Annotated in this window: 209 protein-coding genes, 3 tRNA genes and 2 pseudogenes (2 of these 214 running past the window's edge); 63 read left to right on the forward strand and 151 right to left on the reverse strand. The window is 72.9% G+C overall.

What is annotated here, in order from left to right:
* From tsf to L6241_RS03705, 7 genes are all read right to left on the reverse strand, one after another.
* A protein-coding gene (gene tsf, locus L6241_RS03675; RefSeq protein ID WP_368244897.1) for a translation elongation factor Ts crosses the window boundary here: on the reverse strand, window positions 1–44 show its 5' end (the start). Its footprint begins 784 nt before the window's first position; only the first 44 of its 828 coding nucleotides appear in the window; the start codon lies at window positions 42–44; its stop codon lies beyond the left edge, outside the window.
* A 40-nt stretch (window positions 45–84) separates the two neighbouring features.
* The gene (rpsB, locus tag L6241_RS03680; RefSeq protein ID WP_368244898.1) at window positions 85–996 is read right to left on the reverse strand and encodes a 30S ribosomal protein S2; all 912 of its coding nucleotides are present in this window, start codon (window positions 994–996) and stop codon (window positions 85–87) included.
* Window positions 997–1291: 295 nt separating this feature from the next.
* On the reverse strand, window positions 1292–2638 hold the full coding sequence (locus tag L6241_RS03685; RefSeq protein WP_229299194.1) for an ABC transporter substrate-binding protein: 1347 nt from the start codon (window positions 2636–2638) through the stop codon (window positions 1292–1294).
* Window positions 2635–3708: a branched-chain amino acid ABC transporter permease gene (locus tag L6241_RS03690; protein ID WP_123093256.1), complete on the reverse strand. Its 1074-nt coding sequence runs from the start codon at window positions 3706–3708 to the stop codon at window positions 2635–2637. The genes L6241_RS03685 and L6241_RS03690 overlap by 4 nt, the downstream gene beginning before the upstream one ends.
* Window positions 3708–4583 (reverse strand): branched-chain amino acid ABC transporter permease, encoded by an 876-nt coding sequence (locus tag L6241_RS03695; RefSeq protein ID WP_229299195.1) that lies wholly within the window; start codon window positions 4581–4583, stop codon window positions 3708–3710. The genes L6241_RS03690 and L6241_RS03695 overlap by 1 nt, the downstream gene beginning before the upstream one ends.
* 12 nt (window positions 4584–4595) lie before the next feature.
* The gene (locus tag L6241_RS03700; RefSeq protein WP_123093258.1) at window positions 4596–5300 is read right to left on the reverse strand and encodes an ABC transporter ATP-binding protein; all 705 of its coding nucleotides are present in this window, start codon (window positions 5298–5300) and stop codon (window positions 4596–4598) included.
* Entirely contained in the window at window positions 5293–6111 is an 819-nt protein-coding gene (locus L6241_RS03705; protein WP_368244900.1) for an ABC transporter ATP-binding protein, read from the reverse strand. The genes L6241_RS03700 and L6241_RS03705 overlap by 8 nt, the downstream gene beginning before the upstream one ends.
* A 155-nt stretch (window positions 6112–6266) precedes the next feature.
* Between L6241_RS03705 and L6241_RS03710 the strand changes: the two genes are divergently transcribed.
* From L6241_RS03710 to L6241_RS03720, 3 genes are all read left to right on the forward strand, one after another.
* Window positions 6267–7559: a PucR family transcriptional regulator gene (locus L6241_RS03710; RefSeq protein ID WP_368244901.1), complete on the forward strand. Its 1293-nt coding sequence runs from the start codon at window positions 6267–6269 to the stop codon at window positions 7557–7559.
* Complete coding sequence (locus L6241_RS03715) at window positions 7556–8707, forward strand: aminotransferase class I/II-fold pyridoxal phosphate-dependent enzyme (RefSeq protein ID WP_368244902.1); 1152 nt, start codon at window positions 7556–7558, stop codon at window positions 8705–8707. The genes L6241_RS03710 and L6241_RS03715 overlap by 4 nt, the downstream gene beginning before the upstream one ends.
* An 86-nt stretch (window positions 8708–8793) precedes the next feature.
* Window positions 8794–9354, forward strand: a complete 561-nt coding sequence (locus tag L6241_RS03720) for a M23 family metallopeptidase (RefSeq protein ID WP_354586907.1) — start codon at window positions 8794–8796, stop codon at window positions 9352–9354.
* Window positions 9355–9386: 32 nt separating this feature from the next.
* On the opposite strand, the gene L6241_RS03725 is transcribed toward L6241_RS03720, so the two are convergent.
* The 12 genes from L6241_RS03725 to rimM all read right to left on the reverse strand — a co-directional run bounded on the left by L6241_RS03725 (window position 9387) and on the right by rimM (window position 20132).
* On the reverse strand, window positions 9387–10313 hold the full coding sequence (locus tag L6241_RS03725; RefSeq protein WP_368244903.1) for a tyrosine recombinase XerC: 927 nt from the start codon (window positions 10311–10313) through the stop codon (window positions 9387–9389).
* A gap of 35 nt (window positions 10314–10348) precedes the next feature.
* On the reverse strand, window positions 10349–11503 hold the full coding sequence (locus tag L6241_RS03730) for a phosphotransferase (protein WP_368244905.1): 1155 nt from the start codon (window positions 11501–11503) through the stop codon (window positions 10349–10351).
* Window positions 11504–11607: 104 nt separating this feature from the next.
* Window positions 11608–12810 carry a DNA-processing protein DprA gene (gene dprA / locus L6241_RS03735; RefSeq protein ID WP_368244906.1) on the reverse strand — a complete coding sequence of 401 codons (1203 nt, stop codon included), beginning with the start codon at window positions 12808–12810 and terminating at the stop codon, window positions 11608–11610.
* Entirely contained in the window at window positions 12807–14345 is a 1539-nt protein-coding gene (locus L6241_RS03740; RefSeq protein WP_368244908.1) for a YifB family Mg chelatase-like AAA ATPase, read from the reverse strand. Before L6241_RS03740 ends, dprA begins: the two co-directional genes overlap by 4 nt.
* Entirely contained in the window at window positions 14342–14713 is a 372-nt protein-coding gene (locus L6241_RS03745) for a YraN family protein (protein WP_368244909.1), read from the reverse strand. Before L6241_RS03745 ends, L6241_RS03740 begins: the two co-directional genes overlap by 4 nt.
* Window positions 14714–15001: 288 nt before the next feature.
* A complete protein-coding gene (locus tag L6241_RS03750) occupies window positions 15002–15316 on the reverse strand; it encodes a DUF2469 domain-containing protein (RefSeq protein ID WP_251719116.1) in 315 nt (104 codons plus the stop codon).
* Window positions 15313–16053 carry a ribonuclease HII gene (locus tag L6241_RS03755; protein WP_068276369.1) on the reverse strand — a complete coding sequence of 247 codons (741 nt, stop codon included), beginning with the start codon at window positions 16051–16053 and terminating at the stop codon, window positions 15313–15315. The genes L6241_RS03750 and L6241_RS03755 overlap by 4 nt, the downstream gene beginning before the upstream one ends.
* 22 nt (window positions 16054–16075) lie before the next feature.
* The gene (lepB, locus tag L6241_RS03760; protein WP_368244910.1) at window positions 16076–16873 is read right to left on the reverse strand and encodes a signal peptidase I; all 798 of its coding nucleotides are present in this window, start codon (window positions 16871–16873) and stop codon (window positions 16076–16078) included.
* Between the two features lie 126 nt (window positions 16874–16999).
* Window positions 17000–17662, reverse strand: a complete 663-nt coding sequence (gene lepB, locus L6241_RS03765; RefSeq protein WP_368244912.1) for a signal peptidase I — start codon at window positions 17660–17662, stop codon at window positions 17000–17002.
* 43 nt (window positions 17663–17705) lie between these two features.
* Complete coding sequence (gene rplS, locus L6241_RS03770; RefSeq protein WP_123093266.1) at window positions 17706–18062, reverse strand: 50S ribosomal protein L19; 357 nt, start codon at window positions 18060–18062, stop codon at window positions 17706–17708.
* Window positions 18063–18372: 310 nt separating this feature from the next.
* On the reverse strand, window positions 18373–19584 hold the full coding sequence (trmD, locus tag L6241_RS03775; protein WP_368244914.1) for a tRNA (guanosine(37)-N1)-methyltransferase TrmD: 1212 nt from the start codon (window positions 19582–19584) through the stop codon (window positions 18373–18375).
* Window positions 19584–20132 (reverse strand): ribosome maturation factor RimM, encoded by a 549-nt coding sequence (gene rimM / locus L6241_RS03780; RefSeq protein WP_191564515.1) that lies wholly within the window; start codon window positions 20130–20132, stop codon window positions 19584–19586. Before rimM ends, trmD begins: the two co-directional genes overlap by 1 nt.
* Before the next feature lie 147 nt (window positions 20133–20279).
* Here rimM and L6241_RS03785 point away from each other — a divergent pair, with 147 nt between their 5' ends.
* Window positions 20280–21797: an FG-GAP-like repeat-containing protein gene (locus L6241_RS03785; RefSeq protein ID WP_368244916.1), complete on the forward strand. Its 1518-nt coding sequence runs from the start codon at window positions 20280–20282 to the stop codon at window positions 21795–21797.
* A 70-nt stretch (window positions 21798–21867) separates the two neighbouring features.
* On the opposite strand, the gene L6241_RS03790 is transcribed toward L6241_RS03785, so the two are convergent.
* The 4 genes from L6241_RS03790 to L6241_RS03805 all read right to left on the reverse strand — a co-directional run bounded on the left by L6241_RS03790 (window position 21868) and on the right by L6241_RS03805 (window position 23857).
* The gene (locus L6241_RS03790; RefSeq protein ID WP_068274642.1) at window positions 21868–22110 is read right to left on the reverse strand and encodes an RNA-binding protein; all 243 of its coding nucleotides are present in this window, start codon (window positions 22108–22110) and stop codon (window positions 21868–21870) included.
* A 2-nt stretch (window positions 22111–22112) separates the two neighbouring features.
* The gene (gene rpsP / locus L6241_RS03795) at window positions 22113–22580 is read right to left on the reverse strand and encodes a 30S ribosomal protein S16 (protein ID WP_368244917.1); all 468 of its coding nucleotides are present in this window, start codon (window positions 22578–22580) and stop codon (window positions 22113–22115) included.
* A 144-nt stretch (window positions 22581–22724) separates the two neighbouring features.
* Window positions 22725–23390 carry an FMN-binding negative transcriptional regulator gene (locus tag L6241_RS03800; protein ID WP_368244918.1) on the reverse strand — a complete coding sequence of 222 codons (666 nt, stop codon included), beginning with the start codon at window positions 23388–23390 and terminating at the stop codon, window positions 22725–22727.
* An 8-nt stretch (window positions 23391–23398) separates the two neighbouring features.
* Entirely contained in the window at window positions 23399–23857 is a 459-nt protein-coding gene (locus L6241_RS03805; RefSeq protein WP_123093271.1) for an Rrf2 family transcriptional regulator, read from the reverse strand.
* Between the two features lie 204 nt (window positions 23858–24061).
* Between L6241_RS03805 and L6241_RS03810 the strand changes: the two genes are divergently transcribed.
* Complete coding sequence (locus tag L6241_RS03810; protein ID WP_368244919.1) at window positions 24062–24988, forward strand: sulfite exporter TauE/SafE family protein; 927 nt, start codon at window positions 24062–24064, stop codon at window positions 24986–24988.
* A 122-nt stretch (window positions 24989–25110) separates the two neighbouring features.
* Here L6241_RS03810 and L6241_RS03815 read toward each other — a convergent pair whose 3' ends face one another.
* The 7 genes from L6241_RS03815 to L6241_RS03845 form a co-directional block, all read right to left on the reverse strand.
* On the reverse strand, window positions 25111–26193 hold the full coding sequence (locus tag L6241_RS03815; protein ID WP_368244920.1) for an amidohydrolase family protein: 1083 nt from the start codon (window positions 26191–26193) through the stop codon (window positions 25111–25113).
* Window positions 26194–26201: 8 nt separating this feature from the next.
* Entirely contained in the window at window positions 26202–27500 is a 1299-nt protein-coding gene (locus L6241_RS03820; RefSeq protein ID WP_368244921.1) for a M18 family aminopeptidase, read from the reverse strand.
* Between the two features lie 72 nt (window positions 27501–27572).
* Complete coding sequence (locus L6241_RS03825) at window positions 27573–28364, reverse strand: alpha/beta fold hydrolase (protein WP_368245142.1); 792 nt, start codon at window positions 28362–28364, stop codon at window positions 27573–27575.
* Between the two features lie 5 nt (window positions 28365–28369).
* Window positions 28370–29968 (reverse strand): signal recognition particle protein, encoded by a 1599-nt coding sequence (ffh, locus tag L6241_RS03830; protein ID WP_368244923.1) that lies wholly within the window; start codon window positions 29966–29968, stop codon window positions 28370–28372.
* 24 nt (window positions 29969–29992) lie between these two features.
* Entirely contained in the window at window positions 29993–32377 is a 2385-nt protein-coding gene (locus tag L6241_RS03835) for a [protein-PII] uridylyltransferase (RefSeq protein WP_368244924.1), read from the reverse strand.
* 73 nt (window positions 32378–32450) lie between these two features.
* Window positions 32451–32789: a P-II family nitrogen regulator gene (locus L6241_RS03840; RefSeq protein WP_068274613.1), complete on the reverse strand. Its 339-nt coding sequence runs from the start codon at window positions 32787–32789 to the stop codon at window positions 32451–32453.
* Window positions 32786–34228: an ammonium transporter gene (locus L6241_RS03845; protein ID WP_123093277.1), complete on the reverse strand. Its 1443-nt coding sequence runs from the start codon at window positions 34226–34228 to the stop codon at window positions 32786–32788. The genes L6241_RS03840 and L6241_RS03845 overlap by 4 nt, the downstream gene beginning before the upstream one ends.
* 187 nt (window positions 34229–34415) lie before the next feature.
* Between L6241_RS03845 and L6241_RS03850 the strand changes: the two genes are divergently transcribed.
* Both L6241_RS03850 and L6241_RS03855 read left to right on the forward strand, forming a co-directional pair.
* Window positions 34416–34796 (forward strand): thiol-disulfide oxidoreductase DCC family protein, encoded by a 381-nt coding sequence (locus L6241_RS03850; protein WP_368244926.1) that lies wholly within the window; start codon window positions 34416–34418, stop codon window positions 34794–34796.
* A 354-nt stretch (window positions 34797–35150) separates the two neighbouring features.
* On the forward strand, window positions 35151–35885 hold the full coding sequence (locus L6241_RS03855) for a hypothetical protein (protein WP_368244928.1): 735 nt from the start codon (window positions 35151–35153) through the stop codon (window positions 35883–35885).
* Window positions 35886–35961: 76 nt separating this feature from the next.
* Here L6241_RS03855 and ftsY read toward each other — a convergent pair whose 3' ends face one another.
* The 7 genes from ftsY to L6241_RS03890 form a co-directional block, all read right to left on the reverse strand.
* Window positions 35962–37539: a signal recognition particle-docking protein FtsY gene (gene ftsY / locus L6241_RS03860; protein WP_368244929.1), complete on the reverse strand. Its 1578-nt coding sequence runs from the start codon at window positions 37537–37539 to the stop codon at window positions 35962–35964.
* Between the two features lie 29 nt (window positions 37540–37568).
* A complete protein-coding gene (locus L6241_RS03865; protein WP_368244930.1) occupies window positions 37569–41111 on the reverse strand; it encodes an ATP-binding cassette domain-containing protein in 3543 nt (1180 codons plus the stop codon).
* Window positions 41112–41224: 113 nt separating this feature from the next.
* The gene (locus L6241_RS03870; RefSeq protein WP_368244932.1) at window positions 41225–43180 is read right to left on the reverse strand and encodes a M13 family metallopeptidase; all 1956 of its coding nucleotides are present in this window, start codon (window positions 43178–43180) and stop codon (window positions 41225–41227) included.
* A 72-nt stretch (window positions 43181–43252) separates the two neighbouring features.
* Complete coding sequence (locus tag L6241_RS03875; protein WP_123093283.1) at window positions 43253–43465, reverse strand: hypothetical protein; 213 nt, start codon at window positions 43463–43465, stop codon at window positions 43253–43255.
* Between the two features lie 88 nt (window positions 43466–43553).
* On the reverse strand, window positions 43554–47120 hold the full coding sequence (gene smc / locus L6241_RS03880) for a chromosome segregation protein SMC (protein ID WP_368244935.1): 3567 nt from the start codon (window positions 47118–47120) through the stop codon (window positions 43554–43556).
* 102 nt (window positions 47121–47222) lie between these two features.
* Window positions 47223–47546: a chorismate mutase gene (locus L6241_RS03885; protein ID WP_229299218.1), complete on the reverse strand. Its 324-nt coding sequence runs from the start codon at window positions 47544–47546 to the stop codon at window positions 47223–47225.
* Window positions 47547–47609: 63 nt separating this feature from the next.
* Entirely contained in the window at window positions 47610–47894 is a 285-nt protein-coding gene (locus L6241_RS03890) for an acylphosphatase (RefSeq protein ID WP_068274583.1), read from the reverse strand.
* A gap of 88 nt (window positions 47895–47982) precedes the next feature.
* Between L6241_RS03890 and L6241_RS03895 the strand changes: the two genes are divergently transcribed.
* Window positions 47983–49893 carry an acyltransferase family protein gene (locus tag L6241_RS03895; RefSeq protein ID WP_368244936.1) on the forward strand — a complete coding sequence of 637 codons (1911 nt, stop codon included), beginning with the start codon at window positions 47983–47985 and terminating at the stop codon, window positions 49891–49893.
* A 34-nt stretch (window positions 49894–49927) separates the two neighbouring features.
* Here the strand turns inward: L6241_RS03895 and L6241_RS03900 are convergent.
* Window positions 49928–50080, reverse strand: a pseudogene (locus tag L6241_RS03900) (zinc finger domain-containing protein); the annotation flags it as partial.
* On the opposite strand from L6241_RS03900, the gene L6241_RS03905 reads away from it, so the two are divergent.
* Window positions 50007–50438, forward strand: a complete 432-nt coding sequence (locus tag L6241_RS03905) for a GNAT family N-acetyltransferase (RefSeq protein WP_368245144.1) — start codon at window positions 50007–50009, stop codon at window positions 50436–50438. The pseudogene L6241_RS03900 and the gene L6241_RS03905 overlap by 74 nt on opposite strands.
* Before the next feature lie 36 nt (window positions 50439–50474).
* On the forward strand, window positions 50475–51059 hold the full coding sequence (locus L6241_RS03910) for a hypothetical protein (RefSeq protein ID WP_368244937.1): 585 nt from the start codon (window positions 50475–50477) through the stop codon (window positions 51057–51059).
* Between the two features lie 10 nt (window positions 51060–51069).
* Here L6241_RS03910 and mutM read toward each other — a convergent pair whose 3' ends face one another.
* The 9 genes from mutM to L6241_RS03955 all read right to left on the reverse strand — a co-directional run bounded on the left by mutM (window position 51070) and on the right by L6241_RS03955 (window position 59435).
* Complete coding sequence (gene mutM, locus L6241_RS03915; RefSeq protein ID WP_368244938.1) at window positions 51070–51930, reverse strand: bifunctional DNA-formamidopyrimidine glycosylase/DNA-(apurinic or apyrimidinic site) lyase; 861 nt, start codon at window positions 51928–51930, stop codon at window positions 51070–51072.
* The gene (rnc, locus tag L6241_RS03920; protein ID WP_368244940.1) at window positions 51923–52714 is read right to left on the reverse strand and encodes a ribonuclease III; all 792 of its coding nucleotides are present in this window, start codon (window positions 52712–52714) and stop codon (window positions 51923–51925) included. Before rnc ends, mutM begins: the two co-directional genes overlap by 8 nt.
* A gap of 11 nt (window positions 52715–52725) precedes the next feature.
* Complete coding sequence (gene rpmF / locus L6241_RS03925; RefSeq protein WP_068274571.1) at window positions 52726–52920, reverse strand: 50S ribosomal protein L32; 195 nt, start codon at window positions 52918–52920, stop codon at window positions 52726–52728.
* Between the two features lies 1 nt (window position 52921).
* On the reverse strand, window positions 52922–53515 hold the full coding sequence (locus L6241_RS03930; protein ID WP_368245145.1) for a DUF177 domain-containing protein: 594 nt from the start codon (window positions 53513–53515) through the stop codon (window positions 52922–52924).
* A gap of 130 nt (window positions 53516–53645) precedes the next feature.
* Window positions 53646–54143 (reverse strand): pantetheine-phosphate adenylyltransferase, encoded by a 498-nt coding sequence (gene coaD / locus L6241_RS03935; RefSeq protein ID WP_252975480.1) that lies wholly within the window; start codon window positions 54141–54143, stop codon window positions 53646–53648.
* Window positions 54144–54197: 54 nt separating this feature from the next.
* Entirely contained in the window at window positions 54198–54758 is a 561-nt protein-coding gene (locus L6241_RS03940) for a hemerythrin domain-containing protein (RefSeq protein WP_354586937.1), read from the reverse strand.
* Window positions 54759–54863: 105 nt separating this feature from the next.
* Window positions 54864–55439, reverse strand: a complete 576-nt coding sequence (rsmD, locus tag L6241_RS03945; RefSeq protein ID WP_354586938.1) for a 16S rRNA (guanine(966)-N(2))-methyltransferase RsmD — start codon at window positions 55437–55439, stop codon at window positions 54864–54866.
* A gap of 107 nt (window positions 55440–55546) precedes the next feature.
* Window positions 55547–57748, reverse strand: coding sequence for an ATP-dependent DNA helicase RecG (locus tag L6241_RS03950; protein ID WP_368244943.1), 2202 nt, complete (start codon window positions 57746–57748; stop codon window positions 55547–55549).
* A 4-nt stretch (window positions 57749–57752) separates the two neighbouring features.
* Window positions 57753–59435 carry a DAK2 domain-containing protein gene (locus L6241_RS03955; RefSeq protein ID WP_368244945.1) on the reverse strand — a complete coding sequence of 561 codons (1683 nt, stop codon included), beginning with the start codon at window positions 59433–59435 and terminating at the stop codon, window positions 57753–57755.
* A gap of 196 nt (window positions 59436–59631) precedes the next feature.
* Between L6241_RS03955 and rpmB the strand changes: the two genes are divergently transcribed.
* On the forward strand, window positions 59632–59826 hold the full coding sequence (gene rpmB / locus L6241_RS03960; RefSeq protein WP_068274554.1) for a 50S ribosomal protein L28: 195 nt from the start codon (window positions 59632–59634) through the stop codon (window positions 59824–59826).
* Between the two features lie 273 nt (window positions 59827–60099).
* Here the strand turns inward: rpmB and thiL are convergent, their stop codons facing one another.
* Window positions 60100–61110 carry a thiamine-phosphate kinase gene (gene thiL, locus L6241_RS03965; RefSeq protein ID WP_368244946.1) on the reverse strand — a complete coding sequence of 337 codons (1011 nt, stop codon included), beginning with the start codon at window positions 61108–61110 and terminating at the stop codon, window positions 60100–60102.
* 108 nt (window positions 61111–61218) lie between these two features.
* Between thiL and L6241_RS03970 the strand changes: the two genes are divergently transcribed.
* Window positions 61219–61452, forward strand: a complete 234-nt coding sequence (locus L6241_RS03970; RefSeq protein ID WP_068274551.1) for an Lrp/AsnC family transcriptional regulator — start codon at window positions 61219–61221, stop codon at window positions 61450–61452.
* Window positions 61449–61937 (forward strand): DUF3515 family protein, encoded by a 489-nt coding sequence (locus L6241_RS03975; protein ID WP_224767050.1) that lies wholly within the window; start codon window positions 61449–61451, stop codon window positions 61935–61937. The genes L6241_RS03970 and L6241_RS03975 overlap by 4 nt, the downstream gene beginning before the upstream one ends.
* Window positions 61938–61941: 4 nt before the next feature.
* Here the strand turns inward: L6241_RS03975 and L6241_RS03980 are convergent, their stop codons facing one another.
* On the reverse strand, window positions 61942–63069 hold the full coding sequence (locus L6241_RS03980) for a D-alanine--D-alanine ligase family protein (RefSeq protein ID WP_368244947.1): 1128 nt from the start codon (window positions 63067–63069) through the stop codon (window positions 61942–61944).
* A 58-nt stretch (window positions 63070–63127) separates the two neighbouring features.
* Between L6241_RS03980 and L6241_RS03985 the strand changes: the two genes are divergently transcribed.
* Window positions 63128–64246, forward strand: a complete 1119-nt coding sequence (locus L6241_RS03985) for a PLP-dependent aspartate aminotransferase family protein (protein ID WP_368244948.1) — start codon at window positions 63128–63130, stop codon at window positions 64244–64246.
* Between the two features lie 115 nt (window positions 64247–64361).
* Here the strand turns inward: L6241_RS03985 and L6241_RS03990 are convergent, their stop codons facing one another.
* Both L6241_RS03990 and L6241_RS03995 read right to left on the reverse strand, forming a co-directional pair.
* Window positions 64362–65357 (reverse strand): NAD(P)H-dependent glycerol-3-phosphate dehydrogenase, encoded by a 996-nt coding sequence (locus tag L6241_RS03990; RefSeq protein WP_368244950.1) that lies wholly within the window; start codon window positions 65355–65357, stop codon window positions 64362–64364.
* Entirely contained in the window at window positions 65354–66127 is a 774-nt protein-coding gene (locus tag L6241_RS03995) for a lysophospholipid acyltransferase family protein (protein WP_368244951.1), read from the reverse strand. Before L6241_RS03995 ends, L6241_RS03990 begins: the two co-directional genes overlap by 4 nt.
* A gap of 84 nt (window positions 66128–66211) precedes the next feature.
* Between L6241_RS03995 and L6241_RS04000 the strand changes: the two genes are divergently transcribed.
* Window positions 66212–66421 (forward strand): hypothetical protein, encoded by a 210-nt coding sequence (locus L6241_RS04000; RefSeq protein WP_368244953.1) that lies wholly within the window; start codon window positions 66212–66214, stop codon window positions 66419–66421.
* 59 nt (window positions 66422–66480) lie between these two features.
* Here L6241_RS04000 and L6241_RS04005 read toward each other — a convergent pair whose 3' ends face one another.
* From L6241_RS04005 to leuC, 3 genes are all read right to left on the reverse strand, one after another.
* Entirely contained in the window at window positions 66481–67182 is a 702-nt protein-coding gene (locus L6241_RS04005; protein ID WP_368244954.1) for an HU family DNA-binding protein, read from the reverse strand.
* A gap of 172 nt (window positions 67183–67354) precedes the next feature.
* A complete protein-coding gene (leuD, locus tag L6241_RS04010; RefSeq protein WP_368244956.1) occupies window positions 67355–67948 on the reverse strand; it encodes a 3-isopropylmalate dehydratase small subunit in 594 nt (197 codons plus the stop codon).
* 3 nt (window positions 67949–67951) lie between these two features.
* A complete protein-coding gene (gene leuC, locus L6241_RS04015) occupies window positions 67952–69388 on the reverse strand; it encodes a 3-isopropylmalate dehydratase large subunit (protein ID WP_191565006.1) in 1437 nt (478 codons plus the stop codon).
* Between the two features lie 130 nt (window positions 69389–69518).
* Between leuC and L6241_RS04020 the strand changes: the two genes are divergently transcribed.
* Complete coding sequence (locus L6241_RS04020) at window positions 69519–70268, forward strand: IclR family transcriptional regulator (protein ID WP_068274529.1); 750 nt, start codon at window positions 69519–69521, stop codon at window positions 70266–70268.
* Between the two features lie 185 nt (window positions 70269–70453).
* Here L6241_RS04020 and L6241_RS04025 read toward each other — a convergent pair.
* The 6 genes from L6241_RS04025 to L6241_RS04050 all read right to left on the reverse strand — a co-directional run bounded on the left by L6241_RS04025 (window position 70454) and on the right by L6241_RS04050 (window position 75243).
* Window positions 70454–70526, reverse strand: a tRNA-Glu gene (locus L6241_RS04025).
* 110 nt (window positions 70527–70636) lie between these two features.
* Window positions 70637–70708, reverse strand: a tRNA-Gln gene (locus tag L6241_RS04030).
* Window positions 70709–70801: 93 nt separating this feature from the next.
* Window positions 70802–72343, reverse strand: a complete 1542-nt coding sequence (gene gltX, locus L6241_RS04035; RefSeq protein WP_368244962.1) for a glutamate--tRNA ligase — start codon at window positions 72341–72343, stop codon at window positions 70802–70804.
* A 28-nt stretch (window positions 72344–72371) separates the two neighbouring features.
* Complete coding sequence (locus tag L6241_RS04040; protein ID WP_368244964.1) at window positions 72372–73637, reverse strand: hypothetical protein; 1266 nt, start codon at window positions 73635–73637, stop codon at window positions 72372–72374.
* 80 nt (window positions 73638–73717) lie between these two features.
* Entirely contained in the window at window positions 73718–74494 is a 777-nt protein-coding gene (locus L6241_RS04045) for a fumarylacetoacetate hydrolase family protein (protein ID WP_368244966.1), read from the reverse strand.
* 23 nt (window positions 74495–74517) lie between these two features.
* On the reverse strand, window positions 74518–75243 hold the full coding sequence (locus L6241_RS04050; RefSeq protein ID WP_368244968.1) for an SGNH/GDSL hydrolase family protein: 726 nt from the start codon (window positions 75241–75243) through the stop codon (window positions 74518–74520).
* 141 nt (window positions 75244–75384) lie between these two features.
* On the opposite strand from L6241_RS04050, the gene L6241_RS04055 reads away from it, so the two are divergent.
* Window positions 75385–76248, forward strand: a complete 864-nt coding sequence (locus L6241_RS04055) for a 3-methyladenine DNA glycosylase (protein ID WP_368244970.1) — start codon at window positions 75385–75387, stop codon at window positions 76246–76248.
* Window positions 76249–76252: 4 nt separating this feature from the next.
* Here the strand turns inward: L6241_RS04055 and L6241_RS04060 are convergent, their stop codons facing one another.
* Entirely contained in the window at window positions 76253–77425 is a 1173-nt protein-coding gene (locus L6241_RS04060) for a PucR family transcriptional regulator (RefSeq protein WP_368244971.1), read from the reverse strand.
* A gap of 87 nt (window positions 77426–77512) precedes the next feature.
* On the opposite strand from L6241_RS04060, the gene L6241_RS04065 reads away from it, so the two are divergent.
* Entirely contained in the window at window positions 77513–80974 is a 3462-nt protein-coding gene (locus L6241_RS04065) for a bifunctional proline dehydrogenase/L-glutamate gamma-semialdehyde dehydrogenase (RefSeq protein WP_368244973.1), read from the forward strand.
* A gap of 174 nt (window positions 80975–81148) precedes the next feature.
* On the opposite strand, the gene cimA is transcribed toward L6241_RS04065, so the two are convergent.
* From cimA to L6241_RS04095, 6 genes are all read right to left on the reverse strand, one after another.
* On the reverse strand, window positions 81149–82735 hold the full coding sequence (cimA, locus tag L6241_RS04070) for a citramalate synthase (RefSeq protein ID WP_368244974.1): 1587 nt from the start codon (window positions 82733–82735) through the stop codon (window positions 81149–81151).
* A gap of 368 nt (window positions 82736–83103) precedes the next feature.
* Window positions 83104–83901: an HAD family hydrolase gene (locus tag L6241_RS04075; RefSeq protein WP_123093308.1), complete on the reverse strand. Its 798-nt coding sequence runs from the start codon at window positions 83899–83901 to the stop codon at window positions 83104–83106.
* 25 nt (window positions 83902–83926) lie between these two features.
* Window positions 83927–85021: a branched-chain amino acid aminotransferase gene (locus L6241_RS04080; RefSeq protein ID WP_368244976.1), complete on the reverse strand. Its 1095-nt coding sequence runs from the start codon at window positions 85019–85021 to the stop codon at window positions 83927–83929.
* A gap of 114 nt (window positions 85022–85135) precedes the next feature.
* Entirely contained in the window at window positions 85136–86206 is a 1071-nt protein-coding gene (locus L6241_RS04085) for a 3-isopropylmalate dehydrogenase (protein ID WP_368244977.1), read from the reverse strand.
* A 355-nt stretch (window positions 86207–86561) separates the two neighbouring features.
* A complete protein-coding gene (gene ilvD / locus L6241_RS04090; RefSeq protein ID WP_191564461.1) occupies window positions 86562–88403 on the reverse strand; it encodes a dihydroxy-acid dehydratase in 1842 nt (613 codons plus the stop codon).
* A 409-nt stretch (window positions 88404–88812) separates the two neighbouring features.
* On the reverse strand, window positions 88813–89307 hold the full coding sequence (locus tag L6241_RS04095) for a DedA family protein (RefSeq protein ID WP_368244978.1): 495 nt from the start codon (window positions 89305–89307) through the stop codon (window positions 88813–88815).
* Here L6241_RS04095 and L6241_RS04100 point away from each other — a divergent pair.
* The gene (locus L6241_RS04100; protein ID WP_368244980.1) at window positions 89306–90064 is read left to right on the forward strand and encodes an SDR family oxidoreductase; all 759 of its coding nucleotides are present in this window, start codon (window positions 89306–89308) and stop codon (window positions 90062–90064) included. The two genes, L6241_RS04095 and L6241_RS04100, sit on opposite strands and share 2 nt — an antisense overlap.
* A gap of 89 nt (window positions 90065–90153) precedes the next feature.
* On the opposite strand, the gene ilvC is transcribed toward L6241_RS04100, so the two are convergent.
* The 3 genes from ilvC to L6241_RS04115 form a co-directional block, all read right to left on the reverse strand.
* The gene (gene ilvC, locus L6241_RS04105; protein ID WP_368244981.1) at window positions 90154–91179 is read right to left on the reverse strand and encodes a ketol-acid reductoisomerase; all 1026 of its coding nucleotides are present in this window, start codon (window positions 91177–91179) and stop codon (window positions 90154–90156) included.
* A 76-nt stretch (window positions 91180–91255) separates the two neighbouring features.
* The gene (gene ilvN, locus L6241_RS04110; protein WP_068274490.1) at window positions 91256–91768 is read right to left on the reverse strand and encodes an acetolactate synthase small subunit; all 513 of its coding nucleotides are present in this window, start codon (window positions 91766–91768) and stop codon (window positions 91256–91258) included.
* Between the two features lie 10 nt (window positions 91769–91778).
* A complete protein-coding gene (locus L6241_RS04115) occupies window positions 91779–93626 on the reverse strand; it encodes an acetolactate synthase large subunit (RefSeq protein WP_368245146.1) in 1848 nt (615 codons plus the stop codon).
* A gap of 335 nt (window positions 93627–93961) precedes the next feature.
* On the opposite strand from L6241_RS04115, the gene L6241_RS04120 reads away from it, so the two are divergent.
* Window positions 93962–94882, forward strand: a complete 921-nt coding sequence (locus tag L6241_RS04120) for a GNAT family N-acetyltransferase (protein ID WP_123093315.1) — start codon at window positions 93962–93964, stop codon at window positions 94880–94882.
* Between the two features lie 86 nt (window positions 94883–94968).
* Here L6241_RS04120 and L6241_RS04125 read toward each other — a convergent pair whose 3' ends face one another.
* The 3 genes from L6241_RS04125 to L6241_RS04135 all read right to left on the reverse strand — a co-directional run bounded on the left by L6241_RS04125 (window position 94969) and on the right by L6241_RS04135 (window position 96996).
* Window positions 94969–95418, reverse strand: coding sequence for a DUF4189 domain-containing protein (locus L6241_RS04125; protein WP_123093316.1), 450 nt, complete (start codon window positions 95416–95418; stop codon window positions 94969–94971).
* Window positions 95419–95515: 97 nt separating this feature from the next.
* Window positions 95516–96037 (reverse strand): histidine phosphatase family protein, encoded by a 522-nt coding sequence (locus L6241_RS04130; protein WP_123093317.1) that lies wholly within the window; start codon window positions 96035–96037, stop codon window positions 95516–95518.
* 38 nt (window positions 96038–96075) lie between these two features.
* On the reverse strand, window positions 96076–96996 hold the full coding sequence (locus tag L6241_RS04135; protein ID WP_368244983.1) for a 2-hydroxyacid dehydrogenase: 921 nt from the start codon (window positions 96994–96996) through the stop codon (window positions 96076–96078).
* 116 nt (window positions 96997–97112) lie between these two features.
* On the opposite strand from L6241_RS04135, the gene L6241_RS04140 reads away from it, so the two are divergent.
* Entirely contained in the window at window positions 97113–97730 is a 618-nt protein-coding gene (locus L6241_RS04140; protein WP_123093319.1) for a hypothetical protein, read from the forward strand.
* 66 nt (window positions 97731–97796) lie between these two features.
* Here L6241_RS04140 and gatB read toward each other — a convergent pair whose 3' ends face one another.
* From gatB to L6241_RS04165, 5 genes are all read right to left on the reverse strand, one after another.
* Window positions 97797–99350 carry an Asp-tRNA(Asn)/Glu-tRNA(Gln) amidotransferase subunit GatB gene (gene gatB, locus L6241_RS04145; RefSeq protein ID WP_368244985.1) on the reverse strand — a complete coding sequence of 518 codons (1554 nt, stop codon included), beginning with the start codon at window positions 99348–99350 and terminating at the stop codon, window positions 97797–97799.
* 1 nt (window position 99351) lies between these two features.
* Window positions 99352–100878 carry an Asp-tRNA(Asn)/Glu-tRNA(Gln) amidotransferase subunit GatA gene (gene gatA, locus L6241_RS04150; protein WP_368244987.1) on the reverse strand — a complete coding sequence of 509 codons (1527 nt, stop codon included), beginning with the start codon at window positions 100876–100878 and terminating at the stop codon, window positions 99352–99354.
* 74 nt (window positions 100879–100952) lie between these two features.
* Window positions 100953–101249: an Asp-tRNA(Asn)/Glu-tRNA(Gln) amidotransferase subunit GatC gene (gene gatC, locus L6241_RS04155; protein WP_123093322.1), complete on the reverse strand. Its 297-nt coding sequence runs from the start codon at window positions 101247–101249 to the stop codon at window positions 100953–100955.
* A gap of 208 nt (window positions 101250–101457) precedes the next feature.
* The gene (locus L6241_RS04160) at window positions 101458–102258 is read right to left on the reverse strand and encodes a carbon-nitrogen hydrolase family protein (RefSeq protein ID WP_368244988.1); all 801 of its coding nucleotides are present in this window, start codon (window positions 102256–102258) and stop codon (window positions 101458–101460) included.
* Window positions 102251–102796, reverse strand: a complete 546-nt coding sequence (locus L6241_RS04165; protein ID WP_368244989.1) for an SRPBCC family protein — start codon at window positions 102794–102796, stop codon at window positions 102251–102253. The genes L6241_RS04160 and L6241_RS04165 overlap by 8 nt, the downstream gene beginning before the upstream one ends.
* 30 nt (window positions 102797–102826) lie before the next feature.
* Between L6241_RS04165 and L6241_RS04170 the strand changes: the two genes are divergently transcribed.
* Both L6241_RS04170 and tpx read left to right on the forward strand, forming a co-directional pair.
* On the forward strand, window positions 102827–103264 hold the full coding sequence (locus L6241_RS04170; RefSeq protein WP_068274472.1) for an HIT family protein: 438 nt from the start codon (window positions 102827–102829) through the stop codon (window positions 103262–103264).
* 66 nt (window positions 103265–103330) lie between these two features.
* The gene (gene tpx, locus L6241_RS04175; RefSeq protein ID WP_068274468.1) at window positions 103331–103825 is read left to right on the forward strand and encodes a thiol peroxidase; all 495 of its coding nucleotides are present in this window, start codon (window positions 103331–103333) and stop codon (window positions 103823–103825) included.
* A 123-nt stretch (window positions 103826–103948) separates the two neighbouring features.
* Here the strand turns inward: tpx and L6241_RS04180 are convergent, their stop codons facing one another.
* Together L6241_RS04180 and ligA are read right to left on the reverse strand one after the other, a co-directional pair.
* The gene (locus L6241_RS04180) at window positions 103949–104398 is read right to left on the reverse strand and encodes a DUF664 domain-containing protein (RefSeq protein ID WP_368244990.1); all 450 of its coding nucleotides are present in this window, start codon (window positions 104396–104398) and stop codon (window positions 103949–103951) included.
* 5 nt (window positions 104399–104403) lie between these two features.
* On the reverse strand, window positions 104404–106626 hold the full coding sequence (gene ligA, locus L6241_RS04185) for an NAD-dependent DNA ligase LigA (RefSeq protein ID WP_368245147.1): 2223 nt from the start codon (window positions 106624–106626) through the stop codon (window positions 104404–104406).
* 67 nt (window positions 106627–106693) lie between these two features.
* Here ligA and L6241_RS04190 point away from each other — a divergent pair, with 67 nt between their 5' ends.
* From L6241_RS04190 to L6241_RS04200, 3 genes are all read left to right on the forward strand, one after another.
* The gene (locus L6241_RS04190; RefSeq protein WP_354586969.1) at window positions 106694–107305 is read left to right on the forward strand and encodes a hypothetical protein; all 612 of its coding nucleotides are present in this window, start codon (window positions 106694–106696) and stop codon (window positions 107303–107305) included.
* Window positions 107306–107408: 103 nt separating this feature from the next.
* On the forward strand, window positions 107409–108908 hold the full coding sequence (locus L6241_RS04195) for a long-chain fatty acid--CoA ligase (RefSeq protein ID WP_123093328.1): 1500 nt from the start codon (window positions 107409–107411) through the stop codon (window positions 108906–108908).
* Between the two features lie 99 nt (window positions 108909–109007).
* On the forward strand, window positions 109008–109496 hold the full coding sequence (locus tag L6241_RS04200; protein WP_224767033.1) for a DUF4395 domain-containing protein: 489 nt from the start codon (window positions 109008–109010) through the stop codon (window positions 109494–109496).
* Here L6241_RS04200 and L6241_RS04205 read toward each other — a convergent pair.
* Window positions 109493–110143 (reverse strand): response regulator, encoded by a 651-nt coding sequence (locus L6241_RS04205; protein WP_368244991.1) that lies wholly within the window; start codon window positions 110141–110143, stop codon window positions 109493–109495. The genes L6241_RS04200 and L6241_RS04205 overlap by 4 nt on opposite strands.
* On the reverse strand, window positions 110140–111378 hold the full coding sequence (locus tag L6241_RS04210) for a sensor histidine kinase (RefSeq protein ID WP_368244993.1): 1239 nt from the start codon (window positions 111376–111378) through the stop codon (window positions 110140–110142). Before L6241_RS04210 ends, L6241_RS04205 begins: the two co-directional genes overlap by 4 nt.
* 119 nt (window positions 111379–111497) lie before the next feature.
* On the opposite strand from L6241_RS04210, the gene L6241_RS04215 reads away from it, so the two are divergent.
* Entirely contained in the window at window positions 111498–112232 is a 735-nt protein-coding gene (locus tag L6241_RS04215) for a GAP family protein (RefSeq protein WP_368244994.1), read from the forward strand.
* Here L6241_RS04215 and L6241_RS04220 read toward each other — a convergent pair.
* From L6241_RS04220 to L6241_RS04230, 3 genes are read right to left on the reverse strand one after another with little or no spacing between them, the layout of a single operon-like run.
* Window positions 112229–112699 (reverse strand): hypothetical protein, encoded by a 471-nt coding sequence (locus L6241_RS04220; RefSeq protein WP_368244995.1) that lies wholly within the window; start codon window positions 112697–112699, stop codon window positions 112229–112231. The genes L6241_RS04215 and L6241_RS04220 overlap by 4 nt on opposite strands.
* Window positions 112696–113694: a methionine synthase gene (locus tag L6241_RS04225; RefSeq protein ID WP_368244996.1), complete on the reverse strand. Its 999-nt coding sequence runs from the start codon at window positions 113692–113694 to the stop codon at window positions 112696–112698. The genes L6241_RS04220 and L6241_RS04225 overlap by 4 nt, the downstream gene beginning before the upstream one ends.
* Window positions 113695–113720: 26 nt before the next feature.
* Window positions 113721–113996, reverse strand: coding sequence for a DUF1905 domain-containing protein (locus tag L6241_RS04230; RefSeq protein ID WP_368245148.1), 276 nt, complete (start codon window positions 113994–113996; stop codon window positions 113721–113723).
* A 309-nt stretch (window positions 113997–114305) separates the two neighbouring features.
* Between L6241_RS04230 and L6241_RS04235 the strand changes: the two genes are divergently transcribed.
* Entirely contained in the window at window positions 114306–115739 is a 1434-nt protein-coding gene (locus L6241_RS04235; RefSeq protein WP_368244997.1) for a DUF222 domain-containing protein, read from the forward strand.
* Window positions 115740–115791: 52 nt separating this feature from the next.
* Here the strand turns inward: L6241_RS04235 and mnmA are convergent, their stop codons facing one another.
* The 10 genes from mnmA to L6241_RS04285 all read right to left on the reverse strand — a co-directional run bounded on the left by mnmA (window position 115792) and on the right by L6241_RS04285 (window position 125023).
* Complete coding sequence (gene mnmA, locus L6241_RS04240; protein WP_368244999.1) at window positions 115792–116913, reverse strand: tRNA 2-thiouridine(34) synthase MnmA; 1122 nt, start codon at window positions 116911–116913, stop codon at window positions 115792–115794.
* A gap of 5 nt (window positions 116914–116918) precedes the next feature.
* The gene (locus tag L6241_RS04245; RefSeq protein ID WP_368245000.1) at window positions 116919–118103 is read right to left on the reverse strand and encodes a cysteine desulfurase family protein; all 1185 of its coding nucleotides are present in this window, start codon (window positions 118101–118103) and stop codon (window positions 116919–116921) included.
* Between the two features lie 76 nt (window positions 118104–118179).
* Window positions 118180–118998, reverse strand: a complete 819-nt coding sequence (locus L6241_RS04250) for an undecaprenyl-diphosphate phosphatase (RefSeq protein WP_368245001.1) — start codon at window positions 118996–118998, stop codon at window positions 118180–118182.
* Window positions 118999–119103: 105 nt separating this feature from the next.
* Window positions 119104–119973, reverse strand: a complete 870-nt coding sequence (locus L6241_RS04255) for a hypothetical protein (RefSeq protein WP_368245002.1) — start codon at window positions 119971–119973, stop codon at window positions 119104–119106.
* Window positions 119974–120144: 171 nt separating this feature from the next.
* On the reverse strand, window positions 120145–121101 hold the full coding sequence (locus L6241_RS04260; RefSeq protein ID WP_368245003.1) for an electron transfer flavoprotein subunit alpha/FixB family protein: 957 nt from the start codon (window positions 121099–121101) through the stop codon (window positions 120145–120147).
* Window positions 121102–121134: 33 nt separating this feature from the next.
* A complete protein-coding gene (locus L6241_RS04265) occupies window positions 121135–121917 on the reverse strand; it encodes an electron transfer flavoprotein subunit beta (RefSeq protein WP_368245004.1) in 783 nt (260 codons plus the stop codon).
* Between the two features lie 175 nt (window positions 121918–122092).
* On the reverse strand, window positions 122093–122752 hold the full coding sequence (locus L6241_RS04270; RefSeq protein ID WP_368245005.1) for an acyltransferase: 660 nt from the start codon (window positions 122750–122752) through the stop codon (window positions 122093–122095).
* On the reverse strand, window positions 122749–123702 hold the full coding sequence (locus L6241_RS04275; RefSeq protein ID WP_368245006.1) for a class I SAM-dependent methyltransferase: 954 nt from the start codon (window positions 123700–123702) through the stop codon (window positions 122749–122751). The genes L6241_RS04270 and L6241_RS04275 overlap by 4 nt, the downstream gene beginning before the upstream one ends.
* Entirely contained in the window at window positions 123702–124478 is a 777-nt protein-coding gene (locus L6241_RS04280; RefSeq protein ID WP_068277739.1) for an enoyl-CoA hydratase/isomerase family protein, read from the reverse strand. The genes L6241_RS04275 and L6241_RS04280 overlap by 1 nt, the downstream gene beginning before the upstream one ends.
* A complete protein-coding gene (locus tag L6241_RS04285; RefSeq protein ID WP_368245008.1) occupies window positions 124475–125023 on the reverse strand; it encodes a YbjN domain-containing protein in 549 nt (182 codons plus the stop codon). Before L6241_RS04285 ends, L6241_RS04280 begins: the two co-directional genes overlap by 4 nt.
* Before the next feature lie 35 nt (window positions 125024–125058).
* On the opposite strand from L6241_RS04285, the gene glgX reads away from it, so the two are divergent.
* Entirely contained in the window at window positions 125059–127251 is a 2193-nt protein-coding gene (glgX, locus tag L6241_RS04290) for a glycogen debranching protein GlgX (protein WP_368245010.1), read from the forward strand.
* Window positions 127252–127497: 246 nt separating this feature from the next.
* Here glgX and L6241_RS04295 read toward each other — a convergent pair whose 3' ends face one another.
* Together L6241_RS04295 and glgP are read right to left on the reverse strand one after the other, a co-directional pair.
* Window positions 127498–128202: a maleylpyruvate isomerase family mycothiol-dependent enzyme gene (locus tag L6241_RS04295; RefSeq protein ID WP_368245011.1), complete on the reverse strand. Its 705-nt coding sequence runs from the start codon at window positions 128200–128202 to the stop codon at window positions 127498–127500.
* 96 nt (window positions 128203–128298) lie between these two features.
* Complete coding sequence (gene glgP, locus L6241_RS04300; protein ID WP_368245012.1) at window positions 128299–130878, reverse strand: alpha-glucan family phosphorylase; 2580 nt, start codon at window positions 130876–130878, stop codon at window positions 128299–128301.
* Between the two features lie 180 nt (window positions 130879–131058).
* Here glgP and L6241_RS04305 point away from each other — a divergent pair, with 180 nt between their 5' ends.
* Genes L6241_RS04305 through glgB form a run of 3 tightly spaced genes read left to right on the forward strand, consistent with a single transcriptional unit; the run spans window position 131059 to window position 136807 of the window.
* The gene (locus tag L6241_RS04305; RefSeq protein WP_368245149.1) at window positions 131059–133086 is read left to right on the forward strand and encodes an alpha-1,4-glucan--maltose-1-phosphate maltosyltransferase; all 2028 of its coding nucleotides are present in this window, start codon (window positions 131059–131061) and stop codon (window positions 133084–133086) included.
* The gene (locus tag L6241_RS04310) at window positions 133086–134489 is read left to right on the forward strand and encodes an aminoglycoside phosphotransferase (RefSeq protein ID WP_368245013.1); all 1404 of its coding nucleotides are present in this window, start codon (window positions 133086–133088) and stop codon (window positions 134487–134489) included. Before L6241_RS04305 ends, L6241_RS04310 begins: the two co-directional genes overlap by 1 nt.
* Window positions 134486–136807, forward strand: a complete 2322-nt coding sequence (glgB, locus tag L6241_RS04315; RefSeq protein WP_368245014.1) for a 1,4-alpha-glucan branching protein GlgB — start codon at window positions 134486–134488, stop codon at window positions 136805–136807. Before L6241_RS04310 ends, glgB begins: the two co-directional genes overlap by 4 nt.
* A gap of 78 nt (window positions 136808–136885) precedes the next feature.
* Here glgB and L6241_RS04320 read toward each other — a convergent pair whose 3' ends face one another.
* The 5 genes from L6241_RS04320 to L6241_RS04340 all read right to left on the reverse strand — a co-directional run bounded on the left by L6241_RS04320 (window position 136886) and on the right by L6241_RS04340 (window position 141995).
* Complete coding sequence (locus tag L6241_RS04320; protein WP_224766976.1) at window positions 136886–137368, reverse strand: C40 family peptidase; 483 nt, start codon at window positions 137366–137368, stop codon at window positions 136886–136888.
* A 285-nt stretch (window positions 137369–137653) separates the two neighbouring features.
* Complete coding sequence (locus tag L6241_RS04325) at window positions 137654–138619, reverse strand: co-chaperone YbbN (protein WP_368245015.1); 966 nt, start codon at window positions 138617–138619, stop codon at window positions 137654–137656.
* A 28-nt stretch (window positions 138620–138647) separates the two neighbouring features.
* Window positions 138648–139616, reverse strand: coding sequence for a hypothetical protein (locus tag L6241_RS04330; protein WP_368245016.1), 969 nt, complete (start codon window positions 139614–139616; stop codon window positions 138648–138650).
* The gene (locus tag L6241_RS04335) at window positions 139613–140413 is read right to left on the reverse strand and encodes a hypothetical protein (RefSeq protein WP_368245017.1); all 801 of its coding nucleotides are present in this window, start codon (window positions 140411–140413) and stop codon (window positions 139613–139615) included. The genes L6241_RS04330 and L6241_RS04335 overlap by 4 nt, the downstream gene beginning before the upstream one ends.
* A gap of 109 nt (window positions 140414–140522) precedes the next feature.
* The gene (locus L6241_RS04340; RefSeq protein ID WP_368245018.1) at window positions 140523–141995 is read right to left on the reverse strand and encodes a protein kinase; all 1473 of its coding nucleotides are present in this window, start codon (window positions 141993–141995) and stop codon (window positions 140523–140525) included.
* Window positions 141996–142127: 132 nt separating this feature from the next.
* Between L6241_RS04340 and L6241_RS04345 the strand changes: the two genes are divergently transcribed.
* The gene (locus L6241_RS04345; RefSeq protein ID WP_201467416.1) at window positions 142128–142634 is read left to right on the forward strand and encodes a hypothetical protein; all 507 of its coding nucleotides are present in this window, start codon (window positions 142128–142130) and stop codon (window positions 142632–142634) included.
* On the opposite strand, the gene meaB is transcribed toward L6241_RS04345, so the two are convergent.
* Entirely contained in the window at window positions 142615–143592 is a 978-nt protein-coding gene (gene meaB / locus L6241_RS04350; protein ID WP_368245019.1) for a methylmalonyl Co-A mutase-associated GTPase MeaB, read from the reverse strand. The two genes, L6241_RS04345 and meaB, sit on opposite strands and share 20 nt — an antisense overlap.
* Window positions 143593–143594: 2 nt before the next feature.
* Window positions 143595–144794: an acetyl-CoA C-acetyltransferase gene (locus L6241_RS04355; protein WP_123092028.1), complete on the reverse strand. Its 1200-nt coding sequence runs from the start codon at window positions 144792–144794 to the stop codon at window positions 143595–143597.
* 141 nt (window positions 144795–144935) lie between these two features.
* Between L6241_RS04355 and mce the strand changes: the two genes are divergently transcribed.
* Complete coding sequence (mce, locus tag L6241_RS04360) at window positions 144936–145391, forward strand: methylmalonyl-CoA epimerase (RefSeq protein WP_123092029.1); 456 nt, start codon at window positions 144936–144938, stop codon at window positions 145389–145391.
* A 155-nt stretch (window positions 145392–145546) separates the two neighbouring features.
* On the opposite strand, the gene L6241_RS04365 is transcribed toward mce, so the two are convergent.
* Window positions 145547–146335, reverse strand: coding sequence for an SDR family NAD(P)-dependent oxidoreductase (locus L6241_RS04365; protein WP_368245020.1), 789 nt, complete (start codon window positions 146333–146335; stop codon window positions 145547–145549).
* A gap of 233 nt (window positions 146336–146568) precedes the next feature.
* Between L6241_RS04365 and ccrA the strand changes: the two genes are divergently transcribed.
* Both ccrA and L6241_RS04375 read left to right on the forward strand, forming a co-directional pair.
* Window positions 146569–147909, forward strand: coding sequence for a crotonyl-CoA carboxylase/reductase (gene ccrA / locus L6241_RS04370; RefSeq protein WP_368245150.1), 1341 nt, complete (start codon window positions 146569–146571; stop codon window positions 147907–147909).
* Between the two features lie 110 nt (window positions 147910–148019).
* Window positions 148020–148994, forward strand: coding sequence for an SDR family NAD(P)-dependent oxidoreductase (locus L6241_RS04375; RefSeq protein WP_368245021.1), 975 nt, complete (start codon window positions 148020–148022; stop codon window positions 148992–148994).
* Window positions 148995–149135: 141 nt separating this feature from the next.
* Here L6241_RS04375 and L6241_RS04380 read toward each other — a convergent pair whose 3' ends face one another.
* The gene (locus L6241_RS04380; RefSeq protein ID WP_368245023.1) at window positions 149136–149414 is read right to left on the reverse strand and encodes a hypothetical protein; all 279 of its coding nucleotides are present in this window, start codon (window positions 149412–149414) and stop codon (window positions 149136–149138) included.
* 209 nt (window positions 149415–149623) lie between these two features.
* Window positions 149624–150859, reverse strand: a complete 1236-nt coding sequence (locus L6241_RS04385) for a 3-hydroxyacyl-CoA dehydrogenase NAD-binding domain-containing protein (RefSeq protein ID WP_368245025.1) — start codon at window positions 150857–150859, stop codon at window positions 149624–149626.
* Between the two features lie 98 nt (window positions 150860–150957).
* On the opposite strand from L6241_RS04385, the gene nucS reads away from it, so the two are divergent.
* Window positions 150958–151653, forward strand: coding sequence for an endonuclease NucS (gene nucS, locus L6241_RS04390; RefSeq protein ID WP_368245027.1), 696 nt, complete (start codon window positions 150958–150960; stop codon window positions 151651–151653).
* Between the two features lie 46 nt (window positions 151654–151699).
* Here nucS and L6241_RS04395 read toward each other — a convergent pair whose 3' ends face one another.
* Entirely contained in the window at window positions 151700–152056 is a 357-nt protein-coding gene (locus L6241_RS04395; RefSeq protein ID WP_368245028.1) for a hypothetical protein, read from the reverse strand.
* 76 nt (window positions 152057–152132) lie between these two features.
* On the opposite strand from L6241_RS04395, the gene L6241_RS04400 reads away from it, so the two are divergent.
* Window positions 152133–152666, forward strand: a complete 534-nt coding sequence (locus L6241_RS04400) for a type 1 glutamine amidotransferase domain-containing protein (protein WP_191565162.1) — start codon at window positions 152133–152135, stop codon at window positions 152664–152666.
* A gap of 156 nt (window positions 152667–152822) precedes the next feature.
* The gene (locus L6241_RS04405; protein WP_368245029.1) at window positions 152823–153842 is read left to right on the forward strand and encodes an aldo/keto reductase; all 1020 of its coding nucleotides are present in this window, start codon (window positions 152823–152825) and stop codon (window positions 153840–153842) included.
* A 59-nt stretch (window positions 153843–153901) separates the two neighbouring features.
* Here the strand turns inward: L6241_RS04405 and L6241_RS04410 are convergent, their stop codons facing one another.
* Window positions 153902–155917 carry a protein meaA gene (locus tag L6241_RS04410; RefSeq protein ID WP_368245151.1) on the reverse strand — a complete coding sequence of 672 codons (2016 nt, stop codon included), beginning with the start codon at window positions 155915–155917 and terminating at the stop codon, window positions 153902–153904.
* Window positions 155918–156075: 158 nt separating this feature from the next.
* Entirely contained in the window at window positions 156076–156438 is a 363-nt protein-coding gene (locus L6241_RS04415) for an STAS domain-containing protein (protein WP_191681584.1), read from the reverse strand.
* 178 nt (window positions 156439–156616) lie between these two features.
* On the opposite strand from L6241_RS04415, the gene L6241_RS04420 reads away from it, so the two are divergent.
* Entirely contained in the window at window positions 156617–157249 is a 633-nt protein-coding gene (locus L6241_RS04420; protein WP_123092038.1) for a cob(I)yrinic acid a,c-diamide adenosyltransferase, read from the forward strand.
* Here the strand turns inward: L6241_RS04420 and L6241_RS04425 are convergent.
* From L6241_RS04425 to rpmE, 19 genes are all read right to left on the reverse strand, one after another.
* Complete coding sequence (locus L6241_RS04425; RefSeq protein WP_368245030.1) at window positions 157236–157667, reverse strand: DUF2550 family protein; 432 nt, start codon at window positions 157665–157667, stop codon at window positions 157236–157238. The two genes, L6241_RS04420 and L6241_RS04425, sit on opposite strands and share 14 nt — an antisense overlap.
* 12 nt (window positions 157668–157679) lie before the next feature.
* A complete protein-coding gene (locus tag L6241_RS04430) occupies window positions 157680–157943 on the reverse strand; it encodes a F0F1 ATP synthase subunit epsilon (RefSeq protein WP_068277824.1) in 264 nt (87 codons plus the stop codon).
* A 75-nt stretch (window positions 157944–158018) separates the two neighbouring features.
* Window positions 158019–158513, reverse strand: coding sequence for a DUF2752 domain-containing protein (locus tag L6241_RS04435; RefSeq protein WP_368245031.1), 495 nt, complete (start codon window positions 158511–158513; stop codon window positions 158019–158021).
* A gap of 11 nt (window positions 158514–158524) precedes the next feature.
* On the reverse strand, window positions 158525–159028 hold the full coding sequence (locus tag L6241_RS04440; protein WP_123092040.1) for an NINE protein: 504 nt from the start codon (window positions 159026–159028) through the stop codon (window positions 158525–158527).
* A gap of 87 nt (window positions 159029–159115) precedes the next feature.
* Complete coding sequence (atpD, locus tag L6241_RS04445) at window positions 159116–160582, reverse strand: F0F1 ATP synthase subunit beta (protein WP_068277830.1); 1467 nt, start codon at window positions 160580–160582, stop codon at window positions 159116–159118.
* Between the two features lie 12 nt (window positions 160583–160594).
* Window positions 160595–161497, reverse strand: a complete 903-nt coding sequence (locus tag L6241_RS04450) for a F0F1 ATP synthase subunit gamma (RefSeq protein ID WP_068277832.1) — start codon at window positions 161495–161497, stop codon at window positions 160595–160597.
* 108 nt (window positions 161498–161605) lie between these two features.
* Window positions 161606–163240 (reverse strand): F0F1 ATP synthase subunit alpha, encoded by a 1635-nt coding sequence (gene atpA, locus L6241_RS04455; RefSeq protein WP_368245032.1) that lies wholly within the window; start codon window positions 163238–163240, stop codon window positions 161606–161608.
* A gap of 93 nt (window positions 163241–163333) precedes the next feature.
* A complete protein-coding gene (locus L6241_RS04460; RefSeq protein ID WP_368245034.1) occupies window positions 163334–164149 on the reverse strand; it encodes a F0F1 ATP synthase subunit delta in 816 nt (271 codons plus the stop codon).
* Window positions 164149–164778, reverse strand: a complete 630-nt coding sequence (locus L6241_RS04465) for a F0F1 ATP synthase subunit B (RefSeq protein WP_083969094.1) — start codon at window positions 164776–164778, stop codon at window positions 164149–164151. The genes L6241_RS04460 and L6241_RS04465 overlap by 1 nt, the downstream gene beginning before the upstream one ends.
* A gap of 52 nt (window positions 164779–164830) precedes the next feature.
* On the reverse strand, window positions 164831–165037 hold the full coding sequence (locus tag L6241_RS04470; RefSeq protein WP_068277844.1) for an ATP synthase F0 subunit C: 207 nt from the start codon (window positions 165035–165037) through the stop codon (window positions 164831–164833).
* Window positions 165038–165142: 105 nt separating this feature from the next.
* Entirely contained in the window at window positions 165143–165961 is an 819-nt protein-coding gene (gene atpB / locus L6241_RS04475; protein ID WP_368245036.1) for a F0F1 ATP synthase subunit A, read from the reverse strand.
* Entirely contained in the window at window positions 165958–166323 is a 366-nt protein-coding gene (locus tag L6241_RS04480) for a hypothetical protein (protein WP_368245037.1), read from the reverse strand. Before L6241_RS04480 ends, atpB begins: the two co-directional genes overlap by 4 nt.
* Window positions 166320–166739, reverse strand: a complete 420-nt coding sequence (locus L6241_RS04485; protein ID WP_368245039.1) for a hypothetical protein — start codon at window positions 166737–166739, stop codon at window positions 166320–166322. Before L6241_RS04485 ends, L6241_RS04480 begins: the two co-directional genes overlap by 4 nt.
* Window positions 166740–167449: 710 nt before the next feature.
* The gene (locus tag L6241_RS04490) at window positions 167450–168589 is read right to left on the reverse strand and encodes an MraY family glycosyltransferase (RefSeq protein WP_368245041.1); all 1140 of its coding nucleotides are present in this window, start codon (window positions 168587–168589) and stop codon (window positions 167450–167452) included.
* A gap of 57 nt (window positions 168590–168646) precedes the next feature.
* Window positions 168647–169924: a serine hydroxymethyltransferase gene (glyA, locus tag L6241_RS04495; protein WP_251719208.1), complete on the reverse strand. Its 1278-nt coding sequence runs from the start codon at window positions 169922–169924 to the stop codon at window positions 168647–168649.
* Complete coding sequence (locus L6241_RS04500) at window positions 169921–170667, reverse strand: L-threonylcarbamoyladenylate synthase (protein WP_368245043.1); 747 nt, start codon at window positions 170665–170667, stop codon at window positions 169921–169923. Before L6241_RS04500 ends, glyA begins: the two co-directional genes overlap by 4 nt.
* 271 nt (window positions 170668–170938) lie before the next feature.
* Window positions 170939–171835, reverse strand: a complete 897-nt coding sequence (prmC, locus tag L6241_RS04505; protein ID WP_368245045.1) for a peptide chain release factor N(5)-glutamine methyltransferase — start codon at window positions 171833–171835, stop codon at window positions 170939–170941.
* Window positions 171832–172917 (reverse strand): peptide chain release factor 1, encoded by a 1086-nt coding sequence (prfA, locus tag L6241_RS04510; protein ID WP_368245047.1) that lies wholly within the window; start codon window positions 172915–172917, stop codon window positions 171832–171834. The genes prmC and prfA overlap by 4 nt, the downstream gene beginning before the upstream one ends.
* 87 nt (window positions 172918–173004) lie before the next feature.
* Complete coding sequence (rpmE, locus tag L6241_RS04515; protein WP_068277874.1) at window positions 173005–173220, reverse strand: 50S ribosomal protein L31; 216 nt, start codon at window positions 173218–173220, stop codon at window positions 173005–173007.
* A gap of 207 nt (window positions 173221–173427) precedes the next feature.
* Between rpmE and L6241_RS04520 the strand changes: the two genes are divergently transcribed.
* Complete coding sequence (locus L6241_RS04520) at window positions 173428–173991, forward strand: GNAT family N-acetyltransferase (protein WP_368245050.1); 564 nt, start codon at window positions 173428–173430, stop codon at window positions 173989–173991.
* Here the strand turns inward: L6241_RS04520 and L6241_RS04525 are convergent.
* From L6241_RS04525 to argS, 10 genes are all read right to left on the reverse strand, one after another.
* Window positions 173921–175948 (reverse strand): ATP-binding protein, encoded by a 2028-nt coding sequence (locus L6241_RS04525; RefSeq protein WP_368245052.1) that lies wholly within the window; start codon window positions 175946–175948, stop codon window positions 173921–173923. The genes L6241_RS04520 and L6241_RS04525 overlap by 71 nt on opposite strands.
* Window positions 175948–177399 (reverse strand): glycosyltransferase family 2 protein, encoded by a 1452-nt coding sequence (locus tag L6241_RS04530; protein WP_368245053.1) that lies wholly within the window; start codon window positions 177397–177399, stop codon window positions 175948–175950. The genes L6241_RS04525 and L6241_RS04530 overlap by 1 nt, the downstream gene beginning before the upstream one ends.
* Window positions 177399–178514, reverse strand: coding sequence for a HEAT repeat domain-containing protein (locus tag L6241_RS04535; protein ID WP_368245055.1), 1116 nt, complete (start codon window positions 178512–178514; stop codon window positions 177399–177401). Before L6241_RS04535 ends, L6241_RS04530 begins: the two co-directional genes overlap by 1 nt.
* A 1-nt stretch (window position 178515) precedes the next feature.
* Window positions 178516–178890, reverse strand: coding sequence for a response regulator transcription factor (locus L6241_RS04540; RefSeq protein WP_201467442.1), 375 nt, complete (start codon window positions 178888–178890; stop codon window positions 178516–178518).
* A gap of 173 nt (window positions 178891–179063) precedes the next feature.
* The gene (rho, locus tag L6241_RS04545) at window positions 179064–180971 is read right to left on the reverse strand and encodes a transcription termination factor Rho (protein WP_368245152.1); all 1908 of its coding nucleotides are present in this window, start codon (window positions 180969–180971) and stop codon (window positions 179064–179066) included.
* A 251-nt stretch (window positions 180972–181222) separates the two neighbouring features.
* Window positions 181223–182239: a homoserine kinase gene (gene thrB / locus L6241_RS04550; protein WP_368245056.1), complete on the reverse strand. Its 1017-nt coding sequence runs from the start codon at window positions 182237–182239 to the stop codon at window positions 181223–181225.
* 11 nt (window positions 182240–182250) lie between these two features.
* The gene (thrC, locus tag L6241_RS04555; protein WP_191680374.1) at window positions 182251–183351 is read right to left on the reverse strand and encodes a threonine synthase; all 1101 of its coding nucleotides are present in this window, start codon (window positions 183349–183351) and stop codon (window positions 182251–182253) included.
* A gap of 4 nt (window positions 183352–183355) precedes the next feature.
* The gene (locus L6241_RS04560; protein ID WP_229299284.1) at window positions 183356–184693 is read right to left on the reverse strand and encodes a homoserine dehydrogenase; all 1338 of its coding nucleotides are present in this window, start codon (window positions 184691–184693) and stop codon (window positions 183356–183358) included.
* 20 nt (window positions 184694–184713) lie between these two features.
* Window positions 184714–186165: a diaminopimelate decarboxylase gene (gene lysA / locus L6241_RS04565; protein WP_068278010.1), complete on the reverse strand. Its 1452-nt coding sequence runs from the start codon at window positions 186163–186165 to the stop codon at window positions 184714–184716.
* 16 nt (window positions 186166–186181) lie between these two features.
* Window positions 186182–187825: an arginine--tRNA ligase gene (argS, locus tag L6241_RS04570; RefSeq protein ID WP_368245058.1), complete on the reverse strand. Its 1644-nt coding sequence runs from the start codon at window positions 187823–187825 to the stop codon at window positions 186182–186184.
* A 133-nt stretch (window positions 187826–187958) separates the two neighbouring features.
* Here argS and L6241_RS04575 point away from each other — a divergent pair.
* A tRNA-Arg gene (locus L6241_RS04575) sits at window positions 187959–188034 on the forward strand.
* Window positions 188035–188476: 442 nt separating this feature from the next.
* Here the strand turns inward: L6241_RS04575 and L6241_RS04580 are convergent.
* From L6241_RS04580 to L6241_RS04600, 5 genes are all read right to left on the reverse strand, one after another.
* Window positions 188477–188641, reverse strand: a complete 165-nt coding sequence (locus L6241_RS04580; RefSeq protein WP_368245060.1) for a methionine/alanine import family NSS transporter small subunit — start codon at window positions 188639–188641, stop codon at window positions 188477–188479.
* Window positions 188638–190224, reverse strand: coding sequence for a sodium-dependent transporter (locus tag L6241_RS04585; protein WP_368245061.1), 1587 nt, complete (start codon window positions 190222–190224; stop codon window positions 188638–188640). The genes L6241_RS04580 and L6241_RS04585 overlap by 4 nt, the downstream gene beginning before the upstream one ends.
* A gap of 123 nt (window positions 190225–190347) precedes the next feature.
* Window positions 190348–191376 carry a hemolysin family protein gene (locus L6241_RS04590; protein WP_368245062.1) on the reverse strand — a complete coding sequence of 343 codons (1029 nt, stop codon included), beginning with the start codon at window positions 191374–191376 and terminating at the stop codon, window positions 190348–190350.
* Window positions 191373–192707, reverse strand: coding sequence for a hemolysin family protein (locus L6241_RS04595; protein ID WP_368245063.1), 1335 nt, complete (start codon window positions 192705–192707; stop codon window positions 191373–191375). Before L6241_RS04595 ends, L6241_RS04590 begins: the two co-directional genes overlap by 4 nt.
* Window positions 192708–193184: 477 nt before the next feature.
* Window positions 193185–193481: a GIY-YIG nuclease family protein gene (locus L6241_RS04600; protein WP_252976409.1), complete on the reverse strand. Its 297-nt coding sequence runs from the start codon at window positions 193479–193481 to the stop codon at window positions 193185–193187.
* A gap of 392 nt (window positions 193482–193873) precedes the next feature.
* On the opposite strand from L6241_RS04600, the gene L6241_RS04605 reads away from it, so the two are divergent.
* From L6241_RS04605 to L6241_RS04625, 5 genes are all read left to right on the forward strand, one after another.
* Window positions 193874–194836 carry an ABC transporter ATP-binding protein gene (locus L6241_RS04605; protein ID WP_191564870.1) on the forward strand — a complete coding sequence of 321 codons (963 nt, stop codon included), beginning with the start codon at window positions 193874–193876 and terminating at the stop codon, window positions 194834–194836.
* Window positions 194833–195633, forward strand: a complete 801-nt coding sequence (locus L6241_RS04610; protein ID WP_368245066.1) for an ABC transporter permease — start codon at window positions 194833–194835, stop codon at window positions 195631–195633. The genes L6241_RS04605 and L6241_RS04610 overlap by 4 nt, the downstream gene beginning before the upstream one ends.
* Before the next feature lie 122 nt (window positions 195634–195755).
* The gene (locus L6241_RS04615) at window positions 195756–199604 is read left to right on the forward strand and encodes a multifunctional oxoglutarate decarboxylase/oxoglutarate dehydrogenase thiamine pyrophosphate-binding subunit/dihydrolipoyllysine-residue succinyltransferase subunit (RefSeq protein ID WP_368245068.1); all 3849 of its coding nucleotides are present in this window, start codon (window positions 195756–195758) and stop codon (window positions 199602–199604) included.
* Between the two features lie 10 nt (window positions 199605–199614).
* Window positions 199615–199800: a DUF6104 family protein gene (locus tag L6241_RS04620; RefSeq protein WP_068277920.1), complete on the forward strand. Its 186-nt coding sequence runs from the start codon at window positions 199615–199617 to the stop codon at window positions 199798–199800.
* 12 nt (window positions 199801–199812) lie between these two features.
* On the forward strand, window positions 199813–200460 hold the full coding sequence (locus L6241_RS04625; RefSeq protein WP_123092069.1) for a GDSL-type esterase/lipase family protein: 648 nt from the start codon (window positions 199813–199815) through the stop codon (window positions 200458–200460).
* Between the two features lie 282 nt (window positions 200461–200742).
* Here L6241_RS04625 and L6241_RS04630 read toward each other — a convergent pair.
* Window positions 200743–201579: pseudogene (locus tag L6241_RS04630) on the reverse strand (lysozyme).
* A gap of 242 nt (window positions 201580–201821) precedes the next feature.
* On the opposite strand from L6241_RS04630, the gene L6241_RS04635 reads away from it, so the two are divergent.
* Window positions 201822–202535: a TetR/AcrR family transcriptional regulator C-terminal domain-containing protein gene (locus L6241_RS04635; protein ID WP_368245070.1), complete on the forward strand. Its 714-nt coding sequence runs from the start codon at window positions 201822–201824 to the stop codon at window positions 202533–202535.
* An 80-nt stretch (window positions 202536–202615) separates the two neighbouring features.
* Here L6241_RS04635 and L6241_RS04640 read toward each other — a convergent pair whose 3' ends face one another.
* From L6241_RS04640 to L6241_RS04650, 3 genes are all read right to left on the reverse strand, one after another.
* Window positions 202616–203320: a hypothetical protein gene (locus L6241_RS04640; protein ID WP_368245072.1), complete on the reverse strand. Its 705-nt coding sequence runs from the start codon at window positions 203318–203320 to the stop codon at window positions 202616–202618.
* A gap of 75 nt (window positions 203321–203395) precedes the next feature.
* Entirely contained in the window at window positions 203396–204217 is an 822-nt protein-coding gene (locus L6241_RS04645; protein ID WP_354587026.1) for a PRC and DUF2382 domain-containing protein, read from the reverse strand.
* 126 nt (window positions 204218–204343) lie between these two features.
* Window positions 204344–205138 (reverse strand): hypothetical protein, encoded by a 795-nt coding sequence (locus L6241_RS04650; RefSeq protein WP_368245074.1) that lies wholly within the window; start codon window positions 205136–205138, stop codon window positions 204344–204346.
* 72 nt (window positions 205139–205210) lie between these two features.
* Between L6241_RS04650 and L6241_RS04655 the strand changes: the two genes are divergently transcribed.
* Window positions 205211–205441 (forward strand): hypothetical protein, encoded by a 231-nt coding sequence (locus tag L6241_RS04655; RefSeq protein ID WP_368245075.1) that lies wholly within the window; start codon window positions 205211–205213, stop codon window positions 205439–205441.
* Window positions 205442–205583: 142 nt separating this feature from the next.
* Here the strand turns inward: L6241_RS04655 and L6241_RS04660 are convergent, their stop codons facing one another.
* Window positions 205584–206969: a sugar nucleotide-binding protein gene (locus L6241_RS04660; protein ID WP_368245076.1), complete on the reverse strand. Its 1386-nt coding sequence runs from the start codon at window positions 206967–206969 to the stop codon at window positions 205584–205586.
* Between the two features lie 2 nt (window positions 206970–206971).
* Window positions 206972–207970 carry a dTDP-glucose 4,6-dehydratase gene (rfbB, locus tag L6241_RS04665; RefSeq protein WP_368245077.1) on the reverse strand — a complete coding sequence of 333 codons (999 nt, stop codon included), beginning with the start codon at window positions 207968–207970 and terminating at the stop codon, window positions 206972–206974.
* 88 nt (window positions 207971–208058) lie between these two features.
* Between rfbB and L6241_RS04670 the strand changes: the two genes are divergently transcribed.
* The 4 genes from L6241_RS04670 (at window position 208059) to rfbA (ending at window position 211086) form a co-directional block, all read left to right on the forward strand.
* Window positions 208059–208244, forward strand: coding sequence for a helix-hairpin-helix domain-containing protein (locus tag L6241_RS04670; protein ID WP_191564288.1), 186 nt, complete (start codon window positions 208059–208061; stop codon window positions 208242–208244).
* A 66-nt stretch (window positions 208245–208310) separates the two neighbouring features.
* A complete protein-coding gene (locus L6241_RS04675) occupies window positions 208311–208772 on the forward strand; it encodes a PGPGW domain-containing protein (protein ID WP_368245078.1) in 462 nt (153 codons plus the stop codon).
* A gap of 333 nt (window positions 208773–209105) precedes the next feature.
* Complete coding sequence (locus L6241_RS04680; protein ID WP_368245079.1) at window positions 209106–210158, forward strand: hypothetical protein; 1053 nt, start codon at window positions 209106–209108, stop codon at window positions 210156–210158.
* A gap of 67 nt (window positions 210159–210225) precedes the next feature.
* A complete protein-coding gene (rfbA, locus tag L6241_RS04685; RefSeq protein WP_368245080.1) occupies window positions 210226–211086 on the forward strand; it encodes a glucose-1-phosphate thymidylyltransferase RfbA in 861 nt (286 codons plus the stop codon).
* Between the two features lie 967 nt (window positions 211087–212053).
* On the opposite strand, the gene L6241_RS04690 is transcribed toward rfbA, so the two are convergent.
* On the reverse strand, window positions 212054–212770 hold the full coding sequence (locus tag L6241_RS04690) for a hypothetical protein (protein WP_368245081.1): 717 nt from the start codon (window positions 212768–212770) through the stop codon (window positions 212054–212056).
* 47 nt (window positions 212771–212817) lie between these two features.
* On the opposite strand from L6241_RS04690, the gene cysD reads away from it, so the two are divergent.
* From cysD to L6241_RS04740, 10 genes are all read left to right on the forward strand, one after another.
* Window positions 212818–213732, forward strand: a complete 915-nt coding sequence (gene cysD / locus L6241_RS04695) for a sulfate adenylyltransferase subunit CysD (protein ID WP_368245082.1) — start codon at window positions 212818–212820, stop codon at window positions 213730–213732.
* On the forward strand, window positions 213732–215093 hold the full coding sequence (locus L6241_RS04700) for a sulfate adenylyltransferase subunit 1 (protein ID WP_368245083.1): 1362 nt from the start codon (window positions 213732–213734) through the stop codon (window positions 215091–215093). The genes cysD and L6241_RS04700 overlap by 1 nt, the downstream gene beginning before the upstream one ends.
* Window positions 215094–215349: 256 nt before the next feature.
* Window positions 215350–216783 carry a DUF222 domain-containing protein gene (locus L6241_RS04705; protein ID WP_368245084.1) on the forward strand — a complete coding sequence of 478 codons (1434 nt, stop codon included), beginning with the start codon at window positions 215350–215352 and terminating at the stop codon, window positions 216781–216783.
* Between the two features lie 188 nt (window positions 216784–216971).
* Complete coding sequence (locus L6241_RS04710) at window positions 216972–218237, forward strand: cellulase family glycosylhydrolase (RefSeq protein ID WP_368245085.1); 1266 nt, start codon at window positions 216972–216974, stop codon at window positions 218235–218237.
* A 129-nt stretch (window positions 218238–218366) separates the two neighbouring features.
* Window positions 218367–219608 (forward strand): GNAT family N-acetyltransferase, encoded by a 1242-nt coding sequence (locus L6241_RS04715; RefSeq protein ID WP_368245086.1) that lies wholly within the window; start codon window positions 218367–218369, stop codon window positions 219606–219608.
* Window positions 219605–221053 carry an exopolysaccharide biosynthesis polyprenyl glycosylphosphotransferase gene (locus tag L6241_RS04720; protein ID WP_368245088.1) on the forward strand — a complete coding sequence of 483 codons (1449 nt, stop codon included), beginning with the start codon at window positions 219605–219607 and terminating at the stop codon, window positions 221051–221053. The genes L6241_RS04715 and L6241_RS04720 overlap by 4 nt, the downstream gene beginning before the upstream one ends.
* 7 nt (window positions 221054–221060) lie before the next feature.
* Window positions 221061–223142 carry a glycosyltransferase gene (locus L6241_RS04725; RefSeq protein ID WP_368245089.1) on the forward strand — a complete coding sequence of 694 codons (2082 nt, stop codon included), beginning with the start codon at window positions 221061–221063 and terminating at the stop codon, window positions 223140–223142.
* Window positions 223143–223165: 23 nt separating this feature from the next.
* Complete coding sequence (locus L6241_RS04730) at window positions 223166–224578, forward strand: oligosaccharide flippase family protein (protein ID WP_368245090.1); 1413 nt, start codon at window positions 223166–223168, stop codon at window positions 224576–224578.
* Complete coding sequence (locus L6241_RS04735) at window positions 224575–226545, forward strand: O-antigen ligase family protein (RefSeq protein WP_368245091.1); 1971 nt, start codon at window positions 224575–224577, stop codon at window positions 226543–226545. Before L6241_RS04730 ends, L6241_RS04735 begins: the two co-directional genes overlap by 4 nt.
* Window positions 226542–227084, forward strand: the 5' portion of a protein-coding gene (locus L6241_RS04740) for a polysaccharide deacetylase family protein (protein ID WP_251719244.1). The gene runs 228 nt beyond the window's last position; only the first 543 of its 771 coding nucleotides appear in the window; it begins with the start codon at window positions 226542–226544; its stop codon lies beyond the right edge, outside the window. Before L6241_RS04735 ends, L6241_RS04740 begins: the two co-directional genes overlap by 4 nt.

Genomic DNA, 227084 nt, shown 5'->3' on the forward strand with positions numbered 1-227084 from the left:
GACTCGCGCAGCGCCTTGATGTCAGCGGCGGTGTAGTTCGCCATGAGTGTGGTGCACTCCTTCGGTCGTGATGGGGGTGGTGGCTCAGGCCTCGGTCGACGCGTCGGCAGCCGGGGCGGCGTCGGCGGCGGGGGCGGCGTCGGCGGCGGGGGCCTCGACCGGGGCGGCGTCGGCGGCAGGGGCCTCGGCGGCGGGGGCCTCGGCGGCCGGGGCGGCAGCCTCGGCGTCACCGGCGAGCAGCTCGCGCTCCCACTCGGCCATCGGCTCGGAGTCGGCCTGGCCCTCGGTCGCACCGGAGCGGCCACCGGAGCGGGCCATGAGGCCCTCGGCGACGGCGTCGGCGACGACGCGGGTCAGCAGCGTGACGGAGCGGATCGCGTCGTCGTTGCCCGGGATCTTGTAGTCGACCTCGTCCGGGTCGCAGTTCGTGTCGAGGATCGCGATGACCGGCAGGCCGAGCTTGCGCGCCTCGTCGACAGCGAGGTGCTCCTTCTTCGTGTCGACGATCCAGACCGCGGAGGGGACCTTGCTCATCGAGCGGATGCCACCGAGGGTCTTCTCGAGCTTGTCCTTCTCGCGCTGGAAGAGGAGGAGCTCCTTCTTCGTGTAGCCCGAGCCTGCGACGGTGTCGAGGTCGATCTCCTCGAGCTCCTTCAGGCGCGTGAGGCGCTTGGAGATCGTCTGGAAGTTGGTCAGCATGCCACCGAGCCAGCGGTGGTTGACGTAGGGCATCCCGACGCGCGTCGCCTGCTCGGCGATGGGCTGCTGGGCCTGCTTCTTCGTGCCGACGAAGAGGATGGTGCCGCCGTGGGCGACGGTCTGCTTGACGAACTCGTAGGCGTCGTTGATGTAGGTCAGCGACTGCTGGAGGTCGATGATGTAGATGCCGTTGCGCTCGGTCATGATGAAGCGCTTCATCTTGGGGTTCCAGCGTCGGGTCTGGTGCCCGAAGTGGACGCCGCTCTCGAGGAGCTGGCGCATGGTGACGACGGCCATGCCGTGTCCTCCTGTGCTCGTGGTTGTCAGTTGTGTCCTGGCGCCTGCGTACGCACCCCGCCCGATCGCTCGGGACTGCCGTGGTGCGCCCCCGTTCGGAGATGGATCTCGTCACGGGCGAGAAGACGCGCGAATTCATCCGGACAGACCGGATGTGCCCCTCATCGTACGCCGGGGGGTGCCCCCGCCCGAAATCGTCGCCGGTGGCCCGCCCGGACGACCACAGGGCACGACGAAGGGGGGCGGCCGGGCCGCCCCCCTTCGCGCAGGTGCTCGTGGTGTCACCGCGTCGCGGTCACTCCGTCTCGGGCACGTCCGGGATGCCGCTCTCCGGCGGTGCGTCCTCGGCGACGGCCTTGTCGGCCGGGGTGATCTCGGCGTCGCCGATGTCGGTGACGAGGACCTCGGTGAGGTTCTCGTAGTCCTCGCCCTTGACCTGCGAGACCGCCATGCCCGACATGCCGAGGTGGCTGTCCGCCGACCAGCGGAAGGGCGCCAGGCCCGGGCCGGGCCACGTCGCGCCGTCCTTCTCGATGACCTCGACGACCCGCTCACGGGTGAGGTCCTTGCCGGAGGCCTGCAGCGCCGAGACGAAGGCGTAGGCCTGCGACATGCCGTAGATCCGGTAGTTCGTCAGCTCCCCCTTCGCGCCGTGCTCGTCCCAGACCTTCTGCCACAACTTCACCCACGGGCTGTCCGGGGTGTCCAGACCCGGGATGTACTCGGTCGTCATCATCCCGTCGAGGGTGCTGCTGCCGTCGGTCACCTTGCCCTTCGAGAAGGTCGAGAGCAGGTCGCCGACGAGCTTCGCGTCCGAGCCGACGTTCGTGTACATCCACTTCGGCTTGTAGTTGAGCTTCATCGCGGCGAGCTGGCTGAGCGCGGTGTAGCTCGGGGTGTTGAAGCCGATGACGAGGTCGGCGCCGGACTCCTTGAGCTTCGAGATCTGCGGACCGATGTCGGTGTTGCCCGAGGCGTACTCGGTGCGCTCGACGATCTGGTCGTCGATGTACATCCGCAGACCCTTCTCGCCGTCCGCGCCGAGCTCGTCGGCCTGGAGGAAGAGGCCGACCTTCGCGTCGGGCATCTTCTCCTTGATGTACTGCCCCATGATCTTGCCCTCGATCTCGTAGTCCGGCTGCCAGCCGAACGTCATCGGGCGCTCCTTGGGGTCGTTGCCCCACAGCTGGGCGCCCGAGGAGACGAGCAGGTCGGGGACCTTCTCCTGGTTGAGGAAGTCGACGACCGCGCTGTGGGTCGGGGTGCCGAGCCCGCCGACGACCGCGAAGACCTCGTCCTTGAGGACGAGCTCGTCGACGACCTTCGAGGTGTTCGTCGGGTTGTACGCGTCGTCCTTGACCGAGTACTCGATGGTGCGGCCGTGGACGCCGCCCGCCTCGTTGACGTAGTCGAGGTAGGACTTGAAGCCGGTGTTGATCTCGGAGTAGCCCGGGGCCGCGACGCCGGTGAGCGGCTGGTGGGTGCCGATCTTGATCGTCGTGTCGGTGATGCCGGTCGTGTCGCCGGCCTCCTCTCCGGATCCGCCGCCGGAGTCGCCGTCGCGCCCTCCGGCGCCGCATCCGGCGAGGACGAGGGCTGCGGTGCTCGCGGCGACCGCCGCCCTGAGGGAGATGCGCTTCATGATGTGCCTCCAGGGGTGGGGTGAGAGGTGACGGACGGGGTCGGACGGGTGACCCGGCTCCGGGCGCGCAGCCGCAGCAGCGACCCCACGAGACCGGACGGGGCGAGCAGGACGACGACCATGGTCGTCAGCCCGAGGACGAGCGGGGCGAGCTCGGCGGACTGCAGGTCCGACAGCCCGGCGCTCGAGCCGAGGTTGGTGACGACGGTCGGCAGGAGGGTGAGCAGCACCGCGCCGAGCAGGGCCCCGGTAAGGGTCCCGAGGCCGCCGAGGACGACGGCCATGAGCAACGACAGCGAGAGCGTGAGGGTGAAGCCGCTCGGCGCCGCGATCCGGGTGACGAGCGCCATGAGGCCGCCCGCGAGACCGGCGCACGCGGTGCTGACGACGAAGCACAGGACGCGGTTGCGCCCGAGGTCGATGCCGGCGAGCTGGGCGGCGACCGGGTCGTCGCGCACCGCCCGCCACCGCCGTCCCACCCGCGACTGGCTGAGGTTGCGCAGGAGGAAGAAGGTGAGGACGAGGCAGGTGACCGAGATCGTCGCGAGCCACTGCGTCGGCTCGACGTCGGTGCCGGTGAGGAAGAAGATCGCGTCGTCGGCGACCTGCGGCACGTCCGGCGTCGACACCCGCAGGCCCGGCTCGCCGCCGAGCGCCTCGCGGAAGTGGATGGCCAGCGAGGGCACCGCGATCGCCAGGGCGAGGGTGGCACCGGCGACGTAGGGGCCGTGGAGCCGGGCGGCGGCGATGCCGACGACGAGGCCGACGAGCATCGTCACGAGCACGGCGGCGACGAGCAGCACGAGGACCGGCAGCTCTCGGCCCTCCTGGAGGAGCAGGGCCGTCGTGTAGGCCCCGATCGCCATGAAGGCGCCGTGCCCGAGCGAGAGCTGGCCGTTGACGCCGATGAGCAGCGTGAGGCCACCGGCTGCGACCGCGAAGTAGGCGACCGAGGCGACCTGGCCCTGCCGGTAGCCCGAGAGGAGGTCGATGACGAAGACGGCGACGACGAGGACGGCGAGCGAGGCGAGGGCCCGGCGCAGGAGCGGCGAGGCGAGCAGGCGGCGCATCAGACGGCCCGCTCGACCGAGGTGGAGAAGAGACCGCCGGGCTTGACGAGCAGCACGACGACGAGGACGACGAGCGCCGCGAGGGGCACGAGGCCGGAGCCGAGGTAGCCGCTGACGAGCGAGAGCGTCACCCCCATGAGCAGGCCTCCGACGACCGCTCCCCCGGCGCTGTCGAGCCCGCCGAGGACGGCGGCGACGAAGCCGTAGACGACGACGCCGTCCATGTAGGACGGGTGGACGAGACCGCCGCCGGCGATGAGCAGACCGGACAGCGAGCCGACGAGCGAGGCGAGGGCCCAGCCGAGGGTGAGCGTGCGCGTCACCCGGACGCCGAGGATGCGGGCGACCTCCTGGTTGAAGGCCGCGGCGCGCATCGTCAGACCGAGGTCGGTCTTGAGGAAGAGCAGCCGCAGCAGCGCCATGACCGCGAGGACGCACAGGACGCTGAAGATGCTGAAGGGCGTGAGGGCGAGCGTCGTGCCGCCGACCTGCACCCCGGAGAGCCCGAAGGGGGCGGGGAAGGAGGTGAAGCTGCTGCCGAAGATCACCGCCGCGAGCGCGTGCAGCACGATGAAGAGCCCGAGGGTGAGGATCACCGGGTTGATGTGGTTGTCGTGGTCGACGTAGCGGATGACGAGCCGCTCGACGAGCGCGCCGAGGACGAAGCCGGCGGCGAGCGCCACGGCGAAGCCCACCCAGTAGCTCGCGCCCGCGTCGATGAGCGTCAGGGCGACGAAGGTCGTCACCATGGCCATCGGCGCCTGGGCGAAGTTGACGATGCGCGTCGACTGCCAGATGAGCACGAGGGCCAGGGCGAAGGCCGCGTAGACGACCCCGACGGACAGGCCCCCGAGGACGGTGTTGATCAGCTGCACGGCATCTCCTTCTCAGTAGCCGAGGTAGGCATGGCGCAGGCCCTCGTCGGCGGACAGCACGGCCGCGCTGTCCTGGGCCACCACCCGCCCGAGGTTGAGGACGACGCCGACGTCGGCGATGGACAGCGCGCTGCGGGCGTTCTGCTCGACGAGCAGGACGGTGAGGCCCTGCGACTCGACGAGCTGACGGACGATCCCGAAGATCTGGGTGACGATGCGCGGCGCGAGACCCAGGCTCGGCTCGTCGAGCAGGAGCATCCGGGGGGTGGCGAGCAGGGCGCGCCCGATGACGAGCATCTGGCGCTCGCCGCCGGAGAGGGTGTGCGCGAGGGCCGCGGAGCGGTCGCCGAGGACGGGGAAGAGGTCGACGACGTCGTCGATGCTCATCGCGGTCCCCGAGCGTGACCGGCCGAGCTGACCCAGGCGCAGGTTCTCGCGGACGGTGAGCTCGGTGATGACGCCGCGCCCCTCGGGCACGTGCGCCATCCCGGCGCGGGTCATCGCGTCGGTCGACAGGCGGGTGATGTCGCGGCCGTCGAATCGGATGGTCCCCTTGTCCGCGCGGTGCAGACCCGAGATCGTCCGCAGCAGGGTCGTCTTGCCGGCGCCGTTGGCCCCGAGGACGGCGGTGATCCGCCCGGCCTCGGCGACGAGGTCGACGTCGTGGAGCGCGGTCACCGGGCCGTAGCGGCTGGTGACTCCGACGAGCTCAAGCACCGTGGCCCCCCGTCGTCTGCGCGGGCCCGTCGTCGACGGCGCCGCCGAGGTAGGCCTCGAGGACGTCCGGGTCGTCGCGGACCTCCTCGGGCGTGCCGGTCGCGATGGTGCGCCCGAAGTCGAGGACCGTGAGCCGGTCGCACACGCGCATGACGAGGTCCATGTGGTGCTCGACGAGCATGACGCAGACGTCGCCGGCGAGGTCGCGGATGATGTCTCCGAGCTCGCTCATCTCCCCCTCGGACAGACCGGAGGCCGGCTCGTCGAGGAGGAGCAGACGGGGCTCGGCGACGAGGGCGCGAGCCAGGGCGACCCGCTTGCGAAGGGGGTAGGGCAGCCCCCCGACGACCGAGGCCGCGCGATCGCGGATGCCCAGCCGCTCGAGGACGTCCATCGAGCGCTCGACGAGCGCCTGCTCGTCACGGGCCCCGCGCGGCAGGGCCAGCAGCGAGGAGAAGAAGCCGGCGCGCGAGTGGACGTCGGCGCCGACGAGGACGTTGTCGAGGACGCTGAGACGGTCGAAGAGACCCAGGCCCTGCAGCGAGCGGGCGACGCCGCGCTCGACGAGCGAGCTCGGTCCCCACCCGGTGACGTCGGCGCCCTCGAAGGTCAGCCGGCCCTGCGTCGGGGTGACGAAGCCGCAGGCGACGTTGAAGAGGGTGGTCTTGCCCGCGCCGTTGGGCCCGATGACCCCGAGGACCTCGCGGGGGCGGACGTCGAGGCTGACGTCCGAGAGGGCGACCACGCCCCCGAAGCGGACGGTGATGGCGTCCATCTCGAGCACGGGCTCAGTCTTGACAGGGGTGGGCACGAGTCCTCCTCGACGACGACCTCACGTCGCTGTGAGGTTGCAGCGACCCTGACGTGCGCAGCGCTCCGGCGCTATGGGCGCACCGCACAAGACACCCAGTGCCCTGCGCCCGTTGTCGTCGACGGTCGGCGGCAGGAGACTGACATGCTGGGGTCATGACGCAGACCAGCCACCGACCCGGGCCGGACCAGGCCGCGGAGCAGGGCGACGGCACGGTGCTGTTGACGAGCGCCGAGCGCGAGGTCCTCGCCCCCGCCTTCGACGCGCTGCGATCACGGGCCGATCACATCGCCGAGGCCGTCGCGGCTCAGCTGCTCGACGGCGGTGACCTCGGCTACGGGCTCGACGAGCCCGGCCGCGCCGCCGAGCTGCGGGCGAGCATCCGCGACCACGTGCGCGCCGGGATCGAGCGCCTCGCCGACCAGCGCCCGGCCCAGCGCCGGGCCATCGACCTGTGGCGCGAGACCGGTCGGCGCCGGGCCCAGCAGGGCGTGCCGATGGAGATCGTCCTCACGACGTACATGATCGGCAGCCGCCTCATGTGGGAGGCCCTGCTCGAGGCCGGCCACCGCCTCGACGTGCCCGACCGGGCGCTCATGCGGGCCGGACGGCTGCTGTGGTCGACCCTCGACGTGCAGGGGACGGTGCTGCGCGACAGCTACCGACGCGAGGAGCTGGCCCGCGATCAGCGTGACCCGGCCCGGGTCGCCGAGGTCCTCGAGGGGCTGAGCCAAGGTCGTGGCGCCGAGGCCGACTTCGCCGCCCGGGCGCGCTCGGTGCTCGGCCTCGACCACGACTCCGCCCTTCTCGTCCTCGTCTGGCTCCCGCCCGCGGACGGGCCCTCGACGCCCGACCTCGTGCGCGAGCGCCTGCAGGACGCCGGGTACCTCTCGCACTGGCGCCGCCAGGGCGCCCACGTCCTCGGTCTCGTGCCGAGCCCCGACGACGGGGCCCGCGTGCGCAAGGTGCTCGAGCGCACCGTCCGGGGGCGCGTCGGCTCGGCGACCTGCCGCGACGGGCTCTCCGGGGTCCTCGCCGCCCAGGACAGCGCCCTCGCCGCCGCGGTGTCGCTCCCCCGCGGCAGCGACGCCGTCGTCGACATCTCCGAGCGCCTCCCCGAGGCGCTCCTCGCGGCCAGCCCGTCGCTGACGACCCAGCTCGTCGAGGCCACGCTGGGCCCGCTGCTGTCGGTGGGCGGCGTGACCCGCGAGGTGCTCCTCGAGACCCTCGTCGCCGTGCTGCGCCACGGCGGCTCCGCGACGTACGCGGCGGAGGACCTCGTGTGCCACCGCAACACCGTCATCTACCGCGTCAAGCGGGTCGAGGAGCTCACCGGCCTCTCGCTCGACGCCCCGCGCGACCGTCTCCTGCTCACGCTCGCCGCGACGGCCCTCGACTCGGGCCTGGCCGGTCTGGGATCTGGGGCCGACTGCGAGGTCCGGTCATGAGCGGGCGGCTCGTGCGGCGGCTGCGCCCGCACGGCGAGTCCGTCTTCGCGACGATGTCCGGCCTGGCGCTCGAGCACGGCGCGGTCAACCTCGGGCAGGGCTTCCCCGACGACCCGGCGCCACAGGCCGTCGTCGAGGCGGCGCGCGCGGCGCTGGCCGCAGGGCACAACCAGTACCCGCCCTCGCGCGGCGTGCCCGAGCTGCGCGAGGCGGTCGCCCGCCACCAGCGCGAGCACTACGACCTGCCGGTCGACCCGGCGACGGGCGTCGCCGTGACGACCGGTGCGACGGGGGCGCTCGCCGCGAGCGTCCTCGGGCTCGTCGAGCCCGGTGACGAGGTCGTCACCTTCGAGCCCGCGTACGACGCGTACGCAGCCCTCGTCGACCTCGCCGGGGGCACGCTGCGGCGGGTCCCCCTTCGCGCCCCGGACCTCGCGGTGGACGCCGACGCGCTCGCCGCCGCCTGCGGCCCGCGGACGGCGGTCATCCTGCTCAACAGCCCGCACAACCCGACGGGCAAGGTCTTCACGCCGGCCGAGCTCGAGCTCGTCGCGGAGCAGGCGCGCCGGCACGACGCGGTCGTCGTCACCGACGAGGTGTACGAGCACATGACCTTCGACGGGGTGCAGCACGTGCCGATGGCGAGCCTGCCGGGCATGTGGGAGCGCACGATCACGATCTCCTCGGCCGGCAAGACCTTCTCGGTCACGGGGTGGAAGGTCGGCTGGGCGAGCGGCGCCCCCGAGCTCGTCGAGGTCGTCGCCAGCACGAGCCAGTGGCTGACCTTCTCCGGCGGTGCGGCCTACCAGCCGGCCGTCGCGGAGGGCCTCGGGCGCATCGGCGAGCTCGTCGACCCTCTGACGCGCGAGCTCGGCCGCCGCCGGGACCTGCTCGTCGACGGCCTGCGCGCCGCCGGCCTGGAGCCGCTCGTGCCGCAGGGGGGCTACTTCGTCGTCGCCGACGCGGCGCCGATCGGGGTGAGCGACGCGATGGCCTGGTGCCTGGAGATCCCGCAGCGGCTCGGCGTCGCCGCCGTGCCGGTGAGCGCCTTCTGCGAGAGCCCCGCCGGCGTCGAGAGCCTCGTGCGCTTCGCCTTCTGCAAGAGCGAAGACAGGATCCGCGAGGGCACCGCCCGGCTGCGCGCCTGATCCACAGGGGCACGGGGCGTGGGGCTGTCGTCCACACCCGCACCTGCTGCGTTCCGTCTCCGTCCTGCGGGCGGGACGGTGGCCCCATGGTCTCCGCCGCCGTGCCCGCTGCCGCTCTCGCCGTCGTCGCCCTCGCGGGTGCCGCCGCCGTCACCTCTCCCCCGACGGCCACCCCGCCGCGTGCGGTCGAGAGCACGCCGGGCAGCGAGGTCGAGACGAGCGCGAAGGGGGCCCGCTGGGCCTGGCCGCTGCGCCCGCGGCCCGAGGTCGTCGCCCCCTTCGAGGCCCCGACGTCTCGGTGGGGGCCGGGTCACCGCGGCATCGACCTCGCCGGGTCCACCGGGGAGCCCGTCCGGGCGACGGCCGACGGCGTGGTCACCCACCGCGGCCGGGTGGCGGGGCGCGGCACGGTCACCGTGACCCACGCCGACGGGGTGCGCAGCACCTACGAGCCGGTGGCCCCGGCGGTGGAGACGGGCGATCGCGTCGGCCGCGGTCAGCGACTGGGCACGCTGAGCCCCGAGCCCGGTCACTGCGCCCCGTCGACCTGCCTGCACGTCGGCGCCCTGCGAGGGCGTGACTACCTCGACCCGCGCCCCTTCTTCGGCGGGGTGCGGGTGATCCTCCTGCCGGTGCCGAGGGGCTGAGGCCGGTCGCCTCGCTCTCGGCGCCGTGACCCTCAGGCCCGGGGGTGGGCCTGGTCGTAGGAGCGCCGCAGCCGCTCGGCCGAGACGTGCGTGTAGATCTGGGTCGTCGCGAGCGAGGCGTGGCCGAGCAGCTCCTGGACCATCCTCAGGTCGGCGCCGCCGTCGAGGAGGTGGGTGGCCGCGCTGTGGCGCAGCCCGTGGGGGCCGAGGTCGGGGGCGTCGGGGACGTGCCGCAGCAGGTCGTGGACGACGGTGCGCACCTGACGCGGGTCGACCCTGCGGCCCCGACGGCCGAGGAAGAGCGCGGGCCCCGAGGTGGGCACCGCCAGGCGGGGTCGGCCGTCGCGCAGCCACTCCTCGAGGGCGCGGGCGGCCGGCGCGCCGTAGGGCACGACCCGCTCCTTGCGCCCCTTGCCGAGCACGCGCACGACCTGTCGGTCGGCGTCGAGGTCGTCGACGTCGAGCCCGACGAGCTCGCCGACCCGGATCCCCGTGGCGTAGAGCAGCTCGAGGACGGCGCGGTTGCGCCGGTGCACCGGGTCGTCGTCGGCGGCGACCTCGGCGACGTCGAGGAGCTCGCCGGCGCTCGTCGCGGTGAGCAGGTCGGGCAGGGTCCGCTCGCGGCGCGGGCTCGCCAGTCGCAGGGCCGGGTCGGTCTCGACGAGTCCGGTGCGCCGGGCCCACCCGAAGAAGGTCCGCACCGCAGCCGCCCGGCGGGCCAGGGTGCTGCGGGCGACCCCCTGCTGGGACATCTCGCCGAGCCACGAGCGCAGGTCCGCGAGCGTGATCTCGCGCAGGGAGCCGGTGCCGCCGTGCTCGGCGCACCAGGCCAGGCAGGCCCCGACGTCGCCGCGATAGGCGCGCACCGTGTGCTCGGAACGGTCGCGCTCCGCGGCGAGATGCCCGACGAAGTCGTCGAGATGACGCTGCGCCCAGGCCGGTGCCGTCGGTGTGCTCACTCCCCCACGGTCGCACCTCGCACCCGCCGTCGTGCTCAGGCGGCGAGCGCCTCGGCGAGTCGCAGGGCTCCTCGCCGCACCTGGAGCTCGTACGCCTCGGCGCGTGGGTGGCCGTGGAGCCGTCTGCGTCGGGCCGGGTAGGCAGCGAGCAGCCGCGCGTGGCTGAGGGCGAGCTCCTCGCCCGCGGTGCACGTCGCACCGTGCCGGTGCCGACCGAAGACCTCGAGGAGGTCGGCGAGCGCCCGCGGCCCGTCGTGGGCGAAGAGGTGCAGCTTGGCCGCGTCGGTCATCACCGGCGCGAAGCCGGCGTTCTCCCAGTCGACGAGCACGTGCTCGCCACCGGAGCTCAGGACGTTGGAGGACACCGTGTCGCCATGGGTCCACGAGCAGCGCACGCGCACGTCCCGCTCGACGAGATCGGCCACCCGGGCCGCGACGGCGTCCGGGACGAGGCCGAGATCCCTCACGACGGCCCACTGGCCCGCCGTCACCGCTCCCGGCGCCCGGCTGAGTGGCAGGGCACTCGTGCCGTACCCCGCGTGCACCCGCGTGAGGGCGTCGCACAACGGACCTACGGCCTCCCCCAGCCGTCGGGGAGACATGAGCGGCCGACCAGTCACCCAGCCCTCGACGAAGTAGCGCCCGGACCCGGCCGTGAGATCACCCATCGCCAGGAGCGGCGGGATGAGGTACGGCGCGTACCGGCCGACGACGGCGTGCGAGGTCGCGACCCGCAGAGCGGTGCTCGCCCGGCCCGGGACGTCCGGCACGACACCGACCACCCGCGCGTCGTCGACGTAGGCCGAGCGCAGCTTCAGCCCCGCGCGTGGGTCGTCGTGCTTGGCGAGGATGACCGCGTCGGCCGCGACCGCGGCTCGTGACCTGTGGAGGTCATGACCTGCCCCCTCCGACCCCCACGAGAGCCGCCAGGGAGTGGGCAGCATGTGGGTGGCTCCCGCGGGCAGGCGCGGGCAGGCGACGAAGCGCTCGCCCCGAAGGAAGTCGCGATGCGTCCCCCCGTCCGGCACGGCGGGCTCATCGAGCTCGAGACGGGCGACGAGCAGGAGCGCGGAGTCGACCCGGTCGCGGTGCTCGTTGGAGGGCGGCGCACCCTGGCCGGGGCGCAGCCGTGCCACGGACGCGGCCGACGCCCGGGCTCGCCCGTAGACCTGCCGTGCCGTTCGGCCCATGGCGCCCCCTCCGTCTCCAGCGCCCATCCCATCGGAGCGGGATGAGAGGTCGATGAGGACGCGGACCGGCCGGGGGCGGAGGGGGACGCCCCCGGACGGCGGCCCTACCGGTGCGGCGACCCCGCCGGGTGCCGCCGCACCCACCCCGACTCGCCCTGCGCGGCGAAGCCCTCGAGCTGCAGCGAGGCGAGCTGGGTGAGCACCTCGGTGACGGGCAGCGCGAGCTCGGTCGCGATGTGCCCGACGCTGGACTCGCGCCGTGGTGCGAGCACGTCGTAGACCTGGCGCTGGTGCTGGGTGAGCACGTCGGCGTCCCGGGCCGGTCCGAGCGCGCCGACGTCTTCACGAGCCAGCAGGTCAGGATCCCCGATCGGCGCCGCGAGCCGCAGCACGTCTTCTGCGTCGGTGACGAGGTGGGCCTCGCCCCGCGAGATCCGCTCGTGGCAGCCGGCGGAGGCCATCGAAGTCACCGGTCCCGGTACGGCACCGACCGGGCGTCCGAGCGCCTCGGCCCAGCCTGCGGTGTTGAGCGAGCCCGATCTCGGGCCGGCCTCGACGACGACGACGCAGCGCGACAGCGCGGCGATGAGCCGGTTGCGGGTGAGGAAGCGGTGCCGACGGGCGACCCGCCCGACGGGCTGCTCCGTGACGACGACGCCCGTCTGGGCGATCTCGTCGACGAGGCGGCGGTGCGCCTGGGGGTAGACCTGGTCCGGCCCGCACGCGAGGACGGCGACCCCCGGCCCGCCCACTGCCAGCGCGCCGAGGTGCGCGGCGGCGTCGATCCCGAAGGCTGCGCCGGACACGACGCCCCACCCGCGGGACGACAGCCCGGCGCCGAGGTCGCGCGCGACCGCCTCGCCGTAGCCGGTGCTCGCCCGCGACCCGACGACCCCCACCGCACGGTCGGCGACGTGACGGAGGTGGCCGGTACCGCGCAGGTACAGCACGTGGGGCTCGACCCGCTCGTCGGCGAGGCCGTCGGGCCACTCGTCGTCACCGGGCACGACGACCCGCGCGCCCACGCGCTCGACCCGCGAGAGCTCGGCGTCGACGTCGGTCTGGAGCACCCGCGCCCTGGCGCCGTCCGCACCGCGCAGCTCGCCGGCGACCAGTCGGTGCCACGCCCCGACGTGGCCGTGCTCCCGGATCGAGCGGCAGAGCGCGGGCGGGTCGTGCGACGCCCGCTCCTGCCCGATCTCGAGCACGGCGGCCCAGGCGAGCCGGGCCCGCCGCTCGTCGGTGCCCACCATGTCGTGGGCGACCCGCTGCTCGCCCGGGCCAGGTGCACGCAGCGGGGCGCTCATGCCGCCACCGCGCCCTGGGTGCGGTACATGAGCGCCAGGCCGACGTCGGACGAGGTCGGCACCTCACGCCCGAAGAGGTCGGCGCTCGTCCACGCCAGGCGCAGCACCCGGTCGTAGCCGCGGCCGGTGATCTGCCCGAGCTCGAGCGCGCGGTCGAGGGTCGCGGTGACCCCGCGCGGCAGCCGCCACGGTGCCCGTCGCAGGACCGGGCCGGGCACCTGCGAGTTGAGCGTCCATCCGTGCTGCTGCCAGCGAGCCCGCTGCGCGTCACGGGCGACCTGCACCCGCGCGGCGATCTCGGCGCTCGTGTCGGGCGGCACCTCGCTGAGGTCGGCCAGGCTCACCTTCGGCACCTGCACCTGGATGTCGACGCGGTCCATGAGCGGACCGCTGAGCCGGGCGGCGTACGCCCGACGCTCCGTCGGGCGGCACCGGCAGGCGAGCGCCTTGCCGTAGCCCTCGCCGCACGGGCAGGGGTTGGCCGCGAGGACGAGCTGGACGCGCGCCGGGTAGGTGACCCGCTCGCGCGCCCGGGCGACGACGACCTGGCCCGACTCCAGCGGCTGACGCAGGGCCTGGAGGACCGAGCCGGCGAACTCCGCCGCCTCGTCGAGGAAGAGCACGCCGTGATGGGCCTGCGAGACCGCGCCGGGCAGCACCGCGCCCGAGCCGCCGCCAACGAGGGCCGCGGTGGAGGCCGAGTGGTGCGGGGCGACGAAGGGGGGCGTCAGGTCGAGACGGCCCGGCAGCACCGCCCCGACGAGGGAGCGCACCGCCAGGGTCTCGAGGGCCTGGGCCGACGTGAGCGGCGGGAGGATCGTCACGAGGCGCTCGGCGAGCATCGTCTTGCCCGAGCCGGGCGGCCCCGTGAGCATGAGGTGGTGCCCGCCGGCAGCTGCGAGGGTCAGCGCGGCGCGGGCCTCGTGCTGCCCGCTGACGTCGGCGAGGTCCAGCGCGCGACCCGGCTTCCTCGCCGCCGGGGAGACCGGCTCGTCCGCCTCGGGGAGCCGGGACCCACCGCGCAGCACCCGGTACGCACCGACGAGATCGCCCAGGCGCTGCGCCGTCGAGATGCGCACCCCGTCGACGAGCCGTGCCTCGACGACGTCCTCGGGCGCCACGACGACGTGGCGGCAGCCGGCCTCGCGCGCCGCGAGGACCGCCGGCAGGACGCCTGTGACGTGGCGCAGCCGACCGTCGAGACCGAGCTCGGCGACGTGCACGACCGACCGGACCGCGTCGACGGGCATCGCCTCGGCCGCCGCCAGTGCGGCCACCGCGATGGCGAGGTCGAATCCGGTGCCGTGCTTGGGGATCGCGGCCGGCGAGAGGTTGACGGTGAGCTGGCGCGCGTTGAGCGAGCAGCCCGCCGACAGCGCGGCCGCCCGGACCCGCTGCGGGGCCTGGCGCAGCGCCGTGTCCGGCAGACCGCCGAGCTCGAAACACGGCAGGCCGTGGCCGATGTGGCACTCGACGTCGACGACATGGCCGGCGATGCCCCGCAGGGCGACGGCCCGGGTCACGGCGATGCTCATGCGCCGGCCCCTCGCACGTGGGTGACGGAGTACGTGCCGTCCGGGTGGCGCAGCAGCGCGACGACGTCGAGCCGCACCCGCCGCGTGGGCACCTCGTGGGCCTCGAGCCAGCACCCGGCGAGCCGGCGCAGGCGGGCGAGCTTCGCGCGGGTGATCGCCTCGACCGGCTGCCCGAAGCGCGTGCTGCGCCGCGTCTTGACCTCGCACACGACGAGCTCGTCGCCGTCGCGCAGCACGAGGTCGACCTCACCGGTGGGGCACCGCCAGTTGCGGTCGACCACCTCCATGCCCCGCGCCACCAGGTAGCGCTCGGCCACCCGCTCGCCCTCGGCCCCCACCTGCCGTCGATCCGTCGGGATCTCGGTCATCTCGACCACCTCCGCCGCCAGTCAACGGCGGCGCTCCCCCGTCACGAAGGGGTGGGCGCCGCCCTGTGGACGACGACCGCAGCGACGGCCGGCCTGTGGACGACACTCCGGGCTCCCCCTTTGTACGGCTAGGTCGGGGACACCCCCTTCGGGCGGCGTGGTCGCGGTGCGGTCCGGAACACCCTCCCGTGACCGGGGAACCCTTGGGAGACCGGGTCATGACCAGGTCAGGCAGAGCCGTCCCGGTCACGCCGAGGTTTCCCGGCCGGTCCTCACCGACCGGACCTCTCAGAAGCCGGTCTTCGGCACCTCGAGGTCGCTCTTGGCGAGCTCCTCGACGTTGACGTCCTTGAAGGTGACGACACGGACGTGCTTGGCGAAGCGGGCGGGGCGGTAGATGTCCCACACCCACGCGTCCTCCATCGTCACCTCGAAGTACACCTCGCCGCCCTCGCCGCGGACGTCGACCTGCACGGAGTTCGCGAGGTAGAAGCGGCGGTCGGTCTCGACGACGTGGCTGAAGAGGTGCACGACGTCGCGGTACTCGCGGTAGAGCGCGAGCTCCATCTCGGTCTCGTACTTCTCGAGGTCCTCGGCGCTCACGAGCTCACCTGCTCAGGGTCGGGTGCGGGCACCTGGTCATCATGCCCGACGCCCGGCAGGCTCCAGGAGCGGCGGTGCAGCACGCACGGGCCGTGGGCGGCGAGGGCGTCCATGTGCGCGCTCGCCGAGTAGCCCTTGTTCTCGGCCCACCCGTACTGCGGGTGCTCCTGGGCCAGCGCCACCATCTGCGTGTCGCGCTCGACCTTGGCGAGCACGCTCGCCGCGGCGACGGACGAGCACGCGAGATCGGCCTTGATCATCGTCGTCACCGGCGGGGTCGCGGGCCCCTCGGACAGCTCGGCGAAGAGCCCGACCTCCTCGGGGGCGGTGAGCCAGTCGTGGTTGCCGTCGAGGATGACGAGGTCGGGCACGACGTCGAGGGCGGCGAGGGCTCGGCACCCGGCGAGACGCAGCGCGGCCATGATGCCGATCTCGTCGATCTCGGCGGCGCTCGCGTGGCCCACCGCGCTCGCGACCGCCCACCGCCGCAGCCGCGGCACGATCTGCTCGCGGGCTGCCGCCGTCATGAGCTTGGAGTCGCGGACCCCCTGGGGTGCGGAGCGCACGGTCTCGTCGACGACGACCACCCCGACGCTCACCGGCCCGGCGAGCGCGCCCCGGCCGACCTCGTCCATGCCCGCGAGCACGCGGAAGCCCTGCCGCTGCAGGTCGCGCTCGACGCGCAGGCTGGGCTTGGTCGAGGTGGGGCGGCCCCCCTTCGTGCGGCGGGCGGGCAGCCGGGCGGGAGCGCTCACGCGATCACCGCGCGGCGACGACCTGGCCGCCGGGGCCAGCCGCGGCGCGGGTCCGCGGCACGTCGGCGAAGACCTCGGAGTGGTTCGACAGGCTCGACGCGCGGTCGAGGGGCCACACGGTGAAGCGCGCACGCCCGACGACGAGGTCGACCGGCACGGAGCCGTCGCGACCGGTGCCGCTCGGGTCGTGGAAGCGCGAGTCCGAGCTGTCGTCGCGGTTGTCGCCCATGACCCACACCTTGCCCTCGGGCACGGTGATGTCGAAGTCGACGCTGCTCGGGCTCGACCCGGGCTTGAGATAGCTGGCCTCGTCGATCGTCGCCCCGTTGACCATGAGCTTGCCGTCGCTGCCGCAGCACTGCACGCGGTCGCCGGGCAGCCCGATGACGCGCTTGATGAGGTGTCCCTCGGAGGTGTCGGGGAGCAGCCCGACGAAGGTCATCGTGTCGCGCACCGCGTTGAGCGCGGCCCCGTGGTTGACGGGAGGCGTCTCGTTGAGCCAGTCGCCCGGGTCGCCGAAGACGACGACGTCACCGCGCTGGAGGTCGAAGGGGCCCGGCGTGAGCTTCGAGACGACGACCCGGTCCCCGACGAGGAGGGTGTCCTCCATCGACTCGCTGGGGATGTAGAAGGCCTGGAGCAAGAAGGTCTTGACGACGAAGGAGAGGGTGAGGGCCATCGCGAGGACGATGACCAGCTCGCGCACGGCGCCGCCGATGCGGGCCCCGACACCGGGTCGTCGCTCGCCCTCCGGCGTCTCGTCCTTCGCCTCGGCGCGTGCCGAGTCGGCGTCAGTACCCACGTGGTCTCCTTGCTCGTCCGGCCGGCGGCAGGACGCCTGGCACGGCCAGTATCACCGACGGCGCGGCGGGCTCGCACATCGCGAGCCGTCCGGCGCACCGTCGTCGGGGTCGGGCATCGGCCCAGGTCACGGGGACCCGAGCGCCGACAGCGGCCAGTACCGCCACACGACGGTGCCGACGACGTCGTCGGTGCGGATCATCCCGCCGCCGGGCTTGCCGAGCAGCGACCGCGAGTCCGCCGAGCGGGCGCGGTTGTCGCCGAGGACGAAGATCCGGCCCTGCGGGACCTCGACGTCGAAGGGGTCGGTGCACGACCGCTCGCCCGCCGGCAGGTAGGGATCGGCGACCGGCTCGCCGTCGCGGACGAGCCCGCCCTCGGGCGTGCACGACAGGCGCTGCCCGCCGACCGCGCCCACCCGCTTGAGGTAGTCCTGCTCGCCGAGGTCGATCCCGAAGGTCGACGCGACGGAGGCCAGGGTGCGCCCGATCAGCCCGTCGGAGACGAAGGCCGAGCGGTCCGCCGGTGCGAGCGTGCCGGTGCCGTCGAGGACGACGAGGTCGCCCGGCTCGAGCTCTCCGTGAATCTTGCTCACGACGACGCGGTCGCCGACCTGGATCGTCGGCTCCATCGAGGCGGTCGGCACGAAGTAGGACTGCGCGACGAGCCCGCGGACGAGGAAGACGAGCAGGACGGCCAGCCCGAGCTGGAGCAGCAGGCGGCGCCCACGACGCGGGACGACCCCCTCCCGCTGGGCGGTGGGGGTCGTCTCGTCGGTCTCGTGGCTCATCGAGGCCTCAGCGTAGGCGCTGCACCTGGCAGCGGCCCGGCGATCAGCTGGCCGGGGTGTCGCGACGCTCGCGGATACGGGCCGCCTTGCCGCGCAGACCGCGCAGGTAGTACAGCTTCGCGCGACGCACGTCGCCGCGGGTCGCGACCTCGATCTTGTCGATGTTCGGGGAGTGCAGCGGGAAGGTGCGCTCCACGCCGACGCCGAAGGAGATCTTGCGGGCGGTGAAGGTCTCGCCGACGCCGCCGCCGTGGCGACGGATGACGACGCCCTGGAAGACCTGGATACGGGAGCGGTTGCCCTCGATGACCTTGACGTGCACCTTGACGGTGTCGCCGGCGCGGAAGTCGGGGATGTCGGCCTTGATGGAGGCCTGGTCGATCGCGTCGAAACGCTGCATGATGCTCTGCTTCCCGCGAGCGCCACAGGCCGCCCGCACATGATGTGTCTGGAGATGGTGCGGCGCCCGTCCGCCGCGTGCCGACCTGCTGGTCGCACTCCCCCTGTGGCAGGGGCAGAGCACTCGGGCGCAGTGGTCCATGGTGCCAGAGCACCCGCGCAGAGCTGAAATCGGCGCGGTCAGGGCGAAGGGGTGGCCGCCCCTCGCCCGGCCCCTCCCCTTCGCCGAGGTATGGAGATCTGCGCCCCCGACGGCCCGTCCGAGGACCGTCTGCCATACCTCGGCGAGGGGGGGGGGAGGGCGAGGGCGGTCAGCGCGAAGGGGTGGTCGCCCGCCTCTTCGTGAGATCGGTCGTCCCCGGCCCCTCGCCGGGGCCGGCGGGTCGGTACCCGGCCTTCTTGTACATCCGCATGAGGTGGGGCACCTCGGTCGCGGTGTTGAGCCAGTAGGTCGTGACGTCGGCCGGCGCGAGCGACTCGGCGTGGGCGAGCAGCTGGCGCCCGATCCCGCGCCCCTGGAGGTCGGGGACGACCATGAGCCGTCCGATCTGCCACACCGCCGGGTCCGCGGGGTCGCGGCGCACGCGCACGGACGCGACGAGGCGCCCCTCGCTGCGGAAGACGTGGGTGTCCCAGTGCGCGAGCCCGTCGCGCACGTCCTGCGCGCTCTCGGCCGGCGCACCCCACCAGTGCTGGGGCACGGCGACCATCTGCGCCCAGCACGCCCGCTGGACGACAGCGATCTCCGGGGCGTCGGCCGGCGTCGCGACGGAGGCGTCGAGATCGCCGAGCGCGCCGGCCGTCGCCGCCGCGGCGAGCAGGTCGGGCCGCCGTGCGGCGGTGCGCTCGAGGCGCTGCTCGTGGCGCCACGCCGCGATCCGGGCGTGGTCGCCCGACAGCAGGACGTCGGGCACGGCTCGGGTCACCCCGTCGCCGTCCTGCCACACCGAGGGCTTGGTGTAGATCGGGTACTCGAGCAGACCCCCTTCGTGGCTCTCCTCGACGAGCGACTCGGCGTTGCCGACGACGCCCGGCAGCAGGCGCACGACGGCCTCGGTCATCGCGAGGACGGCGACCTCGCCGCCGTTGAGGACGTAGTCGCCGAGGGAGAGGACGCGCACCTCCATGCGCTGCGCCGCCCACTCGTAGACGCGCTCGTCGATGCCCTCGTAGCGCCCGCACGCGAAGGCGAGCCACGGGGCCTGCGCGAGCTCGCGTGCCGTCGCCTGGTCGAAGGGCTGGCCGCCCGGGCCGGGGAGGACGAGGACCGGGGCCGGGCCGCTCGCGTCGTCGGCCGTGCCGAGGACGTGGTCGAGCGCCTCGCTCCACGGCTGGGGCTTCATCACCATGCCGGCTCCCCCGCCGTACGGGGTGTCGTCGACGGTGCGGTGGCGGTCGTGGGTGAAGTCGCGCAGGTCGTGCACCCGCAGGTCGACGAGACCGTCGCGGCGCGCCTTGCCGATGAGCGAGAGGTCGAGCGGCGCGAGGTAGTCGGGGAAGATCGAGACGACGTCGAGCCTCATCAGCCCTCCCGGCCCAGCTCGAGCAGCCCGGGAGGCGCGTCGAGCACGACGTGGCCGGCCTCGGGGTCGACGGTCGGCACGATCTCCTCGACGAAGGGGACGAGCGTGCGCCCGCCGTCGGCGAGGTCGACGACGAGACGGTCCTGCGCGGTGCCGAGCTCGAGCGCGGCGACCGTGCCGAGGACGACGCCCGCGGTGTCGCGGACCTCGAGCCCGACGAGCTCTTCCTCGTACCAGCCCTCGTCGTCCTCGTCGTCGGCGGGCGCGAGGACGGCGTCGTCGTCGAGGACGAGGCGGGTGCCGCGCAGGGACTCCGCGCCGGTGCGGTCGGGGATGCCCTCGAAGCCGATGAGCCAGATCCCGCGGTGCACACGGGTCGTCGCGATCGTCAGCTGACGGGGCACGCCGGAGCCCGGCTGCGCCCGCGTCGTGAGGACCGCGCCGGGCACGAGACGCACCTCGGGCTCGTCGGTGTGCAGCTGCACGGTCACCTCGCCGCGCAGCGCGTGCGGCTTGCCGATACGGGCGACGACGTGACCGGTGCTCATGCGCCCCACGGTACTTCGCCCGCGGCGGCTCGCCGGACGCCACCGAATCGTGACCTGCCCGGGGCAGACCTGCCCGGCCGCGGTACGCCATCCTCGTCCCGGGCGCCCCCCTTCGCCCGCTCCTGTCCCCCCGCCGAGGAGACCCCCATGCGCGCCATGCGCCGACGCCCCCTGCGTCCCGCACTCGCCCTCGTGCTCGCCGCGCTCGTCGCGCTGACCCTCACGCCCGCGTCCGGCGCGAGCGCCCGCACGCCGGTGAGCCGGCAGCCCCAGACGACGACCCGCTCCGTGCTGCCGAGCTGCACCGGGTACACCTCGCAGACGGTGCCGCCCAAGACGATCCGGGTCTACCGCACGAAGCTCGGCCGCGTCGACGTCGTCGACTTCAAGCGCTACGTCAAGGACGTCCTGCCGCGCGAGTGGATCCCCTCGTGGGACTCGCGCTCGCTCGAGGCGGGCGCCATGGCGGCCAAGACCTTCGCGTGGCACCAGGTGCTGCACCGCAAGAGCACGACCTACGTCCACCAGGGCACGTGCTACGACGTCAAGGACACCGTCGCCGACCAGCTCTACGTCCCCGGCTCGGCGCACCCCCGCACCGACGCCGCGGTCGACGCGACGTGGTCCCAGTACATGCACCGCGGCGGCGAGATCTTCCTCTCGCAGTTCTGCGCGAACATGAACTGCTACGACGTCTCGAGCCGCGACACGTGCGGCAAGGCCGCGAACGGCGTGCGGATGTCGCAGTGGGGCAGCCAGGACTGCGCCCGGCGTCTCGGGCGCGAGCACCGCTCGATCCTCACGACGTACTACGGCACCCTCACCTTCGGCAGCGCGAAGAAGCCCCAGCCGATGAGCGCGCAGAGCATCTCCGGCTCCGGCGACTTCACCGGCGACGGGCGGCCCGACGTCCTGGGCTACACCCCGTCACGCAACGGCGGCGCCATCACGATCTACCGCGGCAGCTCGGCCGGCACGCTCGTCAACCCGAGCACCTTCGGCTCCGGCTGGTCCGCCTACAACGGCCTGCTGCGGCTCGACGCCGACGGCGACGGCCGGCAGGACGTCCTCGCCCGGGTCGCCGCCACCGGCGAGCTGCACCTGCACCGCGGGACCGGCAAGGGCACCCTGCCGCCCGTCCTCGTCGCCGGCTCCGAGGACTGGAACACCTACGCCCAGCTCGTCTCGCCCGGCGACCTCACCGGCGACGGGCGTCCCGACGTCCTGGCCATCACCCCCGGCGGGCAGCTCTTCCGCTTCACGGTGACCCCCTCGGGCACGAGCGCGGTCCTCACCGGCAAGACCCGTCTGGCCCTGGGCTGGAACCGCTTCTCCCGCGTCATCGGCCCCGGCGACCTCACCCGCGACGGGCGCGCCGACCTGCTCACCGTCGACAAGACCTCGGGCCTGCTGCGCCTCTACGCGACGAACCCCGACGGCACCGTGAGCTACCGCTCGCGGGTCGGGACCGGCTGGCACACGCACCTCGACGTCACCGCGATCGGCGACCTCACCCGTGACGGGGTGCCCGACATCGCGGCGGTGAGCAGCCGCTGGCCCTACGACCTGCTCGTCTACCGGGGCCGGGCGAGCGTCGCGTCTCCCTACCCCTTCGAGCCGGTCGCACGCCCCCGCGGCTTCCACCAGTTCACCGGGCTCTTCTGAGCCCGTCCCGCCCGGGGACGACGAAGGGGGCCCGCACCAGTGGTGCGGGCCCCCTTCATGTCGCTCGGGCTCAGCCCTCGCGGTCGGTGTCGACGATGTCGATCCGGACGCTCTCGCCACCCGAGAGCGCACCGAGCACGGTGCGCAGGGCGGTGGCGGTGCGGCCAGAGCGGCCGATGACGCGACCGAGGTCGTCCGGGTGGACCCGGACCTCGAGGACGGTGCCGCGACGCAGGTCCTTCTGGCGCACGACGACCTCGTCCTTGTGGTCGACGATCCCGGTGACCAGGTGCTCCAGCGCCTCGTCGAGCACGGTCAGTCCTGCTTGGTCTCGGCGTCGGCCTCGGCCGGGGCCTCGGCAGCGGTCTCCGCGGCGGCAGCCTCCTCGGCGGCCGTGGCGGAGGCAGCCTCGTCAGCGGCCTTCTTGTCCGCCTTCTTCTTGGCGGTGACGGCCTTGTGCTGCTCCTCCTCCGAGCCGGACGCGGCGAGGGCAGCCTCGTACAGGTCCTTCTTGGGGGTCTTGGCGTCCTTGACCTTGAGGTTGCCGCTCTCGACGACCTCGAGCAGGCGCGCGACGGCCTCGGTCGGCTGCGCACCGTTGGCCACCCAGTAGGCAGCGCGCTCCATGTCGATGTCGATGAGCGAGGGCTCCTCGGTGGGGTGGTACTTGCCGATCTCCTCGATGGCCCGGCCATCGCGCTTGGTGCGCGAGTCCATGACGACGACGCGGTAGAACGGCGCGCGGATCTTGCCCATGCGCTTCAGACGGATCTTGACGGCCACGTGAGTGGTCTCCTGTCATGCTTGAGGGCGCGGCGAGACCGCACGAGATGAGTCGGTGCGGGGAGCCGGCGCCCAGGGTAGACATCTGCCGGCGGCTGCCGGCGGAAGGTGTACTGGACCCAGTCTGCCAGAGCGCGGCCCGCGTCACGAATCGTCGCGAGGCGCCGCAGCGCGCTGCGGTGGGTCGGACATCGCCGCCAGGAGGTCCTCGACGGCCCGTCCGCCGCCCTCCCCTGCGATGCCGTCGTGCACGCCGAGACGGTCCGCGTCGGAGCGCGCGGCCGAGACCTTGAAGCGGCCGACGAGGCGGGTGAGCGGGATCTCGACGCCGACGACGTCGCCCAGGCGCGCGTCGAGGTAGTCGGCAGGGGACATGCCCATGCGCCACGGCTGCTCCCGGCCGGACTCCATGGCCGTGGTGAGCCGGGCGAGGACACCGCGCACCCACCGAGGGTCGTCGTGGACGACGAGCTCGCCCCACCCGTGGACGACGAGGTAGTTCCACGTCGGGACGACGCGGTGGTCCACGACCTTGCTCGGGTACCAGGTCGGCGAGACGTAGTGCTCGGCGGGGCCGAAGGTCGCCATGACCGGCCCCTCCTGCCGACCGGGACGCCACAGCAGGTTGGCCCGGGCGACGTGCCCGACGAGACGGCGACCGTCGGCGTCGTCGAGGAGCAGGAGCGGCACGAGGTCGACGTCGGGGGTCGCGCCGTCGTGCGTCACGAGCGCGGCGAGCGGGTGATGGGCGACGAAGGGGGCGAGCACCGCGAGATCGGTGACCTCGTCGTGAGGGGGCAGGTAGGGCACCGCTCGTCCTACCTGTTGTGCATCGCGTCGGGCCGCGAGGCGAGGTCCTGGACGAGGGCGGGCAGCTCGCCGGAGGCGATGGCCGCAAGGGACGTGTCGTCGAGCACGTCGCGCAGGGCGGCGCGCAGGGCGACCCACACGACGGGCAGGCGCTGCGCCGACCCGGTGTAGACGAGGTCCTGAGGGCGCTGGCCCCGGATCTCCGCGAGCGGGCCGTCGACGGCGCGGATGACGTCACCGACGGAGATCTCGTCGGCCGGCCGGGCGAGGAGGTAGCCGCCGGCGGCGCCCCGCCGGCTCGTCACGAGGCCGGCCCGGCGCAGGTCGGCGACGATGGCCTCGAGGAACTTGCGCGGCAGCTCCTGCTCGCCGCTCAGCTGCTCGACCGAGACCGGCCGACCGTCCTGCGCGGCGACGAGGCTGAGCAGCGCGCGCACTGCGTAGTCCGACCGCGCGGAGATGTCCATGGGCCCAGTATCGCCGGTCGGGCGGGGGCCCGGAGGACCACCCGCTGAGACATAACACCGCGTTACTTGACTCATAACGCGACGTTCTGATCAACTCCCACTGGTCGGGTGGGAGATACGCCCGGCCGAGCTCCGGGTCGCCACGGACGTCACGACGACGCCCATCCCGCCCCGCTCGTCCTCCCCACAGAGAGTCCCCCCACGATGCGCAAGCTCGTCCTCCTGGCCGTCGTCGGCTTCCTCGCCCAGCTCGTCGACGGGTCGCTCGGCATGGCCTACGGCGTCACGACGACGACGCTGCTGCTCGCGATCGGGACCAACCCGGCCGCGGCCTCGGCCACCGTCCACCTCGCCGAGATCGGCACCACGCTCTTCTCCGGCGCCTCGCACTGGCGCTTCGGCAACGTCGACTGGGGCGTCGTCGCCAAGATCGGCATCCCCGGCGCCGTCGGCGCCTTCGCCGGCGCGACCTTCCTGTCCTCGCTCGACACCGGCACCGCGAAGCCGGTCATGAGCGGGATCCTGCTCCTCCTCGGCCTCTACGTCCTCGTCCGCTTCACCGTCAAGGGTCTGCGCAAGGACCGCCTCGGCCAGCCGCTGCGCAAGCGCTTCCTCGGCCCGCTCGGCCTCTTCGCCGGCTTCGTCGACGCGACCGGTGGTGGCGGCTGGGGCCCGGTCGGCACCCCGGCGCTGCTCGCGAGCGGCCGCATCGAGCCCCGCAAGACCATCGGCTCGATCGACACCAGCGAGTTCCTCGTCGCCCTCGCCGCGAGCCTGGGCTTCCTCTTCGCGCTCGGCTCGCAGGGCATCGAGTGGTCCTGGGTCATCGTCCTGCTCGTCGGCGGCGCGATCGCCGCCCCCATCGCCGCGTACATCGTGCGCATCGTGCCCCCGCGCATCCTCGGCAGCCTCGTCGGCGGTCTCATCGTCCTCACCAACGCCCGCATCCTCATGGGCAAGGACGGCTTCGCCCTCGACAGCACCGTGAAGTGGGTCGTCTACGGCCTCGTGTGGGCCGCCTGGATCGGCGCGGTCGCGTGGAGCACGAAGGAGCACCGTCGCGAGCGGGCCGCCGAGCAGGCCGAGGGCCCGCACGAGGACGAGCGCGAGCGGGTGGGGTCCCCCGCCTGATCCCTCCCCCACGTCGGATGAGCGTGAATCGCCGCTACGTCATCGGCGTAGCGGCGATTCGCGCTCATCCGCCAGATGGCGCGTGCGAAGGGGAGGGAGACGGGGACTCCCCCGCCGACCGCTCAGCCGACGGTGGCGCCCCGCAGCACGACGTGACGGGGCGTGGCGCAGGCGCGGACGTCCTCGCGCGGGTCGGCGGAGAGGACGACGAGGTCGGCGTCCTCGCCCTCGGCGATCGCCGGGCGGCCGAGCCAGCGGCGTGCGGCCCAGGTGCCCGCCGACAGGGCCTGGGTGTGCGTCATGCCGGCCTGCGTGAGCAGGTGCATCTCCTGCGCCGCGAGGCCGTGCGCGATGGAGCCGCCCGCGTCCGTGCCGACCATGACCGGGATCCCTGCCTCGTGCGCGGCCGCGACGGTCTGCAGGCGACGACGGTGCAGGTCGAGCATGTGCCGGTGGTAGTCGGGGAACTTCTCGCGGGCCGGCTCGGCGATGGCGGGGAAGGTCTCGATGTTGACGAGCGTCGGCACCACCGTGATGCCCTGCCGGGCGAAGGCGGCGATGCTCTCGTCGTCCAGACCGGTCGCGTGCTCGATGCAGTCGGTGCCCGCTGCGGCGAAGTCGTGGAGGGACTGCTCGCCGAAGCAGTGAGCGGTCACCCGCGACCCCTCCTCGTGCGCGGCGGCGATCGCCTCGGTGAGCACGTCGACGGGCCAGCACGGCGTGAGGTCGCCGACCTCGCGGTCGATCCAGTCGCCGACGAGCTTGATCCAGCCGTCGCCGGCGCGGGCCTCGGCCCGCACCCGCGAGACGAGCTGCTCGGGCTCGACCTCCCACGCGTAGTTGCGGATGTACCGCCGGGTCCGGGCGATGTGCCGCCCGGCCCGGATGATCTTCGGCAGGTCGTCGCGCTCGTCCACCCACCGCGTGTCGGCGGCCGACCCGGCGTCACGGATGAGCAGGGTGCCGGCGTCACGGTCGGCGAGCGCCTGCTGCTCCGTCGTCGCCTCGTCGACGGCGCCGTGCCGGTCGAGCCCGACGTGGCAGTGCGCGTCGACGAATCCGGGCACGACCCAGCCCTCGACGTGCTCCCACGGTCCTGACGTCGTCGGGGCGGTGAAGGTGATGCGTCCCCCGACGACCCACAGCTCGTCGACCACCTCGTGCTCGTCGAGCAGGACCGGGCCGGTGACGTGCAGCGTCGTCATCGTCTGCCTCACCGCGCCGCGGACGAGCGGCCGTCGCCGCCGAGGAAGGCCGCCGCGGCGAGGGTGAGGTCGACGAGGTCGCTCGTGCCGGCGAGCTCACGCGCCGAGTGCATCGACAGCAGGGGGATGCCGACGTCGAGGGTGCGGATGCCCAGCCGTGTCGCGGTGATCGGGCCGATCGTCGACCCGCACGGCACGGAGTTGTTCGAGACGAAGGTCTGCGAGGTCACCCCCGCCTGCGCGCACCACCCGTGCCAGGCGGCGGTCCCGGCGCCGTCGGTCGTGTAGCGCTGGTTCGCGTTGACCTTGAGGATCGGGCCGGAGCCGAGGACTGGGCGCACGACGGGGTCGTGCTTCTCCGGGTAGTTCGGGTGCACGGAGTGCCCGACGTCGCTCGAGACGCACCACGACGCGGCCGTCGCGCGCAGGCGCTCCTCCGGGCTCGCCCCGAGGGCGATGCCGATCCGGGCGAGGACGTCCTCGAGGAAGGGACCGGCCGCTCCCGAGCGGCTCGCCGAGCCGACCTCCTCGTGGTCGAAGACGGCGAGGACGGCGACGTGGTCCGCGTCGGCCCCGGCGACCTCGCCGAGGGCCACGACGCCGGCGTGGACGCTCGCGAGGTCGTCGAGACGGCCGGAGGCGAAGAAGACGTCGTCCTGCCCGAAGATGCGACCCCGGGCCGCGTCGGCGGTCACGAGGTCGAAGCCCCGCACGCGGGCGGCGTCGACGCCCGAGGTCGACGCGATCTCGCCGACGAGGTCGGCCGAGGCCGCCGCGCCGAGGCCCCAGACCGGCTGGGTCTGACGCTGGCGGTCAAGCGCGAGGCCCTCGTTGACGTCTCGGTCGAGGTGGATCGCCAGCTGGGGCAGGCGCAGCAGCGGCCCGGAGTCGGCGAGCACGCTCGAGCCGTCGTCGAGGACGAGCCGTCCGGCCAGGCGCAGCTCGCGGTCCAGCCAGGAGTTGAGCAGGGGCCCTCCGTAGACCTCGACACCGGCCTGCAGCCAGCCGTGGGCGCCGGTGCTGGGCTGGGGCTTGAGGACGAGGCCTGGGGAGTCGGAGTGGGCGCCGAAGACCCGCACCGGCGTCGTCGCGGTCGCCGAGGCCGGGACGACCCACGCGATGACGGCGCCGTCGCGCACGACGAGATAGCGCCCGGCCGCGCTCGGCCAGGCCTCGCTCTCGACGAGCGCCGTGAAGCCGGACTCCTGCAGCCGTCGGGCTACCTCGGCGGCGGCGTGATGGCTCGACGGCGACGCCTCGACGAAGTCGGCGAGGTCCTCGGCGTGGGCGGTGCGGTCCAGGTGCACGTCATGTCCCCTTCGGTAGCGGACCTCGACACTATCCGCGCCGTCGCCGACCCGCCGCGCGGGGCGGGGCCGTCAGGCGGTGAGGAAGCGGCGCAGCGCCTGCACGAAGATATCGGGCTGCTCCGAGTGCACCCAGTGCCCGGCGGACTTGATGGTGAGCAGACGGGTGCGCGGGAAGTACCCCCGCATCGCCGGTCCCATCTCGTCGCGGACGTAGGCCGACTCGGCGCCGGCCACCCACAGCACGGACCCGTCGTAGGTGCGTCCCTCGACGGCCTCGGCGGGCCAGCCGCGCAGGGCCGGGATCGCGTCGCCGAGGACCTCGAGATTCATCTGCCAGCGCCAGCCCTGGCCCTCGCGGCGCAGGTTCTGCAGGAGGAAGGCGCGCACCCCAGGGTCCGGTGCCGCCTCGACGAGCGCGGCGTCGGCGTCCTCACGGCTGGCCGTGCTGCGCAGGTCCATCGCGCGCATCGCGCGGACGAAGCCCTCGAACTCGCGTCCCTCGCGGTAGGCGACCGGCGAGACGTCGACGACGCACAGCCGCTCGACGAGCTCGGGGTGGCGCAGGGCGAGGAGCATGGCGATCTTGCCGCCCATCGAGTGCCCGACGACGACCCACGGCTCGTCGTCGGCGATGGACGTCAGGGTGTCGGCGACGGTGTCGGCCGCACGGACGTAGTCGAAGCGCTCGCTCCAGCCCGAGCGCCCGTGGTCGGGCATGTCGACGAGGGTCGGGCGGGCGATGTCGCCGATCGCCTTGGCGATCGTCCCCCAGTTGCGGCCCTGACCGAAGAGTCCGTGGAAGAAGGCGACGCGGGGGCCGTGCTCCCCCTTCGAGACGTGGTGGAGGACCGGGCTGGCCATCTCGCTCACTGCCCGAGGAACTTCTCGAACCCCTTCGGCAGCTGGCTCGGGTCGAGGTCGGGCGCGGCTCCCGGGCCGCCCCCGGCACCGAACGCGCTGCCCGCCGGACCCTTGCCGGCGGCCCGGTCGGCCGCCGCACGCTCCTGCTCGGCCCGCTTCGCGGGGTTGCCGGACTTGCCCTTCTTCTTCACCTGCTTGGGCTGGCGCGCCTTCTTGCCGCCGCCCATCCCGGGCATGCCCGGCATGCCGGGCATGCCGCCGCCGCGGGCCAGCTGCTTCATCATCTTCTGCGCCTCGCCGAAGCGCTCGAGCAGCTGGTTGACCTCGGAGACCTGCACGCCGGAGCCGCGGGCGATGCGCGCGCGGCGCGAGCCGTTGATCTGCTTGGGGTGGTTGCGCTCGAAGGGGGTCATCGAGCGCACCATGGCCTCGACGCGGTCGAACTCGCGCTCGTCGAGGTTGTCCAGCTGGGCGGCCATCTGCCCCATGCCCGGCATCATCTTGAGCATCGACTTCAGCGAGCCCATCTTCTTCAGCGCGGCCATCTGCTGGAGGAAGTCGTCGAAGGTGAAGTCCTCGGCGGCGAGGAACTTGCGCTGCATCTCCTCGGCCTGACCGGCGTCGAAGGCGCGCTCGGCCTGCTCGATGAGGGTGAGCACGTCGCCCATGTCGAGGATGCGGCTGGCCATGCGGTCGGGGTGGAAGACCTCGAGGTCGCGCACCCCCTCGCCGGTGGAGGCGAACATGATCGGGCGACCGGTCGTGCGCGCCACGGACAGCGCGGCACCGCCGCGGGCGTCGCCGTCGAGCTTCGAGAGCACGACACCGGTGAAGTCGACGCCCTGCTGGAAGGCCTGCGCGGTCTCGACCGCGGCCTGGCCGATCATCGCGTCGATGACGAAGAGGACCTCGTCGGGCGAGATCGCCGTGCGGATGTCGGCGGCCTGCTGCATGAGGTCCGCGTCCACGGCCAGACGACCGGCGGTGTCGACGATGACGACGTCGTGCTGGCGGCTCTGCGCGTGCGCGATCCCCTCACGGGCGACCGAGACCGGGTCGCCGAAGGAGCGCGTGCCCTCACCGGCGGCACCGGCGTCGTGCCCGCCGATGTTGCCGCGCTCGGGCGCGAAGACGGAGACGCCGGCGCGCTCGGCGACGACCTCGAGCTGGGTGACGGCGTTGGGCCGCTGGAGGTCGGCGGCCACGAGGATCGGGGTGTGCCCCTGCTCCTTGAGGCGCGCGCCGAGCTTGCCCGCGAAGGTCGTCTTGCCCGAGCCCTGGAGGCCGGCGAGCATGATGACGGTCGGCGGGCGCTTGGCCAGCGTCAGCTCACGGGTGTTGCCGCCGAGGATGCCGACGAGCTCCTCGTTGACGATCTTGATGACCTGCTGGGCGGGGTTGAGCGCCCCGCTGACCTCGGCACCGGTCGCCCGCTCGCGGACGGCGCTGGTGAACTCCTTGACGACCGGCAGGGCGACGTCGGCGTCGATGAGGGCCATCCGGATGTCACGGATCGTCTTGTTGACGTCGGACTCGGACAGGCGGCCCTTGCCGCGGAGGTTCGCGAAGGTCCCGGTCAGGCGGTCGGACAGGCTGGTGAACACGGGCCCAGGGTAGTCGCCCGCGCGCTAGCCGCCGACCGGCCGGTCGTCGAGGTCGCAGGCGTCGATGAGGGCGGACAGGACCTGGGCCGTCTTCGCCGGGCTGAGCGGCCCGCCGCCGGGCAGCGTGACGTAGAAGGTGTCGAGCGTCTGGCCCGCGTGGGTGGCGATGTGCGCCGAGCGCACGCCGACGCCCTGCTGGGCCAGGCACATGCCGAGGTCGTGCAGCAGACCGGGCCGGTCCTGGGTGCGCACCTCGAGCACGCTCGCCGCGGCGCTGCCGGAGGGCAGGACGAAGGCGCGGGTGGCGCCGGCTGCCGAGGGGAAGGCCGGCCGGGTGGAGCGGCTGCGGGCGAGGGCCCCGAGGGCACCCCGGTCACCCCCGGCGAGCCGGGTGAGCGACGCTGCGAGCCGGCGCGGCTCGGGCGCGTCGCCGCCGGGCGACTCGACGACCCACTGGTCGACCGCGATGCCGTCCTGGGTCGCCAGCCGTGCGCTGCGCACGGTGAGACCCTGCGCGGCGAGGACGCCCGCGGTGTCGGCGAAGAGACCGTGCCGGTCGCGGTCGTAGACGTGGACCACCCAGCCGGTCGGGGCCTTTGACACGGTGACGAAGGGGTGACCCACCCCGATCGCGTCGCGCGCCTCCGGCGGGAGGTCGACCGCGCCCTGCTCCTGCGGCGGGGCGACCGGGCTGCCCGACAGGCGCTCGCGGACGCGGTCGGTGAGCGTGCCGAGCAGGTCGGCGCGCCACTGGGTCCACGCCTTCGGGCCGGTGGCCTGGCTGTCGGCGACGGTGAGGGCCCGCAGCAGCTCGAAGGTCTCGAGCCGGCCGTCGACGACCTCGACGACGGCGTCGATGGTCGCGGGCTCGTCGAGGTCTCGGCGGGTCGCGACCTCGATGAGGGTGAGGTGCTCGCGCACGAGCAGCTCGACGAGGGCGACGTCCTGCGGGGGCAGGGAGAGGCGCTGCATCGCGCCGCGGGCGATCTTCGCCCCCTCGACGCTGTGGTCGTTGGCGCCGGCGATCTTGCCGATGTCGTGCATGAGGGCGCCGAGGAGGAGCAGGTCAGGACGTTGGACATCGCGCGAGAGCCGGGCGGCCTGGGTCACCGCCTCGAGGATGTGGCGGTCGACGGTGTGCCGGTGCACGGCGTTGCGCTGCGGGCGGCTGCGCACGGCGTCCCACTCCGGGAGCCAGTGCGAGACCAGGCCCGCCTGGTCCAGCCCCTCCCAGGTGGGCACGAGGCCCGCACCGCTGGCGAGCAGCTCGGTGAGCTGGCGCACGGCCCCGTCCGGCCACGGTGTGCTCAGCCGAGGGGCCCGGGAGAGGTTGGCGAGGGTCTGGGGGGCCAGCGGCAGCCGGTTCCGGGCGGCGACGACGGCGGCCCGCAGGGGCAGCTCCGCGTCGACGCCGACCTGCTGGGTGGAGCCGAGGACGGCCTCGCCGTCGTGGCGGAAGAGCCCATAGCCGAGCGGCACCATCGCCGGGCGGCGGGGCCCGACGCGCAGGGTGCGCGCGCGCTGCGACTGGCCGGCCCGACGGGTGGCCCCGTCGAGCGCGTAGGCGATGGTGCGGGCCGAGGTCGACACGACGGTGAGGAGCTCGTCGCTGTCGGACAGGCCGAGCAGGGCGGCGACGGCGTCGGCGTCGTCGCGCAGCAGCCGGTCGCGACCGCGCCCCGTCGTGAGGTGCACGGCGTCGCGGACGTCGAGCAGGCGCGCGTGGGCCTGGTCGAGGCGACCGCGGTCGCGATCCGTGAGCCACGCCTGGGTGAGGGCGCGCAGCACGGTGATGTCACGCAGCCCGCCGCGGCTCTCCTTGAGGTCGGGCTCCTGCGACTGGGCCAGCTCGCCGTGGCGCAGGTGCCGGGCGGCGGTCGCCTCGACGAGCTGGGGCAGCCGCCTGCGGGCGTTGGCCCGCCAGTCGTGGGCGACGCTCGAGCGGACGCCCGACACGAGGTCCGCGTCGCCCGCCACGAGACGCAGGTCGAGCAGGCCGACGGCGGCGGTGAGGTCGTCGGCCGCGACCGAGCGGCACTCCCCTGCCGTCCGGACGCTGTGGTCGAGGCGCAGCCCGGCGTCCCACACGGGGTACCAGATGCGGTCGGCGAGGACGGCGACCTCGCGCTCGCGGTGGCTGCGCCCGTCGTGCAGGAGGACGAGGTCGAGATCGCTGAGCGGGCCGGAGTCGGCCCGCCCGAGGCTGCCGACCGCGGCCAGCGCCAGACCCGGCCGGGCACCCACGGCCTCGTCGAAGACCCCGGTGAGCCACCGGTCGGTGGCGGCGGCGATCGCGGCCCGCCGCGTCCCGCCGGCACCCGGGACGGCGAAGTCCCGGGTGCCGGCGAGGTCGAGCCGAGCTGCTCGCAGGTCCTGCGGCGCCGAGGGGTCGGTGCTCGTCGAGGTCATGACGCTCCTGTGCTCGCTGCGGTCTCGTGCGGTGGTGCCGTGCTGGTGCGGTGCCGGCGGTGGCCGGCGGGCGTCAGAGCGCCTCGACGCCGCGCTCGCCGGTGCGGACCCGGACGACCTCGTCGACGGTGGTCACCCACACCTTGCCGTCGCCGATCCGGCCGGTGCGGCTCGTCGAGACGACGACGTCGACCGCCGAGGTGGCGTCCATGTCCTCGACGAGGACCTCGAGGCGGATCTTCGGCACGAAGTCGACCGTGTACTCCGCCCCGCGGTAGACCTCGCTGTGCCCGCGCTGGCGCCCGTAGCCGCTCGCCTCGCTCACCGTCATGCCGGTGATGCCGTAGGCCTCGAGCGCCTCCTTCACCTCGTCGAGCTGGTGGGGCTTGATGATGGCGGTGACGAGCTTCATGCCTTGGCTCCTTCGGTGGTGACTTCCTCGTGGTGACGCGCGTCGTGCTGGACGCCGGCGCTGCTGACGCCCAGGCGGCCGCCGCGGGCGACGAGGTCGTAGCCGGACTCGGCGTGCTCCGCCGCGTCGATGCCGGCGACCTCGTCGTCCTCGCTGACCCGCCAGCCCATCGTCGCCTTGAGGGCGAGGGCGATGACGAGGGTGAGGACCGCCGAGATGACGAGGCTGGCCAGGGCGATGACGACCTGGACGACCGTCTGGTCGATGCCGCCGCCGTAGAAGAGCCCGGTCTCGGTGGCGAGCAGACCGGCACCGACGGTGCCCCAGAGCCCGGCGACCAGGTGCACGCCGACGACGTCGAGGGAGTCGTCGTAGCCGAAGCGGTACTTCAGGCCGACGGCGAGGGCCGCGAGACCACCGGCGACCGCGCCGAGGACGAGCGAGCCGACGGGCGAGAGCGAGCCGCAGGCCGGGGTGATGGCGACGAGACCGGCGACGACACCGGAGGCGGCGCCGATCGAGGTGGCGTGACCGTCGCGGATCTTCTCCACGAGCAGCCAGCCGAGGATCGCCGCAGCGGTCGCAGCGGTCGTGTTGACCCACACGAGCGAGGCGAGGCCGTCCGCGGCGAGCTCGGAGCCGGCGTTGAAGCCGAACCAGCCGAACCACAGCAACCCGGCGCCGATCATGACGAGCGGCACGTTGTGCGGGCGCATCGCGGTCTTGCCGAAGCCGAGGCGCTTGCCGACGACGAGGGCGAGGACGAGACCGGCGATGCCGGCGTTGATGTGCACGACCGTCCCACCGGCGAAGTCGATGGGTGCGACGTTCGCCACCCCGTCGGTGATCCCGTACATCGCACCGGCGATGCCGCCCTCGGCGCCCGAGAGCAGGCCCCCGCCCCACACCATGTGGGCGATCGGGAAGTAGACGAGGGTGAGCCAGATCGCGACGAAGACCATCCACGTCGAGAACTTCACGCGGTCGGCGATGGCGCCGGAGATGAGGGCGACGGTGATGATCGCGAAGGTGAGCTGGAAGCCCGCGAAGAGGACCTCCGGCAGCCAGACGCCGGCGCCGAAGACGTCGATGACCGGCATGCCGTCGGCACCCACGGTCGTCGTCACGCCCTCGACGGTGCTCGCGACGCCGCGCAGGCCGAACTTGTCGAAGGGATTGGCGAAGATGCCCGCGACGTCGGCACCGCCGAAGGACATCGAGTAGCCCCACAGGACGTAGACGACGCCGGCGACGCCCATGGCGCCGAAGCTCATCATCATCATGTTGAGGACGGACTTGGCGCGGGTCATGCCGCCGTAGAAGAGGGCGAGACCCGGGGTCATGAGGAGGACCAGGGCCGCGCAGATGATCATGAAGGCGGTCGCCGCGGGGTCGATCGCCGGTGGCTCCGCCGCGAGGGGCATCAGTGCTGGACTCATGCGGAGCAGCCAACGCGGCGCAGGTTTCGCCTCCCTCGGCCGATTGTTTCGACGAGGTTGCGGATGGCCCCCCTTCGTAAGCGGTGCGTTACCGACACCTCTGCGTCCCACGATGCGGGACGCGAAGGGGGACGGCGACCGCCCACCGGGTGCGGGCGTGAGCGACCTGGGCTGGGAGGATGGAGGCATGACACCTGTGCTCGTCTACGACGGCGACTGCGGCATGTGCACGCGTGCCGCGAGCCTCGTCTCCCGGCGGCTGCGGCCGTCCGCCGACACCTACGACGTCGAGCCCTCGCAGGCGCTCGACCTCCAGGCCCTCGGCCTCACCGCGCACCAGTGCGAGGAGGCCCTGCAGTGGGTCGGCGCCGACGGCGAGGTGAGCAGCGCCCAGGACGCCGTCGCCCGGATGCTCCTCGCGTCCAGGCCCGTCCTGAGGCCCGCGGGCGCCGCGCTGCTCCTGCCGGGGGTCAACCCGCTCGCCGGCGTCGTCTACCGGTGGGTCGCCCGCAACCGCCACCTCTTCCCCGGCGGCACCCCGGCCTGCCAGCTCCCACCCACCCCCTGACCCGCCCCCTCGCTGGTCGAGGTGCGAGGAAGGCTCTTGCTGGTCGAGGTGCGAGGAGCTCTGCGACGAGCCTCGAGACCACCCCCTTCGCACGCTCGCCGGTTTCGAGGCTCGGGCCCTGAGGGCCCGTCGCACCTCAACCACCAAGGCCCCTGCGCTGGTCGAGGTGCGAGGAGCTCTGCGACGAGCCTCGAGACCACCCACTTCGCTGGTCGAGGTGCGAGGAGCTCTGCGACGAGCCTCGAGACCACCACCCGCCACGAGCCAGGGCGCGCTAATCCCTCGGAGCGGTCCTGTGGGAGGCGATGATGACGCACCGGGCCGAAGGGGTCCGTCAGATCTGAGGAGCCCCGCATGAGCATCCCACCGCCGCCGCCCGGTCCAGGGGCCGGCGGCCCCGGGCAGCGACCCCCCGGTCCCCCGCCCCACGGCGGTCCCCCCACGGGTGGCCCCGGCGGGTATCCCGGTCCGGGTGGCTACCCCGGCCAGCCCTCCGGCCGCCGTCGGGTGCCGGTCTGGGCGTGGGTCGTCGGCGGCATCGCCGCCCTCGTCCTCGCGTGCTGCGTCGGCTTCGCGGCGCTCGTGGCCCTCGGCGTGGCGAGCAGCCCGGTCGACGACGAGACGACGTCCGTGGCGCCGCAGAGCAGCACGACCGCCCCCAGCGAGGACACCTCGAGCTCGCCGGAGCCCGAGCCGACGCAGGAGCCCGAGCTGACCCAGGAGCCGGAGCCGACCCAGGAGCCGGAGCCGTCGAGCACGAGCTCGACCCTGCCGTCGGCGCCGAGCTCGAGCGTGCCCCCGACCCCGGCGGGCTCGACAGCCAACACCGACAGCCGCTACACCCTCAAGCCCGAGCAGCTCGAGTCCGAGGTCGTCCGCGGCCTCGGGGGCATCGGGCTGAAGAAGTCCGAGGTCGACTGCCCCTCTGCCCTCGTCCTCATCGCGGACAAGACCGCGACGTGCGCGGCGCCGAACCCCGTCGGCGACGGCACGGCGACGATCACCGCGACCGTCGAGTGGGCCCAGATCTCGGGCACGAGCATCCGCTACTACCTCGGCTTCGAGCTGAAGACGAAGAAGAGCACGTAACGCCAGGCGCGGGCCGGACGGGACGACGAAGGGGGTGGGCGCCGAGCGCCCACCCCCTTCGTGCTGCCGTGAGAGGTCAGCCGACGATGGCGTCGACGAAGGCCTCGGGGACGAAGGGGGCGAGGTCGTCGGGACCCTCGCCGAGACCGACGAGCTTGACGGGGACGCCGAGCTGGCGCTGGACCGCGACGACGATGCCGCCCTTGGCGGTGCCGTCGAGCTTGGTGAGCACGACACCGGTGACGTCGACGGCCTGGGCGAAGACCTTCGCCTGGGCCAGGCCGTTCTGGCCCGTCGTCGCGTCGATGACGAGGAGCACCTCGTCGACCGGCTGCTGCTTCTCGACGACCCGCTTGATCTTGCCGAGCTCGTCCATGAGCCCGACCTTGTTGTGGAGCCGGCCCGCGGTGTCGATGACGACGCAGTCGGCCTCCATCTCGGCGCCGGCGCGCACGGCGTCGAAGGCGACGGCGGCCGGGTCGGCCCCGTCGCGGTCGCTGCGCACCACGGGGACCCCGACGCGCGCGCCCCAGGTCTCGAGCTGGTCGGCGGCCGCGGCGCGGAAGGTGTCTGCTGCGCCGAGCACGACGTCGCGGTCGTTGGCGACGAGCACGCGCGCGAGCTTGCCGACGGTCGTCGTCTTGCCGGTGCCGTTGACCCCGACGACGAGCAGGCAGGCGGGCCGGCCGTCGACGCGGCTCGCGGCGAGCCCGCGGTCCATGGTCGGGTCGACGAGCTGGAGCAGGTCGGCGTAGAGCCAGTCCTTGGCCACCTCGGGGTCGGTCGTGCCGTCGATGGCGACGTGGGCGCGCAGCGAGTCGACGAGCTCGGTCGTCGGCTCGATGCCGAGGTCGGCGCGCAGCAGGACGTCCTCGACGTCCTCCCAGTCCTCCTCCGACAGCGAGCCGCTGCTGAGCAGGGCGAGCAGGGTCTTGCCGATCGCGCTGTTCGACGTGGCCAGACGGGTGCGCAGGGTGCGCATGCGGTCACGGGTGGGGGCCGGGGTGTCGACCGGGGTGACCGGCTCGGCCTCGACCGCGTCGAGCGGGTGGACCTCGGGCTCGGCGGCCGGCGCCGGGGCGGGCTCGGCCGCGGGGGCCTCCGGCTCGGCGGCAGGCGCCTGGGCCGGCTCAGCGGGCGGCGCCTGGGGGGCCTGAGCGGCCGGGGCCTCGGGCTCGGCCACCGGGGCCGGGGACTGCGGGGCGTCGGTGATCGGCGCGACGTCGGCGTCGCGCTCGTAGACGTCCGGCTCGTCCTGGCCGGTGGTCGGCGCGCTCGTCGCCTCCGAGGGGGCGGCGCCCGCCGGGGTGGTGCTCTGCGGGGACTCCGGCGCGGGCGCGCTCGGCGCCGCCGGGGTCACCTCGGTCGCCTCGGCGGGCTCCGCGGGGGCGGTCGCACCGGAGGGGGTGTCGCGCTCGGTCGGGCGCTGCGGTGCCTCGGGGGCCCCGGTCGCCTTGTCGCTCGGCCGGTCGAGGACGATCGTGCCGCTGCGGTGGTCGGTGGTGCCCTTCGGCCGCTCCGGCGGCCGGTGCTGCTCGGGCAGGTCGCCGTCGGACCCACCGCGCCCGCGCAGCAGGCCGACGAGCAGCCCACCGAGCAGGACGAGCAGACCGACGGCGACGAGGACGTACTCAAGGACAGTGTCGATACCCATCACGCCGCCCATCCTCGCAGCCCGCGGCGTCAGCCAGCGAGGTGACCGAAGTCGGCCTCGAGCTGCGCCCACGGACCGCTGGCCTCGACCCGCCCGTCGGCGAGCACGACGACCCGGTCGGCCTGAGCGAGCGCCGCCCGCTTCGACGTCGCCCCGACGACGGTGACCGAGCGCTCGCGCAGCGAGCGCCACAGCTCGACCTCGGTCGTCGCGTCGAGCGCGCTCGAGACGTCGTCGGCGAGCAGCAGCTCGGTGTCGGCCGCGAGCGCACGGGCCAGCGCGAGGCGCTGGACCTGCCCGCCGGACAGCCGGACCCCTCGGTGCCCGACGGCGGCATGGGGCCCGCCGGCGGTCGCGACGTCCGGGCCGAGACGCGCCGCCTGCACCGGCGCCTCGAAGAGCCGCTCGTAGCCCAGCTGGACGTTGTCGGCGAAGGTGCCCGACACCACCCGGGGCACCTGCGCGACATAGGCCACCTGGCCCGGTCGCAGGAAGACCTCGGGGTCGTCGACCTCGTGGCCGTTCCAGTGCAGGCCGCCGCGGTGGTCGACGAGACCCGCGAGCGCGCGCAGCAGACTCGACTTGCCCGAGCCGACCTGGCCGAGGAGGAGCACGAGCTCACCGGCCCCCACCGAGAGGTCGACGTCCTCGACACCGACGGTGCCGTCCTCGTGCACCGCGGTCATCCCGACGAGCGAGAGCCGGCGCAGCGGCACCCGGTCGACCTCCGGCGGCGCGGGCGCCGCACCGGTGACGAGGTCGACGCCCGGCGCCGTGTCCATGAGATCGGCCCCCCCGGCCAGGCGGCTGGTCACCTGCTGCCAGGCGCGGGTGCCCGGGGCCTCGGTGACGACCGCGCCCGCGACCCGGCCGAACCAGTCGAAGCCGCCGACCGCGCCGACGAGGAGCAGGGCGGTGGCCAGCCCCCACCAGCCCCAGAGCACGCCCGCCCAGGTGACGACGAGACCGGCCTGGACCATGAGCATCGGGACGCCGTCGAGCACCGCGCGGACCCTGTGCTCGCGGATCGCCGCGTCGACGCGACCGCCGTCGACCGAGCGCAGGTGGCGCCGCAGGTCGGGCACCTGCCCGGCGAGCTTGACCGTGCGCGCGGACTCGAGCGTCGAGACGAGCACCCGCCCGAACTGCGCCCGGGTCGTCGAGGCGTAGGCCGCCGAGCGCCCCGCGATCGGACGGCCGAGGGCCGAGGCCCCGGCGGCGGCGACGAGCACGACAAGGAGCACGAGGCCGGCGAGCGGGCTGCGGGCCGAGACCGCGGTGATGACGACGATCGCCATGCCGTTGACGAGGTCGACCCAGCGGTCCGCGTAGCGCGCGTATCGGTCGGCGTCCATCGCGCGGGCCACGATCTCGCCGGCGGGCACGCGGTCGAGCCGCCGGTCGGCGGTCTGCCCCACGAGCACCGACATGCGCACGCGCAGCAGCACCTCGACCCACCAGCGGGGGTAGCGCCCGATGGCGACGGCGAAGAGGACCGGGCCGACGAGGATCGCGACGACGCACGCGACGAGCCACGGCGTGACCTGCTCGCCGTCGCGCAGCGCCTGGACGGTGTGCCCCCACGTGAAGCCGGTGAGCGCACCCAGCGACCCGGTGAGGGAGAAGCCGAGGAAGAGCCCGGCGGCGAGCAGCCCCCATCCGGGGCGTATGCGCAGGGCGTGCAGGATCCCCCTCGTCAGCGACGGCCCGTCGCCCGGGTCGCGGCTCGGCGGCGGGTCGACCCGCCGCCGTGACCCCTCGAGGGTCGGCGCCACAACGACAGGCGCGTCGGCCGGGCCGACCGGCTCTCCGGAGACGGGCTCGGGGGCGCCCGGTGAGGCCGTGCTCGCCGCGCGGAGCAGCTCGCGGAAGGGCCCCTCCTGGGTCGCCAGCGCGACCCGCGGGCCGTGCTGGACGAGCCGTCCGTGGTCGAGCACGGCGACGAGGTCGGCCCGCGAGATCGTCGACAGTCGGTGGGCCACGAGGATGCCGGTGCGCCGGCGCAGCAGCCGGTCGGCGGCGGCGACGACCCGTTGCTCGGTCACGGGGTCCATCCGTGCCGTGGCCTCGTCGAGCACGACGACGCGCACCTCGCGCAGCAGCAGACGGGCGAAGGCGACGAGCTGCTCCTCCCCGGCCGACAGCGTCGCGCCCCCGGGCCCGAGGACGGTGTCGAGGCCGTCGTCGAGCCCGTCGACCCACTCGGTGAGCCCGAGCTCGGCGACGACCTGCTCGACGCGCTCGCGCTCGACGTCGGCGAAGAGTGCGACGTTCTGCGCGAGGGTCCCGGCGAGGATCTCGGTGCGCTGGGTGACGACGCCGACGGCTCGGCGCAGCTCCTGCAGGTCGATGTCGAGCACGTCGACGCCGCCGAGCAGCACGGTGCCGGGCTCGGGGTCGACCGCCCGTGACACGAGCGAGGCGAGCGTCGACTTGCCCGAGCCGGTGCGCCCGACGAGGGCGATGGTCTGACCGGCCGGCACGTGCAGGTCGACACCGGCGAGCGCGAAGGTCCCCTCGCGATAGCTGAAGTGCAGGTCGGCGAAGTCGAGGTCGACCTGCTCGGTCGGCACCGGCAGACCACCACGCGGCTCGGGCTCGACGGCGAGCATCTGGCGCAGCCGGATGACCGCGCCGAGACCGGCCTGGAGGTCGGGCAGCTGCTCGGCGACCCGGCCGACGATGCTGACGAAGCTCGTCGTCACGAGGAAGAGCGTGACGAGCTGCGCGACGGACAGCCCGCCGCGCGAGGCGACGGCGATGCCGACGACGGCGATCGCCGCGAGCAGCCCGTGGAGCAGGAGCATGGCTCGCAGGGTCATCGAGCGCTCGACCCGGATCACCTCGTGGAAGCGGGCGTGGACGTCCGCCGACAGCCGGGCCAGGCGCTGGACGGCGAAGGGGGACCCCAGGCTCGTGCGCAGGTCGTCGCGCCCGGCGATGCCCTCCTCGAGCGCGGCCGCGTGGTCGGTCCAGGCCATCTCCTCGACGACCTTGCGCGAGGCGACCTCGGCCATGAGCGGGCGCATGACGACGTAGGCACCCACGGCGAAGACCGGGAAGAGGACCCACGCCGGCCACCACGTGAGGGCCGCGACGGCCCACATGGGGATCGCGGTGAAGACCGCGCGCAGGGCGGTCCACACCTGCTCGCGCACGAGCGTGCCGACGTCGTGCGTGTCGTCGTCGACCCGGTCGAGCACCTCGCCGACCGCCTGGTCGGACAGCGCCGGCAGCGGCTGGTCGAGCGCGGCGTCGAGCAGGTCCTCGCGCAGCCGGCCCTCGGCCCGGTCGACGACGTAGGCCCACACGAGCCGGCCGACGGTGTCGAGCACCGCCCCGCCGACGAGGCACAGCGCGAGCCAGGAGACGAGCACCGCGCTCGGGTCCTCGGCGAGCCGTCCGGCGAGGACGGACCCGGCCGCCTGACCGGCGGCGTAGCCCGCGAGGGCGAGCCACGAGATCGTGACGAGCGGGTGCCGCAGACGCGTCCACGTCACCTGCCGTCGCGGGGGCGGGGTGGTCGTGGGCGGTGCGGTGGTCCCTTGGGGGACGAGGTCGAGCGTCGTCATGGCGTCCCTGAGCGTACGACCGCCCACCGACGACGCGACACCGAGTTTTCGGCCGCGAGGCCGCCCCCTTCGCCCTCCCGCGGACCTCGTCGGCCCGCGGGAGGGAGAAGGCATCAGAAGATGAGGACGCGGTCCGCCGGGTCGAGCCACATGCCGTCGCCCTCGGCGACCTCGAAGGCCTCGTGGAAGGCGTCGATGTTGCGGCACGCGTTGCCGCGCAGGTCCTGCGGGGCGTGCGGGTCGATGGCGAGCAGGCGCTCGGCCTCCTCGCGGCGGGCGTCGCCGCACCACACCCGCGCCCAGCTGACGAAGAAGCGCTGGTCACCGGTGAGGCCGTCGTCGCCCACGCTCGTCGCGGCCTCCTCGCCGACCGCGATGCGGTAGGCGGCGTGACCGATGGCCAGGCCCCCGATGTCGCCGATGTTCTCGCCGACGGTGAGAGCGCCGTTGACCGCCCGGTCCGGCGCGGTGCGGCTGCGCTGCCCGTCGAACTGCGCGCGCAGACGGTCGGCCAGCGCGGTGAAGGCCTCCTTGTCCTGCGGGGTCCACCAGTCGCGCAGGGCGCCGGTGCCGTCGAAGCTCGCGCCCGAGTCGTCGAAGCCGTGCCCGATCTCGTGCCCGATGACCGCCCCGATGCCGCCGTAGTTGACCGCCGGGTCGGCGTCGGCGTCGAAGAAGGGCGGCTGGAGGATCGCCGCGGGGAAGACGATCTCGTTCATCCCCGGGTTGTAGTACGCGTTGACCGTCTGCGGGGTCATGAACCACTCGTCGCGGTCCACGGGGCCGCCGAGCTTGCCGATCTCGCGGTCCGCGGCCAGGGCGTTGGCCCGGCCGACGTCGGTGAGCAGGTCACCGGTCAACTCCAGCGCGGAGTAGTCCTTCCAGCGCACGGGGGCGCCGACCTTCGGGGTGAAGGACTCGAGCTTGGCCAGGGCCTCCGCCTTGGTCTCCTCGCTCATCCACGACAGCGAGGCGAAGGAGCGCCGGAAGGCCTCGACGAGGTGCTCGACGAGCTCGTCCATCGCCGCCTGGCTCTCCGGCGGGTAGTGCCGCTCGACGTAGAGCTTGCCGACGGCGTCGCCGAGCGCCCCCTCGAGCAGGCTGACGCCGCGCTTCCAGCGGGCCCGCTGCTCGGGGATGCCCGACAGCGTGCGCCCGGCCAGGTCGAAGTGGGCCGCGACGAGGTCGCGGCCGAGGTGCGGCGCGGAGGCGAGGACGACGTGCCAGCGCAGCCAGGCGCGCCAGTCGGCGACGTCGACCTCGTCGAGCGCGGTCGACAGCGAGCGCAGGTAGTCGGGCTGCCGGGCGATCGCCCGGTCGAGCGCGCCCTCGGGCATGCCCCACGCCTGCGCCCACGCGGCCCAGTCGAAGGACGGAGCGGCCTGCGCCAGCTCGTCGGCGGTCATCGGGTTGTACGTCGCGACGGCGTCGCGGTTGCTCACGCGGTCGAGGTGGCCCGTCGCGAGACGGTGCTCGACGCGCAGCACGGCGTCGGCGACCGACCCGGCGTCGGCCGTGCCGGCGAGCGACAGGAGGGTCTCGACGTGGCCGCGGTAGGCCCGCAGCACCGCGGCGTGCTGCTCGTCGCGGTAGTAGCTCTCGTCGGGCAGACCGAGGCCGGACTGCTCGAGGTAGACGACGTACTCGTCGGGGTTGCCGTCGTCGGTCGCGACGATCGGGGCGAGCAGCCCGCCGACGCCGAGGCGCCCGAGGTGCCCGGTCGCGACGAGCAGGGAGCGGGTGTCGTCGATTGCGTCGACCTCGTCGAGACGGGGGCGAAGGGGGGCCAGCCCGGCGGCCTCGACCGCCTCCTCGTCCATGAAGGAGGAGAAGAGCCCGCCGATGAGCCGGGCGTCGGGGTCGGAGCCGGGGTCGGCCGCCGCCTCCTCGACGATGGCCCGCACGTCCTCCTCGCTGCGCTCGCGCAGCACGTCGAAGACGCCGTAGCGGCCCTTGTCGGCAGGGATCTCGACCGAGCTCAGCCAGCTGTTGTTGACGTGACCGTAGAGGTCGTCCTGCGGGCGGGTCGTCGGGTCGAGCGGGTGGTCGAAGGTCGGCGTCTGCGTCACGCCGTCAGTCAAGCACGCAGCGCCGACGCCGGCGCGCCCGCCGGGGGTGGGCGCACGCCGCGAGGACGGTCGTCAGTCGCGCTTGCGACCGGCCGTCGCGCCGCTGATCGCGGCGGAGGTCCGGCTCGCGGCGGCGTCGGCGCCGCCGCGCACGCGCACGACGACGCGCTCCCCGCGGGGGGTGAGGAGGTCACGGCCCTCACGGCGGGCCGGCACGAGGACGACGCCGAGCACCGCCAACGAGAGGGCGACGCACAGGAGGAGGCCGACGACGATCGCAGTCATGGTCATATCGTCGCCGACCGCTGCCCCGGGGCACGAATCGACACGCCCCGCAGGGGTGCTCGTGTCCAGGGTCGAGGTCGCGGCGGGCCTAGGACGCGACGTCGCGGATGCGCTGGCTGACGACGGTGGTGATGCCGTCGCCGCGCATCGAGACGCCGTAGAGGGCGTCCGCGACCTCCATCGTCTTCTTCTGGTGGGTGATGACGATGAGCTGGCTGGAGTCGCGCAGCTCCTCGAAGAGGGTGATGAGACGCCCGAGGTTGGTGTCGTCGAGCGCGGCCTCGACCTCGTCCATGATGTAGAAGGGGCTCGGCCGCGCCTTGAAGATCGAGACGAGCAGCGCGACGGCGACGAGCGAGCGCTCCCCGCCGGAGAGCAGCGACAGGCGCTTGACCTTCTTGCCCGGGGGGCGCGCCTCGACCTCGATGCCCGTCGTCAGCATGTCCGAGGGGTCGGTGAGGGTCAGGCGGCCATCTCCCCCGGGGAAGAGGCGGCCGAAGACCCCTTCGAACTGCTCGGCGGTGTCGCGGAAGGCCTCCGCGAAGACCTGCTCGACCCGCTGGTCGACCTCGGCGACGATGTCGAGGAGGTCCTTCTTGCTCTGGCGCAGGTCCTCGAGCTGGGTCGTGAGGAAGGTGTGCCGCTCCTCGAGCGCGGCGAACTCCTCGAGCGCGAGGGGGTTGACCCGCCCGAGGGCCTTGAGGCCGCGCTCGGCGGCCCGCAGGCGCTTCTCCTGCTCCTCGCGCACGTACGGGCGGGGGGCCGACGGCTCGGCGTCCGGGTCGTCGTCGGGCGAGGGCACGTGCGGCACGCCCTGGTGGGGGCCGTACTCCTCCATGAGCACGTCGGGGTCGATCCCGAGCTCCTCGATGGCGCGCTGCTGCAGCTGCTCGATCCGCGCGGTCTGCTGGGCGCGCGCGACCTCGTCGCGGTGGACCGTGTCGGTGAGCTCGCGCAGCTCGTCCTGCTGGGCGGCGAGCGCCGTGCGCATCTGGGCCAGCCGGGTGTCGCGCTCGGCGCGGGCGGCCTCGGCCTGCTGCTGGGCGGCGGCGGCCCGCTCGACGGCAGCGGTGACGAGGGTCGCCGCGTGACGGGCCGCGTCCTGGACGGCGGCGGCCACGCTCGCCTCGCGACGGCGGCGCTCCTGGCGGGCCCGCAGCCGCTCCCGGGCGGCGATCTCGTTGCGCGCCGCACCCTCGAGGCTCTCGGCCCGGCCGTGCAGGGAGCGCGCCCGCTCCTCCGTCGTGCGCAGGGTGAGGCGGATCTCGGTCTCGGCGGTGCGGGCCCGGCTCGCCTCGAGCTCGAGGCGGTCGCGGTCGTCGGTCGTCGGCTCGGACTCGTCGGCGGCGGGCTCGGCGCTGGCCTGCTCGAGCCGGGAGCGAAGGGCGGCGAGCTCGGCCCGGTCCGACTCGAGGCCCGTCGTCAGCGCGGCGATCGCGGTCCGGGTGCGCTCGGCCTCGGCCCGGGCGACCCGGGCGGTCTGGCCGTGGCTGCCGAGCTGCTCGGCGACGGCCGACATCTGCGCGTCGCTGTCGTGCAGGGCGTCGAGCGCGGCGTCGCTCGCCTCGCGCGCCTGCTCGAGGGTGGCGCGGGCACGCGCGAGCTCGAAGGCTGCGCGCTCCCCCGCCGACGTCGCGTCGGCGACGGTCGTGCGGGCCTCCTCGAGGGCGGACTGCACCTCGATGAGGCTCGGCGCCGAGGCGGAGCCGCCCCGCACGAAGCCGGGCCCGAAGACGTCGCCGGCGCGGGTGACGGCGGTGACGCCCTGCTCGGACAGCGCGATGGCGTCCTCGTCCTCGCCGACGAGCGCGACCCGGTCGAGCACCTGGGCGACGGCCGGGGCGACCTCGTCGGGGGCGGCGACGACGTCGATCGCCCAGGTCGCCGAGGCGGGCAGGTCGGGCCAGGTGGAGCGGTCGACGACGCCGGCGGTGGAGCCGACGACGAGGTAGACCTGGCCGGCGTCCTCCTCGCGCAGCCGGCGCACGGCGGCGGCCGCGTCGGTGGCCGACCCGACGGCCAGGGCCTCCGAGGCCGAGCCGAGGGCGGCCGCGATCGAGGCCTCGTGCCCGCCGGAGACGGTGATGAGCTCGGCGATCGAGCCGAGGATGGTCGGGGCGCCCTGCCCCGCGGCGTCGCGCAGGGTCTGGGCGCCGTCCTTGCGGCGCAGCGACAGCTCGAGCGCCTCGACCCGGGCCTGGGCCGCTCCCCGGTCGCGCTCGGCGGCCCGCTCGGCCTCCTGCCAGCGGGTGACCTCGGCCTCGGCCGCGTCCTGGGCGGCGCTCGCCCGCTCGAAGGCCTCGTCGAGACCGGCCTCGCTGCCCTCGGCATCGGCGATCGAGGACTCGAGCTGGCGGAAGGCCTGCTCGGCCTCGGCGGCACGCTCCTCGGCGCGGGTGATCACCCCTTCGAGCCGGCCGACCTCGGCCTCGGCGGCCTCGACCTTGCTCTGCCGGGCGCCGACCTGGCCGGTGAGCCGGGCCAGCCCCTCACGGCGGTCGGCGGCAGCGCGCACGAGCCGCTGGACCCGGTCCTGCTCGGCGCTGTGGGCGGCCTCCGCGGCCTCGCGGGCGGCGGTGGCGTCGGCGAGCCGCTGGGTGATCTGGTCGATCTCGGCGCGCAGGGCGTCCTCGTCGGCCCGGGCCTGGGCGGCCTGGCGGCGCAGCTGCTCGGGGTCGCGCCCGCTCGTGCTCTCGTGCTCGTCGTCCTGGCCGAGCAGGCGCACCCGCTCGGCGGCGACGGAGGCGGTGGACTCGAGCCGGTCGCCGACCGAGCGCAGCCCGACGAAGCGGCGCGAGGCGTCGGCGAGCAGCGGTGCGGCCTGGGCGGCGAGCGCCTCCTGCTCCCCGATGTCGGCCCGTGCGGTTGCGAGGGCCTCCTCGAGCGCGGCCCGCCGGCGCAGCATCGCCGTCTCGTCGGCGACCTCCTGCTCGAGGGCCGAGGTCATCTGCACGAGGTCGTCGGCGACGAGGCGCAGCCGGGCGTCGCGGGCGTCGGTCTGGATGACGGCGGCCTTGCGGGCGGCCTCGGCCTGCCGGCCGAGCGGTCCGAGCTGACGACGGATCTCGGTCGTGAGGTCGGCGACCCGGGCGAGGTTGACCTCCATCGTCTCGAGCTTGCGCAGCGCCCGCTCCTTGCGCTTGCGGTGCTTGAGGACCCCGGCGGCCTCCTCGATGAAGCCGCGGCGCTCCTCGGGGGTCGCGCGCAGCACCGCGTCGAGCTGGCCCTGGCCGACGATGACGTGCATCTCGCGCCCGATGCCGGAGTCGGAGAGCAGCTCCTGGATGTCGAGGAGCCGGCACGAGGTGCCGTTGATGGCGTACTCCGAGCTGCCCCCGCGGAACATCGTGCGGCGGATCGTCACCTCGGTGTAGTCGATCGGCAGCGCGCCGTCAGTGTTGTCGATGGTCATCGAGACCTCGGCGCGGCCGAGCGGCGCCCGGCCGGCCGTGCCGGCGAAGATGACGTCCTCCATCTTGCCGCCGCGCAGGCTCTTCGCGCCCTGCTCGCCCATGACCCAGGCGAGGGCGTCGACGACGTTGGACTTGCCCGAGCCGTTCGGCCCGACGATGCACGTGATGCCCGGCTCGAGACCGAGGTGGGTGGCGGAGGCGAACGACTTGAAGCCCTTGAGGGTCAGGCTCTTGACGTACACGTCACGCTCGCAATCGGGTGGGCAGGCGGTCACGGCCGCGGCGGCCGACGGCCGTCACCCTACCGGGGCGAAGGGGGGACCCCCGGGTCCTTCGTGCGCGGCTCAGCGCGCGTCGGGCTCCTGCGGCGGGGCGACCGGGGCACCCTCGGCGATCGCCTCGTGGTGGCGGATGACCTCGGCGATGATGAAGTTGAGGAACTTCTCGGCGAAGTGGGGGTCGAGCCCGGCGTCGTCGGCCAGGGCGCGCAGCCGCTCGATCTGGCGCTCCTCGCGCCCCGGGTCGGCGGCGGGCAGACCGAGCTCGGCCTTGAGCACCCCGACCCGCTGGGTGGCCTTGAAGCGCTCCGCGAGCAGGTGGACCAGCGCCGCGTCGACGTTGTCGATGCTCTGGCGCAGGCGGTGCAGCTCGGGCGGGGTCTGGCTCACGCCCAGCACCGTAGGCGCTCCCGCCGCTCGCCCGCGAACCCGTCTCACTCCCCCGGGTCCGGGCTACCGCTCGACGAAGCCGGTGCGGTCCCCCTTCGCCGGGGCGTCCTGGCGCACGACGGTCTCGACCCGGCCCGGGCGGCGGGTCGTGCTCGGTGCCTCGCGCAGCAGGGCCTCGAGCCGGTCGAGCTGCTCGGGCTCTCCCTCGGCGACGACCTCGACCCGCCCGTCGTCCATGTTGCGGGCGTGGCCGACGAGGCCGAGCTCGAGGGCGCGCGCCCGGGTCCACCACCGGAAGCCCACCCCCTGGACCCGGCCGCGGACGAAGAAGGTCGCTCTGGCGCTCATGCCCAGGACGCTAGCGCCGCAGGCGGTCTCGGCGCGCCCACGGTGCGCCTCCCCAGGGTTGTCCCAGGCAGCCCATAGCGTGCCCCTCGTGGGTGCAGCCATCCCGACGACGACCCCGGCGCAGGACACCTCCCGTCCCCTGCCCGACGGCGTGCTGCCCGCTCGCACCCCGAGAGGGCATCTCGCCGGGCTCGACGGGCTGCGGGCCCTGGCCATCGTCGCCGTCGTCCTCTTCCACCTCGACCCCGCGTGGCTGCCCGGCGGCTTCCTCGGCGTCGACGTCTTCTTCGTCATCTCCGGCTTCCTCATCACCACCCTGCTCGTGCGCGAGCGCGAGCAGAGCGGCACCGTCGACCTGCGCGGCTTCTGGGCCCGACGGGCCCGGCGGCTCCTGCCCGCCCTGCTCGTGTGCGTGCCGGCGTGCATCCTCATCGCCCGCACCGTCGAGGCCGACCTGCTCGTCGGCATCCGGCGCCAGGCGCTCGGGGCGCTCACCTTCTCGACGAACTGGCTCGAGATCGCCGGCGGCAGCGACTACTTCCACTCGACGAGCCCGCAGCTCTTCATGAACTTCTGGTCGCTCGCGGTCGAGGAGCAGTTCTACCTCGTGTGGCCGCTGGCGACGATCGCGCTGCTCGCCGTGCGCCGCCACCTCGGCCTGAGCTGGGGGGCGATCGCCACCGCGGTCCTCGGCATCGGTGTCGTCTCCGCCGTGCTCATGGCGGTGCGCTACGACCCCGACTTCGTCACCCGCGTCTACTACGGCACCGACACCCACCTCGTCGGGCTCATGCTCGGCGCCGCGATGGCGATGTCGTGGGCCGGGCCCACCCGCGCCGGCACGACGAGCCCGGCGTGGCACCGCTACCGCCGCCACCTCCTCGGCGCCGCGGGCCTGGTCCTGCTCGCCCTGCTCGCGCTCGCCGACGAGGGCTCGGCGTGGACCTTCCGCCTGGGCATCCCGCTCGCCTCGCTGGCGACCGCGGTCCTGCTGCTCGGCGCCGTCGACCGGCCCGGCCGGCTGCGCTCCACCCTCGAGCTCGCGCCGCTGCGCTGGATCGGCACCCGCAGCTACGGCATCTACCTGTGGCACTGGCCGGTCATCCTCGTCATCGGCCAGGACCTGCCGAGCGCTGCCGGCACGGGCGAGTTCGTGTGGACCCGGGCGTGGGCCGTCCTCGTGACGATCGCCATCGCCGACCTGTCCTTCCGCCTCGTCGAGACGCCGGTGCGCCGGCTCGGCTTCGGCGGCGCGCTGCGGGCCCTCGGCCGCAGCCTGCACTGGGCGACGCCCCGGGCGCGCCAGGTCGGCGCCGGTGTCATCGTCGTCAGCGGGCTCGTCCTCGCCGTCGTCCTGCTCACCGCGCCCGACAAGACGAGCACCCAGGCCACCCTCGAGGAGAACGCCGCGCAGGCCGCCGCGCCGCGGGCGAGCACCGAGGACCAGGTCGACGAGGGCAACCCCGACTTCACCATGCCCAAGGGCTCGCAGATCGACGTCTTCGGCGACTCGATGGCCGTCGGCAGCGTCCACGCCCTGCGCTACTACTTCCCCGGCGTGCAGATCGACGCGAAGTCCAACCGGCAGTGGTCGGACGGGCAGCGCGCGGTCGAGCAGGCCGGTGACTCCCTGCGCCGGGCCGTCGTCCTCGCCTTCGGCACCAACGCCGGCACCGACGAGCGCACCGTGCGCGCGCTGCTCGACGAGATCGGGCCGGACCGCATGGTCGTCCTCGTCAACCTCCACGCCGACCGGCTCTCGCGCATCGAGGGAGACAACGACACGCTCGAGGCCATCGCGAAGGACTACCCCAACGTCGCGATCGCCGACTGGGACGCCGCGGTGGCGAAGGACCCCTCGCAGCTCCAGGCCGACGGCATCCACCCGTCCCTGTCCGGGGCGCACGTCTACAGCAAGGTCATCCGCCAGGCCTTCGCCGACCTGTCCGAGAAGCACGCGGGCAAGCCGGTGCGGCTCAAGGAGCTGCCGATGCCCTGACGGGCGTCGCACCCCGTGGTCGGGCACACCGCGGTCAGGCTCGCGGCAGCCGGGGCCTGGGCTGGCAGCGCGGGCATGAGGTCGAGCTGCGGTTCATGAACTGCTCGCGCCGCATGAGCGTGCCGCACCTCGGGCACGGCCGGCCCTCCTGGCCGTACGCCGCCAGGCTGCGGTCGAAGTACCCCGATCGCTATCGCGAAGACGGCTTCGGCCTGTGGGCTGTGGTGCTGCGCGAGACCGGCGAGATGATCGGCCAGTGCGGGCTGACCATGCAGCACATCCTGGGTGAGGACGTCGTCGAGGTCGGCTACCTGTTCCACCGGGAGTTCTGGCACCGGGGCCACGCGATCGAGGCGGCCGCCGCGTGTCGTGATCACGCGTTCGACGTGCTCGGCGTCGATCGCGTGTATGCGCAGATCCGCGACACGAACATCGCGTCGATGAACGTCGCCATCCGCCTCGGCATGACCGTGCGGGGTCGCTTCATCAAGCACTACCGCGGAGTGGAGATGCCGCACCTGGCGTTCGCCGTCGACCGCGGGTGAAGATGCCGTCGCAGGGCCGCGTAGTACGATCGCGACATGTTCATCCGCCGTGTCCAGGCTCTGTGCCTGGTCATCGGGCCGACGCTGTTCGCGCTCTCGCCGATGTTCTGGATCGACGGTCGCTACGGCATCGTCGGCGGGATGCTGATCGCCGTCGCGATGGTGCCCTGGGTATTCGGCCTGCTCGGCGAGTACGACCGGCTGCATCCGCACCTGCCCGTGGTCTTGGGTCTGTGGATGCTGTTGGTGTTGATCGGCATGTTCGGAAGCATCGCGTTCGGCCTGCAGGGCTTCTTCGAGGGCATGCTCGGAACGACCGACGGCGCGTCGCCGGCCACGTTCACCGGATATCCCACGGCCGGTGCGCTCGTACTGCTGCTCGCCGGCCCGATGTTCCCCGCCGCCCTGGTTGTGCTCAGCATCTTCCACTGGCGCACTCGTCTGGCACCGCGGTGGGTGGCGAGCCTGCTCGCGCTCGCCGCTGCGATGTTCCCGGTCGCCCGCGTTGCTCGGATCGACACACTCGCCGTGATCGCGGACCTGCTCATGCTCGGCACGTTCTGCGTGATCGCCTGGCGTGCATGGCACGCGGATCGTGCACCCGTCATATCGCCGAGCTGATTCAGCGGGCTCAGCGCCGCCGCTGGCAGCGGGGGCAGAAGTAGGACGAGCGGTTCATGAAGCGTTTGCGCACGATCAGCGAACCGCAGCGTGAGCAGGGTTGCCCCTCCCTACCGTATGAATGTAAAAAACGTGTGAAGTAGCCGGACGCGCCGTTGACGTTGACGTAGAGGGCGTCGAAGCTCGTCCCCCCTTCGCCCAGGGCCTGGGTCATGACGTCGCGGGCGTGGCCGAGCAGACGCTCGATGGCGGGCTTGGTGAGCGAGGACGCCGGGCGCTCGCCGTGGATCCGGGCCCGCCACAGCGCCTCGTCGGCGTAGATGTTGCCGATGCCGGAGACGACCCGCTGGTCGAGCAGCACGCGCTTGATCCCGCTGCTGCGGCGCTTGATCTCGCGGGCGACGGCCCGGTCGTCGAAGGCGGGGTCGAAGGGGTCGAGCGGGACGTGGCCGACCGCCTCGGGCACCCCGTCGGGGCGAAGGGGTGACCACGCGAGCCCGCCGAAGGTGCGCTGGTCGACGAAGCGCAGCTCGGGCCCGTCGTCGGCGAAGCCCAGCCGGGCATGGAGGTGGCGCGGGTCGGGCGTGCCGGGGGTGCTCACGAGCATCTGGCCGCTCATGCCGAGGTGGACGACGAGCCCGTGGTCCGGTGGCTCGAGGGGCCCCGGGGCGCTGGCGAGCCACAGGTACTTGCCGCGGCGGTGCGCGCCCGTGACCCGGCTGCCGGTGAGCTGACGCACGAGGTCCTCGGGCCCGGGCAGGTGGCGCCGGGCCACCCGGGTGCCGCGCAGCTCGACCTGCGCGACCGTGCGGTCGACGACGTGGTCGGCCAGCCCGCGGCGGACGACCTCGACCTCGGGGAGCTCAGGCACCCCGGTCGGCCGGTGCGGTGGCGGGGTCGGGCGCGCTCGAGCCGGCGGCGGCCATCGACTCGGTGATCGCGGTCCACGCGGCGCGCGCGGCCTCCTGCTCGGCGACCTTCTTCGCCCGGCCGGTGCCGCTGCCCCGGGGGACGTCGTCGACGAGGACCTCGGCGGTGAAGACCTTCTCGTGGTCGGGACCGGTCGCGCTCACCCGGTAGTGGACCGACCCGGCGCCGGCGGCCGAGGCGGCCTCCTGCAGCGAGGTCTTCCAGTCCAGGGCGACGCCGAGCGTCGCGCTGCGGCGCATCACCGGTCCGAGCAGGCTGTGCACGAGCCGGCCGGCGGCGTCGAGACCGCGCGGCTGGGGCGCGGAGAGGTAGATCGCGCCGATGACGGCCTCGAGCGTGTCGGCGAGGATCGAGTCCTTGTCACGCCCGCCGGTCGCCTCCTCGCCACGCCCGAGCGCGACGTAGTCGCCGAGCCCGATGGTGCGCGCGACGTCGGCGAGCGCACGCATGTTGACCACCGCGGAGCGCAGCTTGGCGAGGTCGCCCTCGGCCATCTCGGTGTGCGTGTTGTGCAGGTGGTCGGTGACGACGAGCCCGAGGACGGAGTCCCCGAGGAACTCGAGCCGCTCGTTGTGCGGGATCGAGCCGTTCTCGTAGGAGTAGGAGCGGTGCGTCAGGGCACGCGAGATCAGCGGCTCGTCGACGACCTCCTCGGTGATCTCCTGAAGGAGAGCGAGGAGGTCCTCGACGGGCCGCTGCGCGGTCTCGCCTCGCTGTGCGCTCACAGCGAGCGGGCTCAGCCCTGGTGCTCGGTGCGGTCCGCCGTCGCGTAGTAGCGACCCTTGTAGGTGCCGCAGGCCGGGCAGGCCTGGTGCGCCGGGGCGGGCGACTTGCACTGGGGGCAGGTCGACAGCGCGACCGGCGTCGCCTTCCAGTTCGCGCGGCGCGAGCGGGTGTTGGAGCGCGAGAGCTTCCGCTTCGGGACAGCCACGTCAGGTCCTCTTCTCTTCGTCGTCTCCCCCGGCACCTTCTGCCAGGGGACGGAGTGCCTCGAGGGAGGCCCACCGGGGGTCGATCAGCTCGTGCTGGTGGTCCGGGTCGTCCTCGAGCCGTGCTCCGCACTGCGGGCACAACCCGGGGCAGTCCTCCCGACACACCGGCTGGAACGGCAGCGACGGCAGCACTGCGTCCCGGAGCACCGGGTCGAGGTCGATGACGTCGTCCTCGATCGCGTGCTCCTCGTCGGCGTCCAGCTCAGCAGCCACCTGCCGGTGGTGCTGAGCCCGGTCGGGCCACACGAAGAGCTCCTGGATGCGGACGTCGACCGGGAGGTCGATGTCGTCCAGGCACCGTACGCATGCCCCGGTCGCGGTGGCGTCGACCGTCCCGGTGACGAGGATCCCCTCGTGCACCGACTCCAGACGGACGTCGAGGTCCATCGGGGATCCGGGCGCGACGGCCAGGACGTCGGTGCCGAAGTCGTCCGGCGCCGCGACCGTGCGGCGCACTTCGCTCATCGATCCTGGCCTGCGGCCGACGTCCTTGGCGTCAAGGGCGAACGGCGAGGCAGCGTCGAGGTGCTTCATGACTCCACACATGTCTTCGGGACGGTCCACGACGTCGTGACGCGGACCGACGCCCAACGGTACCGGAGCACTCGCGCGCGCCCAAACCCGCTGTCGCGGGTCCCCCTTCGCACCGGTGGCGAAGGGAGGGTCACCGCCTGCCCTGGCGCTCCAGGAGCGCGTCGCGCACCTCGTCGCTCACGAGGCCGGTGATGTCGCCGCCGAAGCGGGCGACCTCCTTGACGAGGGAGCTCGAGACGTGGGCGAGCGCGGGGTCCCCGGGCAGGAAGACCGTCTCGATGCCGGTGAGGTGCGCGTTCATCCGCGCCATCGGCAGCTCGTAGTCGTAGTCGGTGCCGCCGCGCAGCCCCTTGAGGATCGCGCTCGCGCCGACCTCGGAGCACACGTCGACGAGCAGGCGGTCGGCGAATGCCTCGACGCGGACGCCCGGCAGGTCGCCCACCTGGGCCTCGATGAAGCCGATGCGCTCCTCGACGGCGAAGGTGCCCTGCTTGGCCGGGTTGTGCAGGACGGCGACGACGACCTCGTCGAAGAGCCCGGCCGCCCGGCGCACGACGTCGACGTGGCCGACGGTCACGGGGTCGTACGAGCCAGGGCACAGAGCGCGGCGGGGCGCGGCTGAGGTCATGGCGTCACTGTGCCAGAGGCCGTGCCGCCCGCCCCCGCCGCACCCCGCGGCGGGTCACTCGTCCTCGGGCTGCTCGTCGTTGGGCAGCAGGCCCTGCTCGTAGTCGCGCTTGACGAGGGCCTCGACCTGCTCGAGCGAGCCGCAGCCCTCCTCGAGGAGACGGTTGCGGTGGGTGCACCAGTCGACGCCGAGCTGCTGGCGCAGCTCCTCGCTCGCCTCGGTGGCGGCGGGGTTGAGGATGCTCAGCTCCTCCTCGCCGATGTGGTGCATGAGGGCGGTCGCGACCTTCTCGACGGCGTCCTCGTACTTCTGGGTGTCGGTGCCCTTCGCCTGGAGGAGGTGGAGGAGCTCCTCGTTGCACGCGGCGTGCTCCTCCTCGCCGTGCTCCTCCTCCTCGCCGTCGATGACCTTCTTGGACTTCAGGCGCGGGTAGACCTGCTCCTCCTCGGCCTCCGAGTGGGCGATGAGCAGCTCGGAGAAGGCGGCGCGGGCCGAGTCGCGGTCGGCGGTAGCGTCGCGCAGGTCGCGCAGCAGCTCCTCGAAGCGGCGGTGGTCGTCCTTGATGAGCTCGACGATGTCTCCGGACGTGGGTCGTGCGATGTCGTGATCAGCCATGCCGTCAACGTAGGCCGAGCGACCTCGGATCGGGGACTTCGCGCCGGGGCCTGTCCACGCAAGGCGGACCTAAGTGGCGCGGCCGGCAGGCCACGTTCGTGGTGCTCAGATCTGGTAGTCGGCAGCCCAGGTGCGGGCGTACCAGAGGACGGTCTCGCCGTAGTCCTTGCGCGCCTCGAGGGTCAGCCCGGCGGGCCATGCCGGCTCGGGGCTGCGGCTCGAGCGCTCGACGACGACGAGCGCGTCCGGGCTGAGCCACTCGCGGGTGAGCAGGAGGTCGAGCACCGCGGCGAGCGAGTCCTCGTCGACGTCGTAGGGCGGGTCGGCGAGGACGAGGTCGTAGGCGAGGGTCGGGGTGCGGTCGAGCGCCGCCTCGACGGTGCCGGCCTGGACGCGCGCGCCGGCGGCGCCGACGTCGGCGATGTTGGCGCGGATCACCCCGATGGCCCCGCGGTCGGACTCGACGAGGAGCACGCTCGCGGCGCCGCGGCTGGCCGCCTCGAGCCCGAGGGCGCCGGAGCCGGCGTAGAGGTCCATGACGTGGGCGCCCTGGACGGCGTCTCGGGACTCGAGCGCGGAGAAGAGCGCCTCGCGCACGCGGTCGCTCGTCGGGCGGGTCCCGCCACCCGCAGGTGTGCGCAGGCGTCGCCCGCCGGCCTGGCCGCTGATGATGCGCGTCACGCCTCCATCATGGGTCATCGCGGCACGCGCTCCCACCTCGGTCCGCACCCGGGCCTCTCCCCCGGTGACGACGGGGCCCGCACGAGAGCACTCGGGCGAAGGGGAGGTCAGGACTTCTCGAGGTAGGCGGTGCGCTCCTCGTCGGCCCAGCGGGCGACGGCGGCGGCGAGCTCGGGGTGCGCGGAGAGGTCGGGGTCGGCGGCGAGGACGACCTCGACGTCCTCGCGGGCGGCCTCGATGAGGTCCTCGTCGCGCAGCAGCGACAGGTGGCGCAGCTGCGAGCGGACCCCGGACTGGGCGGTGCCGAGCACGTCGCCCTCGCGCCGCTGGGCGAGGTCGACCCGGGCGAGCTCGAAGCCGTCGGAGGTCGAGGCGAGGGCCTGCAGACGCTCCTGCGCGCTCTCGGCGTCGGAGCCGGTGACGAGCAGGCAGACCCCGGGGTGCCCGCCACGACCGATCCGCCCGCGCAGCTGGTGCAGCTGGGAGATGCCGAAGCGGTCGGCGTCGAGGACGACCATCGTGCTCGCGTTCGGCACGTCGACGCCGACCTCGATGACCGTCGTCGCGACGAGCACGTCGATCTCGCCGGCGGCGTAGGCCGACATCACCGCGTCCTTCTCCTCCGGGCGCATCCGGCCGTGGAGGGCCGCCGTGCTCACCCCGGCGAGGGCGGGCACCTGGGCGAGCAGCTCGAGGGTGCCGGAGACGTCGGCGAGCGGGCGGGGCGCGTCGTCGTCCGGCACGCGCTCGCCGTCGGCCTCGTCGTCCCCGACCGGCCCCTCGCTCAGCAGGTCCACGCCCTCCTCGACGTCGTCGTCGCCGCCGATGCGCGGGCACACGACGAAGGCCTGACGGCCGGCGGCGACCTCCTCGGCGAGGCGCTCCCACACCCGCTGCACCCAGCGGGGGTTGCCGGCGGGCACGACGTGGGTCGTCACCGGCTGGCGCCCGCGGGGCAGCTCGCTCAGCGTCGAGGTGGCCATGTCGCCGAAGACGGTCATCGCGACCGTGCGCGGGATGGGCGTCGCGGTCATGACGAGGAGGTGCGGCGGGTGCTCCCCCTTCGCCCGCAGCGCGTCGCGCTGCTCGACCCCGAAGCGGTGCTGCTCGTCGACGACGACGAGCGCGAGGTCGTCGAAGGTCACGACGTCCTCGAGCAGGGCGTGGGTGCCGACGACGATGCCCGCGGCGCCCGTCGCGATGTGGATGAGCGCCTCGCGACGGGCCTGGGTGCTCATCGACCCGGTGAGCAGCTGCACGCGGGTCGCGTCCTCGGCGCCGCCGAGCATCCCCGCCTCGGCGAGATCGCCGAGCATGCCGCGGATCGTGCGCTCGTGCTGCACCGCGAGCACCTCGGTGGGCGCGAGCAGCGCGGCCTGGCCGCCGCTGTCGACGGCGGCGAGCATCGCGCGCAGCGCGACGACGGTCTTGCCCGAGCCGACCTCGCCCTGGAGGAGGCGGTGCATCGGGGTGTCGGCGGCGAGGTCGGCGAGGACGGTCTCGCCCACCTCGCGCTGTCCCGCCGTGAGCTCGAAGGGGAGCCGCTCGTCGAAGGTGGCGAGGAGCCGCCCGTCGGGTCGCCGGGCCCGGGTGACCTCTGCCGCCCGCTCGGCCCGGCGCATGCCGAGCAGGCACTGCAGGACGAAGGCCTCCTCGAAGCGCAGCCGGTGGCGGGCCCGCTCGACGTCGTCGAGGGTGTGCGGGGCATGCAGCGCGGTGAGGGCCTCGAGCCGGCCGAGCAGGTCGCGGCGCTCACGGACCTCGTCGGGCACCGCGTCGACGACCTCGTCGAGGTGCTGCAGGACGACGCGCACCGCGGCGGACACGCCCCACGACTGCACCCCGGGCACGTGCCGGTAGATGGGGATGAGCCCGCCCTCGTCGACGGCGAGGTCGCCGAGCGCGTGGAGCGCCTCGATGCTCGAGTACGCGGGGTGGGCCAGCTGACGCCGCCCGCGGTACTCGCCGACCCGCCCGGCGAAGAGGAGCGTGCGGCCGACCTGGAGCTCCTTCTCGTGGCCGTAGGCCGAGAAGAAGGTGACGTCCATGCGGCTGCGCCCGTCGGTGATGACGGCCTCGAGCATCTTGCCGCGGCGCGACTTCATCGTCCGCGTGGTCGCCGACTCCACGGTCGCGACGGCGACGAGGTAGTCGCCGACGGCAGGCGCACCGAGGTCGGCGACGGTCGTGCGGTAGCGACGGGGCGCGAAGTCGAGCAGGTCACCGACGGTGACGATGCCGCGGTGCTTCTCGAGCTTGCTCGCGGCGGAGCCGACGAGCCCCTTGAGCCGGGTGTCCTCGGTGGTCACCGGTTCACTCGACCCCGACGAGGAGCGGGTAGGCCGGCTGGCCGCCGTCGACGACCTCGACCTCGACGCCGTGACCGAGCGCCTCGGCGGCCGCGCGCGCCGCGACGACGAGCTCGTCGTCGGCGTCCTCGCCGACGACGAGGGTGACGAGGTCGACCCCAGAGCCGGCGAGCCGCGCGACGACCTCGGCGGCGACGGCGCACAGGTCCTGGCCGACGATGGCGATGTCACCGGCGACGACCCCGAGGGCGTCGCCGACCTCGCACGGCCCGCCGCTCGTCAGACCGGCCTTGACGGCGATCGTCACCGCGCCGTGGCGGGTCGCCGCGGCGGCCCGGGTCATCGTCATCTCGTTGTGGCGGGCGTCGGCGCCGGGGTCGTAGACCGCGAGCGCGGCGAGCCCCTGGACGGCGGTGCCGGACTCGACGACGTGCACGTGCTGCCCCTCCTGGCCGGCGGCCTGGGCGCACGCCCTCGCGGCGAGCACGGTGTCACGGTCGTTGGGCAGGAGGATGACATCACCGGCGCGGGTCTCGCGGACCGCGTCGAGCAGCTCGCCGGCCGAGGCCCGGCGACCGGGCCCGGAGGTCACGGCTGAGGCTCCCACCTCGCGCACGAGCGCGGCGATGCCAGGCCCGGCGGCGCACGCGACGACGGCCAGGCCGACCCGGGGGTGGGGGCGCATCGCGTGGACCAGCGGTGTCACCTGGACCTCGCGGGGCGGGGCGACGGCCAGCCCGGCCTGCAGGGCCGCGCCGATGTCGTCGGTGTGCACGTGGACCTTCGTCGTCGTGCCGTCGCCGCTGAGCACGACGCTGTCGCCGAGCGCGTCGAGGTCGCACCGCAGGTCGTGCAGCGCCTGCTCGTCCTCGCTGTCGAGCAGGTACATCACCTCGAAGGCCGGCCCCTCGGCCGCCGCGGGGCCACCGGCCTCGGCGGGCACGGGGCGGGTGACGGCTCCCCCTTCGCCCGTGGACCACTCGGGCCGGCGGCGCAGGTCGAGGTTCATCGTGAAGTCGTCGACCTCGTAGCGGTCGAGCGGGGTGTGGTCGCGCACGACGCGGTCGAGGGCCTCGAGGAAGAGCAGGAAGCCCGCTCCCCCGGCGTCGACGACCCCGGCGGCGGCGAGGACCGGCAGCTGCGACGGGGTCGCGGCGAGCGCGTCGCGGGTGGCCTGGACCGTGCGTTCGGTGAGGGTCGGCAGGTCGGCGCCGTCGGCGGCGGCTGCTGCAGCCGCCTCGGCGGCACGGTCGGCGACGGTGAGGATCGTGCCCTCCTGGGGGCGCACGACGCTCTCGCGGGCACGCCGGGCGGCGGCCCCCAGCGCCCGGGCGAGCAGGGGCGCGTCGGCGCTCGCGGTGCCGGCGCCGGAGAGCTCGTCGCTGATGCCGCGGATGAGCTGGCTGAGGATCACCCCGGAGTTGCCGCGGGCGGAGAGCATCGCGGCCCGCGACATCGCGGCGGCCTCGCCCGGCAGGTCGACCTCGCCGAGCACCCCACGGGCCTCGTGGTCGACGCGCACGGCGTCGAGCGCCTGGTCGAGGGTGAGGTACATGTTCGTGCCCGTGTCGCCGTCGGGCACCGGGAAGACGTTGAGCGCGTCGATCTCGGCCCGCCGCGCGGCGAGCGCGGCACGGGTGACGACCGCCCAGCGGCGCATGGCGGCGGCGTCGATCGCGGTCAGCACTCTCGTACGCTAACGGAGAGGACCGTCACTGCGACCCCATCCGCAGCGGTCCGCGTGCCGTGCGCCGGAGCCGTTTTGGTCGCGCACGCACTGCTCGGCTACGCTGGACCGGTTGCCTGGAGCCCGATCACCTCGTGATCACGCGGCCCGGGCAGCACCACCGACACGTACGCATCATCGATCGAGGAGAACACCCGTGGCTGCCAACTGCGACGTCTGCGGCAAGGGCCCGAGCTTCGGGCACTCCATCTCGCACTCCCACCGCCGCACCAAGCGACGCTGGAACCCGAACATCCAGCGCGTCAAGGCTCTCGTCGGTGACGCCGGCAAGACCCCCAAGCGTCTCAACGTCTGCACCTCCTGCCTCAAGGCCGGCAAGGTCAAGCGCTGACCCGCTGAGCACCTGACGGGCCGATCACCTCCTCGAGGTGGTCGGCCTTCGTCGTCCCCTCCGCCTCGTCGCCTGGTCGCCCCACCCGCCTCGTCGCCCCTTCGCCCCACGTGCCCCAGGTTTCTCGGGTCACCCGATAAACCCCCGCTCTGCACGAGTAAGAAACTCCTGCGAACCAGGGGTAAGTCGTGCTGAGCACCGGCGAAGGGGGATCCAGCCCAGTCCCGCAGCCCCGGCCGCGGTCTGCGGCATCCCCGTCGGCGCGAAGGGGGATCAGCCGGCGAAGTGGTCCCAGCCAGCGACCTCGTGGGGCACCCCGTCGAGCAGGACCGGCGCCCTCGATCGCTCGACGACGCGGCCGACCACGCGCCACGGGGCGCCCGTCGTCGGCAGCCGGGACGCGTCGGCGAAGCACGCGAGCAGCGCGTGCTCCTCTCCCCCGCCGAGCACCTCGCGCAGCGCCGCCTCGGCCCCGAGGACGTCGAGCAGGTCGCCGTGCGTCTCAGCCCGGAGCGCGGCGCCGTCGAGGTCGACGCTCACGCCGCTCGCCCGGGCCAGGCGACCGGCGTCGCGCACGAGCCCGTCGGAGACGTCGAGCATGGCGCTCGCGCCCGCCCGCGCCGCCTCCGCCCCGGACTGCCACGGGCAGTGCGGCCGGCGGTGCGAGGAGCGCAGCCGGTGGGCCGCCTCCGGGGCCTGCCTGTCGGCCGCCGCGGCCAGCTCGGCGTCGAGGTAGAGCCGCAGCCCCGCCCCCGACCGGCCGAGCGTGCCGCACACGGCGACGACGTCGCCGACGCGGGCACCGCTGCGCCGCACGGGAGCCCGACCGCCGAGGTCCCCGAGGACGGTCATCGCGAGGACCACGCTGCCGGCGGCCGCTCCCGACAGGTCACCGCCGAGCACCGGGGTGGCGCTCTCGCGGGCCGCGGCGGCCACCCCTTCGGCCAGCCCGAGCACCCACTCCACCGGGGTGGCGGGGTCCGCGCTCAGCGCGAGGAGCAGACCCGTCGGGCGCGCCCCCATCACGGCGACGTCGGCGACATTCTGCACGACGAGCTTGTGCCCGACGTCCTGCGGACTCGACCAGTCGTCGCGCCAGTCGACACCGAGGACCATCGAGTCGGTCGTCGCGACGACCGACCCGGACGGCGCCTCGACGACCGCGGCGTCGTCGCCGGGCCCGACGGGCACACCCGGCGCCTCGTCGTGGAGGAGCACCGGCAGCAGCCGGGCGAGCACGGCCTCCTCGTCGAGGTCGGCCAGGCGCAGCGTCGGGTGGTCCACCCCGCCACCATCTCACCGACCCGACCGGCGCGAGAGCGCTGCCGTCGGCTACCGTCGGCGCAGGTGCCCGGAGCGGCCGCGCGCACCGCACGGGCAGCAGGGAGGGACATGGTCCAGGCGTACGTCCTCATCCAGACCGAGGTGGGGGTCTCCACCCGCGTGTGCACCGACATCGCCGAGCTGACCGGCGTCGTCGAGGCGCACGACGTCACCGGCCCCTACGACGTCGTCGCCCGCGTCGAGGCCGAGACGATGGCCGACCTCGGCCGGCTCGTCCTCGCGCAGCTCCAGCAGGTCCCGGGCATCACCCGGACGCTCACCTGCCCCATCGTCCACGTGTGAGCGGCCCCGACCGCACGGGTCGCGACCGGCGACCTCTGCTCGCCGGGCTCGTCGTCCTCGTCACCGCGGGCCTGGCCCTCGGCGTCCTCCTCACCCGGACCGGGCCCGTCGACGTCGCGATCCCCGACGGCGGCGACGACCCGGCCTGCCTCGACGCCGGCACCCGCTGGCCTCTCGAGGTCGCCGGCGAGGACGAGCGCGACACCGACCCCGCCGGCACCGCGGTGCACGCGTGGGGAGACCCAGCCGTCATCGCCCGCTGCGGCCTGCCGGCCCTGGGGCCGACCACCGAGCAGTGCATCAGCGTCGACGGCGTCGACTGGGTGGCGCGCGAGCTGAGCGACGGGACGGCTCTCACGACCTTCGGGCGCTCCCCAGCGATCGAGGTGCTCGTGCCCGACGAGGTCGGTCAGGCCCCGCTCGTCCTGCCCGCTTTCGCGGACGCGGCTAAGGCGCTGCCCACCAACGGGCGGCAGTGCGACTGAGCGCTCAGCGCAGCCCGACGGGCCGCTCGAGGGCCAGCTGGACGAGCTCGTCGATGAGGTCGGGGTAGGCCAGGCCGCTCGCCTGCCACATCCGCGGGTACATCGAGTGGGGGGTGAAGCCCGGCATCGTGTTGATCTCGTTGATGACGACCTCGCCGCGGTCGGTGACGAAGCAGTCGACCCGCGCGAGCCCCTCGCACGCCAGCGCGTCGAAGGCCTCGGCCGCGAGCCGGCGCACCTCGTCGCTCACCTGCTCGCTCAGCTCCGCCGGGCAGGACAGCCGCACCGCGGACTCGTCGAGGTACTTCGCCTCGAAGTCGTAGAAGTCGTGGCCGTGCCCGGACTCGACGACGATCTCGCCGGGCAGCGAGGTGCGCGGCGCGTCGAGCCCGTGCCCCTCGAGGACCGCGCACTCGATCTCTCGGCCGACGATGCCGGCCTCGACGATGACCTTGAGGTCGTGCTCGCGGGCGGCCTCGATCGCCGCCTCGAGGTCCTCGGGGCGCTCGACCCGGCTCACGCCCATCGAGGACCCGGCGCGGCACGGCTTGACGAAGACCGGCCACGACAGCGCGGCGACGGCGTCCATCGCGGCGGCGGGGTCGGCACGCCACTGCCGGTCGGTGATCACCGTGTACGGGCCGACGGGCAGGCCGGCGCCGGCGAAGACGACCTTCATGTAGTGCTTGTCCATGCCCGCCGCGGAGGCGAGGACGCCCGACCCGACGTAGCGCACGTCGGCGAGCTCGAGCATCCCCTGGAGGGTGCCGTCCTCGCCGTAGGGGCCGTGGAGCAGGGGGAAGACGACGTCGACCTCGCCGAAGGCCTGGGGCGGCTGCCCCGGCGCGTGCACGGAGAGGGTGCGGTCGCCGACCGAGGTCGACAGGGCGACCTCCGTGCCGGCGTGGACGACCTCGGGGGTGTGCCCGGGCACGAGGCGCAGCGGCTCGGGGTCGTCGTCGACGAGCACCCAGGACCCGTCGCGGGAGACCCCGATCGGGACGACGTCGTAGCGCTCGCGGTCGATGGCCGAGAGCACCCCCGCCGCCGTCGCGCACGACACGGCGTGCTCGGACGATCGGCCGCCGAAGACGACGGCGACGCGGGGCTTGCGGGGCTCGTGAGTGGTCATCGTCCACGACTGTAGTGCGCCCGGCTCGCCCTCCCGCGCTGCGGATACCGTGTCGCCCATGACGAGCGAGCAGCCCACCGGAGCCGACGGTCACGCGACCCACGCCGGCTCCCCCTTCGCCCCGGCGACCCAGGTCGTCGCCCTCGGCCGGCCCGACCGGGCACCGGGCGCCCCCCTCGCCGTCCCGCCGGTCTTCACCTCGACGTACGCGGCCGACGGCCCCGTCAACTACGCCCGCGCGGGCAACCCGACGTGGAGCGCGCTCGAGGACTCGGTCGGACCGCTCGAAGGGGGCGACGCCCTCGCCTTCGCGTCCGGGATGGCCGCGGTGGCCGCCGTCCTCTCGCTCGTGCCGACGGGCGGCACCGTCGTGGCCCCCTTCGCCGCGTACAACGGTGTCGTCGTCAGCCTCACCGAGGCGCAGGAGGCCGGGCGACTCGCCGTGCGCTGGGTCGACGTCACCGACGCCGAGGCCGTCGAGGCGGCCCTGCCCGGCGCCGACCTGCTGTGGCTCGAGTCGCCGACCAACCCGCTGCTCGACCTCGCCGACGTCGAGCGGCTCGCGCACGCAGGCCGGGCGGCCGGGGCGGTCGTCGCGGTCGACAACACCTTCGCCACCCCGCTGCTCCAGCAGCCGCTCGCCCTCGGCGCCGACGTCAGCGTGCACTCGGCGACGAAGTACCTCTCCGGGCACTCCGACGTCATCCTCGGCATGACGATCACCGGCACCGACGAGCGCGGCCGTGCACTGCGCGACCGCCTGGCCCGCCACCGCCTGCTCGGCGGCGCGATCCCCGGCCCGATGGAGGCCTGGCTCGTCCTGCGCGGCCTGCGCACCCTCGCAGTCCGCCTCGAGCGCGCCTGCGAGAACGCCGTCGAGCTCGCCGCCCGCCTGCGCGAGCACCCGTCCGTCACCCGTGTGCGCTACCCCGGTCTCGGCGCGATCGTCTCGGTCGAGACCGTCGGCGGGGCCGAGGGCGCGGAGCGGATCTGCGCGGGCACCCACCTGTGGTCGCACTCGACGAGCCTCGGCGGGGTCGAGAGCCAGCTCGAGCGGCGCCGCCGCCAGCCCGGCGAGCCCGAGTCCACCCCCGTCGACCTCGTGCGGCTGTCCGTGGGCATCGAGGACGTCGAGGACCTCTGGCGCGACCTCGACGCCGCGCTCCGCCTCGCCTGAGCGCCCCGGCTTTCCCGCCCAGGGCGGGAAAGCTCGACCTCGGGCAAGAACATTTCCTTCCCGAGGTCGAATGTTCCCGCCCTGGGCGGGAAAGCTGCGACAGGGCGAAGGGGGGTCAGTCGGTCTCGGGCTTGCGGGCCCGGGAGAGCAGGGCGTGGACGACGTCGGGCACCGAGGTCCCCTCGTGCACGCACGCGCTCACCTGCTCGATGATCGGCACGTCGACGCCGTGGGCGCGGGCGAGGTCGAGGATCGAGGAGCACGACTTCACCCCTTCGGCCGTCTGGCGCGTGTGCTCCTGCACCTCGGCGACGCTCATCCCGCGGCCCAGCCCCACCCCGAAGGAGTGGTTGCGCGACAGCGGCGACATGCACGTCGCGATGAGGTCGCCGACGCCGGCGAGCCCGGCGAAGGTCCGCGCGTCGGCCCCGAGCGCGACGCCGAGCCGCGTCATCTCGGCCAGCCCGCGGGTGATGATCGAGGACTTCGTGTTGTCGCCCAGGCCCATGCCCTCGGCCATGCCGACGGCGAGCGCGATGACGTTCTTCACCGCTCCGCCGACCTCCGCGCCGACGAGGTCGGTCGAGGTGTACGGGCGGAAGTAGCTCGTCGCGCAGGCCGCGGCGACGAGGTCCGCCGCGCCCTGGTCGGGGCAGGCCACGACGGTCGCCGCCGGCTGGCGCTGGACGATCTCGCGGGCGAGGTTCGGTCCGGACACGACGGCGATGCGCTCGGTGGGCACCCCCCCGACCTCGCTGATGACCTCGCTCATCCGCTTCGTCGTGCCGAGCTCGACGCCCTTCATCAGCGAGACGACGACGCCCTGGCTCAGCACGTCGCCCCACGCCCCGAGGTTCTCCCGCAGCGACTGGCTCGGCACCGACAGCACGACGACCTGCGCGCCGTCGACCGCCTCGGCCGGGTCGGTCGTCGCCGAGATCGACTGCGGCAGCTCGTGGTCGGGCAGGTAGTCCTCGTTGCGCCCGCGGTTGATCTGCGCGACGAGCTCGGGGCGACGGGCCCAGATGCTCACGTCGTTGCCGCCGTCGGCGAGCACCGTGGCGAAGGCGGTGCCCCAGCTGCCGCCCCCGAAGACCGCGACCTTGCTCATGCTGCTCCTCCTGAGTCGAGCCGTCCGCGCGCGTGGCGGTAGTCGCCGGTCGTCGCGATGCCGTGGGCCTGCGGGTCGAAGCGCACCGCGGGCGCCCGCTCCCCGCGCAGCTGCTCCACCTCGTGGGTGATCGCCGCCATGATCCGGTCGGTCGCCTCCATGACGACGACCGTCGTGAGGTCGCGCTCGTAGAGGTCGCTGAGGTCGACCGGCGGGCCGAAGCGGATGTGGGTCGTGCGGCGCGGCAGCAGGCGCGGGATCTTCGCGTACTGCGGCAGGATCGCCTGCGGCCCCCACTGGGCGATGGGGATGACGGGGCAGCGGGCCTCGAGCGCGAGCCGCGCCGCGCCGGTCTTGCCGCGCATCGGCCACTCGTCGGGGTCACGGGTCAGGGTGCCCTCGGGGTAGATCGCGACGCACCGGCCCTGCTCGAGCGCGGCGACGGCGTCGCGCAGCGCGGACGCGGCGTCGTGCCGCTCGCGGTAGACCGGCACCTGACGGGCCTGGCGCATGATCGGGCCGAGCCACCACGACTCGAAGAGCTCGCTCTTGGCCATGAAGGTCGGCGCGATCCCCTCGTCGTAGAGCGTGTGCGCCCACGGGAAGGGGTCGAGGTAGGAGATGTGGTTCGGCGTCACGAGGAAACCGCCGGACCTCGGCACGTGCTCCAGCCCGGTCACCGAGTACGGCGTGAGCGCGCGCAGCAGCGGGCGCAGCACGGTGGCGACGAGGCGGTACATCCACGGCACCTGCGTCCGGTGCTCGGCCACGGCGCCTCCTGCTCGACCTCGTCGTCCCGCCCGCCGACGTCCGGTCGGGCTGCGGTCACCATAGCCAGGATTAGGGTTGCGGCCATGCAGGCCACGGTTTTCTCGAACGACGCGGACGGCGTCGTCCTCGTCACCGACACCGGTCGCCGGCTGCGCGCGCCGTTCTCGGCCTTCGCGGGCAGCGGCCTCATCCACGTGCTACCCGGCCAGCGGCTGTCGGTCGAGCTCGGTGCAGACGACCAGGTCAGCCGCGCGTGGGTCGTCGGGATCGGCGAGGGCGAGCGGATCGACTGACGACGCCGCACGCCCACGACCGGGGGTCGTGGGCGTGCGCGGGTCCGGGCGAAGGGGGATCAGCTCGCGCTCTTCTTCGCGGTCTTCTTCGCCGGCGTGCTCTTCGCCGTGCCCGACGAGGTCTTCTTCGCCGGGGTCTTCTTCGCCGTGTTCGACGTGGTCTTCTTCGCCGTGCTCGTGGACGCCGTCTTCTTCGACGCCGTGCTCTTCGACGCCGTGCTCTTTGCGGCCGTCTTCTTCGCCGGCGCGCTCTTGGCTGCAGCGCTCTTCTTCGCGGGCGCGCTCTTGGCCGCGCTCTTCGACGCCGTCTTCTTCGGCGCCGTGCTCTTCGACCCCGTGCTCTTCGACGCCGAGCCCGTGGCGGCGGACGAGCGCCGCGCCGCGGCCCCTCCCCCGAGGCCGGCGACCTTCGCCGCGGTGTCGACCGCGGAGGCCACCGTCCCGGCCGCGGCCCGCGCGACGGCGGGAGCAGCCTTGGGCAACGAGGTCGGGTTGGCGACGTAGCCCTTGAAGCTCGTGGCCGCCTTGAAGCGCGGGACCGACGTCTTCGGGATCTTCACGGGCTCACCGGTCTGCGGGTTGCGGCCCGTCCGCGCGGCCCGCGCCGCCTTCTCGAAGGTCCCGAATCCCGTGATCGCGACCTTGCCCCCCTTGCTCACCTCGCGCACGATGGCGTCCAGCACCGCGTCCAGCGCGTCGGTGGCGGCCTTGCGGCTGCCGAGGCTGGCCTCGATCGACTTGATGAGTTCTGCCTTGTTCACGTTCGCTCCACAGGTACGTCTGCGCCGGGGTCCCCGGCAGGTGGACGACCGGGCGACGTTGCCCGGTCACCCCCGACGGTAGAACGCGTGGCGACCCGCCGAGGCGGCAACGAGCAGACTGGGTGGGCGAATTCGTCACCGGGTGACGGGGGCACCCCCGTCGCCCCGGGGCTCAGACCGGCTGGGTCGTGGGCTTGAAGGTGGGCCGGGCGGACTCGAAGGCGTCGATGTCCTCGGCGTGCGAGAGGGTGAGCCCGATGTCGTCGAGGCCCTCGAGCAGACGCCACCGCGTGTAGTCGTCGACCTCGAAGGGGTAGACGCTCTCGCCGGCCGTCACGGTGCGGGCGGTGAGGTCGACGGTGATCTGCGCACCGGGCTCGTTCTCGAGGTACTTCCACAGCAGCTCGACGTCGTCCTGGCTGACGATCGCGGTGAGCAGGCCCTGCTTGCCGGAGTTGCCACGGAAGATGTCGGCGAAGCGGCTGGAGATGACGACGCGGAAGCCGTAGTCCATGAGCGCCCACACGGCGTGCTCGCGCGAGGACCCCGTGCCGAAGTCCGCGCCCGCGACGAGGACCGAGCCCTGCGCGAAGGCCGGCTGGTTGAGCACGAAGGTCTCGTCACCGCGCCAGGCGGCGAAGAGCCCGTCCTCGAAGCCCGTGCGGGACACGCGCTTGAGGTAGACGGCGGGGATGATCTGGTCGGTGTCGACGTTGCTGCGGCGCAGCGGGACGCCGACCCCGGTGTGGGTGGTGAACTTCTCCATTGCTCAGCTCCTCGCGCTGCTGGCGCCGCCGGCGCCGACGGGGGTGGGGTCGAGGTCGGCCGGGCTGGCCAGCGTGCCGCGCACGGCGGTGGCGGCCGCGACGAGCGGGCTCACGAGGTGGGTGCGCCCGCCCTTGCCCTGACGGCCCTCGAAGTTGCGGTTCGACGTCGACGCGCTGCGCTCGCCGGGGGCGAGGATGTCGGGGTTCATCCCCAAGCACATCGAGCAGCCGGGCAGACGCCACTCGGCGCCGGCCGCCGTGAAGACCTCGTCGAGCCCCTCGGCCTCGGCCTGGAGGCGCACGCGCGCCGAGCCGGGCACGACGAGCATCCGCACGCCGTCGGCGACGCTGCGCCCGCGCACGACCTCGGCGGCGGCACGCAGGTCCTCGATGCGGCCGTTCGTGCACGACCCGACGAAGACGGTGTCGACGGCGATGTCGCGCAGCGGCGTGCCGGCGGTCAGGCCCATGTACTCGAGGGCGCGGGCGGCGGCGACCCGGTCGGACTCGTCGCCGAAGGACTCGGGGTCGGGCACGGCGTCGCCGAGCGGCGCGCCCTGGCCGGGGTTGGTGCCCCAGGTGACGAAGGGGGTCAGGCTCGCCGCGTCGATCTCGACGACGGCGTCGAAGGTCGCGTCGTCGTCGGTGCGCAGCTCGCGCCAGGCGGCGACGGCGTCGTCCCAGTCCTGACCCTTCGGCGCGTGCTCGCGCTCGCGCAGGTACTCGAAGGTCGTCTCGTCGGGCGCGATGAGCCCGGCGCGGGCACCGGCCTCGATCGACATGTTGCACACGGTCATCCGCGACTCCATCGACATGGCCTCGATGGCCGGGCCGCGGTACTCGAGGACGTAGCCCTGGCCGCCGCCGGTGCCGATCTTGGCGATGACGGCGAGGATGATGTCCTTCGCGGTGACGCCGGGGGCCGGCTCGCCGACGACCTCGATCGCCATGGTGCGGAAGGGCTTGAGCGAGAGGGTCTGCGTGGCGAGGACGTGCTCGACCTCGCTCGTGCCGATGCCGAGCGCGATCGCGCCGAAGGCCCCGTGCGTCGAGGTGTGGCTGTCGCCGCAGACGACCGTCATGCCGGGCTGGGTGAGACCCAGCTGCGGGCCGACGACGTGGACGATGCCCTGCTCCGCGTCACCCATGGGGAAGAGACGGACGCCGAACTCCTCGCAGTTGCTGCGCAGGGTCTCGACCTGGGTGCGGCTCACCGGGTCGGTGATCGGCCCCGGGGTCGTCGGCACGTTGTGGTCCTCGGTGGCGAGGGTGAGATCGGGGCGGCGCACGCCGCGACCGGCCAGACGCAACCCCTCGAAGGCCTGCGGGCTCGTCACCTCGTGGAGCAGGTGGAGGTCGATGTAGAGCAGGTCCGGCTCGCCCTCGGCACGTCGCACGACGTGTGCGTCCCACACCTTCTCGGCCAGGGTCTTGCCCATCGCTTGCTCCTGCTCTGCGTGTCGTGACGGTCGCCGACGACGCCGGCGGCCGTGTCCGTCCTGTCGAGGTTCGCACGGCTCCGGGGGGTCAGAGGTTGCGTCTCATGAGGTGAGATGCCAGTATCAGCACATGGACAACGGAAGTGGCGTCGGCGTACTCGACAAGGCCGCCGTCGTGCTGAGCGCCCTCGAGGCCGGCCCTTCGACACTCGCGCAGCTCGTCACGGCGACCGGACTGGCACGCCCGACCGCGCACCGCCTGGCGGTCGCGCTCGAGCACCACCGGCTCGTCGGGCGTGACATGCAGGGGCGATTCATCCTCGGCCCGCGCCTGGGCGAGCTCGCCGCCTCGGCGGGCGAGGACAAGCTCCTCGTCGCGGCCGCGCCGGTGCTCGGCGCCCTGCGCGACCACACGAACGAGTCGGCCCAGCTCTTCCGCCGCCAGGGCGAGCACCGCGTGTGCGTCTCGGCCGCGGAACGACCGGTCGGTCTGCGCGACTCGATCCCCGTCGGCGCGACCCTGAGCATGCTCGCCGGCTCCGCCGCGCAGGTGCTCCTCGCGTGGGAGGAGCCGGACCGGCTGCACCGTGGCCTCCACGGCGCCGCCTTCAGCGCGACGATGCTCTCGCAGGTGCGTCGTCGCGGGTGGGCGCAGAGCGTCGGCGAGCGCGAGGCGGGCGTCGCGTCGGTCTCCGCCCCCGTGCGCTCCCCCTCCGGCCGCGTCATCGCCGCGGTGTCGATCTCCGGACCGATCGAGCGCCTGTCGCGCCAGCCCGGTCGGCTGCACGCCGCGACGGTCATCGCCGGCGCGAACAAGCTCACCGAGGTCCTCGAGCGCCACGCGAAGGCCGCCGAGGTGGCCGACCGCGACACCGAGTAGCCCGCCCTCCCCCCCTTCGCGAGGTATGGCGATCCGCCGCAGATCCCCCCGATCTGGCGGCGGATTGCCATATCTGGGCGAAGGGGTGGGGCGAGGGGCGCGAGGGGGGGGTGCCGCGGGGAGCGCCGACCGCCCCGGAGACGACGAAGACCCCCGCTCTGACGAGCGGGGGTCTTCGACCGATGTAGCCCCGACGGGATTCGAACCCGCGCTACCGCCTTGAGAGGGCGGCGTGCTAGGCCACTACACAACGGGGCCATTGCTGCTCTGCGACTGCGTGAGCCGCTCGGACAACGAAGGAGACCTTACCCGTAAGGGCTCGGATTCTCCGAATCCGTCTGTCTCGCCAGAAGGCGGGACGACCAGCGCTGGGGTACCAGGACTCGAACCTAGAACGACTGAACCAGAATCAGCTGTGTTGCCAATTACACCATACCCCAAGGGGGTACCACCGCTCCTTCGTGACGAGTCACGCGCGAGCAGCGCACCGAGGGATGATGCTAGCCAAGATGGCCGCTCGTCCCAAATCGCGCTCAGCCGAGCTCGGACCGCAGCCGACGCAGACGCGCCAGGGTCGAGTGCTGGCCGAGGATCTCCATCGACTCGAAGAGCGGCGGGCTGATCCGCTGGCCCGACACGGCGGTGCGCAGCGGGCCGAAGGCCAGACGCGGCTTGAGCCCCATCCCCTCGACGATCGCCGCGCGCAGCGCCGCCTCGATCTGCTCCGCGTGCCACTGGTTGCCCTCGCGCGCCTCGGCCGAGAGCACCCCGTCCGGCACGTGGAGGCCCTCGAGCGCGGTGATCGCCGCGTCGAGCACCGCGGGCGCGTCGTCCTTGAGCCCGTCCCGGGCGTCCTGGGCGATCTCGAGCTCGTCGTCCGCGACGTAGAAGGGCGCGACGAGCGCGGGCGCCTCGGACAGCAGCGCCATCCGCGTCGAGATGAGCTCGGTGATGCTGCGCAGGCGCGCCAGCTCGCCGAGCGAGGGGTTCTCGCCGAGGACGCCCGCGGTCTGCAGGTAGGGCAGCAGACGGCCGGCGAGGTCGTCGACGTCGAGGTCGCGGATGTACTGCCCGTTGAGCCAGTCGAGCTTCTTGAGGTCGAAGATCGGGCCGACGGTGTTGACCTTGCTCCACGCGAAGTCGCGGCTGAAGTCGGCGAAGGTGAACTTCTCGACGTCGGTGCCGTCCTCCCCCTTCGCCGGCGGGTAGGCCAGCAGGCCGAGGAAGTTGACGACCGCCTCCGGCAGGTAGCCCTGCTCGCGGAACCACGTGAGGCGCGCCCACGGGTTCTTGCGCTTGGAGATCTTGCTCTTGTTCTCGTTGCGCAGCAGCGGCATGTGGGCGAACTTCGGCGGGGTGAGGCCGAGCCACTGGTAGAGCAGCACGTGCTTGGGGGTCGAGGAGATCCACTCCTCGCCGCGCACGACGTGGGTGATGCCCATCTCGTGGTCGTCGACGACGACGGCGAGGTGGTAGGTCGGGAAGCCGTCGGCCTTGAGGATGACCTGGTCGTCGGGGCGCGGCGCCGACACGGTGCCGCGGATGACGTCCTCGAAGGTCGTCGGCGCGTCCTCGGGCACGAGCATGCGCACGACGGGCGTCTCGGTGAAGCCCTCGAGCTCGGCGCGCTCCTCGCGCGTCTTGCCCACGCACATGCGGTCGTAGCCGGTGGGCTGCTTGAGCTTCTGCTGGCGCTCGCGCATCGCCGCGAGGCGCTCCGTGGAGCACCAGCAGTGGTAGGCGTGACCGTCGGCGACGAGCCGCTCGACGTACGGGCGGTAGGTGTCGAGGCGCTCGCTCTGGCGGTAGGGCGCGTACGGGCCGCCGACGTCCGGGCCCTCGTCCCACGTCAGGCCCAGCCAGCTCAGGGTGTCGTAGAGCTGGGCCTCGCTCGTCGCGTCGAAGCGCGCGCGGTCGGTGTCCTCGACCCGCAGGACGAAGGAGCCCTCCTGCTGGCGGACGAAGGCGAGGTTGAAGAGGGCCATGTAGGCCGTGCCGACGTGCGGGTCGCCGGTGGGCGACGGGGCGACGCGAAGGCGGGGACGGCTGGGCGCGGAGGGGGTCTGCTCGGTCATGATCCCCCGAGTCTAGGGAGTCCCCCGATCAGTCGGGGTAGCGCTCCGCGAGGGCGTCGGTCATCGGGTCCCACGTGTGGCCCCACACGCCCTCGCCGAGACCGGCGCCGACCGCCGCACCCTCGCCGACGTCCTCCTGCCAGTCGGTGAGGTCGCCGTCGCCGAGCCCGACGAGACCGCCGACGAGGCCGCCGATGCCGGCGCTCGTGCCGATGACGACGTCGCGCTCCGGGCTCGGCGGGGTGTCGAGGACGATCTGGGTGCCCGGGGCGTCGGGCAGACCGGTCGCCTGCTGCAGCCCGGTGAGCCCGTCGGTGGAGACGCTGTAGGCGCGCATCTGCCCCTCTCCGGCGGCGGCGAGCAGGCCGGCACCGGTGGACCCGTCGGCGCGCATCGCGGCGGCCTCGGCGGCGGTGGTCGGGTGGATCCCTGCGGCGTCGAAGGTCACCGCGGGCTGGCCGGTGGCGAGCCCGGCGGCGGCGGCGAGCCCGCCGCCGAGACTGTGCCCGGTGAAGGTGACCTCTCCCCCGGTCGCCGCCTGCACGTCGAGCCCGAGCTGCATCGCGGCCGTGTACTGCGGGTCGCCGGCTCCGAGGGCCTGCCGGCCGTTTGTCACCCAGTCCTCGCCCTCGACGCTGCCCTGGAAGGCGACGACGTAGCCGCCGTCCTCGGTGCGGAAGACGTAGGCCTGCGGGGTCGAGTCCGGGCCGAAGCGCGCGGGGTCGAGCCCGAGCTCGGTGAGCTCGGCGGCGCTGACCTCGGTGTACCCCTCGGGCAGCGCCGGCTGCTGGTAGCCGATGACGGGCACGCCGTGCAGCGGGTGCCTCGTGCCCTGGGCGTAGAAGGCCAGGCCCCACAGGTCCCGGTCGACGGGCTGGCCCTCGGTGCCGCGCACGTCGTCGTCGAAGGTGGACCCACCGGGGGGCGACTGGGGCGCGGGACCCTGCGGCGTGGGTCCCTGGGGCAGTCCACCGCCGAAGGGGGCGACGGAGCCGCCCGCAGGCCCGCCGGCTCCCCCGCCGACCTGCCCGCTCGCGTCCTGCTGCTCCTGGGCCTGGCGCTGCAGCTCTGCCGCCAGCGCATCGAGCATCTGCGAGCACCGCTCGAGGTCTCCTCGGGCGCGCGCCCACCGGTGCGCGAAGCGCTCGAGGTCGTCTCCCTCCCAGGCTCCCTGGAGGGTGACGAGCCGGGCCCGCCCGCTGTCGCCCACCTGCGTCGTCTGCCGTGCCGTCGCCGTCAGCCGCGCGCTGATCTCGCGCAGGACGGTGGCGTCGGCGCCGTGCGTCAGCGTCATCGCCGCTCCTCACCCCGGGGTCGCGTGCACCGTAACCAGGGGGTGAGGGCGGGCGCGATGGGGAGGACTCCCCTGTCGCGTCAGTCCTCGGCGGCGACGAAGGGGTTGGACAATGTCCCGATCTGGGCGATCTCGACCTCGACCCGCTGCCCGGCGACCACCCGGCCGACACCCGCGGGGGTGCCGGTGAGGATGACGTCGCCGGGCAGGAGGGTGAAGGCCTTGCTCGCGTAGGAGACGAGCTCGGCGACGCCGTGCACCATGTCCGAGCTGTGCCCGTCCTGGGCCACCTCGCCGTCGAGCGTGGTGACGATGTCGACGGACTGCGGGTCGAGGTCGGTCTCGATCCACGGCCCGAGCGGGCAGAAGGTGTCCAGGCCCTTGGCCCGGGCCCACTGCCCGTCACCGCGCTGGAGGTCGCGCGCGGTGACGTCGTTGGCGATCGTGTAGCCGAAGATCACCTTCTTCACCTCCTCGGGCTTGATGTCCTTGCACATCCGCCCGATGATCACGGCGAGCTCGCCCTCGAAGGAGACCTCCTTCGTGATCGGCGGGATGACGACGGGATCGCCCGGGCCGACGACCGCGGTGTTCGGCACGAGGAACATCATCGGCTCGGCCGGGACCTCGTTGCCCATCTCCGCGGCGTGGTCGACGTAGTTGCGCCCGATCCCGATGATCTTGCTGCGCGGGATCACGGGCGCGAGCAGCCGCACCTCGTCGACCGTCGTCGTCCGTCCGGTCAGCTCGATCCGCTGGTAGAGCGGGTCGCCGCTGACCTCGGCGATCTTCGTCCCGTCGCCGTCGACCAGGCCGTAGACCGGGTCATCTCCTGTGGTGTACCTCGCGATGCGCACGGGGTCACCCTAGTTCGAGGCCCTCACAGCTCGGCGACGACGGCCGTGGCCATCCGTGCGTAGCCCTCGTCCGTGGGGTGGATGTCGCCCTGGCTGCAGTAGTACGTCCAGTCGCAGATGAGCGAGACGTTGCGCGGGAGGGTGCCGAAGGACGCGCTCTTGCGGGGCCGCCAGCTGTCCGTGTGGAAGTACGTCGAGACCTTCGCGACGTCGGCCCGGCCCTCGAAGGCGGCGAAGGAGACGACGCCGGTGAGCAGGTGCGAGAAGATGAGCGACGGCTTGGCGGTCTCCTGGCCGGCGGCACCCTTGACCCACTCGCCGAGGAAGACGTCGTAGTTGTCGAGCACGACGATCTGGGCGTTCGGGGCGGCGGCGCGCAGCCGGCGCACGATCTCGGCGAGGTTGGTCGTCAGCGTCGTCGTCGCCTTCTGGATGCACTCGGCGTCGACCGAGCCCGAGCGGGCGCAGGGGACGACGTCGTTGCCCCCGAGGCTGAGGGTGATGGTGCGCACGTTCGTGCGGCCCTTCATGAAGGCCTCGGCGCGCGCCATCTGGCTGCCCTCGCCGTAGTCGCAGCGCCCGCCCTTGAGCAAGGTCGTGCTCGTCTCGCCGCTGCAGCCGAAGGTGCGGATGTCGGTGTTGCGGTTCGTCGCGCGGACCGCCTTGAGGACGGCGCCGTTGTACCCGGCGCGCGGCTGGTCCTTCGTCTGCGGCTGGTAGCCCATCGAGAGGGAGTCGCCGAGGCTCATGTAGTAGCCGTACGGGCCGGGCGGGTTGATCGGGGCCGCGGGGGCGGCCGCGTCCTCGCAGGTCGGCGGCGGTGGCGGTGCCTCACCCCAAGCCGCGGCAGGGCGGTCCGCAGGCCGTTCCGACGGAACTACCCTGGAGGGGTGACGGCTCCCCCTTCGACCCTCGTGCCGCGGGAGCAGTGGCTCCCGCTGGCCCGGGCCCACGAGGAGGCCGTCGACGCCCTCACGGCGGGGCACCGCGAGCGCCGGGCGCGCGGCGAGAAGCACCCCGTCGAGGACTTCCTCTTCGACTACTACCGCCATCGAGTCGGTCACCTGCGCCGCTGGCACCCGGGGCACGGGGTCGTGCTCGCGGACGCGCCGGAGTACGAGGGGCGCACGGGCTACGTCGTGCAGGACGGGGCCGCCCAGGTCGACCTCGACGAGGTGCTCGAGCGCCGGGGCGCGTCCGTCGAACGCGTGCGCGCCCTGCTCACGGCGACCCTCGGACGGCCCGCCCACCTCGGCTGCTTCGGGATGCACGAGTGGGCGATGGTCTACCGGCTCGCGCCCGGCGAGCAGCGGCACGAGCAGCTCCCGTTGCGTCTGGGCCAGGCCGCGACCGACGAGGTCGTCGAGCGCTCCACGGTGCGGTGCAGCCACTTCGACGCGTACCGCTTCTTCACCGAGCCGGCCCGACCGCTCAACGCGCTGCGCCCGACCCGCGAGGCGCAGGTCGCGATGGAGCAGCCGGGCTGCCTGCATGCGGGGATGGACCTCTACAAGTGGTGCTTCACCCTCGCGCCGCTCGTGTCCTCCTCGCTGACGCTCGACGCCTTCCTCCTCGCTCGTGAGATCCGTGTGCTCGACATGCAGGCCAGCCCCTACGACGTCAGCGCGTTCGGCCTCGCCGCCGTGGCGGTCGAGACGCCCGCGGGGCGGGCGGAGTACGCGCGGCGCCAGCGCGACTTCGCCGTGCGCTCGGACGCCCTGCGACGGCGGCTGCTCGAGGCGCTGCCGGCCTGACGTCTCAGCCGGCGAGGGTGAGCCCGAGGTGCAGCTCGAGGCGGTCGCGGCCGTCGGCGAGGGAGAGCCCGGTGACGCGCTCGACCCGTGAGAGCCGGGCGTAGACGCTCTGCCGGTGCAGCCCGAGGGTGCGCGCGGTCACCGCGACCGACCCGGCGGCGTCGAGGTAGGTGCGCGCCGTGCGCACGAGGTCGGGGTCGCCGGCGTCGAGCAGGGAGCGCACGCCGGGGGTGAGGGCGGCCGAGACGACCTCCGCCGCGGCCGGTCCGCCGAGCAGGCGGCGCACGCCGAGGTCGGACCACCACGCGCTGACCGGACCGGTCGAGCCCTGGCCGATGGCCGCCACCGCGGCACGAGCCTGCTCCCACGAGCGGGTGGCCTCGGCGAGCGGCGCCGGGTCGCCCACGCCGACGACGAGCTCGTCGGCGGGCAGGTGGCGCGAGACCGCGCGGACCGCCTGCTCGACGACGGCCTGCGCCTCGGCGCGGGCCCGCTCCTGCGGCACGGGGACGACGAGCACGCTGCGGCTGTCCCGGTCGGCGACCCCGACCCGTCGGGGCAGACCGCCCCAGCCCTGCAGGTGCTCGGGCACGACCGCTCCCCCGCGGCGCGCGACGATCGCGACGACGGCCCGCGTCGCCGGGTCGACCCCGAGGTCGTGCGCGAGGGCCCGGGCCGCGGCGTCCTCGGTGGAGCGGGTCGCGTCGAGCAGCTCGTGGACGAGGCGCCCGGTCTCGCGACGGGTGACGACGAGGCGGGCGATGATCTCGCCGGCCTGCTCGGCGAGCACCTCGGCCTCGTGCACCCGCTCGGCGTTGATCTGGACCCCGTCGGGCTCGATGGCCCACAGGTAGCCCTGCACGACCCCGCGCCCCCACGCGGGCAGGCAGAGCCGGGGGTGCGTCCCGCGCTCGGGGTTGGCGGGGATGCGCACCGGCCCGCGGGCGTGGGCGATGCCGAAGCCCTCGAACCACTCGCGGGTCTGCGCGCTCGCGCCCCGCCCGAGGATCGTCTCGGTGCGCACCGGGTCGGCCGCGTCGGGTTGAGCGGCGAAGGCGAGGAGGCGGAAGCGCCTGTCCTCCAGGGTGACCGGCGCCTCGAGCAGGCCGGAGACCTCGTCGACGACGTCCTGCACGTCGGCCACGGGCGGGTCCCCCTTCGCTCTCGGCTCGGTCATCTCGTCAGACAGATGTCTGACGAGACGCACGCATCGTCAGACACGTGATGATGGCACGCCGTCCTGGACAGGCCTACCGTCGAGAGCATGACGACTCCTCCCACGACCCGGACCGCCACCGACGCCGGCTCCGAGCACGGCTCGGACCGCGCCGTCGCCGAGCTGCTCGCCCTGGCCGACGACGCCGTCGCCCTCGCCGACCGCTGGGCCGCCGCCACCGAGGCGGGGCAGACGAAGAAGGAGGCCGCGACCACCGGTCAGCTGGCCTCCCTCCTCTCCGACCAGGCCGGCCTCGACCTCGCCGTCCGCTTCGTCGACAAGGTCGTGCGCCCCGAGGACCGCGCGGTCGCCGCGAAGGAGCTCGCCTCCCTCTCCGCCTCCGACGCCGCCTTCCTCGGCACGGTCGACAAGACCCTGCTGCGCGCCGGCGCCCTCGCGGCCCGTGTCGCCCCCGGTGTCGTCGTGCCCGTCGCCCGGGCCCGCATGCGCCAGATGGTCGGCCACCTCCTCGTCGACTCGCGCGACCCCGCGCTCGGCAAGCACCTCGCGGCCGCCCGCGAGGAGGGCTTCCGGCTCAACATCAACCTCCTCGGCGAGGCCGTCCTCGGCGAGGACGAGGCGGCGACCCGCACCGAGCGCACCCGCCAGCTGCTCGAGCGCGCCGACGTCGACTACGTCTCGATCAAGGTCTCCTCGCTCGTGAGCCAGATCGTCACGTGGGACACCGAGGGCACCGTCGCGCGCTGCCTCGAGCGGCTGCGCCCGCTCTACCGCGTCGCCGCCCAGTCGAGCCCGCGCAAGTTCGTCAACCTCGACATGGAGGAGTACCGCGACCTCGACCTCACCCTCGAGGTCTTCGAGCAGATGCTCTCCGAGCCCGAGTTCGCCGACCTCGAGGCGGGCATCGTCCTGCAGGCCTACCTGCCCGACGCCCTGCCCGCGATGGAGCGGCTCGTCGACTTCGCCCGGCGCCGTCGCGCGGCCGGCGGCGCCGGGATCAAGATCCGGCTCGTCAAGGGTGCGAACCTCGCCATGGAGCAGGTCGAGGCCCAGCTGCACGACTGGGAGCAGGCGCCCTACGGCAGCAAGCCCGAGGTCGACGCCAACTACCTGCGCTGCGTCGAGCGCGCCCTGCGCAAGGACGCCGTCGAGGCGGGCGTGCGCATCGGCGTCGCGAGCCACAACCTCTACGACGTCGCGAGCGCCCACCTGCTCGCCGAGCGCCGGGGCGTGAGCGCGGCCCTCGACGTCGAGATGCTCCAGGGCATGTCGCCGAGCCAGGCCCGCGCGGTGCGCGACACCGTGGGCACGGTCATCCTCTACACCCCCGTCGTCGACCCCCGTGACTTCGACGCCGCGGTCTCCTACCTGGTGCGCCGCCTCGAGGAGAACGCCTCGCCGGAGAACTTCCTCCACGCCTTCTTCGCCGAGGGCGACCCGGCCGCGATGCCCGACCAGGAGATGCGCTACCGCCGCAGCATCACCGACATCCCGGCGACCTCCGTCGGCCCGCGCCGGGTGGCGCGCCGCGCGGAGATCGGCGAGACCTTCCACGGCACCCCCGACTCCGACCCGGCCCTGCCGGTGAACCGCGAGTGGGCGGCGCGCGCCGTCGTCGCGGGCGCCCCGACCCTCACCTCGCCGCACCTCGCCTCCGTCGAGGCCGTCGACGAGGTCGTCGACCGGGCGAAGGGGGCGCACGCCGGCTGGGCGGGCCGTCCCGCCGCCGAGCGGGCCGCGGTGCTGCGCCAGGCCGCCCGTGAGCTCGACGGCCGCCGCGAGCAGCTGCTCGCGGTCATGGCCGCCGAGGCGGGCAAGACCGCCGCCGAGGGCGACCCGGAGATCTCCGAGGCCGCGGACTTCGCCGCGTACTACGCCGACCGGGCCCTCGAGCTCGAGGACGGGCCGATGACGGACGGGGCGCGGTTCACCCCGTCGCCCGTCACGCTCGTCACCCCGCCGTGGAACTTCCCCGTCGCCATCCCGATCGGCGGCGTCCTCGCGGCGCTCGCCGCCGGGTCGGCCGTCGTCATCAAGCCGGCGCCGCAGACGCCCGGGTGCGTCGAGGTCGCCGCCGAGGCGCTCCACGCCGCCGGTGTGCCCGCCGACGTGCTGCAGGTCGTGCGCACCGACGAGGACGAGGTCGGGCAGCACCTCATCGCCCACCGCGACGTCCACACCGTCGTGCTCACGGGCGCGTCCGAGACCGCCGAGCTCTTCGCGGGCTGGCGCTCGGGCCGCGAGGGCGGCGCACGCGTCTACGGCGAGACCTCGGGCAAGAACGCGCTCGTCGTCACCCCGTCGGCCGACCTCGACCTCGCGGTCGCCGACCTCGGCTCCTCGGCCTTCGGCCACGCCGGGCAGAAGTGCTCCGCCGCCTCGCTCGGCATCCTCGTCGGGTCGGTCGCGAGCTCGGAGCGCTTCCGTCGCCAGCTCGTCGACGCGGTCCGCTCGATCGCGGTCGGCTACCCCGTCGACCTGTCGACGCGCATGGGCCCGGTCATCGAGGCGCCCCAGGGCAAGCTGCTGCGGGCGCTCACCACGCTCGAGCCGGGCGAGACCTGGCTCGTCGAGCCGACGCAGCTCGACGAGTCCGGGCGGCTCTGGTCGCCGGGCCTGAAGGACGGCGTCGCGCCGGGCTCCTTCTTCCACCTCACCGAGGTCTTCGGTCCCGTGCTCGGCCTCATGCGGGCGGACTCGCTCGACGAAGCCCTGGAGCTGCAGAACGCGACGGCCTACGGCCTGACCGGCGGCATCCACAGCCTCGACGCCCAGGAGGTCCACGAGTGGACCGAGCGGGTCGAGGTCGGCAACGCCTACGTCAACCGGCACATCACCGGCGCGATCGTCGAGCGCCAGAGCTTCGGCGGCTGGAAGTCCAGCTCGGTCGGACCGGGCGCGAAGGCCGGCGGCCCCAGCTACGTCGCCCAGCTCGGCACGTGGGCGCCGGACGGCCTGCCGACGAAGGGGGCGCAGGTCTCCCCCGCCGTGCAGCGCACGGTGGACGGCCTCGTCCACGTCCTCGGCGACCGGGTCGACGCCGACGGTCGCGCCATGCTCGACGCCGCCCTGGCCAGCGACGCGCTCGCGTGGGAGCAGGAGATCGGGGTCGAGCACGACCGCACCGGGCTCACGGTGGAGAGCAACGTCTTCCGCTACCGCCCTGTGCCGCGCGTCGTCGTGCGCGCCGGTGCCGACGCGTCGGTCGCCGAGGTCGTGCGCCTCGTCGCCGCCGCCACCCTCACCGGCACGCCGGCCCTCGTGTCGGCGGACCCAGACCTGCGTCTGCCGGGCTCGCTCGGTCACGTGCAGGTCGTCACGGCGAGCGACGAGGACTTCGTCGCCGGGGCGGTCCAGCAGGCCGGTCCCGCCGGCCGGGTGCGCGTCGTCGGCACGACGTCCGCGGCGCTCGCCGAGCTCGCGCCGACCGCTCTCACGGTGATCGACGGCCCGGTCCTCGCCAACGGCCGCCGCGAGCTGCTCACCTTCGTGCGCGAGCAGGCGATCAGCCGCACCCGCCACCGCTTCGGTCACGTCGAGCGCCACTGACCGGCGCTCGGTGAGCACGAATCGCCGCTACCCACCCGGCGTAGCGGCGATTCGCGCTCACCCAAGCGGACAGGGCTCTTCGCTGGTCGAGGTGCGAGGGCCCCTTGCTGGTCGAGGTGCGAAGGCCCGCCAGGGCCTGAGCCTCGAGACCACTGACCCCCGCGACCCCCGACCTCAGCGGACCGGGACTCCCCCGCGCATGAGGCCGAAGGTGATGCCGTCGAGCAGCGCCTGCCAGGACGCCTCGACGATATTCGCGGCGACGCCGATGGTCGTCCACGACGTCGTGCCGTCGCTCGTCTCGATGAGCACGCGGGTCACCGCGTCGGTGCCGTGCGCGGCGTCGAGGATGCGCACCCGGTAGTCGATGAGCTCGAGCTGCTCGATCTCGGGGTACACGACGACGAGCGCCTGGCGCAGCGCCTCGTCGAGCGCGTTGACGGGCCCGTTGCCCTCGCCGGTGGCGACGATCCGCCGCCCCCCGGCGTGCACCTTGACCGTCGCCTCGGACAGCGCCTCGACGTCGGCACCACGCACGTCGGTGATCGCGCGCCACGACTCGACCTGCCCGTACTGCGTCGGCCCGGCCCCCACCTCGCGGCGCAGCAGCAGCTCGAAGCTCGCGTCCGCCGCGTCGAAGGTGTACCCGCGCTGCTCGAGCGTCTTCACCCGCGCCAGCACGCGCGCGAGCGTCTCGTCCTCGCCGTCGAGGTCGACGCCGATCTCTCGGCTCTTCAGCTCGACGGTCGCCCGTCCGGCCATGTCGGAGACGAGCATCCTCATGTCGTTGCCGACGGCCTTGGGCTCGATGTGCTGGTAGAGGTCGGGGTCGACCTTGATCGCGCTCGCGTGCAGCCCCGCCTTGTGCGCGAAGGCTCCCGCCCCGACGTAGGGCTGCCGCGAGAAGGGCGGGTGGTTCGTCACCTCGCTGATGGCGTGCGCGATGCGCGTGGCGTCCTGGAGCCGGTAGGGCTCGACGAGGTCCATGCCGAGCTTGAGCTGGAGGTTCGCGACGACGGTGACGAGGTCGGCGTTGCCGGTGCGCTCGCCGTAGCCGTTGACGGTGCCCTGCACGTGCGTCGCGCCGGCCTCGACCGCCGCCATCGTGTTCGCGACCGCGCACCCGGTGTCGTTGTGGCAGTGGATGCCCAGACGTGCCCCCGTGCTGGCGATGACGTCGGCGACGGCGTCGTGCACCTGGCCCGGCAGCATCCCGCCGTTCGTGTCGCACAGGGCGACGACCTCGGCCCCGGCGTCGGAGGCCGCGCGCACGCAGGCGAGCGCGTACTCACGGTCGAGCAGGTACCCGTCGAAGAAGTGCTCGGTGTCGACCATGACGGTGCGGCCCTGCGCGACGAGGTGGCTCACCGTGTCGGTGATCATCGCGAGGTTCTCCTCGCGCGTCGTACGCAGCGCCCGCTCGACGTGGCCGACGTGCGACTTCGCGACGAGGGTGATGACGGGGGCGCCGGAGTCGAGCAGGCCCTGCACCTGCGGGTCGCTCGCGGCGGACCCCCCGGCCTTGCGGGTCGACCCGAAGGCGGCGAGCGTCGCGGTGCGCAGGTCGAGCTCGGTCGCGGCCCGGGCGAAGAACTCGGTGTCGGTCGGGTTGGCCCCGGGCCATCCCCCTTCGACATGGGTGACGCCGAGGTCGTCGAGGTGCCGCGCGATGACGAGCTTGTCCGCGACCGAGAGGTTGATCCCCTCCTGCTGGGCGCCGTCGCGCATCGTCGTGTCGTAGACGTGGAAGTCGGTGCTCATCTGTCCTCGGTCCGTCGGCGCCCGGGGATGGGCGAAGGGGGTGATCCCGCTCGTCGCGCCGGGTCCTGGCCGGGGGTGTGGCCTGGTCCTGGTCGCCGTCTCGGGGACTCCCCTGCTCCGCCCGAGACACGCAAAAGACCCCCCGGGTGCGGGAGGTCTGCGCGACGAGCGGGGCTCGTCGCGCCTAGGTAATAAGTCGGACCGCGGTGGCGGTCGTCGTCATCTCGGGCATCACCCCCACACCATCGCACCACCACGCCGACGGCGCGCGCCGGGGTCCGCATCGTGGGCACGTGTTGGCAGGCTAGGACGCTGCCCCGTGCGTACGGGGCAGCACCGGAGTCGCCGGACCAAGGGGTCTCGTGCGCTCAGCGCAGAAGCCGCTCGAGGGTGGCGGCCACGCCGTCGTCGTCGTTGCTCGCGACGCTCTCGTCGGCGAGCGCGGTAACCGCGGGGTGCGCGTTCGCCACGGCGAAGGCCCGTCCGGCGAAGCGCAGCATCGGCAGGTCGTTGGGCATGTCGCCGAAGGCCCACACGTCCTGTGCGTCGATCTCGAGCTCGGCGCACCAGGCCCGCAGCGCGCTCGCCTTCGTCACCCCGGGGGCGGACATCTCGGCGAGCCCGCCCGCTCCCGAGTAGCTGAGGACGAGCCGGTCGGCGACGACCTCACCGGCCGCGACGAGGAACTCGTCGTCGGTGAGGTGCGGGTTGCGGGCGAGCAGCTTGCCCGCGCGCTCGTCGCCGAGCTCCTCGATGCGGTGGGTGCACACGAGGTCCTCGGGGTGGTCGTGGATCGCGGCGAACATCCGCTCGGCCGCCAGACCGCCGGCCCGCTCCGCCGCGAAGCCCGTGCCCGGCAGCTCGCGCCGCAGGTCGGCGACGACCTCGGCGAGCAGCTCGGGCTCGATCGTGCGCTCGGCGAAGACCCGCTGCTCGGCGACGTCGTAGCGGAAGGCGCCGTTGCCGCACACCGCGATCCCCCGCACGCCGACGACGTGGGCGAGCTCGTCGAGCCACCGGGGCGGACGGGCGGTGACGAGCACGGTCTCGACTCCCGCCGCGGCCACCGCCCGCAGCGCCCGGACGGAGCGGTCGGAGACCGTCCCGTCCGAGCGCAGCAGGGTCCCGTCGAGGTCGGTGGCGACGAGGCGGGGTCGGCGGGTCACGTCAGCGGCGGGGTCGGGCCGAGGCTCAGGCCAGCCGGGTGAGCCAGCCGCGCGTGTCCTCGGCGCGGCCGTACTGGATGTCGAGCAGCCGCGAGCGGATCGACCGGGTGACCTCGCCGCCCCCTTCGCCCGCGGTCGAGGCGGCCGAGCCGCCGTCCCACCGCAGCTCGCCGACGGGCGTGATGACCGCGGCCGTGCCGCACGCGAAGATCTCGGTGATCTCGCCGGAGGCGACGCCGTCCTTCCACTCCTCGATGGTGATCCGGTCCTCCTCGGGCTCGAGGTCGAGGTCCTTGGCGAGGGTGAGGATCGAGTCGCGGGTGATGCCCTCGAGGATCGAGCCCGTGAGCGCCGGGGTGCGCAGGCGCCCGTCCGAGGTGACGAAGAAGAGGTTCATCCCCCCGAGCTCCTCGATGTACGTGTGGGTCGCGGAGTCGAGGAAGACCGCCTGGTCGCAGCCGTGGTCGATGCCCTCGAGCTGACCGGCGAGCGAGGAGGCGTAGTTGCCGCCGCACTTCGCCGAGCCGGTGCCGCCCTCGCCCGCACGGGCGTAGTGCTCGCTGACCCAGAGCTTGACCGGCGTGAGCCCACCGGTGAAGTACGCGCCGGCCGGGGAGGCGATGACCGAGTAGGTGACCTCGTGGGCGGGGCGCACGCCGAGGAAGGCCTCGGAGGCGTACATGAAGGGGCGCAGGTACAGGCTCGTCTCGCCGGTGCCGTAGGCCGGGACCCACGCCTCGTCGGTCTCGACGAGGGCGCGCAGCGAGCCGACGAAGTCCTCCTCGGACAGCGTCGGCAGCGCCAGGCGCTGGGCCGAGCGCGCCATGCGCGCGGCGTTGGCCTCGGGGCGGAAGGTCCACACGGACCCGTCCTCGTGGCGGTAGGCCTTCATCCCCTCGAAGACCTCCTGCGCGTAGTGCAGGACCGCGGCGGCCGGGCTCATCGCGATCGGGCCGAAGGGGTGGACGCGACCGTCGCGCCAGCCCCCGTCACGAGTCCACGTCGCCGTGACCATGTGGTCGGTGAAGTGGTTGCCGAAGCCGGGGTCGGCGAGGATCGCCTCGCGCTCGGCGTCGCTGCGGGGGGACGGGTGCTGCTCGTGGGTGTAGGACAGCGTCATCGGTGCTCCTGACGTGGGTGTGCGTCTGCTCTGGGCAGACTAGCGGCGGGGGGTGAGGGCGCCGCACCGACGTCGGGCGGAGCCCGGTCGACGAAGGGGGTGACGGGGCGCGGGCTAGAGACGAGCGGCGACGGCGTCGCCGATCTCGCTCGTGCTGCGTACTCGGTCGCCACGCTCGGCGAGGTCGGCCGCGACGGCCGCCTCGACCCGCGCGGCCTCGTCGGCGCGGCCGACGTGGGCGAGCAGGAGGGACGCGGAGAGGATCGCGGCGGTGGGGTCGGCCATGCCCTGGCCGGCGATGTCGGGCGCCGACCCGTGGACCGGCTCGAACATGCTCGGAGCGGCCCCGGTGGGGTTGATGTTGCCGCTCGCGGCGAGGCCGATGCCGCCGGCGACGGCCGCGGCGATGTCGGTGATGATGTCGCCGAAGAGGTTGTCGGTGACGATCACGTCGAAGCGGGCCGGGTCGGTCGCGAGGAAGATCGTCGCGGCGTCGACGTGCTGGTAGGCGGTCTCGACGTCGGGGAACTCGGCGCCGACCTCCTCGACCGCGCGACGCCAGAGGTGACCGGCGTGGGTGAGCACGTTGTGCTTGTGCACGAGGGTGAGGTGCTTGCGCGGGCGCGCCTGCGCGCGGGCAAAGGCGTCGCGCACGACCCGCTCGACGCCGAAGCGCGTGTTGACGCTCGTCTCGGTGGCGATCTCGTGGGGCGTGCCGACGCGCAGCGCGCCGCCGTTGCCGACGTACGGGCCCTCGGTGCCCTCACGGACGACGACGAAGTCGAGGCCCTTGCTCGTCACGTGGTCGGCGAGGGGGCTCGTCACGCCGGGGTAGAGCTTGGCCGGGCGCAGGTTGACGTAGTGGTCGAGCGCGAAGCGCAGCGGGAGCAGCACGCCGCGCTCGAGGACGCCGGAGGGGACGCTCGGGTCGCCGATGGCCCCGAGCAGGATCGCGTCGTGCCCGCGGATCTCCTCGACGACCGAGTCGGGGAGGGTCTCGCCGGTGGCGTGCCAGCGGGTCGCGCCGAGGTCGTAGTCGGTCGTGCTCGCGTCGACGCCGGTCGCCGAGAGCACCTTGAGCGCCTCCGCCACGACCTCCGGACCGATCCCGTCGCCCCCGATGACCGCGAGGTCGAGGGTGCCCGAGGAGGCCTGCGAAGGGGTGTCCACCTGCGTCTGCGTCATGCCCCCGAGGCTACGACGCAGTCCCGTGATGTGGACACCGTGTCCCACATAGCGGTCCAGCAAGAGCCGTGATGGTCGAGGTGCGAAGGCCGCCCAGGCCTGAGCCTCGAGACCACCCGCCCAGCGAAGGGGTGGGTCTCGAGGCTCGCTGGCGCTCGCACCTCGACCAGCGAACGGACGGAGCGCAGGCGCGGGAGGGTTCGCGGAGCATCAAGCGGACCGGACCGCAGCCGAGGGCGCGCAGCGCCCGAGGCGGAGGGAGGACCAAGGCTCCGCGGGCCCTGCTGCGCCGGAGCGGTGGGTGGTCTCGAGGCTCGCTGCTAGCACCTCGACCCGCGATCGGGGCGGGACGAGGTCAGTCGACGAGGCGGGCGGCGCCCTTGTCGGCGGACTGGGCGAACTTGGCGAAGATCTTCAGCGCCGGGGAGACGGGGCGGTCGCGGTCGACCGGGGTCCACCCCTTCGCGTCCTGCTCCTCGCGCCGGGCGGCGAGCTCCTCGTCGTCGACGAGCAGCTGGACCCGGCGGTTCGGGATGTCGAACTCGATGACGTCGCCGTCGCGGACCAGCCCGATGGCGCCGCCGGCAGCGGCCTCCGGCGAGACGTGGCCGACGGACAGGCCCGAGGAGCCCCCGGAGAAGCGACCGTCGGTGATGAGCGCGCACTTCGGTCCCAGGCCCACGCCCTTGAGGTACGAGGTCGGGTAGAGCATCTCCTGCATGCCCGGACCCCCCTTCGGCCCCTCGTAGCGCACGACGACGACGTCGCCGGCCTGCACGCCGCCGGAGAGGATCATCGACACCGCGTCCTCCTGGCTCTCGGCGACCCGCGCCGGTCCGGAGAAGCTCCACTGGTGCTCGGGCACGCCGGCGGTCTTGACGATGCACCCGTCGGGGGCGAGGTTGCCGTGGAGGACCGCCAGGCCCCCTTCGCTGGTGAAGGCGTGCTCGACGGAGCGGATGCACCCGCCCTCGCCGTCGGTGTCCAGGCTCGTCCACCGGTTCGTCGAGCTGAAGGCCTCGGTCGTGCGCACACCACCCGGAGCGGCGTGGAAGAGCTCGGTCGCCTTCGCCGTCGCGGCCCCGCTGCGGATGTCCCAGTCGGAGAGCCACTGCTCGAGCGAGGGTGAGTGGACCGCGCGGACCTCGGTCTCGAGCATCCCGCCGCGGTGCAGCTCGCCGAGGATGGCGCTCACGCCACCGGCGCGGTGCACGTCCTCCATGTAGTAGTCGGTGCTGTTCGGGGCGACCTTGACCAGGCACGGCGTGACCCGCGACAGCGCGTCGATGTCGTGCTGGTCGAAGTCGACGCCGGCCTCCTGCGCCGCGGCGAGCAGGTGCAGGATCGTGTTCGTCGAGCCGCCCATGGCGATGTCGAGCCGCATCGCGTTGGCGAAGGCGGGCTTGCCGGCGATCGAGCGCGGCAGGACCGACTCGTCGTCGCCGTCGTAGTAGTCGCGGCACAGGTCGACGACGAGCCGGCCGGCGTCGAGGAAGAGCTCGCGGCGGGCCGCGGAGGTCGCCAGGGTCGAGCCGTTGCCCGGCAGGGAGAGCCCGAGCGCCTCGGTGAGGCAGTTCATCGAGTTCGCGGTGAACATCCCCGAGCACGACCCGCACGTCGGGCAGGCGGACTGCTCGATCTGGGTGATCTCCTCGTCGGAGACCGTGTCGTCGACCGACTTGATCATCGCGTCGATGAGGTCCAGGCGCGTCGCGACCTCGCCGTCCTCGCCGATGACGGCCTTGCCGGCCTCCATCGGACCGCCCGAGACGAAGACCGTCGGGATGTTGAGACGCAGCGCGGCGAGGAGCATGCCGGGCGTGATCTTGTCGCAGTTGCTGATGCACACGAGGGCGTCGGCGCAGTGCGCGTTGACCATGTACTCGACGGAGTCGGCGATCACCTCACGGCTGGGCAGGCTGTAGAGCATGCCGGCGTGACCCATGGCGATGCCGTCGTCGACGGCGATGGTGTTGAACTCCTTGCCCACTCCCCCGGCCTCGGTGATGGCGCCGGCGACGAGCTGGCCCATGTCCTTGAGGTGGACGTGGCCGGGCACGAACTGGGTGAAGGAGTTGGCGATGGCGACGATCGGCTTGCCGAAGTCGCCCTCGCCCATGCCGGTCGCGCGCCACAGCGCGCGGGCTCCCGCCATGTTGCGGCCGTGGGTCGTGGTGCGGGATCGCAGCTGGGGCATGTCCTCAAACCTAGTTCTCGTCGTGCGGTGGGCGAAGGGGTGTCCCGTCGAGCGGGCGAAGGGGTGTCCCGTCGAGCGGGCGGAGACGGACGCAGCCGCCACGGGATCCGTGGCGGCTGCGTCGTCGCGAGGGGGGCAGGCTCAGTCGTCGCTGCCCTGGTCGCGGCGGTCCATGCTCTCCTGCAGCGCGCGGCGCGCCTGCGTGGCCTCGTCACTCATGACGTGCTCCTGACGGTGGTGCGTACGTGGGCGGCGACGGCGCGGTCCCCGGTGGGGGTGCGCGGACGTGGGATGTGCGGGGTCTCCGCCGGCCCGGTCACGTCGCCTGCGTCGAGGCTACGCCTGCGATGTCCACGTCGTGGACCCCATGTCCAGCAGGTGGACGTGACGGTCGTCTCTCGCGACGCGGTCAGCGAGCACGGCGGCGCAGCGCACGACCGGCGAGCATGACGGCCGCCACGACGACGACGGCTCCGAGGAGCCACCACGAACCCCGACCGAGCGCCGCCTCGATGACCGCGAACCCGATCGTCGTGTAGACCGTCGCCCACAGGGTCGCGCCGACGACGAGCGCCGGCGCGAAGCGGGACAGCGGCATGCGCATCGCCCCCGCGCTGAGGTTGATCGCGCTCTGCAGCCCGACGGTGAGGAAGCCCAGGCTCACGGCCGGCGGTCCGACCCGGCGCACGAGACGCTCGGCCCGCGCCATCGTCGGGCCCGGCCGGTCGGCGCCGGAGCGACGCGCAGCCGCCGAGCGGGCGCCCCGACCGATCGCGTAGGTGGCCGACCCGCGCACCAGGGCGGCGACGAGGAGGACGACGAAGGCCAGGCCCACGGGCCAGTCGCGCATCATCTCCTCCACCCGGCCACGGTACGTCGTGAGCTCGGGCATGCTGACGGGCATGCGCGTCGTCGTCACCGGGGGGCTCGGCGCCCTCGGCAGCCAGGTCGTCCACCACCTCGAGCAGGACGGCCACGAGACCGTCGTCGCCAGCCGGCGCACCGGCGTCGACCTCGAGGCCGGCACCGGTCTCGACTCCCTCCTCACGGGCGCGGACGCGGTGGTCCACACCGCCGACACGACGAGCCCGCGACGATGGCGCTCGATGACCGTCGGAGGCACGCGGGCGGTGCTCGACGCGGCCCGCCGGGCGGGCACCCCGCACGTCGTGACGATCTCGATCGTCGGCTGCGAGCGGGTGCCCTACCCGTACTACCGGGCCAAGCGCACGGCCGACGAGCTCGTCCTCGCCTCCGGCCTGCCCGCGACGGTCGTGCGGGCGACGCAGTTCCACCCCTTCGCCGCTCAGATCGGGCGCGCGCTGCGCCTCGGGCCGCTCGCGCTCGGCGTGCGCGGGATGCGGGTGCAACCCGTAGAGCTGTCGTGGGTCGGGCGGCGGATGGCGCAGCTGGCGACCGGGGAGGTCCCGGACGGCCCGCGGCCGGGCCCCGACCTCGCCGGTCCCGACGTGCTCGACCTCGGCGAGATCGAGCGGCTGCTCGCCGCGCACGACGGGCGACGTCCGCCCCGGCTCCTCGCGCTGCCGCCCCTCGGGGCGACGACGCGCGCCTTCGGGCCGCAGGGCGGCATCCTCGCCGGCCCCGACGCCGAGGTGGGCGGCACCCCCTTCGCGACCTGGCTCGCCGCGCAGCCCCGCTGACTCCCCCGTGACGCGCTACCGCCCCGTACCGGTCGTCATCGCGACCAGTACGGGGCGGTAGCCGGCGTCGTGGGCGGCGCCGAAGGGGGTCAGCGCGCAGCCGAGCCCTCGGTGTAGTCGTCGTCGCTCTGCTTCCACGCGAAGTGGGCGCGCAGGTCCTTGCCGGTCGCCTCGATGGGGTGACCGGCCTCCTGCTCGCGCAGCCGGGCGAACTCGACGGCGCCCTTGTCCTGGTCGTCGATGAAGCGCTGGGCGAAGGTGCCGTCCTGGATGTCGGCGAGGATGCCGCGCATCGACTCCTTGACCCGGTCGTCGACGACGCGCGGGCCCGAGACGTAGTCGCCGTACTCGGCCGTGTCGGAGATCGACCAGCGCTGCTTGGCGATGCCGCCCTCCCACATGAGGTCGACGATGAGCTTGAGCTCGTGGAGCACCTCGAAGTAGGCGATCTCCGGCTGGTAGCCCGCCTCGGTGAGGGTCTCGAAGCCGGCCTGCACGAGGTGGCTCATGCCACCGCAGAGGACGGCCTGCTCGCCGAAGAGGTCGGTCTCGGTCTCCTCGGTGAAGGTCGTCTTGATGACGCCGGCGCGGGTGCCGCCGATGCCCTTCGCGTAGGACTTCGCGAGGTCCCAGGCGCCGCCCGAGGCGTCCTGCTCGACGGCGATGATGTCGGGGATGCCGCGGCCGGCGACGTACTCACGACGCACGGTGTGACCCGGCGCCTTGGGCGCGACGAGGATGACGTCGACCCCCTTCGGCGGCTGGATGTAGCCGAAGCGGATGTTGAAGCCGTGGCCGAAGACGAGGGCGTCGCCCTCCGTCAGGCCCGGCTCGATGTCCTGCGCGTAGACGTGGCGCTGCACCTGGTCGGGGGTGAGGATGACGATGACGTCGGCCTCCTCCACCGCCTCGGCCGGGGTGACGACCCGCAGGCCCTCGTCCTGCGCCTTGGCGCGGCTCTTGCTGCCCTCCTGGAGGCCGACGCGGACGTCGACGCCGGAGTCGCGCAGGTTGAGCGCGTGGGCGTGGCCCTGAGAGCCGTAGCCGATGACGGCCACCTTGCGCCCCTGGATGATCGACAGGTCCGCGTCGTCGTCGTAGTACATCTCGGCCATTGGTGGGCCTCTCCTTCAGCTTCGGTGTGGTTCGGTCTGGGGGTGCGGGTGACGGGTGGGGACCGTCACCCGAGGGTCAGTGCCGCCCGCCGCGGTCGGTGATCGAGCGTCCGCCACGGCCGATGGCGACCATGCCGGACTTGACGATCTCCTTGACGCCGTACGGGTCGAGGATCTCGAGCATCGCGCGGTGCTTCTCGGCGTTGCCCGTCGACTCGATGGTCAGGGCGTCGGCGGTGACGTCGAGGATGCGCGCCTTGAAGAGCTGGGTGGTCTCGAGGATCGCGCTGCGGCTGCTCGCGTCCGCGCGGACCTTGACGAGGAGCAGCTCGCGGTCGACGGAGGCGAGCGGGTCGAGCTCGACGACCTTGAGCACCTCGACGAGCTTGTTGAGCTGCTTGGTCACCTGCTCCAGCGGCAGCTGCTCGACCTCGACGACGACGGTCATCCGCGACACGTCGGGCTGCTCGGTCGGACCGACGGCGAGGCTGTCGATGTTGAAGCCGCGCCGCGAGAAGAGCGCGGAGATGCGGGCGAGGACGCCGGGCTTGTCCTGGACGAGGACCGACAGGGTGTGCTTGCTGCTCATGCTCGGCTCCTCACGCGTCCTGGTCGGCGGCGGTCTGGCTGCTGTGGTCGGCGTCGGTCGACTGCTCGACGGCGTCGGAGTCCTCGCGGTCCCACTGGGGCGCGGCATCACGGGCGATCTGGATCGCGTCGTTGCTCACCCCGGCGGGCACCATCGGCCACACCATCGCGTCGCGCTCGACGACGAAGTCGACGACGACCGGGCGGTCGTTGATCGCCATCGCCTGGCGGATCGTCTCCTCGACGTCCTCGGGTCGCTCGCAGCGCAGCCCGACGCAGCCGTAGGCGTCGGCGAGCTTGACGAAGTCGGGGACCCGGCTGCCGACCGAGGTGTGCAGGTCGGTGTTGGAGTAGCGCTTGTCGTAGAAGAGCGACTGCCACTGCCGGACCATGCCCAGGCTCGAGTTGTTGATGATCGCGACCTTGATCGGGATGTCGTTGATGACGCAGGTCGCGAGCTCCTGGTTGGTCATCTGGAAGCAGCCGTCGCCGTCGATCGCCCACACGACACGGTCGGGCTGGCCGACCTTCGCGCCCATGGCGGCCGGCACGGAGTAGCCCATCGTCCCGGCGCCGCCGGAGTTGAGCCAGCTGCCGGGGCGCTCGTAGTCGATGAACTGAGCGGCCCACATCTGGTGCTGGCCCACGCCCGCGGCGTAGACGGCCTCGGGGCCGGCGATGCGCCCGATCGTCTCGATGACGAGCTGGGGGGCGAGGGCGCCCGGGTCCTCGCTCGGGGTGTAGCCGACGGGGTAGCTGCGCGCCCAGCCCTGGGTGCGGCGCACCCAGCCCGACAGGTCGGGGCGGGGGGCCTCGGAGGCGGCGACGGCGGCGGTGAGCTCGGCGATGATCGCCTTCGCGTCACCGACGATCGGCACGTCGGCGATCCGGTTCTTGCCGATCTCGGCCGGGTCGATGTCGGCGTGGATGACCTTCGCGTCCGGGGCGAAGGAGCTCAGCTGGCCGGTGACCCGGTCGTCGAAGCGGGCGCCGAGGGTGATGAGCAGGTCGGCGCGCTGGAGCGCGGTCACCGCGGCGACCGACCCGTGCATGCCCGGCATGCCGAGGTGCAGCGGGTGCTGGTCGGGGAAGGCGCCGCGCGCCATGAGGGTCGTGACGACGGGGATGCCGGTCGCCTCGACGAGCGCGGCGAGCTCCTCGTGGGCCCCGGCGCGGATGACGCCGCCACCGACGTAGAGCACGGGCTGGCGGCTGGCCGCGATGAGCTTGGCCGCCTCGCGGATCTGCTTCGCGTGCGGCTTGGTCACCGGGTGGTAGCCGGGCAGGTCGACCTGCGGGGGCCAGGCGAAGGTGGTGCGGGCCTGCAGGGCGTCCTTGGCGATGTCGACGAGGACCGGGCCGGGTCGGCCGGTGCTCGCGACGTGGAAGGCCTCGGCGATGACGCGCGGGATCTCCGCGGCGTCGGTCACGAGGTAGTTGTGCTTGGTGATCGGCATGGTGATGCCGCGGATGTCAGCCTCCTGGAAGGCGTCCGTCCCGATCGCGGCCGAGGCCACCTGACCGGTGATGGCGACCATCGGCACGGAGTCCATGTAGGCGTCGGCGATGGCCGTGACGAGGTTCGTCGCGCCCGGGCCGGAGGTGGCCATGCACACGCCGACCTTGCCGGTCGCGGTGGCGTAGCCCTCGGCGGCGTGGCCGGCGCCCTGCTCGTGGCGCACGAGGATGTGACGGACCTTCACCGAGTCCATGAGCGGGTCGTAGGCCGGGAGGATCGCACCGCCGGGGATGCCGAAGACGACCTCCGCACCTACCGACTCGAGCGAGAGCACGAGGCTCTGGGCGCCCGTCACCGGGACGGGGGCAGGGGGGTGCGCGGCCTGCGCCTGACGAGCGATGCTCGCCGGGCTGGGTGCAGGCGGCGTCGACGACTGGGTCGCGCTGTCGCTCACGGCTTGGCTCCACTTCTCGTGTCGGTCCGGACCATCATCCGCCCCATGAAAAAACCCTCCAGTCCTGGGGCGAGGACATGAAGGGCGCGCGCTGCGGTCGAGCGAGTCGCTCAGGCAGCGCGCCGGTCAAGTACGAGGGTGATGGCCACGGGAGCACTGTCCTCCCGGCCTCGCCGCGGTGTCAAACTTCGAGACAGAGGGGACCACATCGTGGACAAGTGGAGGTGAAGGGGGACCGATAACCGGGTGACAGGGGCGGGCGGGTGCGCGAGCCTTCGGGGATGGACGCCTCACCCACCCTCGACATCGCCCTGCCCGAGGGCCTCGCCGCCCGCCCCTTCACCGCGGCGGACGTCTCCCCCTTCGTCACGCTCGTCCGGGCGACCGAGGCGCTCGACGCCGGCGAGGCGCTCATCGAGGACGCGGACGTCTCGGCCGAGTGGCGCGGGCCGAGCCTCGACCTCGCGCGCCGCTCGATCGGGGTCTACCGCGGCGAGACGCTCGTCGCCGGGGGCTTCCTGCGGCCGAGCGACACCGGCCTGCTCGCCGTGCACCCCGACCACCGCGGTCAGGGCATCGGGACCGCCCTGCTCGCCTGGGCCCGTCGCACGGTGGCGCGCGACGGCGGCACCACCCACGGGCAGAGCGTGCCCGTGGGCAGCACCGCCGAGGAGCTCCTCGTCGACGCGGGCGGGCGGGCGACCTACGACGCGTGGATCCTCGAGCTGCCCGCCGACAGCCCGGTGCCCACGGGGGTGCCGAGCGGCTACGAGCTCGGGCTGGCCCGGGCCGAGGAGCTGCCCGACGTGCACCGGGTCGTCGAGACCGCCTTCGGCGAGTGGGAGGGGCGCCGGCCGGTCGGCTACGAGGACTGGCGCGCCTTCTTCGTCGAGCGCGACGACGCCGCGCCGTGGCACCTGCAGGTGGCGCGCGACGGGTCCGGCCAGGTGGTCGGCGTCGCGATCGTCACGGGGGCCGAGGGCGACGTCGCCTTCGTCCACGAGCTCGCCGTCGACCGCGAGCACCGCGGGCGCGGTCTCGGCGCGGCGCTGCTCGGGGTGGCCTACGCCGCCGGCCGTGAGCGCGGGCTCCCCGTCGGCCAGCTGTCGACCGACTCGCGCACCGGGGCGCTCGGCCTCTACGAGCACATCGGGATGCACGTCACCTCGACGTGGCGTCACCTCGAGCTCGACGCCGGCTGACCCGCCACGCGCAGCAGCGGCGGCCGACCGTGAGGTCGACCGCCGCTGCTCGTCAGGTCACGCAGACCGTCGCGTCGATGCGTTGCTCAGTAGTAGCGCGTCGTGCACAGGTAGATGCGGGTCTTGACCGTGCCGGCCGAGGAGCTGCCCTGGGCCTGGCGCTGGGCCTCGCGGACGGCAGGCCACTTCGCGAAGTCCGTGCCGTAGCCGTAGCGGACCGGACGGTTCTTGCTGTCGTACTTCACCGCGACGGCGGCGCAGCCGTTGCGGACGGCGACGATGTTCTTGCAGTAGCCGTCGTTGCTCGAGTACTGCGTGTTCTTCTTGCAGCGGTTGAGCGCGTACTGCTTCGCCAGGGTCGAGCTGCCGTAGTCGTTGATGTAGCCGACGTCGAGCGTGCGGGTGTTCATCGCGATCGCGCCGTAGTAGACGCGGCGGCTCTCGTCGCTCGGCGCCGAGGTGGAGGGCAGGGCGGTCGCGGCGGTCAGGCCCACGGCGGCGAGGGCGACAGCAGCGCCCCGGATCATCGTCTTCATGTTCACTTTCTTCCCCTGTGACGTGGTGCGGCCGGTCGCCGCACACGGAGGCTATCGGCTGGGGGGCCCGGCGACGACGGGGAGCACTCCCCGCTCGTCACGGGGTGCGGAAGTCCTCGAGCGAGGCCGCGCCGAAGCTGAGGTCGCTCCACTGCCCCTGGTAGCGCAGCACCGCCGCAGCACCGGGAGGGAAGCCGAGCGAGAGCGCCTCGTGCGCCGCGTCGGCGCCCTCGCCGTCGGCGAGCAGGCTCACCGCGGCCGGCACGGTCGGCGCGTGACCGACGACGAGGACGAGCTCGGCGTCGGGTGTCGACTCGCGCAGCACCTGCAGCACGTCGTCGACCTCACCCTCGTAGAGCCGCCGCTCGACCTGCACCTCGGCCTCGGCGCAGCCGCCGCAGGCGATCGCCTCGACGGTCTGCCGGGCGCGGGCGGCCGGCGAGGTGATGACCTCGTCGCACCCCATGCCGTGCGCCCGCAGCCAGCGCCCGAAGTCCTCGGCGCGCTCCTGCCCCTGCTCCGTGAGGGCCCGCTCGGCGTCCTGGCCTCCTGGCGGGGCAGCGGCCGCCTCGGCGTGACGCACCAGCACGATCGTCTTGGACTCCGCTGCCCGTGTCATGGCGCTAGTCAACTCTCATCGGGGCCTGCTCGCCAGGGTCAGCCGTGCCCCACGACGTTGATCGGGTCCTCACCGGCGCCGAGAGCGCGCAGCTGCTCGCGCAGCAGACGCACCCCGCGGGGCCGGAAGGCGGTGCTCATCCCGCCGACGTGCGGCGTGACGAGCACGCCCGGCGCGGACCACAGCGGGTGGTCGGCGGGCAGCGGCTCCGGGTCGGTGACGTCGAGCGCGAAGGAGATCCTCCCCGCCTGGCGCAGCACCGCGCCGGTGTCGAGGACGGGCCCGCGGGCGACGTTGACGACGAGGGCGCCGTCGGGCAGCGCGCCGAGCAGCTCGTCACCGAGCAGGCCCGCCGTGGCGTCGGTCAGCGGCACGATGACGACGACGACGTCGTGCTTCGGCAGCAGCTCGGGCAGCTCGTCGACGCCGTGCACGCTGTCGACGAGCTCGTCGCCGGCGCGGGCCCGGGAGGCCACCGCGGTGACCGAGACCTCGAAGGGGACGAGCCGCCGGGTGATCGCACGGCCGATCGAGCCGTAGCCGAGGAGCAGGACCCGGCTGTCGGCGAGCGAGCGGCGCTCGCGGCGGTGGGCGGTCCAGCTGCCGCTCGTCATGTCGCGGGCCGCGTCGTCGATGCCGCGCAGGGAGGCCAGGGCCAGACCCACGGCCAGCTCCGCGGTCGAGTCGTCGTGGACCCCCGCGCCGTTGGCGAGCGCCACCCCCTTCGGCAGGACGGGCAGGACGTCCTCGTACCCGGCGGAGAAGAGCTGGACGAGACGCACCGACGGCTTCTGCGCGACCGGCTCGACGCTGCGCGCGCCGCCCATGTACGGCGCGACGAAGACCTCGACGTCCTCGTCGGGCACCGGGCCCTCCGGGTCCCAGACGACGGGCGTGATCCCGTCGACCGGGCCGACGTCGTCGAGCCAGGACTGGTCGGGGAAGGAGACGGTCACCATGGCGGCGAGTCTAGGTTGAGTACTTCTGCTCATGGACAGCGCGGGCCTGTGGTGGGTCCCTATGAGGACGGCGCTGGAGCCGTCGGCGCCGACGAGCACGAGAGCAGGGACCCATCATGCACCGACAGCGTCATCTCGCCCGCTCCGCGGCCGTCCTCGCAGGGGCGGCCCTCCTCGCCGCGGCGAGCGCCGTGCCGAGCAGCGCCGCCCCGGACCCGCGGGGCGCCGGGCGCGACATCACCCCGACGACCGACCACCGCTACGCGACGAGCTGGGTCGTGCTCGGCGGGGGCTTCCAGAACGAGTTCGGCCCGCCGATCCGGGGCAACCGGCACCAGGTCAAGCTGACGACGGACAACGGCGTCGTCAGCGGGTCGATGCGCTCCTACTACTGCCCGGCCGGCGCGAGCGTCAGCCCGACGTGGGCGTCGTCGCGGTGCGTGCACCGTCAGACGATGACCTTCGAGAACTTCGAGCGGCAGAAGGTCGGCCGGGTCAGCTCTACCGGCCTCTCTGCGAAGCAAGAGGGCCTCATCGTCGGGCGCCGCGGCACCGATCGCTGGCCGATCGAGCCGGACTTCACCCTCTACGCCAGCGGACCGGTGACCGACGACGGCGACGGGACCTTCTACTCCTTCTGGCGCGAGGCGACGGTCTCCGGCTCCTTGTCCGGCCGCCCGATCCTCACGGGCGCGAAGCAGGAGGGTTACATCGGCGGCTACGGACCGGCCTGACCGCGAGGACGCGCGAAGGGGGCCGCCCGGGTGATCCCGGGCGGCCCCCTTCGGGCGCTGCGTCGCTCAGGCGCCGAGGCGGGAGAGGATGATCTCGCGGGCCCGGCCGGCGTCGGCCTGGCCGCGCATCTCCTTCATCACCTGGCCGATGAGCGCGCCGGCGGCCTGCACCTTGCCGGCGCGGATCTTGTCGGCGATGTCGGGGTTGGCGGCGATGACGGTGTCGACGGCCGTCTCGAGCGCACCGTCGTCCTGGACGAGCTCGAGGCCCCGGGCGTCGGCGACCTGGGTCGGTCCCCCTTCGCCGTCGAGGACGCCCTCGAGGACCTGTCGGGCCATCTTGTCGTTGAGGCGACCGGAGGCGACGAGCGACTCGAGCTCGGCGACGTGCGCCGGGAGCAGACCGACCTGACCGGCGTAGGTCACGAGGTCGACCCCCTCGCCGTTGGCCCGGCGGGACGGCTCGCCGAGCCACCACTTGCGGGCCGCCTGCGGGGTCGCACCCGCCGCGACGGTCGCCTCGACGATCTCGAGCGCGCCGGCGTTGAGGACGTCGCGCATCTCGAGGTCGGAGTAGCCCCACTGCTCCTGCAGGCGCTTGCGGCGCTGGGCCGGCGGCTCGGGCAGGGTGCCGCGCAGCTGCTCGACCCACGCGTCGTCGGGGGCGACGGGCACGAGGTCGGGCTCGGGGAAGTAGCGGTAGTCCTCGGCGTCGGACTTCTCGCGGCCCGAGGTCGTCATGCCGGTGTCCTCGTGCCAGTGACGCGTCTCCTGCACGATCGAGCCGCCGGACTCGAGCACCGCCGCGTGGCGGCAGATCTCGTACCGCACGGCGCGCTCGACGGAGCGCAGAGAGTTGACGTTCTTGGTCTCCGAGCGGGTGCCCAGCGGCACGGCGAGCTGCTCGGGCGAGCGGGCGTCGTCGCCGGCCTTGGCACGCAGCGAGAGGTTGACGTCGCAGCGCATCGAGCCCTGCTCCATCTTCACGTCCGAGACGTCGAGGGCGCGCAGCAGGTCGCGCAGCGCGGCGACGTAGGCGCGGGCCACCTCGGGCGCGCGCTCCCCCGCACCGACGAGCGGCTTGGTGACGATCTCGATGAGGGGGATGCCGGCGCGGTTATAGTCGACGAGCGAGTACTCGGCACCGTGGATGCGACCGGTGGAGCCGCCGACGTGCCAGCTCTTGCCGGTGTCCTCCTCCATGTGCGCGCGCTCGATCTCGACGCGGTAGACCTCGCCGCCGTCGAGCTCGACGTCGAGGTAGCCGTCGAAGCAGATCGGCTCGTCGTACTGCGAGGTCTGGAAGTTCTTCGGCATGTCCGGGTAGAAGTAGTTCTTCCGGGCGAAACGGCTCCACGGCGCGATGGAGCAGTGCAGCGCCAGACCGATCCGGATCGCCGACTCGACGGCCGTGGCGTTGACGACCGGCAGGGCGCCGGGCAGGCCGAGGCAGACCGGGCAGACCTGGGTGTTGGGCTCGGCGCCGAAGGTCGTCGCGCAGCCGCAGAACATCTTCGTCGCGGTGCCGAGCTCGACGTGGACCTCGAGGCCCATGACCGGGTCGTAGACGCCGAGGGCCTCGTCGTAGCCGAGGACGGCGTCGGCGCGGGTGGTGCTCATCTCAGGCTCCCTGGGTGGTGGTCGTGCCGGTCAGGGCCGGGGCGCGGTCGAGGAGGTGGCCGCCCCACTGGGCGACGAGACGCTGCTCGAGCGCGGCGCCGACGGAGTACAGGCGGTCGTCGGCCATGGCGGGCGCGAGGACCTGCAGACCGGCGGGCAGGCCGTCCTCGTCGGCCAGGCCGCTCGGCAGGGACATGCCCGGCAGACCGGCGAGGTTGGCCGGGATCGTCGCGATGTCGCCGCGGTACATCGCCATCGGGTCGTCGGTCTTCTCGCCGAAGCGGAAGGCCGTCGTCGGGGCGGTGGGGCTGACGAGGACGTCGGCGCTCTCGAAGGCCTTCGCGAAGTCGTCGGCGATGAGGCGGCGCACCTTCTGGGCGCTGCCGTAGTACGCGTCGTAGTAGCCCGAGGAGAGGGCGTAGGTGCCCAGGATGATGCGGCGCTTGACCTCGTCGCCGAAGCCGGCGTCCCGGCTGGCCGCCATGACCTGCTCGGCGGAGGGGGCGTCAACCCCCTTCGGGCCGACGCGCAGGCCGTAGCGCATGGCGTCGAACTTCGCGAGGTTGCTGCTCGCCTCGCTCGGGAGGATGAGGTAGTAGGCGGCGAGCGCGTAGGTGAAGCTCGGGCACGAGACCTCGACGACCTCGGCGCCGGCGTCGACGAGGTGCTGGACGGCCTCGTCGAAGCGGGCCTGCACACCGGGCTGGAAGCCCTCGCCGGTGAGCTCGCGGATGATGCCGATGCGCATGCCGGAGACGTCGGCGCGCTCGGCGGCGGCGACGACCGCGGGCACCGGGGCGTCGATCGACGTCGAGTCCATCGGGTCGTGGCCGGCCATGACCTCGTGGAGCAGCGCCGTGTCGAGGACGGTGCGGGCGCACGGGCCGGCCTGGTCGAGCGAGGAGGCGAGCGCGACGAGGCCGTAGCGCGAGACCCCGCCGTACGTCGGCTTGACCCCGACGCTGCCGGTGACGGCGGCCGGCTGGCGGATCGAGCCACCGGTGTCGGTGCCCGTCGCGAGCGGCGCCTGGAAGGAGGCGACGACGGCGCTCGAGCCGCCGCCGGACCCGCCGGGCACGCGCTCGAGGTCCCAGGGGTTGCGGGTGACGCCGTAGGCGGAGTGCTCGGTGGACGAGCCCATCGCGAACTCGTCCATGTTCGTCTTGCCGAGGATCGGCAGGCCCGCGTCCTTGAGTCGGCGCACGACGGTCGCGTCGTACGGCGGCTCCCAGCCCTCGAGCATCCGGCTGCCGCACGTCGTCGGCATGCCGATCGTCGTCATGACGTCCTTGACCGCGATCGGGACGCCGGCGAGACGGTGGAGGGTCTCCCCCTTCGCCCGGCGGTCGTCGACCTGCTGGGCCTGCTCCATCGCCACCGCGCCGGCGACGTGGAGGTAGGCGTGCACCGACTCGTCGACGGCGTCGATGCGGTCGAGGTGCGCACGGGTCGCCTCGACGGAGGAGATCTCTCCGGAGGCGAGGGAGTCGGCCAGGGCGGCGGCGGTCAGCCGGGTGATGTCGCTCAAGTTCGGTCCTTCGGGGCGGGTGTCGCGGCGGGCTCGGGGTGCGAAGGGGGCGTGGCCGCCCCCGTCGGCGGCGCTCAGTCCTCGGTGAGGATGCGCGGGACGGAGAAGCGCTGCTCCTCGGCCAGCGGGGCGGCGGCGAGCGCCTCCTCCGGCGTGAGGGAGGGGCGGACCTCGTCGGGGCGGGTGACGTTGACGAGCGGCATCGGGTGGCTCATCGGCTCGACGCCCTCGGTGGGCGCCTGCTGCACCTGCGCGACGTGGCTGAGCACGGTGTCGAGGTCGCTGACGAGCCGGTCCAGCTCCTGCGGCTCGAGCTCGATCCGGGCCAGGGAGGCGAGGTGGGCGACGTCGTCGCGGGTGAGGTCGGACATGGCGGCCAGTCTACGGACCGCTGCGGCTGGCCCGTCCACCTCCCGGCGGCCCCCGACCCGGGGTCCGGACGACGTGGCCGCGGCCCCCTTCGCCGTGCCGCGACCGGGCAGCCCGGTCGTGACCGGGCAACCCCGGGCCGACCGAGACATACCCCGGCCCACGAAGGGTTGCCCGGTCACCGCTGGGCTTCCCGGTGGACGCAGGCGGTCAGAGGATGGGGACGCGACGGCGGGTGGCGGCGACCGGGGCGGGGTCGAGATCGGCGACGAGCATCCCCGGGGCGGCGTCGAGCCGGGAGCGGACCGCGCCGGTCGGGTCGGCGAGGACCGAGCGCCCGATGCCGAAGGGGCCGTCGCCGGACTGCGGGGTCCAGGCCTGGCCGACGCCGAGGAGCCAGGCCTGCGCGTCGTGGGCGCGGGCCTGGGTGAGCAGGTCCCACTGGTCGGCCTTGCCGGGGCCGTCGCCCCACGACGCCGGCAGGACGACGAGCTCGCTGCCGCGACGGCCGAGCTCGGTGAAGTGGTCGGCGAAGCGCACGTCGAAGCACGTCGCCAGCCCGACGGTCCAGCCGTCGACCTGCGCCGTGACGACCGCGTCGCCCGCGGCGACGGTGTCGGACTCGCGGGAGTCGAAGGCGTCGAAGAGGTGGATCTTGCGATAGTTCGTCTCCTCGACCCCGTCGCCGGTGAGCAGCAGCGTGTTGTGCACCCGGTGCCGCACCTGGCCGTCGACCTCGACGTCGTCGGCTGGGGTGAAGATCCCGACGACCGCGACGACGCCGTGCTCGTGCGCCGCTCGGCGCACCCCGTCGGCGAAGGGGCCGTCGAGTGGCTGCGCGGCCGTGTCGAGCCGCCGGCTGAAGGGCGCCATCGTCGCCTCGGGGAAGACGACGAGACGTGCCCCGGCCCCGGCGGCCTGCCGCACGCCGTCGACGACCTGCTCGAGGTTGTCCTCGACGTCGTGCGACGCGACGAGCTGGACGCCGGCGACGCGCATCGGGTCAGGCACGCGGCTCCCCCTTCGCGCTCTCCTGCGCCTCGAGCGCCGCGCGGGCCTCGAGGTCGGCGCGCGCGACGAAGACGACCTGCTCGTCGCGGCACGCGGCGGCGAAGGCGTCGATCCGCTTGCGGATCTCGCGCCCGAGCAGCCACTGCCCGGTCGTCACGCCGATGCGGCGGAACCACGGCGGGCCGACGACGTCGTAGGTGTACTTCCACACGGCACGGGTGCCGTCGCCCTCGGGCGTGAAGCGCCACCCCCCGCCGAAGCGGGAGAAGAAGGGCGGGCCGCTCACCATCGTCATCCCGACCGACGTCGGCGGGCGCCACGAGACGTACTCGCTGACCATCGTCGGGCTGATCGGGCCGAGGAAGGCCGACCGGGTGAAGGTCCGCACGCCGGTCGCCGGGTGCTGCGCCCCGTCGAGGAAGTGCTGCTCGCGGATGAAGGGGTCCCACCCGCGGCGGATCGCGCCGTGGGTCTGCGAGACCGCGAAGGCCAGCTCGGGCGGGACGGGCACGTGGACGTCGGCGCTCACCTGGGGCATGACCCCACCGTAGGCCCCTAGGGTGGCGCCATGGCCACGCTCTTCAGCCAGATCATCGCCGGCGAGATCCCCGGGCGCTTCGTGTGGGCCGACGACGTGTGCGTCGTCATGCTCACCATCGAGCCGCTCACCGACGGGCACTGCATGGTCGTGCCGCGCGCCGAGCTCGAGCAGTGGACCGACGCCGACGAGCAGACCTGGGCCCACCTCCAGCGGGTGGCGATGGCCGTCGGTCGGGCGCAGCAGGCCGAGTGGGAGGCGCCGCGGGTCGGGATGCTCCTCGAGGGCTTCCTCGTGCCGCACCTCCACGTGCACGTGTGGCCCGCGTGGTCGCCCGCCGACGTCGAGCCGCACTCGCCGATGCGTGATGTGCCCGACGACCGCTTCGAGTCGGCGGCGCAGCGTCTGCGGGAGCGGCTGCGGGCCGACGGGCACGGCGAGCACGTCGTGGGCCCCGGACCGCTCTGACCCGCCCGGTGCCGCCAGGCGGACCCCGGCGTGACATCAGGGCTCGTCGTGGGGTTGGCTGGGCTCATGGCTAACACCGCACTCAAGGGCAACCGCGTCACGACCGTCGGCGAGCTCCCCGCCGCCCGCACGAAGGCCCCGGCCTTCGAGCTCGTCGGCGAGGGCCTCGCGCCGCTCACCTCCGGCGACCTCACCGGCCGCGTCGTGCTCAACATCTTCCCGAGCGTCGACACCGGCATCTGCGCGCAGAGCGTGCGCACCTTCAACGAGCGCGCCGTCGACCTCACCGACACCACGGTCGTCAACGTCAGCAAGGACCTCCCCTTCGCGCAGGCCCGCTTCTGCGGCGCCGAGGGCATCGACAAGGTGAAGATGGGCTCGGCCTTCCGCTCCTCCTTCGGCGAGGACTACGGCGTGACCCTCACCGACGGCCCGATGGCCGGGCTGCTCGCCCGCGCTGTCGTCGTGCTCGACGCGGACGGCACCGTCCTGCACAGCCAGCTCGTCCCCGAGATCGGCCAGGAGCCGGACTACGACGCGGCCATCGCCTCGCTCGGCTGACCCTCCCCCTCCAGACCCCGAGAGCCGCGCCGTCGCACCAGACGGCGCGGCTCTCGCACGTCGTGGGCGAAGGGGGACCGCCCGGGCGCCGTCGGCCCGGCCAGCCGGCGGCCCGGCAGCAGGTCAGGACCGCAGCAGGTCGACGGTGAGGTCGACGTGGCCCAGGTGCTGGAAGAGCTCCTCGACGACGTGCAGCGCGACGAACTCCTGGGTGATGACCTCGGGGTCGCCGTCGTCGCGCGGGGCGGGCCCGCGGGGGGCCGCCTCGGGCTCGAAGCCGACGAGGTCGTCGACCCAGCGTCGACGCTGGGCGGCGACGAGCTCCTCGAGCTGGGCGAGCGTGCCGGTGGCGGTGAACTCGCTCGCGCGGTCACGGCTGATGGTGCGCCCCGCGATGGCCTCGCCGCCCCAGCGCTCCATGACCCCGCAGCAGTGGACGACGAGCGCGTAGACGCTGTTGGCCCCCTCGACGTCGGGGCGGGTGCTCAGCAGCTCGTCACCGAGGTCCTCGGCCCGGCCGAGCATCTTCACCAGGGCCGTGTCGACGTACCACTGGACGCTCTCGCGGGTCACGCCGCTCACTGCTCCCCCGCCGAGCTCTCGTCCTGCTCCACGTCCCCTTCGCCCTCGTCCTCGCGGCTGTCCTCGGTGGCGAAGGCCGCGACCGTGCCCGTCTCGAGCAGCTCGCGGAACTGCTCCTCGTCGAGGATGCGCAGCCCGAGGTCCTCGGCCTTCGTCGCCTTCGACCCGGCGTTCTCGCCGACGACGACCCAGTCGGTCTTCTTGCTCACCGAGCCCGACGCCTTGCCCCCACGGGAGAGGATCGCCTCCTTCGTCTCGTCGCGGCTGAAGCCCTCGAGCGAGCCGGTGACGACGACGGTGAGGCCCTCGAGCGTGCGCGGCGTGGACTCGTCGCGCTCGTCCTCCATCCGCACCCCGGCCGCCGCCCAGCGGTCGACGATCTGGCCGTGCCACGAGGCACCCGGCCCGTCGAACCACTCACGCACCGAGTCGGCGATCGTCGGGCCGACGCCGTCGACGGCCGCGAGCTGCTCCTCGCTGGCCTCGCGGATGGCGCTCATCGACCCGAAGTGCTGGGCGAGCGCGCGCGCCGCGGTCGGACCGACGTGGCGGATCGACAGGGCGACGAGCACGCGCCACAGCGGCTGCTGCTTGGCCTGCTCGAGGTTGGCGACGAGCCGTGCGCCGTTGGCCGACAGCACGCGCCCGTCGACGACCGCCTCGGGCGGGTCGGACTTCTTGGCCGCCCGCGTGTAGAGCGGCACCCGGGCGACGTCCTCGTCGGTGAGGTCGAAGAGGGTCGACTCGTCGGCGAGGACCCCGGCGTCGAGCAGGCTGATCGCGCCCTCCCAGCCGAGCGCCTCGATGTCGAGCGCCCCGCGCCCGGCGAGGCTGAAGAGCCGCTCGCGCAGCTGGCTGGGGCAGGACCGCGCGTTGGGGCAGCGGATGTCCTTGTCGCCCTCCTTCTGCGGGGCGAGACGCGTGCCGCAGGACGGGCAGTGCGTCGGCATCTCGAACTCGCGCTCGCTGCCGTCGCGCAGCTCGGCCACCGGGCCGAGGATCTCGGGGATGACGTCGCCGGCCTTGCGCAGGACGACCGTGTCACCGATGAGCACGCCCTTGCGGCGCACCTCGTGCGCGTTGTGCAGGGTGGCCATCGAGACCGTGGACCCGGCCACGGTCACCGGCTCCATGACGCCGAAGGGGGTGACCCGCCCGGTCCGGCCGACGTTGACCTGGATGTCGAGCAGGCGGGTGTTGACCTCCTCGGGCGCGTACTTGTACGCGATGGCCCAGCGGGGCGCGCGCGACGTCGAGCCGAGCCGCCGCTGCAGCGCGATCTCGTCGACCTTGACGACGACCCCGTCGATCTCGTGCTCGTAGTCGTGCCGACGCCGCTCGACCTCGGCGATGAAGTCGGTGACCTCGTCCATCGAGCCGAGCACCCGGTAGTGCGTCGAGGTCGGCAGGCCCCACGCCTGCATGAGCTCGTACGCGTGGCTCTGGCTGTCGATCTCGAAGCCCTCGCGCCGGCCCGTGCCGTGGACGAGCATGTGCAGCGGCCGCGACGCGGTGACCCGCGGGTCCTTCTGCCGCAGCGAGCCGGCCGCGGAGTTGCGCGGGTTGGCGAAAGGGGCCTTGCCCGCCTCGACGAGCCCGGCGTTGAGCTCGGCGAAGCCCTCGAGCGGGAAGAAGACCTCGCCGCGGATCTCGACGAGGTCGGGCACCGGGGCGTCGCCGCCCTCGAGGCGCTCGGGGACGTCGGCGATGGTCCGCACGTTCATCGTCACGTCCTCGCCGGTGCGCCCGTCGCCGCGGGTGAGCGCCCGGGTGAGGCGCCCCCCTTCGTAGAGGAGGTTCACGGCCAGGCCGTCGATCTTCAGCTCGCACAGGTAGTGCACGTCCGAGCCGACCTCGCGCTCGACGCGGGCGGCCCACTCCTGCATCTCCTGCGCGCTGAAGGCGTTGTCGAGGCTGAGCATGCGCTCGAGGTGGTCGACGGCGGTGAAGTCGGTGGAGAAGATCGCCCCGCCGACACGCTGCGTCGGGCTCTCGGGGGTGCGCAGCGAGGGGTGCGCCTCCTCGATCTCCTGCAGCCGCCGGATGAGCCGGTCGTACTCGCCGTCGCTGATCGTCGGCGCGTCGCGCACGTGGTAGGCGAACTGCGCCGCCGTCGCCTGGTCGGCCAGCTCGCTCCACTCCTCGCGCAGGGCGTCGGGCACCTGGTCCGGGGTCTCCGGGGTGTGCTCGGCGGCGGCGTCGCCGGAGGTCTCGGGGATCTCGCTCACCCGCCAATCCTGCCGCACCGCACCGACAGCGCGACGCGGGCAGTGCGACGATGTCGCCATGGACGAGACGCCCCGCACGCACGACGCCCGGGTCGACCTCGGGCGTCCGGAGACCGGGCGGGCGGCCCTGCGCTGGGGTCTCGCCGCCCTCTGGCTGCTCGTCTGCGTCGTCATGATCCTGCGGGCCTTCCTCACGACCCGCTCGCCCGGCGTCGGCGCCTTCGTCCAGGTGGCCGTCTTCGCGGCGCTCGCCACCCCCGCGGGCAACCTCCTCGCCGCCGCGTGGCGCGCCCGGACGAACCCCACGACCGTCGAGAAGGTGGGCGACGACCTCGTCATCACCTCACCCGCCTTCCTCACCGACGCCCTCGTGGTCCCGGTCGAGGACGTCGCCGAGGTCCGACACGGGCAGGTCGGCCCTCCCGGCGAGACGAAGGGGTGGCCCGCGCTGAGCGCGGGGCCCGACCCCGAGGTCGGGCTGCTCCTCGCCCGGCCGACCGCTCTCCCCGCACGCGAGCCGGCGCCCTGGACCGGCCACGAGATGCCGCGACGCCAGCGTCTCGCCGTCGCCGTCCTCATGACCTCGTCCGACCCGCGCACCGCCGCCGAGGCGATCGGCGCGCTCGTCGGGGTGCCCGCCGTGGAGGTTCGAGACGCACGGGTCTCCTGACCGGCGGACCCCCCTTCGCCGGACAACCCCCGGACCCGCTCTTCCGCTGAGGGGCTCGGCGGGTGATCATGGGGGCTCCCGCCGACCTACCGAGGAGTCACCGATGACGAACCTGGCGAGCAACCTCGTCGCGACCGCCCAGAAGCACCCGGACGAGGTGGCCATCCGGCTCGACGACGCCGAGCTGACGTGGAGCCAGCTGCACGGCCTCGCCGCGAAGGCCGCCGGGGCGATCCGGGCCGCCGGCGTCGAGCCCGGTGACCGGGTGGCGCTCATCCTCCCCAACGTGCCGGCCTTCCCCGTGCTCTTCTACGGCACGCTCCTCGCCGGCGGCACCGTCGTGCCGATGAACCCGCTGCTCAAGTCCGGCGAGATCGAGTACTTCTTCTCCGACTCGGGCGCGAAGCTCGCCTTCGTCTGGGGCGACTTCGTCGACGAGGCGGTGAGCGGCGCGCAGGACCTGAGCACCCGTGTCATCCGCTCCGGCCCGCTCGGCCCCTCGGAGGAGGACCTCTCCCCCGCGGACCCGATCGCCGAGCCGACGGAGCGCGACCCCCAGGACACGGCGGTCATCCTCTACACCTCGGGCACGACCGGGCGCCCGAAGGGGGCCGAGCTCACCCACCGCAACCTCGACCTCAACGCGCAGCGCTCCGCCGAGAACATCATGGAGATGACCTCCGACGACGTCATCATGGGCTGCCTGCCGCTCTTCCACGTCTTCGGCCTCACGTGCGGGCTCAACGCCGCCGTGCGGTCGGGCGCGACGCTCACCCTGATCCCCCGCTTCGACCCGGCGAAGGCGCTCGAGGTCGTCCAGCGCGACCGCGTGACGATCTTCGAGGGCGTGCCGACGATGTACGGGGCGATGCTGGGCCACCCGTCGGCGCAGACGACCGACACCTCGAGCCTGCGCACCTGCGTCTCGGGCGGCTCGGCGCTGCCCGAGGACACGATGCGCCGCTTCGAGGAGGCCTTCGACACCCAGATCCTCGAGGGCTACGGCCTGTCGGAGACCTCGCCGGTCGCGTCCTTCAACATGCCCGACGCCCCGACGAAGCCCGGCACCATCGGGCGGGCCATCCCCGGCTGCGAGATGAAGCTCGTCGACGCCGACGGCAACGACGTGCCGCCGGGCGGCGGGGTCGGCGAGATCGCGATCCGCGGCGACAACATCATGAAGGGCTACTGGGGCAAGCCCGAGGAGACCGCGACGGCGATCCCCGACGGCTGGTTCCGCAGCGGTGACCTCGCGACGGTCGACGACGAGGGCTACTTCACCATCGTCGACCGCAAGAAGGACCTCATCATCCGCGGCGGGATGAACGTCTACCCGCGCGAGGTCGAGGAGGTCCTCTACTCGCACCCGGACGTCGTCGAGTGCGCCGTCGTCGGCGTGCCCGACGAGCTCATGGGCGAGGAGATCGGCGCGGCCGTCGCGCTCGCGCCGGAGTCGACGACGACGCTCGAGGAGGTCCAGGCCTACGTCAAGGAGCGGATCGCCGCGTACAAGTACCCCCGCCGCATCTGGCAGCTCGACGAGCTGCCGAAGGGGCCCACTGGCAAGATCCTGCGCCGCTCGGTCGAGGCGCCCGCGGAGTGACCCGCGTCGCGACCCGGTGGTCGTGACGTGACGAAGGGGGTGGCCCAGGCCACCCCCTTCGTGCTTATGGCTCCCATAACCCGACGTTATGATTTGTCGGTGAGCTTCTTCGTCTTCCCCAACCCCGTCAACGAGAAGGCGGCCCGGACCGTCGCGGCGGTCGTCGCCGCGACGAGCGCCCTCGTCCTCGTCACCGGGTGGTGGTGGATCACGGTGCCGCTCGCGCTGGGCTTCCTCGGACGGGTGCTCGCCGGGCCTCGGCTCAGCCCCCTCGGCTGGGTCGCGATGCGCGTCGTCGCGCCGCGCCTGGGCGAGCCGGTCCTCACCCCGGGACCGCCCAAGCGCTTCGCCCAGGGCATCGGCGCGGTGGTCTCGACGACCGCCGCCGTGCTCGCGCTGGGCCTCGGCCTGACGACCGCCGCCGCGGTGCTGCTCGGCGTGCTCACGGTCTTCGCGCTGCTCGAGTCGGCCGCCGGCTTCTGCGCCGGGTGCTGGGCCTTCGGTCACCTCATGCGCCTCGGCGTCATCCCCGAGGAGACCTGCGAGGCCTGCGCCGACATCCGGCTGCGCAGCCGCGCGACGGTCTAGGCCAGACCGCGCTCGCGGGCGAGGATCGCCGCCTGCACCCGTGAGGCGCAGCCGAGCTTGGCGAGGACGCGCGACACGTGGGTCTTCGTCGTGGCCTCCGAGATGTGCAGCTCGGCGGAGATCTGGGCGTTCGTCAGCCCCTGGGCGAGGGCACGCAGCACGTCGACCTCGCGGGGCGTGAGGGCGAAGGGGGAGCCCCCCTCGACCTCCTCGGCCGGCGGCGAGGGTTCGGGAGCCGCCGCGAAGCCGGCGATGACGTGCCGGGTGACCTCGGGCGCGAGGACCGCCTCGCCGGCCGCGACGCGCTCGACGGCGTCGACGAGCGGGCCGGCGTCGACCGTCTTGAGCAGGTAGCCGTCGGCCCCCGCCCGCAGCGCCCCGGACACGTGCTCGTCGATCTCGAAGCTCGTGAGCACGAGCACCCGCGACAACGACTGCTCGACGATCTCGCGGGTCGCGGCGATGCCGTCGACACCGGGCATCCGCACGTCCATGAGGGTGACGTCCGGCCGCAGGGCGCGGGCCTGCTCGACCGCCACCCGGCCGTCTCCCGCCTCGCCGACGACGTCGAGCCCGTGCGCCTCGAGGAGCAGGCGCAGCCCGGAGCGCACGGTCGCGTGGTCGTCGGCGATGAGGACGGTCGTCATGCGGTGCTCTCCTGGGTGCCCGGCGTGCGGGTGCTCGTCTCGTGGGCGCTCGCCTCATGGGTGCTCGTCTCGTGGGTGCTCACACGGTGGAGGGGGACGGCGGCGCGCACGCGCCACGAGTCCCCGGACGGGCCGGCCTCGAGGTGGCCGCCGAGCGCCTCGACGCGCTCGCGCATCGAGAGCAGCCCGAGGCCCAGGCCCGGCTCGGCGCGGTCCGGCCCCGGGGGCAGCGGCGAGACGACGGTGAGGACGAGGTCGTCCTGCACCGCGACGGCGACCTCGGCTCGCGGGGAGGCGGCGTGGCGGGCGACGTTGTGCAGGGCCTCCTGGAGCACCCGGTAGAGCGCCTGGCCGGTGGGGGCGGGCAGCTCGGGCAGCGGGTCGGGGTCGAGGTGCAGGGCGACCTCGATGCCCCGCGACCGGGAGTGCTCGACGAGCGCGGGGAGGTCGGCCAGGGAGGGCGAGACGGTCATCGGCACGTCCGGTCGCAGGACGGCGAGCATCGACTGGAGCTCGCGGACCGCGTCCTTCGAGGTGGCGCGGACGACCTCGAGGGCGCGCCGCTGCGACCTCTCGTCGTGCAGCCCGGCCTCGGCGTGGATGGTGATCGCCGCGAGGCTGCCGGACAGCGCGTCGTGGAGGTCGCGGGCCATCTGCTCGCGCTCGCCCCGGCGCTCCTCGCGGGCGCGCAGCTCGGCGAGCCGTGCCTCGTCCTGGGCCTGCCGGCGCTGCGCGGCGAGGAGGTCGAGGGAGCGGCGGCTCGAGCGCCCCCACCAGAAGGACGTGCCGAAGACGGCGAAGACGGTGAGCGCGGTGAGCACGCCGTCCTGCAGGTCGCCGGTCAGCGCCCAGACCGCGAGGCCGCTCGCGGCGACACCGATGCCGATGGCCCAGTCGAGGGAGACGACGGCGCGGCCCCGGCCGTGCAGACCGGCGGCGTAGACGAGCTCGATGATGACGAGGAGCGAGCCGATGCTGCCGCCGTACGCCGTCTCGACGGCGAAGACGACGACGCCGAGAGCGAGGCAGGTGAGCGGCCGCACCCTGCGCCACACCATGACCGCGCACAGCAGGAGCAGGGGCACGAGGTGCCACCAGCGCCCGCTCGGGCCGCGCGTGCCCTGGCCCCAGATGTCGACGAGGTCGATGGCGACGAGGACCGTGCCGAGGAGCGCCATGAGCGCTGCCCCGCGCAGGTCGAGGCCGACCGCCTCGGCCCTGCGCTGCGTCGTCACGACGTCATCGAATCACGGGGCCCGGCACCGGGCGTCATCCGAAAGGCGGACGCCGCGGCTGCGGCTGCTCCCCCTTCGGCCGATGTGCGCGACACGTCGCGCGGGTCACGGTGGCTGCCATGGACCTGCCCCAGCTGCTCACCCTCGCCGTGCTCGCCCTCGTCGACTCGACGAGCTTTGGCACCCTGCTCATCCCGCTGTGGTTCATGCTCGCGCCGGGCCGGGTGCGCCCTGGCCGGGTGCTCGTCTTCCTCGGCACGGTCGCGGGCTTCTACTGGGTCCTCGGGGTGGCGCTGGCGACCGGGCTGCTGCTCACCGTGGCCGGCGACCTCGGGCAGTGGCTCTCGACGACGACCGGCACCCGCGTCCAGGTGGCCGTCGGCGTGCTGCTGCTCGCGACCGGCATCCTCATGCCGACGAGGAAGAAGGGCGACGGGGGCGGCACGACGAGCCGGCGGGTGCACCGCTGGCGCGACCGGGCGATGGGTGTCGACGGGCAGCGCGGCGGCACGGGGGCCCTCGTTGGTCTGGCCGTCGCCGCGGCCGCGATCGAGGCGGCGTCGATGATCCCCTACCTCGCCGGCATCGGGATCGTCACGAGCGCGCCCGTCGGCGCGGCCGAGCGGGCGCTCGTGCTCGCCGGGTACTGCGTCGTCATGGTGCTCCCGGCGCTGCTCCTGCTCGGTCTGCGGCTGGGGCTCGGGCGACGTCTCGAGCCGGTGCTGCGGCGCGTGGCCGCGTGGATGGAGCGCACGTCCGGCGAGACCGTGGCCTGGGTGCTCGCGATCGTCGGGCTGCTGATCCTGAGCAACGCGGGCGACGCGGGGCTCCCGGGATGGATGCCCTTCGGCTAGCGCCGGCGGCGCTGCTCGTTCCACATGACGACGGCCGTGAGGATCGAGCTCGCGAGGAGGGCGGCCTTGGGCAGCTGGGTCCACAGCGACCACGTCGAGTAGTCGTAGCCCCGACGACCGGGTGCGACCCAGAGCTCGCGCCGGTCACCGGTCTCGACGCGGCCGTCCCCGCGGCAGGCGACCCACCAGCCCGTGCGGGTCCGGCCGTCGTCGTCGGTCCACCTGACGTCCACGCGGTCACCGACGTCGTTCTTCGCGCACCGGTCGGTGTTCGCCGTGACGTGGGTGACCATCACCTCGCGCCGGTCGGTGAGCCCGAGGGCGTGGTGCCTCCAGTCCCCCATGAAGACCATCATCCCGAGCGCGACGACGACGAAGAGCCCGACCATCCACCGGGTCATCTGCCACCACGTGCGCCAGAGGCGCCGGGCGAAGGGGGGCCGCCCCGGGGACCCGGTCTGCGTCACCGGCCGCTCTCGGCCAGGGCCTCGGCGAGGTCCTTCGCGGTGCGCAGGGTCGCGACGGCGGACGTCGGGGTGGCCCCGGCCAGACCGCACGTCGGGGTGACGACGACGTCGGCGAGGCTCGCCGTCGTCAGACCGATCCGCCCCCAGGCCCCGGTGAGCCGGTCGTGGGCGCTGCGCCAGTCGGCGCCGACCCGCACCGCTCCTGCCCACAGGTGCGCTCCCCCTTCGACGGCCGCGGCGAGCTGCTCCCAGCGCGAGCCGTCGAGGAGGGTCGTGTCGAGCGAGAGCCCGTCGGCACCGGCCTCGTGCAGGAGCGCGACGGGGACCTCCGCGGCGCAGCAGTGGACGACGGTGCGGTGGTCGCCGGCGGCGTCGAGGACGACGCGAAGGGAGTCGCGCACCTCCGAGCGGTCGACGGCACGCAGCCGCCCGTACCCGGACTGCGTCGGCAGACGTCCCTCGAGCACGGCGGGCACCGCGGGCTCGTCGACCTGGACGACGAGGTCTGCGCCGGGGACGAGCCGGGCGACCTCGGCGACGTGCGTGCGCAGGCCCTCGGCGAGCGACTCGGTGAGGTCGCGACGCGCGCCGTGGTCGCTGACGACGCGCTCGCCACGGGTGAGCTCGAGGGTGGCGGCGAGGGTCCACGGACCGCTGACCTGGAGCTTGAGCGGGCCCTGCCAGCCGTCGTAGGCCTCGGCGAGCTCGTCGAGGTCGTGGCGCAGGTAGGCCGCGGCCCGGCCCTCGTCGCGGCCGGGGCGGTCGACGAGCCGCCAGCCGAAGGGCTGGGTCTCGACGTGCAGGCCCTCGAGGAGCGATGCCGCGCGGCCGATCATGTCGGCCCCGATCCCGCGGCCGGGGAGCTCGGGCAGGTGAGGCACGCCGCCGAGGAGGTCGCGCACGGCCCGGACGGCCTCGCGGGGGCTCTCGCCCGGCCAGCTGCCGACGCCGCTCACCCGGGTCGTCATGGGCAGGCCGGGGCTCGTCGAGGTCACGCCGGGCATCATCGCACCGGCGTCGCTCACAGGGTGAGCCGCAGCCGCACGGTGTCGCCGACGCCCACCCCCTCGGCGCGCTGGACCGCGACCTTGATGGGCACGTAGTAGCCGCCCTCACGGGGGAAGAGCGAGGTCGTGAAGTCGGTGGCCCCCACCCGGCCCGACACCGGGATGCACCCCCAGCCGTAGGTGAGGTCTCGCGCGACGTCGGCCACCTCCTGCGCCTGCCCGGCCGGCATCACCGCGAAGACGTAGGGCGCCGGCCCCCGCCACTCGACGACCTCCGCCTCGAAGTCCATGTCCACCCCGCCATCGTGGCACCACCCCCCGTCAGCCTTGGGAAGGCTGATGGTCGAGGGGGGAGGGCCGCTTGGTGGTTGAGGTGCGAGGGCCGCCAGGCCCGAGCCTCGAGACCACGGGGCCGTCGGTGGTCGAGGTGCGAGGGCCGCCAGGCCCGAGCCTCGAGGCCACCCGACAGCTGGAGGTCGAGGTGACGCGCCATCGGCGGTCGAGGCGCGAGGGCCGCCAGGCCCGAGCCTCGAGACCCTTGCTGACCGTTCACCGACAAAGGCCTGGCCTGTCGAACACCTGTTCGATATTGTGGGGTCATGGCGACGATGCCGCAGCTCCTGGACCCGGGCACCCCGGGCCAGAGCCGCGTGCCGGCCCTGCTCGACCAGGCCCACGCCGTCATCGACAGCCTCCAAGAGGCGATCGCCGCCGACCAGCGCACCGCCGGGCGGGCGCTGCGCGCTGATCTCGTCGAGGTCGAACGCCTCGCCCGACGGGTCGAGGCCGCACGGCTGCGCCTCGTCGCCCGCGCCGACACAGTGCGCGTGGCGGAGCGCACCGGGCACACCGACACCGGAGCCTGGGTCGCACAGTCCACGAACGGCGACCGACGACCCGCCTCACGCGACGTCCGACTCGCCACCGCGCTCACCGCACCCAGCACCATAGAGCCCGACCCCGGGTGCGACTCCCCCACCCTGACCCTCGTCGGCGCCGACGCCACCACCACGCCACCCGCACAGCCGCAGCCCGAGCTCGCCCGCACCGCCGCTGCCCTCGACGACGGGCGGATCAGCGCCGACCACGCCCGCGTCATCACCACCGCGATGGCAGACCTGCCCGAAGGACTCACCCCCGAGCAGCGCCACACCTGCGAGGCCGAGCTCCTCCTGCTCGCGGTCAACCGGGCACCGGCCAAGCTGCGGATCGCCGCACGCCGCGTCCTCGAAGCTGTCGAACCCGACGAGGACGTCGTCGACGCCCACGAGGACGACGTCCTGGCCGCCGAAGAAGCCCACGCCCGCGACGAGTCGGCCTTCTGGATCCGCGACAACCACGACGGCACCATGACCGGCCACTTCACCGTCCCCTGGGCCGCCGGCGCCATCCTCGGCAAGGTCATCGACGCCATGACCGCACCCCGACGCCGCACCCAGCCCGGCTCGGACACCGTGATCACCGAACCCAGCGACCTCGCCCGCCTCACCGGCGACACCCGCGTCGACGAGCTCGACTGGCAGCACCGCCGCGGCCTGGCCTTCGCCGACCTCCTCACCCGCATCCCCACCGACCACCTCTCCCGCAAGGTCGCCGCCACCCTCCTGGTCACCACCCGACTCGACGACCTCACCGCAGACCTGCGCCGAGCCGGGAGCACCGACGCCGGCGACCACCTCGACACCGGCACCATCCGCCGCATGGCCTGCGCCGCCGGGATCATCCCCGTCGTCCTCGACGGGCCCTCACAACCCCTCGACCTCGCCCGACACAAGCGCCTCTTCACCGAAGCCCAAGCCCTCGCCCTGTCCCTGCGCTACGACACCTGCGCCGCCCACGGGTGCGAACGCCCCTTCGCGTGGACCGAGATCCACCACCTCCACGCCTGGCGAGACGGCGGACTCACCGACCTGCTCAACGCCATCCCCCTGTGCGGCTACCACCACCGCATGATCGACGGACCCGACTGGCAGCACACCACCCACCGCGCACCCGACGACACCGTCACGATCCACTTCCACCGACGCACGTAGAAGGACGCACGCGGTGATGACGCGGCGGCAGTTCCGGAGGGGGTGTGCGCGGTCAGCGGGCGGTGGACGCGATGGTCGCCGAGCCGACGACACGAGTGCCCTCGTAGAGCACGACCGACTGGCCCGGCGCGATGCCGCGCACGGCCTCGTCGAGGTCCACGACGAGGCGAGGGCCAGAGCCGTCTCCGTCCTCAAGGCGAGGGCCGGAGCCGTCTCCGCCCTCGAGGCGGGCGCGGGCCGGGATCTCCTCGCCGTGGGCGCGCAGCTGCGCACCCACGCGCACCTCGCCGGTCGGCGCGGGACCGCACCAGCGCGGCTGGGTGCCGATGACCTGGCGCACGCCGAGCAGGTCGGAGGTGCCGATGAAGACGCGGTTGCTCGAGGCGTCGACCCGGGTGACGAAGCGCGGCTCGCCGTCGAGGCTGCTGCGCTCGAGGCCGAGGCCCCGTCGCTGACCGACGGTGAAGCCGTAGGCGCCCGTGTGGGCGCCGACGACCTCGCCCGAGCGCTCGTCGACGACCTCGCCGGGCCGCTCCCCGAGCCGGCCCGCGAGCCAGCCGCGGGTGTCGCCGTCGCTGATGAAGCAGATGTCGTGGCTGTCGGGCTTGCGGGCGACGGAGAAGCCTCGCTCTTGCGCCTCCTCGCGCACCTGCGGCTTCGTCGAGCGCCCGAGCGGGAAGAAGGAGCGGGCCAGCTGATCGGCGTCGAGGACCCCGAGGACGTAGCTCTGGTCCTTGGCCGGGTCGACGGCGCGGTGCAGCTCGCGGCCTGCCGGACCCTGCTCGACCTGCGCGTAGTGCCCCGTCGCGACGGCGTCGAAGCCGAGGGCGAGCGCCTTGTCGAGGAGCGCGGCGAACTTGATCTTCTCGTTGCACCGCAGGCAGGGGTTGGGCGTGCGCCCCGCCTCGTACTCGGCGACGAAGTCGTCCATGACGTCGCGCTGGAAGGCCCCGGCCATGTCCCACACGTAGAAGGGGATGCCGAGCCGGTCGGCCACCCGGCGGGCGTCGCCGGAGTCCTCGATCGTGCAGCACCCGCGCGCGCCCTCGCGCAGCGTCGCGGCGCTGCGCGACAGGGCGAGGTGCACGCCGACGACGTCGTGGCCCTCGTCGAGCATCCGGGCGGCGGCGACGGCGGAGTCCACCCCACCGCTCATGGCGGCGACGACACGCATGGCGATCAGGCAGCGCCGCTGGCGCGGCGGGCACGGTCGACGGCGTCGGGCAGCGCGGAGAGCGCGGCGTCGACGTCGGCCTCGGTCGAGGTCCACCCGAGCGAGACGCGCAGCGAGCCGCGGGTCTCCTCCTCGCTGCGCCCCATGGCGAGCAGCACGTGGCTGGGCTGCGGCACACCGGCCTGGCAGGCCGAGCCGGTCGAGACCTCGACGCCGGCGGCGTCGAGCAGGTACAGCAACGAGTCGCCGTCGCAGCCGGGGATGGTGATGTGGGCGTTGCCGGGCAGACGACGAGTGATGTCGCCGAGCTCCCAGCAGCCGGAGACGCGGATGCTCGGGTCGATCTCGCGGGCGCGGGTGAGGAAGCGGTCGCGCAGCGCGGCGACCCGGGCGGCCTCGGTCTCGATCTCGCCGACCGCCTCGGTGAGCGCGGCGGCGAGGCCGGCGATGCCCGCGACGGCGACCGTGCCGCTGCGCAGCGAGCGCTCCTGGCCCCCGCCGTGGGTCGTCGGGACGAGCCGGGCGTCACGCCGGGCGAGCAGCACGCCCACCCCGGTCGGCCCGCCGAACTTGTGCCCGCTCACGGCGAGCGTGTCCGCCTCGACCGCGGCGAAGTCGACGGGCAGGTGGCCCGCGACCTGCACCGCGTCGGTGTGGAAGGGGATGGCGTGCTCGTGGCACAGCCGGGCCATCGCGGCGACGTCCTGGACGGTGCCGACCTCGTTGTTTGCCCACATGACGCTGACGACGGCGACAGCGGCCGGGTCCGCCTCGACGGCGGCGCGCACGGCGTCGACCTCGATCGTGCCGCACTCCCCCGGCTCGACGAAGGTCAGCCGCGCCCCGGAGGTGTCGGCGAGGTGGGTCGCCGCGTCGAGCACCGCGTGGTGCTCCATCCCGGACAGCACGACGCGGTCGCGGGCGGGGTCGGCCTGGCGCGCGGCGAGGTAGGAGCCGAGCAGGGCGATGTTGTCGGACTCGGTGCCGCCGGAGGTGAAGATCACCTCGGACGGACGGGCACCGAGGGCGTCGGCGACCGCCTCGCGCGACTCCTCGAGGACGCGCCGGGCCGCGCGGCCGGCGGAGTGCAGGCTCGAGGGGTTGCCGACGCGAGCCATCTGCGCGAGGACGGCGTCCCGGGCGACCGGGCGGATCGGGGTGGTCGCCGCGTGGTCGAGGTAGGTGCTCATCGCCGTCGAGTCTAGGCCGCCCACCTGTGGGGGCGGCCCGCCCGTCCTGCCGGGTCGGATCCCCCTTCGCCCTCGGTCAGGCGGCGATGACGCCGGTGCCCAGGAGGACGAAGAGGACGAGGGCGAGCCCGATCCGGTAGATGACGAAGGGGCGGAAGGTGTGGGTGGAGATGTAGCGCAGCAGCCAGGCGATGACCGCGTAGCCGATGACGAAGGAGATGACCGTCGCCACGGCGATCGGGCCCCACGCCGGCTCGACCGGCTCGTCCGCGATGTCGAAGAGCTGCTGGAAGCCCGAGAGCAGCACCGCGGGGATCGCGAGGAGGAAGGAGTAGCGGGCGGCGGCCTCACGGGTGTAGCCCATGAAGAGACCACCGGCGATCGTGCCGCCCGAGCGCGAGACGCCCGGGACGAGCGCCAGCGCCTGCCACAGGCCGTAGTACAGGCCGTGCCGGACGGTCAGCTGCTCGAGCTGGCGGTCCTGCTTCGCCCGGCGGTCGGCGACGTCGATGACGAGCGCGAAGATGAGCAGCATCGTCGCGGTGATCCACAGGTTGCGCGCCGGACCGGTGATGACGTCCTTGAGCGCGATGCCGAGCAGGCCGATGGGGATCGAGCCGAGGATGACCATCCACCCCAGGCGCGCCTGCGGGTCGCTGTGCGGGAGCTTGCCCGCGACGGCGAGGCACCACGACCGGATGATCTGGGCGATGTCCTTGCGGAAGTAGACGAGGACCGCCGCCTCCGTGCCGAGCTGGGTGATCGCCGTGAAGGCCGAGCCCGGGTCCTCGCCGAAGAAGCGCCCGACGATCGACTGGTGCGCGCTCGAGCTGATGGGCAGGAACTCGGTGAGCCCCTGCACGACGCCGAGGACGATCGCCTGCAGCCAGTCCATGTGTGGTGCTCCTGTGGGGTGGGGACGGTTCGAGGAGGATCATGCCCTGCCGGACGTGCGAGACCCCGGGCGGGTGGTCCCGCCCGGGGTCGTGCGGGGGCTGGGTCAGCCCACCGAGATGTGCACGTGGTCGAAGTGGTTCTGGGTCGGGTCGCCCCGGTCCTCCATCGGCTTCCACGAGCCGCCGGGCATCCAGATCCGCTGCTTCCAGATGACGTACTTCACGTTGAGCTCGCTCGCGTGCTGCTGCACGAAGGCCGCGACGGCGTCGCCGTCGGCCGAGCCGCACATGACGTCGACGGCGTTGCCGGTGCCGTGATCGCCGGGGTCGCCGGCGCGGTAGCCGCCGATGTTCGTCAGGTGGGGGTACTGCGAGCGGACCGCGGAGTAGACCGCCTGGGCGTTCGGGCTGAGGCCGACGGCCTGGGCCTGCGCGAGGTAGCTCGTCGTGTCGAGGCCACCGGCGGGCGCGGGGGCCTGAGTCGTCTCCTCGGGCGTCGCCTCGGGCTCGGGAGCCTCCTGCTCCTGCGGATCGGGCTGAGCCTCCTCGGTCTGCTCGACCGGCTCCGGGGTCTCCTGCTCGACCACGGGCTGGGGCTCCGGCTTCGGGACCGGCTTGGGCTCGGGCTTCTTCACCGCGCCCACGTCGAGGTCGCCGGCCGACATCGCGCTCTGCAGCACGGGGGCGGGCAGGTCGGTCGGGACGGCGAGGGCGACGCGAGCGGTGCTGCGCTGCGCGGCGTCGTCACCGCGATCCTCGAGCATCGAGCTGGCCCGCGAGGACGCGGAGGCGTCGGGGGTGGGCTCGGCGGAGGCCGCACCGGTCGCGGTCGGCGCGGCGACGAGGGCGGAGGCGCCGACGACGAGGCCGACGCAGGCGGCGGACTTCAGGGCCGCGCCGCGGGGCAGCGTGCGCGAGAGGGAGCGCCGGGCAGGGGCACCGTGACGCGCCGCGTGCTTGGGAGGCTGGGTCACAGGGGCAGACCTTCGCTTCGGGGGCAGAGCAGACCCGGCTCTGGCGAGCCGGGGTGCCACCACAGTAGCGAGACCCGGGCGCGAAGTCACATTTCGATAACGCGCCGTGACGCACGTCGCCCCCCGGCCGGTCGGCCGGGGGGCGAGCTGCGCGTGCGGGCGAAGGGGGCGTCAGCCCTTCTTGCCCTTGACCGCCTCGGTGGCCTGCGGGAGCACCTGGAAGAGGTCGCCGACGACGCCGAAGTCGACGAGCTCGAAGATCGGCGCCTCCTCGTCCTTGTTGACGGCGACGATCGTCTTGCTCGTCTGCATGCCGGCGCGGTGCTGGATGGCACCGGAGATGCCGGCCGCGACGTAGAGCTGCGGGCTGACCTGCTTGCCGGTCTGGCCGACCTGGCTGGTGTGCGGGTACCAGCCGGCGTCGACCGCGGCGCGCGAGGCGCCGACCGCGGCGCCGAGGCTGTCGGCGAAGGCCTCGACCGGGGCGAAGTCGCCGCCGGTGCCACGGCCACCGGAGATGACGATGGCCGCCTCGGTGAGCTCGGGACGACCGGAGGCCTTCTTCGGCTCGGACGCGGTGATCTTCGCGGCCTTGGCGGCGTCGGAGATCTGCGGGGTGAGCTCCTCGAAGGCGCCGGCGCCGGCGGCCTGCTCCGGGGTGGCGGAGTTGGGCTTGACGGTGATGATCGCGGCGCCCTGGGTGACCCGGGACTTCACGCTGTAGCTGCCCGCGAAGACGGACTGCGTCGTGACGGGACCGCTCTCGCCGGCCTGGACGTCGACGGCGTCGGTGATGAGACCGGAGCCGGTCTTGACGGCCAGACGCGCGGCGACCTCCTTGCCGGCGGCGTTGCTCGGGATGAGCACGGCCACCGGGCTCGAGGCCTCGACGATCTGGGCGAGGACCTCGGCCTGGGGGGCCACGAGGTACTCCCCGACGGCGGGGTCGGAGACGGAGATGATCTTCTCCGCGCCGTAGCGGGCGAGCAGGTCCTTCGCGGTCTCGGCGCCGGGGCCGATGAAGACGGCGGTCGGCTCGCCGAGGCGGCGGGCGATCGTCAGCATCTCGGCGGCGGGCTTCTTCACCACGCCCTGGGCGTGGTCGACGAGCACGAGTACTTCAGCCATGGTTGTGTCTTTCCTCCTGGTCCTGGGCGCGGCTCAGACGAACTTCTGCGCGGCGAGGAAGTCGGCCAGCTTGCTGCCGCCCTCGCCCTCGTCGGTGACGATCTCGCCCTGCTCGCGCGGGGGACGCTTCGTGGTCTCGAGGACCTCGGTCCACGCGTTGGCCTGGCCGACCTGACCGGCGTCGACGCCGAGGTCGGCGAGGCTCCACGTCTCGACCGGCTTCTTCTTGGCCGCCATGATCCCCTTGAAGGAGGGGTAGCGCGGCTCGTTGATCTGGTCGGTGACCGAGACGAGGGCCGGCAGCGAGGACTCGATGGTCTCGCTCGCGGTGTCGCCGTCGCGGCGGATCGTCACGGTGCCCTCGGAGACGGTGAGCTCGGAGGCGTAGGTGACCTGGGGCAGGCCGAGACGCTCGGCGAGCATCGCCGGGACGACCGACATCGTGCCGTCCGTCGACGCCATGCCGGTGAGCACGAGGTCGGGGGTGCCGAGCTTGGTGATCGCCTCGGCGAGCACGAGCGAGGTCGCGGGGGCGTCGGAGCCGGCGATCGCGTCGTCGAGGACGTGCACGCCCTTGTCGACACCCATCTGCAGCGACTTCTTCACGGCGTCGGCGGCCGCCTCGGGGCCGATGGTGAGGACGGTGATCTCGCCCTCGCCGGTGGCCTCGACGATCTTCAGGGCCTCTTCGACGGCGTACTCGTCGAGCTCGGAGAGGAGGCCGTCGACCCCGTCACGATCGGTGGTGTGGTCCTCGGTGAACCTGCGGTCGGACTGTGCGTCCGGCACGTACTTGACGCAGACGACGATGTTCATCGCTGGCTCGTCCTCTTCCTCGTGTGGGTCTGGTGTCCGCCGGCCCCGCCTCGCCCCTGGGTGTGCCCCGGGTCGGGTGCAGGCCGACTCCCCCCGACGGTATCCCTCTGCCTGCGCCGCGCGGCCATCGAGGCGCCATGACCCTCACCACACGTCCACGCACGAAGGGGGCGGCTCACCCCGTCGTCGGCGCGGCCGGGTCCTCGCCCCGGGTGCGCACGACGCGTCCGGGGACGCCGACGACGACGGAGCGGGCGGGATAGCTCGCGCGGGCGATCGTGCCGGCCGCGAGGACGCTGTGGTCGCCGACGTCGGTGCCGCGCAGGACGACGCACTTCGTCGCGACCCACACGTCGTCACCGATGCGCACGGGCGACTTGACGATGCCCTGGTCCTTGATCGGGATCTCGAGCGAGTCGGTGCGGTGGTCGAAGTCGCAGACGTAGACGTCGTCGGCGAAGAGGCACGAGCTGCCGATCTCGATGTCGAGCCAGGTGTTGATCGTGTTGCGGGTGCCGATGACCGTCTTCGCGCCGATGCGCAGCGTGCCCTCGTGGGCGCGCAGGCGGGAGTGCGGACCGATGTGGACGAAGGGGCCGACGACGAGCCGTCCGAAGCCGGGCCGGACCTCGAAGCGCACGTCCGGGCCGATGAAGCACGGGCCCTCGAAGACGAGACCGGGGTTGGCCGCGCGGGCGCGGATCATCCGCAGGTATCCCAGCACGTGGTGGTGGGTCCACGCGCGGTTGCTCACGACCCAGGCGACCCAGCGCGCGGCGCCCCAGTGCTCCCCCGCCGCGAGGGGCGGGCGGCGCAGCCGCGCGACGAGGCTCACCGCGGCTTCACGCCGGTGACGCCGACGTTGTAGAAGAAGCGCTGCGGCACGACCCGGGCGAGCACGTCGTCGACGCGCATGAGGCGCTGCCAGCCGCGGTAGGCGAAGATCGCCCAGCGCAGCCCGAGCGCGTCCTCGCGCACCGCGCACTCGAAGGTCCGCACGGGCCAGCCGAAGACGGCCGAGGCGAGCTCCTCGGTCGCGGTGCCCACGTGCTCCGCCCCGGCCCGGCGGGCGGTCTCGGCGAGCTCGTCGGGGTCGAAGGTGTGCAGGTCGACGACCGCCTCGAGGGCGGCCGCTCGCGAGGACTCGTCGAGCTCGGCCCGCGGTCGGGCCCAGCGGGCGCGCAGCGGCGGCAGCGCGGCGACCCGGGTCGCGACCTCCCACGTCGCCCGACCGAGCGCGCGGGCGTACCGGTGGCCAATCCGGGTCGGCTCCCCCGCGATGACGAAGCGCCCGCCGGGGCGCAGCACGCGCAGCACCTCGCGCAGCGTCGCCTCGACGTCGGGGATGTGGTGGAGCACGGCGTGACCGACGACGAGGTCGAAGCTGTCGTCGTCGTAGGGCAGCGACCCGGCGTCGGCCACCCGGCCGTGGGCCTCGAGACCGAGCCGGCGCGCGTTCTCCTGCGCCACCTCGACCATGCCGGGCGAGAGGTCGGTGACGTGGACCTCCCGCAGGAGGCCGGCGAGCACGAGGTTCAAGGAGAAGAAGCCGGTGCCGGCGCCGAGCTCGAGAGCGCGCCCGTAGGGCACCTCCTCGCCCGGCAGCCGCCGGCCCCGCACGACCCGCTCGAAGCGGTCGCGCACGACGGCGGTGCACCGCTCGTCGAAGCTGATCGACCACTTCTCGTCGTAGGTCTGCGCCTCCCAGTCGTGGTAGAGCACCTGGGCGAGGGTGTTGTCCTCCCAGGCGCGCTCCACGTCCTGCGCGCTCGCCGGCTGCGGCATCAGGCGCCCTCGAAGGTCGCCTTGCCCGGGCCGTCCTCGACGAAGGAGCGCATGCCGGTCGTGCGGTCCTTCGTCGCGAAGAGCCCGGCGAAGAGCATCCGCTCGATCTCCAGCCCGGTCTGCAGGTCGACCTCGAGACCGGCGTCGATGGCCTGCTTCGCGGCGCGCAGGGCGTACGCCGGACCGGTGACGTAGGGCGCCACCATCTCCTTGGCCGCCTCGAGCACGTCGCCCTCGACGACCCGGTCGACGAGGCCCATCGCCAGCGCCTCCTCGGCGTCGACGAAGCGGCCCGAGAAGACGAGGTCCTTGGCCTTGGCCGGCCCGACGAGGCGGGCGAGACGCTGGGTGCCCCCGGCCCCGGGGATGACCCCGAGGAGGATCTCGGGCTGGCCGACCTTCGTCCCGACCTTCGCCACCCGGAAGTCCGCGCACAGCGCGACCTCGTAGCCCGCGCCGAGCGCGAAGCCGGCGATCGCGGCGACGGTCGGCTTGGGGATGCCCGCGAGCTTGCGGGTGAAGTCCTGCAGCGCCTGGGAGTGGTCGACCATGTCCGTGTAGGACATCGTCTGCATCTCCTTGATGTCGGCGCCGGCGGCGAAGACCCGCTCCCCGCCGTAGAGGATGACGGCGCGCACGTCGGAGCGCTCTGTCGCCTCCTCGGCCGCGGCGACGAGCTCGCGCTGCACCTGGGCGTTGAGCGGGTTCATCTTCGGGCGGTCGATCCGGATGACCCCGATGCCGCCCTCGACCTCGAGGGTGACGAAGTCGCTCACCGGGGCAGCTCGCCCTCGCCCGGGGCGGGGGCCGCGGCGTCGGCGCCCGGCTCGCCCTCGCCCGGCTGCATGCCGGGGACCTGGCCGGTCGCGCGCTGGTGCCACAGCTGCACGCCCTGGATGACGAGGGGCACGGCGATGCCGAGCAGCCCGCGCACGTCGGCGCCGCGGGGCAGGATGTGCTCGCTCGTCACGAGGAGGGTGTCGTTGGCGACGGCGGCCTTGACGAGGTTGAAGGCGACGTTGACGTCGTTGCTGATCTTGAGGCGCTCGAGCTCGTCGGAGGGCACCGGGTCCTCGAGGGACCACTGGCCGAAGACGCGCAGGACGTTGGACTCGTCGTCGGCGCAGCGCACGAAGAGCTGCTGGTCCTCGAAGGCGAAGGCGACGTCGCCGTCGTCGTCGATGCGGGACTCGACACCGAGCTCGGTGAGGGCCTCGTTGACACGGTCGCGAAGGGGGGCCTCGGCGGGGGCGTCGTCGCCGCCCTGGGCGGGGCCGCCGGTGCTGGGGGTGAAGTTCGGCAGTGCGGTGGGATCGCTCATGCCCCCCAACGTACCTACTGCCTACAGTTGCGACCATGCCGCCGCACACCCGCCTCGACGACGTCGCGGCAGCAGCCCCGCGTCGAGACGCCACCCCGCTCGACCACGCCCCGGTGCCCGGGGCTCACCTCGTCGCCGGCGGGCTCGAGGTGGCGGTGCACGCCCCCTTCGCCACGGCGGTGACGCTGTGCCTCTTCGGGCCCAGCGGAGACCCCGCGCAGGAGCGTCAGGTGCGGCTCGTCCAGCGGCGGCGCGGCTGGTGGTCCGGCCGGGTCGACGGGGTGGGCGCCGGCGAGCGCTACGGGTACCGGGTGGACGGGCCGTGGGAGCCGGAGGCGGGCCACCGGCACAACCCGGCGAAGGTGCTGCTCGACCCCTACGCGCGGATGGTCGACCGGGTGCTCGACGCCTACCCGCCCGCGCTCTTCGGCCATGTCGTCGGCGAGGACGGCCGCGCCGACATCGCCGTCCGCAGCGATCTCGACTCCGCGGGCGTCGCCCCGCTCGGGGTCGTCGTCGACGAGCGCTTCGACTGGGGCGAGCACCCCCGACCGCGTCGCGAGCTCGCCGACAGCGTCGTCTACGAGGTGCACGTGCGCGAGATGACCGCCACGATGCCCGGGGTGCCCGAGCACCTCCGCGGCACCTACGCCGGCATGGCGCACCCCGCGTGCGTCGAGCACCTGCTCTCGCTCGGCGTCACGGCGGTCGAGCTGCTGCCGGTGCACCACTTCGTCTCCGAGCCCGAGGTGCTCGCCCGGGGGCTGGTCAACCACTGGGGCTACAACACCCTGGGCTTCTTCGCGCCGCACCTGCCGTACGCGTCGACCACCGACCCGCAGGGCGCGCTCGACGAGCTCAAGGGCATGGTGAAGATGCTCCACGCCGCCGGCATCGAGGTCATCCTCGACGTCGTCTACAACCACACGGCGGAGCAGTCGGTGCAGGGCGCGACGCTGTCCTGGCGGGGTCTGGCCGGGCGCACGTCCTACCGGCTCGACGAGCGCGGCCGTGACGTCGACGTCACGGGGTGCGGCAACACCCTCGACCTGCGCGACGCGACGACGCAGCGGATGGTGCTCGACTCCCTTCGCTACTGGGTGACGCAGTGCGGGGTCGACGGCTTCCGCTTCGACCTCGCCGTCGCGCTCGCCCGCGGCACCCACGACGACTACGACCCGGGCCACCCCTTCCTCACCGCGCTGCGCACCGACCCCGTGCTCAGCGGCGTGCACCTCATCGCCGAGCCGTGGGACGTCGGGCCGCACGGGTGGCGCACCGGGCAGATGCCCCCGCCGCTCGCGGAGTGGAACGACCGGTACCGCGACGCGGCTCGGGAGTTCTGGCTCTCAGACCTCGCGGTCGCGCGCGGCGCGCGTCAGGGCTCGAGCACCCACGGGGTGCGCGAGATCGCTACCCGGCTCGCCGGCTCGCGCGACCTCTTCGGGAGCGGGGAGCGGGGCCCGGCGAGCTCGATCGGCTTCGTCACCGCGCACGACGGCTTCACCCTCGCCGACCTCACCGCGTACGACGTCAAGCACAACGAGGCCAACGGCGAGGAAGGGCGCGACGGCAGCGACCACAACCGGTCGTGGAACCACGGGGTCGAGGGGCCCACCGACGACCCCGAGGTGCTCACGCTGCGCCGGCGCTCGCGGCGCAACCTCCTGGCCACCCTCCTGCTGTCGACCGGGGTGCCGATGATCGCCGCGGGCGACGAGATCGGCCGCACGACGCAGGGCAACAACAACCCGTACTGCCAGGACGGGCCGCTCACGTGGCTGGACTGGGAGCTCGGGGCGGAGCAGGAGGACCTGCTCGCGACGACCCGCGCCCTCAGCGGGTGGCGCCACGAGCTGGCGACCCTGCGCCATCGCTGCCACTACACGGGGAGCCCGCTCGACGACCACGGGGCGAGCGACATCGGCTGGTACGACGAGCACGGGTCGGCGATGACCCACCAGTGGGGCGAGTCCTCGCGCCGGGTCCTCCAGATGCACCTCGACGGCGCTCCGCTCGGGCACCGGTCCGCGCTCGTCGTGCTGCACGGCGCCGGGCACGACGGCCGCGTCGTCCTGCCCGCCCCGCCGGGCGTGTCGGGCTTCGAGCTGTGGTGGGACTCGGCCTGGGAGCGCCCCGACGAGGGCGAGCGGGTGCACGTGCCCGCGGGCGAAGGGGTGGACGTCACCGCCGCGAGCATCCGCCTCTACGTCGCCACCCCCGCCTGACCCCGTCGCTGGTCGAGGTGCGAGCGCGAGAGCCCGTCGCTGGTCGAGGTGCGAGCGCGAGCGAGCCTCGAGACCACTGATGTCACCTTGCTGGTCGAGGTGCGAGCGCCAGCGAGCCTCGAGACCACAGCTCCCTTGGTCTCGAGGCTCAGGCCCTGGCGGGCCTTCACACCTCGACCACTGATGTCACCTAGCTGGTCGAGGTGCGAGCGCCAGCGAGCCTCGAGACCACCGCCCACCCCCTCGCTACGGCGTGAGGGGCATCCTCAGCACCTCGCGAGCGACGACCTCGTCGCCCTCGTACGTCGTGCGCTCGTCGTCGAGAGGGGCGCGCTGCCACAGCGCGAGGTAGAGGTCGGCGGCGGGGGCGCTCACCTGGGCGACCGGGTCGCCGTCGCCGATGACGACCTCGACCGGGGCGTCGGTGGCGACGAGCCGGACCGCCGCGGGGATCGGGTCGAGCCACCCCTTCGCCAGCCTCCGGGGCACGAAGACCTCGACGACCTCGGCCACGCCGTCCGCGGCCACGTCGACGGGGACCGGGCTCGTCTCGCCGACGAGCGCGAGCTCGACGTCGACCCGGTGCACGGTGTGCTCGTGCACCTGCCGCCGCTGCCAGAAGCCGACGGTGCGGTCACCCCGCTCGAAGGTCCACGCAGGTCTCGCCGGGTCGACGGCGATCGTCTCGCGCAGCTCGCGGGCGCCCTGGTCGAACCACCCGGCCAGCCCCTCCGCCGGCGGTGGCGTGCTCTCCGTGCGCCCGTGGCCCTCGCGGACCGCGCCGACGACCCAGCGGTGCACGCCGCCGAGGTGCCCGACGAGGTCGGCGAGCTCCCACCGCGGGCAGGTCGTTAGCGACCGGCTCCAGTCGTGCGCAGACGCGTCACGCAGCAGCGCCTCGATCCGGGCCATCTCGTGCTCGAGGGCGGCGGCGCTGCGTGCGGTGTCCATGCCCCGATGATGCCGCCCCCGACCACCGCGAGGTATGGCGATCGGCCCCGGATCCACGGATCCGGGGCCGATCTGCCATACCTCGGCGAAGGGGGGTCAGGCGTTGGTCACGAGACCCATCGAGGACTGGAAGGCCATGTGCTCGTGCGTGGGCAGCACGCGCACCGTGTAGCCGAACTGGCCGGTGGTCTCGATGGCGACCGACCCGGCGTACTTCGCCGTGCCGTTGTCGTAGCGCTCGACGAAGGACAACGAGCTCGCGGTCCAGTCCGAGATGTCGTCCGTGGCGATGGCCGCGGTGCCGGTGACGACCTGGACGTCGACGTCCTGCGGGTCGAGCCCGTCGAGCGAGACGTAGGCGTCGACGTGGAGGGTCTCGCCGACCTGCGGGTCGTCGGACAGGCCGCTGGCCTCGACGTGGTCGACGCTCAGCTTCGGCCAGGCGGCGCGCACCTTGCCCTTGTAGGCGGCGAGGTCACGAGCACCGGCGTGGCCGTCGGCGCTCACGGCGGCGTTGCCACGAGCCGTCGGCGTGTAGAGCCGCTCGGTGTAGTCGCGGACCATGCGGGTGGCGAGGACCTTCGGGCCGAGGGTGCTCAGCGTGTGGCGCAGCATCTCCAGCCAGCGCACGGGCAGGCCCTGCTCGTCGCGGTCGTAGAAGATCGGGGCGACGTGCTTCTCGACGAGGTCGTAGAGCGCGGCGGCCTCGATGTCGTCACGACGGTCGGGGTCCTCGACGCCGTCGGCCGTCGGGATCGCCCAGCCGTTCTCGCCGTCGAACCACTCGTCCCACCAGCCGTCGAGGATCGAGAGGTTGAGACCGCCGTTGAGCGCGGCCTTCATGCCCGACGTGCCGCAGGCCTCGAAGGGGCGCAGCGGGTTGTTGAGCCAGACGTCGCAGCCCGGGTAGAGGTCCTTGGCCATCGCGATGTCGTAGTTGGGCAGGAAGACGATGCGGTCGCGGACCTCGGGGTCGTCGGCGAAGCGGACCATCTGCTGGATGAGCTGCTTGCCCGTCTCGTCGGCGGGGTGGGACTTGCCGGCGATGACGAGCTGGATCGGGCGCTCGGGGTGGGTGAGCAGGGCCTTGAGCCGCTGTGGGTCGCGCAGCATGAGCGTGAGGCGCTTGTACGTCGGGACGCGTCGGGCGAAGCCGATCGTCAGCACGTCGGGGTCGAGCACCGAGGTGGTCCACCCGAGCTCGGCCTCGCTCGCGCCGCGCTTGAGCCAGCTCGAGCGCAGCCGGCGGCGGGCCTCGTCGACGAGCTGCTGGCGCATCTCGCGCTTCGTCGCCCAGACGCGGTCGCCGGGGATCGCGCCGATCTCGGACCAGCGGTCGCCCGTCTCGAGGTCGGCGCCGCCGATGTGCTCGCGGGCGAGGTCGAAGACCCGGTCGTCGACCCAGGTCGGCGCGTGGACGCCGTTGGTGATCGAGGTGATCGGCACCTCGACGTCGTCGAATCCCGGCCACAGCCCGTCGAACATCTCGCGAGAGACGACGCCGTGCAGCTGGGAGACGCCGTTGGCGCGCTCGGCCATGCGCAGGCCCATGACCGCCATGTTGAAGACGCCGCGGCTGCCGCCCTCGTAGGTCTCGGCGCCGAGCCCGAGGAGACGCTCGGTGGGCACGCCCGGCAGGGCCTGCTCGCCGCCGAGGTAGAGCTCGACGAGCGACGCGTCGAAGCGGTCGATGCCCGCGGGGACGGGGGTGTGGGTGGTGAAGACCGTGCCCGACTTCGTCGCCTCCATCGCCTCGTCGAAGGTCATCGAGCCCTGCTGGGTGAGCTCGCTGATCCGCTCGACGCCGAGGAAGCCGGCGTGGCCCTCGTTCGTGTGGAAGACCTCGGGCGCGGGGGCGCCGGTGAGCCGCGACCAGGCGCGCAGGGCGCGGACGCCGCCGATGCCCAGGAGCATCTCCTGCTGGAGGCGCTGCTCGCCGCCGCCGCCGTAGAGCCGGTTGGTCACCTGGCGCATCGCGTCGTCGTTGCCCTGGACGTCGCTGTCGAGCAGGAGGAGGGGCACGCGGCCGACCTGGGCGCGCCACACGTGGGCGTGCAGCTCGCGGCCGTGCGGCATCCCCAGGGTGATCGTCACGGGGGTGCCGTCGTCCTCGCGCAGGAGAGAGAGCGGCAGGCCCTGCGGGTCGAGCACGGGGTAGTCCTCGCGCTGCCAGCCGTCGGCGTTGAGCGACTGCTTGAAGTAGCCGGTCTTGTAGAAGAGCCCGACGCCGACGATCGGCACGCCGAGGTCGCTCGCGGCCTTGAGGTGGTCGCCGGCGAGGATGCCCAAGCCACCGGAGTACTGCGGCAGCACCTCGGTGATGCCGTACTCCGGGCTGAAGTAGGCGATGGCGCTCGGCGCGCCCTCGGTGCGCTCGGCGTACTCCTGGTACCACTGGCGCGACCCGAGGTAGCGGTCGAGGTCGGCCTTGGCCTCCTGGACCCGCTGGACGAAGGCGGGGTCCTCGGCGAGCGCGCGGAGCTCGGCCGGGCTGAGGGCGGAGAGCAGCCGGACCGGGTCGCGGCGCACGCTGTCCCAGCGCGCGGGGTCGATGCTCGCGAACAGCTCGCGGGCCGGGCTGTACCAGCTCCACCGCAAGTTGGTCGCGATCTCGCCCAGGGCGGCGATCGGCTCGGGCAGGACGGTACGGACGCTGAAACGACGGATGGCCTTCACACCCCGAAGGGTAAGCGCACGGGCTCCCCCTTCGCCAGGTTCTTGCAAAGAATGACGTGACCTTGCAGGTCACGGCGATGCCCCTGCCCCTTCCCTCGCCCGCGCTCCCGCCGGGCCGGTAGCGTCGCGACGGTGAGGACCGACGCCGCACCCGACCCCACGTCCGCCACGACCTCGCGCCTGCGCGTGCCACGCAGCCAGGCGCCCCAGGTACCGCTCGGGCGCATCCCCGTGCTCGACGTGCGCCCGTGCGTCGACCACGGCGACCGACCCGCGAAGTCGGTCGTCGACGAGCCCTTCGACGTCACCGCGACCGTCTTCCGCGAGGGCCACGACGCCGTCGCGGCGAGCGTCGTGCTCACCGACCCCGACGGGGCCGAGAGCGTGCTGCCGATGACGTGCGTCAACCCGGGCCTGAGCCACTGGGTGCGCGAGGTGAGCGCCGACCGCCCCGGCTGGTGGAGCTACCGCGTCGAGGGCTGGTCCGACCCCTGGGGCACGTGGCTGCACGACGCGACGGTGAAGATCGACGCCGGGGTCGACGAGGAGCTCATGCTCGCCGAGGGCGTCCTCGTCCTCGAGCGCGCCCTCGACGTGCCGGGCCGCTCCCCCGGCGGTCGCCAGCTCGTCCGCGACGCCCTCGAGGCGCTCACCGCCCCCGGCGACCACAGCCCGCGTGCCCGGCTCCACGCCGCGTCGACGCCCGAGCTGCGCACCGAGCTCGAGGTGACGCTCCCCCTACGTGAGCTCGTGACCGCCAGCGACGACCTGCCCCTGCTCGTCGAGCGCGAGCTCGCCCTCGCCGGTGGCTGGTACGAGATCTTCCCCCGCAGCGAGGGCGCCTACCTCGACGAGGAGACCGGGCGCTGGGTCTCGGGGACCCTGCGCACCGCTGCCGAGCGGCTGCCGGCGATCGCGGGCATGGGCTTCGACGTCGTCTACCTCACCCCGATCCACCCCATCGGCACGACGGCGCGCAAGGGCCCGAACAACACCCTCGACGCCGGCCCGGAGGACCCGGGCTCGCCCTACGCCATCGGCTCCCCCGACGGCGGGCACGACGCGATCCACCCCGACCTGGGCACCTTCGAGGACTTCGACGCCTTCGTCGCCCGGGCCCGTGAGGTGGGGCTCGAGGTCGCCCTCGACATCGCTCTGCAGTGCTCGCCGGACCACCCGTGGGTCACCGAGCACCCCGAGTGGTTCACCACGCGCGCCGACGGCACCATCGCCTACGCGGAGAACCCGCCGAAGAAGTACCAGGACATCTACCCGGTGAACTTCGACAACGACCCGGCCGGTATCTACGCCGAGGTGCGCCGGGTCATCCAGGTGTGGGTCGACCACGGCGTCACCCTCTTCCGGGTCGACAACCCGCACACGAAGGCCGTCGAGTTCTGGCAGTGGCTCATCGCCGACGTCGCCCAGGACCACCCGGAGGTCATCTGGCTCTCCGAGGCCTTCACGAAGCCGGCGATGATGCACACCCTCGCCAAGGTCGGCTTCCAGCAGAGCTACACGTACTACGCGTGGCGCAACAGCGCCTACGAGCTCGACGAGTACCTCACCGAGCTCTCCGGCGAGTCCGCGGCGTACATGCGCCCGAGCTTCTGGCCGACGACCCACGACATCCTCACGCCGTACATGCAGTTCGGCGGACCGGCGGCGTGGAAGGTCCGCGCGGCGCTCGCCGCGACCCTCGTGCCGACGTGGGGCATCTACGCCGGCTACGAGCTCATGGAGCACGTCGCGCGCCCCGGCGCCGAGGAGCAGATCGACAACGAGAAGTACCAGTACAAGGACCGGCGCTGGTCGGACTACGAGCCCGGCGGACCGCGCGAGGGGCAGTCGCTCGCCGGGTGGCTGACGATGCTCAACCGGATCCGGCGCGACCACCCGTCGCTGCGCCTGCTGCGCAACTACCGCCGCCACCACGTCGACGACGAGAACTTCCTCGCCTTCAGCAAGTCGCGGGCCCTGCCCGACGGGAGCACCGACACGGTGCTCGTCGTGGCCAACCTCGACCCGCACAGCACCCGCGAGTCCACGGTGCGCCTCGACATGGGCGCGCTCGGCATGGAGGGCTGGGAGCGCTTCGAGGTCGAGGACCTCGTTACCGGCGCGGTGTGGGAGTGGGGCCAGGACGCCTTCGTGCGCCTCGGCGCCGACGGCGAGCCGGTCCACGTCCTCGCGGTGCGGGGGCGCTGATGGCCACCGTCCACGACGTCACCCTCACCCCCGGCAAGGACGACCTCGTCCTCGCCTGGGTCGGCGCCCAGCGCTGGTACCAGGCGAAGGGGCGCACCCCCCGGCTGCGCCGGCTCGACTCGTGGCGCCTCGACGACCCGGCCGGCGAGGTCGGCATCGAGACCCTCGTCTACGAGGACCTCTCCGGCGCCGACGGCGGGCCGGGCGTCACCTACCAGGTGCCCCTCACCTACCGCGGCGCCCCGCTGCCGGGGGCCGACGACGCCCTCGTCGGCGAGCTCGACCACCCCGTCCTCGGGCACCGGTGGGTCTACGACGCCCCCCACGACCCGGTCTACGTCTCCCAGCTGCTCGCCCTCGTGCGGGGCCGGGCCCAGGCGCAGGAGGGCTCGGTCTCCGACACCCCGAGGCCCGACGTCGCAGGGGCCCCGCACCCGGCGTGGACGAGCGAGCCCGAGGTCGTGACCAGCTCGGTCCTGCGCGGCGAGCAGTCGAACACCTCGGTCGTCGTCGAGACCGGCGCCGAGCCGGTCATCGTCAAGATCTTCCGCACCCTCTCCCCCGGCGACAACCCCGACGTCACCCTCCAGGGCGCGCTCGGCGCGGCGAACTGCCCGTACGTCCCCGCGACCGTCGGCCACGTCGCCGGCGCGTGGCGGGACGCCGACGGGCAGACCCACCTCGGCCACCTCGCCGTCGCCCAGGAGTACCTGCGCGGCAGCCGGGACGCGTGGCGGGTGGCGCTCGAGCGGGGGAGCTCGGGCACCCCCTTCGCCGACGAGGCCCGCGCCCTCGGGGTCGTCACCGCCGACATCCACCACACCCTGGCCCGGGTGCTGCCGACCCGGCCGGCCGACGACGAGCTCGTCGCCACCCAGGTCTCGGGCATGCGCCGCCGGGCCTCCCTCGCCCTCGGCGAGGTGCCGGCCCTCGCCGAGCACGAGCCGGCCTTCCGCGACGTCTTCGCCCGGGCCCGGGCCGCTCGCTGGCCGGCGATGCAGCGCATCCACGGCGACTACCACCTCGGCCAGGTGCTCCACGTGCCCGACCGCGGATGGGTCGTCATCGACTTCGAGGGCGAGCCGCTGCGCCCCCTCGCCGAGCGCAACGCCCTCGACGCCCCCCTTCGCGACGTCGCGGGCATGCTGCGCTCGATCGACTACGCGGGCGCCTCGAGCGGGCTGCCCGACGCCGAGGCGGCGGCCTGGGTGGCCGAGACCTCCCGCGCCTTCCTCGAGGGCTACGCCGAGGCCGGGCACGACGCCCGCGACGACGCCGCCGTCCTCACCGCGCTCACCCTCGACAAGGCCCTCTACGAGGTCGTCTACGAGGCGCGCAACCGACCGACCTGGCTCGCGATCCCCGTGCGAGCCGTGACCCGACTCCTCCAGGAGGACGTGTGACCCCGATCCCCGAGTCCGCCCTGCCCGGCGCCCTGTGGGCGCTCGCGCACGGGCGGCACAGCCAGCCCCACGACGTGCTCGGCCAGCACCTGCTCGACGAGGGCCTGCAGGTCCGCGTCCTGCGCCCCCTCGCCGAGCGCGTGCGGGTCCGCTTCGAGGACGGCGTCGAGATCGACCTCGAGCACGAGGACCACGGCATCTTCGCCGGCACGCGCCCCGACGCCGAGCGCACGATGGACTACCGCGTGCTCACGACGTGGGGCGGTCACGAGGTCGAGCAGGACGACCCGTACCGCTTCGCGCCGACGCTCGGCGACCTCGACCTCCACCTCGTCGGCGAGGGCCGCCACGAGGAGCTGTGGACCGTCCTCGGCGCGCATGTGCGCCGCTACTCCGGGCCGCTCGGCGAGGTCGAAGGGGTGAGCTTCGCCGTGTGGGCGCCGCGGGCCAAGGCGGTCAGCCTCGTCGGCGACGTCAACGGCTGGAACGAGACGGCGCACCCGATGCGCGCGCTCGGCAGCTCGGGCGTGTGGGAGCTCTTCGTGCCGGGCATGGCCGCGGGCGACCTCTACAAGTTCGCGATCCGCGGCGCCGACGACGTCGTGCGCCACAAGGCCGACCCGATGGCCCGGCTGGCCGAGGTCGCCCCGGCGACGAGCTCGGTGGTCACCGAGAGCACGTACACGTGGCAGGACGAGGAGTGGTTGACGCAGCGGGCCGAGCGCAACCCGCACACCGGCCCGATGAGCATCTACGAGGTGCACCTCGGCTCGTGGCGCCAGGGGCTGAGCTATCGCGAGCTGGCCGAGCACCTCGTCAACTACGTCGCCGACCTCGGCTTCACCCACGTCGAGCTGCTGCCCGTCATGGACCACCCGTACCCGCCGTCGTGGGGCTACCACGTGACGAGCTACTACGCGCCCAACTCGCGCTTCGGCTCCCCCGACGACTTCCGCTACCTCGTCGACGCGCTGCACCAGGCCGGCATCGGGGTCATCCTCGACTGGGTCCCGGGGCACTTCGCCACCGACGAGTGGGCGCTCGTGCGCTTCGACGGCCTGCCCCTCTACGAGCACCCCGACCCGCGCAAGGGCTGGCAGCCGGACTGGGGCAGCTACGTCTTCGACTTCGGCCGGCTCGAGGTGCGCAACTTCCTCGTCGCCAACGCGCTGTACTGGCTCGAGGAGTTCCACGTCGACGGGCTGCGCGTCGACGGCGTCGCCTCGATGCTCTACCTCGACTACAGCCGCAAGGACGGCGAGTGGGTGCCCAACGCCCACGGCGGCCGCGAGAACCTCGAGGCGATCGGGCTGCTCCAGGAGGCCAACGCGACGGCCTACAAGCGGGTCCCCGGCGTCATCACCATCGCCGAGGAGTCGACGGCCTGGCCGGGCGTCACCCGCTCCACCGACCAGGGCGGTCTCGGCTTCGGCCTCAAGTGGAACATGGGGTGGATGAACGACTCGCTGCGCTACCTCGGCGAGGAGCCGGTCAACCGGCAGTACCACCACAACCTGCTGACCTTCGCGATGATGTACACGTACGCGGAGAACTACCTGCTGCCGATCAGCCACGACGAGGTCGTCCACGGCAAGGGCTCGCTGCCCCGCAAGATCCCCGGCAGCGACTACGACCAGCTCGCGACGCTGCGCGCCTTCCTCGCCTACATGTGGGCCCACCCCGGCAAGCAGCTACTCTTCATGGGCATCGAGTTCGCGCAGACGAGCGAGTGGGCCGACGGACGCTCGCTCGAGTGGCACCTGCTCGACCACGCGTCGCACTACCGGGTGCACAACCTCGTCAAGGAGCTCAACGCCACGTACACGGCCGGCACCGCGATGTGGGCGCTCGACACCGAGCCGGCAGGCTTCGAGTGGCTGGACGCCGACGACAACGGCGGCAACACGCTGTCCTTCCTGCGCTTCGGCGAGCGGGACCGCACCGGTGACGTCCTCGCCGTCGCGGTGAACTTCGGCGGCGCCGACCGCGAGGTCGTCCGGCTCGGCCTGCCGCGCGGCGGCGACTGGGAGGTCGTCCTCGACACCGCCGGCTTCGACGAGCACAGCTCGCCGAGCCAGGGCGGGGTCGTCCTCACCGCGCAGGAGCACCCGTGGCAGGGCCAGCCCTGCTCGGTCGAGGTGCGCATCTCACGGCTCAGCGCGATCTACCTCCGCCCGGTCGCCGCGTCCTCGGACGCCGAGGAGGGGCGGTCCGTGGAGAGCTCCGTCGAGCCGACCGGGACGCCGGCTCCCGTGGCCGCCGCCCCGGCGCCCCGCCCGGCCCCGGACCCGCCGATCGGTGGCGTCGGCGGCGCCTGAGCGGACCGCCGAAAGCATGACGAAGGGGGTGACCCGGCCAGGTGCCGGGTCACCCCCTTCGTCGTGGGCAGGGTGCGCTCAGGAGGCGCGCAGCGTGCCGTAGCGCACGTCGGAGGTCCAGATCTTGCGCTTCTTGACCGTGGAGCCGGAGCGGGAGGCGTCGACGACGTAGCCGTTGCCCGCGTAGATGCCCATGTGGTACGCCGGGGCGCCGAAGAAGACGAGGTCGCCCGGGCGGGCCCAGCGCTTCGAGATCGCGCGCACGGAGCGGCGCTGCTGCTCGGCGGTGCGGGGCAGGTTGGCCCCGGATCGCTTGTCGTAGACCGTCTGGGTGAAGCCGGAGCAGTCCGCGCCCGTCCACAGCGAGGTGCCGCCGTAGCGGTACGGGGTGTCGCCGACGCGGCTGTTGGCGAGCACGTAGGACTGCCAGATGTTCGAGCGCGAGGTCGTGATGTCGCTGGCGGAGGCGCTCGATGGGGCGAGCACCTCGCTCACGGCGGTGCCGGTGGCCGCCAGGGCGACGGCGGCGAGCAGGGCGGAGGTCTTGCTGAGATGGCGCACAGGGGGTCGTTTCTCACGGGGACACGGCCGGGCCGGACCGCGACGCAGCCCCCGGGATCACCCGAGGGCTGTGCGCACGGCGCCCCATGACCCACCCGCGAAGGGGGATCCAGGCCGCGCCGGCCGTCGTCAATGGTCACGGAGAGGTCACGGTGATGTCAAGGCGAGGTCACGACCTCCTGTCCCAGCTTTCCCGCCCAGGGCGGGAAAGCTCGACCTCGGGAAAGAACATTTCCTTCCCGAGGTCGAATGTTCCCGCCCTGGGCGGGAAAGTGAGGGGGCCGCTCAGAAGAGGGCGCTCATGAGGGCGGTGCGGCCGCGGCGGACGCGCTCGTCCTGGGCCCCGACGACCTCGAAGAGGTCGAGCAGGTGGGCCTTGGCGCGCGCGCGCTCGTCCTCCTGCGTCGCGCGCACGACGTCGACGAGGCGGGCGAAGGCGTCCTCGACGTGCCCGCCGAGCACGTCGAGGTCGGCGACCATGATCGCCGCGTCGACGTCGGTGGGGTCGGCGGCCGCGGCCTCGCGGGCCTGCTGGAGGTCGACGCCCTGGGTGCGGGCCATGAGCGAGACCTGGGCCAGGCCGAGGCGCGCGTCCTCGTCGGACGGGTTCTGAGCCAGCGCCTGCTCGAAGGCTGCCGCCGCCGCCGCGAGGTCACCGCGCTCGACGGCGTCGTACGCCTCGACGTGCAGCGGCGAGAGCTCCTCCTCGACCTGCTCGGCCCCGAGGTCACCGATCTCGACACGACCGGTGACGCCCTGCTTGACGGCCAGCTGGAGGAACTCGGCGAGCACCCGGTCGAGGTCCTCCGCGCTCGGCACGTCCGGGAAGAGCGGGATCGCCTGGCCCTGGAGCAGCCCGATGGTGATCGGCATCTGCGGCGGGCGCAGCGCCTGGAGGATGCCGGGGTTGGTGGCGAGGTCGATGCTCACGACCTGCACCCGACCCTGGAGCCGCTCGGCGGCCGGCACGACGACGTCGAGCGCGGCGCGGCTCTGCGGGCTCTGCGAGGACCACAGGACGGCGAGCGCGGGCACGCTGACCGAGCGCTGGACGAGCTGGTTGAAGCTCGCGTCGTCACCGACGACGACGATCGGCGAGGCGAAGGGGTCGCCCCCGGCGGCCGCACCGCCCGCGGCCGCGCCACCCGCCCCGGTCGGTCCGGCGCCACCCCCTGCAGCAGGGGCGGGAGCGGGCTGGCCAAGGGCGCCGAGGTCGACGGCGCCGCGGAGCGAGGAGTGCGGTTCGGTCATGCCCCGATCTTCGCAGACGGCCCCGGGGTCAGGATCCCTTGGCCGAGGAGAGCTGCTCGGAGGCGCCGACGACAGTGACGTCGCCCCCCTTCGGCGCGACGACGGCCACCGTCTCGAGGTGCTGCACGCTCAGCCGGTCACCGACGGTGTCCTCGCCGACGAGGTCGGTGAGCTCGTCGGGCAGGGTGAGCTCCTTGGCGTCCTCGCCGGCAGAGATGGTGTCCGTGCGGGTGAGCGTCGTGATCGTCAGCGTGCCGCCGTCGGCGAGCGGGAAGACCATCCCGTCCGAGGAGGGCTGGTGCGAGACCTTGTAGCTCGCGAGGTCGCCGAGCCGCTTGGCCTGCTTCGCGGCGTTCGTGCGCAGCGCGCTCGAGAAGGGGTCGTCGACGGCGACGCCCTTCGGGTCGCTCTTCGGCGCGGGGTAGGACACGGCCTTCGCCCACCGGGCGACGGGCTGGAGGTCCTTCGTGCCGACCTTCGTCGGCACCTCGACCGCGCCGTCGCTCTCGGCGAGCGCGGGCACGGTAGCCCCCGCCGCCATCGGCACCGAGGCGTAGAGGCGGTACTGCGAGCGCGGGCTGTCGGCGACGAGCACGTGGAGGTGCTGCTCCTCGTCCTGCTGGGAGGTCGCGAGGATCGTGCGCGGCCAGGACGTCCCCTTGCTCACGGCGATGACGGTCGGCTCGGCGGAGGGGGCCAGGGCCGCGCCCTCTCCCTCGACCTGCTCGACGTCGACCTTCGCGTCGGCCGCCTCGAGGGCCGGGCCGGTGAGCACGGTCTTGCGGTCCTTCGCGCTGCCCTTGCCCTCGGCGTCGAGCGCGACGCCGACCTCGCCGAGCACCCGCTGGGTGACCTGCGCGCCGGCGGAGTCGGAGATCGACTGGCCCTGGGTGTCCTCGGCGGGGGCGTCGTGCAGGCCGGCGAGCGAGGAGCAGCCGCCCAGCGCGAGCGGGGTGGCCAGGGCCAGGGCGGCCAGACGGGTGCGGCGGGGGGTCATCGGGTCTCCTTCGTCGTCGGGTCTGCCGGCTGTGCGGGCGTCCCGGTCTCGTCGGTCGTGTCAGGGGTGGCCGTCGCGTCGGCCGTGCCGAGCACCTGCGTCTCGTCGGTCTCGACGGCCCCGTCCGCCGCGTCGGTCTCGACGGCCTCGTCCCGGCGGCCGTCCTCGGACTCGCGGCCGTCCTCGAGCGGACCACCGGCTCGCGGGCCACGCCCGCCACGCACGGCGAGGTAGACGCCACCGACGAGCAGGACGAGGCCGACGACGAGCAGGACGAGCGCCCGGGTGGACCAGCCGCTGTCGGTGACGGTCATCGTCACCTCGCTCAGCCGGGCGTCGTCGCCCGCCGTGACGACGAGGGTCTGGGGCGCCGCGTCCTGGGTGACGGTGAGGGCGGCCTGGCCCGTGCCGCGGGTCTCGCCCTGCCACAGGTCGTAGGTCTGCGGGTCGGCGCTGCCGGAGCCGCTCGTCGTCGTCTCGAGCTCCCAGCCCGTGACGGACACGCCCTGCGCGCGGGCGGCCTTCGCGTCCTGCATCACCGAGTCGACGTCCGAGGGACGGGCCAGGCCCATCCACACGGGGGCGTCGCCGTCGGCGGTCGCGCGGACGGTGACGTCGGAGTCCGTGCGGTTGAGCACGTCGGGCGGCAGGACGAGCGTCGAGTCGCCGGGGGCGGCCGTGAAGGTGGCCGTCCCGGACGTCCCGAGCTGGGTCACGAACCACCCGCCGACGAGCGCGCAGACGAGCCCGAGCACCGCGACGGCGGTCCCCAGGGCACGGGTGATAGGTCGGTGCACGATGTGCTTCCTTCAGCTCGACGACGGCCGCCGGAGGGACGGCCTGACCATCCAGGGTGGCAAAGATCGCCGAAGGTCACAAAATCGTAAAGAGACTCTCAGCCGGCAGTCAGCCGGCGGAGTCGATCTTCAGGGCCCCGCCCTCGCGCACGAGCGTGATGGTCTGACCGCTCATCGTCTGGGTCCCGTCGTGGTCACGGGTGAGGGTGAAGCTCACCTCTCCGGTGTCCTCGTCGACCTCGACCTGCGAGGCGCTCGTCGAGGAGAAGCCGGACCACAGCTCGACGTAGGCCGCCTCGCCGCCTGCGGCCTGCTGCATCCGCGGCGTGAGCGAGCGCCAGGTGGCGCGCGGGTCCGAGGACAGCCGGGAGTAGTGGTCGGTGACGAAGGTGCGCACCTCGTCCTCGGGGAAGGCGGGGGCGTCGCCCGCGGGCTGCGCGGTGCTCGCGCCGCCGGCCGAGCTGGACAGGGCACCGGTGCCCTCGCGCGCACCCCCGGCCCCGTCGTCGCGGCCCGCGAGGAGGGCCAGACCGGCGGCGAGGAGGAGCAGGACACCACCCACGGCGAGCCAGGGCACCCACCGGCGCCGTGGCGAGCGGTGCGCACCGCGGTGCGCCGGGACCGGCGCCGGCCGCGCCTGGCGCAGGTGAGAGCGGATGGGCGGCGCGGACGCCCGGCAGGGCGGCGTCGAGGTGGACGGCGGCGAAAGGGGAGCCACCGGCCGCATCGCGGCCGTGGGCGCGGAGGTCGCCGGGACGCCCTGACCCTCGGCGACGCGCTGCAGGTCGGCCCGGGCCTGCGCCGCGCTCCCCCGCCTCGCGGGGTCGCGGTCGAGGAGCCGCTCGAGCACGGGTGCCAGGGGCCCCGCAGAGGTCGCCGGCTCGGGCGGGTTGGTCGCGATGTGACGCAGGGTCGCCAGCGGGTTGCCCTGCGAGCGATACGCGTCGTGACCCTCCACGGCGAAGTAGATCGTCGCGCCGAGGGCCCACAGGTCGCTCGCCTCGCTCGGCTCGTGCCCGTCGGCGACCTCGGGGGCCATGTACGTCGGCGTGCCCGTCACCATGCCGGTGCTCGTCAGCTGGTCGTCGGCACCGGCCCGGGCGGTGCCGAAGTCGGCGAGCTTGGGGCGCCGGTCGCCGATGAGGACGTTCGCCGGCTTGATGTCGCGGTGCACGACGCCGGCCGCGTGGGCGGCGACGAGGGCGGCGGCGAGCTGGGCGCCGAGGTCGGCCGCGCCGCGCGGTCGCAGCGGTCCGCGGGCGCGCACCGCCTGGGCGAGGGTCGGCCCGTCGACGTACTCCATGACGAGCCACGGGGCCCCGCCGTGCTGGACGACGTCGTAGACGGCGACGACGTTGGGGTGGTTGAGGGCGGCTGCGTGCCTCGCCTCGCGCATCGCGCGGCTCGTGCGGTCGTCGGTCTCGCCGGGGAAGGCACCGAGCTGCTTGATCGCCACGTGCCGGCCGAGCCGCTCGTCGCGGGCCAGCCACACGACGCCCATGCCGCCGCGCCCGACGGGCCGCTCGGTGCGGTACCGCCCGGCGACGAGGCCCGGTCCGGGCTCGGTGGTCTTGACGCTCACCGACCCCACGATAGGTGGGTCGGCGCCGTCGGTGGCCCCACGTCCCCTTCCCCGCCCCGTCGTGGCACCCGCGCGGGCCCCGGGCCGGGGGCCTAGATTGTCCCCGTCAGCATCACGAGCAAGGGGAGCACCATGTCCTACCAGCAGCCCGGGTACCCGGGCGCCGCACCGTCGCCCTACGGGGCCCCGAAGAAGGACAACACCCTGTGGTGGGTCCTCGGCGGGATCGGTGCCGTCGTCCTCCTGTGCTGCTGCGGCGTGCTCGGCTTCTTCGGCTTCGCCGCGTACCAGGCCGACCAGGCCATCGAGAGCTACACCTCGTCGTCCTCGAGCGGCAGCGCGGGCACCCCGGTGACCGAGGGGCAGGCCGTGACGATCTCGGACGGCAGCATCGCCTCGGGCTGGGAGATCACGTCCAACGCGCTCGGCCTCGAGCCCTCGGGCATCGAGGTCACCAACACGACGTCGACCGCGCAGACCTACTTCTTCTACGTCAACTTCACGAAGGGCGGCACCGAGGTCGAGGACGCGCTGTGCACGACGAGCTCGGTCCAGCCCGGCGAGTCGGCGACGGCCAGCTGCCTGTCGACGGTGCCCGAGGGCACCGACTACGACGGGCTCACGATCTCGACGAGCTGAGCCCCGCCTGCTCGAGCAGGCGGTCCGCCGCGGCGAAGGGGTCGAGCCCGCCGTCGAGGACCTCCTGGGCGAGCGCGTCGAGCCGGTCCTCACCGGCGTCGCCGGCGAAACGGCGGCGCAGCCCGGCGAGGGCGAGCGCCTCGATCTCGTCGACGGTGCGCCGTCGACGGCGCGCCTCGAGCCCGCCGTGCTCGCGCGACCACGCGAGATGGGCGTCGAGCGCCTCGACGATCTCGTCCATGCCCGTGCCGTCGAGGGCGACGGAACGCACGACCGGCGGGCGCCACAGGTGCGGCTCGGTGCGGTCACCGAGGCTGACCATCCGGCGCAGGTCGCGCACGGTGTCGTCGGCCCCGGCCCGGTCGGACTTGTTGACGACGAAGACCTCGCCGATCTCGAGGATCCCGGCCTTGGCCGCCTGGATCCCGTCGCCCATGCCCGGGGCGAGGACGACGACGGAGGTGTCGGCGAGCCGGGCGACCTCGACCTCGGACTGGCCGACGCCGACGGTCTCGAGGAGCACGACGTCGAAGCCGGCGGCGTCGAGCACGCGGATCGCCGAGGGGGCCGTCGCCGACAGACCCCCGAGGTGGCCGCGGCTGGCCATGGAGCGGATGAAGACGCCGTCGTCACCCGCGTGCTCGCTCATCCGGATGCGGTCGCCGAGCAGGGCTCCCCCGGAGAAGGGCGAGCTGGGGTCGACGGCGAGCACCGCCACCCGGCGCCCCGCCGCCCGCAGGACCGAGACGAGCGCGCTCGTCGTCGTCGACTTGCCGACCCCGGGCGCACCGGTGAGCCCGACGACATGGGCTCCCCCGACGTGCGGCGCGAGCGCCGCGACGATCTCGGGAAGTGCCGGGTGCTCGTCCTCGACGAGCGAGATGAGCCGCGCGACGGCACGCGCGGTCCCCTCCCTCGCCGCAGCGACGAGAGAGGGGACGTCGACGGGTCGGGGCACGATCAGGCGCTGGGCACCCGCAGGACGAGCGCGTCGCCCTGGCCGCCGCCACCGCACAGGGCGGCCGCACCGACACCGCCGCCGCGGCGCTTGAGCTCGTGGGCGAGCGTGAGCACGACGCGGGCGCCGGACATGCCGAGCGGGTGCCCCATCGCGATGGCGCCGCCGTTGACGTTGACGATCTCGGGGTCGATGCCCAGCTGCTTCGTCGACGCGATGCCGACGGCGGCGAAGGCCTCGTTGATCTCGACGAGCTGGAGGTCGGCGGGGCTGATGCCCTCCTTCGCGCAGGCCGCCTCGATGGCGTTCGCGGGCTGCGCCTGCAGGCTGGAGTCGGGGCCGGCGACGACGCCGTGCGCCCCGATCTCGGCGAGGTAGTCCAGACCCAGCTCCTCCGCCTTCGCCTTGCTCATGACGACGACCGCGCAGGCCCCGTCGGAGATCTGCGAGGCCGAGCCGGCGGTGATCGTGCCGTCCTTGGCGAAGGCGGGACGCAGCCGGCCCAGGCTCTCGGTGGTGGTGTCGGCGCGGATGCCCTCGTCCTGGGCGAAGACGACCGGGTCGCCCTTGCGCTGGGGCACCTCGACCGGCACGACCTCCTCGGCGAGCCGGCCCTCGGCCCACGCCTTCGCGGCGGCCTGGTGGCTGCGCGCGGCGAAGGCGTCCTGCTCCTCGCGGGAGAGCTGCTCGCCCGAGCTGTTGCCGGTCTCGGTGAGCGAGCCCATCGCCTGGCCGGTGAGGACGTCGTAGAGGCCGTCGTAGGCCATGGAGTCCTGCAGGGTCGCGTCGCCGTACTTGATGCCGTCGCGCGACTTGGGCAGCAGGTGCGGGGCGTTGGTCATCGACTCCTGGCCGCCGGCGACGACGACGTCGAACTCGCCGGCGCGGATGAGCTGGTCGGCGAGCGCGATGGCGTCGATGCCGGACAGGCAGACCTTGTTGACGGTGAGCGCCGGGACGGTCATCGGGATGCCGGCCTTGACGGCCGCCTGCCGTGCGGGGATCTGGCCCTCGCCGGCGGTGAGCACCTGGCCCATGATCACGTAGTCGACGTCCTGTGGCGAGACGCCCGAGCGCTCGAGCGCGCCCGCGATCGCGAAGCCCCCGAGGTCGGAGCCGGAGAAGCCCTTGAGCGAGCCGCTCATGCGGCCCATCGGGGTGCGAGCTCCCGCGACGATGACGGAGACGGGACGGTCAGACATGCCAGGCCCTCCAGAGGGGTTCGTGTGGTCGCCGACGTCGACGTCGACTGCCAGGCACTCTAGCCACGCCCGCCGACGGCGTCGCGGCCGCTGGGTGGCAGGTCACAGACAGCCCCGCGTCGGCGCTCCTATGCTCCGCCCATGACGCCCAGCACCAGCCCCCAGCCGCACGGCGACCTCTTCACCCACATCGACCACGTCGGTGTCGCGGTGCCCGACCTCGACGACGCCATCGCCTTCTACCGGGACACCTACGGCATGGAGCTGGCCCACGAGGAGGTCAACGAGGAGCAGGGCGTGCGCGAGGCGATGATGCGCGTCGGCGCCTCCGGCTCGTGCATCCAGCTCCTCGCGCCGCTCGACGAGACCTCGACGATCGCGAAGTTCCTCGACCGCAACGGCCAGGGGATCCAGCAGCTCGCCTACCGGGTCGAGGACATCGACGCCGTGTGCGCGACCCTGCGCGAGCGTGGCCTGCGCCTGCTCTACGACACCCCGAAGCGGGGCACGAGCGACAGCCGGGTCAACTTCATCCACCCCAAGGACGCCCGCGGCATCCTCGTCGAGCTCGTCGAGCCCGCCGCCGCCCCTCACTGACGAGACACCGGCGCCGGCTCGCCAGCCCGGCCCCGGGCAACCCCCGCGCACCCGGGCAATGACCCGGGGGCGCGGGGGCTTCCCGGTCGCGGCACGGTGTCACGGGCGTGGTGCGAAGGGAGCGCCGTCACCGGCACGTCGTCGGCGGCCGGGCCTCAGGGGCGCAGGTGGGACGCCCCGTTGAGGTCGAGCACCGCGCCCGAGGCCCACTGCGCCTGGGGCGAGGTGAGGTAGAGGACCGCCTCGGCGACCTCCAGCGGCGTCGCCACCCGGCCGAAGGGGCTCTGAGCACGGACCGCGTCGCCCCGCGGTCCGGCGAGCGTCTCGTCCTGGCGCTCGGTGGCGACGAAGCCCGGGGCCACCGTCGCCACGCTGATGCCGTGGGGGGCGAGCGCGAGGGCGAGCGACTGCCCCATGGCGTGCAGACCCGCCTTCGCCGCCCCGTACGCCGGGTGGTCGGGCTCGCCCCGGTAGGCCCCGCGCGACCCGATGGTGACGACCGCCCCCGCGGTCCCGGTCGCGATCATCGAGCGGGCGACGAGATAGGTGACCGCCGCCGGTGCGAGGAGGTCGACGTCGACCATCGAGCGCCACGCGCGCTGCCACGTCTCGAAGTCGACGTCGTCGACCCGGTGGTGGCTCGCGGCGCTCGGGGCGACAGCGGCGTTGTTGACGAGCACGTCGAGGTGCCCGAGCGCGTCGACCGCCTCGCCCACGACCCGCTGGGCGACGGCGTCGTCGGTGAGGTCGCCCCCGACGAGGACGTGCCCCTCCCCCGCGAGCATCTCGATCGTCTCCTGCCCGGCAGACCGGTCGGAGCCGAAGTGCACGGCGACCCGGTCGCCGCGACCGGCCAGCGCGACGGCGACGGCGCGCCCGATGCCGCGCGAGGCGCCGGTCACCAGGGCGGTGCGGCGCGGGGTCGGGTCGGGGGTGTCGGGCATGTCGGCTCCTCGAAGGGGGTGGCGGTCCCAGCACCGTAGACGCCCCCGGGGCAGCACCGCCGGGCAGCGCCGACGGCACTGCCCCTCACGGCACGACGGTGAGAGCCAGGTCACCGCGTGACCGGTCTCTCACCGCCGCCGTGGCTCCCCCTTCGCTGGCTACCTTGACCACCAGGCGCCCGCCGGGCGCCGTCCACCCCGACCGACCGAGAGGCCGAGGAGCACACATGTCGATCGACGCGATCCGCGACGCGATCCTGACCGGCGACCGCAGCGAGGAGACCTACGCGGGTCTCGCGGTACCGACGACCTACCGGGGCGCGACCGTGCGCAAGTCCGAGGTCGAGATGTTCGCCGGGCTCGACAGCCGCGACAAGGACCCCCGCAGGTCGCTGCACATCGACGAGGTCGAGATCCCCGAGCTCGCCCCGGACGAGGCGCTCGTCGCCGTCATGGCGAGCGCGATCAACTACAACACCGTGTGGACCTCGATCTTCGAGCCGGTGTCGACCTTCGGCTTCCTCGAGCGCTACGGCCGGCTCAACGAGTGGTCGAAGCGGCACGACCGCGACCACCACGTCGTCGGCTCCGACCTCGCCGGCGTCGTCCTGCGCACCGGCAGCCACGTGAGCCGCTGGCGCACCGGTCAGGAGGTCGTCGCGCACTGCCTGTCCGTCGAGCTCGAGGACCCCGAGGGCCACGACGACACGATGATGGACCCGCAGCAGCGGATCTGGGGCTTCGAGACCAACTTCGGCGGGCTCGCCGAGCTGGCGATCGTCAAGGCCAACCAGCTCATGCCCAAGCCCGACCACCTCACGTGGGAGGAGGCGGCGGCCCCCGGCCTGGTGAACTCCACCGCCTACCGCCAGCTCATCTCCAAGAACGGCGCCGCCCTCAAGCTCGGCGACCGCGTGCTCATCTGGGGCGCCTCGGGTGGTCTGGGCTCCTACGCCACCCAGATGGCGCTGGCCGCCGGCGCCGAGCCGATCTGCGTCGTCTCCTCGCCCGACAAGGCGGAGATCTGCCGCCGCATGGGCGCCGAGCTCATCATCGACCGGCGGGCCGAGGGCTACCGCTTCTGGGACGAGGCCGGCACGACGCAGGACCCGAAGGAGTGGCAGCGCCTGGGCAAGAAGATCCGCGAGCTCACCGGCGGGCACGACGTCGACGTCGTCTTCGAGCACCCGGGCCGCGAGACCTTCGGCGCAAGCGTCTACGTCGCGCGCAAGGGCGGCAAGATCGTCACCTGCGCGTCGACGTCGGGCTACATGCACGAGTACGACAACCGCTACCTGTGGATGAACCTCAAGAGCATCATCTCCAGCCACTTCGCGAACTACCGCGAGTCGTGGGAGGCCAACGAGCTCATCAACCGCGGTCTCATCCACCCGACGCTGTCGAAGACCTACCCGCTCGAGGAGGTCGGCCAGGCCGCCCTCGACGTGCACCACAACCTCCACCAGGGCAAGGTCGGCGTCCTCACGCTCGCCCCGGAGGCCGGTCTCGGCGTGAGCAACCCGGAGAAGCGGGCTCGCTTCGAGAGCCAGATCAACGCCTTCCGGGACGTCTGAGCGAGGCGGCCGGGTCTGACCAGACCACGGGCGAAGGGGGGCGCACCCGGGCGGGTGCGCCCCCCTTCGCGTCGGCGTCCGGGCACGACCGGCGCGGCTAGCGTGACGTCATGACGCGCATCCGCAGCCCCTTCGACGACCGCTCCACCGCGCTCGAGGTGGTCGCCGACGTCGACCTCACCGGGCGGCGCGCGGTCGTCACCGGCGGCGCATCCGGCATCGGTGTCGAGACCGCACGTGCTCTCGCCCACGCCGGGGCGCAGGTGACGCTCGCCGTGCGCGACGTGGGGGCCGGTCAGCGGGTCGCCGAAGACATCGCCGAGAGCAGCGGCCGCCCCGCGCCGTCGGTCGTGCCGCTCGACCTCGCCGACCTCACGAGCGTCGACGCGCTCGTGGCCGCCTGGTCGGGGCCGCTGCACCTGCTCGTCGCCAACGCCGGGGTCATGGACACCCCGCAGGGCACGACGGCGCAGGGCTTCGAGCTCCAGCTCGGCACGAACCACCTCGGCCACCTCGCCCTCGCGACCGGTCTGCACGACGCGCTCGCGGCCGGGGCCGCCGAGGTCGGCCGGGCCCGGGTCGTCGTCGTCTCCTCCAGCGGCCACGCCGCCCCGCCCGTCGTCCTCGACGACCTCTTCTTCGAGCGGCGGCCGTACGACCCGGGGCTGGCCTACGGGCAGTCCAAGACCGCCGACGTCCTCTTCGCCGTCGAGGCCACGCGCCGGTGGGCGCACGAGGGCATCACCGCCAACGCGCTCATGCCCGGCGGGATCTGGACCCCGCTGCAGCGCCACTGGTCGCCCGAGCGGCTGGCCGCGGCGCGGGAGCAGGCGGCGCAGGCCGAGGCGGCCGGGGCCTTCCGGACCAAGACCACCGAGCAGGGCGCGGCCACCTCGGTCTTCGTCGCGACCTCCCCGCTGCTCGACGGCGTCGGGGGGCGCTACTTCGAGGACTGCCAGGAGGCCGAGGTCGTCGAGGAGCTCCAGGGGCTGAGCGGGGTGCTCCCCCACGCCCTCGACCCCGAGGTCGCCGCCCGGCTGTGGGAGGTCAGCGAAGAGCTCCTGCGCTCCGCCCGCGCCGCCTGAGGCTCCCTCATCCCCCCTTCGCCACGGTGGGGTACGAAACCCTGCCAGCAGCCTTTCGACGTGCCAGCAGGGTCTCGACACCCTGCTGGCACGTCAAGAGGCAGCCAGCAGGGTTTCGTAGACCCGGGGGCGAAGGGGTGGTCAGCCGCCGCGGCGGGCGCGCCAGCACACGGTGTGCCAGTGGCGGCGGTCGTCGACCGACCCGAGGGCGTCGTCGGGCCAGACGACGACGTGCGGGGTGCCCGGGGCGATCTCGTGGTGGCACTCCGGGCAGCGGTAGGTGCGGGTCGAGCTGTGGCCCGACAGCGGCCGCACGAGCCACGCCCGCCCGAGCCAGGTGACCCGCTGCGGCCCGCCGCGGTGCACGGCGCCGGGCAGGGGAAAGGGCTCCTCACGGCGGCGACGGTTGGCTCTGGGCACGCGACCATCATGCGTCAGGACGCGGATGAGGCCCGCACCTGCGTCGCAGGTGCGGGCCTCGTGTCCTCCCCCCGGAGGTCCGCGTCGGCGGCTGCTCCAGACGCTGACCTCGGGGGTCAGAGGTGGGTCTCACCGCGGCCGGGAGGCTCGCTCCCGACCTGACACCTGACACATTGGCACATCGTGTCGGGTGACCGCAGAGATTCGAGCTACTTCGTGTAGGTGAGGAATCCCGAGCCCGTCTTGCGGCCCAGCCGGCCCGCCTCGACGTGCTCGACGAGGCGTTGAGCAGGCACGAGACCCGGGTGGCCGAACTCCGCGAGCAGCTCGCGCTGGATCGCCAACGAGACGTCGAGACCCACGACGTCGAGCAGCGCGAAGGGGCCCATGGGGTACTCGTGCTCGGCCACGACGGCGGCGTCGATGTCCTCGGCGCTGCCGTGCCCCTCCTCGAGCGCCCGCACCGCGTCGTTGAGGTAGGGGAAGAGCAGCGCGTTGACGATGAAGCCCGAGCGGTCGGCGCACGAGACCGGCACCTTGCGCGTGCGGGCGCAGAGCGTGCGCACGGTGTCGAGGACGTCCGGCGCGGTCTGGTCGGTGCGCACGACCTCGACGAGACGCATGACCGGCGCCGGGTTGAAGAAGTGCATCCCGACGACGTCCTGCGGGCGGCTCGTCACCGCGGCGAGGTCGGCCACCGGCAGCGAGGAGGTCGTCGTCGCGAGGATGGCCCCGTCCCGGCAGATCCGGTCGAGATCGGTGAAGAGCTCGGTCTTGACGTCGATGTCCTCGGCGATCGCCTCGACGACGAGGTCGGCGTCGGCGAGCGCCTCGCGGGTCGTCGCGCCCGTGAGGCGACCGAGCACCGCCTCGGCCTCCTCGCGCGTCGTGCGCCCCTTCTCGACCGACCGGTCCAGCGCCCGCGAGATCGAGGAGCGCACCGCGTCGACCTTGTCCTGCGTCCGGGCGACGTAGGTCACCGGGTACCCGGCCTGGGCGAAGACCTGGACGATGCCGGTCGCCATCGTGCCGGAGCCGACGACGCCGACCGTCTCGACGGTGCGCACGTGCTCGTCGGACCCGGCGGGTGCCGGGGTGCTCTCGTCGGGCACGACCTCGTCGGAGCCGGGGGCGGCGTACGTGTAGAAGCCCGCGCCGGCCGCGCGACCGGTGCGGCCCTGCGCGACGAGCGCGTCGAGGACGGGGCGGGGCTGGTGACGCACGTCGCCGGTCTGCGCGTAGAGCTCGGCGAGCGCGTCGCGCACCCGGTCCAGCCCGAGGTCGTCGACGACGGCGAGCGGGCCGCGCGGCAGACCGCAGCCGAAGCGCATGCCGGCGTCGATGTCCTCGCGGGAGGCGTAGCCCTCCTCGTACATCGCCACGGCGTGGTTGAGGTAGGGGTAGACGAGGGTGTCCGCGATCGTGCGGCTGGCGGTTGCTGACATGACGGAAGTGTTGTGGACCGGACGCTCCCGCCGACAGCCCTTCGCCGCGTGACGGTCCCCACCTGAGGCCTTCGTCACGGCACGTAGGGTGGTCGGTCGTGAGACTCGTGATCGCGACGTGCAGCGTCGACTACGACGGGCGCCTGTCGGCGCACCTGCCCCTGGCCGACCGGCTGCTCCTCGTCAAGGCCGACGGATCCGTCCTCGTGCACAGCGACGGCGGCTCCTACAAGCCGCTCAACTGGATGTCGCCGCCGTGCGCGATGGCCGAGGTCGAGCCGGACAAGACGGAGGCGGCCGAAGGGGTGCGCCTGGTCTGGGTGGTCCAGCACGCGAAGTCGGAGGACCGGCTGCGGGTGAAGATCCACGAGGTCCACCACGACAGCTCGCACGCCCTCGGGGTCGACCCCGGTCTCGTCAAGGACGGCGTCGAGGCCCACCTGCAGAAGCTGCTCGCCGAGCACATCACCACCCTCGGCGAGGGCTGGACGCTCACCCGGCGCGAGCACATGACCGCCATCGGGCCCGTCGACATCCTGTGCCGCGACGCCGCCGGTGGTCACGTGGCCGTGGAGATCAAGCGGCGGGGCGAGATCGACGGCGTCGAGCAGCTCACCCGCTACCTCGAGCTGATGAACCGCGACCCGGCGCTGCGCCCCGTCACCGGCATCTTCGCGGCCCAGTCGATCAAGCCCCAGGCGCGCACCCTCGCCGAGGACCGCGGGATCCGCTGCGTCGTCCTCGACTACGACGCGCTGCGCGGCATCGACTCCAGCGAGCACCGCCTCTTCTGACGGCCGATCGCGCCGACCGACGCGCTCGCTCCGAGCATCACGACTGTCACGGCCACGGCAGCCGGGTGATCCCGTCCTCGTCGACCTCGAGGCGGGCGACCACCCCTTCGCCCGCCGGCTCCTCACCGACGACCGAGGCGACCTCGCCCGGTCCGGCGAGCGCGAGGACGCACTCGCCGCGGTAGCGGTCGGCGACCTCGACGAGCGCACCCGTGCGGAGCGCGGGCAGCGTCTCGACCCCCACGCCGAGAGCCTCGGCGAGCCGGGCCGCCGTCGCGCCGTCGACCGCCGGGCCGTGGAGCACCACCGCGACGCGCTCGCCGCTGACCTGGGCGGACACCGTCGCGACGTCGCCGGCGGCCCACGTCGCGAGGAGCACCGTCGCCGGGCAGAAGAGCGCCATCTCCGCACCCTACGAGCCCCCTTCGTCTGCCTACAGTGACAAGACCCCCTGATCGTCCAGCGAAGAAGGAGCCGACATGGCTGACCAGAAGAAGGTGGCCTTCGCGGTCGCCGCCGAGGGCATCGAGCAGGTCGAGCTCACCGAGCCGTGGCAGGCCGTCAAGGACGCCGGCGCACAGCCGGTGCTCGTCTCCGTCGAGTCCGGTGAGGTCCAGGGTTTCAACCACCTCACGGCGGCCGACACCTTCCCCGTCGACCAGACCTTCGACGCGGTCTCGGTCGACGACTTCGACGCGCTCGTCCTGCCCGGCGGCGTCGCCAACCCCGACGCGCTGCGCACCGAGGAGGCGGCCGTGGGCTTCATCCGCGACTTCGTCACCTCGGGCAAGCCCGTCGCCGTCATCTGCCACGGCCCGTGGACCCTCGTCGAGGCCGGTGTGCTCGAGGGCCGCCGCATCACGTCGTGGCCGAGCCTGCGCACCGACATCACCAACGCCGGTGGCCAGTGGGTCGACGAGGAGGTCGTCGTCGACGGCAACCTCATCTCGAGTCGCAACCCCGACGACCTGCCGGCCTTCAACCGGGAGATCACCAAGGCCCTCGGCGCCTGACCCGAGCCCTCGCGCCCCGTCGTCCCCCACCCGGGACGGCGGGGCGCGGCGGTGCCCGGGTGCCGTCGCGTCGAGACCGCGGAGCCGCCCAGCCCACCCGCCCCACCCTCGACGCACCCTTGACGCCGACCGGGTGGACGGGAGCACCGTAGGGGGATGACCACAGAGCACACCCCCACCGCTCTCCTGGCCCGCCGCACCCTCGGCTCGGCCGCCCACGGCACCGACCTCGAGGTCTCCGCCCTCGGTCTCGGGTGCATGGGCATGAGCGAGTTCTACGGCACCCCCGACGAGCAGGGCGGCATCGAGACGATCCACCGCGCGCTCGACCTCGGCGTCACCTTCTTCGACACCGCCGACATGTACGGGCCCTTCACCAACGAGCGTCTCGTCGGGCGCGCCCTCGCCGGGCGCCGCGACGAGGTCGTCCTCGCGACGAAGTTCGGCAACAAGCGCGGCGAGGACGGCGCGCGCCTGGGCATCGACGGCTCCCCCGGCTACGTGCGCCAGGCGTGCGACGCCAGCCTCGAGCGGCTCGGTGTCGACCACATCGACCTCTACTACCAGCACCGCGTCGACCCCACCGTGCCGATCGAGGAGACCGTCGGCGCGATGGCCGAGCTCGTCGCGGCCGGCAAGGTGCGCCGCATCGGCCTGTCCGAGGCCTCGCCCGAGACCATCCGCCGGGCGCACGCGACCCACCCCGTCACCGCCCTGCAGACCGAGTACTCGCTCTTCACCCGCGATCTAGAGGACGAGATCCTGTCGACCCTGCGCGAGCTCGGCATCGGTCTCGTGCCGTACTCGCCGCTCGGCCGCGGGATGCTCACCGGCGCCCTGCCCGAGCCCGGCCAGGGCGACAGCCGCACGAGCGCGTACTTCCCGCGCTTCCAGGGCGAGGCGCGCGAGACCAACCTCGCCCTCGTCGAGCGGGTCCGCGAGATCGCGCAGGCGAAGGGGTGCACCCCCGGCCAGCTCGCCCTCGCCTGGGTCCTCGCGCAGGGCGACGACGTCGCCCCCATCCCCGGCACGAAGCGGGTGCGCTACCTCGAGGAGAACCTCGCGGCCACCGCCGTCGAGCTCACCGAGGACGACCTGCAGGCGCTCGAGCGCGCCGTGCCGCGCGACGCCGTCGCCGGCGACCGCTACGGCGACATGTCGACGATCGACGGCTGAGCCGGTCCGCAGACGCACGAAGGGGGAGGCGCCCGCCTCCCCCCTTCGCCCGTCTGGTCTCAGACCGGCTGGGCCTGCCCCGCCGGCAGCTCGCGCGAGGTGCGGATCACCTCGACGAAGCGGGCCATGATCTCGTTGAGCCCGAAGTCCTTGGGGGTGAAGACCTCGGCGACGCCGAGGGCCTTGAGCGCGGCCGCGTCGGACTCGGGGATGATGCCGCCGACGATGACGGGGATGTCGCCCGCGCCGGCGTCTCGCAGACCGTCGAGGACGTCGGGGACGAGCTCCATGTGCGAGCCCGAGAGGATCGAGATGCCGACGAGGTGGACGTCCTCGGCGACCGCCGCCGAGACGATCTGCTCGGGCGTGAGCCGGATGCCCTGGTAGATGACCTCGAAGCCGGCGTCGCGGGCGCGCACCGCGATCTGCTCGGCGCCGTTGGAGTGGCCGTCGAGACCGGGCTTGCCGACGAGGATGCGCAGCCGCTCGCCGAGCTCGGCCTCGGTGCCCCGCACCGCCTCGCGCACCGCGACGAGCTCGGCGCTGCCGCCGTCGGCCGCGCCGACGGACCCGGACACACCTGTCGGCGCGCGGAACTCGCCGAAGACGTCGCGCAGGGCCTGGGCCCACTCGCCGACGGTGATGCCGGCGCGGGCGCACTCGAGCGAGGCCTCCATGAGGTTCTCGTCCGTGCCCGCCGCCGCCCGCAGGCGCTCCAGGGCGGCCGCGGCACGCGGGCCGCGCTCGGCGTCGGCGTCACGCTCCTCGCGCCAGCTGCGCACGGCCTGGGCGGCCGCGGCCTCGACCCCGGCGTCGACGGTCTGGATCGCGCTGTCGAGGTCGGCGGTCAGGGGGTTGGGCTCGGTGCTCTCGAAGCGGTTGACCCCGACGACGACCTCCTGGCCGTCCTCGATGCGCTGGCGACGCAGCGCGTGGCTGGCGACGAGGGCCGACTTCATGTAGCCCGACTCGACGGCCGCGACGGCCCCGCCCAGCTCGGCGACCCGGGCCATCTCGGCACGCGCCCCCTCGACGAGCTCGGCGACCTTGCCCTCGACGACGCGCGAGCCGGCGAAGAGGTCGTCGTGCTCGAGCAGGTCGGTCTCGTAGGCGAGCACCTGCTGCATGCGCAGCGACCACTGCTGGTCCCACGGCCGCGGCAGGCCGAGCGCCTCGTTCCACGCGGGCAGCTGCACCGCCCGCGCGCGCGCGTCCTTGCTCAGGGTGACGGCGAGCATCTCGAGCAGGATGCGCTGGACGTTGTTCTCCGGCTGGGCCTCGGTCAGACCGAGGCTGTTGACCTGGACCCCGTAGCGGAAGCGGCGCTGCCGGGCGTCCTCGACGCCGTAGCGCTCGCGGGTCAGCTCGTCCCACAGCTGGACGAAGGCGCGCATCTTGCACATCTCCTCGACGAAGCGCACCCCGGCGTTGACGAAGAAGGAGATCCGGGCGACGACCGTGCCGAAGTCCTCGGGGGCGACGACGCCGGAGTCGCGCACGGCGTCGAGCACGGCGATCGCCGTGCTCATCGCGTAGGCGATCTCCTGCACCGGGGTGGCCCCCGCCTCCTGCAGGTGGTAGCTGCAGATGTTGATCGGGTTCCACTTCGGGATCGTCGTGACCGTGTAGTTGACCATGTCGGTGATGAGCCGCATCGAGGGCCCGGGCGGGAAGACGTAGGTCCCCCGGCTCAGGTACTCCTTGATGATGTCGTTCTGCGTCGTGCCGGCGAGCCGGGCGACGACGTCGGCCGGGTCCTCGCCGCTGGCCTCGGCCTGCTCCTCGGCAGCGACCTGGTACATAGCGAGGAGGTACATCGCGACGGCGTTGATCGTCATCGAGGTGTTCATCTCCCCCAGGGGGATCTCCTCGAAGAGCTGACGCATGTCGCCGATGTGCGAGATCGGCACCCCGACCTTGCCCACCTCACCGCGGGCGAGGACGTGGTCAGGGTCGTAGCCGGTCTGCGTCGGCAGGTCGAAGGCGACGGAGAGCCCGGTCTGCCCCTTCGCGAGGTTGCGCCGGTACAGGGCGTTGGACGCGGCGGCCGAGGAGTGGCCGGCGTAGGTGCGCATCACCCACGGCCGGTCCCGCTCGGGTCGCGCGGGGGCGGCCGCGGGGGTGGGCACGTCGGTGGCGTCAGGCATGTCGCGAAACTACCGGCGCGGCTCGCGCGTGGGCAGACCTCCCGACGGTGAAAGGCACCACACCGAAGGGGGTGAGCCCGGCTTCGTCAGACCGCGGCGGCCCGACGTCGGGCCGGCACGACAGGCCGCTCGGCGGCCGTCTGCTCGAGGATGATCCGGCGTCGGCCGGCTCGCAGCAGGAGGCGGCGGGTGCGCTCGTCGGCGCCGACGACCCGCAGGCGACGGCCGTGCTCGGCCGCGCGGACGTGGGCGGCGACGAGGGTGGCCATCCCGGCGGGGTCGAGGACCCCGGAGGCGCTCATGTCGAGCAGGATCGGGCCCTCGCCGCTGCGGATGAGGCTGGCGAGCTCGTCGCGCACGTCGGGTGCCGTCGCGCGCGAGAGCGGGACCTGCACCCGGACACGGCTGCTGCCGCCCCCGACCGGGACGAGGCTGGCGATGCTGCTCATCATGCTCCCTGCCGGCGCCGCCCCCGCGGCGCCTGTCACGAACTATGACGCGTGAGCAGGCCGATCGGTTGGCACCTCGCCGTCACGATCGGGTCACGACCCACCGGTCACATGAGTCGAGGTCGACCGGCTCACCTGCGTCGACGTCGACCGGCCCGGGCTCTGCGACGATGGCGCCATGGTCCACCTGACGAAGATCTACACGCGCACCGGCGACGACGGCACGACGGCGCTCGGCGACTTCGGCCGCACGCGCAAGACCGACCCGCGCCTGGCCGCCTACGCCGACACCAACGAGGCGAACGCCGCGATCGGCGTGGCCCTGGCGTCGGGCGAGCTGCCGCAGGACGTGCGCGCGACGCTCCTGCGCGTGCAGAACGACCTCTTCGACTGCGGCGCCGACCTCTCGACCCCGCTCGCCACCGACCCGGAGCACCCGCCGCTGCGGGTCCTGCAGCAGTGGGTCGACGAGCTCGAGGCGGACTGCGACACCTACCTCGAGCGGCTCGAGCCGCTGCGCTCCTTCATCCTGCCCGGCGGCAGCGTGGCCTCGGCCCACCTCCACGTCGCGACGACGGTCGTGCGGCGCGCCGAGCGCTCGGCCTGGGCCGCGGTCGAGGAGCACGGCACCGAGCCGGGCGAGGGCCGGGGCAGCGGCGGGATCAACCTCGTCGCGGTGACCTACCTCAACCGCCTGTCGGATCTGCTCTTCGTGCTCGCCCGGGTGGCCAACCTCGAGGCCGGCGGTGACGTGCTGTGGCAGCCCGGCGGCGGCCGGTCGCAGGAGCCCGAGCGGGTCAGGCGACGTTGACGTCGCGCCCGGGGGGCGAGGACTCCAGCCAGGAGCGCATGGCCATGTAGATGCCGCGCTCGACGGCGAGGGGCGTGGGCTCGCTCGTCGTGTGGTCGCCGACGTCGACACGCAGCGCGCCGACGAGACCCGGGATGGTGATGCGCTCCTCGGCGGGGGCCGACAGCTCGAGGTGGGCGCGGTCCCACTCGAGCCCGGGCCGACGCCGGGTCGAGACGACGGGGTACCACGAGAGCGTCTGGGGCCCCAGGCGCAGCAGGCCCAGACGCCACCGGCGCCCGTCGCGGCTGACCGCGGCGAGCGCCAGGGGGTAGCCGCCGGAGATGGCCCGGCGGCGCAGGACGAGTCCTGCGAAGAGGAGGACGACGAGGAGCAGCGCGAGACCCAGGACCAGCTCGGCGACCTGGAGCGCGCTCACGACGTCGTCAGATCAACGAGTCGTCGTGGAGACGGTCTCGGCGACGATCGTCACCGTGTCGTGGTCGACGGAGAGGAAGCCGCCGTCGACGCTCGCGGTGCGCTCACCGCCCTCGGTCGTGATGACGACGTCACCCTCGACGAGGACGCCGAGGAGGGGCGTGTGACCCGGCATGATGCCGATCTCGCCGTCGATGCTGCGGGCTCGGACCATGCGGGCCTCGCCGGACCAGACCTTGCGGTCGGCGGCGACGAGCTCAACGTTCAGGGCGCTCACGTGGGAGTCCTTCGGGGTTGGGAGGGTTGTCCAGGGTCTATCGTACCGGCGCCCCGTGGGTGCGCCCGACCGGTCTCAGGCGACGACGACGGACCAGGTGTCGTGGCCCTGCGAGATGCTCCACACGCGGAAGACCGACCAGCCGATCCACAGCCCGAAGAGCACGACCGCAGGCTTGGCCGAGATCCAGCCGAGCATCCGCTCGGGCGGTCGGCGACGCACGAGGGCGTAGACGACGTAGAGCGCGGCGAAGGCCGCCATCGCCATGAGCAGCAGGCCGAAGGGGTTGTACCAGAAGGCCCCCGCCACGTCGCCGTGGGCGACGTGGACCCACGCGCGGGTCATGCCGCACCCGGGGCACGGCATGCCGAAGAGGAGGCGGAAGACGCACGAGGGCCGGCCCGAGTCGACGTCGCCGACCGGCCACAGGGCGGCGATGCCGATGCCGACCGCGCCGACGGCGCCGAGCGCGATCGCGGTGGCGCGCGCGCTCAGGCTGTACCCGCGGGCGAGGTGGACCGGCCCCTGCGGGGCGGGAGGCCCCGGGGGGTTCTGGGGCGTTCCGCCCACGGGTGCGTGGGTCACGGCAGCGGGCGTCCGTCGGCGTCGACCATCTTGCGGGTGGCGACGAGGATGACGTCGACGAGGGACCAGATGCCCAGCCCGCCGCACGTGAGGAGCTTGAGGACGCCGAGACCGGTCTGCCCGAGGTAGAAGCGGTCGACCCCGAAGCCGCCGACGAAGATCGACAGGAGCAGGGTGGTCATCCACTCGCGGCTGCTGAAGAGCCCGGGCACCTGCTTGGCCTGGAACCACTGGCCCTGCGGCGAGGTGCGCACCGGGGCGTCGCCCTTGAGCTGGCCCGACATCGCCATGCCGGCGAGGTCCTGATAGCTCATCGGGCCGTACTCCTGGCCCATGGCCGAGACGTAGTACTGGCTGCGCGAGGCGTCGCCGCCGGGACCGCCGGGAGCCTGGTAGGACGGCGCGGAGCCGTAGCCCTGGCCGGGCGTCTGGCCCTGGCCGGGCCCCTGTCCCTGCGGGTATCCGTGCGGCTGACCGGAAGGCGGCGGAGGCATGCTCATGCGCGTGATCCTATCTGGCGCCGGGCACGGCGAGAGCCCACCCCCGACGACGTCGGGGACGGGCTCTGGCTGACCGGTGCTGCGAGGTCAGAGGTTCTTCTGGATCTCCGCCCACTGGCGCTCGACGTCGTCGAGGCCACCGCACATGAAGAAGGCCTGCTCGCCGACGTGGTCGTACTCGCCGTCGCAGATCTTCGTGAAGGCCTCGATGGTGTCCGAGAGCGGGACCGTCGAGCCCTCGATGCCGGTGAACTGCTTCGCGACGTAGGTGTTCTGCGACAGGAAGCGCTGGATCCGGCGAGCCCGGTTGACGAGGATCTTGTCCTCCTCGGAGAGCTCGTCGATGCCGAGGATCGCGATGATGTCCTGCAGCTCCTTGTTGCGCTGGAGGATCGACTTCACGCGGACCGCGGTGTCGTAGTGGTCACCGGTGATGTACCGACGGTCGAGGATCCGGCTCGTCGAGGTGAGCGGGTCCACGGCCGGGTAGATGCCGAGCGAGGCGATCTCACGGGAGAGCTCGGTCGTCGCGTCGAGGTGCGCGAAGGTCGTCGCCGGGGCCGGGTCGGTGTAGTCGTCCGCGGGCACGTAGATCGCCTGCATCGAGGTGATCGAGTGACCACGCGTCGAGGTGATGCGCTCCTGGAGCACACCCATCTCGTCGGCCAGCGTGGGCTGGTAGCCCACGGCGGAGGGCATGCGACCCAGGAGGGTCGAGACCTCGGAGCCGGCCTGCGTGAAGCGGAAGATGTTGTCGATGAAGAGGAGCACGTCCTGCTTCTGGACGTCGCGGAAGTACTCCGCCATCGTCAGCGCCGACAGGGCGACGCGCAGGCGCGTGCCCGGCGGCTCGTCCATCTGGCCGAAGACCAGCGCGGTCTGGCCGAGGACGCCGGCCTCTTCCATCTCGACCATGAGGTCGTTGCCCTCACGGGTGCGCTCGCCGACACCGGCGAAGACGGAGACACCACCGTGGTCGCGGGCGACGCGGGCGATCATCTCCTGGATGAGGACGGTCTTGCCGACGCCCGCACCGCCGAAGAGGCCGATCTTGCCACCCTGGACGTACGGGGTGAGCAGGTCGATGACCTTGATGCCCGTCTCGAACATCGTGGTCTTGCTCTCGAGCTGGTCGAAGGAGGGCGCGTTGCGGTGGATGCCCCAGCGCTCCTGCACGTCGAGGGTCTCGCCCTCGGCGAGGTTCATCACCGCGCCGGTGGTGTTGAAGACCTTGCCGAGCGTGACGTCGCCGACGGGCACCGTGATGGGGCCCCCGGTGTCCTGCACCTGGGTGCCGCGGACCAGGCCGTCGGTGGGCTGCAGGGAGATCGCGCGAACCATGTTGTCGCCGATGTGCTGGGCGACCTCGAGGTTGATCGTGCGGCTCTCGCTGCCCTGACCGGTGCTCGCGATCTCGCTGGTGAGCAGGTTGTACTGGTCGGGCATCGCGTCGGCCGGGAACTCGACGTCGACGACGGGGCCGATGATCCGGGAGATTCGGCCGACACCGCCGGCCTGGGTGGTGTCCTGGGTGGACTCGATGGTGGCAGTCATTACCTGTCCTTCTTACTTGGACTCGGCGAGGGCGCTGGCGCCGCCGACGATCTCGGAAATCTCTTGCGTGATCTCCGCCTGGCGGGCCTGGTTGGCCAGACGGGTGTACTTCTTGATGAGCTCCTCGGCGTTGTCGGTCGCCGACTTCATCGCGCGCTGGCGGGCCGCGAGCTCGGAGGCAGCCGCCTGGAGGAGGCAGTTGAAGATCCGCGCGTTGACGTACTTCGGCAGCAGCGCGTCGAGCAGCTCGTCCACGCTCGGCTCGAACTCGTAGAGCGGGTAGATCTCCGAGTCCTCGGGCTCCTCGACGCCGTCGACGACCTCGAGGGGCAGCAGCCGGATGACCTCGGGCTCCTGCGCGACCATCGAGACGAAGCGGGTGAAGACGACGTGGACCTCGTCCACTCCCCCTTCGCCCTCGGTCGCCTTGACGAAGTCCTCGACGAGGCGGACGCCGATCTCGCGGGCGTCCTCGAAGGTCGGCTTCTCGGAGAAGCCGGTCCACTGGGCGGCGTACTCGCGCTTGCGGAAGGTGTAGAAGTTCACCGCACGGCGACCCACGAGGTAGGGGACGACCTCCTTGCCCTCGTCCTGGAGGCGCGAGACGAGACGCTCGCTCTCCTTGAGCACGTTGGCGTTGTAGCCACCGGCGAGGCCACGGTCCGCGGAGATGATGAGCACGGCGGCCCGGCGGACCTGCTCGGCCTCGCTGGTGAGCGCGTGCTCCTCGTCGGAGAAGGTCGCCACGGCCGAGGCCGCGCGGGTCAGCGCGCGGGCGTACGGGGTGGACTCACGCACGGCCTGCTGCGCCTTGACGACGCGGGAGGCCGCCATGAGCTCCATGGCACGCGTGATCTTCTTGGTCGCGCTGACGGACCGGATGCGCTGCCGGTACTCCCGGATCTGCGCTCCCATACGTTGCCGCCTCTCTGGGTCTTGTCGCGAAGGGGATGTCTGTGGGGGTGGCCGCGGGTGCGGCCGGCTGACCGGTCCGGGCGGGCGGTGCCCGCCCGGACCTCGTGGTCAGCGCTTCTGGCGGACGATCTGCTCCTGGTCGGAGTCGAGGGCGTCGTCGCCGTCCTCGGTGCTGCCGACCGCCGGACCGCCGTCGCCCGTGGGCTGGAAGCCGGACGTGAAGGAGTCGATCTCCGACTGCAGCGCGGACTCGGTGGAGTCCTCGAACTTGCCGGTCTCACGGATGGCGTCGAGCACCTCCTGCTTCGTGCGGCGCAGGTGGTCGAGGAACTCGCGCTCGAAGCGCTGGACGTCCTCGACCGGGATGCTGTCGAGCTGACCGGTGGTGCCGGCCCAGATCGAGACGACCTGCTCCTCGACGGGCAGCGGGTCGGCCTGCTTCTGCTTGAGCAGCTCGACGAGGCGCGCGCCGCGGGCGAGCTGCTGCTTGCTCGCGGGGTCGAGGTCGGAGGCGAACATCGCGAAGGCCTCGAGCGCGCGGTACTGGGCGAGGTCGAGCTTGAGACGACCCGAGACCGACTTCATCGCCTTGATCTGCGCGGCACCGCCGACGCGGGAGACGGAGACACCCACGTCGATGGCCGGGCGGACGTTGGAGTTGAAGAGGTCGGCCTGGAGGTAGATCTGGCCGTCGGTGATCGAGATGACGTTGGTCGGGATGTACGCCGAGACGTCGCCCGCCTTCGTCTCGATGATCGGCAGACCGGTCATCGAGCCCGCACCGAGGTCGTCCGAGAGCTTCGCGCAGCGCTCGAGCAGACGCGAGTGCAGGTAGAAGACGTCGCCCGGGTAGGCCTCGCGACCCGGCGGGCGGCGCAGCAGCAGCGACATCGAGCGGTAGGCCTCGGCCTGCTTGGACAGGTCGTCGAAGACGATGAGGACGTGCTTGCCCTGGTACATCCAGTGCTGGCCGATGGCCGAGCCGGTGAAGGGGGCGAGGTACTTGAAGCCGGCGGCGTCGGACGCGGGGGCCGCGACGATGGTCGTGTACTCCATCGCGCCGGCCTCCTCGAGGGTGCCCTTGACCGAGGCGATCGTCGAGCCCTTCTGGCCGATGGCGACGTAGATGCAGCGGACCTGCTTCTCCGGGTCGCCGGTCTCCCAGAACTGCTTCTGGTTGATGATCGTGTCGACCGCGACCGTCGTCTTGCCGGTCTGGCGGTCACCGATGATCAGCTGACGCTGGCCACGGCCGATCGGGGTCATCGCGTCGACCGACTTCAGACCGGTCTGCAGCGGCTGGTGCACCGACTTGCGCTGGACGACGGTGGGCGCCTGCAGCTCGAGCGCGCGGCGCTCCTCGCTGGCGATCTCGCCGAGGCCGTCGATCGGCTGACCGAGGGGGTTGACGACGCGCCCGAGGAAGGAGTCGCCGACGGGGACCGAGAGGACCTCGCCGGTCCGCTTGACCTCCTGACCCTCCTCGATCTTCGCGAAGTCACCGAGGACGACGACACCGATCTCGTGGACGTCGAGGTTGAGCGCGATGCCGAGGGTGCCGTCCTCGAACTCGAGCAGCTCGTTGGTCATCGCCGAGGGCAGGCCCTCGACGTGGGCGATGCCGTCACCGGCGTCGGTGACGCGGCCGACCTCTTCACGGGAGGCCGCGCCCGGGTTGTAGGACTGGACGTAGCCGTCCAGGGCGTCCCGGATCTCCTCCGGACGGATCGAGAGCTCCGTCATCTGTCTCTTCTCCTCGGGTGCCGGTTGTGGTGGGCCGGCGGTCGGTGTGTGGTGCGTGGGGTGGTGGGTGCGTCGGTCGAGCCCGAAGGGGGCTCAGCCGCCGGCCAGGTGGCGGCGGGCCTCGTCGAGACGCCGCAGGACGGTCCCGTCGACGACCTCGTCGCCGACCTGGACCCGGATTCCGCCGATGACGTCCGGCTCGATGAGCTGCTGGACGAGGATCGGCTTGCTGTAGATGCGCTGCAGCGCGGAGGCGAGACGAGCGGTCTGCTCCGGCGTGAGCGGCGCCGCGGTCGTGACGACCGCGGTGAGCTGCTCGCGACGGGCTGCCGCGTACCGCAGGTAGGTGTCGAGCACGGTGTCGAAGCGTCGCCCGCGCGGGGCGAGCACCGCCTGACGAGCGAGCCGGACGCTCTCCGGCGCAGCCTTCTCGCGCAGCAGGGTCGAGACGACCTCTGCCTTGCCGGCGGCGTCGCCCTGGCGGTTGGTCAGGGTGTCGCGCAGCTCAGGGCTGGCCGCGACGACCCGCTCGAAGCGGAAGAGCTCGTCCTCCACCGTGTCGATCCGGCCCTCCTGCTCGGCGCCGACGAGCGAGGCCTCGACGGCCAGCCGCTCGGTGGTGTCGGACAGGTCGCGCTCCTCGGACCAGCGGCCCGCGACGAGCGCCGAGACGATGCTCGACGCGGCCTCGGACACCTTGCCCGCGAGCAGACGCTGCGCCAGCGCGGCCTTGTCCGAGCCCTCGCGAGAGGGGTCGGCCAGGGCACGGCGCAGCGTCGCGTTGTCGTCGAGCAGGGCGGTGACCGCGAAGAGCTCGTCGGCGAGGACGGCCTTGTCGGCCACCGTGGGCAGGGCGGCGTCGAAGGCCGCCCGTCCCTGCCGGACGGCTCCGCGCGAGCTGCCGCGCATCAGGAACCCTGACCGTCGACGTCGAGCGTGCCCTGGGTCGGCGTCGAGGACGCGCCGACCTTCTCGGGCTGGACCTGACCGGACTCGAGCTCGGCGAGGAAGCGGTCGATGATCGACTGGCGCGACGCGGAGTCGCTCAGCTCGTGACCGACGATGCGACCCGCGAGGTCGGTGGACATCCGGCCGACCTCGCCACGCAGCGACACCGACGCCTGCTGGCGCTCCGCGTCGATCTGCTTGTGAGCGGACTCGGTGATGCGGGCAGCCTCGTCCTGAGCCTGCTGACGCATCTCCGCGACGATGCTCGCACCCTCGGCACGCGCGTCCTCGCGGATCTTCGCGGCCTCGGCACGGGCGTCGGCGAGCTGGGCCTCGTACTGGGCCTTGGCCGCCTCGGCCTCGGCCTGGGCGTTCTCGGCCTGGGCGATGCCACCCTCGATGGCGGCGTGGCGCTCCTCGTAGGCCTTCTCGATGTTCGGGACGACCTTCTTCGCCACGACGGCGAAGAGGATCGCGAACATGATGAGACCGAAGACCAGCTCCTCCCAGTGAGGGAAGAGCGGGGACGAACCCCCTTCGGACGCTGCCGCGAGGCCGACGACCGTCTGCGCGGATGCGGTGATGTGCACAGGTGCTCCTAGTAGCTGGTTCCGACTCGGCAAGAGACCCAGGCGGGCTGGATCAGTTGAAGACGAACGCGAGAACCAGGCCGAAGATGGCGAGCGCCTCGGCGAGGGCGAAGCCGAGGATCGCGATCGGCTGCAGGAGGTTACGGGCCTCGGGCTGACGGGCGACGCCGTTGATGTAGGCGGCGAAGATCAGGCCGACGGCGATGGCGGGGCCGATGGCCGACAGGCCGTAACCGATGACGGAGAGATTGCCATCCACGATTGTTTCCTCTTTCGTGTGGGTGATCCGCTGCGGCGTTGTGCCGCGGCGAGGTCTGGGGTGGGGATATTCAGTTGTGGCCTCGGCCCGCACGGGCCGAGAAGATCAGTGGTCGTCGGCGAGCGCGCCGGCGATGTAGCTCGCCGTGAGCAGCACGAAGACGAAGGCCTGCAGGAACTGCACGAGGATCTCGAAGAGGAGCATCACGCCGGCCATGAGGAAGGTCGGGATCGAGACGATCTTGAGCAGGGCGTCACCCTCGAGCAGGAAGTAGAAGGCGCCGGTGACGAAGAGGTAGATGAGCATGTGCCCGGCGAACATGTTGCCGAAGAGTCGCAGCGCGAGCGTCAGCGGCCGGGTGATGAAGTAGGTGATGAGCTCGAGCGGGAAGATCACCGGGATGACGGCCTTGGGCAGCCCCTCCGGGATCATGTGCTTGAAGTAGCCACCCAGTCCGTGCTTGCGGATGCCGATCCAGTGGTAGACGACGTAGACGACGAGCGTCAGCGCGATCGGGAAGCCGATCTTGCCGTTCACCGGCATCATCGAGCCGAAGAAGGATCCCGCGAGGTTGTAGAAGAGCACCATCGTGAAGAGCGTGACGATGAGCGGCAGGAAGCGACGGAACTCCTTGGTGCCGATCATGTCGCGGGCCACGGTGTTGCGCGGGACGTTGTAGAAGCCCTCGAAGAGCCACTGGCCCTTGCCCGGGACGACCGCGGACTTGCGGCTCAGCGCCACCATCCCGAAGGACAGCGCAGCGGTGATGATCGCTGCCCAGGCCATCTGGTTGGTGACGGTGAGACCGCCGACCTCGAAGAGTGGTTGCCAGAAGATGTCCGGCGTCGGGGTCTGGTAACCCTCTCCCTCGCCGGAGGCCATGGGCGCGAGCGCGGCGATGTGCGCGGGCGCAGTCAGGATCACGGGTTCTCCTCGTTGTGTGGCTTGGCTCCGGGCAGCGCGGTATCGCCGCCGCTCGTGGGTGCCTGGGACGTACCGTACCGGAGCCAGATGACGTAGAGCGACAACCCCATGCCGAGGAGGGCCCCGACGGCGACGATCAGCGACGTCCCGAGCCACCGGTCGAGCAGCCAGCCGATCCCGCCGAAGAGGAGGGGTCCGCTGATGAGGTAGGCGAGGACGGTGGCGCCGAGCGCGTCCGCCTGGGCAGCCGGGTTCGGGCTCTCGGGGTCGGTCGCCCAGCGGTGGGCGTCGGGAGACGGACCTTCGCGTCGGGTGACCAGGCGCGGCTGGGGTGTGTCAGGTCGGCGGCGAAGGCGGCTCATCGCGCCCCTCGGGGGTAGATCTCGTGGCGGGCCCGTGCGTACCCGGCGATCTGCGCGACCTGCAGCAGCACGGTCTGGGCGACGGTCGCGGCGGCTAAGGCCGGCCCGTGGAGCCATTCCTGGTCTCGCACAGCCAGCAGGACGGCGATGAGGATGACGAGCTGGGCGATGTAGACGACGAGGGCCCCCGCCATCGTCGCCCCGGGGTCGCCGGTCATGATGAGCCGAATCGCGAGCAGGCCAATGACCATGATGGCGGAGGCAGTCGCGGCTCCGGCGAGGGCGGACCAGCCGGCCCTCTCCCCCGCGGCGAGCCACCCGATGACCGGCGCGGCGACGCACCCGGCGACGCCGGCGACCACGACACCGCGGAGCATGCCCGAGATGGGCCCGCGGGTGGTGCGCGTGGGGGTCATGGCGTCCTTCGGCACGGGATCTGGTCGAGGCTCGAGCGGGCCCTCACGGCCCGTCGTCGGCGCTTGTGAAAGTTATCACAAGCGCCTCCGACCCCGCGACTCGAGCACGACGAGCGGCCCACCCCACCCCTTCGGGCGGCCGAGGCACGAAGCCCCCCACCCCCAAGCCTCGACACCACGCCTCCCCCGAGAAGTTGGCACCAGCACCGGTTGCAGCACCAGCACCCGCCAACATCTCGAGCACTCGGTGGTCTCGAGGCTCGCTGACGCTCGCACCTCGACCGCCAACGCCCTCTCGCTGGTCGAGGTGCGAAGGCCGCCAGGCCTGAGCCTCGAGACCACCCGCCCCCGAGAAATTGGCGCCCGCGCCGGTTGCAGCACGAGCATCTGCCAACTTCCCGAGCACACGGGTCGTCTCAGGGCTCGCTGACGCTCCCACCTCGACCGCCAACGCCCTCTCGCTGGTCGAGGTGCGAAGGCCGCCAGGCCTGAGCCTCGAGACCACCCACCCCCGAGAAATTGGCGCCCGCGCCGGTTGCAGCACGAGCATCTGCCAACTTCCCGAGCAGCGACGTGGTCTCGAGGCTCCTTCGTCGCACCTCGACCAGCGATGGAGTCGACGTGGTCTCGAGGCTCCTTCGTCGCACCTCGACCCAGCGACGAGGGTCTCGGGGCTCGCTGACGCTCGCACCTCGACCAGCCAGGGGCGGTCAGGCGTCGAGGCGGCGGCCGTGGCGGTCGAAGGTCTTCGGGCGGTGGCCGGGGCGGGAGAAGCGCGGGAGCCACACTGTGAGGACGACGGCGACGGCGAGCAGGGCGAGGACCCCGGCCGCCGCGAGCTCAGCGGGCTGGACGACGACGAAGCTCACCGAGCCGGCGGCGACGACGAAGGCCCACCACCACAGCAGGAGCACCGCGCGGCGGTGGCCGTGGCCGATCCGCAGCATGCGGTGGTGCAGGTGCTGGGCGTCGGGGTGGAAGGGGCTCTGGCCCCGTGCGGTGCGGCGCACGACGGCGAAGAGCACGTCGAGCAGCGGCAGCAGCATGATCGCGATCGGCACGAGCAGCGGCAGGATCGTCGCCGCGACCGGGTTGTCGCTCACCTGGCTCGGGTTGACCGCACCGGTCGTGCTGATCGTCGCGGCCGCGAGGAGCAGCCCCAGCAGGAGCGCCCCGCTGTCGCCCATGAAGAGCCGGGCGGGGAAGAAGTTGTGCGGCAGGAAGCCCAGGCAGCACCCGAGCATCGCGGCGGAGATGAAGGTCGCCGAGCTGAAGACGTTCGGCGGGTTGTACGACGCCGAGATGATGTAGCTGTAGACGAAGAACGACCCCGCCGCGATCGCGACCGTCCCCGCGGCGAGCCCGTCGAGCCCGTCGATGAAGTTCACCGCGTTCGTCGCGAGGACGACGACGAAGATCGTCAGGATGACGAGGACCGGCGCCGGCAGGACCGTGACGACCCCGAGCGGCAACGAGAAGAACTGCACCCCCGAGAAGGCCATGATCCCGGCGGCGAGGAGCTGACCGCCCAGCTTCGTCGCCGGGTCGAGGTCGCGGACGTCGTCGATCGCGCCGACGAGGCAGACGACCGCCCCGGCGGCGAGCACCCCGACGAGCTCTCGCGTCTCGAAGACCTGCGAGAGGAAGGGCAGGCGCCACGCGAGCAGCGTCGCGGCGGCGTACCCCATGAGGATCGCCACTCCCCCGAGCCGCGGGATCGGCACGGTGTGCACGTCGCGGCTGCGGACCGGGGTGTACGCCCCGGTCCGCACCGCGATCGCCCGCATGGCGGGCACGCACAGGTAGGTCGTCGCCAGCGCCACGAGGACGACGAGCAGGTACTCACGCACGCGCCGCCTCCGTCGTCACTGGTGATGTGGTCAGCCGCGGGCCCGGTCGGGCCCGGCTCAGCGAGGGTAGGCGGGGAAGGCGGTGACGAGCTCGTCGACGCCCGCGCGCACCTGCTGGCTCACGGCGTGCTCGGGGTCGGCGTCGCCCTGGGTGACGGCGACGTGGATGAGCTCGGCGATGGTCGCCATCTCGGCCTCGCCCATGCCCTGGGTCGTGACGCACGGGGTGCCGACGCGCACGCCCGAGGCGATGCCCGGCTTCTGCGGGTCGTTGGGGATGGCGTTCTTGTTGAGCACGATCCCGGCCGCGTCGGCGCGCGCCTCGGCGTCCTTGCCCGTCACGCCGACACCCTGGAGGTCGAGCAGTGCGAGGTGCGTGTCGGTGCCACCGGTCGTCGGGCGGATGCCGCGCTCGGCCAGGCCGGCCGCGAGCGCCTGGGAGTTGGTGATGACGCGCCGGGTGTAGTCGGCGTACTCCGGGCTCGCGCACTCCTTGAAGTTCACGGCCTTGGCCGCGATCGTGTGCATCTGCGGCCCGCCCTGCATCATCGGGAAGATCGCCTTGTCGAGCGCGGCCGCGTGCTCGGCCTTGCAGACGAGGGCACCGGAGCGGGGGCCGCGCAGGACCTTGTGGGTCGTGAAGGTCACGACGTCGGCGAAGGGGACGGGGCTGGGGATCGCCTTGCCCGCCACGAGACCGATGAAGTGGGCCGCGTCGACCCAGAAGATCGCGCCGACCTCGTCGGCGATGGCGCGGATGCGCTCGAAGTCGATGAGACGCGGGATGGCCGAGCCACCGGCGCAGATGACCTTCGGGCGGTGCTCCTTGGCCAGGCGCTCCATCTCGTCGTAGTCGACGTCCTCGGTCTCGGGGTGCACGCCGTAGTGGACGGCGTCGAACCACTTGCCGGAGAAGGAGACCTTCGTGCCGTGCGTGAGGTGGCCGCCGTGGGGCAGCGACATCGCGAGGATCTTCTCGCCCGGCGTGAGGAAGGCGCCGTACACGGCCTGGTTCGCGCTGGCACCGGAGTGCGCCTGGACGTTGGCGTGGTCGGCGTCGAAGAGCGCCTTGCACCGGTCGATGGCGAGCTGCTCGGCCTTGTCGACCTCGCTGCAGCCGCCGTAGTAGCGCCGGCCGGGGTAGCCCTCGGCGTACTTGTTCGACAGCGTCGAGCCGAGCGCGGTGAGCACCTCGGGGCTCGAGAGGTTCTCGCTGGCGATGAGCTGCAGGCCCGAGCGGATCCGGCCGAGCTCGGAGAGGAGCACGTCGGCGATCTCGGGGTCGAAGGCGCGCAGGCCCCCGAAGTCGGAGCCGTAGAAGGTGTCGTCGGTCATCGCGTGGGTCCTTCGCTCTCTGCGGTGTCGCTGTCGGTGTCGCTGGTGTCGAGTTGGGTCGTGGAGGTGTCGTCCACGGAGGCGGACGGCGGGGGCGGCTCGGCCGGCTGGGCGTCGGCGAAGACCTGGCGCACCCGCGAGGCCGGCAGCGCCCCGCTGCGCAGGATGACCGGCTCGTCGCCGGTGCAGTCGACGATCGTCGACGGCTCGCCGCTGGGACGGGGCCCGCCGTCGAGGTAGACGGCGACCGACGCCCCGAGCTGCGAGGCGGCCTCGACCGCGGTGCGGGCCGGCGGCTCGCCGGTGCGGTTCGCGCTCGTCACGGCCATCGGTCCGACCTCGGCGAGGACGGCGAGCGCCAGCTCGTCGTCGGGCATGCGCAGGGCCACGGTGCCGCGGGTCTCTCCAAGGTCCCAGTGCAGGGAGGGCTGGGCGTGCACGACGACGGTGAGCGGCCCGGGCCACTCGGCCTCGACGAGGTCGCGCACCCAGGCCGGCACGTCGCGGGCCAGGCCGTCGAGGGTGCGTTGGTCGGGCACGAGGACCGGGGGCGGCATGTCGCGACCGCGACCCTTGGCGTCGAGGACGGCCTGGACCGCCTCCGCCGAGAAGGCGTCGCAGCCGATGCCGTAGACGGTGTCGGTGGGGATGACGACGACCTCTCCGGCGCGCACCGCGTCAGCGGTCGTCGTGATGGCGTCCTCGCGGCTGTCCGGCGAGGTGGCGTCGACGACGGGGCTCATGGGGCACACCCTATGGGGCGTGGCTCAGATGCCCCCTCCCCCCTTCGCCCCACGGACGCGGCTGACCCTCTAGGTTCGGGCCACGTGACGCCCCCGTCACCCATCGAGAGGAGATCTTCATGCGTGGTTCCGGGACCATCTGGACCATCGTCGGCGTGCTCGCGATCATCGCGCTGCTCATCTGGATCCTCGCTCGCGTCTGACGCGACCGCGACGCACGAAGCCCCGCCGAACTCCCTGCCGGCGGGGCCTCGCTGCGTCTGCGGGCGGCTCAGGGCAGACGACGGGCCCGCGTCATCCGGGGCCGACCGGTGAGGTCATCGACGTCGTCGACCTCTGACCACAGCCCGGTCGCGGCGATCGCGCGCGGCAGGCTCTCGCCCTGGGTGTCGGCGTGCTCCATGACGAGCAGCCCGCCGGGGCGCAGCAGCAGGGCCGCGCTCGCGGCGACGGCGACCGGCACGGCGAGCCCGTCGGCGCTGCGCCCGTAGAGCGCGATGCCAGGGTCGTGCTCGGCGACCTCCGGGTCGACCGGCACGGCACCGTCGGGGATGTACGGCGGGTTGCTCACGACGACGTCGACCGTGCCGACGAGGTCGGCGACCTCCTCGATCGACCGGGGGTCGGCGGACGCGTCGCCCTCGACGACGCGCACCGAGAGCCCGGTGCGCTCGACGTTGTGCCGCGCCCAGGCCACGGCCTCTGGGCTCAGCTCCACCGCGACGACCTCCGCCCCGGGGGCCTCGTCGGCCACCGCGAGCGCGAGCGCGCCCGACCCGGTGCACAGGTCGACGACGACGGGGGCGCCTCCCCCTTCGCCCTCCCGGCGGGAGAGCTCGGCGAGGACGAGGTCGACGGCGAGCTCGGTCTCGGGCCGGGGCACGAAGACCCCGGGGCCGACCGCGAGCTCGAGGTGACGGAAGGGCGCGGCCCCCGTGAGGTGCTGCAGCGGCACCCGGCGGGCGCGCTCGGCGACGAGCCCCTCGAGACGCCCGGCCGCGGCGGCGTCGAGGTCGGAGCCCAGGAGCAGCCGACGCTCGACCTCGCCGCGCCCCACGTCGAGGACGTGGGCGAGGAGCAGGACCGCGTCGGTGCGGGCGGAGGAGATGCCCGCCGCGGCGAGCTCGGCCTCGGCCGCGCGCACGACGTCGCGCAGCGGACGGCTCATCCGTCGAGGGCGGCGAGCTGGGCGGCCTCGTCGGCCGCGACCGCGGAGTCGACGACGGCGTCGAGGTCGCCGTCGAGCACGCTGTCGAGGTTGTGCGCCTTGAAGCCGGTGCGGTGGTCGGAGATCCGGTTCTCCGGGAAGTTGTACGTGCGGATCCGCTCGGAGCGGTCCACGGTGCGCACCTGGCTGCGCCGGGCGTCGGCCGCCTCGGCCGCGGCCTCGTCGACCGCCAGCTGGTGCAGCCGGGCGCGCAGCACGCGCATCGCCGACTCCTTGTTCTGCAGCTGCGACTTCTCGTTCTGGCACGAGACGACCAGGCCGGTGGGCAGGTGGGTGATCCGCACGGCGGAGTCGGTCGTGTTGACGCTCTGGCCACCCGGGCCGCTCGAGCGGTACACGTCGATCTTGAGGTCGTTCGGCGCGATGTCGACCGTCACGACATCGCCGACGTCGGGCATGACCCACACCCCGGCGGCGGAGGTGTGGATGCGCCCCTGGCTCTCGGTGACGGGGACGCGCTGGACGCGGTGGACCCCCCCTTCATACTTGAGGCGGGCCCACGGGGCCTCGCCCGGCGCCGGGGTGCCGCGCGAGCTGATCGCGACCTGCACGTCCTTGTAGCCGCCGAGGTCGGACTCGGTGGAGTCGAGGATCTCGGTGCGCCAGCCGTGCTTCTCCGCGTGGCGGAGGTACATCCGCAGGAGGTCACCGGCGAAGAGGGCCGACTCGGCTCCCCCTTCGCCCGCCTTGACCTCGAGGATGACATCGCGGTCGTCGTCGGGGTCGCGCGGGATGAGCAGCCGGCGCAGCCGGTCCTCGGCCTGCTCGAGCCGCTCGGCGAGCGCGGGGAGCTCTTCGGCGAAGGAGGGGTCCTCCTGCGCGAGCTCACGGGCGGCCTCGAGGTCCTCGCCCGCGCCGACCCACTCGGCGTGCGCGGCGACGACCGGGCCGAGCCGGGCGTAGCGCGAGTTGATCTCGCGCAGCCGCTCGGGGTCGCCGACGACCTCCGGGTCGCCGAGCTGGGCCTCGAGGGCCGCGTGCTCGTCGACGAGGCTCTGCCCAGAGGACGACGGGTCGAGCACGGCAGGGACCTCCGGGAGGTGGACGACAGGGGTGCGGAGACGACGACGCGCCGGCCAGCGTGATCGCTGACCGGCGCGTCGGAGGCGTTACTTCGCGGCGGTCTGGCCGTAACGCTTCTGGAAGCGGGCGACGCGGCCACCGGAGTCCATGAGCTTCTGCTTGCCCGTGTAGAACGGGTGGCAGGCGCTGCAGACCTCGACGCGGATGCGGCCGCCGTCGGCGGTGCTGCGCGTCGTGAACTCGTTGCCGCAGGTGCAGGAGACCGTGGTCTCCGCGTAGCTGGGGTGGATGTCCTTCTTCACGTGATCTCCTTGGATCTCATCCGGGTCGGCGGGCCCACCGCATCTGGGATGCGTGCGGTGCAGGTCCTGCGCTCGAGGCGCCAGCCGTGAACCGGTCCAACGGGTGATTCTGCCAGAGGATCTGACGTGGTCCATAACCGCGCCCGCCCGCGCGGCATTCCCCGACCGCCCCGACGGCCGCTCGGACCGGTGCGGCATCATGCGGGCATGGCCCGACGACCGCTGCGCCGTGACCGCCGACCCGCCCTCGAGGAGCGCCCCGGGCCGGTGGAGGGCTCGGTCGTGCGGGCCGCGACCGCCGCCGACATCGGCTCGGTCATCGAGCTGCGCATCCTTATGTTCGAGGCCATGGGCACTCCGAACGAGGACCTCTACGACCCCCGGTGGCGCGCCGACGCCGCCCGGTGGCTCCAGCTGCACCTCGACGACGCTGGGGTCGCCGTCGTCGTTGCCGACGTCGGGGGCGCCGTCGTCTCGTGCGCCATGGGCCAGGTCGTCGACCTCATGCCCTCCCCGACCCGTCGCGGTGACGTCGGGGGGCTGCTGACGAATGTCGCGACCTTCCCGAGCCACCGGCGTCGCGGGCTCTCTCAGGCCTGCGTCGAAGGGGTCCTCGACTGGTTCACGCAGTCCACCCGGGTCGAGGTCGTCACGCTCAACGCGACGGCCGAGGGCGCCCCGATGTACGAGGCGCTCGGCTTCACGCCGTCGCAGTTCCCGGAGATGCGGGCTCGGCTGACGCGTGAGCCGACCCCGCCCGAGGCAGGGTGACCGTCACGGTCGTGCCGACGCCGACGCTTGACTCGAGGACGACACGGCCGCCGTGCATGCGCGCGATCGTCTCGACGATGACGAGGCCCAGGCCGGTGCCCTGCACCTGCTGCTCGCGGGCGTTGCTCGCCCGGTAGAAGCGCTGGAAGAGGTGCGCCTGGTCCTCGTCGGGGATGCCCATGCCGGTGTCGCGGCAGATGACGCGGACCCACGCGTCGTCGGCCTCGATGCGCAGCTCGACGCGGCCGCCGCGCGGGGTGAACTTCACGCCGTTGCTCGTGAGGTTGCCGATGGCCCGCTCCACCTGGTCGCGCTCGACCTCGACCGGCTGCGAGTGGGTGCCGGTGCTCACGACGAGCTCGACGCCCGCCGCGTCGGCGACAGGCTTCATCGACTCGCCGACGGAGGTGACGAGCAGACGCATGTCGAGGACCCGGCGCTCGGCACCGGCAGCGCCGCTGTCGAGGCGGTTGAGCAGGAGCAGCTCGTCGATGAGCAGGCGCAGCCGCGAGACGTTGCGCGAGATGACCTCGAGCGCGTGGGCCTGACGGGGCTGCAGCGGCCCGAAGTCGCCGTCCTCGATGAGCTCGAGGTAGCCGGCGATCGAGGTGAGCGGGGTGCGCAGCTCGTGGCTCGTCGTCGCGACGAAGTCGGACTTCTGGGCGTCCAGCGCGGAGAGCTCGGCGACGACGCGCCGCTCGGCGAGGGCGTGCCCGGCGTACTCGGCGACGCGTCGGATGGCCTGCTCCTCCGAGGCCTCCCAGTGGTGCTCGCGCATCGCGGCGATCGACAGGATGCCGACGACCTCGCCCGAGACGACGAGCGGGTGCAGCACCCATGCGCGCACCCCGTGGAGGCCGGCGGTGCCGGCCAGCCGGTCAGGGAAGAGGGCGAAGATCTCGTCCGGCGTGTGGCCGAAGAGCGCGGGGACGTCCGCGAGCATCTCGCGCAGCGCCGGAACAGAGATGTCGACGAGCAGCGGGGTGAAGTCGGCCGACGGCGAGCGGTAGCTGCCGACGGTGACGATCTCGTCGCCCTCGATCTCGTAGATCGTCGTGGCGTCGACGCCGAGCCGGGCCGAGAGCTCGCGGCAGGCGTCGTCCCACGTCCCGTCGGTCTCGTCGTCGCGCCGCGAGAGCTGGCCGACGACCCGGCTGGTGAGCCGGTAGAGGTCGAGCTGGCGCTCGCGCTCGCGGCGCATCGAGTCGTTGACCTCGGCGAGGGAGTTGAAGGCGGTCGCGACGGCCCGGACCTCCTGGGCACCGCGGGTCGTGTCGGCGCGAGCGGCGACGGCGCCGGCCTCGTGGTTGACGACGGTGCTGTAGAGGGAGCGAAGGGGGGAGGTGAGATAGCGCCGCACCTTCCAGCTCTGGCGCAGGGTCGTGCTGAGCGCGACGAGGCTGGCGAGGATGATCGCGACAAGAGAGATGCTCATCGCTGCCCGATACCGGTCTCGTCGGTCTTCACGGGCAGCGCTCACCTCCGCCACGAGCTCGTCATGGGCCGTCTCGACCTGGTCGAAGGTCCCGGCCGTCGAGGCCAGTCGACCGGGTCGCCCCGAGGCCACTCGAGCGACCTGGACGTCGACCGCGGAGAACCACTTCTCGCCGGCCTCGACGAGCGCGTCCATCTGAGTCCCCCCGACCTCGCCCGGAGCGATCTCCCGGAACGCCGTGGTCTCCTTGCGGAACTCAGCACGGTCGGCGCGGTAGCGGTCGAGGTAGCGAGGATCTCTGGTCAGCAGGTAGCCGCGGTACTCGGACTGCGCATCGGTGATGACGAGACGGATCCTGCTGCTCGCGTCGATGAGAGGTGTGAAGCGGGTCGCGGTCGTCGTCACCTCGTGCCGGATGTACACCACTGCCCCTGCTGACAGCAGCGAGATCGCGAGGATGACGGCAGACAGGAGGAGCACGAGCCGCTCGAGGACCCGAGCAACGGTGTCCCGGGGGCTCATCAGCCCTTGCCCTCACCGGTGTCGAAGCCGGTGCGGGTCATCGTGCCCCACACCTGCTTGCGACCGGTGAGGCTCTGCACCCAGCCCTCGATGCGCCACACGGCCGTGGCCTGCCGGTACCCGACGTTCTCCACGACCGCCGCGGCGAGCGTGCTCAGCAGGTCGCGCCAGCGCGGGTACTTGTGGAAGCTCAGCTCCTCGACGGTCATCGCGGCGAGCGTCACGAGCGCGGCGTAGACGTACGCGACGGCCATGAAGAGCAGGAAGTAGGAGACGTCGATGACCCCGAGCAGCGTGCCGGGGACGACGAGGACGAGCCCGAAGAGCTCGAGCGCGGGGGCGATGAGCTCGAAGAGCCAGTAGTACGGCAGGGCGATCATGCCGACCCGTCCGTAGCGCGGGTTGAAGAGCATGCCGCGGTAGGCCCACAGCGTCTCCCACAGCCCGCGGTGCCAGCGGGCGCGCTGCTTGCGCAGGACCTTCGCCGACTCGGGGACCTCGGTCCAGCAGATCGGCTCGTTGATGAACTGCACGCGGTAGTCGCGCTTCTGCCGGCGCAGGTGCTTGTGCACCCGCAGCACGAGCTCGAAGTCCTCGCCGATGCTGCTCGGGTCGAGCCCGCCGACCTCGACGAGCACGTCGCGGCGGAAGATGCCGAAGGCGCCGCTGATGAGGATGAGCGACTTCAGGCGGGACCAGCCGGAGCGGCCGAGGTGGAATGCGCGCAGGTACTCGACGACCTGGATCCGGGCGAACCAGTTCCGCGGCATCCGCACCTCGGTGACACGGCCCCCGCGCACGAGGCAGCCGTTGACCGCGCGGATGACGCCGCCCGCGGCGACCATGCGCACCGGGTCGTCGGCGAAGGGCTTGACGACCGACAGCAGCGCGTCGGGGTCGAGGATCGAGTCCGAGTCGACGAAGACGACGAGGTCCTGCGAGGCGTAGTTGATGCCGACGTTCATCGAGTCCGAGCGACCGGAGTTGGCCTTGCGGATGACGGTGAGACGGGTCCGGCCGTTGCGCGGGACGTGCACCGACGTCGGCTGCTCGCGCACGGTGATGTCGTCGGGCATGCGCCGCGGGATCTCGACGAGGTCGAAGGTCTCGCGCAGCACTTCGAAGCCGCCGTCGGTGCTGCCGTCGTCGACGACGATGACCTCGTGGCGCGGGTAGTGCAGCGCGAGCATCGACTGCACCGCGACCCGGATTCCCACCTCCTCGTTGTGCATCGGGGCGACGACGGAGACACCGGGCACGAGACCGGAGCCCACGAGCTCCTCACGGCCTGCATAGGGCAGCTGGCGCATCGAGCGGCGGAACTCCAGGCTCGACATGACGACGAGCACGAGATAGCTCGTGTTGATGACGAGGAAGTAGACGAGGACGGGCAGCGCGATGACGGAGAAGATCGTCTCGACGACCGGGCGAAGGGGGTCGAGCCAGTCCATCAACGACCACCGGTCCCGGCGCCGGCGCGCAGCTCGAGCAGGGCCATGCCGTAGCTCGTCGCGGCGCGGGTGACGTCGTCCTCGTCAGAGGTGCGCTCGGCGACCTCGTGGAGGGCGGCGATCCCGGGGGCGTCGAGGTCGACGAGGGACTGCGCGGCGAGCTCGCCGACACGGGCGTCCTCGTCGGAGAGCAGGTCCCCGAGCGCGGCCACGGAGGCGCGCCCGCCGAGCTCGGAGAGCGCGCGGACGGCGGAGAGCCGCACCGTCTGGTGGTGGCCGGGGGCGGCGAGGTCGACGAGCGACGGGATGTCGTCGGGTCGGCCCACGCGGCCCAGGGCCTCGGCGACGGCGGCGAGCACGGTCTGGTCCTCCTCGGTGGCGAGCAGCGAGCGCAGGGACTCGCGCTGCGAGACGTGCTGGGCGACGCCGATCGCGCGCGCGGCGACGGCGCGGGTCGTCGGGTCGTCGCTGAGCAGCGCGGCGCCGACGGTGTCGGCGGTGCCCGGGCCGAGCTGGGCGAGGGCCTCGGTGACGACCCAGGCCGGCAGCGCGCCGCGGCCACGGCGGGCGGGCTTGACCGAGCGCAGCAGCGGGCCGGCGGCGACGTCCTCGCGCAGCATGCCGAGCGCGCGGGCGGCGGTCACGGCCGCGCCGCGGTCGCTGTCCTGGAGCAGGGGCGCGACGGAGCGGGCCTCCCCCTCGACGCGCATGAGCCCGATCGCCCACGCGGAGCGGGCACGGCGGGTGCCGGAGGACGAGGCGAGACCGTCGCGGGCCCGGCGCACGACGCCGTGGCGCTGGAGCAGGCCGACGAGCTGCTGGGCCGGGGCGCCGCGGACCTTCGACAGGAGAGAGACGAGGTAGCCGTCGACCGCCTCGAGACCGCTGAGCGGCACGGACAGGAGGCGCTGCGCGGAGCTGCCGTCCTCGTCGTCGCCGGAGGCGATGGTGAGGACGTCGCGACGGATGGGGTCGATCTGGCGGCGGTCGCGGGCCGCCTTGCGGCGACGCTGGATCCGGGCGAGGACGATCGTCGCGGCGAGCAGCACGGCCGTGACGGCCATGATCCACAGCGACAGCCGCAGCACCCAGGCGCTGACGACGAGGTCGGGCATGTCAGCCGCGGGCGAGGAGGGAGCTCACCCGGTGGACGAGCTCGCGCGGGCTGAAGGGCTTGGTGAGGTAGTCGTCGGCCCCGGAGCTGAAGCCCGCGTCGACGTCGACGTCGCGCGAGCGGGCGGTGAGGAGGATGACCTTCGTCTCGGCCAGGCTCTCGTCGGCGCGGATCTCGCGCAGCACGTCCAGACCCGACATGCCCGGCATCATGACGTCGAGGACGGCCAGGGTCGGGCGCACCTCGCGCACGCGGTCCCAGGCGGAGTCGCCGTCAGCCACGGAGATCACCTCGTACCCGGCGTTCTCGAGCTTGAAGGCGACGAGGTCCCGGATGTCGTCGTCGTCGTCGGCGACGACGACCGTCTGCTCCGCCATGCGCTGAGCTCCCCAGATCTGGTGTGGCGTGGGCCGTGGATGCGGCGATCGTACCTGCCGGACCGTGCGCCCTCGACCGGCCGCCCACGACGCGCCGGGACGCGAAGGGGGACCGCCACCTCGCGGTGACGGTCCCCCTTCGTCCGGCGAGACCCGGGTCGCGTCGGCCCGGGTCAGGCCATCTCGTCGTCGTCCATCTTGATCGAGCTGTTCTGCGAGACCTGGACGAGGAACTCGTAGTTCGTCTTGGTCTTCTTCAGCCGGTCGATGAGGAGTTCGACGCCCTGCTGCTGGTCGAGGGCCGCGAGGACACGGCGCAGCTTCCACATGATCTTCAGCTCCTCGGGGGCGAGGAGGATCTCCTCGCGCCGGGTGCCCGAGGCGTTGATGTCGACCGCGGGGAAGATGCGGCGGTTGGCCAGCCCACGGTCGAGCTTGAGCTCCATGTTGCCGGTGCCCTTGAACTCCTCGAAGATCACCTCGTCCATGCGCGAGCCGGTCTCGACGAGCGCCGTCGCGAGGATCGTCAGCGAGCCGCCGTCCTCGATGTTGCGCGCGGCGCCGAAGAACTTCTTCGGCGGGTAGAGCGCGGCCGAGTCGACACCACCGGAGAGGATGCGCCCGCTCGCGGGGGCCGCGAGGTTGTAGGCGCGGCCGAGCTTGGTGATCGAGTCGAGCAGCACGACGACGTCGTGACCCATCTCGACGAGGCGCTTGGCCCGCTCGATGGCCAGCTCGGCGACCGTCGTGTGGTCGTCGGCCGGGCGGTCGAAGGTCGAGGAGATGACCTCGCCCTTGACGGCCCGCTGCATGTCGGTGACCTCTTCGGGACGCTCGTCGACGAGGACGACCATGAGGTGGCACTCGGGGTTGTTCGTCGTGATCGCGTTGGCGATGGACTGCATCACCATCGTCTTGCCGGCCTTGGCCGGGGCGACGATGAGCCCGCGCTGGCCCTTGCCGATGGGGGCGACGAGGTCGATCATCCGCGTCGTGAGGACGTTGTGCTCGGTCTCGAGGCGCAGGCGCTCCTGCGGGTAGAGCGGCGTGAGCTTGCCGAACTCCGGACGACGACGGGCGTCGTCGGGCGTCATGCCGTTGACGGTGTCGAGGCTGACGAGCGGGTTGTACTTCTGGCGGTTGTTCTTGCCGCCGACCGTGTGCATGCCCTCGCCGTCGGTGCTCGTGCGCACCTTGCCGGTCACGGCGTCGCCCTTGCGCAGGCCGTGGCGCTTGACCATGCCGAGCGGGACGTAGACGTCGTTGCTGCCGGGCAGGTACCCGCTCGTGCGCACGAAGGCGTAGTTGTCGAGGACGTCGAGGATGCCGGCCGCCGGGACGAGCACGTCGTCGTCGTGGACCTGCACCTCCTCCTGGTCCTGACCGCCACCGGCACCGCCGCGGCGCTTGTCGCGACCGCGGTTGCGACCGCGGTTGCGACGGCGGCGGCCACCCTCCTCGTCGTCGTCACGGGGGCCGTTGCTGCCCTGCTGACGGTCGCGGTTGCCCTGCGCGCCGCCCTGGTCGCGGCTGCCCTGGCGGTCGTCACGACGCTCGTCACGACGCTCGCCGCGGGAGTCGTTGCCGCCCTGCTGGCGGTCGCCCTGCTGACGCTCGCCGCGGGACTCGTTGCCGCCCTGCTGGCGGTCGCCGCGGGACTCGTTGCGGTCGCCCTGCTGGCGGTCGCCCTGCTGACGGTCACGGCGCTGCTCGCGCTGCTCGCCCTGCTGGCTGTCGTCGCGACGGCTCTCGCGCTGCTCGCGGCCGCCGCGGGAGTCCTCGCCCTGCGCACGCTCGCGGGCCTGCTCCTCGCGGGCGGGCTGCTCGTCGCGGGCCTGGGGGGCGCTGTCGCCGCCCTGGCCGGAGCCCTCGGGGCGCTCGGCGCGGCGGCGGCGCGGCTCGGCGCGCTCCCCCTTCGCCTCGGCGGGGGTCTCGCCCTGCTCGGCCGCGGGGGCCTGGGGGGCCGAGCCGGAGCCGGACTGCTTGGTCTTGATGGCGGCGACGAGGTCGCTCTTGCGCATCTTCGCGGTGCCGGAGATGCCCATGCTGCTCGCGAGCTGCTGGAGCTGGGCCAGGCGCATCGCGCTCAGGGCGCCGGATCGGCGCGGGGGCTGCTCGGCGGTGGCGCCGGGCTCGCCGGTGATGGTGTCGGTCACGAAGGATCCTTTCCCCTCGCTCGTGCCTGCTCAGGGGCAGGCCAGGTGCGCCCCGTCAAGTGCGGGGTCTCAAGGAGTGCCACCGCTGCGCGCCCGAGGACCGGGCGAACCTGCTGGTGGTGAGAGGCTCCGCCCAGCTCAGCGCACGGGAGGCGCCGGGGCTCGTGGAGCTGTCCTCAATGTATCACCGTGACGACGGCGCACCCGTCATCCGGCACATCTGGGGACAGCACACGCCAGCCGGGCGTGCTCTGCGCGACGACGCGGGCCTGCTCGACCCGGGTGCTCGTCGTGAGCACGAGGACCGACGGTCCGGCCCCGGAGATGACGCCGGCGTGGCCGTGCGCGCGCAGCTCGTCGACGAGCGACATCGCCGCGGGATAGCTCGCGCGGCGGTGCTCCTGGTGGAGCACGTCGACCGTGCCCGCCATGAGCGCGGACGGGTCGTTGGTCAGCGCGTGGACGAGCAGGGCCCCGCGGGCGGTGCTCTGCGCGGCGGTCGACAGCGAGACCGACTCCGGCAGCACGCTGCGCGCGAGCGCCGTGCTCAGCCGGGTGCTCGGCACGCACACGAGGACGGCGACGTCGTCGTGCAGGGGCAGCCGCGTCGTCGCGGTGATCGGCCCGGCGTCACCGGGCGTCATCACCGATACCGTCGCTCCCCCGTAGACGCTCGCGGAGGCGTTGTCGGGGTGGCCCTCGAGGGTGCTCGCGACCTGGTTGACGACGTCGAGCAGCCGCGAGCGGACGTCGGGGTCCGCCGCGTCGTCGAAGGGGGTGGCCTGCGGGCAGCACAGGGCGGCGGCCGCGAGGGCGCCGGTGACGATGGCGGTGGCGGAGGAGCCGAGCCCGCGGCTGTGCGGCACGGCGTTGGCGCAGCGCAGGTGCAGGCCGGCCGGGGTCGGCAGACCGAGGTGCGCGGTCGTCGCCGCGAGGCTGCGCACGACGAGGTGCGACGCGTCGAGGGGGACGGCCCCCTCCCCTTCGCCGCTCACCTCGACGACGACACCGGGCTGCTCGGTGACGGTGACCGTGCACTCGTCCCAGACGCCGAGCGCGATGCCGACGCTGTCGAAGCCCGGGCCGAGGTTGGCGCTCGACGCGGGCACGCGGACGGTGACGCTCGCGCCGGCCCGCGGCTCACGCCACGCGGCGGCCGCGACGTCGGCGGTGCTCGTCCCCACGGTGCTCATCGCGGGGGTGCTCACCCGTCGAGACCGAGCGCGCGCGCGACCTCGAAGGCCTCCGCGGTCACCCGGACCGGCTCGACCTCGTCGCCGTCAGCGGTGCGCAGGGCCCACTGCGGGTCCTTGAGACCGTGGCCGGTGACGGTGCACACGATCGTCGCGCCCGACGGGACGGCGCCGGCGGCGTGCTGCTTGAGCAGGCCGGCGACGCTCGCCGCGCTCGCGGGCTCGACGAAGATGCCCTCGGTCGAGGACAGCAGCCGGTGGGCCTGGAGGATCTCGGCGTCGGTGACGGAGTCGATGAGACCGCCGCTGTCGTCGCGGGCCTGCACGGCCTGGTGCCACGACGCGGGGTTGCCGATGCGGATCGCCGTCGCGATGGTCTCCGGGTCGTCGACGGGGTGGCCGTGGACGAGCGGGGCCGCGCCGGCGGCCTGGAAGCCCCACATGGCCGGGGTGCGCGTCGCGACGGGGGCGAGCTCGCCGGAGACGCCCTCGGTGGGCTCGGCGTACTCGCGGTAGCCGCGCCAGTACGCGGTGATGTTGCCGGCGTTGCCGACGGGCAGGACGTGGATGTCCGGGGCGTCGCCGAGCGCGTCGACGATCTCGAAGGACGCGGTCTTCTGGCCCTCGATGCGCGCGGGGTTGACGGAGTTGACGAGCTCGACGGGGTAGGTCTCGGCGAGCTTGCGCGCGACGTCGAGGCAGCCGTCGAAGTTGCCGTCGACCTGGAGCAGCGTCGCGCCGTGCGCGATGGCCTGGCTCAGCTTGCCCATGGCGATCTTGCCCTCGGGCACGAGGACGGCGCACGTCATGCCGGCCTTCGTCGCGTAGGCGGCCGCGGAGGCGCTCGTGTTGCCGGTCGAGGCGCAGATGACGGCCTTCGCGCCGGACTTCGCCGCCATGGACATCGCGGTCGTCATGCCGCGGTCCTTGAAGGAGCCGGTGGGGTTGAGCCCCTCGTACTTGACGAGCACGCGGGCGCCGACGCGCTCCGAGAGCTGCTCGGCCTCGATGAGCGGGGTGCCGCCCTCGTGCAGGGTGACGACCGGCGCCCCCGTGAGCATGGGCAGACGGTCGGCGTACTCGCGGATGACCCCGCGCCACTGGTGCGCCACGGCGCTAGCTCCCTTCGACCCGCATGACCGAGGTGACATCGCCGACAGCGGGGAGGGCGGCGAGGGCGTCGACGGTCGCGGCGAGCGCGGCGTCGGGCGCCATGTGGGTGACGACGATGAGCTGGGCGTGAGAGGTGGGCTCTCCCCCGGGCTCGCCGTCCTCGTCGACGACGACCTGCTGGCGCACGGTCTCGATGGAGACGTCGTGCTCGGCGAAGGCCTGGGCGACCACGGCGAGCACGCCCGGGCGGTCGGCCACGTCGAGGCTGATGTGGTAGCGCGTGAGGGCGCTGCCCATGGGCAGGACCGGCAGGTCGGCGTAGGCGATCTCGCCCGGGCCGCGGCCGCCGGAGACGTGGTGGCGGGCGACGGCGACGACGTCGCCGAGGACCGCGCTGGCCGTCGGGTCGCCACCGGCGCCCTGGCCGTAGAACATCAGCTCGCCCGCGGCGTCGGCGCCGACGAAGACGGCGTTGTACGCCTCTCGGACGGCGGCGAGCGGGTGCGTGCGCGGGATCATCGCCGGGTGCACGCGCACCGAGATGCCCTCGGTGCCGCCGTCGTCGCTCGTGCGCTCGCAGATGGCGAGGAGCTTGACGACGCAGCCCATCTCGCGGGCGGCGCGGATGTCGCTCGCGGTGACCTCGGTGATGCCCTCGCGGTAGACGTCGGCGCTCGAGACACGGGTGTGGAAGGCGAGGGAGGCGAGGATCGCGGCCTTCGCCGCGGCGTCGAAGCCCTCGACGTCGGCGGTCGGGTCGGCCTCGGCGTAGCCGAGGGCCTGGGCACGCTCGACGGTCTCGCCGAAGCCCGCGCCGGTGGTGTCCATCGCGTCGAGGACGAAGTTCGTCGTGCCGTTGACGATGCCGATGACGCGGCGCACGTCGTCGCCGGCGAGCGACTCGTGGATCGGCCGCAGGATCGGGATCGCGCCGGCGACGGCGGCCTCGTAGTACAGGTCGACGCCGGCCGCGTCGGCGGCGGCGTAGAGCGTCGGGCCGTCCTCGGCGAGGAGCGCCTTGTTGGCGGTGACGACGCTCGCGCCGTGCTCCATCGCGCGCAGGATGAGCCCGCGGGCGGGGTCGATGCCGCCGATGACCTCGACGACGATGTCGGCGCGGGTCACCAGGCCCTCGGCGTCGGTGGTGAAGAGCGCGGGGTCGAGCCCGAGCTCGCTGCGGTCGCGCCCGGCGCGCCGCACGGCGATGCCGACGAGCTCGATCGGGCGTCCGACGCGGGCCGCCAGCTCGGCGGCGTTGCCGGTGAGCTTCTGGGCCACGGCGCCGCCCACGGTGCCGCACCCGAGCAGGGCGACCCGGATCGGGGTCTTGTCGCTGTCCATGCCAGCTCCTCCTTGGTCCATCACTCGTCGACGTCCAGCGCGAGGATGTCCTCGACAGTCTCGCGACGCACGATCACCCGTGCCCGGCCGTCCCGCACCGCGATCACCGGCGGACGAGGGGTGTGGTTGTACTGGCTCGACAGGCTGCGGCAGTACGCGCCGGTGCCGGGCACCGCGAGCAGGTCGCCGGGGCCGACGTCGGCCGGCAGGTACTCGTCCATGACGACGATGTCACCGCTCTCGCAGTGGCGGCCGACGACACGGGTCACGGCGGGCGCGGCCTCGGAGCTGCGGCCGGCGAGCGTGCACGAGTAGTCGGCGCCGTAGAGGGCGGTGCGCACGTTGTCGCTCATGCCGCCGTCGACGCTGACGTAGGTGCGCACGGCGTCGCCGGTGACCTGCACCTGCTTGACGGTGCCGACCTCGTACAGCGAGAGGGTGCTCGGGCCGGCGATGGCGCGGCCGGGCTCGATGGAGATGCGCGGGCGCGGCGCGGGGGCGTCGCCCTCGACGAGCTCGTCGAGCACGCGCATCTCGCGGTCGCAGACGGCCGCCATGTCGGCGCCGAGGTGCGCGGGGGTCATCGGGTCGTGCTCGGAGGTGTAGGCGATGCCGTAGCCGCCGCCGAGGTCCATCTCGGGCATGTGCAGCCCGTGCTCCTGCAGGACGGCGACGTGCAGCCCGACGAGGCGGCGGGCGGCGATCTCGAAGCCGGAGACGTCGAAGATCTGGCTGCCGATGTGGCTGTGCACACCGCGCAGGTCGAGCACGCCGTCGTGCGCGAGGACGGCCTCGATCGCCTCGGCGGCGGAGCCGGAGGCGAGGGAGAAGCCGAACTTCTGGTCCTCGTGGGCCGTGGCGATGAACTCGTGGGTGTGCGCCTCGACGCCGACGGTGACGCGCACCATGACGGGGGCGACGACGCCGAGCTCGGTAGCGACCTGCGCGACCCGCTCGACCTCCTCGAGGGAGTCCAGGACGATGCGCCCGACGCCGTAGGACAGGGCCTGACGGATCTCGGCGAGGCTCTTGTTGTTGCCGTGCAGCGCGAGCCGCTCGGGCGGGAAGCCGACGCGCTGGGCGACGGCGAGCTCGCCGCCGCTGCACACGTCGAGGCTCAGCCCCTCCTCCATGACCCACCGCGCGACGGCGGAGCACAGGAAGGCCTTGCCCGCGTAGTAGACGTCGGCCCCGCCGCAGACGGCGACGAAGGGGCGGGTGAAGTCGTCGGCGAAGGCGCGGGCCCGGGCGCGGAAGTCGTCCTCGTCGACGACGTAGGCCGCCGTGCCGAAGTCGCGGGCGATCTGCGTGACGGGCACCCCCGCGACGGCGAGGACGCCGTCGTCACCGCGGGTGACCCCCTTCGACCACAGCTGCGGGAGCAGCTCCATGACGTCGTTGGGGTAGGGCAGCCAGTGCGGGGCGGCGCCGTAGCCCTCGGCGTGGAGGGCGCCGGCCTCGTGGGCGCGCATGTTCAGAGCCATGAGGTCACATCCGGTCCGGTGCGGAGACCCCGAGCAGGGTCAGGCCGTTGGCGAGCACCTGGCGGGTGGCGTCGTTGAGCCACAGCCGGGTGCGGTGGGTGTCGGTGACCTCCTCGTCGCGAAGGGGGCGCACGCGGCAGGTGTCGTACCACTTGTGGTAGCGGGTGGCGAGGTCCTCGAGGTAGCGCGAGACGCGGTGCGGCTCGAGCAGCTCGGCCGCCTGGGCGACGACGCGGGGGAAGTCGCCGATGATCGCCAGGAGCGCGGCCTCGGTCGGGTCGACGAGCAGCTCGGGGGCGAAGCCCTCCTCGCGCAGCACGCCGTCCTCGATCGCCAGGCGCGTGACGTTGGCCGTGCGGGCGTGGGCGTACTGGACGTAGAAGACCGGGTTGTCGTTGGTCTGCTTGCGCAGCTCCTCGCCGTCGAGCGAGAGGGGGCTGTCGGCCGGGTAGCGCTCGAGGTTGTAGCGCACGGCGTCGGCGCCGATCCACGACACGAGGTCGCGCAGCTCGATGATGTTGCCGGCGCGCTTGGACAGCTTCGCGCCGCCGAGGTTGACCAGCTGGCCGATCTTGACCTCGATGTTGTGCTGCGGGTCGTCGCCCGCGCACGCCGCGATGGCCTTGAGCCGGCCGATGTAGCCGTGGTGGTCTGCGCCGAGGAGGTAGATCTTCTCGTCGTAGCCGCGGTCCTTCTTGCTCAGGTAGTACGCGGCGTCGGCGGCGAAGTACGTCGGGATGCCGTCGGCGCGGATGAGGACGCGGTCCTTGTCGTCGCCGAAGTCGGTGGTGCGCAGCCAGACGGCGCCGCCCTCGTCGTAGACGTGGCCCTGCTCGCGCAGCCGGGCGACCGCGCCGTCGACGGCGCCGCCGTCGTGCAGCTCGGCCTCGGAGAACCACACGTCGAAGTGCACGCCGAAGTCGGAGAGGGTCTGCTGGATGTCGCCCAGCTGGGCCTGGTAGGCCAGCGAGCGCACGAGCGGCAGGGCTTCGCCGTCGGGCAGGTCGGCGGCGTCGGGGCGCTGCTCGCGCACGGTCGCGGCGAGGTCGTCGACGTAGGCGCCGGGGTAGCCGCCCTCCGGGGTGGGCTCGCCGCGCATGCTCGCGAGGACGGAGGCGCCGAACTTGTCCATCTGCGCGCCCGCGTCGTTGATGTAGTACTCGGCCGTGACGTCGGCGCCGGTGGCCTGGAGCAGCCGGCGCATCGCGTCGCCGAGCGCGGCCCAGCGGGTGTGGCCGATGTGCAGCGGGCCGGTCGGGTTGGCCGAGATGAACTCGAGGTTGATCGTGCGCCCGGACTCGCTCGTGCCGTGGCCGAAGGTGTCACCGGCCTCGACGACGGTGCGGGCCAGCTCGCCGGCGCTCGCGGCGTCGAGGGTGATGTTGAGGAAGCCGGGACCGGCGACCTCGACCTCGGCGACGCCGTCCGCGCGGCCGAGGTGGTCGGCGATGACGGTCGCGACGTCGCGCGGGGGCCGACCGGCCCCCTTCGCCAGCTGCATCGCGACGTTGGTGCTCCAGTCGCCGTGGCCCTTGGCCTTGGGTCGCTCGACGCGCACGACGTCGGGGACCTCGACGGCGAGGTCACCGGCGTCGACGGCAGCGGTCAAGGCATGACGGATCGCGGTGGCGAGCTCTTCGGGGGTCACCCGCAGGAGTCTAGGAGCCGTGGCGCGGGGCCCGGGCGGGTGTCCAGCACGGCCGGGTGCCCCGGTGGTGCGGATGCGAGGCCCCGGCCCGCGCGGTGCTAACCTGCACCGGCGCCCGCACCGTCGGGCGCACGCCTCCGTAGCTCAGGGGATAGAGCACTGGTTTCCGGTACCAGGGGCCGCAGGTTCGAATCCTGCCGGGGGCACCACCGGGTCGAGCGGAGCTCGTCCCGTGGGGCCCACGGCAGAAGCAACAGGTCGTCGAACGACGTGAGACGGCCGACGGGGGCACCACCTGCAGCCCGCTCCGCGGGCGGCGCGCAGCGCCCACGGTAGAAGGAACAGGCGCCTCGAACGCAGCGAGAGCGCCGACGGGGCACCGAGCACCCGCCGCGACGAGATCGCCAGGCCTGGGGCGCTGCTCCTCCACCTCTTCGCGCGACTAGAGCCCTGCCCCGTACGTACGGGGCAACGGCGGAGTCACCCGGCACGGACCCCGCCAGCACGTCTGGCCCGCTGGCAGGTCGTCCCCTTCGCGGCGGTCCGACCCACCCACCGACGACGCGGGCTACCACGCCGTAGTGGTCGTGATCACGACCAGTACGGCGTGGTAGCCGGGGGTCTAGCGGGGTTGGGTGGCAGCGAAGGGGGTCAGCCCTCCCCGCGCGCAGCCCTCGCCCCGGTCCCGCCGGCGCGTGCCGCCTCGCCGGCGGCGACCCGGCGGTCGCTGCGGACGAGCCAGGTCACCGAGACGACCAGGCCGCCCCAGATCGTGCCCATGGCCAGCAGCATCATGAGGATCGCGGTCGTCGTCATCGGGCGCCCCCGGTCGGGTCGGCGTGGTCGTCGGCGAGCTGGTCGCTGCCCGGGTCGTCGAGCTCGATCCCCCGCTGCCACGGCAGCCGCGCGAGCAGGAGCGCGATGACGGGCAGCGCGATGACGAGGCCCCACCCGAAGGTCCACAGCAGCGAGCTCGGGTAGCCCTCGTACGGCGTCTCGACGTTGTCGAAGAGCTCGAGGACGAGCATGACGACGAGGACGAGGGGCACGAGCGCGGCGACGAGCACCTGCCACCAGGCGCCGAGCCGGATCGAGCTGTGCACGTTCATGTGGTCGGCGAGCGGGCGCAGCCGGCGCCACAGCCACGCGATGGCGAGCATCGACAGCGCGGCGACGAGCAAGATGCCGAAGCTGTTGATGAAGTTGTCGACCGTGTCGAGCACGTACAGCCCTCCGGTCGTGCCGAGCAGCACGCAGGAGACGACGGCCATCGGCAGCCCGATGATCATCGTCGCCGCGACACGGCCGGCACCGGTCTTGTCACGGATCGCGCTGATGCCGACCTCGACGATCGAGATGAGCGAGGTGAGCCCGGCGACGACGAGCGAGCCGAAGAAGAGCACGCCGAGGAGCACGCCCGCGGGCGCCTCGTTGAGGATCGCCGGGAAGGCGACGAAGGCCAGCCCGATGCCCTGCGCGACGACCTCGTCGACCGGCTGGCCCGAGCTGCTCGCGAGGAAGCCGAGGACGGCGAAGACGCCGAAACCGGCGAGCAGCTCGAAGCTCGAGTTCGAGAAGGCGACGACCGCCCCGGACCCGGTGAGATCGGTCTTGCGACCGACGTAGCTCGCGTACGTGATCATGATGCCGAAGCCCACCGACAGGCTGAAGAAGATCTGCCCGAAGGCGCTCACCCACACCCCGGGCTCGGCGAGCGCCGACCAGTCGGGGCTGAAGAGGGCGTTGAGCCCGACGCTCGCGCCCGGCAGCGTGAGCGCGACGACGACGAGGATCGCGAAGGCGATGACGAGCGCGGGGATGAAGATGACCGCGGTCCGCCCGATGCCGGCCTGGACGCCGAGCGCGAGGACACCGAGGGTCACCGCCCAGACGACCACCATCGGGATGAGCACCCCCGGCACGACGTCGAGTGTCGGCCCGGGGGTCTCCGCGGCGCGGAGGAAGTCGCCGAAGAGGAAGGCCTCGGGGTCGCTCCCCCACGCCTTGTCGACCGAGAAGCCGGTGTAGCGGATCGCCCAGGCGATGATCGCGGGGTAGTAGATGCCGATGACGACGGTGATGAGCACCTGCCACCAGCCGAACCACTCGCCCCGCTTCGAGATCCGCCGGAAGGCCAGCGGCGCGGACCCGCGGTAGCGGTGCCCCATCGCGTAGTCGAGGAAGAGCATCGGGATGCCGGCGAGCAGCAGCGCGACGAGGTACGGCACGAGGAAGGCGCCGCCGCCCCCTTCGTAGGCCACGTACGGGAAGCGCCAGATGTTGCCCAGGCCGACCGCCGACCCGATGGCGGCGAAGATGAAGGCCTTGCGGGTGCCGAAGCCGCTCTTCTCGGACGCCCCGGCGAGCTCGCCGGAGGTGGTGCTGCTCGTGGTGCTCACGTCACTCCCTCGTCGGTGCACCGCGAGCAGACGACCTGGCTCGCGGCCCGGGAAGGCTCCCACGGACGCCGCAGGGGCCGCCAGGAGTCGTCGGTGAGTGAGACCGGACGGGGCGAAGGGGGGTCAGCGCTGGGTGGAGTCGGTGACCTCGCCGACGAGCTCTTCGATGACGTCCTCGAGGAAGACGACGCCGAGGGTGGCCCCCTCGTCGCCGATGACCCGGGCGACGTGGGCACCGGTCTGCTGCATCGTGCGCAGCACGTCCTCGACCTCGTCGGCGCGCTGCACGGTCGCCAGGCGACGGACCCGCTTGACCGGCACGGGCTGAGAACGCTGGACGTCGTCGGCGTAGAGGACGTCCTTGAGGTGGAGGTACCCGCTCAGCTCGCCGGAGCCGTCAACCGTCGGGTAGCGCGAGAAGCCGTGCCGGGCGACGAGCCGCTCGATGTCGTCGGGCGTCGCGTCGACGGGGACGGTGACGAGGTCGGCGACGGGGATGCCGACGTCGGCGGCGTCCTTGTCGGAGAACTCGAGCGCGGCGCCCACGAGGCCGTACTTGTCGGTCTCGACGAGGCCCTCGCGGTGCGACTCCTCGACGATCGTCTGCACCTCCTCGACGGTGAAGGCGGTGGCGAGCTCGTCCTTGGGCTCGATGCCCATGGCCCGCACGATGGCCTTCGAGAGCCAGTCCATGCCGGCGATGATCGGGCGGGTGAGGCGCATGACGACGACGAGCGGGGGCACGAGCCAGCGGGCCGCGCGCTCGGGGCCGGAGATCGAGATGTTCTTCGGCACCATCTCGCCGACGACGACGTGGAGATAGACGACGACGAGGATCGCCAGGACGAGCGAGGTCGCGTCGGTGAGCCCCTCGGGCACGCCGAGGCGGATCATCACGGGCTCGAGGGCGTGGTGCAGGGCCGCCTCGGAGATCGCACCGAGGAGGACCGAGCACACGGTGATGCCGAGCTGGCAGGTCGCGAGGATGACGCCGGTGTGCTGGAGCGCCTCGACGGCGAGCGCGGCCCGCTTGTCCCCTGCGTCGGCGAGGGGCTCGAGCTGGCTGCGCCGGGCGGACATCGCGGCGAACTCGGCGCCGACGAAGAAGGCGTTGAGCAGCAGCAGGACGACGGTGATGATCACGGTGATCACCCGCGCTCACCCCCTTCGTCCGTGGCCGGGTCGTCGGTCGAGGTCGGGGTGAAGCGCAGCCGGTCGACCCGGCGCGCCTCCATGTCGACGACGGTGACCTGCCACCCGTCGAGGGTGGCGACGTCGCCGACCGAGGGCACGCGGCCGAGCTCGTGCATGACCCAGCCGCCGACGGTCTCGTACGCCGACCCCTCGGGCACCTCGGCGCCGAAGCGCTCGCGCACCTCGTCGGGGCGCCACAGGCCCGGCACGGTCCACGACCCGTCGGGCAGCTGACGGCCGGTGGTCTGGCTCCGGTCGTGCTCGTCGCTCACCTCGCCGACGATCTCCTCGACGAGGTCCTCGAGGGTGACGACACCGGCAGTGCCGCCGTACTCGTCGACGACGACCCCGAACTGCAGGCCCGCGTCGCGCAGCTGGAGGAGCAGCGGGTCGAGGCGCAGGGTCTCGGGGACCATGACCGGCGCGACCATGAGGGCGGAGATCGGCACGGCCGCGCGCTTCTCGTGGGGCACGGCGATGGCCTTCTTCACGTGGACGACGCCGTCGACGTCGTCCCAGTCCTCGCCGGTGACGGGGAAGCGGGAGTGGCCGGTCGCGCGGGCGAGCGCGACGAGCTCCTCGGCGCTCGCGGTGCGGTCGATCGAGGTCGCGCGGTTGCGCGGGGTCATGACGTCCGCGGCGGTCTGCTCGCCGAAGCCGAGGGAGCGCGTGACGAGACGGGCGGTGCCGGAGTCGAGCGTGCCGGCCTCGACGGAGGTGCGCACGAGCGAGGCGAGCTCGGCGGGGCTGCGGGCCGCGGACAGCTCCTCCTGCGGCTCGATCCCCAGGCGGTGGAGCACCCAGTTCGCGGAGCCGTTGAGCACGAAGAGCATGGGGCGCAGGAGCGTGGCGATGACGCGCATCGGGGTGGCGACGACCTTCGCCGTGCCGAGCGGGGCGGAGACCGCGAGGGTCTTCGGCACCATCTCGCCGACGATCATCGAGAAGCCCGTCGCGAGGAGCAGCGCGATGACGCTCGCGGTGTTGGCCGCCCCGCGCGGGCCGAGCCCGGCGGCCTCGAGCAGCGGGGTGATGAGCGCGCCGATCGCGGGGTTGGCGACGAAGCCGAGGACGAGGGTCGTGATCGTGATGCCGACCTGGCACGCACCGAGGAGCGTGGAGAGGCGGCGAAGGGAGATGAGCACCGGCTGCGCCCGGGAGTCCCCCGCGTCGACGGCCCGCTGGACCGTCGGGCGGTCGAGGGCGACGAGCGAGAACTCTGCCGCGACGAAGAGCGCCGTGCCGAGCGTGAGGAGCACACCGAGGAGCAGGAGTAACCAGGGCGTCATGATGTCGCGATCCTACGGTCCGCACCGCCGGCCGAGGTGCGAGAGCCTTCGCCGGCTGAGGTGCGAGAGCCTTCCCAGGCCGAGGTGCGAGGAGCGGTGTTGCTGGTCGAGGTGCAGGAGCCTTCGCTGGTCGAGGTGCGACGAAGGAGCCTCGAGACCACGGCCGCGCGGTTTCGAGGCTCAGGCCTTGGCGGCCTTCGCACCTCAACCACCAAGACCCCCTTCGCTGGTCGAGGTGCGAGGAGCGCAGCGACGAGCCTCGAGACCACCCCGCGCGGTTTCGAGGTGCGGCGAGCCCTTCGCCGGTCGAGGTGCGACGAGGAGCCTCGAGACCAGCCCTGCGCGGTTTCGAGGCTCAGGCCTGGCGGCCTTCGCACCTCAACCACCAAGGCCCCTTCGCTGGTCGAGGTGCGACGAAGGAGCCTCGAGACCACGGCCGCGCGGTTTCGAGGCTCAGGCCTTGGCGGCCTTCGCACCTCAACCACCAGGGGGGCGGCCACCCCTTCGCCTCGATCTCGCGACGATGACGTCCCACTGGTCGGCGATCAGCGCCTCGCGCTTGGCTCGCGACCAACCCTGGACCTGCTTCTCGAGGGCGTAGGCCTGCGGGATCGTCTCGGTCTCCTGCGACCACACGAGCTCGACGGGCATGCGGGAGCTCGTGTACCGGCTGCCCAGACCGGTCGCGTGCTGCTGCAGACGCTTCTGCAGGTCGCGGGTGCTGCCGACGTAGTAGCTGCCGTCGGCGCAGCGGAGCATGTAGACGTGGGGCATGGCTGATCTCAGCAGAAGCCGGCCTCGCGGCCGGTGAGTCATCCACAGGGTCCGTGGTCTCGAGGCTCCTCCGTCGCACCTCGACCACCAACGGTCTTCCCCGCACCTCAACCACCAAGAACTCCTTCGTCGCACCTCAACCACCAAGAACTCCTTCGTCGCACCTCAACCACCAAGAACTCCTTCGTCGCACCTCAACCGCCAAGAACTTCTTCGTCGCACCTCCACCAACAACGACTCCTCGCACCTCGACCAGAGACGGCTCATCCCTCGGGGGGAGGGGGGGCTCAGACCTGGGGTGGATGTGCGGGGTGAGGTGGCCCTGGTTCGATGGGTCTCGACCGAGAGACCGTAGTGACGACCCGGCGCGTGTGCGCCAGAGGGAGAGCAGGATGGCCGACCGCGGCACCGCGATCGAGGTGCGCAACCTGTCCAAGCGTTTCGGGGGCTTCACCGCCGTCGACGACGTGAGCTTCGACGTCAGACCAGGGAGGGTGACGGGCTTCCTCGGGCCGAACGGCGCGGGCAAGACGACGACCCTGCGGATGCTGCTCGGTCTCGTCGAGCCCTCGGCCGGGCAGGCGACGATCGGCGGCACGCGCTACCGCGACCTGCCGAGCCCGCTGACGACGGTCGGGGCGGCGCTCGAGGCGACCTCCTTCCACCCCGGCCGCAGCGGCCGCGACCACCTGCGGGTCATGGCCTCGACGGCCGGCATCCCCGACTCCCGTGTCGACGAGCTGCTCGAGCTCGTCGGCATCCCCGCCGCCGCCCGCAAGCGGGCCGGCGGCTACTCGATGGGCATGCGCCAGCGCCTCGGTCTCGCCGGCGCCCTCATCGGCGACCCCGAGGTGCTCCTCCTCGACGAGCCCAATAACGGTCTCGACCCCGAGGGCATCCGCTGGATGCGCGGCTTCCTGCGCCACCTCGCGAGCGAGGGCCGCACCGTCCTCGTCAGCAGCCACATGCTCGGCGAGGTCCAGCAGACGGCCGACGACGTCGTCATCATCGCCAACGGTCGCCTCGTGCGCTCCGGCACGCTCGAGGAGGTGCAGGGCGGGGCGAAGAGCTTCGTGCGCACCTCCGACGCCGACGCGCTCGCCGGCGCGCTGCGCATCGCCGACGTCACCGCGCAGCCCGCCGACGGCGGTCTCGTCGTCGAGACCGACGACCTGCGCCTCATCGGCGACGTCGCCCTGCGCGCCGGCCTGCCGGTGTGGGAGCTGACGAGCCGCAGCGGCGACCTCGAGTCGCTCTTCTTCGCGCTCACCGACGGCACGAGCCGCAACTACTCGACTCAGGACGCCCCGATGGAGCAGGACGCTCTCATCGGTCAGGAAGGGGCGAACGAATGATCAGCGTCATCCGCTCGGAGATCCTCAAGCTGCGCACGACGCGGATGTGGTGGGCGATGGCCCTCGGCATCTTCCTCGCGGGCGCCGTCTTCGCCGGCTTCTTCGCCGTCGTCTACACGATCGACGACCCCGGCACCGGCGCCCCGGCGATGACCGGCACCGACGCCCAGGTCGCCAACACCGTCTACACCGCGGGTCTCGGCGTCGGCTACCTGCTCCTGCTGACCATCGGTGTCATGCAGATCGGCTCGGAGTACCGGCACAAGACGATCACCGGCACCTTCCTGGCCACCCCGCGCCGGATGAAGGCCCTGCTCGGCAAGGTCCTCGCCCTCGTCGTCATCGGCATCGGCTACGGCCTCGTCAGCCTCCTCGGCTCGGTGAGCGTCGGCGCCGTCGTCCTCAGCATGCGCGGCATCGAGCCCTTCCCCGACGTCGAGATCCTGCGCTCGCTCGCGCTCAGCCTGCTCGCCCTCGCCCTGTGGGCGCTCATCGGGCTCGGCGTCGGCATCCTCATCCCCAACATGGTCGCCGCGCTGCTCGTCGGCATCGGCACCGCGTGGATCGTCGAGCCCCTCGTCGGCTTCGGGCTGTCCTTCAACGACTTCGCCAACGAGCACGTCGTGAAGTTCTTCCCGAGCCAGGCGACGAACGCGATGATCGACCCCGTGACGATGTCCGGACCGGGCATGGCCGAGCCGCTCTCGTGGTGGGCCGGGGCCCTGACGCTCACCGCGTACGCGGTCGTCCTCGCCGGTCTCGGCGTGCTCCGCGCGTCGCGCCAGGACGTCACCTGAGCTGACCTGCTCCAAGCGCGAACGCCCCTCCGACCTGGAGGGGCGTTCGCGTTAGGCTTGCCGGGTGCGGCCCGTGGCTGCGGGCTGACCTGACGCGACCTGTGGAAAGAGGCGTACCCGCCGTGCCCGACCAGCCTGATGGCCCCACCAACCTCAGCGACTTCGGTCCGAACGAATGGCTCGTCGACGAGCTCTTCGAGCAGTACAAGCAGGACAAGAACCTCGTCGACAAGGCGTGGTGGTCCTACTTCGAGAGCTACCGACCGGGTGAGGCGAAGGGGGGCAACGGCCAGTCCCCCGCCGCCCCGGCGCAGGAGGCGAAGGCTCCCGCGAAGGCGCCGGTGACCCAGGAGGCCAAGGCACCCGCGAAGGCTCCGGCCAAGGCACCAGCCAAGGCCCCGGAGAAGAAGGCCGAGCCGGCCACCTCCGAGCCCAAGGCCTCCCCTGCCGCGAAGAGCTCGACGGCGAGCGAGAAGAACGCCGACGTCAAGGAGGCGACGGCGCCCACGCCGCGCGACCCCGACAAGCCGAAGGTCGAGGCGCCCTCGCAGCGCGAGGACGAGACGGTCCCCCTTCGCGGCGCCGCTGCCCGCGTCGTGTCCAACATGGAGGCCTCGCTGGAGGTGCCCGTCGCGACCTCGGTCCGCGCGGTCCCCGCGAAGCTGCTCATCGACAACCGCGTCGTCATCAACAACCACCTCGGCCGCGCCCGCGGCGGCAAGGTCTCCTTCACGCACCTCATCGGGTACGCGATGGTCAAGGCGCTGACGAAGATGCCGTCGATGAACGTCGGCTTCACGACCGACGAGAAGGGCAAGCCGGTCCTCGTCAACCCGGCGCACGTCAACCTCGGCATCGCCATCGACCTGCCCAAGCCGGACGGCTCGCGCTCGCTCGTCGTGCCCTCGGTCAAGGGCGCCGAGACGATGACCTTCAGCCAGTTCTGGGCGGCCTACGAGGTCGTCGTGAAGAAGGCCCGTGACAACAAGCTCACCGTCGAGGACTTCCAGGGCACGACGATCTCGCTGACCAACCCCGGCGGCATCGGCACGGTCCACTCCATCCCGCGCCTCATGAAGGGCCAGGGCGCCATCATCGGCGTCGGCGCGCTGGACTACCCCGCCGAGTGGCAGGGGGCGAGCGCCGAGACGATCGCGCGCAACGCCGTGAGCAAGCTGCTCACCCTCACCTCGACGTACGACCACCGGATCATCCAGGGCGCCGGCTCCGGCGAGTTCCTCGCGATCATCCACCAGCTGCTCCTCGGGCAGCACGGCTTCTACGACGAGATCTTCGAGAGCCTGCGCATCCCCTACGAGCCGGTGCGCTGGGTCCAGGACATCTCCGCGACGCACGACGACGACATCAACAAGGTCGCCCGCGTCCAGGAGCTCATCCACGCCTACCGGGTGCGCGGCCACCTCATGGCCGACATCGACCCGCTCGAGTACAAGCAGCGTCGCCACGCCGACCTCGACATCACGAGCCACGGCCTGACCCTGTGGGACCTCGAGCGCAACTTCGCCACCGGCGGCTTCGGCGGCGAGTCCTTCCTCAAGCTGCGCAAGATCCTCGGGATCCTGCGCGACAGCTACTGCCGCAGCACCGGCATCGAGTACATGCACATCCAGGACCCCGAGCAGCGCAAGTGGATCCAGGACCGCGTCGAGGTCGGCTACAAGCGGGCCACGAGCGACGAGCAGCTGCGCATCCTGCGCCGGCTCAACGCCGCGGAGGCCTTCGAGACCTTCCTGCAGACGAAGTTCGTCGGCCAGAAGCGCTTCTCGCTCGAGGGCGGCGAGTCCGTCATCGCGATGCTCGACCGCATCCTGTCCAACGCCGCGACCGAGGGCATCGACGAGGTCGGCATCGGCATGCCGCACCGCGGGCGCCTCAACGTCCTGGCGAACATCGCCGGCAAGAGCTACGGCCAGATCTTCCGCGAGTTCGAGGGTCAGCTCGACCCCCGCTCGGTCCAGGGCTCCGGCGACGTCAAGTACCACCTCGGCACCGAGGGCGAGTTCACCGGCGACGACGGCTCGAAGACCAAGGTCTACCTCGCCGCGAACCCCAGCCACCTCGAGGCGGTCAACCCGGTGCTCGAGGGCATCGTGCGTGCCAAGCAGGACCGGCTCAACCGCGGTGGCGAGGACTTCCCCGTCCTGCCGATCCTCATCCACGGCGACGCGGCCTTCGCCGGTCAGGGCGTCGTGGCCGAGACCCTGCAGCAGTCGCAGCTGCGCGGCTACCGCACGGGCGGCACGATCCACGTCGTCATCAACAACCAGGTCGGCTTCACCACCGCGCCGTCCTCGAGCCGCTCCTCGGTGTACTCCACCGACGTGGCCCGGATGATCCAGGCGCCGATCTTCCACGTCAACGGTGACGACCCGGAGGCGTGCGTGCGCGTCGCCGAGCTCGCCTTCGCCTTCCGCCAGGCGTTCCACAAGGACGTCGTCATCGACATGGTCTGCTACCGCCGCCGCGGTCACAACGAGGGCGACGACCCCTCGATGACGCAGCCGCTCATGTACAACCTCATCGAGTCCAAGCGCTCGGTGCGCAAGCTGTACACCGAGTCGCTCATCGGTCGCGGTGACATCACCTCCGACGAGGCCGCCGCGGCGCTCAAGGACTACCAGGCCCAGCTCGAGCGCGTCTTCGTCGAGACGAAGGAGGCCCTCAAGGCCGGCACCCCCGCGGCCCAGGAGCGCGACGAGGACTCCTCCTCCGAGGTCGACGACAACGCCGGTCTCGAGCGCCCGACCTCGCAGTCGAGCGACGCCCCGCGTCGCACCGCTGCGGAGACGGCGATCTCCGAGACCGACCTCCACGCGATCGGCGACATCTTCGCCAACCCGCCGAGCGACTTCACCGTGCACCCGAAGCTCGCGCAGGCCATGGCCAAGCGTGCCGAGAGCGTGCACAAGGGCGGCATCGACTGGGCCACCGGCGAGCTCCTCGCCTTCGGCTCGCTGCTCCTCGACGGCACCCCCGTGCGCCTCACCGGTCAGGACAGCCGCCGCGGCACCTTCGTGCAGCGGCACGCGGTCCTCATCGACAAGGCCACCGCGGAGGAGTGGACGCCGCTGAACTACCTCGGCGCCGGCCAGGCCCGCTTCTGGGTCTACGACTCGCTGCTCTCCGAGTTCGCGGCGATGGGCTTCGAGTACGGCTACTCCGTCGAGCGGCCCGACGCCCTCGTCCTCTGGGAGGCGCAGTTCGGCGACTTCTGGAACGGCGCGGCGACGATCGTCGACGAGTTCATCTCCTCCTCGGAGCAGAAGTGGGGCCAGAACTCCTCCGTCGTGCTCCTGCTCCCCCACGGCTACGAGGGCCAGGGGCCGGACCACTCGTCCGCCCGCATCGAGCGCTTCCTCACGCTGTGCGCGCAGAACAACATGACGGTCGCCTACCCCTCCACGCCGGCGAGCTACTTCCACCTGCTGCGTCGTCAGGCCTACAGCCGGCCGCGTCGTCCGCTCATCGTCTTCACCCCGAAGTCGATGCTGCGGCTCAAGGCCGCGGCCAGCGCGCCGGAGGACTTCACGCAGGGCAGCTACCAGCCGGTGCTCCCCGACCGTGACGGCCCCACGGGCGAGAAGGTCGACCGCGTCATCATCGCCAGCGGCAAGGTCATCTACGACCTCGAGGCCGAGCGCAAGAAGCGCGGCGACGACGCGACGGCGATCCTGCGTCTCGAGCGCTTCTACCCGCTCGCCGGCGCCGAGCTCGCCGAGGCGCTCGCGCAGTACCCGAACGCCGAGGTCGTCATCGTGCAGGAGGAGCCGCAGAACATGGGCGGCTGGCCCTTCCTCGCGCTCAACCTGCCGCAGGCCCTGGCCGAGCACGGCGAGCAGCGCCCGCTGCGCGTCGTCGCCCGTCCCGCGAGCGCCTCGCCCGCGGCCGGCACGGCCAAGAAGCACGCGGCGGAGCAGGCGGCGCTCATGCAGGCCGCCTTCGACCGCTGATCGGGGCCGCGTGTACTTCACCGACCGCGGGATCGAGGAGCTGACCGCACGCCGGGGTGACGAGTCCGTCACCCTGGAGTGGGTCAGCGACCAGCTGCGCACCTTCGTCGACCTCCACCCGGAGTTCGAGACGCCGGTGGAGCGGCTGGCCTCGTGGCTGGCGCGGCTCGACGACGACGAGCTGGACGACGAGTAGGTTGGCGACATCATGAGCACCGACCCGCAGTTCACCCCCAGCGCCGCCGTCGCGAGCGCGCCCGGAGACGACGGAGAGCGGCGCGTGAGCGTCGTCTTCATCGGCGACTCCTTCGTCGCCGGCGTCGGTGACCCGAAGGCCCAGGGCTGGGTGGGTCGCGTCATGGGCCGCACGGTCCTCGACGGGGCCCACCTCGCCCACTACAACCTCGGGGTCGGCGGGCAGACCTCGGGCGACGTCTCGCAGCGCTGGCTCACCGAGGCACCGCTGCGGTGGGAGGGCGCGAGCGACCGTCGGCTCGTCGTGTCCTTCGGTCGCGCGGACGCCGAGACCGGGGTCTCGCTCGCGCGTCACCGGCTCAACCTCGCGAACATCCTCGACGAGTGCGCGAGCCGGGGGGTCGCCCCCTTCGTCGTCGGTCCGGCACCCGCCGCCGACGCGGAGGTCGACGCCCAGCTGACGCAGATCACCGAGGCGCAGCGCGACGTGTGCGAGCGCCGCGGCGTCCCCTTCGTCGACGTCTTCGCGCCGCTCGCCGGCCACGAGCAGTGGGACTCCGACATGGCGAGCAGCCTCGACGGCGTCCACCCCGGCCAGGCCGGCTACGGCCTCATCGCCTGGCTCGTCCTGCACCACGGCTGGAGCGACTGGATCGCCTGACCGGTCCGCTGCGACCCCCTTCGTGCCCCGGCGCGACGGGGGTCGCTGCATGTCCAGCCGGTGGTCTCGAGGCTCCCGCCCTGGCGGGCAGTCGCACCTCGACCAGCGACGCTCGCCGAAGCGTCCCGCCGACCAAGCCCGGATGGGGCGGTCGACGGGACGCTGTGGACGCCGTGGGCGTACCCCCTTCGCCTGTGGATGCCGAGTCGAGGTACCCAAACGAGCCCTGACTCACGCGGGCACCTCGACCCGGTCAGGGGGAGGCGAAGGGGGACGAAGGGGTCAGCCGGTCGCGAGCGCGCGGAGGCGGTCGAGGCTGCCGTTGAAGACGTTCTGGTCGATGGGGGTGTCGGAGTACTGCCAGAAGGTGTAGTAGCTCCAGCCGGTCGGCAGGGTGCCGGCGGCGGTGCTGTACCGGGCGATCCACAGCGGCACCTCGGCGGCGAAGCGGGTGTCGTGGCCGACGCACTGGTTCCACCAGTTCGTGTTCGTGTAGATGACCGGCGCGCGGCCGGTGCGGGCCTTGTACCGCTTCACGAAGTCCTAGATCCACGTCACCATGCCGGCCTGCGTCTTGCCGAAGCAGGTGGCGCCGTAGGGGTTCCACTCCATGTCGAGCGCACCGGGGAGGGTCTTGCCGTCCGCCGACCAGCCGCCGCCGTTGTTGACGAACCAGTCCGCCTGGGCGGTGCCGCTCGAGCGGTCCGGCAGCGCGAAGTGGTACGAGCCGCGGATGAAGCCCTGGGTGTAGGAGCCGGTGTACTGGTGGTTGAAGGACGGGCTCTTGTAGCTCGTGCCCTCCGTGGCCTTGACGTACGCGAAGCGCTTGCCCGCCGCCCACTGCCCCGCCCAGTCGACCTGGCCCTGCCAGTTCGAGACGTCGATGCCGTTGACGGTCGCGGTGACCCCGGACTCGCGCGCGGCGCTCGTGTCGAGCTGACTGGCCTTGAGCGGGGTGCCTCGCTCGCGCCAGCCCATGTAGGCCTGACCGGGCTCGGTGATGCCCGCGGAGCGGGCGCCGGAGGTGGGCTCGGGGGCCGGGGCGTTCCCGGCCGTGGCGGTGGGGGCCACCGCGGTGAGCGCGGCGACGGCGGCGGTGGCGATGAGGGCTCGGCGCATGCTCGAAGGCTAGGAGCGAGCCCAATCCCCCTGCACCCCATGGGGATCCATCGTCTGGTCAGGAGTGCGTCAGCCCAGGTCAGTGCGCGGTCAGATGAGTCAGCGAGGCGTCGCTTCCCCCCTGACAATGCTTGGCTTACACTGTAAGCCGACCATCAGGGGCCCCCGGCCCGACCGCAGACCGATCGACCCGGACGCGTAGGATCACCACCCAACCGCTCGCCAGCGACAGGGGTAGGTGCATGAGCGCAGCAGACGCATCGGCGAAGGGGTCCTCGAAGCCTCGTCTGAGCCGAGACCTCGTCGTGCGGTCGGCCCTGGCCTACATCGACGCCGAGGGAGCCCAGAAGTTGACGATGCGATCGCTGGGCAGCGCGCTGGGGGTCGAGGCGATGTCCCTCTACCGCCACGTCTCCGGCCGTGAGGACCTGCTCGAGGCCGTCGTCGCCGAGCTGCTCCGGGGCCTCGAGGAGGACCTCGACGCCGAGCTCTCCGAGACCTGGCAGGGCTACCTGCAGACCCTCGCCCACGTCGTGCGTCGGGTCGCGCTCGACCACCCCCTGGCCTTCCCCCTCGTCGCCACCCGGCACCCGGCTGCCCCGTGGCTGCGCCCGCCGCTGCGCAGCCTCTCCCTCGTCGAGGACTTCCTGCGCACGCTCATCGGCCACGGCTTCACCGAGGGCGGCGCCGTGCACGCCTACCGCTCCTTCAGCAGCTTCCTCCTCGGGCACCTCCTGCTCGAGTCGGTGGTCCAGGGCGCCGAGACCTCTCCCGTCGACCAGCCACTCGACGAAGGGGGTGCGCAGATCCCCGAGGGGGACGCCGAGCTCGACCTCGCCGACTTCCCCACCGTCGCACGTCTGCGCGAGGCGCTGAGCGAGGACCACTCCAAGGAGGAGTTCGAGATCGGTCTCGAGACGCTCATCGAGCGCATCGAGATGCACGTCTCCCAGTAGCCGCACGCAGCGTCGACGGGCCCGACCCCAGGGGGCCGGACCCGTCCTCACCTGCGCAGCTGACCCGCGCGGCCGACCCCTCAGTCGTCGAGCGCGATGTCGTCGAGAGCGGTGTCGTCGATCTTGCGGTGGTACCGCATGCCGGCCCGGCCGCCGAGCACGGCGCCGACGAGGGTGACCACGGCGACGACGACGAGCGCGATGACCCCCGTCGTCACGGCGTCACCCGTCCCCACCGGGATCCGCGGCAGCGCGTCGAGCTGAGCCAGCGCGTCGAAGCGGTCGCCCGCGACCAGCCCGAGCACCGCGGCCAGGACGGCGACGACGACGGCCCACAGCCACACGGCGACACCCTGCCGGGCTCCGTCGAAGCGTGACATCCGGCCCGCGACGTACCCGCCGGCGAAGTAGCTGACGAGCAGGATGAGCAGGGTCGCCACCACGCCCGCGATGCCCACCGCCTGCGGGTCACCGCTCGCGTCGGCGACAGCCTCGTCGACGCTGGTCTTCGTGCTCATCCCGATGGCGGTCCCCGTCGCGGCCACCACGGCGGCCAGCAGGACGGTCAGACCGACCGCGGTGAGCCACCCGAAGAACGCGGCGCCGATCTTCATCCCGCCGTAGGCGCGCTCCTGACGCTCGCGCAGGTCCGCCGCGCCCGTCTCTGCGTGACGGTCCCGACCCCCTTCGCCGGCCCTGGGGTCGTGCCGACGGGTGAGGCCGTGCTCGTCGGCGCGTCGTGCGCGGCTGCCCTCGGGCACACCGCCGTCCATGCTCGTGCTCATCGTGCGTCTCCTCTCGTGGTCGGGCTGCGCGAGCCCCCCACGGCCACGGGCCGTGGGGGGCTCACACGGGGGTGCTCAGGCTCGGTCGGTACGACCGCGCTGGGCGTCGTCGGGCAGGTCAGCCTCGATCTGCTCCTTGCGGACCTGCTCACTCACCTGCTGCTCGTCGGTGACGGTCTCGGTGCCGAGCGCGACGCGCTCGACGGGGACCGTCTCCTTGTCGACGACGACGCGCTCCTGCATGAGCGTGACCTCGTGCTCCTCCTCGGTGAGGTCACCACCGGAGAGCGCCTCGCCGCGGTTGGCGTCGGTGATCGGCTCGCGCTCGATGCGGACCTCCTCGCGCTGCACCGGCACGGTCGTCGTGACGTCCTCGGTGACGATGTACTTGCGCAGCCGGGCACGTCCCGCGGCCACCTTCTCGGTGTGCACGTCGAGCCGCTCCTCGGAGCGGGTCATCGCGTCGTCGGTGTTGGGACCCGACGTGTCGTGGCCGTCGCCGCGGACGCCACGGTCACGGCTGTCGTCGCGGTCGCCGCCACGGTCCAGACCGCCCTGCACCGGAGCCTCGGCACCGTCGTCGGAGATCCCGTAGTAGCGGTAGAGCTCGGCCTCGTCGTCCGCGTCGAGGTGTCCGTCGGCGTCCACGCGGGGAGCGTCCTTGATGACGTCCTTGGCGTAGGCCACCTGGATCTCGTCGTCACCGCGCACGGTGGCACCGCGAAGGGGGACGAAGGTCTCGCTGGTCCCGAAGAGACCGGTGTTAGCGGTGACCCACTCGGGCTGCCCGGTCGAGTCGTCGAGGTAGATCTGGCCGATCTTGCCGACCTTGTCGCCCGCCGTGTCGACGACGACGCCGCCGGTGGCGAGGGTACGAACCTGCTCGGAAGTAATCATGCGATCCTCCATGTCGTTCGATGGGTTTACAACGTAAACGTAATGGCGCCCAGGACGTCCAGACCCTGGAGCGGGTCCCCTCCTTTGGGGTGTGATCCGCCGGTCATGGCGTCCGTGGGTGCCGGCTCAGCGCTGGTCGCGGTCGAAGGGGACGTCGGCCGCCTGGGCGCCGCCGACGGGCCGGGTCCGGGCCTCGGCGGCCTGCGCCTCGGCCTTTGCCTGGCGGGCCTGCTGCGAGACGGAGGGAGCCTTGGCCGCCTCGTCCTTGATGTTCTGCGCCTCGCGCTCGGCGGTGCCGAGGTAGCCCTCCCAGCGGGCCTGCATCGGCTTGATGAGCCCGCCGCCGACACCGACGACGAGGATGCCGCCGATGGTCGCGAGGACGGCGATGAGGACCGGCATGGTCACCGTCGTGGCGATGCCGACCTGGTCGAGGGCCGCGATGATGCCGAGGCCGATGATGAAGGCGCCGGCGATGTTGGCCAGGACGCGGCCGTAGGACAGCCCGCCCAGGGTGTTGGCGACGAGCTCGCGGACCGCCGTGGCGATCGCGGCGGCGAGGACGACGATGACGATCGCCACGACGACGCTCGGCAGGAAAGCGATGACGCGGGTCAGCAGGTCGCTGATCGGGTTGGGGCCGAAGACCCCGAAGGCGAGCTGCAGCACGAAGAGGACGAGCGTGTAGTAGACGACCTTGCCGACGATCGACGAGGCGTCGTACTGCGACTTCGCGAGGGCGCGCTTGACGCCGCCCCGCTCGACCGCGCGGTCGAAGCCGACGCGCTCGAGGATCGAGTCGACGGCCTTGCCGAGGATCTTCGCCACGATCCACCCGATGACGAGGATGACGAGGAAGAGGACGATCTTGGGGACGTACAGGGCCAGGGCGACCCACAGCTGGTCGAGCGCGTTCTGCATCTGCTTCTCCTGAAATGCGTCGGTTTACGCCGTAAGTCAGCGCATTCCAAGAATGGTGGCAGACTTGTAAGCATGATCGAGCGAGAGGCACCCCCCTGCCCGAGCTGCGGGCAGGTCAGCGCCTCTGATGTGACCGACCGCCGCTTCGACGCCCAGGGCGAGCACGAGAAGACCACCTACATCTGCCCCGACGGCCACACGTGGAGCGCCGAGCGCTCGAGCAGGCCCGAGGGACGCCTCGTCGCCCCCCTCCGCGCAGCCCTCACCCGCCGCGCCACCCGCCGCCTCCACCGCAAGGGCTGAGCGGCGTCACATCGCTGGTCGGGTGCGACAGGCCGGCACTCGGTGGTTGAGGTGCGACGAGCGCAGCGAGGATCCTCGAAACCAGGGTCCGTTGGTTTCGAGGCTCAGGCCTGGGCGGCCTTCACACCTCAACCACCACGACTCACCGTGCGAGGTGCGCTCGAAGCCTCTCGTCCTGGTCCACCGGCGCCCAGCCGGTGGCGGCGATCTTGTCGAGCGACAGCGTGCTGTGGCGGGGGCGGGGGGCCATGGGGCGGCCGTCGGCGTACTCGGCCGTGCTCACGCCCGTGACCTCGGACGCCGACCTCCCCCGCAGCTCGAAGACCGCCGTCGCGACATCGGCCCACGACCGGCTCGCTCCCCCGCTCGTCACGTCGTACGTCCCCGCCGGAGCCCCGACCTCGAGCAGGTGCGCGACCGCCCCCGCGAGGTCGTCGGCGAAGGTGAGCCGCCCGTGCTGGTCGTCGACGACGCGGGGGGACACCCCTTCGTCGGCCAGGCGGGCCATCGTGTCGACGAAGTTCGCCCCGTCACCGATGACCCACGACGTGCGGAGCACGTAGTGGCGCGGGACGACGGAGACGGCGAGGTCGCCGGCGGCCTTGCTCTGCCCGTAGACCCCGAGCGGCGCGAGCCCCTCCTCCTCGTCGTGCACCTCGGCCGTGCCGTCGAAGACGTAGTCGCTCGAGACGTGCACGAGGGTGAGGTCGTGGCGCACGGCGAGCGCGGCGAGCCGGGCGACGGCGGTCGCGTTGGCGGCCCATGCCTCGCGCCGGCCGGGCTCGCTCTCGGCGTGGTCGACGGCGGTCATCGCGGCGGCGTTGACGACGACGTCGACCCCTGACCAGTCGAAGGCCTCGAGCGCCGCCGGGTCGGAGATGTCGAGCTCGGCGCGGGTGAGCCCGCGCGCGTCCGGCAGCGCCCGCACGAGCGCACGGCCCACCTGGCCGCGGGCGCCGAGGACGAGCACCCGCTGCGCGGCCCGGGCGAAGGGGGTGACCCCCGCCAGGGTCGGGTTGCCCCGGTCCTTGTCGCTGATCTCCGCGCGCTCGAGCGGGATCGGCCACGCGATGGCGGCATCGGGGTCGTCGAGCGCGAGCGCGGGGTAGGTGAGCCCGGGCTGCCAGTGGGCGTTGACGAGATAGCTGTACGCCGTGCCGTCCTCGAGCGCCTGGTAGGAGTTGCCGACGCCGCGCGGCACGAAGACCGCGACCCCCGGGTCGACCTCGACGGTCACCGTCGTGCCGAAGCCCTCGCCCTCGCGCAGGTCGACCCACGCGCCGAAGACCCGACCGGTGACGACGGAGACGAGCTTGTCCCACGGCTCGGCGTGGATGCCACGCGTGGCGCCCGCGCTGTCGTTGTACGAGACGTTGTGCTGCACCGGCCCGAAGTCCGGCAGCCCGAGCGCGGTCATCTTCGCCCGCTGCCACGACTCCTTGAACCACCCGCGCGCGTCGCCGTGCACGGGCAGGCGCAGGACGAGCAGCCCCGGGATCGCGGTGGTCTCGACGCTCAGCTCAGCCACGGTCAGTGCCCCTTCGCCGCGTACTTGGCCTCGGTGGCCGACTTCTGCGGGCGCCACCACTCCTCGTGCTCGCGGTACCACTGCACCGTGCGCTCGAGCCCCTCGCGGAAGTCGCCGTACCGCGGCTCCCAGCCGAGCTCGGTGCGCAGCCGCGTCGAGTCGATGGCGTAGCGCATGTCGTGCCCGGCCCGGTCGGTGACGTGCTCGAAGTCGTCGGGGTCGCGCCCCATGATCTCGAGGATCGCGCGTACGACGGTGAGGTTGTCCTGCTCCCCGTCGGCGCCGACGAGATAGGTGCGGCCGCTCTCCCCCTTCGCGAGGATCGTCCACACGGCGCTGGAGTGGTCGTCAGCGTGGATCCAGTCGCGCACGTTCGCCCCGGCGCCGTAGAGGCGCGGGCGGACCCCGTCGATCAGGTTGGTGATCTGGCGCGGGATGAACTTCTCGACGTGCTGCCACGGGCCGTAGTTGTTCGAGCAGTTCGAGATCGTCGCGGGGATGCCGAAGGAGCGCACCCACGCGCGCACGAGGTGGTCGCTGCCGGCCTTCGTCGCGGAGTACGGGCTCGACGGCTGGTAGGGCGTGGCCTCGGTGAAGCGGGCCGGGTCGTCGAGCTCGAGGTCGCCGTAGACCTCGTCGGTCGAGACGTGGTGCAGCCGGGTGCCGTGGCGGCGCACCGCCTCGAGGATCGTGTACGTGCCGATGATGTTGGTCCGCACGAAGGGGGACGGGTCGGCCAGCGAGTTGTCGTTGTGCGACTCGGCGGCGTAGTGCACGACGGCGTCGGCCTGCTCCACGAGCGGGTCGACGGTCTCGGCCTCGGCGATGTCGCCGACGACGAGCCGTACCCGGTCGGCGGGCAGGTCGGCGAGCGAGGCCTCGCTCGAGGCGTACGTCAGCTTGTCGAGGACGGTGACGTGGGCGTCGGTCGTCGCGACGACGTGATGGACGAAGTTGCTGCCGATGAAGCCGGCTCCCCCGGTGACGAGCAATCGGTGCATGCCTTGCAGGGTATGGGTGCCCGAGGTGCGCGCACCGGGCTTCGGCAGATCCCGTGCGGCGCAGGGCTGCCCCTCCTACCGTGGGCGCATGACCGAGGACCGCGGACCGACCTTCGACGGGGTGCGCATCGGGCGGCCCGCGACCGGGGCGCTCGTCGACGCGGGCTACCGCTCGCAGGCCGACCTCCCGGAGGACCTCGAGGAGCTGCTCGCGCTGCACGGGGTCGGCCCGAGGGCCGTCCGGCTGCTCGACGAGGCACGCAGGGCCACGTGAGGGCCTGATCTCCCGGCTGACGCGCTTACGATCCCCGCAGCCCGTCACCCACCCGAGGAGCTCACGATGGCCGGTCCGGCCGTGATCAAGAAGGTCGCCATCCAGATCGCCGGATGGCTGCTCGTGCTCGTCGGCATCGCCGCGCTCTTCCTGCCCGGCCCGGGGCTGCTCGCCCTCTTCGCCGGCATGGCGCTGCTCGCGACGCAGTACGAGTGGGCCGAGCGCCGGCTCGAGCCGGTGAAGAAGGCGGCCCTGCGCACCGCGGCCGACAGCGTCTCGAGCTGGGGCCGGATCGCCCTGTCGGGCCTGCTGATCGTCTTCCTCGTCGGCGCCGGCGTCGTGTGGGGCCTGCAACCGCCGGTCCCGTCGTGGTGGCCCCTCGACGCGAAGTGGTGGCTCCCCGGCGGCTGGGGCACCGGCGGCTCCCTCATCGCCTCCGGCGTCATCGCCGCGGCGATGCTCGTCTACAGCTGTCTCAACTTCCGCGGCATCCGCGACGACGAGGCCCGCGAGGACCAACGGGTCTGACCGGCCCGCTGAGCATCCGCACGTGACCGAGCAAGCAAGACCCCGGCCTGGGCTCCATTCGTGCAAACTGCTGACGCCCAACACGTCCGTGTGCCACGATCCCTGCATCTCAAGGATGGGGGAGACAGATGGAAGACAAGGACAAGAACGCGCTCGCCGCCGGAATCATCGGCGGAATCGCTGGGACGGTCGTTGCTGGACCGTTCGGCGGCGCTGCGGGGGCGGCAGCCGCGGGAAAGGCCGCTCATACGTTCACGCAAAGTAAGCCAGCACCCGCGAGCAGTGGATCTAAGGGTCCCAGTGAGCCCCAGTCCCGGGCCTGATGGCAGGTTCGTGCGTGTTGACTCCACGCACGTCGTCGAGGTGACGGATGAAGAGGACGGCCTAGCCCCGATCTTGGACCCGGACCTCCTCGCCGAGGTTGGCCCAGTGGCATTCGCACTGCTCAAGAGTTTCGGCTTGCACGCGAGGAAGGTGTACGAGCTCAGCCCAGAGTCGGCGGATCTGCTCATCGACGCTCGATTGGACACCGTCGGCTCCTACTTTCGAGGAGTTCTGCGATCCGACAAGGGCCAGGTCTCCCATCAACTGCAGCTACGCGAAGTTGAGGCGCGGACGTTCTCCGCGATCGAAGCACTCACCGCAGTGCAACTCTTGGTCATTCAACAGCAGCTGCGTCAAATCAAGGTCTCTGTCGACGCTGTAACCCGCGACGTGCGGCACGTCGTTCGTGCCCTAGAGATCGAGCAACGCTCGCAGGTCGAAGCAGCGCTCGACACGGTCCGCAGGGTGCGTGCCATCGCCGGAACAACCGGCGCAGTCGACGACTCTGACTGGTCGCGAGTCGCGCATCTGGAGCAAGTCTTCAAGGCAACCCTTTTGGGGGTGGAGAACGAACTACTTCTCAGGCTTAACGGCGCCACGTTCGGGGCATCCCCACAGGCGGACGCAACGGCGATGCAAGACGTCGATACCGCCCGGGTGGCCGCCCTCGTCGACCTGATGTGCGTCCTGCACAGCGCTTTGCGCGAGTGGGACGAGACATATCTGTTGTACAAGCTCACGCGTGGTGAGGTGACCGACACCCATCTGGAACAAGTCGTTCGCGACATGCGGTCGAGGAACGACAGAGGGGTGAAGGTGCTCGAAGCCGTAACACAGACGACGGACCGCTCGATGTCAGCACATCCCCGAGGGATGTTCCACCGACTCCTAACCAACGGTCTGGTCGTCGGTGAGCGCGAAGACGAGAAGAATCTGAAGGTTGTCACTCTCGGCAGGCAGAGGCTGCAGAAGCTGTCGAAGGACTACGAACCTTTCGGCCGATCACTGGTCTGGCCCGATGTGTCCGGCGCCCGCACCGCCGTTGCCATCGAGTCTGCCTAAACCCGCCCACCGGGAGCGCTTGCGCCCGATCGCTCAGCCTTCACAACTCATAGCTGGAGGACCTGCAATGCGCGGCATCATCCTCGCCGGGGGGACCGGCTCGCGACTGCACCCGATCACGCTCGGGACGAGCAAGCAGCTCGTGCCGGTCTACGACAAGCCGATGGTCTACTACCCGCTGTCGACGCTCATGCTCGCGGGGATCCAGGACGTCCTGCTCATCACGACCCCGCACGAGGCCGACGGCTTCCACCGGCTGCTCGGCGACGGCTCGCAGATGGGCATCAACCTCACCTACGCGGAGCAGCCCTCGCCGGACGGTCTCGCGCAGGCCTTCGTCATCGGCCGCGACCACCTCGCCGGTGGCAAGGCGGGCCTCGTCCTCGGCGACAACATCTTCTACGGGCCGGGTCTGGGCACCCAGCTGAGGCGCCACCACGAGATCGACGGGGCCGCGATCTTCGGCTACCGCGTCGCCGACCCGACCGCCTACGGCGTCGTCGAGGTGGACGGCGAAGGGAGGGCGATCAGCCTCGAGGAGAAGCCCACCAGCCCGCGCAGCGACCTCGCGGTGCCGGGCCTGTACTTCTACGACGAAGGGGTGGTCGACCGCGCCGCCGCTCTGCGCCCGAGCGCCCGTGGCGAGCTCGAGATCACCGACCTCAACCGCGGCTACATGGAGGAGGGGCGCCTGCAGGTCGAGGTCCTCCCCCGCGGCACGGCCTGGCTCGACACCGGCAGCTTCGACTCGCTCAACGACGCGAGCAACTACGTCCGCACGCTCGAGGGCCGGCAGGGCCTCAAGGTCGGCTGCCCCGAGGAGGTCGCCTGGCGTATGGGCTACATCGACGACGACGGCCTGCGCGAGCGCGCCGAGCCGTTGGTGAAGAGCGGCTACGGCCAGTACCTCTTGAGCCTCCTCGGGTAGGTCATTATGTTCGAATTTGTGAAAGTAGTTCGTTGGGCAGCGCCTGGGGCAATCTTCACCGTCCTAGCCGCAGGATGGGCAAACTATTCACGCACCGTAATCAACTTGAGCCTGGCACCGCAGGACAGCCTCGACCCCTAAGTCTCTATCGGACTCGCCGGAGTGGAACTGGCTACCCCACCCATCGGGTTCCTGCTTTACCAGCTGTACTACTTTCAGCACAGCAGGCCCTTCAGATGGCTTTCAGTGGTGCAAGCAGACATCGGCCATCAAGTACTATCCGCACTGCATAAGGGCGGCTGCACCCATGGCCCGAAGCTGCTGCGGGTTGACGACGTGAACTATGAGACGCCCCGTCAGCCGGTGCGATTTAAGATCCCCGGACGCACGGCGGGGATCAAGATCGGGCCACCGACTGCGAGGGGACGACGCGCTTCGGTACGCGGGCGGTCGGTGGCTAAGGGGTCTGTTGCCGACTCCACGCATGCCTCGACCCGTAAATCGGGAACACGCACAGGAATGATCGACGTCACGAAGTAGAGATTTCAATAGTTCGACCCGGAGCATCAAAGAATGCGTTCTATTTTCGTGCAATGTCGTCAGCGTGACGTATGAGACGAGAGTCCCTGCGCGAAGCTCAGCTGCCAGATATGGAGCGCCATGCTCCTCCCATCTTACGCTTTCTCCGTGCACGAGACATCCAAAGATGGGTGAGGATCCGAACGCCAATCCAATAGCGCTGCCCAGTATGACTGCGTACCGAGTGGAATCCATGGTGTGATAAATGTCAGCAAGGCGCCTGATTTCGGCGAGTTTGCTCCTGTCTTCCACTCGGGCAATTACGAACTCAAGTTTGCACCAATTGTCTTCGCGCTTGATAATAGGTATGTAAATTCTCTCGAGACCCGCCCCACTTGTATGTATGGGGAATGGGATTGCCTGTTTGCTCGGTACCTTCTTGGATTATTCAGTGCGGCTTGTGCCAGCCCAGGTCCAAGATCAACCCGTAACACGCTCCAGCCACACGACGCGCTCCACCGCGGAGTCGATCTCCCGGGCCATCACGTCGAAGGCAGCGTCCTTCCGGCGGTACGGGTCGGACGTCGTCGACGCCCTCCGCCACACGTGCACGACCGCGCTCCCGCGCGAGATGCGTCGGGATCGCCGCCCACCGCTCCTCAGGAGTCTCGAGCCCAGCCAGGCGCCCGGTCCAGGGCTGCGGCTGCTCGGCCGAGTCGATGAGCCGGGCGATCTCCTTGATCGTGTACGCACGCTTGAGCAGCCGCGGCGCGTACGACAGCACGGCCTTGCGGTGCTCGACCGTCATCGGCAGCATGAGATCGATCCAGTCGAGGTCGCCCTCGCTGATCTGCCGGGCACGGATGTCGGTGTGAGTGATGCCCTTCGCGTCGAGGTGTCGGGCACTCCCTGACTCGACGGAGTGGTCCACGAGCGCGCCGACACCGGTGCTGCTCACCTCGAAAGCACCAGGCCGGACTGACTTCAGCCCCTGGGCGAGCAGCAGGTGGGCGTAGGGCGACCGGCAGATGTTGCCGGTGCACACGGTCCTTGCACAACGTTGGCTCGATGCGCTTTGAGGGGTTTTCACCCACCTACCGTCCTGGGTGAGGTCGGCCAGGTCCGACAGCCCATCCAACACCTGGGCACGAGTTTGGGCTGGCATAACGCGTCGTTATGCTTCGAAGGTCGTCCCCAGAGAGGTCCCCCTTCGTGCCCCCCACCGCTCCCCCGCGTGCGCTGACGCACCTCGACGTGCTCGAGTCCGAGTCGATCCACATCATCCGTGAGGTCGCCGCAGAGTTCGAGCGACCCGTCCTGATGTTCTCCGGCGGCAAGGACTCGATCGTCATGCTCCGGCTGGCCGAGCGCGCCTTCGCACCCGCTCGGATCCCCTTCGGGCTGCTGCAGGTCGACACCGGCTACGACTTCCCCGAGGTCCTCGCGACCCGCGACCGCTGGGTCGAGCGGCTCGGCGTCGAGCTGCACGTCGCCTCCGTCGAGGAGGCCATCGCGGACGCCACCGTCGTCGACGACGGCAAGACCTCGCGCAACCGCCTGCAGATCGGCACGCTGCTCAACGCCATCGAGGAGCGCGGGTACACCGCAGCCTTTGGCGGCGGCCGGCGCGACGAGGAGAAGGCCCGTGCCAAGGAGCGGATCTACAGCCACCGCGACGACTTCGGCCAGTGGGACCCGAAGAACCAGCGCCCCGAGCTGTGGTCGCTCTACAACGGCCGGATCCACGAGGGCGAGCACATGCGCGTCTTCCCCCTGTCGAACTGGACCGAGCTCGACATCTGGCAGTACATCGCCCGCGAGGACCTCGACATCCCCGAGATCTACTACTCGCACCGCCGTCGGGTCTTCGAGCGCGACGGGATGCTGCTGACGGAGAGCGAGCACAACCCCCTTCGCCCCGGTGAGGAGGCCCAGGAGCGCCAGGTGCGCTTCCGCACCGTCGGCGACCTCACCCTCACCGGGTGCGTCGAGTCCGACGCCTCCACCGTCGAGCAGATCATCGACGAGATCTCCATCGCCCGGCTCACCGAGCGCGGCGCCACCCGTGGCGACGACCGCTTCAGCGAGGCCGCCATGGAGGACCGCAAGAAGGAGGGCTACTTCTGATGGGTATCGACCTGCAGACCACTCCGCCCGAGGCCGAGGAGGCCCTGGTGACCACCCCTTCGACCACCACCGATCTCGACCTCGGGATCCTGCGGGTCGCGACGGCTGGGTCCGTCGACGACGGCAAGTCCACGCTCATCGGGCGGCTGCTGCTCGACAGCAAGGCGATCTTCGAGGACCAGCTCGAGGCGGTCGAGGCGACGAGCCGCGCGAAGGGTCACGACCACACCGACCTCGCGCTGCTCACCGACGGTCTGCGCAGCGAGCGTGAGCAGGGCATCACCATCGACGTCGCGTACCGGTACTTCTCCACGCCGCGGCGCAAGTTCATCCTCGCCGACACCCCCGGGCACGCCCAGTACACGCGCAACATGGTGACCGGCGCCTCGACGGCCGACCTCGGGCTCGTCCTTGTCGACGCCCGTCACGGCATCACCGAGCAGTCGCGCCGGCACACCGTGCTCCTGTCGCTCCTCCAGGTCCCGCACATCACGCTCGTCGTCAACAAGATGGATCTCGCCGGCTACGACGAGTCTGTCTTCACGCAGATCCGCGACGAGTTCGAGGACTTCGCCGGCCGGCTCGACGTGCCGACGACCAGCGCCTTCCCCATCAGCGCGCTCGCCGGCGACAACGTCGTCACCCCCAGCGACGCGATGCCGTGGCACAGCGGCGGCAGCCTGCTCGACCACCTCGAGACCGTCGAGACGGCCTCGGACCTCGGCAGCGAAGGGGGCGTGCCGTCACGTTTCCCCGTGCAGTACGTCATCCGGCCGCAGCAGGGCGAGTACCGGGACTACCGCGGGTACGCCGGGCGCGTCGAGGCGGGGACCTTCGAGGTCGGGCAGCAGGTCGTCGTGCTGCCGAGCGGCATGCGGACGACGATCGCCGGCATCGATGTCCTCGGTGAGGAGCTCGAGCAGGCCGTCACCTCGCAGTCGGTCGTGCTGCGACTGTCGGACGACGTCGACGTCTCGCGAGGCGACCTCATCGCGGGCGCGGGCGAGCACGAGCCCGAGGTGACGCGAGAGCTGACGGCGACCGTGTCGTGGATGGCGACCGGCGAGCTGCACGAGCGGCAGAAGCTGCTCCTCAAGCACACCACCCGCACCGTGCGCGCCGTCGTGCAGGGCGTGAGCTCGCGCCTCGACATCAACTCGCTCGAGCGCGACCGTGACGCGAGCACGCTCGAGCTCAACGAGATCGGCTCGGTGACGCTGCGGCTCGCTCAGCCGCTCGTCGTCGACCCCTACGCGGACATCCGGTCGACCGGGTCCTTCATCCTCATCGACCCCGCCACCGGGGCGACGGTCGGCGCCGGGATGATCTCGGGGACGCACGGCGAGGACTACGCGATCTGACACCTGGGGTGGTCTCGAGGCTCGTTCCTCGCGCCTCGATCAGCACAGCCGTGGTGATTGAGGTGCGAAGGCCGGTTTCGAGGCTCGGGCCCTAGCGGGCCCTTCGCACCTCAACCAGCAGGCCCCTTGGTGGTTGAGGTGCGAAGGCCCCCTGGGCCTGAGCCTCGAAACCTGGGGGACCGCGCCTCGAAACCCTTGCTGACCGTTCACCGACAAGACGTGGCCCGTTCGAACACCTGTTCGATAGCGTGGGGTCATGGCGACGATGCCGCAGCTCCTCGACCCGGGCACACCGGGCCAGAGCCGCGTGCCAGCCCTCCTCGAGCAGGCCCACGCCGTCATCGACAGCCTGCAGGACGCGATCGCAGCCGACCAGCGCACCGCCGGGCGGGCGCTGCGTGCTGATCTCGTCGAGGTCGAGCGCCTCGCCCGACGGGTCGAGGCCGCCCGGCTACGCCTGGTCGCCCGCGCCGACACCGTGCGCGTGGCCGAGCGCACCGGGCACACCGACACCGGAGCCTGGGTCGCCCAGAGCACCAACAGCGACCGACGACCGGCCTCACGCGACGTCCGCCTGGCCACCGCCCTGACCGCACCCAGCACCATCGAGCCCCCATCGCAGGACGACTCCCCCGGCCTGACCCTCGTCGGCGCCGGCCCCACCACCACGCCACCCGCACAGCCGCAGGCTGAGCTCGCGCAGACCGCCGCTGCCCTCGACGACGGGCGGATCAGCGCCGACCACGCCCGCGTCATCACCACCGCGATGGCAGACCTGCCCGAAGGACTCACCCAGGAGCAGCGCCACACCTGCGAGGCCGAGCTCCTCCTGCTCGCGGTCAACCGGGCACCGGCCAAGCTACGGATCGCCGCACGCCGCGTCCTCGCAGCCGTCGAACCCGACGAGGACGTCGTCGACGCCCACGAGGACGACGTCCTGGCCGCCGAAGCGCAGCACGCCCGCGACGAGTCGGCCTTCTGGATCCGCGACAACCACGACGGCACCATGACCGGGCACTTCACCGTCCCCTGGGCCGCCGGCGCCATCCTCGGCAAGGTCATCGACGCGATGACCGCACCCCGACGACGCACCCAGCCCGGCTCGGACACCGTGATCACCGAACCCAGCGACCTCGCCCGCCTCACCGGCGACACCCGCGTCGACGAGCTCGACTGGCAGCACCGCCGCGGCCTGGCCTTCGCCGACCTCCTCACCCGCATCCCCACCGACCACCTCTCCCGCAAGGTCGCCGCCACCCTCCTGGTCACCACCCGACTCGACGACCTCACCGGCCAGCTCCACCGAGCCGGGAGCACCGACGCAGGCGACCAGATCGACGCCGGCACCATCCGCCGCATGGCCTGCGCCGCCGGGATCATCCCCGTCGTCCTCGGCGGACCCTCGCAACCCCTCGACCTCGCCCGACAGAAGCGCCTCTTCACCGAAGCCCAAGCCCTCGCCCTGTCCCTGCGCTACGACACCTGCGCGGCCGACGGGTGCGAACGGCCTTTCGCGTGGACCGAGATCCACCACCTCTTCGCCTGGCGCGACGGCGGACTGACCGACCTGCTCAACGCGGTCCCCCTGTGCGGCTACCACCACCGCATGATCGACGGACCCGACTGGCAGCACACCACCCACCGCGCACCCGACGACACCGTGACGATCCACTTCCACCGACGCACGTAAGCGGGCGGGCAGTATGCGGGTCAGGTCAGGGCACGTGACCGTTTCGACGCCGAAACGCGACTGAACTGAGTCTCGACAGACGGTGCCGTGGGTCACAGATGCGCCAATACCTTTCTCGCACAGGCCTCGTCGCCCCCTCGGCGTGGTCTGCCCCCCGCCCGCCTCGCGCTGAGGAGCGTGCTGTGCGAATGACGCAACCCCCTGCCCCCGCCCATCTGCTGCGTCGAACGGCCGGTCTCGTCGCCGCCGTCGCCGCCGCCGGACTCGTCGTCACGGCGACTACCGCAGCGCCACCCGCTGAGGCCTCGTCCTCGACAGCTGCCGGGTCGAAGCCCACCCCCGCACCGACGAGCACCAGCAAGCCCAAGACCACGGCGAAGCCCAAGGCCACGAGCACCCCGAAGCCGACCGCCAAGCCCAAGCCCACGAGCACTCCGAAGCCGACGGCCACCCCTTCGCCCGCCGTCATCTCCGCTCCCGCGGCTGGCACGACGAACCCCCGACCCGCCCTCGGCGTGCAGTACCACGGCATGTGGTCGGACCAGACGCCCGCGACGCGCGCGAAGGTCCTCGATCAGCTCGCCGCCAACGGCTCCGAGTGGGTCCGCATCGACGTCTCCTGGGCGATGATCGAGCCCAAGCACCAGCAGTACGACATGCAGTGGGGCGTCCCCTTCGTCGACACCGTGCTCAAGGAGGTCGAGGACCGGGGCCTCAAGGCCATGGTGACCTTCTGGCTCACGCCCGACTGGGCCAGCTACGGCAAGGGCGAGCGCTACGCACCGCGTTACCCGACCGCCTATGGCCGCGCGGCCGGCTGGGCCGCCAAGCGATGGGGCCGCACGGTCGACGCGTGGGAGATGTGGAACGAGCAGAACCACCCCGACTTCTTCACCACGGCCGACCCGGTCGCGTACACGAAGATGCTCTGCTCCGCATACAAGGAGGTCAAGAAGGCCGACACGAGCCCGGTCGTCTACGGCGGGCTGCAGTACAACGACGCGGCCTTCGTCAAGAAGACGTACACGGCCGGGGCGAAGGGGTGCTTCGACATCCTCGCGACCCACCCGTACTCGGCACCCTCGGATTTCTCGCCCTCGCGCGACGGCGGGGCTCCCTGGGGCGTGACCCGGGTGCGCGACGTGCGCGCCGTCATGGTCGCCCAGGGCGACGCAGCCAAGCCGATCTGGTTCACCGAGCTCGGCTGGTCGACCGGGCAGATCCCCGACCCGCAGCCCTGGCAGCGGGCGGTGAGCGAGGCCACCCAGGCCGACTTCCTCGAGGAGACGGTGGCGCTCACCCGCAGCAGCTATCCCTACGTCAAGGGGATCATCTGGTTCCGCGAGCGGGACCGCACGGGCGGCAACCCCTACGAGGACGGGTACGGCCTCATGCGGGCCGACCTCACCCCGAAGCCGGCGCTCGCCCGGCTCAAGGCGGTCGCCTCCTCCTGACACCCGTCTTGACTATCCCTTGACTATTTTCTGACCAACCCCTGGACAGACCGTGGTTGAAGGATCACCTTCGTGGCACCATGCAGTTCGGATTACCCAAGGGTGATGAGAACTGCAGGGGGGATGGCCATGGGAACAGGTCTAGGCACGACGGAGGTCGCGCGCCCGACGGGGCACGCGTCGACGCCGTCGACGGTGCGCAGGGGTGATCTCGCCGAGCTCGACGAGCAGGTCGTCCGGCTCCACGACCTCATCGGGGTCCCCCTGCGCACCCACGCGCGCGACCTGCTCGCGTGGGCCCGCACGGTGGGGCAGGACGTCACCGTCGTGCTCGTCGAGGACGAGACGGGCGCGCCCGTGGGGGCTGCGCTGCTCGAGGTGCGGGTGCGCCGGATCCCGGTCGGGTCCTTCGCCTCCGCTCGGCTCGCCGGGCACGCCACCCTCGACCACCAGCGCCTCGTGGCCCTCGATGACGAGTCCGCTCGCGCGCTCGCCGGGGGCATCCACGACCTGCTTGCCGAGCACACCGCGTGGCGGTGCGAGCTCGAGCTGCTGCCCGTCGGCGACCCGGTGGTCGCCGAGCTGGCGGGGCTCTCCCCCTTCGCGCAGACCACAGCGGACGACCCGACCCCGCAGGTGATCTGGCCGACCGAGCGCACCGAGCGCACCTGGGCGGCGAAGAAGACGCGGCAGCGCACCCGCACCGCGCAGCGCCGGGCCGACGAGAGCGGGCGCGACTGGTCGGTGACCCGTGCGACCGAGGCGAGCGAGGTGCTCGCCGCGCTGCCGGCGACCCTCGACCTGCGTCTCGAGCGCGAGCTGGAGCTGGGGCGAAGCGACTCGCTGGCCGACACCCGCCAGCGGGCCGCCCACGTCGAGCTCTGCGAGAGCCTCGCCGCGCGCGGGGTGCTCGAGCTGTGGCAGCTGCACGTCGACGGCGCGCTCGGGGCCTACCTGCTCGCGGCGCGCGACGGCGACATGATCCGGCTCGTCGACGGGCGGATCCACCCCGAGGCCGAGGACCTCTCGCCGGGAGTCATCCTGCACGGGCAGGCCCTCCAGGCCTGGCACGCCGACCCCAGCATCACCGGGGTCGACCTCGGTCGGGGGCTGACGAACTTCAAGCGCTCGCTGCGCACGCAGGACATCGACTCCGAGGCCACCGTGCTGTGGTCGCACCCGGCGCTCGCGCGGCTGGAGCAGCAGCGTGCCGCGGCGGTCGAGGGTGCCCGGTCGGCGCTGCGCGCCGCCCGCGACCGCTCTCCCGCTGTCGCACGGGCCGTGCACGCCGGGCGCCGCGCCCAGACCTGGGCCCGCGCCCACCGTCCCGCCCTCACGGGTGGGGGCGCAGCGCAGCGGGACGCGTCGTGAGGCGCAGCGGCGAGCGAGAGCTCGTCGGCGGGGGTGGCGGCGCCACGGCGGTGTCGGCACCGGTGCCCGCCGCCCGGGTCGCGGCAGAACGGATCCGCTCGCGGCGGCGGCGGGGGTGGATGCGGGCGGTCGACGTCACCGTGCTCGCGCTGCTCGTCGCAGCCGACCTCGCGGTGCCCGCGTTCGCACTGGTGGCTCACCCCGACCAGTGGCTCTCGGCGCTCGGCCTGGCGCTGGGCATCCTCGCGATCGGCAGCTGGGCGGGCCTGTACCGCAGGCGCTTCCACAACAGCGTGCTCGACGAGCTGCCGTGGATCCTCGTGGCCGGTGCGGTCGGCGTCGGGGCCGCGGCGGTGCTGCCGCTGCTCGTGGGCGAGCCCACCCCGGACCGCCTCCGGGCCGTGCTGCTCGAGCTCGCGATCGCGCTGCCGCTGGGACGCGGGCTCGTCTACGCCGGGCTGCGCTGGTGGGTCGGGGGGCACCCGGCGCGCCAGACCCGGGTGCTCGTCGTCGGCGAGGACGACAGGGCGACGCAGCTCATCGAGCGCATCGAGTCCCACCCCGGCGAGGGCGTCGTCATCGCGGGAGCGGTGGCGGACGGCGAGCCGGCCACACCGGAGGTCGAGGTGCTCGGCGGGGTCGCAGACCTCACCGATGTCGTGCAGCGACGCCGGATCGACGCGGTGATCCTCACCGACGCGAGCGCGCCCGAGTGGCGGCTCGCGCACTCGTTGCGACGGCTGCCGCGGCGGCTCAAGGTGCTCACCGTGCCGGCCGGGTACAGCCTCCGGCTGCGCGGCGGACGGGTGAGCGACCAGCTGTGGGACATCCCGGTGCTGCCGGTGACGCCCGGCCCGCTGAGCGGGCCCGGGTGGTGGGCCAAGCGGGCCTTCGACGTCGTCGTGGCGGGCACGGCCCTGCTCGTGCTCTCGCCCCTCCTGCTCCTCGTCGCCCTCGCGGTGCGCCTCGAGATCGGGCGGGGCGTGATCTTCCGCCAGGAGCGCATCGGGCGCGACGGTCACCCCTTCGTGCTGTACAAGTTCACCTCGCTCAAGCCGACGGCCACCCGTGAGGCGGAGACGACGTGGAGCATCGCGCACGACGACCGGGTCGGCCCGGTCGGGCGCTTCATCCGGGCGAGCTCGGTCGACGAGCTGCCGCAGCTGGTCAACGTGCTGCGCGGCGACATGAGCATCGTCGGGCCGCGACCCGAGCGGCCGCACTTCGTCGAGCAGTACGCCGACCTCTACCCCGGGTACGAGGACCGTCACCGGGTGCCCGTCGGGCTCACCGGGTACGCGGCGGTCAACGGGCTGCGCGGCGACACCTCGATCTCCGACCGCGCCGACTTCGACAACAGCTACATCGACAACTGGTCGATGTGGGAGGACGTGAAGATCATCGTCAGGACCGTCCGCAGCGTCATCGGTCGTCATGGTCGCTGAGGCCGCCGTGACCCCGCAGACCCAGGGCACCCGCCTGAGGGTGTGCGTCGTGCTGCCCTCGGCCACCCGTGGGGGCGCGGAGATCTGGCAGGAGCGGCTCGCCGCCGCCGGCTCGCGCGTCGACCTCGAGGTCGTCGCGCTCGCCGAGGGCGACGCGGCCGCGCAGTGGCGCCGCCTCGGGGTGCCCGTCACCGTCGTGCCCACCGGCACCCGGGCGAAGGGGGCGCCCCGCGCCGTCGCGCGGGTGGCCGCGCAGCTGCGTCGCAGCCGTGCCGACCTCGTGCTCGGGCACGGGGTCAAGGCCGGGCTTGTCGCCGCGGCCGCCGGGGCGATGTCGGGCACGCGCTCGGCGTGGGTGCGCCACGACGACTCCTTCGAGGGCGGGCTCGTGCGGCTGCTCGACACGCTCGTCGACGGCCGGGTGAGCTCGGCGCAGCGGCTGACGACCGGTCGGCCGGCGGGTCTCGTCGTGCCGCCGCCGCTGCCGACGGGCACGGTGGGTCGCGCCGAGGCGACGGCCCGGCTCGGGCTGGCCGACGACGGGCTCCTCCGGGTCGCGATGGCGACCCGGCTCGCGCCGTACAAGGGCGTCGACGACGCGATCCGCGCGCTCGCGCAGGTCGACGGGTGGGCGCTGCACGTCTACGGGGTGGCCGACGCGGCGTACCCCGCCGAGCGCGGGCGCCTCGTCGCTCTCGCGGAGAGCCTCGGGGTCGGTGGGCGGGTGCACCTGCACGACCCGGTCGACGGCATCGGCTCGCTGCTCGCCGCGCACGACGCGCTGGCCGTGCTCACCCGCGCCGATCGCGACGCCCGGGTGACGGGCGAGTCGCACAGCATGGCGGCGCACGAGGCGCTCGCGTGCGGGGTGCCGGTCGTCGCGACCCCGCCGCTGGAGCAGACGCTGGGCGGGGGCTGCCTCGCCGTGCCCGCCGGCGACCCGGCGGCCGTGGCCGCCGCGCTCGTCGGGCTCACCGACGGCGCCGTCCGCGCCCGGGTGGCCGCCGTCGGTCGGGAGGTCGTCGCGGGCGAGGACCCGCGCGCCGCCGCTGAGGCTCTCGAGCGCCACCTGGCGGCGGTCGCCCTTCGCCCCGGCGCGGGTCGCGTCGGCGGCCCCCCGGTCTCGGTCATCACCACCGTCCTCGGCGAGGCCGAGGGGCTGGGCACCCTGCTGCGCCAGCTGCGCCCCCAGCTCGGGCCCGACGACGAGGTCGTCGTCGTCGACGGCGGGTCGCGCGACGCGACGGTCGACGTCGCCCGGGCGCACGCTCAGGAGGACCCGCGGGTCACCGTCGTCGTCTCACCCGGAGCGGGCATCTCGGCCGGGCGCAACATCGGCATCGAGCGCGCCCGCCACGACCTCGTCGCGTGCACCGACGTCGGGTGCGAGCCGGCGAAGGGGTGGTTGACCTCCCTTCGCCGGGCGGCCGCGGACCACCCAGGCGCGCTGCTCACCGGGGTCTACGACGTCACCGCGACGACGCCGCTGCAGCGCGCGCTCGCCGTCACCGGGTACCCGGTCGTCGAGGAGTCGACGCACCCGACCCCGCTCACACGGCTGCACGGGCGGCTCTTCGGGCGCGCCTTCGACCCGACGATGCCGACCGGGCGCTCGATGGCGCTGCACCGGGACGCGTGGCGCGAGGTGAGCGGCTTCCCCGAGCACCTCGCGACCGGTGAGGACGTGACCTTCGGGCGGGCGGTCGCGCAGCGCCGGCCGGCGGTGCTCGTCACCGACGCGCTCGTCACGTGGGAGCAGCGCCCCACCCTACGCAGCACGCTGCGGATGTACTACCGCTACGGGCAGGGGTCGGGGCACTCGCGCGACGCGCTGCTCCTCGCGCGTGACGCGGCGCGCGCCCTCGCCTACCCGGTCGGGGTCGCGCTCGTCGCGCGCGGTGGTGCCGCGCGGGGGCTCGCGCTGGCCGCCGGCGCGCTCTACCTCAGCGTCCCCGCCCTGCGCGCGGCCCGCGGGCCGCAGCCCGTGCGGACCACCCTGCTCGTCGCACCGGTGAGCGCGCTGCGCGACGGGGCGAAGGTCCTCGGCGCGGTCGACGGCCTGCGCCACCCCCCGGACGGGGACGCGTGACCCGACAGGCAGAGGCACGTCGGATGACCCGGGCCGCCGTGACGCTCAGCGTCGGCGAGGTGCTCGGCAAGCTGGCGACCCTGCTCATGCTCGGGCTGCTCGCCCGGGCGCTCGGGGTGGCCGACTTCGGCGCCTTCTCCTTCGGGCTCGGTCTCGGGCTGCTCCTCGCGTCGGCGACGACGCTCGGGCTCGACCAGCGCCTCGTCCAGCTGACGGGCGGCGACCCGCAGAGCCTGTCGGCGCGGCTGTCCTCGCTGCTCGCCGTGCGGCTCTCGCTCGCGGCGGCGGTCGTCGTGCTCAGCGCAGCCGTGCTGCCGCTCGCCGTCGCCGACGACGTGCGCTGGCACGTCACCCTCGCCCTCGTCGCGGCGGCGTGCTGCGACGGGGTGACCGAGGCCTTCCGCTCGGCGGCGAGCGCGCGGCACGTGCAGGGCGGCCCGGCGGTGGTCCTCGTCGTCCAGCGCTTCCTCGCGCTCGGGCTCGTCGTCGCCGCGGTCGAGCTCGGCGGGGGCATCACCGGGGCGGCGCTGGGCTACCTCGCGGCGTCGGTCGTCGGGGTGGTGCTCATGGCGCTCGTCGCGCGGGTGCGGGCCGACGTGCGGCCCTCTCCGGCCGCCGTGACGCGGGGGCACGTGCGCGACTACGTCGTCGCGGTGCGGGTGACGGGGCTCAACGACCTCGTCTCGATGGCGCTCTTCCGCATCGACGTCGTCATCATCGCGTGGCTCGCGGGCACGGTCGCCGTCGGCTACTACACGGCGGCCTACCGCCTGCTCGAGACCGTGCTCTTCATCAGCTGGTCGGTCGCGCGGGTCATCCTGCCGGCCCTGGCCGACACCTCGCTGCGGGCGGTCGAGCGCTCGCGGACGGTCGCGACGGCGCTCGTCGTCGTCACCGCGGTGTACCTGCCGTACACCGCGCTGCTGCACACCCGGGGCGAGGAGCTCGTCGCGCTGCTCTTCGGCGAGGACTTCGGGTCGCGGGCGATCATCCTGTGGCTCGCCCCGGCACCGCTCTTCTTCGGGGTCGCGCAGGTGGCGCTCATCGCGCTGCTCGCGCTGCGCCCCGACCCGGCCGTGCTGCTCGCGAGCACCCTCGCCCTCGTGACGAACGTCGCGCTCGACGTCGCGCTCATCCCGCTCTACGGGCCGGCGGCCGCCGCGGCGGCGACCACCGCCGCGTACGCCGTGCAGGCGGTCGTCGTCGTCATCGCCCTGCGCCGACGGGTGGCGCCGGTGCACGTGCGGCGGGCGCTCGTCGTGTGCACCGGTGCGGCCGTCGTCGCCGGCGCGACGATGCTGCTCCCGATGCACGTCGTGCTCGCCGCGCTCGTCGGCGGGGTCGTCTACGTCGGGCTGTGGTGGCTGGCGAGCCAGCGCTGGGACCGACCCACCCACGACCTCGTGCGCTCGGTGCTCACGTCGGTGTCGTCATGAGCACCGTGGCGACGCGTCCGGGGCCGGTGCCCGGCGCGACGCCGCAGGGCTCGGTGGCCGGGGACGGTCGCGAGGTGCCGACCGACCGGGCCCACGGTGCACCCGGTGCCGTCGGGCCGGCGGCGCCGTACGCCCTGCCCGGCGCGATCACCGGCGCGCTCGTCGTCCTCGCCCTCGGCGCCCCGTGGGCGCCAGGGTTCGTCCTGCCGGTGAGCCTGCTCGTCGCGGTCCTCTGGGGGCTGCACGTCGTCGACACCCGTCGGCTCGCCCTGCCCCCGCTCGTCGTCGTCGCCGTGGGCATCCCGCTCGCCCAGGCCGCCGCCGTGCCCACCGCCGTCGACCCGATACGCTCGGCCGTGCTCACGGTCGCGAGCGCCCTCGGGTGGGCGTGCGCGGCGGCCCTCACGACCCTGACCCCGCGCCGGCGCGCGGTCGTCCTCGGGTCGCTCGTCGTCTCGCTCGTCGTCGTGTGCGCCCAGGCGAGCACCGACCTCGGCGGGCTGACGAGCCGGGCCGGTGGGTCCGTCGTCGACGGCCGGGCGCAGGGCCCCTTCGCCCAGCCCAACGAGCTCGGTGCCTACGTCGTGCTCCTGCTGCCCGTGTGCGTCGCCCTCGCCGCGCGCCCGCGCAGCCGGGCCGCCCGTGCGCTCCTCGGACTGGCGGTCGTGCCGGTGCTCGCCGCGCTCGCGCTCAGCCTGTCGCGCGGGGCGTGGATGGGCGCCGCCGCCGCGACCGCCGTGCTCGTCCTCGCGCTCCCCCGGCTCGTGCCCGCCGTCGCCATCGCCCTCGGCGGGGTGAGCACGGCCGTGCTCGGTCTCGCGCTGCTCGGCACGACCGGGCCGGCGGCCGTCGTCCTGTCGCGCATCGGCTCGCTCGGCGACCCGTCGCGCTCCCCCGACGACCACCGCCCGCAGATCTGGGAGCTGGCCCTCGACGCCGCGGCCCACCGACCCGTGACCGGTGTCGGGGCCGGGGGGCTCGAGACCTGGGCGACACGCACCGACTCCGCCCTCACCCTCGAGACCCCGCTGCACGCGCACAACCTCGTGCTCACCGTGCTCAGCGAGACCGGCGCCGTCGGCGCGCTCGTCCTCGTCGCCCTCGCCCTCGTGCTCCTGCACGGGCTCTGGCGCGCCGCCACGAGCACCACCTCGTGGCTCGTGGCCGCGCCGCTCGCCGGTCTCGCCGGCGCTGCCGTCCACGGCCTCATCGACATGCCGTGGCGCAACCCCGCTCTCACCGCGACGGCCTGGCTCCTCGCCGGCGCCGCGGCCCACGTCCACCGACCCCTTCGACCTCGAGCTGAGAGGCCCACCGTGACCCCCAGGACCACGCGCGCCCACGACCAGGCAGCACCCATCTCCGAGACCACCGACCACGCACCTGAGCGGGTCGTCGAGCGCGCCCCCGAGCGGGTCGTCGACCCGACCCCGGCCCGGCGGCGCCGGGCCTGGCTGCTGCCGACCGTGCTGGCATTCCTCGCCTCGGCGGGCCTCGTCGCCGGGTTGTCCTACCTGCCGACCCAGCACGAGGCGACCGCCGTCGTCGGGCTGCGCAGCGAGGCGGCGAGCGAGGGCCAGGCGACGACCGGGCCCGACGAGCTCAAGCTCATCGCCCAGCAGTACTCGGTCGCCCTGTCCGACGAGGCCGCGGTCGACGAGCTCGTCGACGAGCTCGGCATCCCCGCGACGAGCACCGCCGAGGCGACGGTCGACCCGGAGACGACGACCGTGCGCATCGCCGCCCGCTCGGACAACCCGCAGGAGGCGAGCGACCTCGCCGACCGGATCGCGCGCAGCGCCGAGGCCCGGGCCGACGAGGACCCGCAGGTCGTCGCGACGACGCTGTCGACGGCCAGCCCCGACCACACCCGGGTGACCCCGCCGAAGCCGCTGCTCCTCGCGTGCGGGCTGTCGGCGATCCTCGTGCTCGCCGTCGGGCTGTGGCTGCTGCGGCGGCAGCAATGAGCGGGCGCACGCCGCTGGTGCTCATGTACCACGGCATCGGCGAGGTCCCTGCGGCGTCGGACCCGGACAACCTCTACGTGCCCGAGGCGGCCTTCGCCGCCCAGCTCGACCACCTCGCCGCCCGCGGCTGGACGGTGCTCGACGAGGCCGGCTACCTCGCAGCTCTCGACGGCGCGCCGACCCCGCGGCGCTCGGTGCTCATCACCTTCGACGACGGCTACGTCTCCGTGCTCGAGCGGGCCGCGCCACAGCTCGCACGACGCGGCATGAGCGCGATCTGCTACGTCTCGCCGGGGCTCGACGGGCAGGGGCCGCTGCCCGGGATGCCGCCGGAGTCGCGTCTCATGACCGCCGCGCAGATGCGCGAGCTGTCCGCGGCCGGTGTCGCCCTTGGGTGCCACGGGTGGGCGCACGAGTCGATGCCGGGCATGAGCACCGAGGAGCTCGAGCAGTGCACGGTCCGTGCTCGCGACGAGCTGCACTCGCTCGTCGGCGAGCGTGTCGCGACCTTCGCCTACCCCTTCGGCCACCACGACGCG

Origin of the sequence: Janibacter sp. Y6, assembly GCF_040900765.1 — a bacterium.
Classification (GTDB): Bacteria; Actinomycetota; Actinomycetes; order Actinomycetales; family Dermatophilaceae; genus Marihabitans; species Marihabitans melonis.

Bases quoted from the DNA above. Each gene is read 5' to 3' on its own strand.
- L6241_RS04375 (WP_368245021.1), top strand. From the start codon at position 148,020: ATGACGCGCATCCGCAGCCCCTTCGACGACCGCTCCACCGCGCTCGAG.
- L6241_RS04120 (WP_123093315.1), top strand. From the start codon at position 93,962: ATGGACGCCTCACCCACCCTCGACATCGCCCTGCCCGAGGGCCTCGCC.
- trmD (WP_368244914.1), bottom strand. From the start codon at position 19,584: ATGAGGCTCGACGTCGTCTCGATCTTCCCCGACTACCTCGCGCCGCTC.
- lepB (WP_368244912.1), bottom strand. From the start codon at position 17,662: ATGAGCCACGAGACCGACGAGACGACCCCCACCGCCCAGCGGGAGGGG.
- L6241_RS04655 (WP_368245075.1), top strand. From the start codon at position 205,211: ATGATCGAGCGAGAGGCACCCCCCTGCCCGAGCTGCGGGCAGGTCAGC.
- gltX (WP_368244962.1), bottom strand. From the start codon at position 72,343: ATGACCGAGCAGACCCCCTCCGCGCCCAGCCGTCCCCGCCTTCGCGTC.
- L6241_RS04275 (WP_368245006.1), bottom strand. From the start codon at position 123,702: ATGCCGCAGCCGGCGAGCGCGCAGGACGTGGAGCGCGCCTGGGAGGAC.
- L6241_RS04020 (WP_068274529.1), top strand. From the start codon at position 69,519: ATGGACAACGGAAGTGGCGTCGGCGTACTCGACAAGGCCGCCGTCGTG.
- mnmA (WP_368244999.1), bottom strand. From the start codon at position 116,913: ATGCGTGTCGTCGCCGCCATGAGCGGTGGGGTGGACTCCGCCGTCGCC.
- L6241_RS03825 (WP_368245142.1), bottom strand. From the start codon at position 28,364: ATGGCCAGCCCGGTCCTCCACCACGTCTCGAAGGGGGAGCACGGCCCC.
- L6241_RS04245 (WP_368245000.1), bottom strand. From the start codon at position 118,103: ATGAGCACCTACCTCGACCACGCGGCGACCACCCCGATCCGCCCGGTC.
- L6241_RS04525 (WP_368245052.1), bottom strand. From the start codon at position 175,948: ATGAGCCCCCGGGACACCGTTGCTCGGGTCCTCGAGCGGCTCGTGCTC.
- L6241_RS04325 (WP_368245015.1), bottom strand. From the start codon at position 138,619: ATGACCGAACCGCACTCCTCGCTCCGCGGCGCCGTCGACCTCGGCGCC.
- L6241_RS04600 (WP_252976409.1), bottom strand. From the start codon at position 193,481: ATGCCCCACGTCTACATGCTCCGCTGCGCCGACGGCAGCTACTACGTC.
- L6241_RS04605 (WP_191564870.1), top strand. From the start codon at position 193,874: ATGGCCGACCGCGGCACCGCGATCGAGGTGCGCAACCTGTCCAAGCGT.
- L6241_RS03840 (WP_068274613.1), bottom strand. From the start codon at position 32,789: ATGAAGCTCGTCACCGCCATCATCAAGCCCCACCAGCTCGACGAGGTG.
- L6241_RS03990 (WP_368244950.1), bottom strand. From the start codon at position 65,357: ATGAGCAAGGTCGCGGTCTTCGGGGGCGGCAGCTGGGGCACCGCCTTC.
- L6241_RS03910 (WP_368244937.1), top strand. From the start codon at position 50,475: ATGTTCATCCGCCGTGTCCAGGCTCTGTGCCTGGTCATCGGGCCGACG.
- L6241_RS04595 (WP_368245063.1), bottom strand. From the start codon at position 192,707: ATGACGCCCTGGTTACTCCTGCTCCTCGGTGTGCTCCTCACGCTCGGC.
- L6241_RS04355 (WP_123092028.1), bottom strand. From the start codon at position 144,794: ATGTCTGACCGTCCCGTCTCCGTCATCGTCGCGGGAGCTCGCACCCCG.
- L6241_RS04310 (WP_368245013.1), top strand. From the start codon at position 133,086: ATGGCCACCGTCCACGACGTCACCCTCACCCCCGGCAAGGACGACCTC.
- L6241_RS04215 (WP_368244994.1), top strand. From the start codon at position 111,498: ATGGACCTGCCCCAGCTGCTCACCCTCGCCGTGCTCGCCCTCGTCGAC.
- L6241_RS04520 (WP_368245050.1), top strand. From the start codon at position 173,428: ATGGCCCGACGACCGCTGCGCCGTGACCGCCGACCCGCCCTCGAGGAG.
- L6241_RS04715 (WP_368245086.1), top strand. From the start codon at position 218,367: ATGGGAACAGGTCTAGGCACGACGGAGGTCGCGCGCCCGACGGGGCAC.
- L6241_RS04040 (WP_368244964.1), bottom strand. From the start codon at position 73,637: ATGACGCTGACGCACGGCGCCGACGCCACCGTCCTGCGCGAGATCAGC.
- L6241_RS04625 (WP_123092069.1), top strand. From the start codon at position 199,813: ATGAGCACCGACCCGCAGTTCACCCCCAGCGCCGCCGTCGCGAGCGCG.
- gatB (WP_368244985.1), bottom strand. From the start codon at position 99,350: ATGAGCACCACCCGCGCCGACGCCGTCCTCGGCTACGACGAGGCCCTC.
- leuD (WP_368244956.1), bottom strand. From the start codon at position 67,948: ATGGAGAAGTTCACCACCCACACCGGGGTCGGCGTCCCGCTGCGCCGC.
- L6241_RS04735 (WP_368245091.1), top strand. From the start codon at position 224,575: ATGAGCACCGTGGCGACGCGTCCGGGGCCGGTGCCCGGCGCGACGCCG.
- rplS (WP_123093266.1), bottom strand. From the start codon at position 18,062: ATGCAGCGTTTCGACGCGATCGACCAGGCCTCCATCAAGGCCGACATC.
- rpsB (WP_368244898.1), bottom strand. From the start codon at position 996: ATGGCCGTCGTCACCATGCGCCAGCTCCTCGAGAGCGGCGTCCACTTC.
- thrB (WP_368245056.1), bottom strand. From the start codon at position 182,239: ATGAGCACCGTGGGGACGAGCACCGCCGACGTCGCGGCCGCCGCGTGG.
- glyA (WP_251719208.1), bottom strand. From the start codon at position 169,924: ATGACCGACGACACCTTCTACGGCTCCGACTTCGGGGGCCTGCGCGCC.
- L6241_RS04415 (WP_191681584.1), bottom strand. From the start codon at position 156,438: ATGAGCAGCATCGCCAGCCTCGTCCCGGTCGGGGGCGGCAGCAGCCGT.
- L6241_RS03980 (WP_368244947.1), bottom strand. From the start codon at position 63,069: ATGACCACTCACGAGCCCCGCAAGCCCCGCGTCGCCGTCGTCTTCGGC.
- L6241_RS03865 (WP_368244930.1), bottom strand. From the start codon at position 41,111: ATGACGACGCTCGACCTCGTCCCCCAAGGGACCACCGCACCGCCCACG.
- atpD (WP_068277830.1), bottom strand. From the start codon at position 160,582: ATGACTGCCACCATCGAGTCCACCCAGGACACCACCCAGGCCGGCGGT.
- L6241_RS04250 (WP_368245001.1), bottom strand. From the start codon at position 118,998: ATGGACTGGCTGCAGGCGATCGTCCTCGGCGTCGTGCAGGGGCTCACC.
- ilvC (WP_368244981.1), bottom strand. From the start codon at position 91,179: ATGGCCGAGATGTACTACGACGACGACGCGGACCTGTCGATCATCCAG.
- L6241_RS04135 (WP_368244983.1), bottom strand. From the start codon at position 96,996: ATGGTGACCGTCTCCTTCCCCGACCAGTCCTGGCTCGACGACGTCGGC.
- rho (WP_368245152.1), bottom strand. From the start codon at position 180,971: ATGCGCCTGGCCCAGCTCCAGCAGCTCGCGAGCAGCATGGGCATCTCC.
- L6241_RS04395 (WP_368245028.1), bottom strand. From the start codon at position 152,056: ATGGCGCTCTTCTGCCCGGCGACGGTGCTCCTCGCGACGTGGGCCGCC.
- L6241_RS03710 (WP_368244901.1), top strand. From the start codon at position 6,267: ATGACGCAGACCAGCCACCGACCCGGGCCGGACCAGGCCGCGGAGCAG.
- rfbA (WP_368245080.1), top strand. From the start codon at position 210,226: ATGCGCGGCATCATCCTCGCCGGGGGGACCGGCTCGCGACTGCACCCG.
- rfbB (WP_368245077.1), bottom strand. From the start codon at position 207,970: ATGCACCGATTGCTCGTCACCGGGGGAGCCGGCTTCATCGGCAGCAAC.
- gatC (WP_123093322.1), bottom strand. From the start codon at position 101,249: ATGTCCGACCTCACCCGCGACGACGTCGCCCACCTCGCCTCCCTGGCC.
- L6241_RS03810 (WP_368244919.1), top strand. From the start codon at position 24,062: ATGCGCAAGCTCGTCCTCCTGGCCGTCGTCGGCTTCCTCGCCCAGCTC.
- L6241_RS04500 (WP_368245043.1), bottom strand. From the start codon at position 170,667: ATGAGCCCCGTCGTCGACGCCACCTCGCCGGACAGCCGCGAGGACGCC.
- L6241_RS04670 (WP_191564288.1), top strand. From the start codon at position 208,059: ATGACCGAGGACCGCGGACCGACCTTCGACGGGGTGCGCATCGGGCGG.
- L6241_RS03850 (WP_368244926.1), top strand. From the start codon at position 34,416: ATGACACCTGTGCTCGTCTACGACGGCGACTGCGGCATGTGCACGCGT.
- ftsY (WP_368244929.1), bottom strand. From the start codon at position 37,539: ATGGGTATCGACACTGTCCTTGAGTACGTCCTCGTCGCCGTCGGTCTG.
- L6241_RS03835 (WP_368244924.1), bottom strand. From the start codon at position 32,377: ATGACCTCGACGAGCACCGACCCCTCGGCGCCGCAGGACCTGCGAGCA.
- L6241_RS03985 (WP_368244948.1), top strand. From the start codon at position 63,128: ATGACGAGCGAGCAGCCCACCGGAGCCGACGGTCACGCGACCCACGCC.
- ilvD (WP_191564461.1), bottom strand. From the start codon at position 88,403: ATGCCCCAGCTGCGATCCCGCACCACGACCCACGGCCGCAACATGGCG.
- L6241_RS04285 (WP_368245008.1), bottom strand. From the start codon at position 125,023: ATGAGCGATCCCACCGCACTGCCGAACTTCACCCCCAGCACCGGCGGC.
- L6241_RS03690 (WP_123093256.1), bottom strand. From the start codon at position 3,708: ATGCGCCGCCTGCTCGCCTCGCCGCTCCTGCGCCGGGCCCTCGCCTCG.
- glgX (WP_368245010.1), top strand. From the start codon at position 125,059: ATGCCGCCGCACACCCGCCTCGACGACGTCGCGGCAGCAGCCCCGCGT.
- ilvN (WP_068274490.1), bottom strand. From the start codon at position 91,768: ATGAGCAGCAAGCACACCCTGTCGGTCCTCGTCCAGGACAAGCCCGGC.
- L6241_RS04705 (WP_368245084.1), top strand. From the start codon at position 215,350: ATGGCGACGATGCCGCAGCTCCTCGACCCGGGCACACCGGGCCAGAGC.
- L6241_RS04675 (WP_368245078.1), top strand. From the start codon at position 208,311: ATGGCCGGTCCGGCCGTGATCAAGAAGGTCGCCATCCAGATCGCCGGA.
- mce (WP_123092029.1), top strand. From the start codon at position 144,936: ATGACGCCCAGCACCAGCCCCCAGCCGCACGGCGACCTCTTCACCCAC.
- L6241_RS03785 (WP_368244916.1), top strand. From the start codon at position 20,280: ATGCGCGCCATGCGCCGACGCCCCCTGCGTCCCGCACTCGCCCTCGTG.
- L6241_RS04700 (WP_368245083.1), top strand. From the start codon at position 213,732: ATGGGTATCGACCTGCAGACCACTCCGCCCGAGGCCGAGGAGGCCCTG.
- L6241_RS04165 (WP_368244989.1), bottom strand. From the start codon at position 102,796: ATGCCCCAGGTGAGCGCCGACGTCCACGTGCCCGTCCCGCCCGAGCTG.
- L6241_RS03890 (WP_068274583.1), bottom strand. From the start codon at position 47,894: ATGAGCGCCAGAGCGACCTTCTTCGTCCGCGGCCGGGTCCAGGGGGTG.
- L6241_RS04130 (WP_123093317.1), bottom strand. From the start codon at position 96,037: ATGACACGGGCAGCGGAGTCCAAGACGATCGTGCTGGTGCGTCACGCC.
- L6241_RS04140 (WP_123093319.1), top strand. From the start codon at position 97,113: ATGCACCGACAGCGTCATCTCGCCCGCTCCGCGGCCGTCCTCGCAGGG.
- L6241_RS04085 (WP_368244977.1), bottom strand. From the start codon at position 86,206: ATGACGCAGACGCAGGTGGACACCCCTTCGCAGGCCTCCTCGGGCACC.
- L6241_RS04405 (WP_368245029.1), top strand. From the start codon at position 152,823: ATGACCACAGAGCACACCCCCACCGCTCTCCTGGCCCGCCGCACCCTC.
- L6241_RS04450 (WP_068277832.1), bottom strand. From the start codon at position 161,497: ATGGGAGCGCAGATCCGGGAGTACCGGCAGCGCATCCGGTCCGTCAGC.
- L6241_RS03940 (WP_354586937.1), bottom strand. From the start codon at position 54,758: ATGGCTGATCACGACATCGCACGACCCACGTCCGGAGACATCGTCGAG.
- L6241_RS04410 (WP_368245151.1), bottom strand. From the start codon at position 155,917: ATGCGCACCTACGCCGGCCACTCCTCGGCCGCCGCGTCCAACGCCCTG.
- L6241_RS04080 (WP_368244976.1), bottom strand. From the start codon at position 85,021: ATGACGCTGTCCTACACCCACGAGCAGCACCCGTCCCCCCGCAGCGAC.
- dprA (WP_368244906.1), bottom strand. From the start codon at position 12,810: ATGAGCGCCCCGCTGCGTGCACCTGGCCCGGGCGAGCAGCGGGTCGCC.
- L6241_RS03730 (WP_368244905.1), bottom strand. From the start codon at position 11,503: ATGGGCCGAACGGCACGGCAGGTCTACGGGCGAGCCCGGGCGTCGGCC.
- coaD (WP_252975480.1), bottom strand. From the start codon at position 54,143: ATGACCTCAGCCGCGCCCCGCCGCGCTCTGTGCCCTGGCTCGTACGAC.
- atpA (WP_368245032.1), bottom strand. From the start codon at position 163,240: ATGACGGAGCTCTCGATCCGTCCGGAGGAGATCCGGGACGCCCTGGAC.
- leuC (WP_191565006.1), bottom strand. From the start codon at position 69,388: ATGGGCAAGACCCTGGCCGAGAAGGTGTGGGACGCACACGTCGTGCGA.
- L6241_RS04480 (WP_368245037.1), bottom strand. From the start codon at position 166,323: ATGAGCCGCCTTCGCCGCCGACCTGACACACCCCAGCCGCGCCTGGTC.
- L6241_RS04265 (WP_368245004.1), bottom strand. From the start codon at position 121,917: ATGAACATCGTCGTCTGCGTCAAGTACGTGCCGGACGCACAGTCCGAC.
- L6241_RS04060 (WP_368244971.1), bottom strand. From the start codon at position 77,425: ATGACCGAGCCGAGAGCGAAGGGGGACCCGCCCGTGGCCGACGTGCAG.
- L6241_RS04485 (WP_368245039.1), bottom strand. From the start codon at position 166,739: ATGACCCCCACGCGCACCACCCGCGGGCCCATCTCGGGCATGCTCCGC.
- L6241_RS04540 (WP_201467442.1), bottom strand. From the start codon at position 178,890: ATGGCGGAGCAGACGGTCGTCGTCGCCGACGACGACGACGACATCCGG.
- rimM (WP_191564515.1), bottom strand. From the start codon at position 20,132: ATGAGCACCGGTCACGTCGTCGCCCGTATCGGCAAGCCGCACGCGCTG.
- L6241_RS04420 (WP_123092038.1), top strand. From the start codon at position 156,617: ATGGTCCACCTGACGAAGATCTACACGCGCACCGGCGACGACGGCACG.
- L6241_RS04260 (WP_368245003.1), bottom strand. From the start codon at position 121,101: ATGGCTGAAGTACTCGTGCTCGTCGACCACGCCCAGGGCGTGGTGAAG.
- L6241_RS03685 (WP_229299194.1), bottom strand. From the start codon at position 2,638: ATGAAGCGCATCTCCCTCAGGGCGGCGGTCGCCGCGAGCACCGCAGCC.
- L6241_RS04440 (WP_123092040.1), bottom strand. From the start codon at position 159,028: ATGAGCATGCCTCCGCCGCCTTCCGGTCAGCCGCACGGATACCCGCAG.
- L6241_RS04560 (WP_229299284.1), bottom strand. From the start codon at position 184,693: ATGGACAGCGACAAGACCCCGATCCGGGTCGCCCTGCTCGGGTGCGGC.
- L6241_RS03970 (WP_068274551.1), top strand. From the start codon at position 61,219: ATGGTCCAGGCGTACGTCCTCATCCAGACCGAGGTGGGGGTCTCCACC.
- L6241_RS04385 (WP_368245025.1), bottom strand. From the start codon at position 150,859: ATGTCAGCAACCGCCAGCCGCACGATCGCGGACACCCTCGTCTACCCC.
- L6241_RS04065 (WP_368244973.1), top strand. From the start codon at position 77,513: ATGACGACTCCTCCCACGACCCGGACCGCCACCGACGCCGGCTCCGAG.
- L6241_RS04650 (WP_368245074.1), bottom strand. From the start codon at position 205,138: ATGCAGAACGCGCTCGACCAGCTGTGGGTCGCCCTGGCCCTGTACGTC.
- L6241_RS04095 (WP_368244978.1), bottom strand. From the start codon at position 89,307: ATGCCCGTCAGCATGCCCGAGCTCACGACGTACCGTGGCCGGGTGGAG.
- L6241_RS04645 (WP_354587026.1), bottom strand. From the start codon at position 204,217: ATGATTACTTCCGAGCAGGTTCGTACCCTCGCCACCGGCGGCGTCGTC.
- L6241_RS03855 (WP_368244928.1), top strand. From the start codon at position 35,151: ATGAGCATCCCACCGCCGCCGCCCGGTCCAGGGGCCGGCGGCCCCGGG.
- tpx (WP_068274468.1), top strand. From the start codon at position 103,331: ATGGCTAACACCGCACTCAAGGGCAACCGCGTCACGACCGTCGGCGAG.
- L6241_RS03845 (WP_123093277.1), bottom strand. From the start codon at position 34,228: ATGAGTCCAGCACTGATGCCCCTCGCGGCGGAGCCACCGGCGATCGAC.
- L6241_RS04345 (WP_201467416.1), top strand. From the start codon at position 142,128: ATGTCCTACCAGCAGCCCGGGTACCCGGGCGCCGCACCGTCGCCCTAC.
- L6241_RS04125 (WP_123093316.1), bottom strand. From the start codon at position 95,418: ATGAAGACGATGATCCGGGGCGCTGCTGTCGCCCTCGCCGCCGTGGGC.
- L6241_RS04535 (WP_368245055.1), bottom strand. From the start codon at position 178,514: ATGCCCGACCTCGTCGTCAGCGCCTGGGTGCTGCGGCTGTCGCTGTGG.
- L6241_RS04190 (WP_354586969.1), top strand. From the start codon at position 106,694: ATGGACGAGACGCCCCGCACGCACGACGCCCGGGTCGACCTCGGGCGT.
- L6241_RS04710 (WP_368245085.1), top strand. From the start codon at position 216,972: ATGACGCAACCCCCTGCCCCCGCCCATCTGCTGCGTCGAACGGCCGGT.
- L6241_RS04730 (WP_368245090.1), top strand. From the start codon at position 223,166: ATGACCCGGGCCGCCGTGACGCTCAGCGTCGGCGAGGTGCTCGGCAAG.
- L6241_RS04170 (WP_068274472.1), top strand. From the start codon at position 102,827: ATGGCCACGCTCTTCAGCCAGATCATCGCCGGCGAGATCCCCGGGCGC.
- L6241_RS03930 (WP_368245145.1), bottom strand. From the start codon at position 53,515: ATGAAGCACCTCGACGCTGCCTCGCCGTTCGCCCTTGACGCCAAGGAC.
- L6241_RS04610 (WP_368245066.1), top strand. From the start codon at position 194,833: ATGATCAGCGTCATCCGCTCGGAGATCCTCAAGCTGCGCACGACGCGG.
- L6241_RS04690 (WP_368245081.1), bottom strand. From the start codon at position 212,770: ATGCCAGCCCAAACTCGTGCCCAGGTGTTGGATGGGCTGTCGGACCTG.
- L6241_RS03740 (WP_368244908.1), bottom strand. From the start codon at position 14,345: ATGAGCATCGCCGTGACCCGGGCCGTCGCCCTGCGGGGCATCGCCGGC.
- L6241_RS03745 (WP_368244909.1), bottom strand. From the start codon at position 14,713: ATGACCGAGATCCCGACGGATCGACGGCAGGTGGGGGCCGAGGGCGAG.
- L6241_RS03805 (WP_123093271.1), bottom strand. From the start codon at position 23,857: ATGGACATCTCCGCGCGGTCGGACTACGCAGTGCGCGCGCTGCTCAGC.
- L6241_RS04460 (WP_368245034.1), bottom strand. From the start codon at position 164,149: ATGCGCGGCAGCTCGCGCGGAGCCGTCCGGCAGGGACGGGCGGCCTTC.
- cimA (WP_368244974.1), bottom strand. From the start codon at position 82,735: ATGAGCACCGACTTCCACGTCTACGACACGACGATGCGCGACGGCGCC.
- lysA (WP_068278010.1), bottom strand. From the start codon at position 186,165: ATGCGCGCCCACGAGGCCGGCGCCCTCCACGCCGAGGGCTACGGCGCC.
- L6241_RS04365 (WP_368245020.1), bottom strand. From the start codon at position 146,335: ATGCCCGACACCCCCGACCCGACCCCGCGCCGCACCGCCCTGGTGACC.
- L6241_RS04330 (WP_368245016.1), bottom strand. From the start codon at position 139,616: ATGACCCCCCGCCGCACCCGTCTGGCCGCCCTGGCCCTGGCCACCCCG.
- L6241_RS04235 (WP_368244997.1), top strand. From the start codon at position 114,306: ATGGCGACGATGCCGCAGCTCCTGGACCCGGGCACCCCGGGCCAGAGC.
- L6241_RS04100 (WP_368244980.1), top strand. From the start codon at position 89,306: ATGCGCGTCGTCGTCACCGGGGGGCTCGGCGCCCTCGGCAGCCAGGTC.
- L6241_RS04400 (WP_191565162.1), top strand. From the start codon at position 152,133: ATGGCTGACCAGAAGAAGGTGGCCTTCGCGGTCGCCGCCGAGGGCATC.
- L6241_RS03905 (WP_368245144.1), top strand. From the start codon at position 50,007: ATGAGCGTGCCGCACCTCGGGCACGGCCGGCCCTCCTGGCCGTACGCC.
- L6241_RS04635 (WP_368245070.1), top strand. From the start codon at position 201,822: ATGAGCGCAGCAGACGCATCGGCGAAGGGGTCCTCGAAGCCTCGTCTG.
- prmC (WP_368245045.1), bottom strand. From the start codon at position 171,835: ATGAGCCGTCCGCTGCGCGACGTCGTGCGCGCGGCCGAGGCCGAGCTC.
- L6241_RS03715 (WP_368244902.1), top strand. From the start codon at position 7,556: ATGAGCGGGCGGCTCGTGCGGCGGCTGCGCCCGCACGGCGAGTCCGTC.
- L6241_RS03720 (WP_354586907.1), top strand. From the start codon at position 8,794: ATGGTCTCCGCCGCCGTGCCCGCTGCCGCTCTCGCCGTCGTCGCCCTC.
- L6241_RS04530 (WP_368245053.1), bottom strand. From the start codon at position 177,399: ATGGACTGGCTCGACCCCCTTCGCCCGGTCGTCGAGACGATCTTCTCC.
- L6241_RS04230 (WP_368245148.1), bottom strand. From the start codon at position 113,996: ATGGACTTCGAGGCGGAGGTCGTCGAGTGGCGGGGGCCGGCGCCCTAC.
- L6241_RS04580 (WP_368245060.1), bottom strand. From the start codon at position 188,641: ATGACGACGACCGCGATCCTCATGATGCTGCTGGCCATGGGCACGATC.
- L6241_RS04205 (WP_368244991.1), bottom strand. From the start codon at position 110,143: ATGACGACCGTCCTCATCGCCGACGACCACGCGACCGTGCGCTCCGGG.
- L6241_RS03815 (WP_368244920.1), bottom strand. From the start codon at position 26,193: ATGACGACGCTGCACGTCACCGGCCCGGTCCTGCTCGACGAGCACGAG.
- L6241_RS04295 (WP_368245011.1), bottom strand. From the start codon at position 128,202: ATGGACACCGCACGCAGCGCCGCCGCCCTCGAGCACGAGATGGCCCGG.
- L6241_RS04195 (WP_123093328.1), top strand. From the start codon at position 107,409: ATGACGAACCTGGCGAGCAACCTCGTCGCGACCGCCCAGAAGCACCCG.
- L6241_RS03875 (WP_123093283.1), bottom strand. From the start codon at position 43,465: ATGACTGCGATCGTCGTCGGCCTCCTCCTGTGCGTCGCCCTCTCGTTG.
- L6241_RS04050 (WP_368244968.1), bottom strand. From the start codon at position 75,243: ATGAGCCTCGGCGACTCCCTCTCGATGGGCTACCAGCCGCAGACGAAG.
- L6241_RS04000 (WP_368244953.1), top strand. From the start codon at position 66,212: ATGCAGGCCACGGTTTTCTCGAACGACGCGGACGGCGTCGTCCTCGTC.
- L6241_RS04640 (WP_368245072.1), bottom strand. From the start codon at position 203,320: ATGAGCACGAGCATGGACGGCGGTGTGCCCGAGGGCAGCCGCGCACGA.